Origin of the sequence: Gemmobacter fulvus, assembly GCF_018798885.1 — a bacterium.
GTDB classification, from domain to species: domain Bacteria; phylum Pseudomonadota; class Alphaproteobacteria; order Rhodobacterales; family Rhodobacteraceae; genus Gemmobacter; species Gemmobacter fulvus.
The window spans coordinates 508,959-734,654 of the sequence record NZ_CP076361.1; the positions used below are offsets into that span (position 1 = coordinate 508,959).

228 protein-coding genes, 2 tRNA genes, 1 other RNA gene and 3 riboswitches (2 of these 234 running past the window's edge) are annotated in these 225,696 nt (G+C 64.9%); of the genes, 103 read left to right on the forward strand and 128 right to left on the reverse strand.

What is annotated here, in order from left to right; all coding sequences use genetic code 11:
• Positions 1-132, forward strand: partial view of a DUF2711 family protein gene (locus KM031_RS22750; RefSeq protein WP_501162180.1) — the 3' portion only. The gene continues 129 nt to the left of window position 1, outside the view; the window shows 132 of its 261 coding nt (coding positions 130-261); the start codon falls outside the window, past its left edge; its stop codon occupies positions 130-132.
• Positions 133-281: 149 nt separating this feature from the next.
• Here KM031_RS22750 and KM031_RS02450 read toward each other — a convergent pair whose 3' ends face one another.
• Complete coding sequence (locus KM031_RS02450; RefSeq protein ID WP_215502984.1) at positions 282-743, reverse strand: Lrp/AsnC family transcriptional regulator; 462 nt, start codon at positions 741-743, stop codon at positions 282-284.
• 142 nt (positions 744-885) lie between these two features.
• On the opposite strand from KM031_RS02450, the gene KM031_RS02455 reads away from it, so the two are divergent.
• The 5 genes from KM031_RS02455 to KM031_RS02475 are packed head-to-tail and all read left to right on the forward strand — an operon-like array spanning position 886 to position 4,888.
• Positions 886-1,191 (forward strand): DUF2849 domain-containing protein, encoded by a 306-nt coding sequence (locus KM031_RS02455; RefSeq protein ID WP_215502985.1) that lies wholly within the window; start codon positions 886-888, stop codon positions 1,189-1,191.
• Positions 1,184-2,854: a nitrite/sulfite reductase gene (locus KM031_RS02460; protein ID WP_215502986.1), complete on the forward strand. Its 1,671-nt coding sequence runs from the start codon at positions 1,184-1,186 to the stop codon at positions 2,852-2,854. Before KM031_RS02455 ends, KM031_RS02460 begins: the two co-directional genes overlap by 8 nt.
• The gene (locus tag KM031_RS02465; protein WP_215502987.1) at positions 2,844-3,611 is read left to right on the forward strand and encodes a phosphoadenylyl-sulfate reductase; all 768 of its coding nucleotides are present in this window, start codon (positions 2,844-2,846) and stop codon (positions 3,609-3,611) included. The genes KM031_RS02460 and KM031_RS02465 overlap by 11 nt, the downstream gene beginning before the upstream one ends.
• On the forward strand, positions 3,608-4,012 hold the full coding sequence (locus tag KM031_RS02470) for a DUF934 domain-containing protein (RefSeq protein ID WP_215502988.1): 405 nt from the start codon (positions 3,608-3,610) through the stop codon (positions 4,010-4,012). The genes KM031_RS02465 and KM031_RS02470 overlap by 4 nt, the downstream gene beginning before the upstream one ends.
• 51 nt (positions 4,013-4,063) lie before the next feature.
• On the forward strand, positions 4,064-4,888 hold the full coding sequence (locus tag KM031_RS02475) for a ferredoxin--NADP reductase (protein ID WP_215502989.1): 825 nt from the start codon (positions 4,064-4,066) through the stop codon (positions 4,886-4,888).
• A gap of 84 nt (positions 4,889-4,972) precedes the next feature.
• Here the strand turns inward: KM031_RS02475 and KM031_RS02480 are convergent, their stop codons facing one another.
• Positions 4,973-5,716 (reverse strand): hypothetical protein, encoded by a 744-nt coding sequence (locus tag KM031_RS02480; RefSeq protein ID WP_215502990.1) that lies wholly within the window; start codon positions 5,714-5,716, stop codon positions 4,973-4,975.
• A gap of 269 nt (positions 5,717-5,985) precedes the next feature.
• Between KM031_RS02480 and infC the strand changes: the two genes are divergently transcribed.
• Positions 5,986-6,474 (forward strand): translation initiation factor IF-3, encoded by a 489-nt coding sequence (gene infC / locus KM031_RS02485; RefSeq protein WP_260692082.1) that lies wholly within the window; start codon positions 5,986-5,988, stop codon positions 6,472-6,474.
• A gap of 51 nt (positions 6,475-6,525) precedes the next feature.
• Here the strand turns inward: infC and KM031_RS02490 are convergent, their stop codons facing one another.
• The 3 genes from KM031_RS02490 to KM031_RS02500 form a co-directional block, all read right to left on the reverse strand.
• Positions 6,526-7,536, reverse strand: coding sequence for a molybdopterin-binding protein (locus KM031_RS02490; RefSeq protein WP_215502991.1), 1,011 nt, complete (start codon positions 7,534-7,536; stop codon positions 6,526-6,528).
• Positions 7,536-8,525 carry an XdhC family protein gene (locus tag KM031_RS02495; protein WP_215502992.1) on the reverse strand — a complete coding sequence of 330 codons (990 nt, stop codon included), beginning with the start codon at positions 8,523-8,525 and terminating at the stop codon, positions 7,536-7,538. Before KM031_RS02495 ends, KM031_RS02490 begins: the two co-directional genes overlap by 1 nt.
• Positions 8,526-8,752: 227 nt before the next feature.
• On the reverse strand, positions 8,753-10,711 hold the full coding sequence (locus tag KM031_RS02500) for an OmpA family protein (RefSeq protein ID WP_215502993.1): 1,959 nt from the start codon (positions 10,709-10,711) through the stop codon (positions 8,753-8,755).
• A 301-nt stretch (positions 10,712-11,012) separates the two neighbouring features.
• On the opposite strand from KM031_RS02500, the gene rpsF reads away from it, so the two are divergent.
• From rpsF to rplI, 3 genes are read left to right on the forward strand one after another with little or no spacing between them, the layout of a single operon-like run.
• Positions 11,013-11,459, forward strand: coding sequence for a 30S ribosomal protein S6 (gene rpsF, locus KM031_RS02505; RefSeq protein WP_215502994.1), 447 nt, complete (start codon positions 11,013-11,015; stop codon positions 11,457-11,459).
• A gap of 24 nt (positions 11,460-11,483) precedes the next feature.
• The gene (gene rpsR, locus KM031_RS02510) at positions 11,484-11,711 is read left to right on the forward strand and encodes a 30S ribosomal protein S18 (protein ID WP_103256213.1); all 228 of its coding nucleotides are present in this window, start codon (positions 11,484-11,486) and stop codon (positions 11,709-11,711) included.
• An 11-nt stretch (positions 11,712-11,722) separates the two neighbouring features.
• Entirely contained in the window at positions 11,723-12,298 is a 576-nt protein-coding gene (rplI, locus tag KM031_RS02515; protein WP_215502995.1) for a 50S ribosomal protein L9, read from the forward strand.
• 79 nt (positions 12,299-12,377) lie between these two features.
• Here the strand turns inward: rplI and hisI are convergent, their stop codons facing one another.
• Positions 12,378-12,737: a phosphoribosyl-AMP cyclohydrolase gene (hisI, locus tag KM031_RS02520; protein ID WP_215502996.1), complete on the reverse strand. Its 360-nt coding sequence runs from the start codon at positions 12,735-12,737 to the stop codon at positions 12,378-12,380.
• A gap of 66 nt (positions 12,738-12,803) precedes the next feature.
• Here hisI and KM031_RS02525 point away from each other — a divergent pair, with 66 nt between their 5' ends.
• Entirely contained in the window at positions 12,804-13,244 is a 441-nt protein-coding gene (locus KM031_RS02525) for an iron-sulfur cluster assembly scaffold protein (RefSeq protein WP_215502997.1), read from the forward strand.
• Positions 13,245-13,389: 145 nt separating this feature from the next.
• Here the strand turns inward: KM031_RS02525 and KM031_RS02530 are convergent, their stop codons facing one another.
• The 5 genes from KM031_RS02530 to sciP form a co-directional block, all read right to left on the reverse strand.
• On the reverse strand, positions 13,390-13,512 hold the full coding sequence (locus KM031_RS02530; RefSeq protein ID WP_260692092.1) for a hypothetical protein: 123 nt from the start codon (positions 13,510-13,512) through the stop codon (positions 13,390-13,392).
• Between the two features lie 144 nt (positions 13,513-13,656).
• Positions 13,657-15,744, reverse strand: coding sequence for an ATP-dependent DNA helicase RecG (gene recG, locus KM031_RS02535; RefSeq protein ID WP_215502998.1), 2,088 nt, complete (start codon positions 15,742-15,744; stop codon positions 13,657-13,659).
• Positions 15,745-15,748: 4 nt separating this feature from the next.
• Positions 15,749-17,863 carry an NAD-dependent DNA ligase LigA gene (gene ligA / locus KM031_RS02540; protein WP_215502999.1) on the reverse strand — a complete coding sequence of 705 codons (2,115 nt, stop codon included), beginning with the start codon at positions 17,861-17,863 and terminating at the stop codon, positions 15,749-15,751.
• Between the two features lie 60 nt (positions 17,864-17,923).
• Positions 17,924-18,637, reverse strand: coding sequence for a response regulator transcription factor CtrA (gene ctrA, locus KM031_RS02545; RefSeq protein ID WP_215503000.1), 714 nt, complete (start codon positions 18,635-18,637; stop codon positions 17,924-17,926).
• 95 nt (positions 18,638-18,732) lie between these two features.
• Positions 18,733-19,011, reverse strand: coding sequence for a CtrA inhibitor SciP (gene sciP / locus KM031_RS02550; RefSeq protein WP_215503907.1), 279 nt, complete (start codon positions 19,009-19,011; stop codon positions 18,733-18,735).
• Between the two features lie 137 nt (positions 19,012-19,148).
• Here sciP and mnmA point away from each other — a divergent pair, with 137 nt between their 5' ends.
• Positions 19,149-20,285, forward strand: coding sequence for a tRNA 2-thiouridine(34) synthase MnmA (gene mnmA / locus KM031_RS02555; protein WP_215503001.1), 1,137 nt, complete (start codon positions 19,149-19,151; stop codon positions 20,283-20,285).
• Between the two features lie 15 nt (positions 20,286-20,300).
• Here mnmA and lpxB read toward each other — a convergent pair whose 3' ends face one another.
• The 13 genes from lpxB to pyrH all read right to left on the reverse strand — a co-directional run bounded on the left by lpxB (position 20,301) and on the right by pyrH (position 32,646).
• Positions 20,301-21,437: a lipid-A-disaccharide synthase gene (gene lpxB / locus KM031_RS02560; RefSeq protein WP_215503002.1), complete on the reverse strand. Its 1,137-nt coding sequence runs from the start codon at positions 21,435-21,437 to the stop codon at positions 20,301-20,303.
• Complete coding sequence (locus KM031_RS02565) at positions 21,434-22,264, reverse strand: LpxI family protein (RefSeq protein WP_215503003.1); 831 nt, start codon at positions 22,262-22,264, stop codon at positions 21,434-21,436. Before KM031_RS02565 ends, lpxB begins: the two co-directional genes overlap by 4 nt.
• The gene (gene lpxA / locus KM031_RS02570) at positions 22,261-23,055 is read right to left on the reverse strand and encodes an acyl-ACP--UDP-N-acetylglucosamine O-acyltransferase (RefSeq protein WP_215503004.1); all 795 of its coding nucleotides are present in this window, start codon (positions 23,053-23,055) and stop codon (positions 22,261-22,263) included. The genes KM031_RS02565 and lpxA overlap by 4 nt, the downstream gene beginning before the upstream one ends.
• A 3-nt stretch (positions 23,056-23,058) precedes the next feature.
• Positions 23,059-23,526, reverse strand: a complete 468-nt coding sequence (gene fabZ / locus KM031_RS02575; protein ID WP_215503005.1) for a 3-hydroxyacyl-ACP dehydratase FabZ — start codon at positions 23,524-23,526, stop codon at positions 23,059-23,061.
• Between the two features lie 46 nt (positions 23,527-23,572).
• Positions 23,573-24,271: an OmpH/Skp family outer membrane protein gene (locus tag KM031_RS02580; RefSeq protein WP_215503006.1), complete on the reverse strand. Its 699-nt coding sequence runs from the start codon at positions 24,269-24,271 to the stop codon at positions 23,573-23,575.
• Positions 24,272-24,273: 2 nt separating this feature from the next.
• Positions 24,274-26,655 carry an outer membrane protein assembly factor BamA gene (bamA, locus tag KM031_RS02585; protein ID WP_371879021.1) on the reverse strand — a complete coding sequence of 794 codons (2,382 nt, stop codon included), beginning with the start codon at positions 26,653-26,655 and terminating at the stop codon, positions 24,274-24,276.
• A 200-nt stretch (positions 26,656-26,855) separates the two neighbouring features.
• Positions 26,856-26,996, reverse strand: coding sequence for a hypothetical protein (locus KM031_RS02590; RefSeq protein ID WP_215503008.1), 141 nt, complete (start codon positions 26,994-26,996; stop codon positions 26,856-26,858).
• Positions 26,997-27,080: 84 nt separating this feature from the next.
• Positions 27,081-28,418 carry an RIP metalloprotease RseP gene (gene rseP, locus KM031_RS02595; protein ID WP_215503009.1) on the reverse strand — a complete coding sequence of 446 codons (1,338 nt, stop codon included), beginning with the start codon at positions 28,416-28,418 and terminating at the stop codon, positions 27,081-27,083.
• Positions 28,419-28,460: 42 nt separating this feature from the next.
• Positions 28,461-29,651, reverse strand: coding sequence for a 1-deoxy-D-xylulose-5-phosphate reductoisomerase (gene dxr / locus KM031_RS02600; protein WP_215503010.1), 1,191 nt, complete (start codon positions 29,649-29,651; stop codon positions 28,461-28,463).
• Positions 29,652-29,655: 4 nt separating this feature from the next.
• Positions 29,656-30,453 carry a phosphatidate cytidylyltransferase gene (locus tag KM031_RS02605; RefSeq protein WP_215503011.1) on the reverse strand — a complete coding sequence of 266 codons (798 nt, stop codon included), beginning with the start codon at positions 30,451-30,453 and terminating at the stop codon, positions 29,656-29,658.
• Entirely contained in the window at positions 30,450-31,202 is a 753-nt protein-coding gene (gene uppS / locus KM031_RS02610) for a polyprenyl diphosphate synthase (RefSeq protein ID WP_260692095.1), read from the reverse strand. Before uppS ends, KM031_RS02605 begins: the two co-directional genes overlap by 4 nt.
• A gap of 30 nt (positions 31,203-31,232) precedes the next feature.
• Entirely contained in the window at positions 31,233-31,799 is a 567-nt protein-coding gene (gene frr / locus KM031_RS02615; RefSeq protein ID WP_215503012.1) for a ribosome recycling factor, read from the reverse strand.
• Positions 31,800-31,911: 112 nt separating this feature from the next.
• Entirely contained in the window at positions 31,912-32,646 is a 735-nt protein-coding gene (gene pyrH / locus KM031_RS02620; RefSeq protein ID WP_215503013.1) for a UMP kinase, read from the reverse strand.
• 180 nt (positions 32,647-32,826) lie between these two features.
• On the opposite strand from pyrH, the gene miaA reads away from it, so the two are divergent.
• The 6 genes from miaA to KM031_RS02650 all read left to right on the forward strand — a co-directional run bounded on the left by miaA (position 32,827) and on the right by KM031_RS02650 (position 41,114).
• Positions 32,827-33,702: a tRNA (adenosine(37)-N6)-dimethylallyltransferase MiaA gene (gene miaA / locus KM031_RS02625; RefSeq protein WP_215503014.1), complete on the forward strand. Its 876-nt coding sequence runs from the start codon at positions 32,827-32,829 to the stop codon at positions 33,700-33,702.
• 191 nt (positions 33,703-33,893) lie between these two features.
• Positions 33,894-34,691 (forward strand): AraC family transcriptional regulator, encoded by a 798-nt coding sequence (locus KM031_RS02630; RefSeq protein WP_215503015.1) that lies wholly within the window; start codon positions 33,894-33,896, stop codon positions 34,689-34,691.
• A 257-nt stretch (positions 34,692-34,948) separates the two neighbouring features.
• A complete protein-coding gene (locus KM031_RS02635; protein WP_215503016.1) occupies positions 34,949-36,595 on the forward strand; it encodes an ABC transporter substrate-binding protein in 1,647 nt (548 codons plus the stop codon).
• A gap of 96 nt (positions 36,596-36,691) precedes the next feature.
• Entirely contained in the window at positions 36,692-37,735 is a 1,044-nt protein-coding gene (locus KM031_RS02640) for an ABC transporter permease (RefSeq protein WP_215503017.1), read from the forward strand.
• A gap of 10 nt (positions 37,736-37,745) precedes the next feature.
• Positions 37,746-38,936: an ABC transporter permease gene (locus KM031_RS02645; RefSeq protein ID WP_215503018.1), complete on the forward strand. Its 1,191-nt coding sequence runs from the start codon at positions 37,746-37,748 to the stop codon at positions 38,934-38,936.
• A 93-nt stretch (positions 38,937-39,029) separates the two neighbouring features.
• Positions 39,030-41,114, forward strand: coding sequence for a dipeptide ABC transporter ATP-binding protein (locus tag KM031_RS02650; RefSeq protein WP_215503019.1), 2,085 nt, complete (start codon positions 39,030-39,032; stop codon positions 41,112-41,114).
• Positions 41,115-41,210: 96 nt separating this feature from the next.
• Here the strand turns inward: KM031_RS02650 and der are convergent, their stop codons facing one another.
• The 3 genes from der to KM031_RS02665 are packed head-to-tail and all read right to left on the reverse strand — an operon-like array spanning position 41,211 to position 44,778.
• Positions 41,211-42,689: a ribosome biogenesis GTPase Der gene (gene der / locus KM031_RS02655; protein WP_215503020.1), complete on the reverse strand. Its 1,479-nt coding sequence runs from the start codon at positions 42,687-42,689 to the stop codon at positions 41,211-41,213.
• A gap of 57 nt (positions 42,690-42,746) precedes the next feature.
• On the reverse strand, positions 42,747-44,093 hold the full coding sequence (locus KM031_RS02660; RefSeq protein ID WP_260692096.1) for an outer membrane protein assembly factor BamB family protein: 1,347 nt from the start codon (positions 44,091-44,093) through the stop codon (positions 42,747-42,749).
• Between the two features lie 37 nt (positions 44,094-44,130).
• Entirely contained in the window at positions 44,131-44,778 is a 648-nt protein-coding gene (locus tag KM031_RS02665) for a tetratricopeptide repeat protein (protein WP_215503022.1), read from the reverse strand.
• Positions 44,779-44,942: 164 nt separating this feature from the next.
• Here KM031_RS02665 and KM031_RS02670 point away from each other — a divergent pair, with 164 nt between their 5' ends.
• Positions 44,943-45,857 (forward strand): calcium-binding protein, encoded by a 915-nt coding sequence (locus tag KM031_RS02670; protein ID WP_215503023.1) that lies wholly within the window; start codon positions 44,943-44,945, stop codon positions 45,855-45,857.
• 3 nt (positions 45,858-45,860) lie between these two features.
• On the opposite strand, the gene KM031_RS02675 is transcribed toward KM031_RS02670, so the two are convergent.
• Positions 45,861-47,711 carry an ABCB family ABC transporter ATP-binding protein/permease gene (locus KM031_RS02675; protein ID WP_215503024.1) on the reverse strand — a complete coding sequence of 617 codons (1,851 nt, stop codon included), beginning with the start codon at positions 47,709-47,711 and terminating at the stop codon, positions 45,861-45,863.
• An 87-nt stretch (positions 47,712-47,798) separates the two neighbouring features.
• Here KM031_RS02675 and KM031_RS02680 point away from each other — a divergent pair, with 87 nt between their 5' ends.
• Positions 47,799-48,194 carry an ArsR/SmtB family transcription factor gene (locus KM031_RS02680; protein ID WP_215503025.1) on the forward strand — a complete coding sequence of 132 codons (396 nt, stop codon included), beginning with the start codon at positions 47,799-47,801 and terminating at the stop codon, positions 48,192-48,194.
• Here the strand turns inward: KM031_RS02680 and KM031_RS02685 are convergent.
• Positions 48,169-49,473 (reverse strand): LysM peptidoglycan-binding domain-containing protein, encoded by a 1,305-nt coding sequence (locus tag KM031_RS02685; protein WP_215503026.1) that lies wholly within the window; start codon positions 49,471-49,473, stop codon positions 48,169-48,171. The two genes, KM031_RS02680 and KM031_RS02685, sit on opposite strands and share 26 nt — an antisense overlap.
• 96 nt (positions 49,474-49,569) lie before the next feature.
• Here KM031_RS02685 and KM031_RS02690 point away from each other — a divergent pair, with 96 nt between their 5' ends.
• Positions 49,570-50,124 carry an LOG family protein gene (locus KM031_RS02690; protein ID WP_215503027.1) on the forward strand — a complete coding sequence of 185 codons (555 nt, stop codon included), beginning with the start codon at positions 49,570-49,572 and terminating at the stop codon, positions 50,122-50,124.
• On the opposite strand, the gene rarD is transcribed toward KM031_RS02690, so the two are convergent.
• The 8 genes from rarD to KM031_RS02730 form a co-directional block, all read right to left on the reverse strand.
• The gene (gene rarD / locus KM031_RS02695) at positions 50,061-50,999 is read right to left on the reverse strand and encodes an EamA family transporter RarD (protein WP_215503028.1); all 939 of its coding nucleotides are present in this window, start codon (positions 50,997-50,999) and stop codon (positions 50,061-50,063) included. The two genes, KM031_RS02690 and rarD, sit on opposite strands and share 64 nt — an antisense overlap.
• Positions 51,000-51,078: 79 nt before the next feature.
• On the reverse strand, positions 51,079-51,525 hold the full coding sequence (locus KM031_RS02700) for a baeRF12 domain-containing protein (RefSeq protein WP_215503029.1): 447 nt from the start codon (positions 51,523-51,525) through the stop codon (positions 51,079-51,081).
• 179 nt (positions 51,526-51,704) lie between these two features.
• Entirely contained in the window at positions 51,705-52,307 is a 603-nt protein-coding gene (locus KM031_RS02705; protein ID WP_215503030.1) for a superoxide dismutase, read from the reverse strand.
• A gap of 170 nt (positions 52,308-52,477) precedes the next feature.
• On the reverse strand, positions 52,478-52,990 hold the full coding sequence (locus KM031_RS02710; protein ID WP_215503031.1) for a hypothetical protein: 513 nt from the start codon (positions 52,988-52,990) through the stop codon (positions 52,478-52,480).
• A gap of 25 nt (positions 52,991-53,015) precedes the next feature.
• Positions 53,016-53,567 (reverse strand): sarcosine oxidase subunit gamma, encoded by a 552-nt coding sequence (locus KM031_RS02715; protein WP_215503032.1) that lies wholly within the window; start codon positions 53,565-53,567, stop codon positions 53,016-53,018.
• On the reverse strand, positions 53,560-56,538 hold the full coding sequence (locus tag KM031_RS02720) for a sarcosine oxidase subunit alpha family protein (protein ID WP_215503033.1): 2,979 nt from the start codon (positions 56,536-56,538) through the stop codon (positions 53,560-53,562). Before KM031_RS02720 ends, KM031_RS02715 begins: the two co-directional genes overlap by 8 nt.
• Entirely contained in the window at positions 56,535-56,858 is a 324-nt protein-coding gene (locus KM031_RS02725; protein WP_215503034.1) for a sarcosine oxidase subunit delta, read from the reverse strand. Before KM031_RS02725 ends, KM031_RS02720 begins: the two co-directional genes overlap by 4 nt.
• Before the next feature lie 81 nt (positions 56,859-56,939).
• The gene (locus KM031_RS02730) at positions 56,940-58,187 is read right to left on the reverse strand and encodes a sarcosine oxidase subunit beta family protein (RefSeq protein ID WP_215503035.1); all 1,248 of its coding nucleotides are present in this window, start codon (positions 58,185-58,187) and stop codon (positions 56,940-56,942) included.
• Between the two features lie 195 nt (positions 58,188-58,382).
• Here KM031_RS02730 and ccmI point away from each other — a divergent pair, with 195 nt between their 5' ends.
• Genes ccmI through KM031_RS02745 form a run of 3 tightly spaced genes read left to right on the forward strand, consistent with a single transcriptional unit; the run spans position 58,383 to position 60,320 of the window.
• A complete protein-coding gene (gene ccmI / locus KM031_RS02735; RefSeq protein WP_215503036.1) occupies positions 58,383-59,612 on the forward strand; it encodes a c-type cytochrome biogenesis protein CcmI in 1,230 nt (409 codons plus the stop codon).
• Positions 59,609-60,094 (forward strand): Holliday junction resolvase RuvX, encoded by a 486-nt coding sequence (gene ruvX / locus KM031_RS02740; RefSeq protein WP_215503037.1) that lies wholly within the window; start codon positions 59,609-59,611, stop codon positions 60,092-60,094. Before ccmI ends, ruvX begins: the two co-directional genes overlap by 4 nt.
• Positions 60,087-60,320: a DUF1289 domain-containing protein gene (locus tag KM031_RS02745; protein ID WP_215503038.1), complete on the forward strand. Its 234-nt coding sequence runs from the start codon at positions 60,087-60,089 to the stop codon at positions 60,318-60,320. The genes ruvX and KM031_RS02745 overlap by 8 nt, the downstream gene beginning before the upstream one ends.
• A 120-nt stretch (positions 60,321-60,440) precedes the next feature.
• On the opposite strand, the gene KM031_RS02750 is transcribed toward KM031_RS02745, so the two are convergent.
• Together KM031_RS02750 and KM031_RS02755 are read right to left on the reverse strand one after the other, a co-directional pair.
• Positions 60,441-61,187 carry a phytanoyl-CoA dioxygenase family protein gene (locus KM031_RS02750; protein ID WP_215503039.1) on the reverse strand — a complete coding sequence of 249 codons (747 nt, stop codon included), beginning with the start codon at positions 61,185-61,187 and terminating at the stop codon, positions 60,441-60,443.
• Entirely contained in the window at positions 61,181-61,999 is an 819-nt protein-coding gene (locus KM031_RS02755; RefSeq protein WP_215503909.1) for a sulfite exporter TauE/SafE family protein, read from the reverse strand. Before KM031_RS02755 ends, KM031_RS02750 begins: the two co-directional genes overlap by 7 nt.
• Positions 62,000-62,129: 130 nt before the next feature.
• Between KM031_RS02755 and KM031_RS02760 the strand changes: the two genes are divergently transcribed.
• The gene (locus KM031_RS02760) at positions 62,130-63,326 is read left to right on the forward strand and encodes a multidrug effflux MFS transporter (RefSeq protein WP_215503040.1); all 1,197 of its coding nucleotides are present in this window, start codon (positions 62,130-62,132) and stop codon (positions 63,324-63,326) included.
• Here the strand turns inward: KM031_RS02760 and dusA are convergent.
• Both dusA and pepN read right to left on the reverse strand, forming a co-directional pair.
• Positions 63,311-64,321 (reverse strand): tRNA dihydrouridine(20/20a) synthase DusA, encoded by a 1,011-nt coding sequence (gene dusA, locus KM031_RS02765; RefSeq protein ID WP_215503041.1) that lies wholly within the window; start codon positions 64,319-64,321, stop codon positions 63,311-63,313. The genes KM031_RS02760 and dusA overlap by 16 nt on opposite strands.
• A gap of 126 nt (positions 64,322-64,447) precedes the next feature.
• Complete coding sequence (gene pepN, locus KM031_RS02770; RefSeq protein WP_246566766.1) at positions 64,448-67,039, reverse strand: aminopeptidase N; 2,592 nt, start codon at positions 67,037-67,039, stop codon at positions 64,448-64,450.
• Positions 67,040-67,254: 215 nt separating this feature from the next.
• Between pepN and KM031_RS02775 the strand changes: the two genes are divergently transcribed.
• The 3 genes from KM031_RS02775 (at position 67,255) to rsgA (ending at position 69,485) form a co-directional block, all read left to right on the forward strand.
• Positions 67,255-68,013: a lytic murein transglycosylase gene (locus tag KM031_RS02775; protein ID WP_260692150.1), complete on the forward strand. Its 759-nt coding sequence runs from the start codon at positions 67,255-67,257 to the stop codon at positions 68,011-68,013.
• Positions 68,014-68,073: 60 nt separating this feature from the next.
• Positions 68,074-68,148, forward strand: a tRNA-Glu gene (locus KM031_RS02780).
• 236 nt (positions 68,149-68,384) lie between these two features.
• Positions 68,385-69,485 (forward strand): ribosome small subunit-dependent GTPase A, encoded by a 1,101-nt coding sequence (gene rsgA, locus KM031_RS02785; RefSeq protein WP_215503042.1) that lies wholly within the window; start codon positions 68,385-68,387, stop codon positions 69,483-69,485.
• Positions 69,486-69,615: 130 nt separating this feature from the next.
• On the opposite strand, the gene KM031_RS02790 is transcribed toward rsgA, so the two are convergent.
• A complete protein-coding gene (locus tag KM031_RS02790; protein ID WP_215503043.1) occupies positions 69,616-69,822 on the reverse strand; it encodes a cold-shock protein in 207 nt (68 codons plus the stop codon).
• 195 nt (positions 69,823-70,017) lie between these two features.
• A complete protein-coding gene (locus KM031_RS02795; protein ID WP_215503044.1) occupies positions 70,018-71,412 on the reverse strand; it encodes an SLC13 family permease in 1,395 nt (464 codons plus the stop codon).
• A 68-nt stretch (positions 71,413-71,480) separates the two neighbouring features.
• Here KM031_RS02795 and KM031_RS02800 point away from each other — a divergent pair, with 68 nt between their 5' ends.
• Positions 71,481-72,272: an AraC family transcriptional regulator gene (locus KM031_RS02800; protein ID WP_215503045.1), complete on the forward strand. Its 792-nt coding sequence runs from the start codon at positions 71,481-71,483 to the stop codon at positions 72,270-72,272.
• Positions 72,273-72,293: 21 nt separating this feature from the next.
• On the opposite strand, the gene KM031_RS02805 is transcribed toward KM031_RS02800, so the two are convergent.
• Complete coding sequence (locus KM031_RS02805) at positions 72,294-73,583, reverse strand: PQQ-dependent sugar dehydrogenase (protein WP_215503046.1); 1,290 nt, start codon at positions 73,581-73,583, stop codon at positions 72,294-72,296.
• 170 nt (positions 73,584-73,753) lie between these two features.
• Here KM031_RS02805 and map point away from each other — a divergent pair, with 170 nt between their 5' ends.
• A complete protein-coding gene (gene map / locus KM031_RS02810; protein WP_215503047.1) occupies positions 73,754-74,503 on the forward strand; it encodes a type I methionyl aminopeptidase in 750 nt (249 codons plus the stop codon).
• A 48-nt stretch (positions 74,504-74,551) separates the two neighbouring features.
• On the opposite strand, the gene KM031_RS02815 is transcribed toward map, so the two are convergent.
• From KM031_RS02815 to KM031_RS02830, 4 genes are all read right to left on the reverse strand, one after another.
• A complete protein-coding gene (locus KM031_RS02815) occupies positions 74,552-76,123 on the reverse strand; it encodes a GMC family oxidoreductase (RefSeq protein WP_215503048.1) in 1,572 nt (523 codons plus the stop codon).
• Between the two features lie 12 nt (positions 76,124-76,135).
• Positions 76,136-76,657, reverse strand: a complete 522-nt coding sequence (locus KM031_RS02820) for a Twin-arginine translocation pathway signal (RefSeq protein ID WP_215503049.1) — start codon at positions 76,655-76,657, stop codon at positions 76,136-76,138.
• Between the two features lie 69 nt (positions 76,658-76,726).
• The gene (locus tag KM031_RS02825; protein ID WP_215503050.1) at positions 76,727-77,122 is read right to left on the reverse strand and encodes a VOC family protein; all 396 of its coding nucleotides are present in this window, start codon (positions 77,120-77,122) and stop codon (positions 76,727-76,729) included.
• A gap of 135 nt (positions 77,123-77,257) precedes the next feature.
• Positions 77,258-77,551 (reverse strand): ribbon-helix-helix domain-containing protein, encoded by a 294-nt coding sequence (locus KM031_RS02830; protein WP_215503051.1) that lies wholly within the window; start codon positions 77,549-77,551, stop codon positions 77,258-77,260.
• 271 nt (positions 77,552-77,822) lie between these two features.
• Between KM031_RS02830 and KM031_RS02835 the strand changes: the two genes are divergently transcribed.
• From KM031_RS02835 to KM031_RS02890, 12 genes are all read left to right on the forward strand, one after another.
• Positions 77,823-78,407 (forward strand): ANTAR domain-containing response regulator, encoded by a 585-nt coding sequence (locus KM031_RS02835; protein WP_215503912.1) that lies wholly within the window; start codon positions 77,823-77,825, stop codon positions 78,405-78,407.
• Positions 78,404-79,567: a CmpA/NrtA family ABC transporter substrate-binding protein gene (locus KM031_RS02840; RefSeq protein WP_215503052.1), complete on the forward strand. Its 1,164-nt coding sequence runs from the start codon at positions 78,404-78,406 to the stop codon at positions 79,565-79,567. The genes KM031_RS02835 and KM031_RS02840 overlap by 4 nt, the downstream gene beginning before the upstream one ends.
• A gap of 244 nt (positions 79,568-79,811) precedes the next feature.
• Positions 79,812-81,173 (forward strand): CmpA/NrtA family ABC transporter substrate-binding protein, encoded by a 1,362-nt coding sequence (locus tag KM031_RS02845; RefSeq protein WP_215503053.1) that lies wholly within the window; start codon positions 79,812-79,814, stop codon positions 81,171-81,173.
• Positions 81,174-81,215: 42 nt separating this feature from the next.
• The gene (locus KM031_RS02850; RefSeq protein WP_215503054.1) at positions 81,216-82,307 is read left to right on the forward strand and encodes an ABC transporter permease; all 1,092 of its coding nucleotides are present in this window, start codon (positions 81,216-81,218) and stop codon (positions 82,305-82,307) included.
• Positions 82,308-82,312: 5 nt separating this feature from the next.
• On the forward strand, positions 82,313-83,959 hold the full coding sequence (locus tag KM031_RS02855; RefSeq protein ID WP_215503055.1) for an ABC transporter ATP-binding protein: 1,647 nt from the start codon (positions 82,313-82,315) through the stop codon (positions 83,957-83,959).
• A complete protein-coding gene (gene nirB, locus KM031_RS02860; protein WP_215503056.1) occupies positions 83,959-86,421 on the forward strand; it encodes a nitrite reductase large subunit NirB in 2,463 nt (820 codons plus the stop codon). The genes KM031_RS02855 and nirB overlap by 1 nt, the downstream gene beginning before the upstream one ends.
• The gene (gene nirD, locus KM031_RS02865; RefSeq protein WP_215503057.1) at positions 86,418-86,753 is read left to right on the forward strand and encodes a nitrite reductase small subunit NirD; all 336 of its coding nucleotides are present in this window, start codon (positions 86,418-86,420) and stop codon (positions 86,751-86,753) included. The genes nirB and nirD overlap by 4 nt, the downstream gene beginning before the upstream one ends.
• Positions 86,750-89,434 (forward strand): nitrate reductase, encoded by a 2,685-nt coding sequence (locus tag KM031_RS02870; protein ID WP_215503058.1) that lies wholly within the window; start codon positions 86,750-86,752, stop codon positions 89,432-89,434. Before nirD ends, KM031_RS02870 begins: the two co-directional genes overlap by 4 nt.
• Positions 89,431-90,234 carry a uroporphyrinogen-III C-methyltransferase gene (gene cobA / locus KM031_RS02875; protein ID WP_215503059.1) on the forward strand — a complete coding sequence of 268 codons (804 nt, stop codon included), beginning with the start codon at positions 89,431-89,433 and terminating at the stop codon, positions 90,232-90,234. The genes KM031_RS02870 and cobA (KM031_RS02875) overlap by 4 nt, the downstream gene beginning before the upstream one ends.
• A 69-nt stretch (positions 90,235-90,303) precedes the next feature.
• Positions 90,304-91,092, forward strand: coding sequence for a 5'/3'-nucleotidase SurE (gene surE / locus KM031_RS02880; RefSeq protein WP_215503060.1), 789 nt, complete (start codon positions 90,304-90,306; stop codon positions 91,090-91,092).
• Entirely contained in the window at positions 91,089-91,754 is a 666-nt protein-coding gene (locus KM031_RS02885; protein WP_215503061.1) for a protein-L-isoaspartate(D-aspartate) O-methyltransferase, read from the forward strand. Before surE ends, KM031_RS02885 begins: the two co-directional genes overlap by 4 nt.
• Positions 91,755-91,822: 68 nt before the next feature.
• The gene (locus tag KM031_RS02890) at positions 91,823-93,094 is read left to right on the forward strand and encodes a LysM peptidoglycan-binding domain-containing protein (protein WP_215503062.1); all 1,272 of its coding nucleotides are present in this window, start codon (positions 91,823-91,825) and stop codon (positions 93,092-93,094) included.
• A gap of 130 nt (positions 93,095-93,224) precedes the next feature.
• Here the strand turns inward: KM031_RS02890 and KM031_RS02895 are convergent, their stop codons facing one another.
• The 4 genes from KM031_RS02895 to KM031_RS02910 are packed head-to-tail and all read right to left on the reverse strand — an operon-like array spanning position 93,225 to position 95,779.
• Positions 93,225-94,082, reverse strand: coding sequence for an ATP-binding protein (locus tag KM031_RS02895; RefSeq protein ID WP_370879077.1), 858 nt, complete (start codon positions 94,080-94,082; stop codon positions 93,225-93,227).
• Positions 94,079-94,954 carry a twin-arginine translocase subunit TatC gene (gene tatC, locus KM031_RS02900; RefSeq protein ID WP_215503063.1) on the reverse strand — a complete coding sequence of 292 codons (876 nt, stop codon included), beginning with the start codon at positions 94,952-94,954 and terminating at the stop codon, positions 94,079-94,081. Before tatC ends, KM031_RS02895 begins: the two co-directional genes overlap by 4 nt.
• Positions 94,951-95,520 carry a Sec-independent protein translocase protein TatB gene (tatB, locus tag KM031_RS02905; protein ID WP_215503064.1) on the reverse strand — a complete coding sequence of 190 codons (570 nt, stop codon included), beginning with the start codon at positions 95,518-95,520 and terminating at the stop codon, positions 94,951-94,953. The genes tatC and tatB overlap by 4 nt, the downstream gene beginning before the upstream one ends.
• Before the next feature lie 46 nt (positions 95,521-95,566).
• A complete protein-coding gene (locus KM031_RS02910) occupies positions 95,567-95,779 on the reverse strand; it encodes a twin-arginine translocase TatA/TatE family subunit (protein ID WP_215503065.1) in 213 nt (70 codons plus the stop codon).
• 151 nt (positions 95,780-95,930) lie between these two features.
• Here KM031_RS02910 and KM031_RS02915 point away from each other — a divergent pair, with 151 nt between their 5' ends.
• Complete coding sequence (locus KM031_RS02915; RefSeq protein WP_246566767.1) at positions 95,931-96,335, forward strand: helix-turn-helix transcriptional regulator; 405 nt, start codon at positions 95,931-95,933, stop codon at positions 96,333-96,335.
• Here KM031_RS02915 and KM031_RS02920 read toward each other — a convergent pair.
• Positions 96,332-97,435 (reverse strand): ABC transporter ATP-binding protein, encoded by a 1,104-nt coding sequence (locus KM031_RS02920; RefSeq protein WP_215503066.1) that lies wholly within the window; start codon positions 97,433-97,435, stop codon positions 96,332-96,334. The genes KM031_RS02915 and KM031_RS02920 overlap by 4 nt on opposite strands.
• A 98-nt stretch (positions 97,436-97,533) precedes the next feature.
• The gene (locus KM031_RS02925) at positions 97,534-98,313 is read right to left on the reverse strand and encodes an SDR family oxidoreductase (protein WP_215503067.1); all 780 of its coding nucleotides are present in this window, start codon (positions 98,311-98,313) and stop codon (positions 97,534-97,536) included.
• Positions 98,314-98,594: 281 nt separating this feature from the next.
• On the opposite strand from KM031_RS02925, the gene KM031_RS02930 reads away from it, so the two are divergent.
• The 5 genes from KM031_RS02930 (at position 98,595) to KM031_RS02950 (ending at position 104,689) form a co-directional block, all read left to right on the forward strand.
• On the forward strand, positions 98,595-99,572 hold the full coding sequence (locus tag KM031_RS02930) for a Hint domain-containing protein (RefSeq protein ID WP_215503068.1): 978 nt from the start codon (positions 98,595-98,597) through the stop codon (positions 99,570-99,572).
• Between the two features lie 33 nt (positions 99,573-99,605).
• Complete coding sequence (locus KM031_RS02935; RefSeq protein ID WP_215503069.1) at positions 99,606-100,022, forward strand: LppP/LprE family lipoprotein; 417 nt, start codon at positions 99,606-99,608, stop codon at positions 100,020-100,022.
• 56 nt (positions 100,023-100,078) lie between these two features.
• On the forward strand, positions 100,079-101,677 hold the full coding sequence (locus KM031_RS02940; protein WP_215503070.1) for a peptide chain release factor 3: 1,599 nt from the start codon (positions 100,079-100,081) through the stop codon (positions 101,675-101,677).
• Positions 101,678-101,903: 226 nt separating this feature from the next.
• A complete protein-coding gene (locus KM031_RS02945) occupies positions 101,904-102,914 on the forward strand; it encodes a glycosyltransferase family 2 protein (RefSeq protein WP_215503071.1) in 1,011 nt (336 codons plus the stop codon).
• A gap of 137 nt (positions 102,915-103,051) precedes the next feature.
• Complete coding sequence (locus tag KM031_RS02950; protein ID WP_215503072.1) at positions 103,052-104,689, forward strand: DEAD/DEAH box helicase; 1,638 nt, start codon at positions 103,052-103,054, stop codon at positions 104,687-104,689.
• Between the two features lie 110 nt (positions 104,690-104,799).
• Here KM031_RS02950 and KM031_RS02955 read toward each other — a convergent pair whose 3' ends face one another.
• The 27 genes from KM031_RS02955 to KM031_RS03085 form a co-directional block, all read right to left on the reverse strand.
• Complete coding sequence (locus KM031_RS02955; RefSeq protein ID WP_215503073.1) at positions 104,800-106,476, reverse strand: ribonuclease J; 1,677 nt, start codon at positions 106,474-106,476, stop codon at positions 104,800-104,802.
• Positions 106,473-107,252: a type III pantothenate kinase gene (locus KM031_RS02960; protein ID WP_215503074.1), complete on the reverse strand. Its 780-nt coding sequence runs from the start codon at positions 107,250-107,252 to the stop codon at positions 106,473-106,475. The genes KM031_RS02955 and KM031_RS02960 overlap by 4 nt, the downstream gene beginning before the upstream one ends.
• Before the next feature lie 15 nt (positions 107,253-107,267).
• Positions 107,268-108,038 carry a biotin--[acetyl-CoA-carboxylase] ligase gene (locus KM031_RS02965; RefSeq protein ID WP_246566768.1) on the reverse strand — a complete coding sequence of 257 codons (771 nt, stop codon included), beginning with the start codon at positions 108,036-108,038 and terminating at the stop codon, positions 107,268-107,270.
• Entirely contained in the window at positions 108,028-109,467 is a 1,440-nt protein-coding gene (gene nuoN, locus KM031_RS02970; RefSeq protein ID WP_215503075.1) for an NADH-quinone oxidoreductase subunit NuoN, read from the reverse strand. Before nuoN ends, KM031_RS02965 begins: the two co-directional genes overlap by 11 nt.
• A 10-nt stretch (positions 109,468-109,477) precedes the next feature.
• A complete protein-coding gene (locus KM031_RS02975) occupies positions 109,478-111,019 on the reverse strand; it encodes an NADH-quinone oxidoreductase subunit M (protein WP_215503076.1) in 1,542 nt (513 codons plus the stop codon).
• Positions 111,019-113,247 carry an NADH-quinone oxidoreductase subunit L gene (gene nuoL, locus KM031_RS02980; RefSeq protein ID WP_215503077.1) on the reverse strand — a complete coding sequence of 743 codons (2,229 nt, stop codon included), beginning with the start codon at positions 113,245-113,247 and terminating at the stop codon, positions 111,019-111,021. Before nuoL ends, KM031_RS02975 begins: the two co-directional genes overlap by 1 nt.
• Positions 113,248-113,252: 5 nt before the next feature.
• Positions 113,253-113,558, reverse strand: a complete 306-nt coding sequence (gene nuoK / locus KM031_RS02985) for an NADH-quinone oxidoreductase subunit NuoK (RefSeq protein ID WP_215503078.1) — start codon at positions 113,556-113,558, stop codon at positions 113,253-113,255.
• Between the two features lie 113 nt (positions 113,559-113,671).
• Positions 113,672-114,286, reverse strand: a complete 615-nt coding sequence (locus KM031_RS02990; RefSeq protein ID WP_215503079.1) for an NADH-quinone oxidoreductase subunit J — start codon at positions 114,284-114,286, stop codon at positions 113,672-113,674.
• Positions 114,283-114,693 (reverse strand): carboxymuconolactone decarboxylase family protein, encoded by a 411-nt coding sequence (locus tag KM031_RS02995; protein ID WP_215503080.1) that lies wholly within the window; start codon positions 114,691-114,693, stop codon positions 114,283-114,285. The genes KM031_RS02990 and KM031_RS02995 overlap by 4 nt, the downstream gene beginning before the upstream one ends.
• A gap of 5 nt (positions 114,694-114,698) precedes the next feature.
• Positions 114,699-115,193, reverse strand: a complete 495-nt coding sequence (gene nuoI, locus KM031_RS03000; protein ID WP_215503081.1) for an NADH-quinone oxidoreductase subunit NuoI — start codon at positions 115,191-115,193, stop codon at positions 114,699-114,701.
• Between the two features lies 1 nt (position 115,194).
• Positions 115,195-115,968, reverse strand: a complete 774-nt coding sequence (locus KM031_RS03005; RefSeq protein ID WP_215503082.1) for a class I SAM-dependent methyltransferase — start codon at positions 115,966-115,968, stop codon at positions 115,195-115,197.
• 6 nt (positions 115,969-115,974) lie between these two features.
• Positions 115,975-117,012 (reverse strand): NADH-quinone oxidoreductase subunit NuoH, encoded by a 1,038-nt coding sequence (gene nuoH / locus KM031_RS03010; RefSeq protein WP_215503083.1) that lies wholly within the window; start codon positions 117,010-117,012, stop codon positions 115,975-115,977.
• A gap of 32 nt (positions 117,013-117,044) precedes the next feature.
• Positions 117,045-117,446: a YNQ4 family lipoprotein gene (locus KM031_RS03015; RefSeq protein WP_215503084.1), complete on the reverse strand. Its 402-nt coding sequence runs from the start codon at positions 117,444-117,446 to the stop codon at positions 117,045-117,047.
• A 3-nt stretch (positions 117,447-117,449) separates the two neighbouring features.
• Entirely contained in the window at positions 117,450-119,456 is a 2,007-nt protein-coding gene (gene nuoG / locus KM031_RS03020) for an NADH-quinone oxidoreductase subunit NuoG (protein WP_215503085.1), read from the reverse strand.
• Positions 119,457-119,522: 66 nt separating this feature from the next.
• Entirely contained in the window at positions 119,523-119,882 is a 360-nt protein-coding gene (locus KM031_RS03025; protein ID WP_215503086.1) for a hypothetical protein, read from the reverse strand.
• 1 nt (position 119,883) lies between these two features.
• Entirely contained in the window at positions 119,884-121,179 is a 1,296-nt protein-coding gene (gene nuoF, locus KM031_RS03030) for an NADH-quinone oxidoreductase subunit NuoF (RefSeq protein ID WP_215503916.1), read from the reverse strand.
• A 12-nt stretch (positions 121,180-121,191) separates the two neighbouring features.
• Complete coding sequence (locus KM031_RS03035) at positions 121,192-121,428, reverse strand: DUF5337 domain-containing protein (RefSeq protein ID WP_215503087.1); 237 nt, start codon at positions 121,426-121,428, stop codon at positions 121,192-121,194.
• A gap of 9 nt (positions 121,429-121,437) precedes the next feature.
• Positions 121,438-122,604 (reverse strand): NADH-quinone oxidoreductase subunit E, encoded by a 1,167-nt coding sequence (locus KM031_RS03040; protein ID WP_215503088.1) that lies wholly within the window; start codon positions 122,602-122,604, stop codon positions 121,438-121,440.
• Positions 122,604-123,812: an NADH-quinone oxidoreductase subunit D gene (locus KM031_RS03045; protein WP_215503089.1), complete on the reverse strand. Its 1,209-nt coding sequence runs from the start codon at positions 123,810-123,812 to the stop codon at positions 122,604-122,606. Before KM031_RS03045 ends, KM031_RS03040 begins: the two co-directional genes overlap by 1 nt.
• Positions 123,813-123,869: 57 nt before the next feature.
• Positions 123,870-124,469, reverse strand: coding sequence for an NADH-quinone oxidoreductase subunit C (locus KM031_RS03050; RefSeq protein ID WP_215503090.1), 600 nt, complete (start codon positions 124,467-124,469; stop codon positions 123,870-123,872).
• An 11-nt stretch (positions 124,470-124,480) separates the two neighbouring features.
• Positions 124,481-125,014 carry a NuoB/complex I 20 kDa subunit family protein gene (locus KM031_RS03055; protein ID WP_215503091.1) on the reverse strand — a complete coding sequence of 178 codons (534 nt, stop codon included), beginning with the start codon at positions 125,012-125,014 and terminating at the stop codon, positions 124,481-124,483.
• Entirely contained in the window at positions 125,005-125,370 is a 366-nt protein-coding gene (locus tag KM031_RS03060) for an NADH-quinone oxidoreductase subunit A (RefSeq protein ID WP_215503092.1), read from the reverse strand. Before KM031_RS03060 ends, KM031_RS03055 begins: the two co-directional genes overlap by 10 nt.
• A 314-nt stretch (positions 125,371-125,684) precedes the next feature.
• Positions 125,685-126,467, reverse strand: coding sequence for a crotonase/enoyl-CoA hydratase family protein (locus KM031_RS03065; protein WP_215503093.1), 783 nt, complete (start codon positions 126,465-126,467; stop codon positions 125,685-125,687).
• Entirely contained in the window at positions 126,460-127,329 is an 870-nt protein-coding gene (locus KM031_RS03070) for a hydroxymethylglutaryl-CoA lyase (protein ID WP_281417143.1), read from the reverse strand. Before KM031_RS03070 ends, KM031_RS03065 begins: the two co-directional genes overlap by 8 nt.
• Complete coding sequence (locus KM031_RS03075) at positions 127,322-127,969, reverse strand: glutathione S-transferase family protein (RefSeq protein WP_215503095.1); 648 nt, start codon at positions 127,967-127,969, stop codon at positions 127,322-127,324. Before KM031_RS03075 ends, KM031_RS03070 begins: the two co-directional genes overlap by 8 nt.
• Positions 127,966-129,876: an acetyl/propionyl/methylcrotonyl-CoA carboxylase subunit alpha gene (locus KM031_RS03080; protein ID WP_215503096.1), complete on the reverse strand. Its 1,911-nt coding sequence runs from the start codon at positions 129,874-129,876 to the stop codon at positions 127,966-127,968. Before KM031_RS03080 ends, KM031_RS03075 begins: the two co-directional genes overlap by 4 nt.
• A gap of 99 nt (positions 129,877-129,975) precedes the next feature.
• Positions 129,976-131,580, reverse strand: coding sequence for a carboxyl transferase domain-containing protein (locus KM031_RS03085; protein ID WP_215503097.1), 1,605 nt, complete (start codon positions 131,578-131,580; stop codon positions 129,976-129,978).
• A 146-nt stretch (positions 131,581-131,726) separates the two neighbouring features.
• On the opposite strand from KM031_RS03085, the gene KM031_RS03090 reads away from it, so the two are divergent.
• Complete coding sequence (locus tag KM031_RS03090) at positions 131,727-132,332, forward strand: OmpW/AlkL family protein (RefSeq protein ID WP_215503098.1); 606 nt, start codon at positions 131,727-131,729, stop codon at positions 132,330-132,332.
• A 62-nt stretch (positions 132,333-132,394) separates the two neighbouring features.
• On the opposite strand, the gene KM031_RS03095 is transcribed toward KM031_RS03090, so the two are convergent.
• Positions 132,395-133,555 carry an isovaleryl-CoA dehydrogenase gene (locus KM031_RS03095; protein ID WP_215503099.1) on the reverse strand — a complete coding sequence of 387 codons (1,161 nt, stop codon included), beginning with the start codon at positions 133,553-133,555 and terminating at the stop codon, positions 132,395-132,397.
• A gap of 157 nt (positions 133,556-133,712) precedes the next feature.
• On the opposite strand from KM031_RS03095, the gene KM031_RS03100 reads away from it, so the two are divergent.
• The 4 genes from KM031_RS03100 (at position 133,713) to KM031_RS03115 (ending at position 135,934) form a co-directional block, all read left to right on the forward strand.
• Positions 133,713-134,165 carry a CreA family protein gene (locus tag KM031_RS03100; protein WP_215503100.1) on the forward strand — a complete coding sequence of 151 codons (453 nt, stop codon included), beginning with the start codon at positions 133,713-133,715 and terminating at the stop codon, positions 134,163-134,165.
• Between the two features lie 101 nt (positions 134,166-134,266).
• Positions 134,267-134,965: a CoA transferase subunit A gene (locus KM031_RS03105; protein WP_215503101.1), complete on the forward strand. Its 699-nt coding sequence runs from the start codon at positions 134,267-134,269 to the stop codon at positions 134,963-134,965.
• A 59-nt stretch (positions 134,966-135,024) separates the two neighbouring features.
• Positions 135,025-135,651, forward strand: coding sequence for a 3-oxoacid CoA-transferase subunit B (locus KM031_RS03110; protein ID WP_215503102.1), 627 nt, complete (start codon positions 135,025-135,027; stop codon positions 135,649-135,651).
• Positions 135,644-135,934 carry a GNAT family N-acetyltransferase gene (locus KM031_RS03115; protein ID WP_215503103.1) on the forward strand — a complete coding sequence of 97 codons (291 nt, stop codon included), beginning with the start codon at positions 135,644-135,646 and terminating at the stop codon, positions 135,932-135,934. The genes KM031_RS03110 and KM031_RS03115 overlap by 8 nt, the downstream gene beginning before the upstream one ends.
• Before the next feature lie 62 nt (positions 135,935-135,996).
• Here KM031_RS03115 and KM031_RS03120 read toward each other — a convergent pair whose 3' ends face one another.
• Entirely contained in the window at positions 135,997-136,878 is an 882-nt protein-coding gene (locus tag KM031_RS03120; RefSeq protein ID WP_215503104.1) for a lytic transglycosylase domain-containing protein, read from the reverse strand.
• Between the two features lie 377 nt (positions 136,879-137,255).
• Here KM031_RS03120 and KM031_RS03125 point away from each other — a divergent pair, with 377 nt between their 5' ends.
• From KM031_RS03125 to KM031_RS03185, 13 genes are all read left to right on the forward strand, one after another.
• Complete coding sequence (locus KM031_RS03125) at positions 137,256-137,441, forward strand: Flp family type IVb pilin (RefSeq protein ID WP_215503105.1); 186 nt, start codon at positions 137,256-137,258, stop codon at positions 137,439-137,441.
• Between the two features lie 183 nt (positions 137,442-137,624).
• Positions 137,625-137,804, forward strand: coding sequence for a hypothetical protein (locus KM031_RS03130; protein WP_215503106.1), 180 nt, complete (start codon positions 137,625-137,627; stop codon positions 137,802-137,804).
• A gap of 55 nt (positions 137,805-137,859) precedes the next feature.
• A complete protein-coding gene (cpaB, locus tag KM031_RS03135; protein WP_215503107.1) occupies positions 137,860-138,723 on the forward strand; it encodes a Flp pilus assembly protein CpaB in 864 nt (287 codons plus the stop codon).
• A 205-nt stretch (positions 138,724-138,928) separates the two neighbouring features.
• Positions 138,929-140,320 (forward strand): type II and III secretion system protein family protein, encoded by a 1,392-nt coding sequence (locus KM031_RS03140; RefSeq protein WP_215503108.1) that lies wholly within the window; start codon positions 138,929-138,931, stop codon positions 140,318-140,320.
• Positions 140,321-140,325: 5 nt separating this feature from the next.
• Positions 140,326-140,973, forward strand: coding sequence for an OmpA family protein (locus KM031_RS03145; protein WP_215503109.1), 648 nt, complete (start codon positions 140,326-140,328; stop codon positions 140,971-140,973).
• A gap of 243 nt (positions 140,974-141,216) precedes the next feature.
• Positions 141,217-142,497 carry a CpaE/TadZ family protein gene (locus KM031_RS03150; RefSeq protein WP_215503110.1) on the forward strand — a complete coding sequence of 427 codons (1,281 nt, stop codon included), beginning with the start codon at positions 141,217-141,219 and terminating at the stop codon, positions 142,495-142,497.
• A 25-nt stretch (positions 142,498-142,522) separates the two neighbouring features.
• Positions 142,523-143,992 carry a TadA family conjugal transfer-associated ATPase gene (locus KM031_RS03155; RefSeq protein WP_215503111.1) on the forward strand — a complete coding sequence of 490 codons (1,470 nt, stop codon included), beginning with the start codon at positions 142,523-142,525 and terminating at the stop codon, positions 143,990-143,992.
• Between the two features lie 8 nt (positions 143,993-144,000).
• Positions 144,001-144,972 (forward strand): type II secretion system F family protein, encoded by a 972-nt coding sequence (locus KM031_RS03160; protein ID WP_215503112.1) that lies wholly within the window; start codon positions 144,001-144,003, stop codon positions 144,970-144,972.
• Positions 144,973-144,979: 7 nt separating this feature from the next.
• Entirely contained in the window at positions 144,980-145,951 is a 972-nt protein-coding gene (locus KM031_RS03165; protein WP_215503113.1) for a type II secretion system F family protein, read from the forward strand.
• A gap of 12 nt (positions 145,952-145,963) precedes the next feature.
• A complete protein-coding gene (locus KM031_RS03170; protein ID WP_215503114.1) occupies positions 145,964-146,533 on the forward strand; it encodes a tetratricopeptide repeat protein in 570 nt (189 codons plus the stop codon).
• Positions 146,534-146,572: 39 nt separating this feature from the next.
• The gene (locus KM031_RS03175) at positions 146,573-147,433 is read left to right on the forward strand and encodes a tetratricopeptide repeat protein (RefSeq protein WP_215503115.1); all 861 of its coding nucleotides are present in this window, start codon (positions 146,573-146,575) and stop codon (positions 147,431-147,433) included.
• A complete protein-coding gene (locus KM031_RS03180; protein WP_215503116.1) occupies positions 147,433-147,933 on the forward strand; it encodes a prepilin peptidase in 501 nt (166 codons plus the stop codon). Before KM031_RS03175 ends, KM031_RS03180 begins: the two co-directional genes overlap by 1 nt.
• 63 nt (positions 147,934-147,996) lie before the next feature.
• A complete protein-coding gene (locus KM031_RS03185; RefSeq protein WP_215503117.1) occupies positions 147,997-149,310 on the forward strand; it encodes a DUF8689 domain-containing protein in 1,314 nt (437 codons plus the stop codon).
• A 21-nt stretch (positions 149,311-149,331) separates the two neighbouring features.
• Here KM031_RS03185 and KM031_RS03190 read toward each other — a convergent pair whose 3' ends face one another.
• Both KM031_RS03190 and mgtE read right to left on the reverse strand, forming a co-directional pair.
• A complete protein-coding gene (locus KM031_RS03190; RefSeq protein WP_215503118.1) occupies positions 149,332-149,883 on the reverse strand; it encodes a 5-formyltetrahydrofolate cyclo-ligase in 552 nt (183 codons plus the stop codon).
• Positions 149,880-151,259, reverse strand: a complete 1,380-nt coding sequence (gene mgtE, locus KM031_RS03195) for a magnesium transporter (protein WP_215503119.1) — start codon at positions 151,257-151,259, stop codon at positions 149,880-149,882. Before mgtE ends, KM031_RS03190 begins: the two co-directional genes overlap by 4 nt.
• 122 nt (positions 151,260-151,381) lie before the next feature.
• Between mgtE and guaD the strand changes: the two genes are divergently transcribed.
• Positions 151,382-152,662, forward strand: coding sequence for a guanine deaminase (guaD, locus tag KM031_RS03200; RefSeq protein WP_215503120.1), 1,281 nt, complete (start codon positions 151,382-151,384; stop codon positions 152,660-152,662).
• A 38-nt stretch (positions 152,663-152,700) separates the two neighbouring features.
• Here the strand turns inward: guaD and KM031_RS03205 are convergent.
• The 6 genes from KM031_RS03205 to KM031_RS03230 all read right to left on the reverse strand — a co-directional run bounded on the left by KM031_RS03205 (position 152,701) and on the right by KM031_RS03230 (position 156,758).
• Positions 152,701-152,774: transfer RNA gene (locus tag KM031_RS03205), tRNA-Gly, on the reverse strand.
• Between the two features lie 82 nt (positions 152,775-152,856).
• On the reverse strand, positions 152,857-153,399 hold the full coding sequence (locus KM031_RS03210) for an isochorismatase family protein (protein WP_215503121.1): 543 nt from the start codon (positions 153,397-153,399) through the stop codon (positions 152,857-152,859).
• A 57-nt stretch (positions 153,400-153,456) separates the two neighbouring features.
• Positions 153,457-154,383, reverse strand: coding sequence for an ornithine carbamoyltransferase (gene argF, locus KM031_RS03215; protein WP_215503122.1), 927 nt, complete (start codon positions 154,381-154,383; stop codon positions 153,457-153,459).
• Positions 154,380-154,955: a GNAT family N-acetyltransferase gene (locus KM031_RS03220; RefSeq protein ID WP_215503123.1), complete on the reverse strand. Its 576-nt coding sequence runs from the start codon at positions 154,953-154,955 to the stop codon at positions 154,380-154,382. Before KM031_RS03220 ends, argF begins: the two co-directional genes overlap by 4 nt.
• Complete coding sequence (locus tag KM031_RS03225; RefSeq protein ID WP_215503124.1) at positions 154,945-156,126, reverse strand: aspartate aminotransferase family protein; 1,182 nt, start codon at positions 156,124-156,126, stop codon at positions 154,945-154,947. Before KM031_RS03225 ends, KM031_RS03220 begins: the two co-directional genes overlap by 11 nt.
• A gap of 392 nt (positions 156,127-156,518) precedes the next feature.
• Positions 156,519-156,758: a DUF8831 family protein gene (locus KM031_RS03230; protein ID WP_215503125.1), complete on the reverse strand. Its 240-nt coding sequence runs from the start codon at positions 156,756-156,758 to the stop codon at positions 156,519-156,521.
• A 139-nt stretch (positions 156,759-156,897) separates the two neighbouring features.
• On the opposite strand from KM031_RS03230, the gene KM031_RS03235 reads away from it, so the two are divergent.
• From KM031_RS03235 to KM031_RS03250, 4 genes are all read left to right on the forward strand, one after another.
• Positions 156,898-157,668 carry a M48 family metallopeptidase gene (locus KM031_RS03235; protein ID WP_370879078.1) on the forward strand — a complete coding sequence of 257 codons (771 nt, stop codon included), beginning with the start codon at positions 156,898-156,900 and terminating at the stop codon, positions 157,666-157,668.
• 155 nt (positions 157,669-157,823) lie between these two features.
• Positions 157,824-158,117, forward strand: coding sequence for a DUF6455 family protein (locus KM031_RS03240; protein WP_215503126.1), 294 nt, complete (start codon positions 157,824-157,826; stop codon positions 158,115-158,117).
• 55 nt (positions 158,118-158,172) lie between these two features.
• A complete protein-coding gene (locus KM031_RS03245; RefSeq protein WP_215503127.1) occupies positions 158,173-158,532 on the forward strand; it encodes a YigZ family protein in 360 nt (119 codons plus the stop codon).
• Positions 158,533-158,641: 109 nt separating this feature from the next.
• Entirely contained in the window at positions 158,642-159,004 is a 363-nt protein-coding gene (locus tag KM031_RS03250) for a diacylglycerol kinase (RefSeq protein WP_215503128.1), read from the forward strand.
• A gap of 18 nt (positions 159,005-159,022) precedes the next feature.
• Here KM031_RS03250 and KM031_RS03255 read toward each other — a convergent pair whose 3' ends face one another.
• Positions 159,023-159,397 carry a hypothetical protein gene (locus tag KM031_RS03255; protein ID WP_215503129.1) on the reverse strand — a complete coding sequence of 125 codons (375 nt, stop codon included), beginning with the start codon at positions 159,395-159,397 and terminating at the stop codon, positions 159,023-159,025.
• A 60-nt stretch (positions 159,398-159,457) separates the two neighbouring features.
• Here KM031_RS03255 and KM031_RS03260 point away from each other — a divergent pair, with 60 nt between their 5' ends.
• Entirely contained in the window at positions 159,458-159,712 is a 255-nt protein-coding gene (locus KM031_RS03260; protein ID WP_215503130.1) for a hypothetical protein, read from the forward strand.
• Between the two features lie 6 nt (positions 159,713-159,718).
• Here KM031_RS03260 and KM031_RS03265 read toward each other — a convergent pair whose 3' ends face one another.
• From KM031_RS03265 to cobO, 3 genes are all read right to left on the reverse strand, one after another.
• Entirely contained in the window at positions 159,719-160,735 is a 1,017-nt protein-coding gene (locus KM031_RS03265) for a CobW family GTP-binding protein (protein WP_215503131.1), read from the reverse strand.
• Positions 160,736-160,798: 63 nt separating this feature from the next.
• The gene (locus KM031_RS03270) at positions 160,799-162,244 is read right to left on the reverse strand and encodes a cobyric acid synthase (RefSeq protein WP_215503132.1); all 1,446 of its coding nucleotides are present in this window, start codon (positions 162,242-162,244) and stop codon (positions 160,799-160,801) included.
• Between the two features lie 215 nt (positions 162,245-162,459).
• The gene (gene cobO, locus KM031_RS03275; protein ID WP_215503133.1) at positions 162,460-163,098 is read right to left on the reverse strand and encodes a cob(I)yrinic acid a,c-diamide adenosyltransferase; all 639 of its coding nucleotides are present in this window, start codon (positions 163,096-163,098) and stop codon (positions 162,460-162,462) included.
• 38 nt (positions 163,099-163,136) lie between these two features.
• A riboswitch (cobalamin riboswitch) is annotated at positions 163,137-163,345 on the forward strand.
• 87 nt (positions 163,346-163,432) lie between these two features.
• On the opposite strand from cobO, the gene KM031_RS03280 reads away from it, so the two are divergent.
• Genes KM031_RS03280 through cobJ form a run of 7 tightly spaced genes read left to right on the forward strand, consistent with a single transcriptional unit; the run spans position 163,433 to position 171,320 of the window.
• Positions 163,433-163,816 carry a DUF1636 family protein gene (locus KM031_RS03280; RefSeq protein ID WP_215503134.1) on the forward strand — a complete coding sequence of 128 codons (384 nt, stop codon included), beginning with the start codon at positions 163,433-163,435 and terminating at the stop codon, positions 163,814-163,816.
• Positions 163,809-164,843: a cobalamin biosynthesis protein CobW gene (cobW, locus tag KM031_RS03285; RefSeq protein ID WP_215503135.1), complete on the forward strand. Its 1,035-nt coding sequence runs from the start codon at positions 163,809-163,811 to the stop codon at positions 164,841-164,843. Before KM031_RS03280 ends, cobW begins: the two co-directional genes overlap by 8 nt.
• 3 nt (positions 164,844-164,846) lie before the next feature.
• Positions 164,847-168,092 (forward strand): cobaltochelatase subunit CobN, encoded by a 3,246-nt coding sequence (cobN, locus tag KM031_RS03290; protein ID WP_215503136.1) that lies wholly within the window; start codon positions 164,847-164,849, stop codon positions 168,090-168,092.
• A complete protein-coding gene (cobG, locus tag KM031_RS03295) occupies positions 168,089-169,231 on the forward strand; it encodes a precorrin-3B synthase (RefSeq protein ID WP_215503137.1) in 1,143 nt (380 codons plus the stop codon). The genes cobN and cobG overlap by 4 nt, the downstream gene beginning before the upstream one ends.
• A 4-nt stretch (positions 169,232-169,235) precedes the next feature.
• Entirely contained in the window at positions 169,236-169,865 is a 630-nt protein-coding gene (locus tag KM031_RS03300; protein ID WP_215503138.1) for a precorrin-8X methylmutase, read from the forward strand.
• Between the two features lies 1 nt (position 169,866).
• A complete protein-coding gene (locus KM031_RS03305; RefSeq protein ID WP_215503139.1) occupies positions 169,867-170,592 on the forward strand; it encodes a precorrin-2 C(20)-methyltransferase in 726 nt (241 codons plus the stop codon).
• A complete protein-coding gene (gene cobJ, locus KM031_RS03310; protein ID WP_215503140.1) occupies positions 170,589-171,320 on the forward strand; it encodes a precorrin-3B C(17)-methyltransferase in 732 nt (243 codons plus the stop codon). The genes KM031_RS03305 and cobJ overlap by 4 nt, the downstream gene beginning before the upstream one ends.
• Here the strand turns inward: cobJ and KM031_RS03315 are convergent.
• On the reverse strand, positions 171,299-172,057 hold the full coding sequence (locus KM031_RS03315) for a cobalt-precorrin-6A reductase (protein ID WP_215503141.1): 759 nt from the start codon (positions 172,055-172,057) through the stop codon (positions 171,299-171,301). The genes cobJ and KM031_RS03315 overlap by 22 nt on opposite strands.
• Here KM031_RS03315 and cbiE point away from each other — a divergent pair.
• From cbiE to cobF, 10 genes are all read left to right on the forward strand, one after another.
• Entirely contained in the window at positions 172,056-173,249 is a 1,194-nt protein-coding gene (gene cbiE, locus KM031_RS03320) for a precorrin-6y C5,15-methyltransferase (decarboxylating) subunit CbiE (protein ID WP_215503142.1), read from the forward strand. The two genes, KM031_RS03315 and cbiE, sit on opposite strands and share 2 nt — an antisense overlap.
• Positions 173,246-173,614, forward strand: coding sequence for a cobalamin biosynthesis protein (locus tag KM031_RS03325; RefSeq protein ID WP_215503143.1), 369 nt, complete (start codon positions 173,246-173,248; stop codon positions 173,612-173,614). The genes cbiE and KM031_RS03325 overlap by 4 nt, the downstream gene beginning before the upstream one ends.
• Positions 173,611-174,393, forward strand: a complete 783-nt coding sequence (cobM, locus tag KM031_RS03330; RefSeq protein WP_215503144.1) for a precorrin-4 C(11)-methyltransferase — start codon at positions 173,611-173,613, stop codon at positions 174,391-174,393. Before KM031_RS03325 ends, cobM begins: the two co-directional genes overlap by 4 nt.
• Positions 174,390-175,718, forward strand: coding sequence for a cobyrinic acid a,c-diamide synthase CobB (locus KM031_RS03335; protein WP_215503145.1), 1,329 nt, complete (start codon positions 174,390-174,392; stop codon positions 175,716-175,718). Before cobM ends, KM031_RS03335 begins: the two co-directional genes overlap by 4 nt.
• Positions 175,715-176,440: a uroporphyrinogen-III C-methyltransferase gene (cobA, locus tag KM031_RS03340; protein ID WP_215503146.1), complete on the forward strand. Its 726-nt coding sequence runs from the start codon at positions 175,715-175,717 to the stop codon at positions 176,438-176,440. The genes KM031_RS03335 and cobA (KM031_RS03340) overlap by 4 nt, the downstream gene beginning before the upstream one ends.
• Positions 176,441-176,483: 43 nt before the next feature.
• Positions 176,484-176,694, forward strand: a riboswitch (cobalamin riboswitch).
• 37 nt (positions 176,695-176,731) lie between these two features.
• Positions 176,732-177,409 carry an energy-coupling factor ABC transporter permease gene (locus KM031_RS03345; protein ID WP_215503147.1) on the forward strand — a complete coding sequence of 226 codons (678 nt, stop codon included), beginning with the start codon at positions 176,732-176,734 and terminating at the stop codon, positions 177,407-177,409.
• A 21-nt stretch (positions 177,410-177,430) separates the two neighbouring features.
• Positions 177,431-177,766, forward strand: a complete 336-nt coding sequence (locus tag KM031_RS03350) for a DUF1636 domain-containing protein (RefSeq protein WP_260692097.1) — start codon at positions 177,431-177,433, stop codon at positions 177,764-177,766.
• A gap of 56 nt (positions 177,767-177,822) precedes the next feature.
• A riboswitch (cobalamin riboswitch) is annotated at positions 177,823-178,044 on the forward strand.
• Positions 178,045-178,078: 34 nt separating this feature from the next.
• On the forward strand, positions 178,079-178,258 hold the full coding sequence (locus tag KM031_RS03355) for a CbtB domain-containing protein (protein ID WP_246566770.1): 180 nt from the start codon (positions 178,079-178,081) through the stop codon (positions 178,256-178,258).
• Between the two features lie 16 nt (positions 178,259-178,274).
• Positions 178,275-179,039, forward strand: coding sequence for a CbtA family protein (locus tag KM031_RS03360; RefSeq protein WP_215503148.1), 765 nt, complete (start codon positions 178,275-178,277; stop codon positions 179,037-179,039).
• 191 nt (positions 179,040-179,230) lie between these two features.
• On the forward strand, positions 179,231-179,986 hold the full coding sequence (cobF, locus tag KM031_RS03365) for a precorrin-6A synthase (deacetylating) (protein ID WP_215503149.1): 756 nt from the start codon (positions 179,231-179,233) through the stop codon (positions 179,984-179,986).
• Positions 179,987-179,991: 5 nt separating this feature from the next.
• On the opposite strand, the gene KM031_RS03370 is transcribed toward cobF, so the two are convergent.
• Positions 179,992-180,372: a group II truncated hemoglobin gene (locus tag KM031_RS03370; protein WP_215503150.1), complete on the reverse strand. Its 381-nt coding sequence runs from the start codon at positions 180,370-180,372 to the stop codon at positions 179,992-179,994.
• On the reverse strand, positions 180,372-182,738 hold the full coding sequence (locus KM031_RS03375; protein WP_215503151.1) for a trimethylamine N-oxide demethylase: 2,367 nt from the start codon (positions 182,736-182,738) through the stop codon (positions 180,372-180,374). The genes KM031_RS03370 and KM031_RS03375 overlap by 1 nt, the downstream gene beginning before the upstream one ends.
• A 140-nt stretch (positions 182,739-182,878) precedes the next feature.
• Here KM031_RS03375 and KM031_RS03380 point away from each other — a divergent pair, with 140 nt between their 5' ends.
• From KM031_RS03380 to KM031_RS03400, 5 genes are all read left to right on the forward strand, one after another.
• Complete coding sequence (locus KM031_RS03380) at positions 182,879-183,718, forward strand: DMT family transporter (RefSeq protein ID WP_215503152.1); 840 nt, start codon at positions 182,879-182,881, stop codon at positions 183,716-183,718.
• Positions 183,719-183,814: 96 nt separating this feature from the next.
• A complete protein-coding gene (locus KM031_RS03385) occupies positions 183,815-185,077 on the forward strand; it encodes a sarcosine oxidase subunit beta family protein (RefSeq protein WP_215503153.1) in 1,263 nt (420 codons plus the stop codon).
• Between the two features lie 124 nt (positions 185,078-185,201).
• Positions 185,202-185,489, forward strand: coding sequence for a sarcosine oxidase subunit delta (locus KM031_RS03390; RefSeq protein ID WP_215503154.1), 288 nt, complete (start codon positions 185,202-185,204; stop codon positions 185,487-185,489).
• Positions 185,486-188,437 (forward strand): sarcosine oxidase subunit alpha family protein, encoded by a 2,952-nt coding sequence (locus tag KM031_RS03395; RefSeq protein WP_215503155.1) that lies wholly within the window; start codon positions 185,486-185,488, stop codon positions 188,435-188,437. Before KM031_RS03390 ends, KM031_RS03395 begins: the two co-directional genes overlap by 4 nt.
• Entirely contained in the window at positions 188,430-188,996 is a 567-nt protein-coding gene (locus tag KM031_RS03400; protein WP_260692098.1) for a sarcosine oxidase subunit gamma, read from the forward strand. The genes KM031_RS03395 and KM031_RS03400 overlap by 8 nt, the downstream gene beginning before the upstream one ends.
• Before the next feature lie 51 nt (positions 188,997-189,047).
• On the opposite strand, the gene KM031_RS03405 is transcribed toward KM031_RS03400, so the two are convergent.
• Positions 189,048-190,067 carry a GlxA family transcriptional regulator gene (locus tag KM031_RS03405; protein ID WP_246566771.1) on the reverse strand — a complete coding sequence of 340 codons (1,020 nt, stop codon included), beginning with the start codon at positions 190,065-190,067 and terminating at the stop codon, positions 189,048-189,050.
• A gap of 83 nt (positions 190,068-190,150) precedes the next feature.
• On the opposite strand from KM031_RS03405, the gene KM031_RS03410 reads away from it, so the two are divergent.
• Complete coding sequence (locus KM031_RS03410) at positions 190,151-190,813, forward strand: helix-turn-helix domain-containing protein (protein WP_215503157.1); 663 nt, start codon at positions 190,151-190,153, stop codon at positions 190,811-190,813.
• 3 nt (positions 190,814-190,816) lie between these two features.
• Here KM031_RS03410 and KM031_RS03415 read toward each other — a convergent pair whose 3' ends face one another.
• From KM031_RS03415 to KM031_RS03465, 11 genes are all read right to left on the reverse strand, one after another.
• Positions 190,817-191,863 carry a heme-dependent oxidative N-demethylase family protein gene (locus KM031_RS03415; protein WP_215503158.1) on the reverse strand — a complete coding sequence of 349 codons (1,047 nt, stop codon included), beginning with the start codon at positions 191,861-191,863 and terminating at the stop codon, positions 190,817-190,819.
• Positions 191,864-191,872: 9 nt separating this feature from the next.
• Positions 191,873-192,838, reverse strand: a complete 966-nt coding sequence (locus KM031_RS03420) for a PDR/VanB family oxidoreductase (protein WP_215503159.1) — start codon at positions 192,836-192,838, stop codon at positions 191,873-191,875.
• Positions 192,835-193,443: a dimethylamine monooxygenase subunit DmmA family protein gene (locus tag KM031_RS03425; protein WP_215503160.1), complete on the reverse strand. Its 609-nt coding sequence runs from the start codon at positions 193,441-193,443 to the stop codon at positions 192,835-192,837. The genes KM031_RS03420 and KM031_RS03425 overlap by 4 nt, the downstream gene beginning before the upstream one ends.
• Before the next feature lie 106 nt (positions 193,444-193,549).
• On the reverse strand, positions 193,550-194,686 hold the full coding sequence (locus tag KM031_RS03430; protein ID WP_215503161.1) for an aminomethyl transferase family protein: 1,137 nt from the start codon (positions 194,684-194,686) through the stop codon (positions 193,550-193,552).
• Between the two features lie 200 nt (positions 194,687-194,886).
• Positions 194,887-196,569, reverse strand: a complete 1,683-nt coding sequence (locus KM031_RS03435; RefSeq protein WP_215503162.1) for a trimethylamine N-oxide permease — start codon at positions 196,567-196,569, stop codon at positions 194,887-194,889.
• 302 nt (positions 196,570-196,871) lie between these two features.
• Positions 196,872-197,171, reverse strand: coding sequence for a hypothetical protein (locus KM031_RS03440; protein WP_215503163.1), 300 nt, complete (start codon positions 197,169-197,171; stop codon positions 196,872-196,874).
• Positions 197,162-197,851, reverse strand: a complete 690-nt coding sequence (locus KM031_RS03445; protein ID WP_215503164.1) for a hypothetical protein — start codon at positions 197,849-197,851, stop codon at positions 197,162-197,164. Before KM031_RS03445 ends, KM031_RS03440 begins: the two co-directional genes overlap by 10 nt.
• Positions 197,851-199,245, reverse strand: coding sequence for an APC family permease (locus tag KM031_RS03450; protein ID WP_215503165.1), 1,395 nt, complete (start codon positions 199,243-199,245; stop codon positions 197,851-197,853). Before KM031_RS03450 ends, KM031_RS03445 begins: the two co-directional genes overlap by 1 nt.
• Before the next feature lie 2 nt (positions 199,246-199,247).
• On the reverse strand, positions 199,248-199,418 hold the full coding sequence (locus KM031_RS03455) for a hypothetical protein (protein ID WP_215503166.1): 171 nt from the start codon (positions 199,416-199,418) through the stop codon (positions 199,248-199,250).
• A gap of 12 nt (positions 199,419-199,430) precedes the next feature.
• Positions 199,431-199,808 carry a hypothetical protein gene (locus tag KM031_RS03460; protein ID WP_215503167.1) on the reverse strand — a complete coding sequence of 126 codons (378 nt, stop codon included), beginning with the start codon at positions 199,806-199,808 and terminating at the stop codon, positions 199,431-199,433.
• A 3-nt stretch (positions 199,809-199,811) separates the two neighbouring features.
• Positions 199,812-200,102 carry a hypothetical protein gene (locus KM031_RS03465; protein ID WP_260692099.1) on the reverse strand — a complete coding sequence of 97 codons (291 nt, stop codon included), beginning with the start codon at positions 200,100-200,102 and terminating at the stop codon, positions 199,812-199,814.
• A gap of 295 nt (positions 200,103-200,397) precedes the next feature.
• Here KM031_RS03465 and KM031_RS03470 point away from each other — a divergent pair, with 295 nt between their 5' ends.
• Genes KM031_RS03470 through glnT form a run of 4 tightly spaced genes read left to right on the forward strand, consistent with a single transcriptional unit; the run spans position 200,398 to position 204,666 of the window.
• A complete protein-coding gene (locus KM031_RS03470; RefSeq protein ID WP_215503168.1) occupies positions 200,398-201,294 on the forward strand; it encodes a class II glutamine amidotransferase in 897 nt (298 codons plus the stop codon).
• A 2-nt stretch (positions 201,295-201,296) separates the two neighbouring features.
• Positions 201,297-201,986 carry a GltB/FmdC/FwdC-like GXGXG domain-containing protein gene (locus tag KM031_RS03475; protein ID WP_215503169.1) on the forward strand — a complete coding sequence of 230 codons (690 nt, stop codon included), beginning with the start codon at positions 201,297-201,299 and terminating at the stop codon, positions 201,984-201,986.
• 10 nt (positions 201,987-201,996) lie between these two features.
• On the forward strand, positions 201,997-203,325 hold the full coding sequence (locus KM031_RS03480) for an FMN-binding glutamate synthase family protein (RefSeq protein ID WP_215503170.1): 1,329 nt from the start codon (positions 201,997-201,999) through the stop codon (positions 203,323-203,325).
• Positions 203,326-203,358: 33 nt separating this feature from the next.
• Positions 203,359-204,666, forward strand: coding sequence for a type III glutamate--ammonia ligase (glnT, locus tag KM031_RS03485; RefSeq protein WP_215503171.1), 1,308 nt, complete (start codon positions 203,359-203,361; stop codon positions 204,664-204,666).
• Between the two features lie 229 nt (positions 204,667-204,895).
• Here glnT and KM031_RS03490 read toward each other — a convergent pair whose 3' ends face one another.
• The 5 genes from KM031_RS03490 to KM031_RS03510 form a co-directional block, all read right to left on the reverse strand.
• A complete protein-coding gene (locus tag KM031_RS03490; RefSeq protein ID WP_215503172.1) occupies positions 204,896-206,239 on the reverse strand; it encodes a trimethylamine monooxygenase in 1,344 nt (447 codons plus the stop codon).
• A gap of 228 nt (positions 206,240-206,467) precedes the next feature.
• Complete coding sequence (locus tag KM031_RS03495; RefSeq protein ID WP_215503173.1) at positions 206,468-207,481, reverse strand: histone deacetylase family protein; 1,014 nt, start codon at positions 207,479-207,481, stop codon at positions 206,468-206,470.
• Complete coding sequence (locus tag KM031_RS03500; protein WP_215503174.1) at positions 207,481-207,942, reverse strand: GNAT family N-acetyltransferase; 462 nt, start codon at positions 207,940-207,942, stop codon at positions 207,481-207,483. Before KM031_RS03500 ends, KM031_RS03495 begins: the two co-directional genes overlap by 1 nt.
• Positions 207,942-208,871 (reverse strand): 3,5-dioxohexanoate:acetyl-CoA acetone transferase, encoded by a 930-nt coding sequence (gene kce / locus KM031_RS03505; protein WP_215503175.1) that lies wholly within the window; start codon positions 208,869-208,871, stop codon positions 207,942-207,944. The genes KM031_RS03500 and kce overlap by 1 nt, the downstream gene beginning before the upstream one ends.
• Entirely contained in the window at positions 208,868-210,199 is a 1,332-nt protein-coding gene (locus KM031_RS03510) for an aminotransferase family protein (RefSeq protein WP_215503176.1), read from the reverse strand. Before KM031_RS03510 ends, kce begins: the two co-directional genes overlap by 4 nt.
• 110 nt (positions 210,200-210,309) lie before the next feature.
• Between KM031_RS03510 and KM031_RS03515 the strand changes: the two genes are divergently transcribed.
• Complete coding sequence (locus KM031_RS03515; RefSeq protein WP_215503177.1) at positions 210,310-211,269, forward strand: LysR family transcriptional regulator; 960 nt, start codon at positions 210,310-210,312, stop codon at positions 211,267-211,269.
• Here the strand turns inward: KM031_RS03515 and KM031_RS03520 are convergent, their stop codons facing one another.
• From KM031_RS03520 to KM031_RS03560, 9 genes are all read right to left on the reverse strand, one after another.
• On the reverse strand, positions 211,270-212,394 hold the full coding sequence (locus KM031_RS03520) for an NUDIX domain-containing protein (protein WP_215503178.1): 1,125 nt from the start codon (positions 212,392-212,394) through the stop codon (positions 211,270-211,272). It abuts the gene before it with no gap.
• Between the two features lie 5 nt (positions 212,395-212,399).
• Positions 212,400-212,840, reverse strand: a complete 441-nt coding sequence (locus KM031_RS03525; protein WP_215503179.1) for a TrgA family protein — start codon at positions 212,838-212,840, stop codon at positions 212,400-212,402.
• Between the two features lie 27 nt (positions 212,841-212,867).
• Positions 212,868-214,082 (reverse strand): SAM-dependent methyltransferase, encoded by a 1,215-nt coding sequence (locus KM031_RS03530; protein ID WP_215503180.1) that lies wholly within the window; start codon positions 214,080-214,082, stop codon positions 212,868-212,870.
• A gap of 53 nt (positions 214,083-214,135) precedes the next feature.
• Positions 214,136-215,560 carry a cryptochrome/photolyase family protein gene (locus tag KM031_RS03535; protein ID WP_215503181.1) on the reverse strand — a complete coding sequence of 475 codons (1,425 nt, stop codon included), beginning with the start codon at positions 215,558-215,560 and terminating at the stop codon, positions 214,136-214,138.
• A gap of 101 nt (positions 215,561-215,661) precedes the next feature.
• The gene (locus KM031_RS03540; RefSeq protein WP_215503182.1) at positions 215,662-215,889 is read right to left on the reverse strand and encodes a ribbon-helix-helix domain-containing protein; all 228 of its coding nucleotides are present in this window, start codon (positions 215,887-215,889) and stop codon (positions 215,662-215,664) included.
• Positions 215,886-216,080 (reverse strand): DUF4169 family protein, encoded by a 195-nt coding sequence (locus tag KM031_RS03545; protein ID WP_215503183.1) that lies wholly within the window; start codon positions 216,078-216,080, stop codon positions 215,886-215,888. Before KM031_RS03545 ends, KM031_RS03540 begins: the two co-directional genes overlap by 4 nt.
• A 16-nt stretch (positions 216,081-216,096) precedes the next feature.
• Positions 216,097-217,491 carry a class II fumarate hydratase gene (gene fumC, locus KM031_RS03550; RefSeq protein WP_215503184.1) on the reverse strand — a complete coding sequence of 465 codons (1,395 nt, stop codon included), beginning with the start codon at positions 217,489-217,491 and terminating at the stop codon, positions 216,097-216,099.
• A gap of 151 nt (positions 217,492-217,642) precedes the next feature.
• Entirely contained in the window at positions 217,643-218,098 is a 456-nt protein-coding gene (locus tag KM031_RS03555) for an SspB family protein (protein ID WP_215503185.1), read from the reverse strand.
• Positions 218,099-218,178: 80 nt separating this feature from the next.
• Positions 218,179-219,414: an aminotransferase class V-fold PLP-dependent enzyme gene (locus tag KM031_RS03560; protein WP_215503186.1), complete on the reverse strand. Its 1,236-nt coding sequence runs from the start codon at positions 219,412-219,414 to the stop codon at positions 218,179-218,181.
• 236 nt (positions 219,415-219,650) lie between these two features.
• Here KM031_RS03560 and KM031_RS03565 point away from each other — a divergent pair, with 236 nt between their 5' ends.
• Positions 219,651-220,697, forward strand: a complete 1,047-nt coding sequence (locus tag KM031_RS03565; RefSeq protein ID WP_215503187.1) for an extracellular solute-binding protein — start codon at positions 219,651-219,653, stop codon at positions 220,695-220,697.
• Positions 220,698-220,786: 89 nt separating this feature from the next.
• Positions 220,787-221,140, forward strand: a transfer-messenger RNA (tmRNA) gene (gene ssrA / locus KM031_RS03570).
• Positions 221,141-221,242: 102 nt separating this feature from the next.
• Here ssrA and KM031_RS03575 read toward each other — a convergent pair.
• From KM031_RS03575 to KM031_RS03585, 3 genes are all read right to left on the reverse strand, one after another.
• On the reverse strand, positions 221,243-222,601 hold the full coding sequence (locus tag KM031_RS03575) for a cytochrome P450 (RefSeq protein ID WP_215503188.1): 1,359 nt from the start codon (positions 222,599-222,601) through the stop codon (positions 221,243-221,245).
• Positions 222,598-223,866 (reverse strand): hypothetical protein, encoded by a 1,269-nt coding sequence (locus tag KM031_RS03580; RefSeq protein ID WP_371879004.1) that lies wholly within the window; start codon positions 223,864-223,866, stop codon positions 222,598-222,600. The genes KM031_RS03575 and KM031_RS03580 overlap by 4 nt, the downstream gene beginning before the upstream one ends.
• A 76-nt stretch (positions 223,867-223,942) precedes the next feature.
• Positions 223,943-224,698: a cytochrome c biogenesis CcdA family protein gene (locus KM031_RS03585; protein ID WP_215503189.1), complete on the reverse strand. Its 756-nt coding sequence runs from the start codon at positions 224,696-224,698 to the stop codon at positions 223,943-223,945.
• Positions 224,699-224,859: 161 nt separating this feature from the next.
• On the opposite strand from KM031_RS03585, the gene KM031_RS03590 reads away from it, so the two are divergent.
• The gene (locus tag KM031_RS03590; protein WP_215503190.1) at positions 224,860-225,090 is read left to right on the forward strand and encodes a sulfurtransferase TusA family protein; all 231 of its coding nucleotides are present in this window, start codon (positions 224,860-224,862) and stop codon (positions 225,088-225,090) included.
• A gap of 49 nt (positions 225,091-225,139) precedes the next feature.
• Here KM031_RS03590 and KM031_RS03595 read toward each other — a convergent pair whose 3' ends face one another.
• On the reverse strand, positions 225,140-225,696 hold the final stretch of the coding sequence (locus KM031_RS03595) for an Rne/Rng family ribonuclease (RefSeq protein WP_215503191.1). Its footprint extends 2,257 nt past the window's final position; the window shows 557 of its 2,814 coding nt (coding positions 2,258-2,814); its start codon lies off the right edge, out of view; it ends in the stop codon at positions 225,140-225,142.

Sequence of the window (225,696 nt, forward strand, 5' to 3'; positions counted from 1 at the left end):
TTGGTCGGTTCGCATTGGGACAGCTGCTGCTCTTTCCTCTGCACCCAAGAACGCGATGACCAGTTTGGTGAGTTTGAGAAATTCCTCTGCTCAGAAAGGACAGAGGTCTACTGGGGCCTCCATCCAATCTGATCTGGCCGTCCGCTACGGACTCAAAGCGTTATTTGCGCGGCCACGGATGAACTCCCCTTCGCGTCTGAACCCCAACCACCCGCCAGAACCCCATGACGGCCAAAACTGCCCCCCCCCTGCGCTGTCAGCGCAATGCCCCCAGCCATGCCTCACAACGGCAGGGCCGTGACCGACTTGATTTCTTCCATGCTCAGCAGGGCCGTCACATTGTGGATCTTCACCTGTGAAATCAGCGCCTGATAGAAGGTGTCATAGGCGCGGGCGTTCTTGACCCGCACTTTCAGGATATAGTCGATATCCCCGGCCAGCCGGTGCGCTTCCAGCACCTCGGGGCGGTCGCGCAGGGTTTGCAGGAATTTGCGCTGCCAGTCGGCCTCGTGTTCGCTGGTGCGGATCAGCACGAAGAAACAGGCCTCCAGCCCCAGCGCCTCGGGGTCGAGCAGCGCGGTCTGGCGCAGGATCACCCCGGCCTCTTTCATGCGGCGGATGCGATTCCACACTGGCGTCTTGCTGGAGCCGACCTTGCGCGCGATCTCGTCCAGCGACTGCTCGGCATCCTCCTGCAACTCGGCAAGGATTTTCCTGTCCATCTCATCCAGCCGGGCCGACATTCCGCAAATCCCCCAAGTGACGGAACCCTGTTCCAATCCTCCGAAGTATCGGAACAAACATCCTTATCTGCAAGGGTGGCTGGTCAGAATCTGGGAAAATATCCTATATTGCAGGGCACAAACCCCTTCCCGGAGAATCCTCATGGCCCGCTTCACCCCGAAAGTCGTCACCGCAAATGCGCTGATCGAAGGGGACGTGGTCTATCTGACCGCCGATGACCGCTGGTCGCGCCTGCATCACGAGGCCGAGCTGATCGAGGATGAGGCCCATGCCCAATTGCGCCTGCTGTTCGGCATGGCGCAGAAGAATGTCGTTGTCGGCGCCTATCTCGCAGATGCGAAGGCAGGCCCCAACGGCCCCGAACCCACCCATTTCCGTGAGGCCTTCCGCACCCGCGGGCCTTCCAACTATGCGCACGGCAAACAGGCAGATCTGACCCATGTATAACTACTCCGAGTTCGACGAAGCTTTCGTGCGCGCCCGTGTGGCGCAGTTCTCGCATCAGGTGGCCCGCCGCATCGACGGCTCGCTGTCGGAAGAGGAGTTCCGGCCGCTGCGCCTGATGAACGGGCTCTATCTGCAACTGCACGCCTATATGCTGCGCGTGGCGATCCCGTATGGCACCATCAATCCGCATCAGATGCGGCAGCTGGCCCATATCGCCGAGACCTTCGACAAGGGCTATGGCCATTTCACCACCCGCCAGAACATCCAGTTCAACTGGCCGAAGCTGAATGACGTGCCCGCCATCCTGACGGCGCTGGCCGATGTGGGCATGCACGCCATCCAGACCTCGGGCAATTGCGTGCGCAACGTGACGGCAGACCATTTCGCCGGCGCTGCCGCCGATGAGATCGAAGACCCGCGCCCGGTGGCCGAGCTGCTGCGCCAATGGTCGACCGATCACCCGGAATTCCAATTCCTGCCGCGCAAGTTCAAGATCGCCATCACCGGCAGCCCGAATGACCGCGCCGTGACCCGCGCGCATGACATCGGCCTGCGCATGGTGCGCAATGCGGCTGGCGAGCCGGGCTTCGAGGTGATCGTGGGCGGTGGCCTTGGCCGCACGCCGATGGTCGGAATGACGGTGCGGGAGTTCCTGCCCAAAGCCGACCTGCTGCCCTATGTCGAAGCGGTGCTGAGCGTCTACAACACGCTGGGACGGCGCGACAACAAATACAAGGCGCGCATCAAGATCACCCTGCACGAGACCGGCAAGGAAGAACTGACGCGCATGATCGAGGCGCGCTTTGCCGAGTTGCGCCCGCTGTTCGGCGGCCATGACCAGACGCTGCTGGCCGAGATCGAAGAGGCCTTTGCCGCCCCGGCCTTCCGCAACGCGCCGGTCGATGCCTATGACGCCTTTTACAAGGCCGACCCGGTGTTCCGTGCCTGGGCCGATACCAACCTGGCACAGCATCGCAACGATCAATATGCCATCGTGACCATCAGCCTGAAGGCCCATGGCGCGACGCCGGGTGATGCCTCGGCCGATCAGATGCGCCTGATCGCGGATCTGGCCGAGACCTATGGTCATTCCGAACTGCGCATCAGCCACGAACAGAACGTGATCCTGCCGCATGTGCACAAGGGCGACCTGCCCGCCATTCATGCGGCACTGGTTCAGGCCGGGCTCGGTACGGCCAATGTCGGGCTGATCTCGGATATCATCGCCTGCCCCGGTATGGATTATTGCGCGCTGGCCACCGCCCGCTCGATCCCGGTTGCGCAAGAGATTGCCACCCGCTTTGACGATCTGAAACTGGAGCATGACATCGGCCCGCTGAAGATCAAGATCTCGGGCTGCATTAATGCCTGCGGGCACCACCATGTCGGCCATATCGGCATTCTGGGGCTGGATCGCGCCGGGGTGGAAAACTACCAGATCACGTTGGGCGGTGACGGTACTGAAACGGCGGTCATCGGAGAGCGGGCTGGCCCGGGCTTTGCCTATGACGACATCGTGCCCGCCATCGAGCGGATCATCACCACCTATCTGGAGCAGCGCGAAAGCCCCGCCGAAACCTTCCTTGCAGCCTATCGCAGGCTGGGCCTCGCCCCGTTCAAGGCGGCGCTGTATCCGGCGGAAGGATCGCGTGATGCCGCGTGACACCACATCCGGCGCGGGGCTTGCCCCCGTGGCCGAGCGCGTGGACGAGCTGAACGCCCGGTATCGCCACCACGGCGCGACGGCGGTGCTGGAACGCGCGCTGACCGATGCCCAGGTGGGGCGCGTCGCCATGGTCTCGTCTTTCGGGGCGGAATCGGTGGTGCTGCTGCATCTGGTCTCGGTGGTCGACAAGACAACGCCGGTGCTGTTCATCGACACGCATATGCTGTTTCCCGAAACCCTGGCCTATCAGGCCGAGGTGGCCGACAAGCTGGGCCTGACCGACATCCGCCGCATCACGGCAGAACCAGGCAAGCTGGCGTTCGAAGATCCCGACAACACGCTGCACCAGTTCAGCACCGATGCCTGCTGCGCGCTGCGCAAGACTGAACCGCTGGAACGCGCGCTGAATGGCTATGATGCCTGGATCACCGGGCGCAAACGCTATCAGGGTGCCACTCGGGCTGCAGTGGAGTTTTTCGAGGCCGAGGGCGATACGCGCATCAAGATCAATCCGCTGGCCCATTGGGGCCGCGAGGATCTTGAAGACTACATGATCAACAACCGCCTGCCCCGGCATCCGCTGGTGTCGCAAGGCTATCCGTCGATCGGCTGCGCCCCCTGCACCAGCCCGGTGAAACCCGGCGAAGACCCGCGCGCGGGTCGCTGGCGCGGCAGCGACAAGACCGAATGTGGCATCCACTTCATCAATGGCAAGGCCGTGCGCGGCCCCGTGACCAAGGAGAACGCAGCATGAGCGTGATCGTCACCGATACCGGCTTTACCCCTGCTGCGGATCAGGACTACCCGACGCTGGCCACTTTGTCGGCCAGCGACACCAGCGTCGATCTGGCCCATACCGATGATCCGGCGGCGCTGGAGGGGGCGCTGGCGCGGCTCACCCTGATCCGCGTGGCCTTCCCCGCCTTCAGCGATGGCCGCGCCTTCACCATCGCCCGCCGCCTGCGCATGATGGGCTATACCGGCACGCTGCGCGCCAATGGCCATGTGATCGCCGATCAATATGCCATGGCGCGGCGCGTCGGCTTTGACGCGGTTGAAATCAGCGATGATCTTGCTGCGCGCCAGCCCGAAGACCAGTGGCAGTTCCGGGCCAACTGGCAGGCGCATGACTATCAGTCGCGGCTGCGCGCCTGACTTCGCCCTTCCCTCGCGCTTGCGCCTGACATATTCAGGAAATGATATTCCATGACCGAGCAAAAACCCGTGTCCGATAAAAATGCCGCCAAAGTCACCCTGCCCGATGCGCAGATCGTTCAATCGGTCACGCATTGGACGGATCGCCTGTTTTCCTTCCGCGTGTCGCGGCCCAAATCGCTGCGCTTCCGGTCGGGCGAATTCGTGATGATCGGGCTGATGGGCGAGAATGGCAAACCCTTGCTGCGCGCCTATTCCATCGCCTCGCCCTCCTGGGATGAGGAACTGGAGTTCTATTCGATCAAGGTGCCGGATGGGCCGCTCACCTCGAAGCTGCAACATATCGTGCCGGGCGACGAGATCATCCTGCGCCCGAAACCCGTGGGCACGCTGGTGCATGACGCGCTGCTGCCCGGCAAGCGCATCTGGTTCCTGGCCACCGGTACCGGACTTGCGCCCTTTGCCTCGCTGATGCGCGACCCGGATACCTATTACAAATACGATCAGGTCATCATGATGCACACCTGCCGCGAAGCCGGAGAGCTGGAATATGGCCGTCAGCTGGTGGAAAGCCTGAAGGACGATCCGCTGATCGGCGAGCTGGTGGAGGGCAAGTTGCTGTATTACCCGACCACCACGCGCGAACCTTCGGAACATATGGGCCGGATCACCGACAACCTGACCTCGGGCAAGGTGTTTGCCGATCTGGGCCTGCCCAAGATGAACGCCGAGGAAGACCGCGCCATGGTTTGCGGCAGCTTGGCCTTCAACCATGATGTGAAGGCGGTGTTGGAAAGCTTTGGCCTGCGCGAAGGCGCCAATTCCGAGCCGCTGGAGTATGTGGTTGAAAAGGCATTTGTCGGCGACGGCATCTGAACATCGCCACGCAAGCGCTTGCAGATCAATAAAAAACGCCGCGTGAACCTCACGCGGCGTTTGTCGTTTCAGCCAGACGGCAGCTTACATGCCGAGGGCTTTTTTCACCTGTTCCACCGCCGCCGAGACCAGCGAGGGGTTCTGCGCGGCACCATCCACGGCGGCTTTCAGCGTCGTTTTGGTGGCCATGTCGAGCGCGGAGCCGTCGATCAGCGTATGGATGCGCGCGGCATCGAAATTGGCCGGATCAAGGGCAGCGGCCATGTCGCTGACAGCACCGGCAGCAGCTTCGGTCGCGCCGGTGGCCGCCTCGGTTGCGGCCTCAGCCGCTTCGGTGGCAGTTTCGGTCGCCGCAGCGGCAGCATCGCCCGCAGCTTCAGTGGCGGCAGCCGCCGCGGTGCCCGCCGCCGCAGCAGCATCGGCAGCCGCGTCGGTGGCAGCAGCCGCCGCATCACCGGCAGCTTGCGTGGCGGCGGTGGCCGCCGTGGTGGCCGCGTCAGTGGCGGCAGCGGCCGCATCACCCGCCGCTTCGGTGGCAGTGGCCGCAGCCTCGCCTGCCGCTTCGGTCGCGGTGGCCGCAGCTTCGGCAGCCTCGGTCACGGCATCGGTCGCGGCGGTGCCGGCCTCGGTCGCCGCATCTGCGGCAGCTTCGGTGGCGGTGGCGGCAGCGGTGGCCGCATCATTCGCTGCTTCGGTCGCAGCGCCCGCAGCCTCGGTCGCCGTGGCGGCCGCATCCTGAGCGACCTCTTCGGCAGGCTGTCCAAAGAAATAATATCCGGCGGCAGCAGCGGCCAGAACCACACCGCCAATGATGACCTTGTTGCTCATGTCGATCTCCTTCGTCCCGTGGGGTACGCCACGGTCGCAAGCAGGATGTGGCATTTCATGGGCAGTTTGAAAAGTGTCATGTCTTGGAAAAGCGGGGGGAATTTCAGACTCGGTGCGACATGGGCGGGCAATCGCCGCCGAATACGGGGAATCAGGTTGAAGTGCCGGGCTGCGAGGTTTATTTTGCGCACAGATTCAATGGACGAAGGAACACAGCCATAGCCCGCAGACCCCACAACGCCCCGCCGCAACGCGATACGGGCCCTCGTGTGAATGAACGCATCCGCAATCCCGAAATCCGCCTGATCGGCGCGGATGGCGAGAATGTGGGTATCGTGACCCCAGCCCGCGCCATGGCGATGGCGGAAGAGGCGGGGCTCGATCTGGTCGAGATCTCGCCCAATGCGGAACCGCCGGTCTGCAAGATCATGGATTTCGGCAAGTTCAAATATGAACAGCAGAAACGTGAAGCCGAAGCCCGCAAGAAACAGAAGATCATCGAAATCAAGGAAATCAAGTTCCGTCCCGGAACCGATACCCATGACTACGATGTGAAGATGCGCTCTGTGCTGAAGTTCCTTGAGGAAGGCGACAAGGTCAAGGTGACCCTGCGCTTCCGGGGCCGTGAAATGGCGCACCAGGATCTGGGGCTGGAACTGCTGAACCGGGTTGCCGCCGATGTGGGCGACGCGGGCAAGGTGGAATCCATGCCGCGCCTTGAAGGCCGCCAGATGGTGATGATGATCGGGCCGCGCTAAGGCGCGTTTGCGATCAGCACGCTGACATGCGGGGGCCGGTGGCCCCCGTTTCTATTCCGGGGGCGCGTCTGGGGCCTCGCGCAGACGCCCGCGCGCTGCGATCTCCTTCAACAGCCCGCCCACCCCCATGGCGGCGATGTCGTCTGCGCCAACGGTCTGACCACAGATCACCCGCTCCAGCACCCAATCGGCACCGTTCAGGGCGGGCGAACGCGCGCAGCCCGGCAGACCGATCACCGGACGCCCGTTCAGATCGCCCAGAAACAACAGATTGCCAGGATCGACCGGCATACCAAAGCGGATTAGCCGTCCGCCCGCCGCAATCAGCGCCGCGGGCCCGACATCGGCGGGGTCGGAGGTGGCAGAGGCGGTCAGGATGAAGATCACCTCGCCCGTCGCCTGCGCCAGCGCCGCCGCCAGCGGCTCGGCCCGGTGTGGCACCAGCACCCGCGCCTCCAGCCCGGCCCCCAGCCGCCGCAACCGTGTGGCCAGGGCCTCGCGCCCTTTCGGGGCGGGGGCTTCGTCTGACAGCGTGGTTTCGATCAGCGTAGCGCGGCGGATCACCGGCGCGGCCACCCGCAGCGCCCCGGCGGCCTGAGCGCAGGCACGGGCCAGCGCGGCCTCGGGCACGGCATAGGCGATGATCTTGGCGGTGGCCAACATGCTGCGCGCCTCGACCCGCGCAAAGGGGGCGAGGGTGGCGAGGGTGATCATCGGATGCACCGCGTTCAGCGCATGGATACGCGGCACATCGACCAGCAGCAGGCCCGGCCCGGTGGCATAGAGGTTCACCCGGCCTGTCGCGGCCCCGGTCAGCCGCAGCCCCAAAGCGGCGGGATCGGGGGCAAGCGCCGCCGCCAGCCGCGCCGCCGCCGCATCCTCGCCCAACTCGCCCGGATCCGGGCGGGCCACGATGACCTCGGTCCGCCCTGCGGCGGCAAGCCGGGCCAGATCCTCCGGCCCCAACAGCTTGCCCTTGGCAATCACCCCCTGCGGCGTGTCGATGCGATGCGCAAGAATGGCTCCTTCGGCCTCGGCCAGTGGCACGGATCCGAAGCGCATCAGCCCTGCCTCAGCACTTGGGTGATCTGCGCCATGATCGAGACGGCGATTTCCGCCGGGCTTTTCGCCCCGATGTTCAGCCCGACCGGCGCATGGATGCGGGCAATCTGCGCGGCGTCCACGCCCTCTGCCACCAGCCGTTCCAGCCGTTTGGCATGGGTGCGGCTCGAGCCCAGACAGCCGAGGTAAAACACATCCGAGGCCAGCGCCGCACGGATCGCCGGATCATCCAGCTTCGGATCATGGGTCAGCGTGACCACCGCGGTGCGGCCATCAGGGCGCAGCGCGGCCAGCGCCTCGTCGGGCCAATCGTCCAGGATACGCTCGCCCGGAAAGCGCGCGCTGGCGCCAAAGGTTTCGCGCGGGTCGATCAGCGTGCAGTCATAGCCGCAGGCCCGCGCCATCTGCACCAGCGGCTGCGCGATATGCACCGCCCCCACCACGATCAGACGCAGCGCCGGATTGTGGACCGCGATGAACCAGCCCCCCTCCTCCATCCCTGACCGATCGGCGCGCATCCGGGTGGCAATCGCCGGGGCCAGCGCATCGCCCGCCCCATCGGTCAGGCGGCGCGACCAGCTTTCGGTGTTCACCACATAGGCGCGCGGCGCGCGTGTGGCTCGGGCCGCCACCAGCTCTGCCAGCATTTGTTCTGGCAAAGCGGTGCCCACCGGCTCCAGCAGAATACGGATTGTGCCACCACAGGCCAGACCGACGGCAAAGGCGGTGTCATCGCTGACCCCGAAGGTCAGCAGACGCGGCTGGCCATCCACCAGCGCCTCTTGCGCCTCGGTGATGACCGCGCCCTCCACACAGCCGCCCGAGACCGAGCCCATGATCCGCCCCGCGCTGTCGATCACCAGCTGGCTGCCGGTCTGGCGCGGTGCCGAACCCCAAGTTTCCACCACGGTGGCCAGCACGGCACCCCGTCCGGCCCGGTGCCAGTCCAGCGCGATTTCGGGGATCTGATCGTGGTGTCGTTCGTCCATGCGCTCCTCCGGGCTTCAGCGTGACGCAGGCCGCGCCGCACCGCCATCCGACATAAGTGGCATGGGCTGAAAAAAAAGGAAACGCCGCGGGGGGAGACCCACGGCGTTAAAGGCACAATGCCCAGACGGGCGCGGCCCAGAGGCAAGAACAGAACAGGGAGAACGCTCTTGCCCGATCAGGCTAGCGGGGCACCTGCCCCGCCACCTTGACCCAGATCAAACGCCGATCACCGTGCGGCAAGCTGCTGCATCAGCGGCGAGATCATCCGTACCACGGCGCGACGGTTGCGCGGCTCGTCGCCTTCGCTCGCCACGCGCAGCTCGCTTTCGCCATATCCCTGCACCACCATGTTTTCCGGCGGCACGTCGAAATATTCGGTCAGCGCCAGCGCAAGGCTTTCGGCCCGGCGGTCCGACAGCGCAAGGTTATAAGCCCCGCCGCCCACCGCATCAGTATGACCTTCGATCAGGAACAGCTCCCCTGCGTTTTCGGCAATCATCTCGGTCATGAACGCGCCAAGTTCGGCAAGCTTCTGCGCCTCGGACGGACGGATCGCGGCAGAGCCGGTTTCAAAGGTCACACTGTCCACATCCACCATCGGGGCCAGCGCGCGCACCTCGCGGTAATCGCGGATCTGCGACAGGCTGAACGAACGCCCGGCCTCTTCGGCCTGAAGTTTCAGCATCGCCGCCCGCAGCGCCGCATCCTGACCCGAGGTCGAGACAATCAGCCCGCCCGGTTTCGGACGCGGCAGTGTGGCGAAATCGACCTCTTCCACCTGATCGCTCAGATCGTCGATCAGCAGCGTCTGGCTGCCATCCAGATTGACCCGTGCCCGGCGCAACACCCGGCCCGAGGCATCCCGGATCGTCACGATCTGCGTGCCATCGGCCCGGTCCACGATGGTGCGGGTAGAGCCGTCGCGGAAGGTTTCGGTGCGCACATCGCTGCCCGGCTGGCGGATCAGCGTATCATCGTCCTTCAGCACGACATATTGGCCATCGCCCCGGTCCACCACCACACGGTCGCCGGTGTTCGAGACCACGCGGTCGCCGTTCTTCAGCAACGAACCGACGACCAGCGCGCCCAGCACCACAAGCCCGGCCTTTTCCAGATTGGACAGCTTGTCGCGTTTCTTCGCGGTTTTTTCCGGCTGTTCGCCATCGCGCAGCGTCGCTTCGGGCGACAGGGCGCGGGTGTCGAAATCTTCGTCCGACCGGCGCGTGTCTTCCTTGGTCACCTTGTTGCGGGTGATCTTGGCCTCGGGCGAAGGATCTTCGGTCAGCGCCACATCGGCAGCGGCGGGTTTCTTGCGCTTTTTCTGGCGCGGCTGGTCTTCGGCCGTGGCTTTGGCGGCCTTGCCATTGGCGCGGACCTCCGGCTCAGGCTCTTCATCGGTCAGGATGTCGCTCAGGGCTTCGACTGCCGCCACATCGGGCGGTGCCACGCCTTCGGCGGTGTCGATCACCGGCAGGGTGTCTTCGGGCATCGGGCGCTTTTTCTTTCCGCCTGCCGGTTTGCCTGCCGCCTCGGGCTCTGCCGCATCGCCATCAGCGGCGCGGATCGGCTTGCCGGTTTTCGGGGTTTCGGCAGCGGCGGCCTCGGCCTCCTTGGCCTCTTGTGCGGCCTTGGCGGCGCGTTCGGCCTCACGTTCCGCCTTGCGGGCGGCTTTGCGCGCTGCCTCATCCGCTTCGGCCTGCGCCTTCGCATCGCGGTTGTTCAGGGTCGAGGATTTGGCAATGCCGCCCTCGCCTTCCACACGCGCGGCCTTGTCGGCGGCAATCGCCTCGGCCTTGGCGCGGGCGGCTTCCTCGGCCGCAGCAGCCTCACGGGCAGCCCTACGGGCGGCCTTTTCGGCAGCTACACGATCCGCCTCGGCGGCGGCAGCCTCGGCTTCCGCTTTCGCAGCCGCGCGGGCCGCCTTGCGATCGGGCTTGTTCGCCTGCGGCTCTTCCTCGGGGGCGGCAGCAGATCCTCCGACCGCCTTGCGGGCATTGCGTTCGCAATTGGCCGGATTCTTGGCCACGACGCAGGTGGCCCCCTGTGGGCAATCGGCCTGTTTGTTGGGCAGGCAAATCACGGTTTGCCCCTCTACCTGCACCCGGGTCTGCGCTTGCAGCATCACCGGGTTGATCGAGGACAGTGCAACGGAAAGCGCGGTGGTGGTGGTCAGAAGCCGCTTCATCTTCGGTCCTTTCACGAATCGTTATATAGGAACGGCCAATGGCCTTTCAGGTTCCAGCCAAATCCCATTTCAGGCTGTTAAGCGATAGCATCGCATTGCAAAGCGATGGCAACGGGCGGAAAAGCGCGCGACTGGCCTTGTCGCGGCCCGCAAACCAGTTCGCGCTTGCGACATGGGCCCTGCGCGTGTAAGGACGCGCATCCTTCCGCAATCCCATGAACTGGCGCAGCCTCTCGTGGTCGGGCCGTGGAAGGCAAAAGGCCCCGACCTATGAAATGCGCCCGACAGATACGGAGCTTACATGCCGTTTTATGAGCATGTCATGATCGCGCGTCAGGACCTGTCCAACGCGCAGGCCGAAGGCCTGATCGAACATTTCTCCACGGTTCTCGCAGACAACGGCGGCAAAGTCGTCGAGCACGAGTACTGGGGCGTCAAAACGATGGCCTACAAGATCAACAAGAACCGCAAAGGGCACTATGCCTTCCTGAAATCGGACGCGCCCGCCGCTGCCGTGCAGGAAATGGAACGCCTGATGCGCCTGCATGACGACGTGATGCGCGTGCTGACCATCAAGGTCGACACCCACGCAGAAGGTCCGTCGGTCCAGATGCAGAAACGTGACGACCGCGAGCGCGGCGAACGTGGCGACCGCCCCGAAGGCGGCGAACGTCGTGAGCGCAGCTTCGGCGACCGTGGCGACCGTGGTGGTGACCGCGGCGGCTTCGGCGGCGATCGTCGTCGTTGATCTGAGCAGGAAAGGACCATTCAAATGGCGAACAAACCCTTCTTCCGTCGCCGGAAAGTCTGCCCCTTCTCGGGCGACAACGCACCTGCGATCGACTACAAGGACACGCGTCTGCTGCAGCGCTACATCTCTGAGCGCGGCAAGATCGTTCCGTCCCGTATCACCGCCGTCTCGGCGAAGAAGCAGCGTGAACTGGCTCAGGCCATCAAACGTGCCCGCTTCCTCGCCCTGCTGCCCTACGCCGTGAAATAAGGAGAACTGACATGCAAGTTATCCTCCTTCAGCGCGTGGCCAAGCTTGGCCAGATGGGCGAAGTCGTGAACGTGAAAGACGGCTACGCCCGCAACTACCTGCTGCCGCAAGGCAAGGCACTGCGCGCGAACGCTGGCAACATCAAGTCGTTCGAAGCCAAGAAAGCCCAGCTGGAAGCCCAGAACCTGGAAACCAAGAAAGAAGCTGCGGTCGTTGCTGAAAAGCTCGACGGTCAGGCTTTCGTGGTGATCCGTTCGGCATCCGATTCGGGCGCGCTCTATGGTTCGGTCACCACCCGTGACGCCGCCGATGCGGCAACCGCCGGTGGCTTCACCGTGGCCCGCGCTCAGGTTGTGCTGGACCGTCCGATCAAGGATCTGGGCCTGCACACCGTCAGCGTCGTGCTGCACCCGGAAGTGACCGCCAAGATCACGCTGAACGTCGCACGTTCGGTCGAAGAAGCAGAACTGCAAGCCTCGGGCAAATCCATTCAGGAACTTGCCGCCGAAGCCGAAGCCGCTGCGGAATTCGAGATCGCAGAGCTGTTCGACGAAATGGGCGCAGCCCAGGACGGCGAAGACCTCTGATCCCGGTCGGGACCAAAATCAAAGCCGCGCAGGGGCAACCTTGCGCGGCTTTTTTCATGCGCGGGCGGGCGGGCTGGCGTCAGCACATCGGATCGCTGATCACCACCTCATCGCCCGCGCGGATCGAGGTGTAGAAACAGGAGCGGCGATTGGTATGGCAGGCCGGGCCCTCCTGCGTCACCAGAAGCAGCAGGCAATCGCGATCACAATCGACGCGCAGTTCTACCAGCCGCTGCACATGGCCCGAGCTTTCGCCCTTGGCCCAGAAGCTTTGCCGTGACCGCGACCAATAGGTCACCTGGCCGCTGTCCAGCGTTTTGGCCAGGCTTTCGGCGTTCATCCAGGCCATCATCAGCACCTCGCCGCTGGCATGATCCTGGGCGATGGCCGGGATCAGCCCATGGGCATCATACTTTAGGCGGGTCGGATCGAAGGCCATGGTGGCAGTCCTTTGCAAATGCGGTTGCGGCGTCTATCTATGCGCAAGACGCGCCGGAGGAAAGCAATGAGCGAGACGGATCTGATCAAGCTGTACTCGGGGCGCATCCTCGCGCTGGCCGCCGACATTCCGCATCTGGGCCGCCTGCCCGCGCCGCAAGGCAGCGCACGGCGCCGCTCGCCGCTCTGTGGCTCCACCGTGACGGTGGATGTGGTGCTGCGCGACGGGCGTGTGGCGGAATTCGCGCAGGATGTGAAAGCCTGCGCGCTGGGTCAGGCCTCTGCCGCCGTGCTGGGACAGGCCGCCCTTGGCCGCAGCCTGCCCGAGGTTGAGGCTGCCCGCGATGCGCTGCACGCGATGCTGAAAGACGCCGCCCCGCCGCCCACAGCACCATTTGACGGGTTCGAGGTGCTGATCCCGGCGCGCGACTACAAGAACCGCCATGCCTCGATCCTGCTGGCGATCGAGGCTTTGGTCGAGGCCATGCAGGCGGCGCAGGCAGCCTGATTTCCCATTTGCCCCATAAAAAAAGCCGCCGCATCCCTTGGGTGCGGCGGCAAGTGGCGTATCTGGGCAGGCACGGCGTCGGGACAGACGCAGGCATCGCTTGGGGACCGATGCACCCGCAAAACAGACCGCAGGCAGTGAGAATTCAGACAAGACCGGGCAGATAAAGCCCGGCAACAAGCAGCGTGAACAGCGACACGACGCCAAGCGCATCTTCCAGCAAGGTGTCGGACGACCGGGCGAGAACGGCTTTGATTTCCTTCAGCATCGTGAGCCTCCTGTGCTTTGTTGCTATATTGTTCTCACATGATTCAAAGTCTGTAAAGAACTTTTTGAGAACATTTGAGAACAAACCAGAACAGCCCGCAGGGCGGCGGGGTCAGATGGATATTTTTACCAAGATGAAAGGAGATCAGCCGACCGAGATCAGGCGGATGGCGCGATCCTGATCCAGCAGCCACAACAGCAACCGGGCCGCACGGCCGCGCGGGCTTTCAAGGCGCGGGTCTTCGGCCAGCAGGCGGCGCGCATCGCTTTGCGCAATTTCCATCAGCGCCGATTGCCGCTCCAGATCCGCGACGCGGAAGCGGGGCAAGCCGGATTGTGCGGTGCCGATCAGATCACCCGCGCCGCGCATGGCCAGATCTTCTTCGGAGATGCGGAAGCCGTCTTCGGTATCGCGCAGAGTTTGCAACCGGCGTTCGCCCCCCTCGGACAGCGGCGGCTGATACATGAGCAGGCAGGTCGATTGCGCCGCCCCGCGCCCGACCCGACCGCGCAGTTGATGCAACTGGGCAAGGCCGAAGATCTCGGCCCGCTCGATCACCATGATGGAGGCATTTGGCACATTGACCCCGACTTCGATCACCGTCGTGGCGACCAGAACCGAGGTCTCGCCCGACACGAAGCGTGCCATGGCGGCGTCTTTTTCGGCGGGCGGCATCTGGCCATGCACCAGACCCACATGGTCGTCGCCAAGGGCGGCGCGCAGATGTTGAAACCGTGCCTCGGCACTGGCGTAATCCAGCACCTCGCTGTCTTCGACCAGGGGGCAGACCCAATAGGCCTGCCGCCCCTCGGCCACCGCCTGCGCCAGATGCGCCACCACCTCGTCAATGCGCTGGGTGGTGACCAGCGCCGTTTTCACCGGTTTGCGCCCGGCGGGCTTTTCATCCAGCACCGACACATCCATATCGCCGTAGCTCGCCAAAGCGAGGCTGCGCGGGATGGGGGTCGCGGTCATCACCAGCACATCGGCGGCGGCGCCTTTGGCCCCCAGTTCCATCCGCTGGGCGACGCCGAAGCGGTGCTGTTCGTCGATCACCGCCAGACGCAGATCGTGGAAGGCAACATCCTTCTGGAACACCGCATGGGTGCCGACCAGAATGCCGATGTCGCCCGCCGCCAGTGCGGTCAGTTTCGCCGCACGCTCGGCCCCCTTGTCGCGGCCGGTCAGCAGATCCAGCCGCACCCCGGCGGTGGCGGCCAGCGGGGCCAGGCTTTCCAGATGTTGCCGCGCCAGAATCTCGGTCGGGGCCATCAGCACACCCTGCCCGCCCACCTCGACCGCTGTCAGCAGCGCCATGAAGGCGACCAGGGTTTTTCCGGCCCCCACATCGCCCTGCAAAAGGCGGTTCATGCGCAGGGGCGAGGCCATGTCGGCAGCAATCTCGGTCACGGCGCGGGTCTGGGCAGATGTGGGAAGATAAGGAAGCGAGTCCAGAACCTTGCGCTGCAGAACCCCGGTGGCGCGGCTGGCAACGCCCTTGCCGCGCCGCTGCGTTGCCCGAGCCAGAGCCAGCGTCACCTGATGCGCAAACAGTTCGTCATAGGCGAGGCGCAGGCGGTTGGGCGCGGTGGCGGCAATGTCGGCGGCGCTGCGCGGCTGATGCACCGAGGCCACGGCCACATGCCAATCCGGCCAGCCCTCGCGCAGCTTCAGCGGGCCGTCGATCCATTCCGGCAGTTCCGGCACCCGCGCCACTGCCGCCAGCGCCGCCTTGGCCACCGCTTTCTGAGTGAGGCCCGCGACCAGCGGATAGACCGGCTCATAGGCGGGCAGATCGGCGGCCTCTTCGGGGCGCAGCACATGGTCGGGATGCACCATCTGGGCGATGCCGTCGAACAGCTCCACCCGCCCCGACACCAGCCGCCGCTGCCCGCTGGGCAAAAGCTTGCTCAGGTAATCGCCGCGCGCATGGAAATAAACCAGCTGAAACTCCAGCGCCGCATCGCGCACCATGATGCGATAGGGGCGGCCCTTGGTCTTGGGCGGCAGATGGGCGCCGATGGTCACCTCTACCGTCACGGTCACCGGCGGCAGCACATCGCGGACGGAATCGCGGCGGGCGCGGTCCACGCCCGAATGGGGCAGCAGATAGAGCAGATCCTTCGGCTTTTCGACCGCCAGCCCGGCAAAGGCCTTGGCGGTTTTGGGCCCCACGCCGTCCAGCGTTTCCAGCGCCGCAAACAGCGGGAACAGGATTTCAGGGCGGCTCATCCGGTCACGCCTGCCCGGCAAGGGTGATCCACGCCTCTTCGTCGATGATCTGCACCCCCAGCGCCGCGGCCTGTTTGGCCTTCGATCCGGCACCCGGCCCGGCGATCACCAGATCGGTCTTGGCGCTGACAGTTCCGGCCACCTTGGCCCCCAGAGCCTCGGCGCGCGCCTTGGCCTCGGCCCGGCTCATTTTTTCCAGCGTGCCCGTGAACACCAGCGTCTTGCCCGCCACCGCGCTGTCGACCGGCGCGCGGCGCTGCACGTCCTGCACCGAAAGATGCGCCACCAGCGCATCAATCGCCGCGCGTTCCGCCGGATGGTGGAAGGCCGTCACCAAAGAGCCTGCCAGAACCGCGCCCACGCCGTCGATGGCGGTCAGTTCCGCCCATTCTGGGCCTTCACCGGGGGTCGCCGCCGCCATTGCCGCCTCGAATGCCGCCCAATTGCCGTAATGCGTGGCGAGCAAACTGGCGGAGGTTTCGCCGACATGGCGGATCCCCAGCGCGAAGATCAGCCGGTTGAGCGGGATCTGCCGTTTGTCGCGGATGGCCGCGAACAGGTTGTCCGCCGATTTCGCGCCCCAGCCTTCGCGGTTTTTCACCTGCTGCAAGCCGCTGCCAAACCGCTCTTCCAGCGTGAAGATATCGGCGGGCCGGGTGATCCAGCCATCTTTGTAGAAGGCCTCGATCTGCTTTGCCCCCAGCCCTTCGATGTCAAAGGCATTGCGGCTGACGAAATGCTTCAACCGCTCCACCGCCTGCGCCGGGCAGATCAGCCCGCCGGAGCAGCGGCGCACGGCATCGCCCTCCTCGCGGATCGCGTCAGAGCCACACTCCGGGCACACCGTTGGAAAAACATAGGCTTGCGCGGCGGGGTCGCGCTGCGACAGATCCACATCCGCCAGTTTCGGGATCACATCTCCGGCGCGGTAGACCTGCACCCAGTCGCCAATGCGGATGTCCTTGCCGTCGCGGATCACTTGGCCACGCGAATCGCGCCCGGCGATGTAATCCTCGTTGTGCAGCGTGGCGTTCGACACCACGACACCGCCCACGGTGACGGGTTTCAGCCGCGCCACCGGGCTGAGCGCGCCGGTGCGGCCCACCTGAATGTCGATCGCCTCCAGCCGCGTCCAGGCCAGTTCGGCAGGGAATTTATGCGCGATGGCCCAGCGGGGCGTGGACGAGCGGAAGCCGAGGCGCCGTTGCAGGCCGAGGTCGTTCACCTTGTAGACCACGCCGTCGATGTCATAGCCCAAGGTCGCGCGCTGTGCCTCGATGCTGCGATATTGCGCCAGCAGCTCTTCGGGGCTGTGGCACAGCCGGGTCAGCGGGTTGATCTGAAACCCCAGTTTCGCGAGCCGGGCAATCGCCTCGGCCTGCGTTTCGGCCAGCGGTTCCGACAGCGCCCCCCAGCTATAGGCAAAGAACCGCAGCGGGCGGGCGGCGGTGATGCGGGCATCCAGCTGGCGCAGGGATCCGGCGGCGGCATTGCGCGGGTTGGCGAAGCTTTTCTCGCCCGCCGCCTGCTGGCGCTGGTTCAGGGCCGCGAAATCGGCATGGCTCATATAAACCTCGCCCCGCACCTCAAGCACCTCGGGCGCGCCGATCACGGTGTGCGGAATATCCGCAATGGTGCGGGCGTTTTCGGTGACATTCTCGCCGGTTTCGCCATCGCCGCGCGTGGCCGCCTGCACCAGATGCCCGCCCTCATAACGCAGGCTGAGCGAGAGCCCGTCAATCTTCGGTTCCGCCGTGAAGGTCAGCGGGCCTTCATGGCCGAGGTATTTGCGGATCCGATCCTCGAAATCCGCCACATCCTCCACCTGAAAGGCGTTTTCAAGGCTGAGCATGCGCACGTCATGGCGCACCTTGCCAAAGCCATCGGCCGGGGCCGCCCCGATCTGGTCGCTGGGGCTGTCCGGCCGTTTCAGGCCGGGAAAGCGCGCCTCAATCGCCGCATTGCGCTGTTTCAGCGCGTCATAATCCGCATCGCTGATCTCGGGCGTATCCTGGGTGTGATAGGCCATATTCGCCGCAGCAATCAGCAGGGCAAGGCGTGCCAGTTCGGCGCGCGCTTCGGCCTGCGTCAGCGTTTCCACGGGCTTCATGTCCGGCATCTTCACCTCCACCGCTGCCCCCAGATGTAGGAGAGGCAGCCGAGGAGGTAAAGCCGCCGTTCAGGCACCCATGGCAAATCGACGATCAAGATCGACCGGCGAGGGATCGCGCAGCACATAACCCCGGCCCCAGACGGTTTCGATGTAATTCTGCCCGCCGGTGGCTTCGGCCAGTTTCTTGCGCAGTTTGCAGATGAACACGTCGATGATCTTCAACTCGGGTTCATCCATGCCGCCATAGAGATGGTTCAGGAACATCTCTTTGGTCAGCGTCGTGCCCTTGCGCAGGCTCAGCAGTTCCAGCATCTGATATTCCTTGCCGGTCAGATGCACGGTCTTGCCATCCACATCCACGGTTTTCGCATCCAGATTGACGCAGACACGCCCGGTGCGGATCACCGATTGCGCATGGCCCTTGGAGCGGCGGATGATGGCATGAATGCGCGCGACCAGTTCTTCGCGATGGAAGGGTTTGGTCATGTAATCATCGGCCCCGAAGCCGAAGCCCTTCAGCTTGCTGTCGGTATCATCCGCCCCGGAGAGAATCAGAATCGGCGTTTCGATGCGGGCCAGACGCAACTGGCGCAGCACTTCATGCCCGCTCATGTCCGGCAGATTGAGGTCGAGCAGGATCAGGTCGTAGTCATAGAGCTTGGCCAGATCAATGCCGTCTTCCCCAAGGTCCGTGCAGTAAACATTGAGGTTTGCATGTGTCAGCATCAGTTCGATACTGCGCGATGTCGTGGGGTCATCCTCCACCAGAAGAATGCGCATATTGTCTTCTCCGCTCCAGCGCCAACGTCATTAATGATACTGGGGGGCAATGGTTAACTACAGGTTACTCTGGCAGGTTCGGTCAGGAAAACAATCTAAAGTTGTCTGTACTTCTGAATTGCCGTCACTTTCAGTGCTTTTTCACCGTGTTTTTCAACCGCAGCGCGCCAGAGTGCGAACTCTTCCTCGGACAGGCCATAGCGTTCCAGCGCGTCTTTTTCGCTGATCAAACCATGGATCACCGCCTTCACCACCACCGCCTTGCGCGACGCAACCCAGCGTGTCGTGTCGGCGGGAGGCAGGTCAGCCCGGGATAAAATGCTGCCATCCGGCAGGGTTACCTGCCGCGGACCATCCACTCGTTTGAGATACATCACCTTGACCCCCTCTTGCATGGGCACAGTCTCCGCAATCAGGCTTAAGCAGTCGTGAAACGCGGGGTTGAGAGTACAGAGCATTTTCCTATATTGCGAGACATCTGGCCAGTGCGCCCTTCCCCCTAGGACATGTCATGCTCGACCATCCGCTCAATTCGCTGGGCTTTGCCAAACCTCCGTCGCAAACGCGCGTCGTGGTCGCCATGTCGGGCGGCGTCGACAGTTCGGTCGTGGCGGCGCAGCTGGCCGAAGAAGGATACGACGTGGTGGGGGTCACACTCCAGCTTTATGATCACGGGGCGGCGCTGGCCAAAAAAGGGGCCTGCTGCGCCGGGCGTGACATTCACGATGCGCGCCGCGTGGCCGAAACCATGGGCTTTCCGCATTACGTGCTGGACTACGAAAACACCTTCCGCGAGGCGGTGATCGACGAATTTGCAGATGCCTATCTGGCCGGGGCGACGCCGGTGCCTTGCATCCGCTGCAATGAACGGGTGAAGTTCAAGGATCTGCTGGCCACCGCAAAAGAGCTTGAGGCCGATTGCATGGCGACGGGCCATTACATCCAGCGCAGGATGGGCGACAGCGGGCCAGAGCTGCATTGTGCGGCGGATGCCAACCGCGATCAAAGCTATTTCCTGTTTTCCACCACGCCCGAGCAATTGTCCTACCTGCGCTTCCCGCTGGGGCATCTGCCCTCCAAGGCGGAAACCCGGGCGCTGGCGGCCAGATATGGCCTGCCGGTGGCCGACAAACCCGACAGTCAGGACATCTGCTTTGTGCCCAACGGCAATTACGCGGCGGTGATCGAAAAGCTGCGCCCCGGTGCGGCGGAACCGGGCGAGATCGTCGATATGGAGGGCCGCGTGCTGGGTAACCATCGCGGCGTGATCCATTACACCATTGGCCAGCGCAAGGGTCTGGGCATCGGTGGCCTGGGCGATCCGGTCTATGTGGTGCGGCTTGACCCGGATACCCGCCGCGTCGTGGTCGGCCCGAAAGAGGCGCTGTCGACCCGCGTGATCCCCGTGCGCGAGATCAACTGGCTGGGCGATGTGCCCTTTGCCAGCCAGAGCGAATGGCATGTGAACGTCAAGGTCCGCTCCACCCGCCCGCCCCGGCCTGCGGTGATCCGCCCGCTGTCGGCAACCGAGGCCGAAGTGGAGCTGCTGAGCCCGGAAGACGGGGTCAGCGCCGGGCAAGCCTGTGTGTTCTATGCGCCCGAAGGCTCGCGCATCCTCGGCGGCGGCTGGATCTGGCGCGGGCGCTGAGCCGGTGGTCGGCGGTCAGGCAGAGCCTGCCAGCGCCGCCAGAACCGACTGCGCCGCGCGTAATCCGGGTGGCGCGCCGCCCTGCCCCAGTCGCTGCATGGTCAGCCGCATCGCCGCCTGTTGCGCCGCGCGCTCGGGTCCATCGGACAGCAGCGCCAGCAGGGCGTCGGCAATCGGGCCGGGCTGGCAGGCCGGGCCCAGAAACTCCGGCACGCTGCGGCTTTCGGACACGAGGTTGACGAGCGTGACCGTATCTATCAGCGCCGCGCGTTTCATCAGCCAGAAGCTGATCGGGTGCAGCTTGTAGGCAATCACCATCGGGCAGGCATTGGCGGCCAGTTCCAGACTGACCGTGCCCGAAGCGGCAATCGCCACATCGGCAGAGGCAAAGGCCGCGCGCTTTTGCGCGGCATCGGTCACGATCTGCGGCGCAATCGGCCAGTCGGCAGTCAGATCACGCACCAGAGCGGCCACGCCCCGCACCGTGGGCAGCACCACACGCGCCTCAGGATGCGCCTGCCGGATCTGCGCCAGCACAGCACCGATCACCGGCGCAAGGCGGCTCACCTCGCCCCTGCGCGACCCCGGCAAGGCGAGGATCAGCGGCCCTTGCCCCGTCATCAGACCGCGCTCTTCGGGCGTTGCCAGCGGCTCTGCCACCACCGGATGCCCGACGAAATCGCAACTCATGCCTGCGGCGGTCATATAGGGCGGCTCGAACGGCAGCAGCGCCAGAACATGATCAATCACTTCGGCCATCTTCGCCGCCCGGCCCGGACGCCAGGCCCAGACCGAGGGCGCGACATAATGGATGGTGCGCAGGCCGGGGCGGGCCGCCTTGATCTGCCGCGCCACCCGCAGGCAGAAATCCGGGCTGTCAATGGTGATCAGCGCCACCGGATCGGCGGCCAGCGCCGCCGCCGCCGCCTCGCGGATCCGGCGTTTGAGAAAGCGGTATTTCGGCAGCACCTCGGCGATGCCCATCACCGCCAGATCCTCCATCGGGAACAGGCTGTCCAGCCCTTCGGCCTGCATCAGCGGGCCGCCGACCCCGGCAAAGCGCACCTCGGGCAGCAGCAGCTTCAGCCCGGCCATCAGCGCCGCCCCCAGCCGGTCGCCCGAAGGTTCCCCGGCGATCAGGAACAGCTTCATGCCCTGGCCTGCGGATCAGCCTGCGGGTCACGGGCCCAGAGGAACAGGCCCAACCGCGCGGCCTCGGCCTGCATCTCGGCACGGTCGAGCAGGATCACCCCGCCCGCCTCGAAGGCAATGCCCGCCAGCCCGGCGGCATGGGCGCGGTGCACTGTCGCAAGCCCCAACGCCGGCAAGTCGATCCGGCGATCCTGACCGGGTTTGGGGGCCTTGTAGAAAACTCCCTTCGCGCCCGTTGGATCAGGGCGGCGCGCAGTGACCGCCACCCAGTCCAGCATGGCATCGGTGCCCGGCAGCGCCTCGACCGCAAGGCACAGCCCCTGCGCCACCACGGCCCCCTGCCCGACATCCACCGCCCCCAGCGCCGCCACGATGGCCTCAGCGCGCGCCGCGTCGCGCTGATCGGCGGCCGTGGGCTGCCCCGCCAGCACACCCGGCCCCGGCACCAGATCGGGCGCAAGATCGGCCACCCCGGCAATCGCAAAGCCCGCCTCGGCAAACAGCGCAATCACCTCGCGCAGCGTCGCATCATCGCCCGCCTGCATCGCGGCCAGCAGACGCGGCACCATCTGCGCCGTGGCCGCATCGAACAGCGCCGGGTCAAGGCGCGGGCGGCTGACTGCCCCGGCAAAGACCACACGATCCACCCCGGCATCCTCCAGCGCGCGCAGAAACGGCATCAGCCGTTCCACCCGGAAGGTCATGTCGACGGCCAGCCCTTCGGGGGCAAAGCCCTCCAAGGCGCAGATCAGCGGCTGATCCAGCGCGGCGGCAAGGGTGGCAGGCAGACGCCCGGCCCCAGCGATGATGGCGGTTTTCGCGCTCATTTCGGCGTCAGGAAACTGCGGTCAGAGGCCCCGAGGATGAAATCGGTCATCTCGCGCACATGCTGGCTGTCGGTCTCATCGGCCAGACGGCGGGCGCGGTCCAGAAAACTGCCCTCGCCCTGTGCCAGCATCTGATAGGCGGCGCGCAGGGCGGTGATCTCCGACCGCTCTACCCCGCGCCGTTTCAGCCCGACAAGGTTCAGCCCGTCCAGCACGCCGCGCGGCCCCTGCACGAGGCCATAGGGCACCACATCATTGGTCACCATGGTCACCGCGCCAATGATCGCCCCCCGCCCGACCCGCACCCATTGATGCACGCCGGACAGACCGCCCACGATCACGTCATCGCCAATCTGGCAATGGCCCGCAATCGCCGCCTGATTGGCCAGGATCACCCGGTCGCCCAGCCGGGCATCATGGCCGACATGTGCGCCGGTCATCAGCAGGCAATCATCGCCGATCTGCGTCAGCCCGCCGCCGCCCTCGGTGCCGGTGTTCAGCGTGGCACCTTCGCGGATCTTGCAGCGCGCGCCGATCACCAGCCGCGTGCGTTCGCCCCGGAACTTCAGATCCTGCGGCACTTCGCCGACACAGGCCCCCGGAAAGATCACCGTGCCCGCGCCCACATCGGTCCAGCCGGTGACGATGGCATGCGGTTTCACCACCACCCCTTCGGCCAGCCGTACCTCGGGGCCGACCACGGCAAAGGGGCCGATCTCGACCCCGGCGGCGATCTGCGCGCCCGGTTCAACAACGGCAGCGGGGTGAATGCGGGCCTCGGCGGAAATCATCGCTCAGGCCTTCGGCAGATCGAACATGGCGGTGAAGGTCGCCTCGCAGGCCAGCTCGCCCTCGACCATCGCCCGGCCCTCGAACTTCCACACCTTGCCGCCACCGCGCAGCGCCTTGACATGCAGTTCCAGCACATCGCCCGGCACCACCTTGCGGCGGAACTTCACCCCGTCGACGCCCATGAAAAACACCTTGGCATTCTTGTCGACCAGATCCATCGACAGGCCGACAAGGATGCCGCTGGTCTGTGCCATCGCCTCGATGATCATCACGCCCGGAAACACCGGCATTTCCGGGAAATGGCCGGTGAACTGCGGCTCGTTCATCGTGACGCATTTGATGCCGACGCAGGACTCGTTGATGACAATATCGCGCACCTTGTCCACCAGAAGGAACGGGTAACGATGCGGGATGATGCGCTGGATCAGCGCAATATCGGCAGACAGCGGCTGGGCGGCGGTTTCGGTCATCAGGGTCTCCTAGAAGGCCGCGCGCGCAGACGCGGGCAACAAACAGTCAGGGCGCGGCAGCCGGATCGACCGGCGCTGCGGGGGCAGGTGCGGGCGCGGGCAGCGAGCTGCCATCACCCAGAACGGCATCAATGCGCGTGACGGCGCGGTCGGTAATGTCGATCGCATCCAGCGACAGGATGATGTTGGACTTGTCAAGCAGCGCCACCGCGCCGATATCCGACATCAGTTCGGCCAGCACCGGCACGGCGGTCTGGAAGAACCGCTGCCGGTTTTCCTCGGCCTGACGCGCCAGAGCGCGGCCCTTGGCCTCTTGCGCGTCACGGATGCCTTCCACCTTCACATCAAAGGCATCGGCCAGCGCGCGGAACTGATCGGCAGGCAGCGTGGCACGGCGGGTGGTCAGGCCGCGCTCTTCGGCCTCCAGATCCGCTTCGATGCGGCGGTTTTCCTCTTGCAGCGCGCGGCTGGCCTCTTCGGTGCGGGCCTGAACCGCGCGACCATAGAGCGTGCGGGCAAACAATTGATCCTGCTGCACGGTGGCAAGCTGGCTCAGGAACCGAGGCGCAGAGGCGGCTGGTTGCACGGCCTGCGCTGGTGGTGTTTCGACAACCGGCGCAGCGGCATCCGGCCGCGCAGGGCGTGGCGGCGGCGCAACCTCTTGCGCGGCCGCCATATGGCCTGCCAGCAGTGCCAGACCCATTGCCGCCCCGAACAGACCGGCCTGACCCCGCCCCCACGGCATGATCAGAACTTGGTCGAAATCGTCAGGTCAAAGACCTGTTCCTTGTCGTAATCCTGCTTCGACATCGCCTTGGCAAAGTTGAAGCGCAGCGGGCCGATGGGCGTCGTCCAGAACAGCGAGAAACCAACCGAGGAGCGCAGGTGGAAATCATCATCCACCACATTGTTCAGGCCAGCGGTGTCATTCAGGCTCCAGACCGAGCCGAAATCGGCGAACAGGCCGCCGCTGATGCCATATTCCTCGGGCAGGCCCAGCGGGAAATCGGCTTCGAACCGGGCGGCGGCGAACAGGTTGCCCCCGAGCGCGTCATCCGTCACCAGATCGCGCGGACCCAGCCCCGACGGCTCGAACCCGCGGATCTTGCCATTGCCGAAGAAGCGGTCGGTCACGCGGCTGTTTTCATCGTTCAGCATATTCAGCGCGCCGCCTTCAAACACCGCGCGCAGCGTGACCTCTTCGTTCCAGACCTTGGTTTCGGCCAGCGCCAGCGCGCTTAGCGCAACGCTTTCGATGTCGCCACCAAGACCGGCATAATCCAGACCAAAGCGCAGCAGCACGCCGCCCTTCGGGTTCAGGCCGGTCACGCGGGTGTCATAGCTGTAGGTCGCCCCCACCCCCGACGAGAACAGGCCCTCACGCGCAGCATCGCGGAACAGGATCGGCGACGAGCCGTCAACATCCGGGTTCACCTCCAGATCGGTGTCCAGAATGTCGCCATCGCCATTGTTGTCCTCGGCCAGCGTCATGTTCGACAGCTTGGATTGTTTGGCGAAATAGCGCAGCTCCAGCCGCCCGTTCTCGCTCACCGGGAATTCGATGGCGGGCACGATGCCGATCATCCGCGTGTCATAGCTCGCGTTCTGATTGTCGGTTTCGTTGTAATAGGCGTTGAACTTGAACTTCAGATCACGGCCCAGAAAGGCCGGTTCGATGAAGGTGATCGAGCTGCTGGTATTGTCGGTCCCGGTCGAGACGTTCACCCCGACGGTCTGGCCCCGGCCCAGGAAGTTGGTCTCGGTCAGCCCGATGTTGAAGCCCACACCCGACGAGACGCCATAGCTGGCCCCGAAGGACAGCGAGCCGGTCGGCGCCTCCTCCACATCGACATTGACCACGACCTGATCGGGCGAGGTGCCCGGCTCTGCCTCCACCCGCGCATCGGCAAAATAGCCAAGCGCGCGGATGCGTTCGGCGGACTGGCGGATTTCACGCGGGTTGAAGGGGTCGCCCTCCACCGTGCGGAACTGGCGGCGCACCACCTGATCCAGCGTCGTGGTATTGCCTTCGATGTCGATCCGCTCCACGAACACCTTCTGGCCGCGCACCAGCGTGAACTGGATGTCCAGCGTGCGGGTGCGTTCGTTGCGGGTCACGCGCGGCTCGATGGTGACGAAGGTCAGGCCCTTTTGCAGCGCCAGATTTTCCAGACGCGCGATGTTGTTTTCCACCACGGCAGGCGAATAGACCCCGCCGGTGCGGACGCGCAGCGCCGCCTCATATTCGGCGGCGTCCAGGCCTTCGATCTCGCTCACCGCGGTGATCTGACCGAAGTTGAAGCTCTGCCCCTCTTGCACCGTGAAGGTGACGAACACGCCATCCCGCTCACGCGAGACTTCGGCGGCGGCGTTCAGCACCTGAAAATCGACGAAGCCGCGCGACAGGTAGAAATCGCGCAGCAGTTGCTTGTCCAGCTCCAGCCGTTCCGGTTGCAGCGTGTCCGAGCGGATGAAGGTGCGCAGCAGTCCGGCCTGTTTGGTTTCCAGCACCTGCCGCAGACGGCGGTCGCTGAACGCGCGGTTGCCGACAAAGCCCAGACGTTCGATCTCGACCGCCTTGCCCTCGGTGATCTCGAACACCAGATCGACGCGATTGTCCGACCGGCGGATGATCTTGGGCGTGACGGTGGCCGCCATGCGGCCCTGCGCGCGATACCCTTCGGCAATCGAGGCGGCATCGGCCTCGGCCATGGCGGGCGAATAGGCGCGGCGGGATTTGGATTGCACCACCTGCCCCAGCGCATCATCCTTGATACGCTTGTTGCCCTCGAAGGACACGACGTTGATCATCGGGTATTCCTTGACCCGGATCAGCAGGCGCGCGCCCTGCGGCTGGATGGCGATCTCTTCAAACAGACCCGAGTTCTGCAACCCCTGATATGCGTCGTTCAGCTGCGCGCCCGAGATGGCAGCGCCCTGCTTGATTCCTGCCAATTGCAGGATGGTCGCGGCATCGACGCGCTGATTTCCTTCGATCGACACTTGCGACAGGCTATAGCCCTGCGCTTCGGCCTGCATCAGAACCGGCACCGAAAGGCTTGCAGACACAAGGAAAACCGTGACCGCCGCGCTGCGCATGAGGCGCGCCTTGCGCTTGCCCTGCGCCATAACTGCGCGCTGTGCCTGATCCATGGCTTACCCCACCCAATGCATTTGCTTTGCACCTGACTAGCGGGATTGGCGGAGCTTGTCAAAAGGCTCGGGCGCTAGCCTTTGGGGGTGGATGCACGCGTGCCACAAGTGCTGTCTTGCCGCATGCAAAAGGGCTGCCGAAGCAGCCCTTCAAGATCACGGGCTTTGCGCCGGGTTCAGTATTGCGGCAGGATCTGCGTGCCCAGAAACGCCCCGGCAAACAGCCCTGCGGCAATCGTGCCCAGCGTGATGAGCCAATCCCAGTTCAGGCCAACCAGAAAAGAAAGACCGCGATAGCCGTTCATCACCGTTTGCATATCCATATTCCTTGCACAGCGCGTATGCGTGAATAAGAGGCGAATATGGCATGATTTTGGCGGGGCCGCGGCCCCACCATGGCCTTAAGGGCAGAACAGATCGTTCGACAGCGCAAACACCATCAGCGTCAGCAACAGCGCCAGCCCGCCGGTCATCAGCAGGCGCAGGGCGCGGTCCGACGGCGGTTTGCCCGTCACCGCTTCCCAGGCGTGAAACACCAGATGACCGCCATCCAGCACCGGCACCGGGAACAGGTTCATCAGCCCGACGGCGGTGGACAGCATGGCGATGAACCACACAAAGCTCACCACCCCCTGCGACGCCGCCGCGCCCGAGGTTTCGGCAATGCCCAGCGGCCCCTGCAGGTTGCAGGACGAAATCGCCCCGGTGATCATGTGCCACAGGCCCGACAGGCTGGTGCTGGCCACATAGCCGACCTGCTGCACGCCCAGCCAGATCCCTTCCATCGGGCCTGCGCTGCGGGTTTCGGGCACGAAGAACAGCCCGCCCGACAGGCCGATCAGCCAGCGGGTTTCAAAGCCGCCTTCGGCTTTCGGCAGGTCCATGCGCTTGGGGGTAAGCGGCAGATCGAAGGTCTCGCCATTGCGCTTCACCGTCAGGGTGACCGTCTCGCCACCCGAGGCGCCCACGATCTCGCGCATCTGGCCAAAGCTTTGCACCGGCTGACCATTGAGCGCGAGGATATAATCGCCCGCCTGCATACCGGCGTCGGCGGCGGCGGTCATCGGCTGCACGCTGTCGACCAGCGGCGGGAAGGGATAGGGGCCGGTCACGGTCAGCGCCTGTGCGTCGCGGTCCACACTGTAAGAGGTGCGTGGTGCCGGCGGCAGCGCGTTGCTTACGCGCAGAAAGCTTTCCAGATCCGGGGTGGCCGTACCATCGACGGCGGTGATACGGTCGCCCGGCAGCAGTTCCTGTTCGGCAAAGGGCATATCCTTCACCTGCCCCACCACCGGCAGATCGGTCGCAATGCCGTTCACCCAGTAGAATCCGGCAAACACCAGAATCGACAGCGCAAAGTTGAACATCGGCCCGGCGGCCACCGTCGCCGCCCGCGCCCAGAGCGGCGCGCCGTGCATGGTATGGCGCTGTTCGTCCGCGCTCAGCGCGGCAATCGCCTCGCCATCCTTGCCCGACGCGGCGTTGCTGTCGCCCAGAAATTTCACATAACCGCCAAAGGGCAAGGCCGCCAGCTGCCAGCGGGTGCCGCGCTTGTCCACCCGGCTCCAGATCACCGGGCCGAAGCCAAGGCTGAACACTTCGGCATGGATCCCGGACCAGCGGCCCACGATGTAATGACCGTATTCATGCACCGCGACGATGATCGACAATGCCGCCACAAAGGCCACAATCGTCAGCGCGAGGTTCCCGAATGACGGGATCAGACCGATAATATCCAAGTGTTCTACCTTTTGTCCGTCAAACCCAAATGCGGTCCGGCCTCAGCCAGCCCGACGCGTGCCAATCGCCCGCGCCGCAATCCCCGCCTCTTGCCGTGCGAGATGGTCCATCGCCAGCACATCCTCAAGACCCATGGGGGCATTTCCAAGGCTATTGCGGTGCGAAAGCGCGGCAAGTGTCGCATCCACCACCGCAGCCATATCGGCAAAGCCGATGCCGCCGCCAATGAAATGATCGAGAGCAATTTCCTTGGCTGCATTGAACGCGGCCCCGGCCAGACCGCGCGTCGCCATCACCTCGCGCGCAAGACGCAGGGCAGGATAGCGGGCCTCGTCGGGGGCGCGGAAGGTCAATTGCCCCAGCGCCGCGAAATCCAGCCGCGCCACCGGCAGATCGGCACGTTCGGGCCAGTTCAGCGCATAACCGATGGCATGGCGCATGTCTGCCGCGCCCAGATGCGCCATCATCGCGCCGTCCCGATAGCCGACCATCGAATGGATCAGGCTTTCGGGATGGATGATGACCTCGATCTGGTCAGGCGCGACGCCGAAATATTCGCGCGTCTCGATCACCTCCAGCGCCTTGTTGAACATCGAGGCCGAATCGATGGTGATGCGCTGCCCCATCGCCCAGTTCGGATGCGCCAGCGCCTCGGCCACCGTGGCCCGCGCCAGACGGTCCAGCGGCCAGTCGCGCAGCGCCCCGCCCGAGGCGGTCAGCACGATACGTTCGACCGCCGCAATATCCTCGCCCACCAGCGCCTGAAAGATCGCCGAATGTTCGCTGTCCACCGGCAGGATGCGCGCGCCATGCCGCGCCGCCTCGGCCATCAGCAGCGGGCCTGCGGTCACAAGGCTTTCCTTGTTTGCCAGTGCCAGCGTCGTGCCATGGCGCAATGCGTGAAAGCCGGGGGCCAGCCCCGCCGCGCCCACGATGGCCGACATGATCCAGTCGGCAGGCCGGTCCGCTGCCTCCAGCAGCGCCTGCGGGCCTGCGATGGCAGCGATACCGCTGCCCGCCAGCGCCGTGCGCAGATCCGGCAGGCAATCGTCATAAGCCGTCACCGCCACCTCGGCGCGCAGGGCGCGGGCCATCTCGGCCAGCCGCGCCACATTGCGCCCGCCCGTCAGCGCGACGGTGTGGAACGCCGCCGCCCCGCCCTGCCGCATCAGCAGGTCAAAGGTGCTTTCCCCGATGGAGCCGGTGGCCCCGAACATCGAAATGCGCCGCATCGGATCAGAGTCCCCCGAAGGGCAGCACGGTCACATGCGCAAGGATCACCACCAGCACCACGGCGGCGGCCAGCGCGTCAAAGCGGTCCAGCACCCCGCCATGGCCGGGAATGAGGTTGGAGCTGTCCTTGACCCCGGCCCGCCGCTTGATCGCGCTTTCGGCGATGTCGCCCAGCTGTCCGGCAAAGGCCACCAGCGGCGACAGCCAGATCAGACCGGCCTCGCCCTGCCCGGCAACCACGAAGGCAAGCCCGACCAGCGCCGCCCCGATCCAGCCCGCCACAGTGCCCGACCATGTTTTCTTCGGACTGACCTTCGGCCAGAACTTCGGCCCGCCCAGGATACGCCCGGCAAAATAACCCATCACATCAGAGATCACGACCACCAGAACCAGCCACAGGATGATGGTGATGCCGAAACTGTCGCGCAGCGTGATCAGCCCATAGCCGGTGGCCATGATCAGCAGCGCATAGGCGGCAAACACCGCCCGGTCGCGCCGGGGCCATGCGGCCCCCATCCCGGCGGGCAGCAGCAACAGCGCCAGCCCCCAGACGCCCGACATCAGATGCACCGCCAGCAAGGCCAGCCCCGCCAGCACCCCCAGCCCGACCGCGGGCAGCGCGCCTTCGGCATCGGTCATCCGTGCCAGTTCCCAGACCATCAGCCCGGTCACGATCAGCACCAGCACCGCAAAGGGCCAGCCGCCCAGCCAGATCTCCACCGCCCCCAGCGTCAGCATCACGACAGCCGACAGGGCCCGCGCGCGCAGATCGCTCCACCGGACCGAGGCGGCCCCGCTCATGCGCCCAGAACCCCACCGAAGCGGCGTTCGCGGTTGCCGAACCGGCCCACGATCTGCGCCAGCTCTTCAGGGCTGAAATCGGGCCAGAGCGTCTGGGTGAACTCATACTCGGCATAGGCCGCCTGCCAGGGCAGGAAGTTCGAGGTGCGCGTCTCGCCCGAGGTGCGGATGATCAGATCCGGGTCGGGCAGATCGGCGGTATCGAGGTAAGAGGAAATCGTCGCATCGGTGATCTCGGCGGGGGCAAGCCGGCCCTCGGCCACCGCCTGCGCCATGCGCCGGGTGGCACGCGCAATCTCGTCGCGGCCCCCATAGTTGATGGCCACAGTCAGGTTCAGACGGGTATAACCCGCCGTCCGCGCCTCGATCCCCGCCATCAGCTTTTGCAGCTTGGGGTCCAGCCGCGAGCGGTCGCCGATGAAGCGCATCCGCACCGATTCCGCCGCCAGACGATCCGCCTCGCGTTCGATATACCGCGCGAAGATCGACATCAGGCCCAGCACCTCTTCGGTGCTGCGCTTCCAGTTTTCGGTCGAAAACGCATAGATGGTCAGCCAGCGGATGCCGATATCGGGCGCAGAGCGCACGATCTGCTTGACCCGCTCGGCGCCCTTGCGATGGCCCACAAGGCGCGGCCAGCCGCGGTTGGTGGCCCAGCGGCCATTGCCATCCATGATGATGGCCACATGCTCCACCTGTTTGCCGCCAGAGGCGGGGGCGGGTGTCGCGGGCGTGTGGGTGGCGGCCAAATGCTGCCCCTTTGCGGCTGGCGGCAGGTCTCAGACCTGCATGATTTCCTGTTGCTTGGCTTCAAGCGCCTTGTCGACGGCGGCAATCGCCTTGTCGGTCAGCTCCTGCACCTCTTCGGACCACATCTTCTGATCGTCTTCGCCCATGCCATTGGCCTTGGCTTTCTTGATCTGGTCCATGCCGTCGCGGCGCACGTTGCGGATCGCAACCTTCGCACTTTCGGCATATTGCGCGGCAACCTTGGTCAGCTCGCGCCGACGTTCCTCGTTCAGCTCGGGGATCGGCAGGCGGATCAGCGGCCCGTCGGTGACCGGGTTGATGCCGATGCCGCTTTCGCGGATCGCCTTTTCCACCTTGCTGATCATGCCCTTGTCCCAGACGTTGATCACCACCATGCGCGGCTCTGGCACGTTGACGGTGCCCAGCTGGTTGATCGGCGTCATCTGGCCATAAGCATCGACCTGGATCGGCTCCACGATGGAGGCCGAGGCCCGACCGGTGCGCAGCGACGCGAATTCGGTTTTCAGAGCGGTCATCGCGCCATCCATGCGGCGCTGGATCGCATCAAGGTCAATGTCGAGATCGTCTTGCGACATGGGTTGTCCTCATCAGTTCGGCGCAGGCACCTTTTCGCCTCTATATCAGCAGGCTGTGCGCATGGGTATAGTGGAGGATGCGTGAAGTCACGCAGCCTACGCGGGATATTGCTCAGCCCTGAACGCGGGTATAGGTGCCCTGCCCGGCGAGAATGCCACGGAAGCCGCCCGGTTCGTCCAGCGAAAACACGATGATCGGCAGATCATTGTCGCGCGCAAGGGCAATGGCGCTGGCATCCATCACGCCCAGATGCTTTTGCAGCACCTCGTCATAGGTCACATTGTCATAGCGCTTGGCATCGGCGTGTTTTTTCGGGTCTTTGTCATAGACGCCATCCACCTTGGTACCCTTGAAGATCGCCTCGCAGGCCATTTCATTGGCGCGCAGCGTCGCGGCGGTATCGGTGGTGAAATAGGGGTTGCCGGTGCCCGCGGCAAAGATGCAGACGCGCTTCTTTTCCAGATGGCGCACGGCGCGGCGGCGGATATAGGGCTCGCAGACCTGATCCATCGGAATCGCGCTGATCACCCGGGTGAAGACGCCGATTGCCTCCAGCGCCGATTGCATGGCCAGCGCATTCATCACCGTCGCCAACATGCCCATGTAATCGGCGGTGGTGCGTTCCATGCCCTGCGCCGATCCGGCCAGACCGCGGAAGATATTGCCGCCGCCGATCACCATGCAGATCTCGACGCCCAGATCGCGCACCGATTTCACTTCCTCGGCGATGCGGGCCACCGTCGGCGGGTGCAGCCCGTATCCCTGATCCCCCATCAGTGCCTCCCCCGAGATCTTCAGCATGACACGGCTGTATTTCACGGGCGGATGCGAGGTGTCGGAGGTCATCGGGTTGATCCCTTGTGTTTATCTGGGTGGCGTATCAGGTGACGGATTGGTTTTGCGATTTCGCTGGCGCGCAAAATGTCGGAAAACGGCGGCGGGTTCAACCGGGGATGCAGCGCGCGTGGCGCTGTTGGCAGACGGCGCGCGCAGAGGGGGATTCGGGTCGGGATGAAAGAGGATCAGATGCACACTCTGGTGAACGGCCTGTCCGCCACGCAGCCGGTGCTGATCGCCGGGCCGACCGCCTCGGGCAAATCCGGGCTGGCGCTGGCGATTTCGCAGGCGCAGGGCGGTGTGGTGATCAATGCCGATGCGCTTCAGGTCTATGGCTGCTGGCATCTGCTGACCGCGCGGCCCTCGGCCACCGAAATGGCGCAGGCCCCGCACCGGCTTTATGGCCATATCGGGCGGGATCAGCCCTATTCGGTGGGCCATTGGCTGCGCGAGGTGCAGACGGTGCTGGCCGAAGGGCAGCGCCCGATCATCGTCGGCGGCACCGGCCTCTATTTTGCCGCGCTGACCGAAGGGCTGGCCGAAATCCCCGATATTCCGGCCGACGTGCGCGCCCGCGCCGATGACCTGCGCCAGAGTGATCCGGCGGCGATGGTGGCCGCACTCGATCCGGCCACCCGCGCCCGCACCGATCTGCACAATCTGGCGCGGGTGCAGCGCGCCTGGGAGGTGCTGCACAGCACCGGGCGCGGTCTGGCCGACTGGCAGGCCGATACGCCCGCCCCGCTGTTGCCGCGCGCCGATTGTGCCGCGCTGGTGCTGCGCCCCGATCCCGGCTGGCTGAACACGCGAATCGATCTGCGCTTTGATCAGATGATGGCGGCAGGCGCGCTGGACGAGGCGCGGGCCGAGCTGCCGCACTGGCAGCCGCTGCGCCCCTCGGCCCGGGCCATCGGCGCGCCCGAGCTGATCGCGCATCTGCGCGGCGAGATCACATTGGCCGAGGCGACAGAACGCGCCAAGCTGGCTTCGCGGCAATATGCCAAGCGCCAGCGCACCTGGCTGCGCAACCGGATGCGCGACTGGACGCCGATCATGTTGCCTTAGCACATGAAGACAGGCACTTATCCACAGGATATGGCTGGATTTTCATCGTAATTTTGCAACGCCGCGACAAGTTCTTGCCTGTGCCATCTTTTTGCTTGGGTCTTGGCGCAGGGACTGGTTATCTGGGCCGGTTCGCATCTGTGCCAGTGCCCGCCGTTCCCAAGACAGACCTGCCGGAAAGACAAAAGCCCATGGATGACCTCAGCGCCCTTGCACAACTTCGCCTTGTGGCCATTCCGCGCCTTGCCGCTGGCGGACGCTGGCGGGTGGAGGCGATGCGCGCCTATTCCGAACCCTGCCTGCTGTGGTTCACCAAGGGTCAGGGCCGCATCACGCTGGCGGGCCAGACGCGCGGCTATACCGCCAACAACGCCATCTTCATTCCGCCCGGCGTGATGCACGGCTTCGAGGTCGGGCCGCAAGTCTTTGGTACAGCCGTGTTTTTCGGGCGCGACAGCAAGGTGACCCTGCCCAAGGAGCCGCATCACCTGCGCATCCGCGAAACTTTTGTGGCGCAAGAACTGAACATCACGCTGGACGCGATCCAGCGCGAGATGGACAGCGACAGCCCGGCACATGACCGCGCCACCCGGCATTACCTTGGGTTGCTGAGCGTCTGGCTGGAACGGCAAATCGCGAAGGCCGCGCCGGATGTGCAAAAGCCCGATGCGGCGCGCCGTCTGGTCGCGCGCTACACCACGCTGCTGGAGCAGGAGTTCCGCTCGGGCATGGGTGTCGCCGAATTCGCGGCTAGCCTTGGCGTGACGCCGACGCATCTGACGCGCTGCTGCAAACAGGCCTGCAACCGCCCTGCCAGCGCCCTGCTGCATGACCGGCTGATCTTTGAGGCGCGCCGCCTTCTGTCGGAAACCGATCTGCCGGTGGGGCTGATTGCGGGCAGTCTGGGCTTTACCTCGCCTGCCTATTTCACCCGCGCCTTTCAGCATCAGGTCGGCAAATCGCCCTCGGCCTTCCGCCGAGCCCCCTGATCCCTGTCGCTTTCCGCTTTAACGGAGAAAATATCGCAAACCGCCGGGCAATCCCGGCGGTTTTTCCGTGATCCTGTCCGAACCCCACGCGAATTTGTCGCAAACCGACCTTGAAGTGCCGAAACGAGGCGTTGACGCAACGGCGAAAACAATGCGCAATAAGCAGGTGAGACTTCCGTTGTGGCGACTGCCAGGTGTCTGCCGGGTATCTGCGCTGCGACAGAGACGCACCAATGATAACTGTCAGGGAGTTGAAGATGATCCACACAACACCGCAGCCAGCCCCTCTGCACCACGCAGCCCCGGCCTATGCCGAGGAAGTGCGCGCAGGCACGCTGAGCCGCCGCGAATTTCTCACCCGCACCACGGCGCTTGGCGTCAGCGCGACGGCGGCCTACGGCCTACTCGGGCTGACCGTGCCCACCCCGGCCCTGGCGCAGGAAACCCCGGTCATGGGCGGCACGCTGCGCATGAACATGGAAACCCGCGCGATGAAGGATCCGCGCACCTGGGATTGGTCGGAGTTGGGCAATTTCGGGCGCGGCTGGCTGGAATATCTGGTGCAGTACAACACCGACGGCACCTTCGAAGGCCGCCTGCTGGAAAGCTGGACCGCGAATGACAATGCCACCGAATACACCCTGAATGTGCGCAAGGGTGTGAAGTGGAACAATGGCGATGATTTCACTGCCGAGGATGTGCTGCACAACATCACCCGCTGGTGCGAAGCCGGGGTCGAGGGCAACTCGATGGCCGCACGCATGGGCGGGCTGGTCGACGAGGCCACCAAGGCGCTGAAACCCGGTGCCGTGACCGTGGTCGACAGCCATACCGTGAAGGTCACGCTGCCCGCGCCCGACATCTCGCTGATCGCGGGTTTTGCCGATTACCCCGCCGCCGTGGTGCACAAGACCTATGACAATGGCGACCCGGTTGCCAATCCGATCGGCACCGGCCCCTATCTGCCCGAAACCAACGAAGTGGGCGTGAAGCAGGTTCTGGTGAAAAACGCCAATCACACCTGGTGGGGCACCGGCGCCTATCTCGACCGGATCGAGTATATTGATTACGGTACCGATCCTGCCGCCGTCGTGGCCGCCGCGGAATCGGGCGAGATTGACGCGACCTACCGCACCGAAGGCGATTTCGTCTCGGTATTTGACGGGCTGGGCTGGGGCAAATCCGAAGCGATCACCGCAGGCACGCTGGCGATCCGCTTCCACCACGCCGCAGCCCCCTATGACAATGTCGAGGTGCGCAAGGCGCTGCAACTCGCCGTCGACAACAAGGTCGTGCTGGAACTCGGGTATGCCGGTCTGGGTCAGGTGGCCGAAAACCACCATGTCTGCCCGATCCACCCGGAATATGCCGAACTGCCGCCGCTGACGGTCGACCCCGCTGCCGCCAAGGCCGCAATCGAGGCCGCAGGCCATGCCGATACGGAATTCGAGCTGATCTCGCTCGATGACAACTGGCAATCGGCCAGCTGCGACGCAGTTGCGGCCCAGATCCGCGATGCGGGCATCAAGATCAAGCGCACCATCCTGCCCGGCTCGACCTTCTGGAACGACTGGCTGAAATACCCATTCTCGGCGACCGAATGGAACATGCGTCCGCTCGGCGTGCAGATCTTGCAACTGGCCTATAAATCCGGCGTGGCCTGGAACGAGACCGCCTTCGCCAATGAAGAGTTCGACACCAAACTGGCCGAGGCTCTGGCGATCAACGATGCCGACAAACGCCGCGAGGTCATGGTCCGGCTGGAACAGATCATGCAGGAACAGGGCGTGCTGATTCAGCCGTTCTGGCGGTCGCTGTTCCGCCACACCACGGAAAAGGTGAAGGGCGCAGAGATGCACCCGACGTTTGAACACCATCACTACAAATGGTGGATGACGGCCTGAGTGCCGCATTCCGGCGGGGCGCGCGCAGGCGCGCCCCTGCTTCCGCAGCGGACCCCCCGCTTTTGCCGCCTGTCCATCGGAAAGGCCTGACGCCCCATGGCCCGATTTCTGTTTCGTCGCCTGCTGACCATGATCGCCACGGCGCTGTGCCTGACCTTCATCGTCTTTGCGCTGACCAACCTGCCCCCCAACCTTGAAAAGATTGCCAAATCCCAGGCAGGCTCGCGGATTTCGGATGCCGAAGTCGTCAGCTGGCTGGAAAAGAACGGCTACGCGCAACCGCTGCTGCGACGCTATGGCGAATGGCTGGGCGCGGTGCCGGGCTGGCGCCGGACCGAGGGCGAAACCGTGACCGGCCGCTGTATCCCCCATGGCAGCGACCCCGCTGCCGCCCCCCGCTTCTGCGGCGTGTTGCAGGGCTATTGGGGCTGGTCGAATGTATTCAAGGACTCGGTCTCGCAGATCATCGCCACCCGGCTCGGTCTGACCGGCTGGCTCATGGCCTCGGTCATGGCGCTGATGGTGCCGGTGGCCCTGCTGATCGGCATTCTGGCCGGGATGCGCGAAGGCTCGAAACTCGACAGATCGCTGTCGACCGTCTCCATCGCCACCACCGCCACACCGGAATATGTGTCGGGCGTGCTGTTGATCACCATTTTCGCCTCCTCCGTCACCGGGCTGAAATGGTTCAAGGGCTCTGCCGCCACCGCGATGGACGATATCACCTTCGAGAATTTCTTCCTGCCGGTGCTCACCATCGCACTATATGGCATCGGCTATATCGCCCGCATGACCCGCGCCTCCATGACCGAGGTGATGACGGCGCAATATATCCGCACCGCGCGGCTGAAAGGCGTGCGCTTCCGCGATGTGGTGATCCGCCACGCCCTGCGCAACGCGCTGATCGCGCCCTTCACCGTCATCATGCTGCAGTTCCCCTGGCTGCTGAACGGCGTGGTGATCGTGGAAACCCTGTTCAATTACAAAGGCTTCGGGTGGACGCTGGTGCAAGCCGCAGGCAATAACGACATCGAGTTGCTGTTGGGATGTTCCGTCGTCGCCGTGGTGGTGGTGCTGGTCACGCAGCTGATGTCGGATATCGGCTATGCTTGGCTGAACCCGCGCATCCGTCTGTCATAAGGAGGCACAGATGGAAACTCTGAGCTGGCTCCAGATCTTCACAGCGATGGCGATGCAGTTTCTGCCCGTCTGGGGCGCGCTGGCGCTCACCTTCGCGCTGTCCATCACCTTCAAACGCCGCCTTGGCCTTTACGGCAAACTGTTCGACAGCCCGGTCGGCATGATGGGCTTCGGCATCGTCATGTTCTGGGTGTTCACCGCCCTGCTGGCCGATCTGATCATCACCCATGATCCGCTGTCGCAGGTGTCGGGCATGAAAAACGCCCTGCCCGGCACGCCACTCAAAACCCAGGCCGAGGGGCTGTTTGCCCATTACCTGCTGGGCGGCGACAATCTGGCGCGCGACGTGTTCTCGCGCGTGGTGATGGGCGCGCGCTCCGTGCTGTCCATCGCGCCTGCCGCCACCGCCTTTGCCTTCATGGTCGGCATCACGCTCGGCCTGCCTGCGGGTTATTTCGGCGGGCGGCTCGACACCGCGCTCAGCTTTGCCGCCAATCTGGTGCTGGCCTTCCCGGTCATCCTGATGTTCTACCTGCTGGTCACGCCCGAGATCCAGAACACCGGCCCGCTGATCGCGGGCTGGCGCGCCTCGATCCCCAATGTGATGGCGGCGGTGCTATTCGCCTTTCCCATCGTATTCTTCTCGATCCTGTGGAATTCGCGCTTCTTCACCAATCCGCGCCAGCGCAACCTCTATGTCGGCATCACGCTCGCCATCGGCCTGTGGATCTACGCCGGCCTTGCCTTCGGTGCCGATCCGACCGGCCTCTGGGCGATGGAGCCGAACCTGCTCAACGTCTTTGTCTCGGTGGTCTTCGTCAACGCGCCCACCGTGTTCCGCATCGTGCGCGGCATCGTGATGGACATCAAATCCCGCGATTACGTCGCCGCAGGCCAGACCCGCGGCGAAGGCCCCTGGTATATCATGCTGTGGGAAATCCTGCCCAATGCGCGCGGCCCCCTGATCGTCGATTTCTGCCTGCGCATCGGGTATACAACCATCCTGCTCGGCACGCTGGGCTTCTTCGGCCTCGGCGTCAGCCCGGAAAGCCCCGACTGGGGTTCCACCATCAATGCCGGGCGCAAGCTGCTGTCACAATTCCCCCATGCCGCCGTTGTTCCGGCCCTGGCGCTGATGAGCCTGGTCTTGGGCCTCAACCTTCTGGCCGATGGCCTGCGGGAAGAAAGCATGAAGGATTAACCCCCGGCCACCTGCCTTTCATCTTGGCCCAAATATTCCTCGGGGGTCCGGGGGCAGACAGCCCCCGGTCCACCGCCAGCAAGCGAGACAGCCATGGCCGACTGGAACCCCACCGACCCGATCCTTGAAATCGAGAATCTCTCGATCTCCTTTTTCACGCGCCTGCGCGAAATTCCGGCGGTGATGGATTTTTCCTGCACCGTGCTGCCCGGCGAGGCGATGGGCCTTGTCGGTGAATCCGGCTGTGGCAAATCCACCGTGGCCCTCGCGGTGATGCGAGATCTGGGCAAGAATGGCCGGATCGTCGGCGGCACGATCAAGTTCAAGGGCCGCGATCTTACCACCATGTCGGAAGACGGGCTGCGCCAGATCCGCGGCTCAGAAATCGCGATGATCTATCAGGAGCCGATGGCCTCGCTGAACCCGGCGATGAAGATCGGCGCGCAACTGGCCGAAGTGCCGATGATCCATCAGGGCATGGCAAAAGACGCCGCCTGGGCGCTGGCCCGGCAGATCGTGGCCGATGTGCGCCTGCCCGACCCTGACCGCATCCTGCACGCCTATCCGCATCAGCTCTCGGGCGGCCAGCAACAGCGCATCGTCATCGCCATGGCCCTGATGTCGAAACCCGCGCTGCTGATCCTCGATGAACCCACCACCGCGCTCGATGTGACGGTCGAGGCGGGCATCGTCGATCTGGTGAAGGATCTGGGCGAAAAATATGGCACCTCCATGCTGTTCATCAGCCACAACCTCGGTCTGGTGCTTGAGGTCTGCGACCGGATCACCGTGATGTATTCCGGCGAGGCGGTGGAAACGGGTGCGGTGGCCGAGGTGTTCGATACCATGCGCCACCCCTATACGCAGGCGCTGTTCCGCTCGATCCCGCTGCCGGGGGCCGACAAGAACGCGCATCCGCTGGTGGCGATTCCCGGCAATTTCCCGCTACCGCATGAACGGCCCAAAGGCTGCAATTTCGGGCCGCGCTGCGACTATTTCGTCGAAGGCCGCTGCAATGCGGGCGATATTCCGATGCTGCCGGTGCCCGAAGGCCACCGCCATGACAGCCGCTGCCTGCGCTTTGCCGAAATCGACTGGCACGCCCCCATCGCCGCCCGCAAGACCCATGCCAAAACCCCGGTGGGCGAGGTGGTGCTGCGCATGGAGGATCTGCGCAAATATTACGAGGTTTCGGGCGGCGGCCTGTTCGGCGGCGGCGCCAAGAAGGTGGTCAAGGCCAATGAAACCCTCAGCTTCGAGGCCCGCGCGGGCGAAACCCTGGCCATCGTCGGCGAATCCGGCTGCGGCAAATCCACCTTTGCCAAGGTGCTGATGGGGCTGGAAACCGCGACCTCCGGCAAGATCATGCTCTATGACCGCGACATCCAGAACACGCCGATCGAAAAGCGCAATGTCGATACGGTCTCGGGCGTGCAGATGGTGTTCCAGAACCCGTTCGACACGCTCAACCCCTCGATGTCGGTGGGCCGTCAGATCATCCGCGCGCTGGAGATCTTCGGTCAGGGCAGCTCGGATGCCGAACGCCGCAACCGCATGCTGGAACTGCTCGATCTGGTGAAACTGCCACGCGCCTTTGCCGAACGGATGCCGCGCCAGCTGTCGGGCGGGCAGAAGCAGCGCGTCGGCATCGCCCGCGCCTTTGCCGGCGGGGCCAAAATCGTGGTGGCGGACGAACCCGTCTCCGCCCTCGATGTCTCGGTGCAGGCCGCCGTCACCGATCTGCTGATGGATATCCAACGCGAAAACGGCACGACTCTGCTGTTCATCAGCCATGATCTGTCAATTGTGCGCTATCTCAGCGACCGGGTGATGGTGATGTATCTCGGCCATGTGGTCGAACTCGGCAGCACCGATCAGGTGTTCCAGCCGCCCTACCACCCCTATACCGAAGCCCTGCTGTCGGCGGTGCCGATTGCCGATACACGCGTCAAGAAACAGCGCATCGTGCTGGAGGGCGATATTCCTTCGGCGATGAACCCGCCCCCCGGCTGCCCGTTCCAGACCCGCTGCCGCTGGAAATCACAGGTGCCGGGCGGGCTCTGTGACCGCGAGGTGCCGCCGATGCGCGATCTGGCGGGCGGCCATCAGATCAAATGCCACCTGCCCGCCGAGGTCTTTGCCCGGATGGAGCCGGTGATCAAGATCGCCGCCGAATAACGCCACCCTGCCATTCATCTTGGCAAAAATATCCTCGCCGAAGGCAAAAGCCCGCATCCTGGATGCGGGCTTTTTTTCCTTAACACCAAGGATGTGTTACCACCGCTGATCGGGGTCTTTGGAGGCCTTGTGCTTGCGCAGCCGGGACGGCGTATGGAACTTGCGTTCGCGGAACGGGTTCTTGTCGCCCTGCCCGCGGAAGGTCACGCGGATCGGCGTGCCCGGCATGTCAAAGTGATCGCGCAAGCCATTGACGAGATAGCGTTTATAGCTTTCCGGCATCATGTCGGGGTGCGAGCACATCACGATGAAACCCGGTGGGCGGGTTTTCACCTGCGTCATGTAGCGAAGCTTGATGCGGCGGCCGCCCGGGGCCGGTGGCGGGTGCGCCTCGGTCATCGCGCCCAGCCAGCTGTTCAGCCGCGCGGTCGGGATCCGGCGGTTCCAGACATCATGTGCCTTCAGGATGGCCGCATGCAGCCGGTCCAGCCCACGCCCGGTCTTGGCCGAGACGGTGATCATCGGCGCGCCGCGCAACTGCGGCAGCAGGCGTTCGAACATTTCCTTGAGTTCGGCCAGCTTTTCCTGCTTTTCGTCCTCAAGATCCCATTTGTTGATCGCCACCACCACGGCGCGGCCTTCGGTTTCGGCAAAATCCGCGATGCGCAGATCCTGCACCTCGAACGGAATTTCCACGTCCAGCAGCACCACCACCACTTCGGCAAAGCGCACGGCGCGGATTCCATCGGCCACCGACAGCTTTTCCAGCTTGTCGCTGATCCGGGCCTTCTTGCGCATCCCGGCGGTGTCAAATATCCGCGTCGGCGTGCCCAGCCATTCGCTGCGCACCGAAATCGCATCGCGGGTGATCCCCGCTTCCGGCCCGGTCAGCAGCCGGTCATAGCCGAGGATCTTGTTGATCAGCGTCGATTTTCCGGCATTGGGCCGCCCGATCACCGCGATTTGCAACGGTTTGGCCAGGGTCGGCTTGTGCGCCTCCAGATCGGCCTCTTCTTCGGCCTCTTCTTCCGAAATATCCACATCGACAATCGGCGCATCCAGGGCCGCGCGTTCGGCATAGCCATCGGCCATCGGGCGCAAGATGTGGTAAAGGTCGTCCATGCCCTCGCCATGTTCGGCAGATAGCCGCACGGGTTCGCCAAGGCCAAGGCTCCAGGCCTCGATCGCACCACCGTCCCCGGCCCGGCCTTCGGCCTTGTTCACGCCGAGGATCACCTTCGCACCCTTGCGGCGCAGAATATCGGCAAACACCTCATCCGAGGAGGTGACGCCCACCCGCCCGTCGATCAGGAACAGGCAGATATCGGCCATATCCACCGCGCGTTCGGTCAGCCGCCGCATCCGCCCTTGCAGGCTGTCATCGGTCACTTCCTCCAGCCCCGCCGTGTCGATGACGGTGAACCGCATGTCGAACAGCTTGGCATCGCCTTCGCGCAGATCGCGCGTGACGCCCGGCTGGTCATCGACCAGCGCAAGCTTGCGGCCGACAAGCCGGTTGAAAAGCGTCGATTTGCCGACATTGGGTCGGCCCACGATGGCGAGTGTAAAGGTCATATTGCCCTCCGGGGGCGCGTCAATACGTCAAGCCGCCTGCCATACACGGGGAATGGCTCAACGGAAAGCGTGAAGTTGCCCATCGCCGCCCACGACCAGCAACATGCCCCCCGCCAGCGCCGGTTGCGCCGCAGCGCCGCCCGGGATCTGCGCCGTGGCGGTCAGCGTGCCATCGGTGGGCGAGAAGAAGCGCAACAGCCCGTCGCCCGAGGCCACGGCAATACGCCCGCCCGCCAGAACCGGCCCGTAATGCGCGGTGATCGCCTTGCGTTTGTTCACCTTGGCCGTATCGAAATAGGGCATCGGCACCGACCAGAGCGCCGCCCCGGTGGCCGCATCCAGCCGCACCAGCCGCGCCTCGTCATTCACCAGAAACACCGAATTGCCCACCGGCAGCAGCGGCCCCATCGCGCCTTCGGGCGCAGTCCAGACCGGCTCGCCCGACGAGGACGACAGCGCATAGGTGCGCCCGCTGGCATTGCCGACATAGATCAGCCCGCCCGCCACCACCGGATCGCCGGTGATATCGGTGATATTGCCATACCCCCGGCCCAGCCGCTGCCCGACGATATCCGCCGCCCAGGTCTGGATGCCGCCGGTCTTCAGCACCGAGACCAGTTGCCCCGACACAAGCGGCAGCAGCACCGAGGTTTCAGTGACCGCAGGCGCGGAGGAACCGACCATCCCCGGCACGCCCTGCGTGCCCGGCATCTGCCAGCGCACCTTGCCATCGGCCACATCAACAGCCCAGGCCGAGCTGTCACGCCCGACGACATAGACGGTATTGCCCTCGACCGCAGGCGCGCCCGCGACGGCGGCGCCCAGCGTCTGCCGCCACAGCACCTTGCCCGAGGCCGGTTCCACCGCGATCAGCTCGCCATAGGCCGTGGCCACAAATACCCGGCCCGCGCCATAGGCCAGACCACCGCCCGAGATTTCGCTGGCACGGTCGCCCGCCGGGGTCAGATCGGTGCCCCAGAGCGGCGTGCCGTTCAGCGCGGTGGCATGCAGGCCCACCCGCGCATCCAGCGTATAGATCCGCCCCTCGCCCACCACCGGCGCGGCGGAAATGCGGTTGCGGCGGCTGTTGCCGGTGCCGATCGGCGCGCTCCAGATCCGCTGCGGGGCGGCGCTCAGGCTGCCATGCGGCGGCATGTGGCGGATATTGCCCGCCCGATGCGACCATTCGGCATTGGCCTGCGCCGCAGGCAGGGCAATCGGCACCGAGACATTGGCAATCTTGCCCGTGCTATCCACCGGCGCGGGCCGCGCTTCGGTGGGCAGGCTGTCTTCCAGCGGCGCGCGGGCGTTGAACCGCTCTCCGGGCAGGATGACTTCCTTTTCACAGGCGGCAAGCAGGCTGAACAGCGCAAGGCTGGAGACCGCAGATTTGAGCAGCGTCACGCTAGGCACTCCCGTTCCACTTTACACGCCAAAGGGCTCAGCCCTGCGCGAGTTCGCCCCCAAGGGCCACAATCATCTGCGAAGCGCGGCTGCGCAAGCCCCCAGGGGCCTCCTGATCGGCAACCAGCGCCTGAAGGGCGGTGATCGCCTCGGCGGTTTTGCCTTCCTCGACCAGCAGATAGGCAAGCTGTTCGGCGGCCAGCGGGCGGAAGCTGCGCCCCGGCTGGGCCAGCGGCTCCAGTGCGGCGCGGCGCTCGGCCAGCGGGGCCTCGGTGCCCTGCACGATCACCCGGCGCAGCGTCGCCAGATCGCGCCACAGATCGGGCAGCGTGGCATCCTGCGCCACAGCCTCAAGCGCCGCAAGCGTGGCCGCCCGATCCTCGACCGGGTCCGAGGCGAGCAGCAGGTTCAGCACCGCCGCCTTTTCGCCCGAGGCCGGGACCGCCGCCAGAGCCGTGCGGCGGGCTTCGGGCGTTTCGGCCTCCATCCCTGCCAGCAGCGCATCGCCGAAGGCGCGCGCCGCATCCCGCTGGCTTGCCTTGTGCCATTCGTTAAAGGCCGCGCCGCCGACCGTCAGCACCACCAGCGCAATCCCGATCCAGCCATATTTGCGGAACGCGGCAAACAGCTTGTCGCGGCGCACTTCGTCTGTGACCTCGTCAATGAAACTTTCGGGGTTGCTCAAAGGGTCTCTCCCATTCTTTCCTTTGTCTTACACGCAAGGCCAAGCCCTTGCCAAGCCCTGCTCCCCCGGCAGAAGCGGCATCATTCCGCGCAGATTTCGCCAATAATTAACCACATTCACGGAAGATTACTGGTGCAAACGCCAACAATCCTGCCGGGCAGACCATGGATCTTTATACCGCAAGCTATCTGATGATGTTCGTGCTGTTCCTCAGCATCGACTTCGATCTGTTCGGATCGGGCAGCGACGACGACAATGGCCCCAATCCGACAGACCCGGAAAACCCGCTGTATGATCCCGAAGCCTATACCGGGCGGGTGGATGGTACGACGGGCGATGATGATCTGGCCGCAGGCGAGGACGACCGCGCGCTGGCGTGGTTTCTGGATGCGGGCAATGACACGCTGGATGGATCCGAAGGGTCGGATTACCTCAATGCGGGCGCAGGCGATGATTTTGCCTATATGCGCGAAGGCAATGACATCGCGCTGGGGGGCACGGGCAGCGACACGCTGGATGGCGGCACCGGCAATGATCTGCTGTTCGGCGGCGAGGACAATGACGAACTGGACGGCAACAGCAATGACGACACGCTCTATGGCGGGGCGGGCGATGATACCCTGCTGGGCGGCAGCGGCGCGGATGAGGTGTTTGGCGGCGCGGGGGATGACTATCTGTCGGGTCTGGCCGAGGATCTGGGCACCTCGCGCAACAGCAACGTCATTGACGGCGTCGATACGCTGGATGGCGGCGAGGGCGATGACACGCTGTTCCTCGGGGCGGGCGATCATGGCATCGGCGGCGCAGGCGATGACACCTTCCAGCTGGACCACACGCGCGAGGATCTGGACGCGGTGACGCAGGTGAACGACTTCGGCGCGGGCGATGCGTTGGAACTGCATTATCAGCCCAGCTTCGACGCCGAAGGGAATGAAATCGCGCCAGAAATCAGCGTCAGCCCCAGCGAGGACGGCACGGCGGGGCTGATCAGTTTCAACGGCACGGTGGTCGCGCAGATCACCGGCGGGCAAGAGCTGACGGCCGAGCAGATCCGCCTCGTGGCCGCCAGCGACAGCTGAGCGTCAGGCGCCCGCGCGCGCCAGGGGCGGCTCATCCTCATCCGAGGCCTGCATGGCCCACATGGCGGCATAACGCCCGCCATTGGCCAGAAGATCCTCGTGCCGCCCCCGTTCCACGATCACGCCGCCATCCAGCACCACGATCTGATCGGCATCGGCAATGGTCGACAGCCGGTGCGCAATGGTGATGACGGTGCGGCCCTGCCCCATTTCCCGCAAGGATGCCTGAATGTCGCTTTCGGTCTGGGTGTCCAGCGCCGAGGTGGCTTCGTCCAAAAGCAGGATCGGCGGGTTCTTCAACAGCGTGCGCGCAATGCCCACCCGCTGCTTTTCACCGCCCGACAGTTTCAGGCCGCGCTCACCCACCGTGGTGTCATAGCCATCCGGCAAGGACAGAATGAACTCATGGATCTTGGCGGCACGCGCGGCCCCTTCGACCTCGGCGCGGCTGGCCTCGGGGCGGCCATAGGCGATGTTGTAATAGATCGTGTCGTTGAACAGCACCGTATCCTGCGGCACCACGCCGATCTGCGCGTGCAGACTGTTTTGGGTGATGTTGCGGATGTCCTGCCCGTCAATCGTCACCGCCCCCGCCGTCACATCGTAAAAGCGGAACAGCAACCGGCCAATGGTGGATTTGCCCGACCCGGACGGGCCGACCAGCGCCACTGTCTGCCCGGCGGGCACATCCAGTGTGATGCCTTTCAGGATCGGGCGCTCTGCATCATAGGCAAAGCGCACATCCTCGAATCGCACATGGCCGCCGCTGACCTTCAGCCGCGTTGCTCCCGGCTTGTCGGTGATTTCGGCCGGTTGCATCAGCAGGCCGAACATCTGCCCCATGTCGACCAGCGCCTGCCGGATTTCGCGGTAGACCGTGCCCAGAAAGTTCAGCGGCATGGTGATCTGGATCATATAGGCATTGACCATGACGAAATCGCCGACTGTCAGCAGCCCGGCCTGCACGCCCTGCGCCGCCATCACCATCACGATCACCAGCCCGGTGGTGATGATCAGCGCCTGCCCCGCGTTCAGAAAGCTGAGCGATTGCCCGGTTTTCACCGCCGCCGACTCATACCCTTCCATCGCGCGGTCATAACGCGCCGCCTCGCGGCTGGCCGCACCGAAATAGCGCACGGTTTCAAAGTTCAGCAGGCTGTCGATCGCCTTCTGGTTCGCGTCGGTATCCTGATCGTTCATCTGACGTCGGATCTGCACGCGCCATTCGGTGATCTTGAAGGTGAAGGTCACATAAAGCGCAATCGTGATCACCACGACCGCCATGTATTGCCAGCCAAACAGCACCGCAAACAGCACCGAGACCATGCTCAGTTCTAGGATCAGCGGCCCGATGGAAAACAGCATGAAGCGCAGCAGGAAATCGACGCCCTTCACCCCGCGTTCGATGATCCGGCTCAACCCGCCGGTCTTGCGGCTGATGTGATAGCGCAGCGACAATTGGTGAATATGGGTAAAGGTTTCCAGCGCCAGCTTGCGCAGGGCGCGCTGCCCCACCCGCACGAACACCGCATCGCGCAATTCGCCAAAGGCCACCGCCCCCAGCCGCGCGATGCCATAGGCCACGGTCAGCCCCACCGCCGTCAGGCCCAGCAGCGTTGCGGGCGACGGCGCATCGCCTGCAAGCGCATCCACCGCCTGTTTGTAGAAGAAGGGCGTCGACACCGAGACGATCTTGGCCATCAGCAGCATCAGCATGGCCAGCACAACCCGGCGCTTCACCCAAGTCTCGCCCTTTGGCCAGAGATAGGGCAGCACGCGGCGGATGGTGACCATGCCGCTGGTCGACGGCGGCTCGGCGGGGGTCGGACGGTTGGCGGGGATGACGGGTGGCATTGTCTCTTTCCTTGCCCCTTAGGCGTTGATTGCCGGGCGGGGCTGGGCTATGCAGGGATAATTCAACATTTCACGAGTAGTTGAAGGATGGAGCGAAGTAAAGTCCTCTCGGCCCTGTCTGCCCTTGCCCATGAGGCACGGCTTGATCTGGTGCGCCTGCTGGTGCCCAAGGGCGATGCCGGCATGGCTGCGGGCGATATTGGCCGGGCATTGGGTCTGCCAGCCTCGCGCCTGTCCTTCCATCTGTCGGCGCTGGAACAGGCGGGGCTGATCCGGTCGCGCCGGGTGTCGCGCAATGTGATCTATACCGCCGATCTGGCCGGGATCGGCGGCGCGATTTCCTATCTGCTGGCCGATTGCTGCATGGACCACCCGGATGTGCTGGCCTGCTGTGCCGCCAGCGCCACACAGGCGCTGGACCGGGTGGCGGCGGGCGACAGCGCCCCCCGCCCGCCGCTTACTCCGCCGCCGCAGGAACCGTGAACACCTGACCGGGATAGATCAGATCGGGGTTGCGGATCTGGTCCTTGTTAGCCTCGAACACTTTCACATACATCACGCCATCGCCAAAATTCTCGCGCGCGATGCGCCACAGGGTAAAGCCGGGCTGCACCGTAACCGTCAGCGGCCCCTCGGGCGCAGCGGCGGGCTGCGCTGCCTGGGCCACGGCCACATCGGGCACCACCGGCTGCGCTTGCGGCACCGCGACGGATTTCGGAACGGGCGTGCCGCTGGCGGCGGCGGGTTTCATCACGGAGGCCAGCGCCTCCAGCGTTTCGCGCTGGAACGGGGTTTCAAACCGCGCCGTCACCTTGCCCGCCGCATCGAGCTGATCGGCACGCAGGGTATACAGCCCCGGGGCCACGCCGCGCAGCGTTGTGACCCAGCCCCCCGTTCCCGAAACCAGCGCCTGCCCGGCCTCGGCAGTATCGAGATAAAGCAGCACCACGGCCCCCGGTGCCCCAAGCCCCGAAAGCTGCACCGCGCCATCCGGCGTATAGGTGATGGCGGCGATGGAGACATCGGCCCCCGCCGCAGGCGCTGCCCCCTGCAAAACCGTCGCCCCATGATCGCTGAGCAGGATCGCGGTCGGGGCCTGTGGTTCCGCTGTGGCTGTGGCTGTGGCTGCGGGTGCCGGGGCCTCGGGCGGCGTCACCTCTGGTTGGGCGGCGGGATCTGCTGCTGCGACCACCGGCGGCTCGACCCCGGTTTGCGGGGCCACAGGTTCCAGCGCCACCGATTGCGTCGAGGCCACCGCCGCCCCATCTGCCACCATCGACAGGGTGATCAGGCGCGGTGCCGCCGATTGCGGCAGCGTGAACAGCGCAGCAAAACTGCCCGCCCCATCCGCCAGCGCCTGCGCCGCGGCCACACCATCGACCAGCACCGTCACCTCGGCCCCCGGTGCCGCCCGACCCGCCACCAGCGCCTCGCCCTCGGGCGTGACCCGCACGGTATCAAAGCGCGGCGGCTCGAACGCGGTTTCCGGGGCGGGTTGCACCGCCGGATCGGTGGCGGGCACGGCTGCGGCCTCCGGCGTAGTCGCAGGCTCTCCGGCGGGCGCAGGCTCTACCGCGGGCGCGCTGGTCGTCTCGGATGTGCCCGTGCTGCCCTCGGGCGTGGGCGACAGCAGCGCCGCAGGGGCGGCCTCGGGTGCAGGCACCGGGCGCTGCACGAACCACAAGATCCCCACCAGAACCGCCGCCCCCAGCACCAGCAGCCCCGCTTGCCCCGCCTTGCTCAAACCCGTCTGTGCCGCCATGCCGATCCCCTTCCCGGCGCCCGCATCCGGCCCCGGCTTCCTTTTTCACAGGAACCTCGATAAACCCGTGCAAAGCAACTGTTTTCAGGAGGTCCAATGGCTGCGCTGCGTTCCGTCTGTGTCTTTTGCGGCTCGCGCCCCGGCGTGCGCCCGGCCTATGTCCATGCCGCACGCGAGACGGGCACCATGCTTGCCGCCGAAGGCTGGCGTCTGGTCTATGGCGCGGGCGATGTGGGGCTGATGGGCGAAACCGCCCGTGCCGCCATGGCCGCAGGGGCCAAGACCATGGGCGTCATCCCGACGCATCTGATGGGGCGCGAGGTCGGCAAACGCGATCTTACGCAACTGGTGATCACCGAAGACATGCACGAGCGCAAGAAGGTCATGTTCATGAACTCGGATGCGATCGTAGTGCTGCCCGGCGGCGCAGGCTCGCTGGACGAGTTTTTCGAAGTGGTGACATGGGCGCAGATCGGCCTGCACCGCAAGCCGATTTTCCTTTTGAACACCGAAGGCTACTGGACACCGCTGAACGCCTTGATCGATCATGTGATCGCCGAAGGCTTTGCCGCAGATAGCCTCAAGATTCAGTTCAGCACCGTGGCCGATGTGCCCGCGCTGACCGAGGCCCTGCGCGCCGCCCTGTCCTGACGCAGCGCCTCGAAGGTATAAAGTGCCAGCCCTGCCCAGATCAGGCCAAAGGCCGCCGCATGCCAGCGGGTGAAGGGTTCGGCAAAGACCAGCGTTGCGCAGAGAAACTGCCCGGTGGGGTTGAGGTATTGCACCACCCCCACCGTCGCCATGCGCACCCGTGCCGTGGCATAGGTGAACAGCATCAACGGCCCGGCAGTCAGCACGCCCGAAAACACCAGCAGCAGCGCCGTGGCGGGATCATCGAAGAAATGCCCGCCCGACCGCCCAAATTCCTGCACCTGCCCGCTGCCCGTCAAGCCCAGCCAGATCAGCGCGAGGGGCACAAGCACCAGCACCTCGGCGGTGACCGAGGGCACCGGTGAGGCCCCCAGCCGCTTTTTCACCAGCCCATAGAGCCCGAAGGTCAGCGCAATCGCCAGCGCGATCCACGGTGCCACGCGCAGTCCCACCGTCAGCACCAGCACCGCAAGGGCTGCCAGCAGAACCGCCAGCGCCTGCCCCCGGCTCAGCCGCTCGCCAAATGCCAGAACGCCGATCAGCACCGCCACCAGCGGAAAGATGTAGTAGCCCATCGACGCCTCGACCGTATGACCCGCCTGCACCGAAAAGATGAACAGGAACCAGTTGGCCGAGATCATCAGCGCCGCAAAGCCCACCAGAAGCAGCGCCCGCCCGCGCAACAGGCGCGGCAAGCTGCCCAACTGCCCCTGCATCGCCAACACGGCGGTAAAGATCACCGCCGACCAGAGGGTGCGATGGCTCAACACCTCCAGTGGCGGCACATGGGACAGCTGTTTGTAAAACAGCGGCGAGGCGCCCCAGATCACCGCGGCCACCACCATGGCCCAGACACCCTTTGTTGCAGCACTCATGCCCCTGCCCCCCAATCCGGATACGCCCTTTCTGGCGCAAAGCCGGGATGGGGGAAAGGGTGTGTGAGGTCCGGGCGGCTCAGTGCGGGCGGGCGAGTTCCGCGCAGACCAGATCCGCGATGCGCGGCAGGCTGTGCCCGGTCAGCGTCTTGTCCATTTCGGCCACAAGGCGCTGTGACACCGCATCGCAGCGCGCCGCCCGAAACGCCCCCAGCACCTGCGGCGGGGCGGCAAAGATCAGCTGGTCAAACCGCCCGTCCCGCGCCGCCGTGCCCAGCCGGTCCGCCAGATCGCTGACCATGCGGTCTGCGCCCAGCCGCGCCAGATCGGTCTGCGCCATCGCCGAGCGCTGCCCCGGCCCCGGATCCGGCATCCGGCCCGGCTTGTCGGTGGCCTCCATCACCTCGGCCTGCATCTGTGCCACCTGCCGCAATTGCGGCGATTGCGCATCGCCCATGTTTTCCAACACCATCGCGCGGCTTGCATCCGCCACCACGACCCATGCGCCTTTTGCCAGAAATGCCATTCCGTCCTCCTTGCAGCGGCCCGCCGGTCCGGCCAGCCCTCCCTTATGAAATGGGGTGCCCCGCCCCGGATGCCAGAGCTGGCCCACGCCGCGCTGCCGGATGCGCAAAGGCCCGCCCGGAGAACCGGGCGGGCCTTGCGGTTTTCTGCCGATGGCAGAAAAATCAAGCAGTTGCAGGATCAGAGTTTGGCTGCGACCGCATCCCAGTTGACCAGCTTTTCAAGGAAGTTGGTCAGGTAGGCCGGGCGCTTGTTGCGGAAGTCGATGTAGTAGGAATGTTCCCACACATCGCAGCCGAGCAGCGCGGTCTGACCAAAGCACAGCGGGTTCACGCCGTTTTCGGTCTTGGTGACTTTCAGCGCGCCATCCGCATCCTTCACCAGCCATGCCCAGCCCGAACCGAACTGGCCCGCACCTGCGGCAGCGAAATCTTCCTTGAACTTGGCGACCGAACCGAACGATTCGACCAGCGCCTTTTCCAGCACGCCGGGGATCTTCTTGTCTTCGCCCGGCCCCATCACTTCCCAGAACAGGTTGTGATTCCAGTGCTGCGAGGCATTGTTGAAAATGCCGTTCTGGGCAACCGCGCCCGCAGCATAGGTGCCTTTGACGATCTCTTCGAGGGACTTGTTCTCCCACTCGGTGCCTGCAATCAGCTTGTTGCCATTGTCGACATAGGCCTTGTGGTGCAGGTCGTGGTGGTATTCCAGCGTCTCTTTCGACATGCCAAGAGCCGCCAGCGCATCATGTGCGTAGGGCAGATCGGGAAGGGTGAAAGCCATGGGTGTCTCTCCTCTTCGGAATGATTTCCGTTGCTGTCAATAAGGCCCCCGAGACCGCCAAGGTCAAGAGGCGCGAGGGCATTTCCTGACAAAACCCCTCTGCCGCTTCGCGCGGGTCGACAGGCGCATGGGCTGGGGCGGCGGCATGGCGCCGACGCGCCCCGCCTCGTTTATTTGCGCTTGAGCGGCGAGCATTTGCCGCGGGCCGTGTCGCGATTGTCATACCCCAGTGGCGTGGCTGAAATGCGCAGCTCTCGCGTCGCGGTCATGAAGGTCGCTGAATATTTCACGACGCCCCGTTTTGCACTCGCCCCTTTGGTATTGAGGCTCCAGCCAAAGGACAGACTGTCGGCTGTGCTTTTGGAGACACTTGCCTCGATAGGGGCGCCGGTAAAGTGTTGGATAATCCCATCCAGAACGAGAACGCGGTTCGTTTCGGCATCATGGATCACAAGAATATCAGATTCGATCCAGGATTTTTGGGGCACGTTCTTTTGAACACAGTGCCATTGCTGCGGCGCGGCATAGGCCGCAGCACACGGAAAAAGTGCAATGCCGGCAACAAGGGCGGCACGCGTAACACGCTTGAAAGTCAACATGATCTCCACAAAAAAGACGATACTCTCCGTCAGAGGAGTGCATCGCCCTTTTGCAGAAATGTCAACCCATGGGAGAATGGCCATGGGAGAATGGCCCCAGGCGATTGGATCAGAACAGCGTGCTGCCCTTCTGCGCCGAATGGCTGAGCAGGCCCATCACATAGGCCGCGACCGACCGGAAACAGACCAGCGTGAAACCGCCATCCTCGGCCCAGAAGGCCGCCGCCACCTGTGCCGTGCGCGACCGACGCAACTCGCCGGGTTCCAGCGTGGCGAAATCGACCGGGGCCAGTTTCATCAGCACTTGCTCCGCCTGTGGCCCCTCGATGCGGAACACCGCACGGGCGTCCGACACATCGACCGCAAGGTGATGCTGCCCGGCCAGCTTTTCGGCCAGCAGCGCCAGCGTCGCCGCCACATGCGCATAGGGCACCACCAGCAGATATTCGTCCGGCGACATCCAGCCCGCCGCCTTGTCACCCACGCGCAGGATGCGGCGCTGGGCGGGCAGCGCACAGCCGGTGGCGGCCGCGACCGCCTCGGCCAGCCCGACCACATCCGGCTTGGCGCGCAGCGTGATCATGCCCAGTGGGCCGATCTCGCGCACCTGGGCGAAGCCGTCAAAGCTTGCGCCCTCAAGGGCACTGACAACCTTAGACATTCTGCTTTTCCCCATCCTTGTCATAGAACACCGGATCGACAATCTTGACCTGCATCAGGCTGCCATCCAGACGCGTCATCTCGATCGTCTCGCCCAGACGGCTCATGCCGCCCTTGACCAGACCCATGGCAATGCCCCGCTTTAGCGTCGGCGAATAATAGGTCGAGGTGATGCGCCCCTGCGTGTTGCGCTGACCATTGGCATTCAGCCCCGCCGCCACGGCATAAGACCCGTCCGGGATCACCGATCCGTCCAGCGCCTCCAGCCCGACCAGTTTCCAGCGATCCGGGCTGGCAAGGAAGGGCCGTTCCTGACCGCGCTTGCCAAGGAAATCGTCTTTCTTCTTGGAAATCGCCCAGCCGAGGTTCAGGTCTTGCGGGATCACCGTGCCATCGGTTTCGTCGCCGATCATGATGAAGCCCTTTTCGGCCCGCATGATGTGCAGCGCCTCGGTGCCATAGGGCATCACGCCGAATTCGGCCCCCGCCGCCGTCAGCGCATCCCAGAAGGCGCGGCCTTCGCTGGCAGGCACCGCGATCTCATAGGACAGCTCGCCCGAGAACGAGATGCGATAGACCCGCGCGTTGAAGCCGCCCAGCGTGCCATCCGCCCATTGCATGAAGGGCAGCGTCTCTTTGGACACATCCATTCCGCCCAAGCGTTCCAGCACCTTGCGGGCATTGGGGCCCACCACGGCGATCTGCGCATATTGCTCGGTCACATTGGCGGTATAGACCTGCCAATCCCACCATTCGCATTGCAGCCAGTCTTCCATCCAGCCGTGGATCCGGTCTGCCCCGCCCGAGGTGGTGTGGCAGAGCCAGGTATCGGCGTCGATCCGCGCCACCACGCCGTCATCGGACAGGAATCCCTGTTCGTTGCACATCAGGCCATAGCGGCATTTGCCGATCCCGAGGTTCGACATGACATTGGTATAGAGCATGTCGAGGAACTTGCCCGCATCGGGGCCCTTGACGATGATCTTGCCGAGGGTCGAGGCATCGAGCAGGCCCAGATTGCTGCGGGTATTGATCACCTCGCGGTGCACCGCCTGTTCATGCGTCTCGCCGGGGCGCGGGAAGCAATAGGGGCGACGCCACAGGCCCACCGGCTCGAAATAGGCATTGGCCGCTTCGTGCCGGTCATGGATCGGCGTCTTGCGCAGCGGCTGGAAGATGTCGCCACGCGACTCGCCTGCCAGTGCGCCGAACGGCACAGGCGTATAGGGCGGGCGGAAGGTCGTTGTGCCCACCTGCGGGATCGCGGTGTTCAGACTGTCGGCCAGAACGGCCAGACCGTTGATATTGCTCAGCTTGCCCTGATCGGTCGCCATGCCGAGCGTGGTATAGCGCTTGGTATGCTCAACGCTGCTGTAACCTTCGCGCGCCGCCAACTGCACGTCCGAAACCTTGACGTCATTCTGGTAGTCGAGCCACATCTTCATGCGCAGCGCGGGCGGTGCCCCCTGCGGCATGATCCAGACCGGCTCCATCGCGGCCTCTTGCGGCGCGGTGGCGCCCGGTGCGCCCTCGCCGCCGACGGCAGCGGTGGCATCGGCCAGCACTGCTGCCGGATGCAGCACCCCCGAGGCGCAGCCTGCCGTTACCACCATGGCGGATCCGTCATGGTTCAGCGGCGGGCGGGCCGGATCGGGGGCAAAATGCGCCTGATCGGCGTCCCAGTTCAGCTTGCCGCCGCAATGGCTCCACAAATGCACCACCGGCGACCAGCCGCCCGACATGGCGACGGCATCACAGGCGATTTCTTCCAGCACAGCCCCCTGCCCGGCCTGCGCACAGATCGCAACGCCGGTCACCCGCTTGCCGCCCTTGACCGAGGCGATGCCACGCCCGGCCTCGACCCGGATGCCAAGCGCCCGCGCCCGGGCCGGCAGATCGCCGGTCACCGAGGCCCGCGCATCAAGGATCACCGGAACCTCAAGCCCCGCCTCTTTCAGCGCAATGGCGGTGCGATAGGCATCGTCATTGTTGGTGACGACCACCGTGCGGTCGCCGGGGCTGACAGCATAGTTCACCACATAGTCGCGCATGGCCGCTGCCAGCATCACGCCCGGAATGTCATTGCCCGCGAAGGACAGCGGACGCTCGATTGCGCCCGTCGCTGCAATGATCTGGCCGGTGCGGATGCGCCACAGGCGGTGGCGCGGCTGGCCGTCGCCCGGCGTGTGATCGGCGATCTTTTCATCCGCCAGCACATAGCCATGGTCATAAGAGCCCGCCGCCATGCAGCGCAGCCGCAGGGTGACATTTTTCATGCTCTCAAGGGCTTGCACGGCGTTCTTCACCCAGGTGTCAGCGGGTTTGCCGTCAATCTCCACGTCGTCGACAGGCGCGCGCCCGCCCCAATGGGCGGTCTGTTCCATCAGCCAGACCCGTTTGCCTGCGGCCCCGGCGACCAGTGCGGCCTGCAATCCGGCAATGCCGCCGCCGACGATCAGCAGATCGCAGAAGGCATAGGCATGTTCATAACGATCCGCGTCGCGATCTTTCGGCACCTTGCCCAAACCCGCCGACTGGCGGATGATCGGTTCAAACACGTGTTTCCACGCGGCACGCGGATGGATGAAGGTCTTGTAATAGAACCCGGCAGGCAGGAAGCGCGCGACGTAATTGTTGGCCACGCCTACGTCGAATTCGAGGCTCGGCCAATGGTTCTGCGAGGTGCAGGTGAGGCCATCGAACAATTCGGTCGTGGTGGTGCGCTGGTTCGGCTCGAACCGGCCGCCCTCGCCCATGTTCACCAGCGCGTTCGGCTCTTCGGCGCCGCTGGCCACGATGCCGCGCGGGCGGTGATATTTGAACGAGCGGCCAACCAGCATCTGGTCATTGGCCAGCAACGCCGCCGCCAGCGTATCGCCGGAAAAGCCGCGCAGCCGTTTGCCGTTGAAGGTGAAGTCATGGGCGGTGGAGCGGTCGATCAGACGGCCACCTTTTGCAAGACGGGTGCTCATTTGTACCCCTTCCAGTCCGGCCGTTTGGCCTTGATCTTTGCGACGATATCGGCGGGCGGCTCGCCCGATTGCGCGGGATAGGTGCCGAACACTTCGAGCGTGGCGGTGCAGCGCGCGGCCAGAAACCACTTGCCGCAGCCATAGGCATGGCGCCAGCGTTCGAAATGCACGCCCTTGGGGTTCTTGCGCGCGAACATGTAATCCTCGAACTCCGCATCCGAGGAGCCGGGGCCGAACCGTTTCAGATGCGCCTCGTATCCCGGGGCCAGTTCGGTTTCTTCGGCCTTCACGCCGCAATAGGGGCATTCAAGGATCAGCATGTCCGGGCCTCGTGCTTGCGGAGACCCCGGGGGCGCTGCCCCCGGTCCCCCGGGATATTTTTGCCAATGTGAAACTGCATGTCAGTGCGCCACCCCGGCAGCGACCGACTCGTCGATGAAGCGGCCTTCGCGGAAGCGGGTCATGTTGAATTCGGCGGCCAGCGGCCCCGGTTCGCCCTTGGCCATCAGATCGGCCATCGCCCAGCCCGAGCCGGGGATCGCCTTGAAGCCGCCGGTGCCCCAGCCGCAGTTGATGAAGCAATTGCCCAGCGGGGTTTTCGAGATGATGGGCGAGCGGTCACCGGTCATGTCGACGATGCCGCCCCATTGACGCAGCATTTTCAGCCGCGAGATCATCGGGAAGGTTTCGATCAGGGCGCGCAGGGTTTCCTCGATATGGTGGAAGCTGCCGCGCTGGGTGAAGTTGTTGAACCCGTCGGTGCCGCCGCCGATCACCATCTCGCCCTTGTCTGATTGCGACATGTAGCCATGCACGGTGTTGGCCATCACCACCACATCCATGCAGGGTTTGATCGGCTCGGACACCAGCGCCTGCAGCGCCACCGCCTCGACCGGCAGGCGGAAGCCCGCCATATCGGCCACCTGCCCCGAATGGCCGGCGACGACGATGCCCAGTTTTTTGGTGCCGATATGGCCTTTGGTGGTGTCGACGCCGACAACGCGGCCGTTTTCCGAGCGCACGCCGGTCACTTCGCATTGCTGGATGATGTCCATGCCCATGGCCGAACAGGCGCGGGCATAACCCCAGGCCACGGCATCATGCCGCGCCGTGCCGCCGCGCGCCTGATAGAGCGCGCCGAGAATCGGATAGCGCGGGCCGTCGATATTGATGATCGGCACCAGCTCTTTCACCCGTTCCGGCGAAATCCACGAGGTTTCAACGCCTTGCAGGTTGTTGGCATGGACGGTGCGCAGATAGCCGCGCACCTCGTGATGGGTCTGTGCCAGCATCAACAGGCCACGCGGGCTGAACATCACGTTGTAGTTCAGATCCTGGCTCATCGTCTCGTAGAGGCTGCGCGCCTTTTCGTAGATCGCCGCCGAGGGATCCTGCAGATAGTTCGAGCGGATGATCGTGGTGTTGCGCCCGGTATTGCCGCCGCCGAGCCAACCCTTTTCGATCACGGCGACATTGGTGATGCCATGGTTCTTGCCAAGGTAATAGGCTGTGGCAAGGCCATGCCCCCCAGCGCCGATGATCACGGCATCATAAGAGGCTTTGGGCGCGGGCGAGGCCCAGGCCTTTTCCCATCCCTGATGGTAGCGCAGCGCCTCGCGGGCGATGGCGAAAACCGAATAGCGTTTCATGAGCTTGGTCCAACTCCCGTTCGGGTATGCGGTATCTATGGGACAAGCCGCAAAATGATCCGCCGCGCGCAGCGGCACAATCGGGAAAATTGCGACATCACGTCGAAAAGAGCGGCGGCCTGCGACGCCAAGGCCCTTTTGCCGACGGGCCTGAGCCGCTACATGGGGGCAACAGGCTTGGCGAAGAGGGCGCGAATGGGGTGGTTTTGGCTGACGGCGGGGGCCTTGGTGCTGGCATCGGCGGTGGCGCTGATGCGCGGGCTGCGGCGCGGGCGCGCGGCCCCGGCGCCGGGCGCGCAGGACATGCAGGTCTATCGAGATCAGCTTGCCGAGATCGAGCGCGACATGGCGCGCGGGGTGATTGCCGCCGAAGAGGCGGCGCGGCTGCGCACCGAAGTGTCGCGCCGGATTCTGGAGGCCGACCGGATGGTGCAGGCCGGGGCCGGTGGCACGGATCGCAGCACGACGGGGCCTGCCCTGCTGCTGCCTGCGCTGCTGGTGATCGCAGTGCTGGCCGGGGGGGCGGCGCTCTATTGGCGGTTAGGGGCGCCGGGCTATCCCGACATGCCGCTGGCCGAGCGGATTGCCATGGCCGAGACGCTGCGCAGCACCCGCCCCGATCAGGCCAAGGCCGAGGTCGGTCTGCCCGCTGCCGTGCCGCCCGAAGGGGTGGATGCCGAATTCCTTGCGCTGATGGATAAGCTGCGTGCCGCCGTCCGCGACCGGCCCGGCGATGTACAGGGCCAGCGCCTGCTGGCGCAGAACGAGGCGCGGCTGGGCAATTTTGCGGCGGCCCATGCGGCACAGGCGCAGGTGATTGCGCTGAGCGGGGCGGCGGCGACGGCCGAGGATCACGCGGCGCTGGCCGAGCTGCTGGTCTTTGCGGCGGGCGGCTATGTCTCGCCCGAGGCGGAGGCCACGCTGACCGAAGCGCTGCGCCGCGATCCGCAGAATGGCACCGCGCGCTATTATTCCGGGCTGATGTTTGCGCAGACCGGGCGGCCCGACCGGGCCTTCCGGCTGTGGCGGGATCTGCTTGAGAGCAGCCCGCCCGATGCGCCCTGGGTCGCGGCGATCCGGGCGCAGATCGGTGATCTTTCGGTGCGGGCCGGGGTGCGTTATAGTCCCGCCCCCCAGCCGGGGCTGGCCGGGCCGTCGGCGGCAGATATGGAGGCCGCGGCGGGCATGGCAACCGAGGACCGTGCCGCGATGATCGAAGGCATGGTGGCGCAGCTGAACGACCGGCTGGCGACCGAGGGCGGCACGGCGGCGGAATGGGCGCAGCTGATCGGTGCCTATGGTGTGCTGGGCCAGACCGAGCGCGCCCGCGAGATCTGGGCCGAGGCGCAGGGCCGGTTTGCCGCGCGGCCCGAGGATCTGGCGGTTGTGCGGACTGCCGCCGAAGCGGCGGGGGTTGCGCCATGAGTTTTGAACGTGCCGAAGATTTCGTCGGCCTGCTGCCGCCGATGCAGCCGATTGCGGGCCTTGATTTCGGCGACAAGACCATCGGGATCGCGGTGTCGGATGTGCTGCGCGGCGTTGCCACGCCGCTCCTGACCATTCGCCGGGTCAAGTTCACCACCGATGCCGAGGCCCTGCTGAAGATCGTAGCTGATCGGCGGATCTGTGGGCTGGTTCTGGGCCTGCCCCGCAACATGGACGGATCGGAGGGGCCGCGCGCGCAGGCCACCCGCGCCTTTGCGCGCAATCTGTCGCGGCTGTCGCCGCTGCCGCTGATGTTCTGGGACGAGCGATTGTCGACCGTGGCCGCCGAACGGGTGCTGATCGCGGCGGATACGTCACGCAAACGTCGCTCTGAGGTGATCGATCAGGTGGCCGCCGGGTTTATCCTGCAAGGAGCGCTGGACCGGATGGCGCATCTGCGGCGGAGCCAGGCCGATGAATGACGATCTGTGGAAACGCAACGAGGTGGAGAGCCCCTGCGTGAAACTGTGCTCGGTGCATCCGGTGGAGCGCATCTGCGTCGGCTGCCGCCGCACGCTCGAAGAGATCGGTGCCTGGTCGCGCATGACCCCCGAAGCCCGGCGCGCGGTGATGGCGGAGCTGCCGGGCCGGGCGGCGCGGCTGAGCAAGCGGCGCGGCGGGCGGATGGGGCGGCTGGAGGGGCAGTGACCCTAGGGGCGCGGTGACGTATTGCCCTTGATCGACCGTTGTGGGGGCGGTGGCCGGGGCCTGCGGCTCGGATATTTTTACCAAGATGAAATGTGCAGCGTCAGAGCTGGTTGGGTCGCGTCAGGGTTGGGTCAGCCAGTCGGCGACGCGGGGCAGCTCGGGGCGGAAATAGGCGATGATGCGGCCTTCGGGCGGGGCGGCGGCCCCGTCTTGCCAAGGTGCTACGCCATGCAGGGTCAGCCGGTGCAGCAGCGTGGCCTCGCCCGGGCGGGCGGGCAGCAGGATGCGGCGGCAGGTCTCGAAACAGGTTTTGCGGGCTGTGGTATAAGCGGCGGTGATGTCGATCTGGCCCCAGACATCGGGTGGGTGCGGGGCCAGCGCCGCGCGCAGGGCGGTTTGCAGGATCTGGTGGCTGCCCTCCCACACCGTCAAGGGCGATGCGCCCTCGTCGCAGGCGGTGAGCGGCAGTCCGACAATCCAGCCATGTGGTTCGGCGATGCGGCGCGCGCCGTCCAGCCCGGCGATCAGCCCATCGAGATGCGCGGCATCGCGGTTGCGGCGAAAGGCGAAGGCTGCCGCCGTTTCGCTGTCGGAGGGCTGTGGATAGCCGGGCCGGATGGTGGAGAGCTGCCCGCGGTGCAGCGGTTCGGCGGCAAGTCCAAGCGCGGCCCAAGGGAAGGCCGTGCCGGATATGCTGCCATCGGGCGCATTGGGCAGGGCATCGACACCGACGAACCAGGTGCCGCCACAGCGCCAGGGCTCGGCGCTGTCGGCCAGCACCTGCCGCGCGATGGGCAGGGCCGCGGCGGCCCAGGCGGCAATCGCCGGATCCGGGCCGATGCGCTGCCAGCCCGCCGCATTTACCATCCGGCGACCTTGCGCAGCATGTTCAGCGCCACCACGATCAGGAACAGCGCAAAGGCGCGTTTCAGCGGTTTGGGGTTCATCGCATGGGCCAGCCGCACGCCGTAAGGGGTGGTCAGCAGCGTCATCGCCACGATCACCACGAAGGCGGGCAGGTTGACCGCGCCGAGGCTGTAAGGTGGCGCGCCCTCGACCGGCATCAGCAGGAAGCCGATGGCCGATGGCACCGCGATGATCAGCCCGAAGCCCGAGGCCGTGGCCACCGCACGATGAATCGGCATGGCATAAAGCGTCATCATCGGCACGCCGAAGGTGCCGCCGCCGATGCCCATCAGCACCGACAGAAGGCCCAGCCCGCCGCCGAGCGCCCAGCGTTTGCCGCCGGTCGGCATGGTCTCACCCAATCGCCATTCGGGTCGGCCAAAGGCCATATAGGCCCCGGCGATCAGGCCGAGCGTGCCGAACACCGCCTGCAATGTCACCGATTTAAGCTGTGTCGCCAGCAGGAAGCCCAGCACTGCCCCGCCGCCGATGGCCGGGGCCCAGCCGCGCAGCACCGCCCAATCCACCGCGCCCTTGCGGTTATGCGCATTCACCGAGCGCATCGCCGTGGCCATGATCGTGGCCAGCGACGTGCCGAGGCAGACCTGCATCAGCTGCGGCCCGTCATAGCCGAGATGCGAGAAGGTGTAGAAAAACGCGGGCACCAGCACGATGCCGCCCCCGACCCCCAGCAATCCGGCAATCACCCCCGCAAAGCCGCCGATCACGATCAGCAACACAAGCATGGGCAGCAGGCTCAGAACATCCGGCATGGCACGACCTTTCATCGGTTTGCCCAAGGCTTAGCGCGGCTCTGCCGCCTCGGCCAGTGGTGGATTGTCGCCGCAGTGCGGAAAGGTTAGTCTCTGCCGCAACATCAGATCTGGTTTCCGAGGTTTCCCCATGTCGACTTCCCTTTTGCGCCCGGCGCTTGTGCTGGGCCTGCTGTCTGCCGTGGGGCCGTTTGCGATTGACATGTATCTGCCCGCCATGCCCGCCATCGGCGCGGATCTGGGCGCATCGGTGCCTGCGATGCAGGGCACGATCATCAGCTATTTCATTGCTTTCGGTCTGGCGCAGCTGATCTATGGCCCCTGGGCCGATCAGGCCGGGCGCAAGCTGCCGCTGTATGTGGGGCTCACGATCTTTCTGATCGGCTCGGTGCTGTGCACGATTGCGCCGACCACCGGCACGCTGATTTCCGGGCGCTTCGTACAGGGGCTGGGCGGGGCGGCGGTCATGGTGGTGCCGCGCGCAGTGATCCGCGACATGCACACCGGGCATGACGCCACGCGCATGATGGCGGCCATCATGCTGGTGATTTCGATTTCGCCCTTCCTTGCGCCGATGGCGGGAGCAGGCCTGATGGCGATTGCCGACTGGCGCGCGATTTTCGGCGTGCTGGTGCTGGCCTCGCTGGCCAGCCTTGCGATGACCCGGCTGATGCTGGCCGAAACCTTGCCGGTGGCAGAGCGGCAGCCGGTGTCGATTGCCGCCCTGCGCACGGGCACCGTCAAGCTGATGACCCATCGCGGGTTTCTGGCGCTGACCTTCCTCGGCGGTTTTGCGATGGCGAGCTTTTTTGTGTTCATCGCCTCGGCCTCCTTCGTCTATTCCAGCGCCTTTGGCCTGACGCCCACGCAGTTTTCGTTGGCCTTTGCCGTCAATGCGCTGGGGTTCTTTTCGGCCTCGCAACTGGCGGCGCGGCTGGGGCTGCGCTTTGGGGCGCAGGCGGTGATGGTGCGCGCCACCTTTGGCTTTGCCGTCTTTACCGTTGGGCTGTTCGCGCTGGGGCTGGCCGGGGCGGCCAATCTCTGGGTTACGATTGCCGGGCTGTTTCTGGCCAATGCCTGCCTTGGGCTGGTGATCCCCACCGCGATGGTGATGGCGCTTGAGGAACATGGCGAGATTGCGGGCCTTGCCTCGTCACTGGGTGGCACCTTGCAGATGGTGGCGGGTGGCGCGATGATCGCCGCCGCCGCGCCGTTCTTTGATGGCACCGTCCTGCCGATGCTGGCGGCGATTGCGCTCTGCGGGGTTCTGGCGCTGGTTCTCAGCCGTGTTGTGGCGCGGCTGCCTGAGGTTCAGGCCCCGGCCTGATCCGCGATGCGGCCCTGCACTTCGGCTAGGGCCGCGTCGATCAGATCCAGACTGGCACCGGGGCGCGCCACGCCTTCGGACAGCACCCGCCGCCAGTGCCGCCCGCCCGGACGCCCGGTGAACAGGCCCAGCATATGACGGGTGATCTGGTGCATCCGCCCGCCATCAGCCAGATGGGCGGCGATATAGGGGCGCATCGCGGCGACGACGGCAAAGGCATCGGGCGCATGGCTGTCGCCCCAGAGCGCGTCGGCCCCGATCAGGCTGTTGCCCGGATCGTGATAGGCCGCGCGCCCGATCATCACCCCGTCAAGCCCTTGATCCAGCAGCTCTTTTGCCTGATCCAGCGTCGCCACCCCGCCATTGAGGCAGAGCGTCAGCTCTGGAAACTCCTGCTTCATCCGCAGGACCAGCGGATAATCCAGCGGCGGGATCTCGCGGTTTTCCTTGGGGCTGAGCCCTTGCAGCCAGGCCTTGCGCGCATGGATAATGATATGGCGCACCCCTGCCCCGGCGAGCGTTTCGATGAAGCGCGGCAGGATCTCGGCCGGCTCCTGATCATCCACGCCGATGCGGCATTTCACCGTCACCGGCACATCGGTTTCGGCCTGCATTGCGGCCACACAGTCGGCCACCAGCGCGGGCCGCTCCATCAGCACCGCGCCAAAACAGCCCGATTGCACCCGGTCTGACGGGCAGCCGCAGTTCAGGTTGATCTCGTCATAGCGCCAGTCCCGCGCGATGGCGGTCGCCTGCGCCAGCTCGCGCGGGTCCGAGCCGCCAAGCTGCAAGGCAATCGGATGTTCGGCATCGCTGTAATTGAGCAGCCGTGGCTTTGGCCCATGAATGATGGCGGGCGCAGTGACCATCTCGGTATAGAGCATCGCACGCCGTGTCATCAGCCGGTGAAAATACCGGCAATGACGATCCGTCCAGTCCATCATCGGTGCAACGGACAGCCGGTGGCTGCCGACATCTTTGGGGGCTTCGGTCATGGTCATCGGGTCCGGCGGTCATTGGGGGCGGGCCTGGGCGGCCCGTTCCGGCCTCATGTAGGGCCGTGGGCGCGGCGTGGCAACCGCCTGTCTGCCACACCGCCCCCGAGCGGCCCCCAGCCGATGTCAGCCCGCCGCCATGCGGGCCGCCATCTCGCCCAGATCGCGGCTGAGGCCGGGCGTGGCCAGGATGCGGTGCAGCGCGCGCCGGATCAGCGCCTGCCGGTCGGCATCATAGCGGGGCCAGGTTTCAAAGGCGGTGGACATGCGCGCCGCCGTCTGCGGGTTTTTCGGATCGAGCCGCAGCAGCCAGTCGGCCAGCAGGTCATAGGCGACCCCATCGGCGTGATGGAAGCCCGCGTGATTGGCGCTGAGCGCGCCAATGACTGAGCGGAAGCGGTTGGGGTTCTTCCAGTCGAAATCGGGCCGCGCCGTCAGCCGCCGCACCACCGCCGCCAGATCCTGCGGCGCGGCATAAAGCACCTGCAACATGAACCATTTGTCCATCACCAGCCGGTCCGCCTGCCAGCGCGCCTCGAAGGCGGCCAGTTCGGGCGCCCCTGCCCCGATCTCCAGCAGCGCCACCAGCGCGGCAAGACTGTCGGTCATGTTATCCGCCGCCGCAAAGGCCGCCCGCGCCGCCGCACCGCCATCGCGCCGCGTCAGCAGCGCCAGTGCGGCATTGCGCAGCGCCCGCCGCCCGGCCTGCGCCGCATCCGGCGAGAACCGGCCCGGCGTCGCCATCCCGGCGATCAGGCCCGGCAGCGCGGGCGCAAGCTCTGCCGCAACCGCATCAGCCAGCGCCTGCCGCGCGGCATGCACCGCCGCCGGATCCGGCACATGCCCCGCCGCCGCCAGCGTCGCCGCCATGTCATCCTCGCCCGGCAGGCGCAGCGCAAGGGCGCGAAAAGCCGGATCCAGCCCCTCATCCAGCGCGACGCGGGCCAGCGCCGCCAGCCAGTCGCGGCTGACCGGGGCCGCATCGGTGATCATATGCGCCATCACCTCCTTGGCCAGCGCCCGTCCCGCCTCCCATTTGTTGAAAGGATCGGTGTCATGGGCCAGCAGGAAGGCGCGTTCGGCGGCAGAAACCGCCCGGTCCAGCACCACCGGGGCCGAAAACCCGCGCAGGATCGACGGCACCGGCCGCGCCGCCAGCCCCGCAAAGCGGAAGCTTTGCTGCGCCTCGGTCAGTTCCAGCACCGTGGTCGGCACCACCTCGTCGCCATTCGGGTTCAGCAAGCCCACCGCCACCGGAATCACCTTCAGCCCCTTGTGCGGCTGCCCCGGCGTGGCGGGCAGGGTCTGCGCCAAAGTCAGCGTATAGACCCCATCAGCCCAGTCGTCGCGCACCGACACCTGCGGCGTGCCCGCTTCGGTATACCAGCGTTTGAACTGCGTCAGATCGCGGCCTGTCGCATCTTCGAACACCTGCAACCAATCCTCGATGGTGGCAGCCGCGCCATCATGGCGGTCGAAATACAGATCCAGCGCCGCCTTGTAGCCCGCATCGCCGACCAGACGCTTCAACATGCCGATCACCTCGGCACCCTTTTCATAAATGGTGGCGGTGTAGAAATTGTTGATCTCCACATAGGCATCCGGGCGCACCGGATGCGCCAGCGGCCCGCCATCCTCGCGAAACTGCCGCCCGCGCAGCATCAGCACATCCTCGATCCGCTTGACGGCATGCGAGCGCATGTCGCCCGAAAACTGCTGATCGCGGAACACGGTCAGTCCCTCTTTCAGACAGAGCTGAAACCAGTCGCGGCAGGTGATGCGGTTGCCGGTCCAGTTGTGGAAATATTCATGCGCAATGATCGCCTCGATCCGGGCGAAATCCTCATCCGTCGCAGTCTCGGGGCTGGCCAGAACGTATTTGGAGTTGAAGATGTTCAGCCCCTTGTTCTCCATCGCGCCCATGTTGAAATCATCCACCGCCACGATGTTGAACACATCGAGATCATATTCGCGGCCATAGGCGGTCTCGTCCCAGCGCATCGAGCGGATCAGGCTGTCCATCGCATAGGCGCAAAAGCCCTCGTCGCCCTTGCGCACCCAGATGTTCAGCGCCACGTCGCGGCCCGACTGGGTGGTGAAACGATCGGAATGGGCCACCAGATCGCCCGCCACCAGCGCGAACAGATAGGCGGGTTTGGGCCAGGGGTCATCCCATTCGGCCCAGCCCGGCCCTGCCGCCACCGGATTGCCATTGGACAGCAGCACCGGCATGTCGGACTCGATCCGCACATGGAATCGCGCCATCACATCGGGGCGGTCGGGGTAAAAGGTGATCTTGCGAAAACCCTCGGCCTCGCATTGCGTGCAATACATGCCGCCCGACATATAGAGCCCTTCCAGCGCGGTATTGCCTGCGGGCGCAATCTCAACCTCGGTCTCCAGCACGAAGGGCGCATCGGGCAGCAGATGCGCCGGGATCGTCAGCCCGGTGGCATCGGGCTGCACCTCCAGCCGCTGCCCATCCACTGCCAGCGCGATCAGCACCAGGTTTTCGCCATCGAGCCGCAGATCCAGGCCGCTGCCCCGCACCGGATTGGGCGCCAGATGCAGCCGCGCCTGCACCCGCGTGGCCTGCGGCAACAGGCGGAAGGTCAACGCCACCCGGTCCAGCACATGGCTGTAGGGTTGATAATCGGCAAGCTTCACAGCCGTCTGTGCGGGCATTTGCGGTGCCGTCTGCGCGGGGGTCTGGGTCATGGCAGTCTCCTTCCCGGCGGAGGCTAACGCATGGGGCGGCAGGTGCAAGCGGCCGCATGTGGCGGGTTCCCGCACAGATTTGATCGGCCTGACCCGGAATTGATCCAGCCCGTGCTTGCGCCACGGGACAGAGCGCCTAAACTGATCCAAACTCAATCAGGAGCCCTCAGGTGTTTCAACTCAAAACGATTTTGGCAGGCTTTGCCACGGCGGCCCTGTTCGGATCTGCGGCATTGGCCGCGCCTTGCAGCGATACGGGGGCGCAATACGAAAGCTGGAAGCCGGTAATGGCCCAGGAGGCCGCCGCTGCAGGCGTGGGGGATCGTGGCATCGCCGCCCTCATGGGCAGCAGCTATGCCAGCAAGACCATCGGCGCGGACCGCAATCAGAAAAGCTTCAAATACTCGCTGCAAAAATTCATGCAGGTGCGCGGTGCCGATACGATCGTGTCGCAGGGCCGCAAGCGCAAGGCGCAGAGCGCCAGCTTCTACAGCGGGCTGGAGCAGCGTTATGGCGTGCCGGCCGGTGTGGTTCTGGCGATTCATGGCATGGAAACCGGCTTTGGCAACTTCATGGGCGACAGCAATGTGGTCTCGGCCATTGCCACCCTGGCCTATGATTGCCGCCGGTCGGATTTCTTCACCGATCACCTGATTGCCGCGCTGAAACTGGTCGATTCCGGGGTGATTTCGCCCAAATCGGTCGGCGCGAAACATGGCGAGGTCGGCCACACGCAATTCCTGCCCGGCAATGTGCTGCGCTATGGCGTGGATGGCGATGGCGACGGGCGGCTGGATCTGACCAAACAGGCCGATGCCCTTGCCTCCACTGCCAATTTCCTTGCGCAGAAAGGCTGGCGCCCCGGCGCGGGCTATCAGGAAGGCGAGCCGAATTTCGCCGTGATCAAGGAATGGAATGCGGCCACCGTCTATCAGCAGGCCATCGCGATCATGGGTGCGAAAATCGACGGGTGAGGATGCTTTTTCCTCTTGCGTGCGTCGGGCGGCTGACCTAAACAGCCGCCACGACAGGATGGCCCGTTCGTCTATCGGTTAGGACACCAGGTTTTCAACCTGGGAAGAGGGGTTCGACTCCCCTACGGGCTGCCACTTCTCTCGGTAAGTGATGCGTTTCAAAGGATTTTATTTCCTTCGACACCATTCTTTTTACCGAGGGCGTTTCCCTCCCACATCCTGTTGCCGACATACCTGCACAGGGCCGGACTGCCTCTCGGCCCGCCTCCCGCCGACACAGCCATCATTGACTTTGGCCCGGCTCTGCACTTCAAACGACAGACCGCTGGCCCTGAATGTTCCGGGGTGCGGGCGGTCAGGAAGGGCCCTTCATGTCGTCAAACACTGTGCCACCCGCCGCCGGAGATCTGCCGGCCCCGCCCGCGACGCTGGCGGATCTGGGCTGGCGCAGCTTTTTCGCGGATCAGCTGGAGGTCGCAGAGCGGGACACGGCGCTGATTGGCCGGGTCAATGCCGTGCACCGCTCGCGGCTGCATGTCATCGGGGTCGGGCTGGATGTGATGATTCCGCATTACGCCACGCTCGACGGCGATGCGACCGAGGTGGCGACGACCGGCGACTGGCTGCTGCTGGACCCGGATACGCAACTGGCACAGCGGCTGTTGCGGCGTGCCAGCCTGATCAAGCGGATCGCGCCGGGCCATGGCAGCAAGCTGCAACTGATCGCCGCCAATATCGACACGCTGTTCATCGTGACCTCCTGCAATCAGGATTTCAACGTCGCCCGGCTGGAGCGTTATCTGACCCTCGCCCATGAGGCCGAGATCACCCCGGTGATCGTGCTGACCAAATCCGATCTGGCGGCGGATCGGGCCGCCTTCCGGCAGGGGGCGGCGGATCTGCTGCCGGGGCTGGAGGTGGTCATCCTCGACGCCCGCGTGCCGCAGGATGTGGCGCAACTTGTGCCCTGGTGTGGCCGGGGGCAGACGGTGGCCTTTGTCGGATCCTCCGGTGTCGGAAAATCCACCTTGATCAATACCCTGACCGGCAGCGACCGAATCGCCACGCAGGGCCTACGCGAGGATGATGCGAAGGGCCGCCACACGACATCGGTGCGCCAGCTGCACCGGCTGCCCAGCGGCGGTTATCTTATGGACACGCCCGGCATGCGTGAATTGCAGCTGACCGAGGTGCAGCAGGGCATCGAAGATGTGTTCTCCGATATTTCCGATCTGTCGCGCACCTGCCGCTTCCACGATTGCCAGCACGAAAGCGAGCCGGGCTGTGCGGTGCGGGCGGCGATTGCAGCGGGCGAGATCGACGAAGAGCGGTTTCAGCGCTGGAAAAAGCTGGTGGCCGAAGATGCAGCCAATACAAAATCCCTGACCGACCGCCATATAAAAAACCGCAGCTTCGGGCGGATGGTCAAGGCCCCGAAAGGTGGCAAAGGCCCGAAAAAGGACCGTTATTAGGCCGGTGCCTTAAAATACCGGGGCAAGCCCGGTTAAAAGCGGGCGCTTTGAAATAGAACTCCCTGAAATGCAAAACGGGGGCAACCTGCGTTGCCCCCGTTTCAAATGCCTGCCCGAAAGGGCAATAAACTCACGCCAGAGCGAGGTTCATCGCGGATTCGCGGCCATTGCGGTCATTCTCGACATCATAGGTGACGGCCTGGCCGTCATTCAGCTGATGAATGCCAGCGCGTTCCAGCGCCGAGATATGCACGAAAACGTCCTTGGAGCCATGCGCCGGAGCGATGAAACCAAAACCTTTTGTTGCGTTGAACCATTTCACGGTGCCATTGGCCATCGTGATGTCTCCTATTCTATATGCCACCCGCAAAATGCAGCAGCCCGGCTCAGTGTCATCAGAAACGCGACTGAAGCCGTAAGGGGACAGAAGGTCGAAAGAAGATGCTTTGCCCCTCTCATATGCCTGCATATCCCCCACATTACAACCCCTGTTGCGAAATAAGATTTCGCACGACCCTTTTTGTACGAAATTTCAGATCCAGCCCCACAGCCGCCACCACAGATAATCGAGCGGCAAAAGAAGCAGCAGGGTCAGCGCCGCCAAAGGCAGGCTGATGCGGATCAGATGGCCGGGCTTTTCGCCCGCAAGCTGCATCGCCACCACCAGCGGCGCCACCTGATAAGGGAACAGCACGGTGGAAAAACCGATCACCTGCGTCATCAGCACGGTCTCGATCCCGAGGCCCGATTGCGTGGCCAGATCGGGGGCCAGCGGGGTCAGCACGGCGGGCACGCCCGGCACGGTGGCAATCAAGCCGGTCACCACCGACATCAGCGACAAGGACAGGAAGTTGAGCACGTCCCGCCCCGGTTCAAGCGGCAGCACCTGCTGCATGGCCCGCCCGATCTGCGCGCCAAGGCCGGATTGGTTGACCAGCGCCCCCAGCGCCAGGGCCCCCGCCACGAACAGCAGCAACCCGAAATCAACCGAAGTCTTGAAGCTGGCAGGGGCCACGACGCCGATGCGCGGCAGCAGCAGGATCACCGCTGTGGCAAGCCCGATCCAAGCCGGGTTGATGCCATGCAGCGCATCGGTCATCCACAGGACCAGCGTCACCAGCAGCACCGCCGCGACGCGCAGTTGCACCGCCGTCGATGCGCCCGCCCCACGCGGTGCCGGATCGGGCGCTTGCCCGCCCTGCGCAATCCGGTCCGGGAACAGCCGCAGCACCAGCGCCACGACCAGCGCGGCTTTCAGGATCCCCAGCACCGGGTAATGCAGCAACAGGTAATCGGTATAACCAAAGCTGACATGGTGGATCGTCTCGGCCGCACCCGACAGGATCATGTTGGGGATATTCGCGGGCAGGATGGCAAAACTGGGCAGATTGCACCCCAGCGCCAGCACCACGGCAATGCCGATCCGGCCATTCGACCCCTTGCCGAAGCCGCAGCGATCGGCCAGCGCCATGCCGATCGGCACCAGAACCACCGCCCGCCCCACCGAGGAGGGCATCAGGAACCCCAGCGCCATGGCCGCCAGCATCAGCCCACCCAGCATCTGCGCATAACTGCCGCGCAGCAGCGGTGCCATCAGATCGGCCAGCCGTGTCCCCAACCCCGAGGCGCTGATCGCTGCCCCGATCACAAAGCCCGACACGATCAGCCAGACAGCCGCCGAGGCAAAGCCCGCGAACACCAGATCCGGCGTTGCCAGCCCGAAGATCAGCGTCAGCGCGAAAAAGATCAGGCTGGCCAGATAGGGCAGCACCGCCCCCGTGGTCCACAGGACCAGCGTCAGCAGCACAACCGCAAACACCGCGCCCTGCCCCGCTGCCAGCCCGGAGACCGGCAGCAGCGCCAGCCCCACTGCGGCGGCGATCACCGCCGCCATTGATATCTGCATCCATCCGAATGTTGCGGTCATGGCCTGCGCTCCTTCTCTGTCCCACCGCCAGACTAGCCGCAGCGCGCGATCTGCGTTAGACCGACAACATGACAACAGATGTCGATAAAGCGCCAACCTTCGTGCCCAGCACGATTGCCTATGTCGAAGACCCGGCCCGCCCGGTGCTGACCCATGCCCGCACCCTGAAAGCCGGGGCCAGCGTACATCCGCATCGCCATCCGCGCGGGCAATTGCTGTGGGCGTGGCACGGGGTGATGCGGGTGATCTGCGACGGCGCGGTCTGGATCGTGCCCGCCAGCCATGCCGTCTGGGTGCCCGGCGGAACGCTGCACCATATCGTGACCGAAACCGAGGTGCGCATCCGCAATCTGTATGTCGATGCCTCGCGGCGGGTGCGGGCCGAACCGGATGTGCTGCTGCTGACGCCGCTGCTGCGCGAGGTGATCCTGCGGCTGGTATCGGGCGCGGAGGAAGATGCCGCCGCCGCCCGGCATCAGCGCCTGTGCGAGGTGGCGCTGGATGAAATCGCGGGCCTGCCTGCCGCCCCGCTCAGCCTCGCAGGCGGGCAGGATCCGCGTCTGGTGCGGCTGACCGGGCATCTGGGGCGGCAGCCGGCCGATCCGCGCGGGCTGAAGGAACTGGCTGCGCTATCCGGGGCCAGCCCTCGCACGATGGAACGGCTGTTCCGGCAGGAGACCGGCCTGACCTACCGGCAATGGCGCAGCCAGAGGAAGCTGCTTGCCGCCATCGAACGTCTGGGCCATGGCGAAAGCAGCACCAGCATCGCCTATGCGCTGGGCTATCACAGCCCCAGCGCCTTTGTGGCCGCCTTCCGCGCACATTTCGGCCAGCCACCGCAGAGCTTTCTGCCCGGCTGACCGCAGTGCCTCAGGCGGCCCTCAGACCCCGGTCACGCGCCAGATCACATCGCCCACATCATCGGCCATCAACAACGAGCGTTTGTCCGGCCCGATGGTCACGCCAACCGGGCGACCATAAGAGGTCTTTTCATCCGCTGACAGGAAACCCCACAGGATGTCGCGCGGCGGGCCAGAGGGGCGGCCACCGCTGAACGGCACGAAGATCAGCTTATACCCGCTGAGCTTTGAGCGGTTCCACGATCCGTGCTGGCCGATCACCATGCCATCGGGGAAGCCCGGCAAGGTGCCTTCGGGCATCCAGCACAGCCCCAGCGAGGCGGTATGCCCGCCCAGCGCATAGTCCGGCGTGATCGCCCGGGCGACCAGAGCCGCGTCCTGCGGCACCCGGTCATCGACCGTCCGGCCCCAATAGCAATAGGGCCAGCCGTAGAACCCGCCATCCTGCACCGAGGTCAGGTAATCCGGCGGCGTCTCGTCGCCCAGACCGTCGCGTTCGTTCACCACCGTCCACAGCGCGCCGGTGACCGGCTCCCACGCCATGCCCACCGCATTGCGCAGCCCCGAGGCGAAGATGCGCGCGGCCCCGCTGGCAATATCCAGCTCCCAGATCGCGGCGCGGCCTTCTTCGGCCTCCATGCCCTCGTCGCCGATATTGCTGAGCGAGCCGACCCCGGCATAGATCCGGCGGCGGTCGGGCGACACGATCAGGCTGCGGGTCCAGTGCCCGCCCGGCTTGAACGTCACCAGCTTGCGCCCCGGCCCCTCCAGCCGCGTCGCCCCGTCCTGATAGGGGAAGGCCACGATGCCATCGGTATTGCCGACGTAAAATGTGCCATCGACCAGCGCCATGCCGAAGGGCTGGTTCTGCCCCTCCAGAAACGCCTCGCGCGTTTCGGCCACGCCATCACCATCGGCATCACGCCACAGGCTGATGCGGTTGGCGCTGATGCCCAGTGCGCGGGCGCGCCGCATGGTGGCCTGCGTCGCCCGGTCCATCAGGCTTTTGGGCGGGCTGGCCTGCTGCAAGGCCTCGGCCACCAGCACGTCCCCATTGGGCAGCACTTCGATCCAGCGCGGGTGTTGCAGCCCCGTCGCAAAGGCATTGACCCGCAGGCCTGCCGCCGCGACGGGCACCTGCCCCGGTGCCCAGCCCTGCGCCGTCGGCATTTTCAGGGTCATGATGCCCTGCTTTTTCGCGTCGGGGATGGTCGGGGCCGTGCCCACCGCCACCGTATTCGGTGCCCCGAACCGCCGCAGCAATACCATTGCCCCGCCCACAATGGCCGTCGCCCGTGCCAGAAAATCCATGCCGTGCCCCTGATGATGTTTGTCTGCAACCTAGCGCAGGTCGAGAGGGGGTCAAAGGGTCAAATCGGGGCCATTGTCCCGCCCGGCCTGCGCTTTGGGCAAGCGCAGCGCCCGTCCCCCCGCTATACTGGCCGCTGACCCCGCGTTTACGCTTTGGAAGAGATGCCTTTATGACCATCACACAGCAGGACGATCTGGACGGGATGCAGGAGATTGGCCGGATCGTCGCCAATACCTTGCAGGCCATGACAAAAGCGGTCGAACCCGGCATGACGACGCGCGAGCTGGACGAGATCGGGCGCGCCTTGCTGGAGCGGGACGGCGCGTTGTCGGCCCCGCAGTCCACCTATGCGTTTCCGGGCACGACCTGTATCAGCGTCAATGAGGAAATCGCGCATGGCATCCCCGGTGATCGGCGGATTGCGGTGGGGGACCTGGTCAATATCGACGTGTCCGCCTCGAAGAACGGTTATTTTGCCGATACCGGCGCCACCTGCCGGATCGGTCCGCAGCGCCCGGCGCTGGACCGGCTGTGCCGCGATGGCAAACGCGCCATGCAGATCGGGATTGCGCAGGTCGGCGCGGGCAAGCCGCTGGCGGGTATTGGCCGCGCCATCGGGCGCTTTGCCTCGGATCGCGGCTATACGCTGATCCGCAATCTGGCGAGCCATGGCGTCGGGCGGGCCCTGCATGAATATCCCGAAGAGATCGCCACCTGGCCCGCGAACGGCGACAAGCGCCGCATCAGCAAGGGGCTTGTGCTGACGGTAGAGCCGTTCCTGTCACTGGGCGGGCTCTGGGCGACTGAGGGCAAGGATGGCTGGACGCTGTACAGCGAACCCGCAGCGCCGGTTGTGCAATATGAACACACGGTGGTTGCCACGGATCGCGGCGCGCTGGTGCTGACGCTGCCGGGCTGAACCCTTTGCCTCACAGGGGGCGACACGCTGCCGCCCCCTCTGCGCCGGTTACAGCGTGCCTGCGCTCATTTCGCGGGCGATGTGGTCGGCCTGCCGGATCGCCAGCGCCACGATGGTCAGCGTCGGGTTTTCCGCCGCGCCGCTGGTGAATTGCGACCCGTCCGAGATGAACAGATTGGCAATGTCATGCGTCTGGCCCCATTTGTTCACCACCCCGTCGCGCGGGTTTTCCGACATGCGGTTGGTCCCGAGATTGTGGGTAGAGGGATAGGGCGGCGTCGGGAAGGCGCGTGTCGCCCCCACCGCCTCGTAGATCGCCATGCCCTGCTGATAGGCATGGTTGCGCATCGCAATGTCATTGGCGTGATCGCTGAAATGCACATCCGGGGCAGGCAGGCCATACTGGTCTTTCAACACGCCATTCAGGGTGACGCGGTTGGTTTCCTGCGGCATATCCTCGCCCACGATCCACATGCCGGCCATGTTTTCATACTGATCCAGCGCCGAGGTGAATTCACGCCCCCAGCCCCCCGGATCGAGGAAGGCCGCCATGAAGGGCAGACCAAGGCTCAGCGTTTCCAGCTCGTAGCCGCCGACGAAACCGCGCGCCGGATCATGGCGCGCCTCGTCCTGCACGATGCCCGCCATGGTGGTGCCCCGCCACATGCGGACCGGCTTGTCGAACACCGCATAGACCGATCCGGTGACATGGCGCATGTAATTGCGCCCCACCTGACCGGAGCTGTTCGCCAGCCCGTCGGGGAACATGGACGAGGCCGAATTGAGCAACAGCCGCGGGCTTTCGATGGTGTTGCCTGCGACGCAGACGATGCGCGCTTTCTGCACATGCTGGTTGCCGTCCTTGTCGGCATAAAGCACCCCCGTCACCTTGCCGGTGTCGTCATGTTCGATCTTCAGAACATGGGCGCGGTCGCGCACCTCCAGATTGCCGGTCGCCTCGCCATTCGGGATCTCGGTATAGGCGGCCGACCATTTTGCCCCCCATTTGCAGCCCTGAAAGCAGAAACCGGTCTGCTGGCAGGCGGGGCGTCCGTCGCGCTCGACCGAGTTGATGGCCATGCGCCCGGTATGGACTTCCTTATAGCCCAGCGCCTGTGCGCCTTTCTCCAGCACCTTGTAATTGTTGTTGCCCGGCAGGCCCGGACGGTCGCCGGTGCGGGTGACGCCCAGCTTTTCCTCGGCCTTGTCATACCAGGGGGCCATCTCGTCGCCGTCAATCGGCCAGTCGATCAGGTTCGCGCCATCCACGCGGCCATAGGTGCTGAGCGGCTTCCATTCATGTTTCTGAAACCGCAACGAGGCCCCGGCCCAGTGGATCGTGGTGCCGCCCACAGCCTTGACGATCCAGGCAGGCAAGCCCGAGAAATCCTTGGCCACGCGCCAGTCGCCCGAGGTGCTGCGCGGATCAAGCCAGCTCAGTTGGCTGAACGCATCCCATTCGTCATTCAGATAATCTTCGGGCAGGTAGCGCCCGCCCGCCTCCAGCGCCACAACCTTCACGCCCTTTTGCGCCAGTTCATTGGCCAGCACGCCGCCCCCGGCGCCGGTGCCGACGATCACCACCACGGAGTCGTCGTTCAGTTCGAATTTCGCAACCATCGGATCGCCTCCTTACAGCCAGTTGATGTCGTCAAAACCGCGGTCGATATACCCGCCCTGGCTGAAGCTTTCGCCTTCATAGCCAAACAGCGGCCAGACGGCCTTCTGGTTGTAAAGCCCGGTCACCAGCCCGCCACGCACCGTCTGGAAAAAGGCGCTCTGCTCCATGCCGCGCAGCAGCGCCACACGGTCTTTCTCCCATCCGATGGCCAGATAGCTGGCATGGCCCGCGCCCTGGGCTGCGGCATTCAGCGCGGCGATGCCAGCCTCGATGGCCGGGGCGGCCTCGGCGGTGTCATAACCTTTCACGGCAACAGCGTAGAATTCATCCGCCAGATGGTCATGCGGATAGATGTCCCGCGCCATCTGGATCAGGGTCGCCATCGATTCAGGCGCCAGCACCGTGGTTTCCAGCGCCCAGGCGGCATTGCCCCCGGCCACGAACCCCGCGCCCACCATGAAACTGGCCCCGGCCGCGACCGACCGCGCCAGCAACTGGCGGCGGGTCAGGCCTTTTTTTGTCTGTTCCTGCATAGTCTCTCCTCCCAAAGAGTTCTGGCTGACACAGGGACCGGCTCCTCTTCCGGTCCCTGCTGGCTGGCATCAGAGGTAGCGGCCTCCCCGGTTCAGAACTTCGATCTGATAGCCATCGGGGTCGGCAATGAAGAAAAAGCGCGCGATCACCGTGCCGCCGGGGGCGAAATCCACCAGCTTGCGCGGGGCAAGCCCCGCTGCGGTCAGCCGCGCATGTTCGGCATCGACATCCGTCACCGACACCGCCAGATGGCCGTAGCCATCGCCCAGCGCATAGGGTTCCGTCCGGCCCTTGTTGACCGTCAGCTCCAGCTCGAATCCGGTTTCGGCATTCGAGAGATAGATCAGGGTGAATGTTTCAAAATCCAGCCGCTCCGCGACCTTGAGCCCGAAGGCCTGATCGTAGAACGCCACTGACCGTGCCTCGTCCAGGACACGGATCATGCTGTGAATGGCCTTTGCCAAGGCTGCCTCCTTCTGTCGTCATCGCAAGTCTGCGTTCTGAAACAGTGGAAGCTGCCGGGCGGCTGCGGGTAGTAGGGTGATACTACGCCCGCATTTTATGCCCCGTCCTGTCAGGCGGTTACCCCGGCACGGGGATCAGCTGGCGGCGGCGGCGCTGCGGCGTGGTTCGGCACGGCGATCCATATGGATCAGGCAGGCACAGCGCAGCAGCGAGGTGAAGTTTTCCGGCTCTCCGCGCAATTGCAGCACTTCGGAATGCAGTTTCGACACGAAGGCCGGGGTGGAACTGCCCTCGACCGCCGCGATCTCGTCGATGATGTCCCAGAAGGCGCGCTCCAGCCGGATGCTGGTGCTTTGGCCATTCAGCCGCAACCGCCGTGTGATGCTTTCATATCTTGCGGGTTCCTGCCCCGCGAATACCTGGCACATGGTCTCCCTCCCCCGAACACCCGGACCCTGACCGGGTCTGTGGGAATCCTAGGCGCAATCGCGACGCGTGGCACCCCCTCTCGGGTCGCAGATCGGTGAATTCTGCGTGCTTGCCAGACGGCGAGAGCTTAAAATTGCGGCATACCCGCGATAACCGCCACCGATACAGGCAAAACCGCCAAAGATGACGGCCCGTTTCGCGCGCGCGCTTCCCAAACGCGCAGCCATGGCAGGATTGGACAAAGCCCCTTTGCTGCGGATCGGGATCACCATGCCCTCCACCCTGTCGATCATCGTCGTGGAAAAGGACCGCGAGCGCGCCTTGCGGATCGTCGATGCGCTGAAGGATGCGGGCGATCTGCACATCACGGTGATTGCCGACGAGGCCGGGCTGGCGCGGCGCATTGCCGAACACAAGCCCGATGTGGTGCTGATCGACATTGCCAGCCCCTCCCGCGATGTGCTGGAGGAGTTGACGCTGGCCTCCGGCCCGTTGGAACGTCCGGTGGCGATGTTCGTTGATCGGTCCGACACCGGCCTGACCCGCGCCGCAATCGAGGCCGGGGTCAGCGCCTATGTGGTGGACGGGCTGCGCCCCGACCGGATCAAGCCGATCCTGGATGCCGCCATCGCGCGCTTTCACATGTTCCAGCGGATGCGCACCGAACTGGCCACCACCAAGGCGGCACTGGAAGAACGCAAGGTGATCGACCGGGCCAAGGGCATCGTGATGCGGGCCAAGGGAATCGGCGAGGATGAGGCTTATGCCCTGATCCGCCGCACCGCGATGGATCAGGGCAAACGCATCGTCGATGTGGCGCAGGCGCTGGTCACGGCGGCGGAGCTGCTGAAATGACGCGTGCGCTGCCCTTGGGGTTCATTCCGCTGGTCGATGCCGCACCGCTGATCATAGCCGCCGAACTGGGCTTTGCCGAGGAAGAAGGGCTGGCCGTCAGCCTGCACCGCGCCGCCAGCTGGTCGATGCTGCGCGACATGCTCGATTTCGGGCAGGTGGATGCGGCGCAGATGCTGTCGGTGGTGCCGGTGGCCCGTGCGCTGGGGCTTGGCGGCGGCACGGTGCCGCTGGAAGCGCCGATGGTGCTGTCGCTCAACGGGCAGGTGTTGGGGCTTTCGGCGCGGCTGGCGGCGGCGATGCGGGCGACCGGCCTGCCCTTCCGCTTTGGCGAGGCGCGGGCGGCTGGGCTGGCGCTGGCCGCCACGCCGATCCGCATTGGCGTGCCCTTCCCGTTTTCGATGCAGGCAGCTCTGGTGCAGTATTGGCTGGCCCATGCCGCCCCCGCCGCACAGGTCACCATCCGCACCGTGCCGCCCCCCCGCATGGCCGAGGCGCTGGCCGCAGGCGAGGTGGATGCGTTCTGCGTGGGCGAGCCCTGGGGCAGCCATGCGGTCGAGGTGGCGGGGGCGGAACTGCTGCTGCCCGGTGCCGCGATCTGGAGCCAGGCACCGGAAAAGGTGCTGGCGACCCGCGCCGGCTGGTGCGAGGCCGAACCTGATCTGGCGGGGCGTTTGCTGCGGGCGCTGTGGCGTGCCGCGCGTTGGCTGGGCGATGCCGCCAACCGCGTCACCGCCGCCGAACTGCTGGCCCGCCCCGCCCATCTGGGCATCGCGGCAGAGCTGATCGACCGGGCGCTGACCGGCCGTCTGCTCATCACCCGCGCCGGGGCCGAAGAAGCCGTGCCGCAGTTTCTGGAGTTTCACGCGGGGGCGGCCAATTTCCCATGGCGCAGTCAGGCGGCCTGGATCGGGGCCGATCTTGCCGCCCGCCACGGGCTTGCGCCGGATGCGGCCATCGCCGCCGCCCGCGCCACCTTTCGCAGCGATCTGTTCCGCCTGCACCTAGGCCCCGCCGGGGCGGTGCTGCCCCGCGCCTCGGACAAGGCAGAGGGGATGCTGACCGCCGCCGAAGCCGTGCCCGCCGTGAAGGGCACGCTGATTCTGGCGCGCAACCGTTTCTTTGACGGCCAGATTTTCGACCCCGCCGCCCCGCAACGCTGAAAAAACAGGCAGCTTTCGCCGCATCGCGGCATTTGTCCCTTTCACCATGCCGCAGCTGCAAACCGACGCTTGACCCAACCTCGACCGGACCACATCCTGATCTCAAGACGGAGCAATGGCGTTCCGTTTCCCCCCGAAAGCTCGGGACACAGGCAAGGCCGCCTGACACGTCGCAGGGATTTTTCCTGCGGTGCTGTCTGCGGCCTTTTTCGCATTTCCCACCCCGTTCACAGGATACCCCGCCATGACCCTCACCGCCCGGATTCTGCTGGCCACCACGCTGCTCGCCTCGCCCGCTGTCGCCGTGACCCCCGATATTGAAAAAGACGAACTGACCCTTGGTTTCATCAAGCTGACAGATATGGCCCCGCTGGCGATTGCCAAGGAAAAGGGCTTTTTCGAAGAGGAAGGGCTGTATGTCACCCTCGAGGCGCAATCGAACTGGAAAGTGCTGCTCGACCGGGTGATCGCGGGCGAGTTGGATGGCGCGCATATGCTGGCAGGCCAGCCGATTGCCGCCACCATCGGCTATGGCACCAAGGGCGCGGTGGTCACGCCGTTTTCGATGGATCTGAACGGCAATGCCATCACCGTGTCGAACGCGGTCTGGCAGGCGATGAAACCGGCCCTGCCGCTGGGCGCCGATGGCAAGCCCGCCCACCCGATCAGCGCCGCCGCACTCAAGCCGGTGATCGAGGCCTATGCCAATGACGGCAAGCCCTTCAATCTGGGCATGGTGTTTCCGGTCTCCACCCATAATTACGAACTGCGCTTCTGGCTGGCGGCAGGCGGCATCCATCCGGGGCTGTATTCAGCGGATGATGTCTCGGGCCAGATCGGTGGCGATGTGCTGATTTCGGTGACACCGCCGCCGCAGATGCCCGCCACGCTGGAGGCCGGCACGATTGATGGCTATTCCGTGGGTGAGCCATGGAACCAGGCCGCTGTCGCCAAGGGCATCGGCGTGCCGGTGATCACCGACACGGACATCTGGAAGAACAACCCCGAAAAGGTGTTCGGCCTGACGGCAGAGTTTGTCGATGCCAACCCCAATACCACGCTGGCGCTGACCAAGGCGCTGATCCGCGCCGCGATCTGGCTGGACGAGGGCGACAATGCCAACCGCGCCGAGGCGGTCGAGATCCTCAGCCGTGCGGAATATGTCGGGGCGGATGCGGCGGTGATCGGCAATTCGATGACCGGCACCTTTGAATACGAGGCAGGCGACACCCGCCCCGCCCCCGATTTCAACGTGTTCTTCCGCTACAACGCGACCTTCCCCTATTACTCGGACGCGGTGTGGTATCTGACCCAGATGCGCCGCTGGGGCCAGATCACCGAGGCAAAGCCCGATGGCTGGTATGATGAGACCGCGAAATCGGTCTACAAACCCGATCTCTACAAGGCCGCCGCCGAAGCCCTGATTGCCGAGGGCAAGGCCAGCGCCGATCAGTTCGACTTTGATGCCGATGGCTATCGCGCGCCCAGCGCCGAATTCATCGACGGCGTCAGCTACGACGGCACCCGCCCCAACGCCTATATCGACAGCCTGAGCATCGGGCTGAAAGGCGCGCAAACCGTTGCCGGCGGCGAAATCGTCAACTGATCCCTGCCTCCCCTCCCAGGCCCATTCGCCAAGGATAGCCCCATGACCTCCATCGACCCCGCCGCCCTGCCGGAAGATTCCGCCCAAAGCCGCGAACTGCGCCTTGCCAATCTGTCGCGCCTGATCACGCGCTGTGATCCGTGGTTCCGCGCGCTTGGCCTTGGTTTCCTCAGCCCGGTGTGGCGCATGTTGATCGGCGACAACCCGCGCGGCCAGATCGCCGATCTGTGGCGGCTGGCCGGGGTTCCGGTGCTGGCGATTGCGGGTTTCCTCGCACTCTGGGCCACGCTGGCGCCGATGGTGCAAACCTCGCTTGGGGCCATTCCCGGCCCGGCGCAAGTCTGGGAGCAGGCGCAGGTGCTGCATGCCGATTCCCGCGCCGCTGGGGTGAAAGAGGCCGAATTCTACGCCCGTCAGGCCGACAAGAACGCCGAACTGGTGGCGGCGGGCAAGGCGGATGAGGTGAAGGACCGCGCCTATACCGGCAAGCCTACCTATTACGCACAAATTGCCACCTCGATCAAAACCGTGTTCTTCGGCTTTCTGATCGCCACGGCCATCGCGGTGCCGCTGGGCATCGTGTCGGGCCTTTCGCCGCTGGCCAATGCCGCCATCAACCCGGTGGTGCAGATCTTCAAGCCGGTCTCGCCGCTGGCCTGGCTGCCGATCGTCACAATGGTCGTCTCGGCCCTCTATGCGGGCGGCGATGGCGGCATGTCGAAAAGCTTTCTGATCTCGGCAGTGACGGTGACGCTGTGTTCGCTGTGGCCGACGCTGATCAACACCGCGCTGGGCGTCGCCTCGATCGACAAGGATCTGGTCAATGTGGGCCGTGTGCTGAAGCTTGGCCCGTGGAAAAAGATCACCCGGCTGGTACTGCCTTCAGCGCTGCCGCTGATCTTCACCGGGTTGCGCCTGTCGCTGGGCGTGGGCTGGATGGTGCTGATCGCCGCCGAGATGCTGGCGCAGAACCCCGGTCTGGGCAAGTTCGTCTGGGATGAATTCCAGAACGGATCCGAGCAAAGCCTCGCGCGCATCATGGTGGCGGTGCTGACCATCGGCATCATCGGCTTCCTGCTCGACCGGGTGATGTTCGCGCTGCAATCCGCCTTCACCTTTTCAGCAAACCGGTGAGCGCCATGGCAATCCTTGAACTCGATATGGTTTCCAAAGGCTATGGCGATACGCCGGTGCTGAAAAACCTGAGCCTTGCGGTGGAGGAAGGCGAATTTCTGGCGATCCTCGGCTTTTCCGGCACCGGCAAGACCACGCTGATGAACCTGATGGCCGGGCTGGTGCTGCCCGACCGGGGCGAGCTGCGCTTTCGCGGCAAGCCGGTCACCGGGCCGGGGCCGGAACGCGGGCTGGTGTTCCAGTCCTATGCGCTGATGCCCTGGCTGACGGTGGCGGGCAATATCGGTCTGGCGGTCGATGCGGTGCATGGCCACAAGCCAAAGGCCGAACGCGCGGCGCTGGTGACGCGCTACATCCAGATGGTCGGGCTGGCCCATGCCGCCGACCGTCGCCCGGCAGAGCTTTCAGGCGGGATGCGGCAGCGGGTGGCGGTGGCGCGCGCGCTGGCGATGCAGCCCGATGTGCTGCTGATGGACGAGCCGCTGTCGGCGCTGGACGCGCTGACCCGCGCCAATGTTGCCGCCGAAATCGAGGCGATCTGGGCGGCGGACAAGCGCACCGTCGTGTTGATCACCAATGATGTGGACGAGGCGCTGGTTCTGGCCGACCGCATCCTGTGCCTGAACCCCGATGGCAGCCTTGGCGCGGCCTTTCCGGTCGATCTGCCCCGCCCGCGCAACCGTAGCGTGATGACCGAGGACGCACATTTCAAGGTGCTGCGCGCCGAGGTGACGGCCTATCTGATGGATGTGGGCATTGCCGCCAAACTGCCCGAAACCCGCAGCCTGCCCAATGTCACCCCGCGCCATGCCATGCCCAAGGCCTATGCGCAGGCGGCCAAAAGCTTCACCGATGACCGCTATCTGCACTATTCGCAGCTGCACAAGATCTATGCCACGCCGAAAGGCCCGCTGACCGTGGTGGAGGATTTCAGCCTCACCCTGAAAAAGGGCGAGTTCGTCAGCCTGATCGGCCATTCCGGCTGCGGCAAATCCACCGTGCTGACGATGACGGCGGGGCTGAACAGCATTTCCAAGGGCGCGATCAAGCTGGACGGGGTGCATGTGGAAGGCGCAGACCCCGAACGTGCCGTGGTGTTCCAGTCGCCCAACCTGTTCCCCTGGCTGACCGCCAAGGAGAATGTGGCGATCGGGGTGGACAAGGTCTACCCCAAGGCCAGCCAGGCCGAACGGCAAGAGGTGGTGGAATATTATCTGGAGCGGGTGGGCCTCGCCGATGCGATGGACCGCTCTGCCGCAGATATGTCCAACGGCATGCGCCAGCGCGTCGGCATCGCCCGCGCCTTCGCGCTGTCGCCCAAGCTGCTGCTGCTGGATGAACCCTTCGGCATGCTGGACAGCCTGACCCGCTGGGAATTGCAGGAAGTGCTGATGGAAGTGTGGTCGCGCACCAAGGTGACCGCCGTCTGCGTCACGCATGATGTGGATGAGGCGATCCTGCTGGCCGACCGCGTGGTGATGATGACCAACGGCCCGCGCGCCACCATCGGCAAGATCACCGAGGTGAACCTGCCGCGCCCGCGCAGCCGCAAAGACCTGCAAAACCATGCGGACTATTACCATTACCGGGCCGAAGTGCTGGAATTCCTTGCGGAATATGAGCATGGCGCCAAAAAGAAGGATGCTGCGTGATGATCCCTGGCACAGCCGAACGCAAAACCGAGAAACTTGTCGTCATCGGGGCCGGCATGGCCTCAGGCCGGGTTCTGGAACATCTGATGACCGAGGCGCCGGGCGCCTTTGACGTGACCCTGTTCAATGCCGAACCGCGCGGCAATTACAACCGCATCATGCTGTCGCCCGTGCTGTCGGGCGAAAAGACCTATGCCGAGATCGTGACCCATGATGACGACTGGTATGCGCAGCAGGGCATCGACTGCCGCTTTGGCGAAAGCATCGTCAAGATCGACCGCGCCAACAAGGTGGTCTATTCCAACGCGGGTGGCGTGCCCTATGACAAGCTGGTGATCGCCACCGGCTCGGCCCCCTTCATCATCCCGGTGCCGGGCAAGGATCTGCCCGGCGTTGTCAGCTACCGCGACCTTGACGATACGAACACGATGATCGCCGCCGCCCGACCGGGTGCGCAGGCGGTTGTCATTGGCGGCGGGCTTCTGGGGCTGGAAGCCGCTGCCGGGCTGGCGCTCCGGGGCATGGAGGTCACGGTGATCCATCTGATGGGTCATCTGATGGAGCGCCAGCTGGATCCTTCGGCGGGTTACCTTTTGCAAAAGGCGCTGGAAGCACGCGGCATCCGCATCCATTGCAAGGGCGCGACCAAGGCCATTCTGGGCACCGACCGGGTGGAGGCGGTGGCGCTGGAGGATGGCACCGTCTACGGCGCCGATCTTGTGGTGATGGCGGTGGGCATCCGCCCGGAAACCCGCATCGCCACCGATGCGCATCTGGAGGTGGCGCGCGGCATCACCGTCGATGATGCGCTGCGCACCTCTGACCCGGCGATCTGGGCGGTGGGCGAATGTGTGGAACATGACAAACAGCTGTTTGGTCTGGTCGCGCCCTTGTACGATCAGGCCAGGGTGGTGGCGGCCTCGCTTCTGGGCCACGAGGCCGCCTTCCGCCCGGTGCAGACGGCCACCAAGCTGAAAGTCACCGGCTGCGATCTGTTCAGCGCCGGGGATTTCGCCGAAGGGCCGGGCCGCGAGGATATCGTGTTCCGCGATCCGGGGCGCGGCGTCTACAAACGGCTGGTGATCGAGGGCGACAGGCTCATCGGCGCGGTGATGTATGGCGATACCGCCGATGGCGGCTGGTTCTTCGGGCTGATCAAGGATGGCACCGATATTTCCGCCATGCGCGACACGCTGATCTTTGGTCCGGCCTTTCAGGGGGGCCCCTCCGCGGACCCTTTGGCAGCCGTTGCAGCCTTGCCGCCTGAGGCGGAAATCTGTGGCTGCAACGGCGTCTGCAAAGGCAAGATCGTCTCGGCCATCGAAGGCGGGGCCACCACATTGGACGCGGTGCGCGCCCAGACCAAGGCCAGTTCATCCTGTGGCACCTGCACCGGACTGGTGGAGCAGGTTCTGGCGGTGACGATGGGCGATGCCTTCGTGCTGCCCACGGCGCAGCCGATGTGCAAATGCACCCGGCACACCCATGAGGATGTGCGGCGGCTGATCAAGGCGCAGGGGCTGAAGTCGATCCCGGCGGTGATGCAGGAACTGGGCTGGACCTCGGTCGGCGGCTGCGCCTCCTGCCGCCCGGCGCTGAACTATTACCTGCTGTCGGACTGGCCGCTGGACTATACCGATGACCGGCAGGCGCGCTTCGTGAACGAACGCAACCACGCCAATATCCAGAAGGACGGCACCTATTCGGTGGTGCCGCGCATGTGGGGCGGTGTCACCACCCCGGACGAGCTGCGCGCGATTGCCGATGCGGCAGACCGCTACAATGTGCCGATGGTCAAGGTGACGGGCGGCCAGAGGATCGACCTGCTGGGCGTCCGCAAAGAGGATCTGCCTGCGATCTGGGCCGATTTCAACGCGGCGGGCATGGTGTCGGGCCATGCCTATTCCAAAGGGCTGCGCACGGTCAAAACCTGTGTCGGATCCGAATTCTGCCGCTTTGGCACGCAGGACAGCACCGGGCTTGGCATCCGGCTGGAAAAGCACCTCTGGGGATCGTGGACGCCCGCCAAGGTCAAGCTGGGGGTTTCGGGCTGCCCGCGCAACTGCGCCGAGGCCACCTGCAAGGACATCGGCATCGTCTGTGTCGACAGCGGTTATCAGATCAGTGTGGCCGGGGCGGCGGGCATGGATGTGAAGGAAACCGAGTTGCTCTGCACCGTCGCCACCGAAGACGAGGTGATGGAGATCGTGTCGGCCTTTGTGCAGCTTTACCGCGAAAACAGCCGCTACCTGCACCGCATCTACAAATTCGTGGCCAAGACCGGCCTTGACTGGTGCAAGGCGCAGGTCGTCGCGGATCTGGACAACCGCCGCGCCCTCGCCGCCCGGTTCGAGCTGAGCCAATCCGTCTACCGCACCGACCCCTGGGCCGAACATGCCGCGCCGCGCGAACGCGCCAAGTGGCAGCCTTTGGCCGATCTTTCGCTGGAGGCCGCAGAATGACCCGTTATCTGGATATCGGCCCGCTGGACGACATTCCGCGCGAAGGTGCGCGGGTGGTAAAAACCGCGATGGGCTGCGTTGCCGTCTTTCGCACCGCGACCGATGCGGTGTTCGCGCTGGATGACCGCTGCCCGCACAAGGGCGGCCCGCTGTCCGAAGGCATCGTGCATGGCACCTCGGTCACCTGCCCGCTGCATGCCTGGGTGTTCGACATGGGCACCGGCGCCGCACAGGGCGCGGATGAGGGTCAGGTGGCCACCTATGACGTGCGGGTGGAGGCCGGGCGTGTCCTGCTCGACACCAGCCGCATTCTGCGGGAGCGCGCGGCATGACAGATCCGCGCGATGCCGGGCAGACCCTGACCGACGGGCAGACCGGGCGACAGGCGGAAGCCATCCGCACCACCTGCCCCTATTGCGGTGTGGGCTGCGGCGTGCTGGCCCGGCAGACCGCGCAGGGCTGGGAGATCGCGGGCGACCCCGATCACCCGGCCAATATGGGACGGCTCTGCTCCAAAGGTGCCGCGCTGGGCGAAACGCTGGGGCTTGAGGGGCGTCTGCTCGCGCCGCAGATCCATGGGCAAGAGGCCAATTGGGATACGGCGCTGGATCTGGTAGCGGCCAAGTTCCGCGCAGCGATTGACACCCACGGGCCGGATGCGGTGGCCTTCTATGTGTCCGGTCAATTGCTGACCGAGGATTATTATGTCGCCAACAAGCTGATGAAGGGCTTCATCGGCAGCGCCAATATCGACACCAATTCGCGGCTCTGCATGGCATCCTCGGTCGCGGGCCATCGCCGCGCCTTTGGCACCGATACCGTGCCGGGGCTCTATGAGGATCTGGAACAGGCGGATCTGGTGGTGCTGGTCGGCTCCAATCTGGCGTGGTGCCATCCGGTGCTGTTCCAGCGCCTTGTCGCCGCCAAGGCGGCACGGCCCGCGCTGCGGGTGGTGGTGGTCGATCCGCGCCGCACCGCCAGCTGCGATCTGGCCGATCTGCATCTGGCGCTGGCCCCCGGCAGCGATGCCGCCCTGTTCAACGCGTTGCTGGTGCATCTGGCCGACAGCGGCAAGGTGGATGCCGACTTTATAAACAACATCAATGGGTTTGACGCAGCTCTTGAAGCGGCGCGTCAAGAAGATTCCGCCCGCTGCAACCTGCCGCAGGCCGATCTGGAGGCCTTCCTTGCCCTTTGGGCGGGCACGCAGAAGGTGGTGACGGTCTATAGTCAGGGCATCAACCAATCCGCCTCGGGCAGCGACAAGGTGAATGCCATTCTCAACTGCCATCTGGCGACCGGGCGCATTGGTCGGCCCGGCATGGGGCCGTTTTCGGTGACGGGGCAACCCAATGCGATGGGCGGGCGTGAAGTGGGCGGGCTTGCCAATATGCTCGCCTGCCATCTGGAGCTGGAGGTCCCCGCCCACCGCGCCGCCGTGCAGACCTTCTGGGCCGCCCCCGCCATGCCCGAAACACCCGGCCTCAAGGCGGTGGACATGTTCCGCGCGGTCGAGGCCGGAACAATCAAGGCGCTGTGGATCATCTGCACCAACCCCGCCGTGTCGATGCCTGATGCCGATCGGGTGGCGCGGGCGATTGCCTCATGCGATTTTGTGGTGGTCAGCGACATGATGGCTTCGACCGATACCACCCGGCTGGCGCATGTGCTGCTGCCCGCAACTGGCTGGGGAGAAAAGGATGGCACCGTCACCAATTCCGAACGCCGGATCAGCCGCCAGCGCGCGCTGCGCCCCGCCGCAGGGCAGGCAAGGCATGATTGGCAGATCCTGGCCGAGGTTGGCCGCCGCATGGGCTGGGCCGAGGCTTTCGCCTGGGACTATCCGGCCCAGATCTTTGCCGAACATGCAGCACTCTCGGGCATCGCCGGCGCCCTGGGCAGCGATTTCGACATTTCCGACCATGCGGGCATCAGCAGCGCCGGGTTCGACGCGCTGGCACCGTTTCTCTGGCCCGCCAATCCGCGCCAGCGCGGCGGGCGTTTCTTTGCCGAGGGGCGGTTTCACACCGCCGATGGCCGGGCGCGGATGCTGCCGATCACCGCGCGCACGCCGCAGCCCACCGATGCGGCACATCCGTTCCGCCTGAACACCGGCCGGGTGCGCGACCATTGGCATACGATGACGCGGACCGGCCTGTCGGCCCGGCTCAGCCAGCATCTGGCCGAACCCTATCTGGAGATCCATCCCCACGATGCAGCGGCACTGGGCCTTGCCGCCGCCAGCCTTGCCGAAGTGACCAGCCCGCAGGGCCGGGCCGTGCTGCGCGTGCTGATCAGCGACAAGGTGGCCCCCGGCCATCCCTTCGCCCCGATCCACTGGAGCGGCGAAACCGCCCCCACGGGCCGGGTTGATGCGCTGGTGCCCGCGATCACCGATCCGGTGTCGGGCCAGCCCGACAGCAAGGCCGCCGTGGTGGCGATTGCACCCTTTCCGGCGGCCTGGTTCGGCTATGCGGTGACCGCGCAGGATCTACGCCCCGATTGCGCCTATTGGGCGCGGGCCACGCTGGGCCATGGCGGGTGGCGCTACGAACTGGCGGGCACCCATTGCCCCGACGATTGGGGCCGCGAGGCCCGCCGCCTGCTGTCGGTGCCCGACAGTGCGGCGATGCAGGCCTATAGCGACCCGGCGCGCGGCCAGCATCGCATGGTCTTTACCGAGACAGGCCGCCTGATCGCCGCGCTGTTCATCGACCGCCAGCCGGTTGCCGTGGCGCGCGACCACCTTGCCAGCCTGATCGGGGCCGAACCCGAGCGTGATGCGCTGGCAGGCCGCCCTGCCGCAGATCGCCCCGATCCGGGGGCCACGGTCTGCGCCTGTTTCAACGTGGGGGTCAATACGCTGGCCCGCGCCATTGCCGAACAGGGGCTGCTCAGCGTCGAGGCCATCGGTGACGCACTGAAAGCTGGCACGAATTGCGGCTCCTGCCGCCCCGAAATCAAGGCGCTGATCGCCCGCCACAGCCCCGCAATGAAGGAGGCCGCCGAATGAGCCTGCTGCCCGATCCACACCGCCTGCACGCCGGGGCCAGCCCGCGCGGCACGCTCAGCCTTGTGGGCGCAGGCCCCGGTGCCGCCGATCTGCTGACCCGGCGCGCGCTGGACCGGATCGCCCGCGCCGATCTGGTGCTGCATGACCGGCTGATCGACCCGGAGGTTCTGGCGCTGATCCCGCCTGCCGCTCGCCGGATCGACGTGGGCAAGGCGGTCGGGGCCAATGCCTGGCCGCAGGCGCGGATTGATGCGCTGATCGTGGCCGAGGCGCTGGCCGGGGCGCGAGTGGTGCGGCTGAAATCCGGGGATCCGTCGATCTTTGGCCGCGCCGCCGAAGAAATCGCCGCAGCACAGGCCGCAGGCATCCCGGTTGACATCGTGCCGGGCATCACCGCCGCTTCGGCTGCCGCCGCCAGCCTGTTGCAGCCGCTGACCGAACGGGGCCGGTTCGACCGGCTGGTGCTGGCCACCGCCACCGATGCGGCGGGTGGGCTGACGGCGCGGCTGACCGCCAGCATCGTGCCCGGCACGCAGCTTGTGCTGTATATGGCGATGCAGCATCTGGCCGAGATCGAACAGGCGCTGCTGGCGCATGGGCTGCCCGCCGACATCCCGATCACTCTTGTCGCGCGCTGCGGCACCGCCCAGGAAGCGCGGCTGGCGACGCCCTTGGCCGGTCTGGCCCGCGCCGCGCGCCACGCGGGCCTGCGCAACCCGGCGGTGATCTTCGTGCCGGTGCCGAAAGCCGGGGCCGCGCTGTGGCCTCAGCCCCCCGCCCGGCAGGAAATGCACGCCTGACCGCGCAGGCCGCGCTTGCCGCCCCTATCCGGCTCGTCTAATCAGGGAGGACAGCGAAAGGCAGGCCCCATGCGAATTCTGATCACCAATGACGATGGCATCAATGCGCCGGGGCTGGAGGTGCTGACCGAAATCGCCACGGCGATTGCCGGGCCGGAGGGCGAGGTCTGGACCGTCGCCCCCGCCTTTGAACAATCGGGGGTGGGTCATTGCATCAGCTATACGCATCCGATGATGATCGCCAAGCTTGGACCCAACCGCTATGCCGCCGAGGGCAGCCCGGCCGATTGCGTGCTGGCCGCCCTTTATGACGTGCTGCAGGGCGCCAAACCCGATCTGGTGCTGTCAGGGGTGAACCGTGGCAACAACTCTGCCGAAAACGCCCTCTATTCCGGTACCATCGGCGGCGCGATGGAGGCGGCGCTGCAGGGCATCCCGGCCATTGCGCTGTCGCAATTCATGGGGCCGCAGACCAGCGAGCTGGCCGACCCGTTCGAGGCGGCGCGTGTGCATGGCACCGCCGTGGTGCGCGCGCTGCTCGACAAGGGCCTGTGGCAGGCCGAGGCCGATTACCGGATTTTCTACAATGTGAATTTCCCGCCCGTGGCCGCCGCCGAGGTCAAAGGCAGCAAGGTGGCCGCGCAGGGCTTTCGCCGCGACACCAGTTTTTCCGCCGATCCGCATATATCGCCCTCGGGCAAGCGGTTCCTGTGGATCAAGGGCGGGCCACAGCACGCGCCCACCCTGCCCGGCACCGATGCCGCCGTGAACCTTGACGGTTATATTTCCATCACGCCGATGCGCGCCGATCTGACGGCGCATGATGTGCTGGCAGACCTCGCGGTGCGGCTGGCATGACAACAGGAGCGCCGGATCACGAGGACGACCCGGCGGAACGCAAGATGCGGTTTCTTTTTGCCTTGCGCTCGCGTGGCGTGACCGACAGCCGGGTTCTGTCCGCGATGGAGCGGACGGACCGGGGCCGGTTTGTCAAAGGCCTGTTCGCGGATCGCGCCTATGAGGATATGCCGCTGCCGATCTCGTGCGGCCAGACCATCAGCCAGCCTTCGGTGGTAGGGCTGATGACGCAGGCGCTGGATGTGCAGCCGCGCGATGTGGTGCTGGAGGTGGGCACCGGATCGGGCTATCAGGCCGCGATCCTCAGCCATCTGGCGCGGCGCGTCTATACGGTGGACCGCCACCGCCGCCTTGTGCGCGAAGCGGTGGCGCTGTTTCGTGACCTGAACCTGATGAACATCACCGCGCTGTCGGCGGATGGCAGCTTCGGCCTGCCTGATCAGGCCCCATTCGACCGTATTCTGGTGACTGCCGCCGCCGAGGATCCGCCCGGCCCGCTCCTGGCGCAACTTAAGGTCGGCGGCATCATGGTGCTGCCGGTCGGCCAATCCGATGCGGTGCAAAGCCTGATCAAGGTCACCCGGCGCGAACGCGGCTTCGATTATGACGAGTTGCGCCCGGTGCGCTTTGTCCCTCTGGTCGAAGGGCTTGCGTCAGAGTAATATCTGCGCACAAGATACGGCGTAACATGATGCGACCCGGATCAACCGGGCATTGGCGAGGCTGAGCAATGCGATTGACCGCACCTTCCCCTGCAACCCTTCTTCGCGCCTTCGGGCTGACCACCGCGCTTGGCGCGCTGTCGGCCTGCGGCGGGCAACCCTTTGACTGGGATCTGCGCCCCGGCGGGCTGAACACCCGCGAGGCGGCGCTGGCCGCCACCGCAAGCCGCCCCGCCCCGGATGCGCGCGGTGTGATCTCTTATCCCGGCTATCAGGTCGCCGTGGCGCGGCGCGGCGATACCGTCAGCAGCCTTGCGGCGCGGGTCGGCACCGATGCGGGCGAACTGGCGCGCTACAATGCCGTGCAGCCCGGCGATCCCCTGCGCGAGGGCGAGGTGATCGCGCTGCCCCGTCGCGTGGCCACCGCAGGGGTTGCGGCCGCCGCACCGGGCACCGGGGCGATCATCGGCGCACCGATCCAGTCGGGCGCGATTGACGTGGGCACCATCGCTTCTTCTGCCATCAACAAGGCCGCCCCGGCAGGCACGGCCGGTGCCGCCGCGCCGACCGGCTGGCAAAAGGGCCCCGAGGCCAATTCGCAGGCGGCCGGCGTCGAACCGGCGCGCCATCAGGTGCAGCGCGGCGAAACCGCCTTCACCATTGCCCGCGCCTATAATGTCACCGCCAAGGCGCTGGCCGACTGGAACGGGCTCGATGCCAATCTGACGGTGCGCGAAGGCCAGTATCTGATGATCCCGGTGGCACAGGCGCAGGCCGCCCCTGCCGCCGCAGCCCCCGTGCCGGTGACGGCACCGGGCGCAGGCTCGCCGACGCCGGTGCCGCCCTCGGCCTCCAAACCGCTGCCCGCGCAGGACGAAGCCCCGGTGGCGCAGAAACCCGCCGCCGCGAAACCCGGTGCGGCGGCCCAGCCCGCCAAACCCGCCGCGCCGCCGGTGGCCGATCTCGGCGCCACCCGCACCGCCGCCTCCTCGTCGAAACTGGCGATGCCGGTCGGCGGTCAGATCATCCGCGGCTATGCCAAGGGCAAGAACGAAGGCATCGACATCGGGGCCGCTGCCGGGGCGGGCGTCGCCGCTGCCGCCGATGGCACCGTGGCCGCGATCACCAAGAACACCGATGGCGTGCCGATCCTGGTGATCCGCCACGCCGACAACCTGCTGACGGTCTATGGTGGCATCGACGCCATCACCGTCGCCAAGGGGGCCACGGTGAAACGCGGGCAGGCCATTGCCAAGGTGCGTGCAGGCAGCCCCGCCTTCCTGCATTTCGAGGTTCGCAAGGGCTTCGATTCCGTCGATCCGGCAGGCTATCTGCAATAAGGCCGGGCGGCCCCTCACAGACAGAAAGGCCGGGCACTTGCCCGGCCTTTTTATTGCCCCCGCCTGTCATGGGTCCACGGCAGTCGGCCCGAGGGGGCTCGATGCCCCCGAGAGCCGGGCCCCGTTGCGGTCAGGCCAGCGCGACACCCTGGCGCGCCGCCAGATCGGTGAAGAACTGCCAGGCCACCCGGCCCGAGCGTGCGCCGCGCGTCGCCTGCCACTCGATCGCCTCGGCCCGCAGCACATCCGCCGCCACCTGCACGCCGTAAGCGGCGCAATAGCCATCAATCATCGCCAGATATTCATCCTGCGAACAGGGGTGGAAGCCCAGCCACAGCCCGAACCGATCCGACAGCGAGACCTTTTCCTCCACCGCTTCCGACGGGTTGATGGCGCTGGACCGCTCGTTCTCGATCATATCGCGCGGCATCAGATGCCTGCGGTTCGAAGTGGCATAGAGCACCACATTCTCCGGTCGGCCTTCGATGCCGCCATCCAGCACCGCCTTCAGGCTTTTGTAATGCTGGTCATCATGGCTGAACGACAGATCATCGCAAAACAGCACGAAACGGGCCGGAGCGGCCTGCAGATGCTTCAGCAACCGCCCGACCGAGGGCAGATCCTCGCGCGCCAGTTCCACCAGCTTCAAATCGAGCCCGCGTGCCCGCACCGCCGCATGCACGGCTTTCACCAGACTGGATTTGCCCATGCCACGCGCGCCCCAGAGCAGGGCATTGTTGGCGGGCAGGCCCTTGGCGAAATGCAGGGTGTTTTCAAACAGCGTATCGCGCGACCGGTTCACCCCCACCAACAGCTCCAGCGCCACCCGCGAGACTTTCGCCACCGGATCGAGCCGGTCGGGGTTGGTGTGCCAGACGAAGGCCTCCGCGCCGGAAAACTCCGGCGCGGGATGGGCGGGCGGAGCCAGACGCTCCAGCGCCTCGGCAATCCGGGTCAGGGCGTCGCTGGGCAGGCTGTCAAAGCTCATTTATGCGCTCCTGCATCCGCGTCGGCTTCGTCTTCATCCTCGTCCACCCACAGGCCCTCGGCGCGCAGCGCGGCCTCGCGTTTCTTTTCGATCCGCGCGATCAGGAAGATCGACACTTCATACAGCGGATAGATGGCGGCAAAGAGGATGATCTGGCTCATCATGTCGGGGGGGGTGACCACCGCCGCCACGATCAGGATCAGCACGACCGCATATTTGCGCATCGCCTTCAGACCCTTGGACGAGATCAGTCCGGCCTTGCCCATCAGCGTCAGCAGCACCGGCAGCTGGAAACACAGTCCGAAGGCCATCACGAAACTGGTGGTCAGCGCCAGATATTGCTCCATCGAGCCTTGGAATAGCACCCCCGCCGGCGCGCTGGATACCACCTCGCCCGCCACATCGGCCTCGGTTGCGCCGAAGTTCTGCTGGAAGCCCAGAAAGAAATCAAACGCGATCGGCAGCACGATGTAATAGGAAAACGCCGCGCCCAGCAGGAACATCAGCGGCGAGGCGACGAGGAAGGGCAGGAAGGCATTCTTTTCCGACCGATAAAGGCCGGGAGCCACAAAGCGCCAAAGCTGATAACCGATCACCGGGAAAGACAGCGCAAAGCCACCCATCACCGAAATGCGGATGGCCACGAAGAAGCCCTCCTGCAACTTCACGAGGATCAGCCCGCATTCCTGATTGCGCGCGGCCAGCGCGTCGCAGATCGGCTGGGTCAGGAAGTTGAAGATCGGGTTCCAGACGGTAAAGCACAGGCACATCGCCACCAGAAACGCGCCAAGCGCATAGAGGATGCGATTGCGCAGCTCTGCCAGATGTTCGATCAGCGGCGCGCTGCTGTCTTCGATATTGTCGCTCGTCATGCCTGCTCATGTCCTTCGGGGGCCGCGCCTGCGGGGGCGGGCGCATCGGTCTTGGGCTGGGCCTGCCTTGCGGCCTGCTCTGCCAGACGCGCCGCGCGTTTGGTGGCGACCTCTTCGGCGAGGGCCGTGGTGGCGGGTCCCAGCGGTGCCGCTGCGACCGCCTCGGCGGCCACGGGTGCGGCGGTGGCTGCCGCTCCGGCCGCGATGGTGGCGGCAGCGGTGGGCGGAGCCGCCGGGGCCGCAGGCGCATCGGGGTCCGGCACGGCCGAAGTGCCCGGTTTCGGTTTCAGCGGATCCCAGGCCTCGAATTTGGTGGCGGCGTTTTTAACCGCATCCAGACCCATGCTGCGCGCCGAGGTGGCCTTGCGCAGATCATCTGCCACATCGCGCAGGCCGGTATCATCCGCGGCACTTTCCATCGCCCGCTGAAATTCGCGCGCCATCGACCGCGCCTTGGCGGTAAACCGCCCCAGCGTGCGGAACATTTCCGGCAGGTCTTTCGGTCCGATGACGATAAGCGCCACCACCCCGATGACCATCAGTTCGGTCCAGCCGATATCGAACATCTTTCAGGTGCCTCCGGGCGTGTGCCGTGCCATCCCCTTTGGGGGATCAGACCTTGTCTTTTTCGGGGGTCGGCGTCACGTCGCGCAGCGCGGCATCGGTGCGTTCGATTTCGGCGGTCTCTTCCTTGACGCCTTTCTTGAAGGCATTGATGCCCTTGCCGACTTCGCCCATCAGCGAGCTGACCTTGCCCTTGCCAAACAGCACGAGCACGACGACACCGATCAGAAGCAGGCCGGGAAGGCCGATATTGTTGAGCATGGCAGTTCTCCTTGCACGCCCGGTTCGGGGGCCGATTGCAGTTGATCCGGCAGTGCGATGCGCCGGTGACTGATGTTGTGTCGCGCAAAGCGGGCGGCGTTACCAGAGGCTTTGGCGGCACAGCCGCGCGCTGCTGACAGCAAGATGTCAGTTGCCCCGGTTGACGCCCGCCCGGCTTGCGCGCACCCTGCCCGGCATGAGCCGCAATGACCGCCTGTATGATCTGATTCAGCTGCTGCGCGACGGGCGGTTGCACCGCGCGGGCGATCTGGCGGCGCAATTGGGCGTCTCAACCCGCACGATCTGGCGCGATATGGCGGTGCTGGCCGACTCGGGCCTGCCGGTGACGGGCGAACGCGGCGTGGGTTATATCCTGCGCGCGCCGGTGACGCTGCCGCCCTTGATCCTGACCACCGACGAGTTGGTGGCGCTGCAACTGTTCCTGAGCCAGACCTCCGAGGCGGCGGACAGTGACGTGGCGCGCGGGGCGCGCAGTCTGGCGGCAAAGATCTCCGCCGTCCTGCCACAGACCGGGGCCGAGGGCGAGGCGGGCTAAGCTGAGGCGTGGCTGGCGCGCTGCGCCGGAAACACGAAACAGCGGTCACGCCGGATCATCAGCCACAGCACGGTGCCCGGTTTGGGCAAGAACACCCCCGGCACCGAGGCGGTGAGTTTGGCACCTTCGAAATCCATCGCAAATTCCACAAGGCTTTCGCGGCCCAGAAACCGGGCGCGCTGCACCGTGCCACGGGCGGGCGTGCCATCCATCGGCGTCGGATTGGGGCCCCGTCCGGCGCGGTCAAAGTCGATCTTCAGATGCTGGGGACGGATGATGATATCCACCTCGGCCCCATCGGCATGGCCCGGCGTCAGAAACTCGCCAAAGGGTGTTTCGGTCAGCGCCCCGCGCGACACGCCCCGGATCACGTTGATATCGCTGAAAAACGCCGCCGCAGCCTTGTCTGCCGGGCTGTTGTAGACATGATAGGGCGAGCCGCGCTGCACGATGCGCCCGCCGCGCATCAGCGCGATTTCATCGGCCATGCGCAGCGCCTCGTCCGGCTCATGCGTGACCAGCAGCACCGCCGCGCCCTCTTCCTTCAGCACTTCCAGCGTGGTGTCGCGGATGCCGTCGCGCAGGCGGTTGTCGAGGCCGGAAAACGGCTCGTCCATCAGCATGATACGCGGGCGCGGGGCCAGCGCCCGTGCCAGCGCCACCCGTTGCTGTTCCCCACCCGAAAGCTGATGCGGATGTTTGTCGCCATAGCCGGAGAGGTTCACCCGCTCCAGCAATTCGCCGATGCGGGCGCTGCGGGCGGCCCGGTCGGCCTTCAGCCCGAAGCCCACATTCTGCGCCACCGTCAGATGCGGAAACAACGCGAAGTCCTGAAACATCAGGCCAATGCCCCGCGCCTCGGGCGGCAGGGCGGTGACGGGGCCAAACACTTCGGCCCCGTCGATCAGGATCTGGCCGTCATCCGGCGTTTCGACCCCGGCAATCATGCGCAGCGTGGTGGATTTGCCGCAGCCCGAAGGGCCGAGCAGGCAGGTCACCTGCCCTGGCGCGATGGTCAGGCTGACCGCATCCACCACCGCCCGCCCGCCAAAGCGGCGGGTCAGCGACCGGGTTTCCAGACGGGCGGGCGTGTTGGGCACGGGCTATCCCTAGAGAATTGATCGGGTATCTGCCTAACAGCCCGCAGAGGCAGAGACAAGCACCGCACCGGCCCGCGCCGCCGCTGCGGTGCGCCCGGTCACAGCGTTGCGTTGGTGGCACCACCATCCAGCAGGATGTTCTGCCCGACAATGAACCCGGCATGGGCCGAACACAGGAACGCACAAGCCGCGCCGAATTCAGCCGAGGTGCCATAGCGCCGCGCCGGAATGGTCGCCATGCGCTGCGTGCGCGCCGCATCCATGCTGATGCCCTGCGCCTTGACCACACCGCCATCCAGCGCCGTGGCGCGATCCGTGTCATGGATGCCGGGCAGCAGGTTGTTGATGGTCACGCCGAACGGGGCCACCTGCCGCGAGGTGCCCGCCACATAGCCGGTCAGCCCGGTGCGCGCGGCATTGGACAGGCCGAGCTGGGCAATGGGCGCCTTGACCGATTGCGAGGTGATATTGACCACCCTTCCCCAGCCCCGGTCGATCATGCCGGGCAACAGCGCCGTCATCAGCGCGATCGGCGTCAGCATATTGGCATCCAGCGCGCGGATGAAATCATCGCGCGTCCAGTCGCTCCACATCCCCGGCGGCGGACCACCGGCATTGGTGACCAGAATATCCACCGCGCCTGCCGCCGCCAGCACCTCGGCCCGGCCCGCATCGGTGGTGACATCCGCCGCGACCGTGGTCACACGCACGCCATGCGCCGCCCGGATCTCTGCCGCCGCCGCCTCCAGCGCCTCGGCGCCGCGCGCGTTCATCACCAGATCGACACCGGCTTCGGCCAGCGCCTCGGCGCAGCCCCGGCCCAAGCCTTTGGACGATGCGCAGACCAGCGCCGTCTTTCCCCGAATCCACAGATCCATGCCCGTTCTCCCGTTTGCGTTTGACCAAGCCTAGACCAGCGCGCCGCGGGTTTGAAGGCCGCGTTATGGCCGCTGTCTTTCTGGCGCTGCTGACGCTTCTGTGTCCAACTCTGCGCCGCGATGCCCGAATTTTGCTTCATTGCCGTGATGTTATGTGCCAAAGACACGGGCGCGGCAGGATCGGGATGGCCTGCCCGCGCGTTTTCGTCCCTCCATCCGATGAACGGCCCCGCCCCATGACGGACAGTCGCACCCCTTATGATCTACCCGGACAGGCCTGCATGGTTTTCCCTGCGGATGCCGTTTACGTGGCGGCTGGGGCCAATGTAGGCGACAGCCTGAGCGCGCCCGCCGAGGTCTGCCCCGGCGACATCTACGAGCTGGAACGCGGACAAGAGGCGCTGCGGCTGGTGGTCGCGCGCGAAGCCGGGGCGCAGCATGTCGCCGCCGGTTCGGCCATCGGCACGCCCGGCGATGTGGTCGATCTGCTGGGGCGCTATACGCTGATGGGTGATGACGGCAACCGGGTCGAATTGCTGGTTCTGGCGCTGCATGGCACGGCGGCGGGCATCTATGCCCTGCCCATGTCCCCCATGGGCGCGGGCATCGAATATGCGCTGGTCAAGGTGGAAGATGCGCCCGAAGCCGCGCCGTTGTCGGATCTGCTCTGCGTCAGCTTCGCGCGTGGCACGCTGATCACCATGGCCGATGGCACCCAGCGCGGGATCGAGACTCTGGCGCAGGGCGACAGGGTGCTGACCCGCGATCACGGCCCCCAGCCGGTGCGCTGGGTTGGCCATGCCACGCTGCGGGCGGTCGGGGCCTTTGCCCCGGTGGTGATCAGTGCCGGGGCCATGGGCAATGCGGGCGATCTGATCATCAGCCAGCACCACCGCATGTTCCTCTATCAGCGCAACCGCGCCAAGGGCGTACCCACCTCTGAAGTGCTGGTGCAGGCCAAACATCTGGTGAATGGCGAGACGATCTTTCTACGCGAAGGCGCTTATGTCGATTACTTCAGTCTGGTGTTTGACCGGCACGAGATCATCTATGCCGAGGGCATCCCCGCCGAAAGCTTGATGGTGACAGAGGCCACGCTGTCGCGCCTGCCGGTCGAGCTGTCAGCCGAGGTCAAGGCGCAGTTCCCGGGGCTGAGCCAGCATCAGCATTTCGGCACCGAGGCCGGGCGGCAGATGCTTGACCTGCTGACCCCCTCGGCGCAGGTTGGGCCAAAGGCGAAGGCGCGGCCCAAGGCCTGACGCCCGCGCGACTTTTTGCCGGAAGGAACCGCCATGATCCAGGGCTTGTGGCACGCGCTGATCGGGATCTGCCTGCTGGCCAGCCCGGCCTTGGCGCAGGAGCTGGTCGAGGTGTCCGACATTCCGGCCACGGTCAGCGCCGATCTGGCCGCCCCCGACACGCCCGATTATGTGCGCGCCTGGTCAGGCGATCTGACCGGCGATGGTCTGGCTGATCTGCTGGTGCAGGCTGCCTACCCGATGGGCGGGGGCAATGCCGCCATGCTGGCGCATGTGATCTATCAAGCCGAAGGCACCGGCTTTACCCGCCTGCGGGAGATGACCTTGCCGCAGGGCATCAAATCCGCCCGTCGCGAGGGCACCGACCTTGTGGTGACGATGTTCCGCTATCTGCCCGAGGATCCGCATTGCTGCCCCTCGGGTGAGGATGATCTGCGCCTGCCGCTGTGACGCTGCCATGGTTACAGTCTGTGGACTGGCGCGCGCCTTTGCGGTAAACGCCCGCCATGCTTGACAACCGCCCCACCCTCCCGCCCGAAATCGCCCGCCGCCGGACCTTCGCGATCATCGCGCACCCGGACGCCGGCAAAACGACGCTGACCGAAAAGTTCCTGCTGTTCGGCGGGGCGATCCAGATGGCCGGGCAGGTGCGCGCCAAGGGCGAAGCGCGGCGCACCCGCTCCGACTTCATCAAGATGGAGCAGGAGCGCGGGATCTCGGTCTCGGCCAGCGCCATGTCCTTCGATTTCCGCGAATACCGCTTCAATCTGGTGGATACGCCCGGCCACTCGGATTTCTCCGAGGATACCTACCGCACGCTGACGGCTGTGGATGCGGCGGTGATGGTGATCGACGGGGCGAAGGGCGTGGAAAGCCAGACCCGCAAACTGTTCGAGGTCTGCCGCCTGCGCGATCTGCCGATCCTGACCTTCTGCAACAAGATGGACCGCGAGGCCCGTGACACCTTTGAAATCATTGACGAGATTCAGGAAAACCTCGCCATTGACGTGTCGCCCGCAAGCTGGCCCATCGGATCGGGGCGCGAGTTTCTGGGCTGCTATGACATTCTGAACGACCGGCTGGAGCTGATGGACCGCGCCGACCGCAACCGCGTGGCCGAAACCATCCAGATCAACGGGCTGGACGATCCCAAACTGGCTGAACATGTGCCCGCCGCGATGCTGGCAAAGCTGCGCGAAGAGCTGGAGATGGCGCGCGAGCTGCTGCCCGCCTTTGACCGCGCGGCGCTGCTCAACGGTTCGATGACACCGATCTGGTTCGGCTCGGCCATCAACTCTTTCGGGGTGAAAGAGCTGATGGACGGCATCGGCAAATTCGGCCCCGAACCGCAGCCGCAGCCCACCGCCAGCCGCAAGGTGGCCCCCGAAGAATCCGCCGTGACCGGCGTGGTGTTCAAGGTTCAGGCCAATATGGACCCGAAGCACCGCGACCGCGTGGCCTTTGTGCGCCTCGCCTCGGGGCATTTTGAACGCGGCATGAAACTGACCCATGTGCGCACCAAAAAGCCGATGGCGATTGCCAACCCGGTGATGTTTCTGGCCGCCGACCGCGAACTGGCCGAAGAGGCCTGGGCCGGGGATATCATCGGCATTCCCAACCACGGGCAATTGCGCATCGGCGATGCGCTGACCGAGGGCGAGGCGCTGCGCTTTACCGGCATCCCGTCCTTTGCGCCGGAACTGCTGCAAGGCGTGCGGGCGGGCGATCCGATGAAGGCCAAACATCTGGAAAAGGCGCTGATGCAATTCGCCGAAGAAGGTGCGGCCAAGGTGTTCAAACCGATGATCGGCTCCGGCTTCATCGTGGGCGTGGTGGGCGCACTGCAATTCGAGGTGCTGGCCAGCCGGATCGAGCAGGAATACAGCCTGCCCGTGCGGTTCGAGCCGTCGCAATTCACCTCGGCGCGCTGGCTGACCGGGGCGAAGGCGGATGTGGAGAAATTCGTCAACGTCAACAAGGGCCATGTCGCCTATGACAACGACGGCGATCTGGTCTACCTGACCCGCCTGCGCTGGGACATTGACCGGGTGGAACGCGATCACCCCGAGCTGAAACTGACCGCGACGAAAGAGATGATGGTGTAAGCACGACAGGGGCAGCACAGCTTGCGCACCGCCAGCTGCTGCCCCCAGCCGTCACTAAATCCGCACAGGAAAACCGCGCCGTCTTTGAAACCGCGCGCGCAAAGTCGCATTTTCAGCCTGTCAAGCCTAGCACAAAGCGGGCAAGGCGCATAGGTCTTGCCCCTGTTGGCGGATCCGGGTGACAGTGGCCGCAGAGTGTTGGAGCCCGCAGAGCGTTGGAGGAAGCATGACGGCACCGCGCGCCTTTCTGGTTGGCACGGCAAAGAACGAAGGGCCGTTCATTCTGGAATGGGTGGCGCATCACCTTGAGGTGGGCTTCACCGATATTGTCATCTATCAGAACGATTCCGACGATCTGACCCATGAAATCCTGTCGCTGTTGCAGGCGATGGGGGTGATCCAGTATTTCGTGAACCATGCCGGGCGCGGTGGCCATCAGGTGCGCGCCTATGCCCGTGCCGGGGCCCTGCCCGAATACAAGGCCGCCGCTTGGGCGATGGCGTTGGATCTGGATGAGTTTCTGGTGGTCAAGACCGGCGATGGCCGTCTGGCGGATTTCGTCGCCGCCGCCCCCGAAAGCGATCTGATGCAGGTCAACTGGCGGCTGTTCGGATCCTCGGGCAAGCGGCTGCAAAGCTTTCGCATGCAGACAGAGCGTTTCACCATGGCCGACTATCTGATGGAGGATAACGAAAGCTTCAACGCCTATAAATGCCTGTTCCGTCCGGCCCATTATGTGCGCCCGGGCATCCACCGCCCGCAACTGCCCAAGGGATCGACCTTCACGCCGCGCGTGACCAATGGCTCTGGCCTGCTGCCAGAGCAATACAAGGTAAAGAATTACAACTCCACCGATCCGGGTGGGCAGCGGCTGGCGCAGATCAACCATTACATCGTGCGCGATCTGGACACGTTTCTGGTCAAAACACGGCGCGGTTCGGCGCATCAGGACGACCGCGAGGTCGGGCTGAAATACTGGGCGCTGCGCAACCGCAACTTTGTGCGCGATGACAGCATGCAGCCCTGGCTGCCCCGCATGTTCGACCGGATCCGCGCGCTGGACGCGGCCTCCAAGGGCAAGCTGATGCGGCTCAGACGGCAGAGCATCGGGTTGCACAAGGAAAAGTTCGTGATTCTGATGGAAGACGCCGAAGCCCGGCTTTTGCGCCGCGATTGCCTGAAATTCGAGGGAAATGTGCCGCTTGTCGGCAGTTACAAGGATTACCTTGATCCCTGACGCCGGGCGCTTGCTTGACTCGCGGCCATATTTCGGGTAACCGGCAACAGGCTGATACAGCCATGATGCCGGGGCGCCCGGACAACTTGCGTCCCTTCTTATCTCCTGCGGGCCGATCCCGCTGTGACAGGACGTAAATGACCAAGTTCTCCGACCTCGCGCTGGACCCGCGCGTATTGCAAGCCGTAGCGGAAGCCGGCTATGAAACTCCGACCCCCATTCAGGCGCAGGCGATCCCTCATGCCTTGCAGGGCCGCGATGTGCTGGGTATTGCCCAGACCGGCACCGGCAAGACAGCGAGCTTCACGCTGCCGATGATCACCCTGCTCGGGCAGGGCCGAGCCAAGGCGCGGATGCCGCGCAGCCTCGTGCTGGCCCCCACCCGCGAACTGGCAGCACAGGTGGCCGAAAACTTCGACACCTATGCCAAACACACCAAACTGACCAAGGCGCTGCTGATCGGCGGCGTGGCGTTTGGTGAACAGGACAAGCTGATCGACCGTGGCGTCGATGTGCTGATCGCGACCCCGGGCCGCCTGCTCGACCATCACGAACGCGGCAAGCTGTTGCTGACCGGCGTGCAGATCATGGTGGTGGACGAGGCAGACCGGATGCTCGACATGGGGTTCATCCCCGACATCGAACGCATCTTCAGCCTGACGCCGTTCACCCGGCAGACCTTCTTCTTCTCGGCCACCATGGCGCCCGAGATCGAGCGGATCACCAATACCTTCCTGTCGAACCCGGTGAAGATCGAAGTGGCGCGCCAGTCGACCACCTCGGAAACCATCGAACAGCAGCTGATCCAGATCACGCCCTCGCGCAAGGATCGCAGCTTTGCCGACAAGCGCGCCGTGCTGCGCGCGCTGATCAAGCAGGAAGGCGAAGCCTGCACCAACGCCATCATCTTCTGCAACCGCAAGATGGATGTCGATGTGGTGTCCAAGTCGTTGAAAGCGCATGGTTTCAACGCCTCGCCGATCCATGGCGATCTGGATCAATCGGTCCGCACCAAGACGCTGGATGGCTTCCGCGATGGCTCGGTTCACCTGCTGGTGGCTTCGGATGTCGCGGCGCGTGGCCTTGATATTCCGGCGGTCAGCCATGTCTTCAACTTCGATGTGCCCTCGCATCCCGAAGATTACGTGCACCGCATCGGTCGCACCGGCCGGGCCGGGCGCAAGGGCAAGGCCTATACCATCGCCACGCCCTTTGATGACAAATATCTGGCGAATATCGAAGCGCTGGTGAAACAGCCGATCCCGCGCGGTGTGCTGCCCGAAGGCTTCACCCTGCCGGAACCGGGTGCCAAACCCGAGCGCCCCGAGCGCAAGGACGAGCGCGGGCCGAAAAACAGCCGCTCCAGATCCGGTCGCGATGATCGCAAACCGAAGGAAGAGCCGCAGGCCGCAACCGCCCCCGTCGCCGTTGCCGCAGCCCCGGCCCCCCGCAAGGAAGAGCCGCGCCGCGACGATCGGAAAGACGACCGCCGCGAGGACCGCAAGGATGACCGCCGTGACGAGCGTCGCGACTCGCCGCGCCCTGCCCCGCATGGCGCTGTGGCGCATCACGGCACCGGCCATCACGGCCATCACCACGCCGCCCCCTCGGGCGAGCGCCGCGATTACCGCAACCGGAACGACCGCGATGACCGTGTGGTGGGCATGGGCGACCATGTGCCCGACTTCATCCTGCGCAGCTTCAAACTGCGCGAGTCAACCCCGGATGATCTTGAGGTCTCGGCCCCCGAGGCCGAACGCGCCGACGCAGAATAAAAAGAGGCGCCTTCGGGCGCCTTTTTTCATGCCCGCCCTGCCGGGCCTCCCCCATGCAAAAGGGCGCCCGCAGGCGCCCTTTTCTATTGGAAGTCGGGCGATGGTGCGCCTCAGCCTTCGGTCAGGCGGCTGACCACCACGGTGACTTCGGGTTTCTTGCCGATTTCTTCGACGCCGACCTGCCGCACGATCCGGCGGATCGCCTCTTCCAGCTTGTCATCATCGCGCAGCACCTTGGCCGGGGCGGTGCCCAGGAACTCGGTCACTTCGGTTTCCATCATCTCGGCCAGACCCGAGCCGCGCTTGCCCACTTCGGGCAGGCCCATCAGTTCCACCCAGGCATCGCCCAGCGGTTCGTCCTGTTCATCCAGGATCACCGTGACCAGCGTATGCCCGTTCAGCGCCATACGGATCCGGTCGCGCACCACGCCATCCCGCGCGCCGATCAGCACCGAGCCATCCAGATAGATCCGCCCGGTTTCGATGAACTCCGCCACTTCCGGCGCGCCGCCGGTCAGATCCATCATCATGCCATTGGTGGCAATCTCGGCGGCAATGCCGCGCAGCGTGGCCAGACGCGCATGTTCGCGCAGATGGCGGTGTTCGCCATGCATCGGGATCAGCATCGCCGGTTTCAGGATCTCGTGCACCGCTTCCAGATCGGGGCGGTTGGCATGGCCCGAGACGTGATAGCGGCCATTGGTGTCATCCACCACATCCACGCCCATTTCCGAGAAGCTGTTCATGATGCGCAGCACATCGCGTTCATTGCCCGGAATGATCTTGGACGAGAACAGGAACAGATCGCCCTCTTTCAGCTCCAGCCCCAGATAGCGCCCGCGCGACAGTTGCGCAGTGGCCGCGCGGCGTTCCCCCTGTGATCCGGTGACGATCAGCATCAGATTGCCGCGCGGCACTTCCAGCGCCGCCTCGGACGGGATGGTCGGCGGCATGCCGGTCAGAACGCCGGTTTCCGTCGCCACCTTCACCATGCGCTGCATCGCGCGGCCCAGCAGACAGACCGAGCGCCCCGCCGCCCGGCCCGCTTCAGCCAGGGTCTTCAGACGCGCCACGTTGGAGGCAAAGGTGGTTGCCACCACCATGCCGCCCGCATTGGCGATCAGCCCATGCAGCGGATCGGCCAGCGTCGATTCCGACCGGCCCGCATGCAGCGAGAACACATTGGTGCTGTCGCACATCAGCGCTTTCACCGGACGTTCCGCCGCAATCTCGCGGAACAGCGCCGGGTTCCAGCCCTCGCCCACGATCGGGGTTTCATCCAGCTTGAAATCGCCGCTGTGCACGATCCGCCCCGCAGGCGTGTCAATGATCAGCGCCGAGCTTTCGGGAATCGAATGGGCCACCGGCACGAACTGCACCTGGAATGGTCCGGCTTCGACCACGGCGGGGCGGGCCTCCACGGTGTTGATCACATCCAGCGGCAGGCCGTATTCTTCGAACTTGAGCCGCCCGATGGCGGCGGTAAAGCGGCGGGCATAGACCTTTTTCTTCAGCTTGGGCCAAAGATGGCTCAGCGCGCCGATATGGTCCTCATGTGCATGGGTGATGAAGATCGCCTCGATCCGGTCAAGGCGCGCCTCCAGCCAGGCAATATCGGCCATGATCAGATCGACACCCGGTGTCGTATCCATATCGGGGAAGGTCACGCCCAGATCGACCACGATCAGGCGTTCGCGGTCTTCGGGACCATAGCCATAAACATAGCAGTTCATGCCGATTTCGCCGGCGCCGCCCAAGGGGAGGTAGATCAGGCGGTTGGTTTTCATTGGGTTTCCAGTTCCTTGTTGTAACGGTGAATGAGGACGAGGCCATGCATGGTCAGATCGTCCTCCACCGAATGAAATAGCTCGGTTCCCTGCTGGAACAGGGGGGCAAGCCCCCCGGTGGCAATGACCTTCATCGGGCGGTCGCGTTCCAGACGGATCTGGCGGACGATGCCTTCAACGAGGCCGATATAGCCCCAATACACGCCAGCCTGCATACAGGCCACAGTATTCGTGCCGATGGCGGTCAGCGGGCGGGCAATGTCGATATGCGGCAGCGCCGCCGCCGCCATATGCAGCGCCTCGAGGCTGAGGTTGACGCCGGGCGCAATCACCCCGCCGATATAGGCGCCGTCAATGTCGACGACGTCAAAGGTGGTGGCGGTGCCGAAATCGACCACGATCAGATCACCGCCATGCCGGTCAAACCCGGCCACGGTGTTCACCAGCCGGTCCGGTCCGACCGTCGTGCCCTGATCGACACGCGGCGCCACGGGCAGCGCACATTCCGGCTTGCCCACCACCAGCGGTCTGCAATCGTAATAGCGGTTGCACAGCACGCGCAGATTGAACACGACCCGTGGCACGGTCGAGGAAATGATCGCCTCGGTGATCTGCGCGTCAATTCTGGTAAGCATCATCAGCGACGACAGCCAGACGAAATATTCATCCGCCGTGCGTTTGTGATCCGACGCGATGCGCCAGGTCGCAATGAACCGATCCCCGTCCCAGATGGAAAACACGGTGTTGGTATTGCCGCAGTCGATGGCGAGCAGCATGGATGCCCCCTTCCCTCAGAAGAAAACCTCGGCGGCGGGGATCGCGACCCGCATACCGCTCATGTTCAGCACCAGCGCGCCGCTGGCGTCAATCGTCTCGAAAATGCCATCGCGGGTTGTGCTGCCGGTGCGGGCGCGGATCCGCTCGCCGATCCGGGCGGCGCGGGCCAGCCAAGCGGCGCGCAACGGTGCGAAGCCCGCCGTGGCAAAGGTGGCTTCCCACTGCGCAAAGGCCGGGGCGAGGTGTTCCAGAAAGCGTTCGGGCGTGATGCGCAGCCCGGTTTCCGACAGCAGGCTGACTGGCGTTACCGCCCCCGGCTCCACCGCCTCAGGCGGTGGCGCGCCGATCAGGTTGACGCCGATGCCGATCACCAGATGCGAGACCGCCGCCCCCTGCCCGACGCTTTCCAGCAGGATGCCCGCCAGCTTGCCACCATTCAGCAGCACGTCATTCGGCCATTTCAACGCAAAAGCCTGCGGCAGGCCGGTCAGGCTGACGCAGGTATCATGCAGGGCCAAGGCCGCAGCAAATGAGCGCAGCGCCACCTGATCGGGCGGGCCTGCGGGTTTCATCACCAGAGAGCCGTAAAAATTGCCCTGCGGGCTGGTCCAGGGGCGGCCCCGACGGCCACGCCCGGCAGTCTGCTCTGCGGCCAAGACCCAAGCCGGGCCGGTCAGGCCCGGCGCAAGCGTCGCCGCATAGGCATTGGTGCTGTCAACGCTGGCAAGGGCGTGGCGTGCCACGCCCTCGGGCCAGTTCGGGGTCACGCCGGGCTTAGCGGACAAGGGCTTCCGCCGCGACAGCCGCGATCGGATCAATGCCGAACAGCTGCACCGCCGCACCGAACACCACGATCAGCACGGTGCCGACAAAGGCCAGCCATTGCACCGGGCTCATCCGGCTTTCCACGCCTTCGGATTCCTTGCCGAAGAACATGAAATAGACGATGCGCAGATAATAGAAGGCACCGATCACCGAGGCGACCGCCCCGGCCACAGCCAGCCAGGTCAGCCCGGCATCCACCGCCGCCGTCAGCACCGTCCATTTGGCGAAGAAGCCGATGAAGGGCGGCACGCCGGCAAGGCTGAACATCAGTGCCAGCACGGCATAGGCTTTCATCGGCTCGCGCTTCGACAGCATGTGCAGGGCCGCAATATCCGACACGGGTTTGCCGTCCCGCTCCAGCGACAGGATGAAGGCAAAGGTGCCGACGTTCATCGTGACATAGATCGCCAGATAGACCAGCATTGCCTGCACGCCCATCGCCGTCCCGGCAGCCAGACCCAGCAGTGCATAGCCCATATGCGCAATCGAGGAATAGGCCATCAGCCGTTTGATGTCGCGCTGACCGATCGCCGCAATCGCACCGAAGAACATCGACAGCAGCGACAGCACGGCAATCACCTGCGTCCACTGGCTCGGCACGCTGCCAAAGGCATCATGCACCAGCCGCGCCAACAGCGCCATCGCTGCCACTTTCGGGGCGGTGGCAAAGAAGGCGGTGACCGGCGTGGGCGAGCCTTCATAGACATCCGGCGTCCACATATGGAACGGCACGGCCGAGACCTTGAACGCAAGGCCCGACAGCATGAAGACAAGGCCGAACAGCAGGCCAACCGGCACACCATCGCCCAGCGTGGACAGGATGCCCGAGAACAGCGTAGTGCCTGCAAAGCCATAGGTCAGCGATGCGCCATAGAGCAGCAGCCCCGAGGACAGCGCGCCGAGGACGAAGTATTTCAGGCCGGCTTCGGTCGATTTGGCGCTGTCGCGGCGGATCGAAGCCACGACGTACAGTGCCAGCGATTGCAGCTCCAGCCCCATATACAGCGCCATCAGATCGCCGGCAGAGACCATCATCATCATGCCGATGACCGACAGCGCCACTAGGATCGGGTATTCAAACCGCGCCAGGGCGCGGCGCTGCATGTAATCCTCGCTCATCACCAGAACAGCGGCGGCGGACAGCAGGATAGTGACTTTGGCAAAGCGCGCAAAGGGATCATCGTTGAACATGCCGCCAAAGGCCGTGCGCGCACCCTCGCCGCTGACACCGATCCACAGCGCCAGTGCCACGAACATCGCGGCAGTGGCCCAGGTGATCAAGGTCGAGGTCTTGTCCTTGCCGGTATAGACCCCGAACAGCAGGGCCCCCATCGCATAGACCGCAAGGGCGACCTCGGGCAGGACGATGTTGAAATCAGACGCGTTCATCTCTCGGCCCTCAATGCGATGCGGCTTCGGCCATGCCCGCAGGGGCAGGCGTTGCAGCTTGGTAGTCAGTGACGAGCTGCCCAACCGAGGGGCCGATGATGTCGGTCACAAGGCTGGGGTAAATGCCCAGAAGCAGGGTCATCACCACCAGCGGCGCAAAGATGGCGCGTTCGCGGATGGTCATGTCGGTGATGGATTTCAGCGCCTCTTTCACCAGATCGCCGAACACGACGCGGCGATAGAGCCACAGCGCATAGGCCGCCGAGAAGATGACGCCCGAGGTGGCGACAGCGGCCACCCAGGTATTGACCTGGAAGATCCCCATCAGCGTCAGGAATTCACCGACAAAGCCCGAAGTGCCCGGCAGGCCCACGTTCGCCATGGTGAAGAACATGAAGATCAGCGCATAGGCGGGCATGCGGATCACAAGGCCGCCATAAGCGTCGATGTCGCGGGTGTGCATCCGGTCATAGATCACGCCGACGCAGAGGAAGAGCGCGCCCGAAATGAAGCCGTGGCTGATCATCTGGAAAATCGCGCCGTCAATACCCTGCTGGTTGGCGGCAAAGATGCCCATGGTCACATAACCCATATGGGCAACCGACGAATAGGCGATCAGCTTTTTCATGTCCTGCTGTGCCAGAGCGACCAGCGAGGTGTAGACGATGGCGATGGCCGACATCCACAACACCAGCGGCGTCAGAAGATCGGCGCCCACCGGGAACATCGGCAGCGAAAAGCGCAGGAAGCCATAGCCGCCCATCTTCAGCAGGATTGCCGCCAGCACCACCGACCCGGCAGTTGGAGCCTGAACGTGGGCATCGGGCAGCCAGGTGTGCACCGGCCACATCGGCATCTTCACCGCAAAGCTGGCAAAAAAAGCGAGGAACAGCAGAGTCTGCAAGCCACCGACGATCTGGAAGCCCGCAAGGCCGATGGTCTCGGAGGCAAAGTCATGCGTCAGCAGCGTCACGATATCGGTGGTGCCTGCATCGACGAACATCGCAATCATCGCCACCAGCATCAGCACCGAGCCGAGAAAGGTGTACAGGAAGAACTTGAACGAGGCGTAGATCCGGTCCTTACCGCCCCAGATGCCGATGATCAGAAACATCGGGATCAGACCGGCTTCGAAGAACAGGTAGAACAGCACCAGATCCAGCGCACAGAACACGCCGAGCATCAGCGTTTCCAGCATCAGGAAGGCAATCATGTATTCCTTGACGCGGGTGTCCACCCCCCAGCAGGCCGCGATGGTGATCGGCATCAGGAAGGTGGTCAGCATGACAAACAGCACCGAAATGCCGTCAACGCCCATCTTGTATTTCAGGCCGAGGATCCAGTCATATTCCTCGACAAACTGCATCCCGGTATTGGCCGGGTCGAACCCGGCCAGAATGGTCAGCGACACAAGGAACGTGGCCGAGGTGGCAAGCAGGGCCACCCATTTCGCATTGCGCTGTGCGGCGGCATCATCGCCACGCAGGAACAGCGCCAGAACGGCGGCGGCCACTGCGGGGATGAAGGTGATGATGGAAAGAACGTTTTCCATTAGTGTGCGCCCCCCGAGAGCGACATCCAGGTGACAAGGGCAGCGATGCCCAGCACCATGGCGAATGCGTAGTGGAAGATGTAACCCGATTGCATCCGGGCGGCAAAGCGCGTCAGCATCGGAATGAGGCCCATGGCAACACCGTTGATCGACCCGTCGATCACTGCGCCATCACCCTTCCGCCACAGGAAGGAACCAAGCCATTTCGCCGGGGCCACGAAGATCGCGTCATACAGCTCGTCGAAATACCACTTGTTGAGCAGGAATTCGTAAAGCGGACGCTGCGTGGCGGCCAAGCGTTTCGGCAGATCGGGCCGACGGATGTAGAACTGATAGGCCAGCGCAAGGCCGAGCAGCATGGCGATGAACGGCGAGACCTTCACCCATTTCGGCACCGAATGGGCCGCGGCGATGATGGTGGTCGGCTCGTGATGGCCTTCACCCTCGTGGAAGCCGATCCGCTCCTTGACGGCCGCCAGCTCTTCCGGGCCATAGGGCAGGATGCTGATGGCACCCTTGGGCGCGGCAGCGACCGCATGGGTGTCGGCGGCATGGGCCTCGGTGCCCGGAGCGGCTTCGGTCGTCGCAGCTTCTGTTGCCTCGGGGGCGGCATGCGCCTCGCCTTCGGCGGCGTGATGCACGGCGGCTTCCATGCCGAACCAGGCATTCATCTTGGCTTCATCGCCAAAGAAGCTGTTGTACCAGATCATGCCCGAGAACACCGCCCCAAGCGCCAGAACGCCCAGCGGGATCAGCATGACAGCCGGGCTTTCATGCGGTTCGTGATGGCCGTGGCCGTGATCATCATGGCCATGGGCGTCGTGACCATGCGCGGCATGTCCGTGGGCATCATGCCCATGCGCGCGGCTTTCCCCGTAGAAGGTGAGGAACATCAGGCGCCACGAATAGAACGAGGTCATGCAGGCCGCGATCACCAACAGCCAGAAGGCATAGTTGGAGCCGACATAGGCGCTTTCGATCACGGCATCTTTCGACAGGAAGCCTGCAAAGCCGTAATGGGTCAGCGGGATACCGACGCCGGTGATGGCCAGCGTGCCGATCATCATCGCCCAGAAGGTCAGCGGGATCTTTTTGCGCAGACCACCATAGTTGCGCATGTCCTGTTCGTGATGTGTTGCATGGATCACCGACCCGGCGCCCAGAAACAGCATCGCCTTGAAGAAGGCATGCGTGAACAGGTGGAACATGGCGACCGGGTAGGCCCCCACCCCGGCAGCGACGAACATGTAGCCCAGTTGCGAACAGGTCGAATAGGCGATCACGCGCTTGATGTCGTTCTGCACCAGACCGACGGTGGCAGCAAAGAACGCCGTCGTCGCCCCCAGCACGGTGATCATGGTGGTGGCCGAAGGCGCGAATTCATAGAGCGGCGACATGCGGCACACGAGGAACACGCCCGCCGTCACCATGGTTGCCGCGTGAATCAGCGCCGACACCGGGGTCGGGCCTTCCATCGCATCCGGCAGCCAGGTGTGCAGGCCAAGCTGGGCCGATTTGCCCATCGCGCCGATGAACAGCAGCACACCGATCAGGTTCGCAGCGTTCCAGTCGGCCCAGAGGAAATGCAGATTGGTCTGCGCCAGTTCCGGTGCGGCCGCGAACACATCGTCAAAGCGGATGCTGTCGGTCAGGAAGAACAGCGCAAAGATGCCAAGCGCAAAGCCGAAGTCACCCACGCGGTTGACGATGAACGCCTTCATCGCGGCGGCATTGGCCGAAGGCTTGCGGTAATAGAAGCCGATCAGCAGGTAAGACGCGACGCCCACGCCTTCCCAGCCGAAGAACATCTGCACCAGGTTGTCAGAGGTGATCAGCGTCAGCATGGCGAAGGTGAAGAACGAGAGATAAGCGAAGAACCGCGCCTTGTAATGTTCGCCCTCGCCCCAGTTGTCGTCATGCGCCATGTAGCCGAAGCTGTAGAGATGCACGAGCGCCGAGACGGAGTTCACCACCACCAGCATGATCGCGGTCAGCCGGTCCAGCCGGATCGCCCATTCGGTGTCAAGGCTGCCGGACTGGATCCAGGTCAGCAGGTGGATATGCTGGGTTTCGCCGTCGAAGCCCAGAAAGATAACCCAGGACAGGGCCGCCGCAAGAAAGACCAGCGCCGTGGTAATGACCTGCCCGGCAAACTCGCCAAAGAACCGCCAGCCGAAGCCGCAGATCAGGGCGCCGACAAGGGGCGCAAGAAGGATGATCGTGGCCATGTGCCTCAGCCTTTCATCACGTTGGCGTCTTCGACGTCGATGGTGCCGCGGGTGCGGAAGAAGCTGACGAGGATCGCAAGGCCGATGGCGGCCTCGGCTGCGGCCACGGTCAGCACGAACATGGTGAACACCTGCCCCACCAGATCGCCAAGGAAGCTGGAGAAGGCGACAAGGTTGATGTTCACCGCCAGCAGCATGAGTTCAATCGACATCAGGATGACGATCACGTTCTTCCGGTTGAGGAAGATGCCGAAGATGCCGATGACGAACAACGCCGCCGCCACCGTCAGGTAATGTTCCAGTCCTACCATTCTCGTCCCTCCGGGTGTTTGCCCGTATATTCTGGATGCGGCGGCGCCGCCTTTGTGCCGGGTAAACCCCCAGCCTCTGTTTTTCCGTAGGGTGCGTGCCATGCACGCACCGATCACAAGCCCTGCCCCGGCTTCACGTCTTTCAGTTCCATCGCCTTGGCCGGATCGCGCCACATCTGGTGCAGCACGTTCTGGCGTTTCACGTCCTTGCGGTGGCGCAGGGTCAGCACGATGGCGCCGATCATGGCGACCAGCAGGATCAGGCCCGATGCCTGGAACAGGTAGATGTATTGGTCATAGATCAGCATCCCCAGCGCACGGGTGTTCTCCATTTCAGAGATCGCGGGCGTCACGGCCTGGCGCAGCCCCAAGGCACCTTCGGCCTGGGTCCAGACGGCAAAGGCCATGCCGAATTGCAGCAGGATGATCACACCGACCAGCAGCGCCAGCGGCATGGTGCGGGCCATCTCGCCCTTCAGTTCGGCAAAATCAATGTCGAGCATCATCACCACGAACAGGAACAGCACCGCCACCGCGCCGACATAGACGATGATCAGCAGCATGGCCACGAACTCGGCCCCCAGCAGCACGAACAGGCCCGCCGCCGACAGGAAGGTAAGGATCAGCCACAGCACCGAATGCACCGGGTTGCGCGACACCGTGACCATCAGGCCCGCAGCCACCGCCACCACGGCAAAGCAATAGAAGGCGTAATCGGCAACGCTCATGCGTTTTTCTCCTCGGTTTCCGCAAAAACCGCCTGAGCCATCTCAAGCGCCTTCTGCATGGCGGGCAGCCCGCCGAACATGCTCATCTGCCAGATCACTTCCGCAATCTCGCGTTTGGTTGCCCCCGCCTCAAGCGCATGGCGGATGGTCAGTTTCAGCTGCGCCTCGGCATGGGCGCCCAGCACCGTCAGCGCCGAAATGGTCACCAGCAGCCGGGTTTTCGCATCCAGCCCTTCGCGGTTGAAGGTGCGGCCGAACCACATTTCCATCATGTCTTTCGTCATGGTGGGCATGAAAGTCTCGAAGCCTTTCACCGACATGGTTTCCAGCGACGGATTCAAGGCGCGGACCATCTCCTGCCCCTGCTCCATCATCGTCTTGAAAAGTTTGGTGAAATCTTCGTTCATTGCGATCACCGATACGGAGCGTCAAGCTCGAGGTTGCGGGCAATTTCGGCTTCCCAGCGCGCGCCATTCTCCAGCAGCTTTTCCTTGTTGTAGTAAAGCTCTTCGCGCGTTTCGGTCGAGAATTCGAAGTTCGGGCCTTCGACGATGGCATCCACCGGGCAGGCTTCCTGACAGAAGCCGCAATAGATACATTTCGTCATGTCGATGTCATAGCGCGTGGTGCGGCGCGAGCCATCCTCGCGCGGTTCTGCGTCGATGGTGATGGCCTGCGCCGGGCAGATCGCCTCGCACAGCTTGCAGGCGATGCAGCGTTCCTCGCCATTGGCATAGCGACGCAGCGCGTGTTCACCACGGAACCGGGGCGACAGCGGGCCCTTTTCATGCGGATAGTTCAGCGTCGCCTTGGGGGCGAAGAAATACTTCAACCCCAGGCCAAAGCCTTTGATGAAATCCACGAGCAGGAAGTATTTCACGGCCCGGTTCATATCCATCGCGCCCATCTTAAGCTTCCTTTGCCTTTGTTTCTTGCAGCGCGCCCGCAGTGCTGTGCGGGGCCCATTTCTTCACATAGTCGCTTTGCAGCATGATATCGCCAAGACTGCTCTCCGCGAGACGCTCCACCTCGTAGTAGAGATAGACCCGGTCCTTCGGAAAGTCGGTTTTGCCCAGACGCAGCCGGTTGCCCTTTAGCGCCGGATCCGGAAAAACAAAAGGCTGTGCGCCCTTTTCCGGCACGGTGCGCAGGCCAAGGCAGCGATGAACCTGACAGCCCGCCGTCCGGCCCCAGAAGGTCCAGACAAGCTCGGGACTGAACTGATAGATGCCATGCGCAAGCCAGCCGTTCATCCCGTTGGCCGACACGAAGCGCCCGCCCGGTTTCAACATGCGGAACACGCTTTGCAGCGCCACCGGCACATTGAACACGTGTTCCAGCGTGCCGCCGTCAAAGATAAAGTCGAACTGGCCTTCCAGCTCCGGCGCGACGGGTCGGTTGAGGTCATGCAGGATACCTGCACCCTCGTAATCCGAAAAGTCCATCGCCTCCATCTGGCCGAAGCCCAGCTTTTCCATCAGCGTTTCGCAGAAGCCATCTTCCTGCACGGTCTGCTGGAAACTGCCCTCTTTGCCCGCGCGCCGCCACGACCGTTCATACAACCGGCTGAAACGTCCGTTCGGCTTGAAGGCATGACGCCCAAGCATCAGCGTCCGGCCCTCGGGGCGGAACCGCCCCGAAAGCTGGCAAAGCTGATCAAAAAGGACGTAATCGACCCCCATCCTGCATCAGCCCCCGATGGACCAGCGCGCCCAGAGCCCGCCCAGCACTTCGTATTTCGCCAGGAACGACACCAGCACCACCCAGCCGAGCGACAGCGGCAGGAACACTTTCCAGCCGATCCGCATCAGCTGATCATAGCGGTAGCGCGGCACGATGGCCTTCACCATGGCGAACATGAAGAAGAAGAACGCCATCTTGCCGACCATCCACAGCGCGCCATCCGGCAGGCCCGGAATGGGCGACAGCCAGCCGCCGAAGAACAGGAGCGAGATCAGCGCGCACATCAGGAAGATGGCGATATATTCCCCAGCCATGAACAGCAGGAACGGCGTTGCCGAATATTCCACCTGATAGCCCGCAACCAGTTCCGATTCCGCTTCGGGTAGATCGAAGGGCGGGCGGTTGGTTTCTGCCAGCGCCGAGATGAAGAACAGCGCCACCATCGGCAGATGCGGCAGCCAGTACCAGCCGAACAGGCCATAGCTGGTGTCCTGCGCCGCCACGATATGCGAGAAGTTCATCGAGCCGGTGGAGATGATGATGCCGATGATGATCAGGCCCAGGCTGACCTCATACGAGATCATCTGCGCGGCAGAGCGGAGCGAGCCGAGGAACGGGTATTTGGAGTTCGACGCCCAGCCGCCCATGATCACGCCATACACCTCCAGCGAGGAGATGGCGAAGACATAGAGAATGGCCACGTTGATATCCGACAGAACCCAGCCATCGCTGAACGGGATCACCGCCCAGGCAATCATCGCCAGCACGAAGGACAGGATCGGCGCGAGGAAGAACACCGGGCGGTCGGCCCCGGCCGGCACCACGACTTCTTTCACCACATATTTCAGCGCATCGGCCACCGATTGCAGCAGGCCAAAGGCCCCCACAACGTTCGGGCCGCGCCGCATCTGCACGGCGGCCCAGATCTTGCGGTCGCCATAAACGAGGAACAGCAGCGAAATCATCACGAAGGCGATGACCAGAAGGCTTTGCGCGGCGATCAGCAGCGCCGTCCCGAGCCCGGTTTGCAGAAATTCAGCCATGATGCCTTAGTCCCTCAGCCCATTCTTCATCGTTATATCGTCGGTATGCCCTGCGCGCCGCAATCGCGCACCGTCACTTCGGCGTCGATTGTTTTCAGCCCGCGAGGCAGCGCGGAGGAGATGGTATAGACCGCATCCCCCCGCCATTTTGATCCGGTCTGTGCCACCGTGGTGCGCACATGCCGCGCAAATCCGAAGCCTCGGATCAGCGCATATTGGGCCGCCGCGCAGCGCGCATAGGCCTCGACCTCCAGCTCGTTCCGCGCGCCTTGCATGGCCACGCGGAAATTCACCAGATCCCCATCCAGCAGGATCGTCTCGATCCCGTCATATTTGGGGGATGCCCCCTCGGGCAGCACCGCCACAGCCGCCGCACAGCCCGACAGGCTCGCCGGGGCGAGCAGCAGGGTTGCGAGGATCGGCCATGCGCGCATCGGTTACTCCGCCGCCAGCGGCGCGGCGGCCCGTGCCGCTGCCAGGGCCGACAGCTCGCCCATCAGGCTGGAGGCGCGCGCAATCGGGTTGGTCAGGTAATAGTCGGTCACTGCCGGGCGGAAGGTCGCCTGCCCCGGAGCGCGCAGTTCCAGCGCCGGGCCTGCATTCTCCGCCACTTCGTCGATCCGGCCCAGATGCGGATGCGCCGCCACCAGCGACTGCCGCAGTTGCGCAAGGCTGTCCCAGGCCAGCGTCATGCCGATTTCCGCCGACAGCGCCCGCAGGATCGCCCAGTTCTCCTTGGCTTCACCCGGGGCAAAGCCCGCGCGCTGTGCCAGTTGCGGACGGCCTTCGGTGTTCACGAACAGCCCGCTTTCTTCGGTATAGGCAGCGCCCGGCAGAATGATGTCGGCGCGGTGCGCGCCACGGTCGCCATGGCTGCCCTGATAGATCACCAGCGGACCGGCGGCAATTTCCACCTCATCCGCGCCCAGATTGTAGATCACCTCGGCCCCGTCCAGCGCGCCGACCAGCCCGCCTTCCGTGGTGGCGCCCACATCCATCGCACCGACCCGCGCCGCCGCACTGTGCAGCACCAGAAGCTTGGCCCCGGCAGCCGCAGCCAGCGCCTGCGCATGGGCCAGCACCGCCTCGCCATCCGCCTCGCGCAGCGCGCCCTGCCCCACGATCACCACACCGCCGGTGGCCTCGGCCGATTGCACAGCCGCCAGCAGCGCCGCGCGGTCGGTGCCCGCATGGGTGTAATCATAGGTCAGATCCGCCGCCGCGCCGATCAGCGTGACTTTCGCGCCACGAGTCCAGACCTTGCGGATGCGCGCATTCAGCACCGGCGCTTCAAGGCGCGGGTTGGTGCCGATCAGCCAGATCGCCTTGGCCGCATCAATATCTTCAATCGCAGCGGTGCCGACATAGGCCGCACGGTTGCCCGCAGGCAGGCGCGCGCCATCGGTGCGGCACTCCACCTTGCCGCCCAGGCCTTCGATCAGGGTTTTCAGGCTGTAGACCGCCTCGACCGGGGCCAGATCGCCCACGAGGCCGACCACCTTGCGGCCCTTCATCGCCGCCGCAGCCGCAGCCAGCGCCTCGGCCCAGCCCGCTTTGCGCAGGCGGCCATTCTCACGGATATAGGGCGTATCCAGCCGCTGGCGGCGCAGACCGTCCCAGACGAAGCGCGATTTGTCCGACAGCCATTCTTCGTTCACGCCGTCATGGTTGCGCGGCACGATGCGCATCACTTCGCGGCCCTTGGTGTCCACCCGGATGTTGGAGCCGAGCGCATCCATCACGTCGATGGTTTCGGTCTTGGTCAGTTCCCACGGGCGGGCTGTGAAGGCATAGGGTTTCGAGGTCAGCGCGCCCACCGGGCACAAGTCGATGATATTACCCTGAAGATTGCTGTCGAGCGTCAGGTTCAGATAGGAGGTGATCTCGCTGTCCTCGCCGCGCCCGGTCTGACCCATCTGGGTGATACCCGCGACTTCGGTTGTAAAGCGCACACAGCGCGTGCAGGAAATGCAGCGCGTCATCTTGGTTTCGACCAGCGGCCCGAGGTTCAGGTCTTCGCTGGCGCGTTTGGGTTCGCGGTAGCGCGAGAAATCCACGCCGTAAGCCATGGCCTGATCCTGAAGATCACATTCGCCGCCCTGATCGCAGATCGGGCAATCGAGCGGGTGGTTGATCAGCAGGAATTCCATCACGCCTTCGCGGGCCTTCTTGACCATCGGCGAGTTGGTTTTCACCACCGGCGGCTGACCTTCCGGGCCGGGGCGCAGATCGCGCACCTGCATGGCGCAGCTTGCGGCAGGCTTCGGCGGGCCGCCCACCACCTCGACCAGACACATGCGGCAATTGCCCGCGATGGTCAGCCGTTCGTGGTAGCAAAAGCGCGGGATCTCGATCCCGGCGACTTCGGCCGCCTGAATGATCGTCATCGCGGCGTCCACCTCGACCTCGATGCCGTCGATGATGATTTTCTTGAGGTTGCTCATCAGCTTACTCCGCCGAAATCCGCGCCATGGCCTGCGCCCGCGCCGTCATCTGTTGTGTGGGACGGCTCATGCGCAGCCCCCCTCGAATATCCATGCGCCTGCGGCATAACCGCCGATCGCCTGCGGCTGAAACCGCCCGCCGGCCTGCGCGCAGGCCAGCGCCGCCACATCCTTGGCACGTTTGCCCTGATCGCCCGCAAAGGGCGCCACCCGCAGCGTCAGGCCCGGCACCGCCACAGCCCCCGCCCGCGTCAGCGCCTTGCCGGGGCGGCCTGCCGCCAGACGGGCCTGATAGCTGACCCCTTCATGTGCCACCGCAAAGGCCCCGGCCTGCGCCGTGCCTTTCGGAGCCTGCACCGCCGGGGCCGCACAGGCACAAAGCCCTGCCGCCGCCAGTCCGATGCCAAGAAGGGTGCCAGCCTGCATCTTATTCCGCCGCCATCGCGCCCATGCGCCCGGTCTTGCGCGCCTTGATCCGGTCCTCGATCTCTTCGCGGAATTGGCGCACCAGCCCCTGAATCGGCCAGGCCGCCGCATCGCCAAGCGCGCAGATCGTGTGGCCTTCGACCTGCTTGGTCACCGACACCAGCATGTCGATTTCCTCAAGCTCGGCCTCGCCGCGCACCAGACGGTCCATCACACGCATCATCCAGCCGGTGCCTTCGCGGCAGGGCGTGCATTGGCCGCAGCTTTCGTGCTTGTAGAATTTCGACAGCCGCCAGATCGCCTTGATCACATCGGTCGACTGATCCATCACGATCACCGCCGCCGTGCCGAGGCCCGAGCGCTGTTCGCGCAGCCAGTCGAAATCCATGATCGCATCATCGCATTGCTGCGCATTCAGCATCGGCACCGACGAGCCGCCCGGAATGACCGCCTTGAGGTTTTTCCAGCCGCCGCGCACACCGCCGCAATGCCGCTCCAGCAGTTCCTTGAGCGGGATCGACATCGCCTCTTCCACCACGCAGGGGTTGTTCACGTGCCCCGAGATGCCGAACAGCTTGGTGCCCGCATTGTTCGGGCGGCCAAAGCCTGCAAACCAGCCCGCGCCACGGCGCAGGATCGTCGGCACCACCGCGATGGATTCCACGTTGTTCACCGTGGTCGGGCAGCCATAAAGGCCCGAACCTGCCGGGAACGGCGGTTTCATCCGCGGCATCCCCTTCTTGCCCTCAAGGCTTTCCAGCAGCGCGGTTTCTTCGCCGCAGATATAGGCCCCGGCCCCATGCGCGAGGTAGAGATCGTAATCATACCCCGAGGCACAGGCATTCTTGCCCAGCAGCCCAGCGTCATAGGCCTCGTCGATGGCCGCCTGCAGCGCCTCGCGTTCGCGGATATATTCACCGCGAATATAGATGTAACCCGCCACAGCCCCCATGGCGAAACCGGCAATCAGGCAACCCTCGATCAGCGTATGCGGATCGTGGCGCATGATTTCGCGGTCCTTGCAGGTGCCGGGTTCGGATTCGTCGGCATTGACCACCAGATAGGACGGGCGGCCATCGCTTTGCTTCGGCATGAACGACCATTTCAGGCCGGTCGGAAAGCCTGCGCCGCCACGGCCACGCAGCCCCGAGGCCTTCACCTGATCCACGATCCAGTCACGGCCATTGGCCAGAATGCCCGCCGTGCCATCCCAATGCCCGCGCTTGCGCGCCCCTGCGAGGCTGCGGTCATGCATCCCGTAGAGGTTGGTGAAGATCCGGTCCTGATCCTTCAGCAGCATCTTAAGCCCTCAATTTCCCCGGCCAGCGGCTTTGTGCCGCCGCCAGATCTGATAGGTGACAACCAGCGCCCAGATGAACGCGGCCAGTGCGGCCAGATCGAAAAGAAAGACATAGCGGGTTTCCCAGCCCATCTTTCCGCCCAGCCATTGCGCGCCCATCCACAGCAGCATCGTGCCCGCGATGACAATGGCAACCAGACGCGCATCGCGCGCCTGCCGCAGGTCATCAGGGGACGGGCTGCTCATCCGCGCGCCTCAATAATCGTTGGTCTTGGCACGGCGCTGGAATTCTTCCAGACCGTGTTCGATGATGATCCTGGCCTGCGCCACCCATTTGTCACGGGTCACACGGCCCTTGAAGCCTTTCAGATTGGCATCCATCCACGCGATTTCTGCCGGACCCCAGCTGGCGATCTGGTCGAAGTGGAAGAAGCCCAGCTCGTGACACAGCGCCTCAAGCTTAGGGCCGATGCCTTCGATCACTTGCAGCGTGTCGGGGGTGCCATTGCGCGCGGCTGAAAGCCCAGCGGGTTTCACCGCTTCGGCCTCATTGCCCGAGGCAACGGTCTGCGCCGGGGCCGCCACGGCCACGCCTGCGGGGGCATCGACCTTGACCTCGGGAGTGCCGGTGGTCAGCGCCTCGGCCACCGTGGCCGAAATGCCCGCCGCCGCAGGTGCGGGCGTGGTCTGGGCCACGGGCTTGACTGCCGCAGCCTTGCCCAGCCAGGGCATCAGGATCGGCACTTCGGTGCCGTCGATGCGCTTGACCGTATCGCCAATGTCCACCGCGCGCTGCGCCGAGGCATTGTATTGCTGCCGCCCGGATTCAAAATCCTTGAGCGAGGTCAGCCCTGACAGCGGCTCTGCCGCATAGCGGCCATTCTGCGGGCCGGGCACCGGCACCTCGCCACGCGAGAACCGCGCGATCAGGTCGCGCAGCTTGGCGGGCGTCAGGTCTTCGTAATAATCCTTGCCGATCTGGGCCATCGGCGCATTGGCGCAGGCGCCCATGCACTCGACCTCTTCCCAGCTGAACTTGCCATCTGCCGACACCGCATGGGCGGCGGGCGCGATCAGCTCCTTGCAGACGGCGATCAGCTCCTCGGCACCGCAGATCATGCAGGACGTGGTGCCACAGATCTGGATATGTGCCACAGAACCAACGGGTTGCAGCTGAAACATGAAGTAGAATGTCGCCACTTCCAGCACGCGGATATAGGCCATGCCCAGCATATCCGCGACATATTCGATGGCGGGCCGGGTCAGCCAGCCATGCTGTTCCTGCGCGCGCCACAGCAGCGGGATCACGGCAGAGGCCTGACGCCCCGCCGGGTATTTGGTGATCTGCCCCCGCGCCCATTCCAGATTGGCAGGCGTGAATTCGAACGAGGCAGGCTGGTCTTTGTGCAGACGGCGAAGCATTAGCGGTCGATCTCCCCGAACACCACGTCCATCGTGCCGATGATGGCAGCGACGTCGGCCAGCTGGTGGCCCTTGGCGATGTAATCCATGGATTGCAGGTGCAGGAACCCCGGCGCGCGCAGTTTGGCGCGATAGGGTTTGTTGGTGCCATCGGCCACCATGTAAACGCCGAATTCGCCCTTGGGCGCCTCGACAGCGGCATAAACCTCGCCCGCAGGGACGTGGAAGCCTTCGGTATAGAGCTTGAAGTGATGGATCAGCGCTTCCATCGAGGTTTTCATGTCGGCGCGTTTGGGCGGGCTCAGCTTGCCGCGCGCCAGAACTTCGCCCTTCTCGACCCGCAGCTTGGCAATCGCCTGACGGATGATCGAGGTCGACTCGCGCATTTCCTGCATCCGGCACAGATAGCGATCATAGCAGTCGCCATTCTTGCCGACCGGAATCTTGAAGTCGAATTCGTCGTAACATTCATAGGGCTGCGCGCGGCGCAAATCCCAGGCGAGGCCCGAGCCGCGCACCATCACGCCAGAATAGCCCCATTTCAGGATGTCATCTTCAGTCACCACGCCGATATCGGCATTGCGCTGCTTGAAGATGCGGTTTTCGGTCAGCAACCCGTCAATGTCATCCAGCACACGCGGGAATTCCACTGCCCACTGGTCGATATCCTCGATCAGCTGCGGGGTCAGATCCTGATGCACGCCACCGGGACGGAAATAGGCCGAGTGCAGACGCGCGCCGCTGGCACGTTCGTAAAACACCATCAGCTTTTCACGCTCTTCAAAGCCCCAGAGCGGCGGCGTCAGCGCTCCCACGTCCATGGCCTGCGTGGTGACGTTCAGCAGGTGGTTCAGCACCCGCCCGATTTCGGAATACAGCACCCGGATCAGCGAGGCGCGGCGCGGCACCACGGTGCCGGTCAGCTTTTCGATGGCCAGACACCAGGCATGTTCCTGGTTCATCGGCGCCACATAATCGAGCCGGTCCAGATAGGGCAGGTTTTGCAGATAGGTGCGGCTTTCCATCAGCTTTTCGGTGCCACGGTGCAGCAGGCCGATATGCGGATCGCAGCGTTCCACGATTTCGCCATCCAGCTCCAGCACCAGACGCAACACACCATGCGCCGCAGGGTGCTGCGGCCCGAAGTTGATGTTGAAGTTGCGGATCTTCTGTTCGCCTTGCAGCGCGTCGTCGAATTGTCCGTCCATCATCTCACACCTTTCATCGACGCGCGGGCAGCGGGTTTGCACCCCTGCCCCTGCACATCAGGCTTTCTTCTCGTCGCCGGGCAGCACATAGGTTGCGCCTTCCCACGGAGACATGAAATCGAACTGGCGATATTCCTGCACCAGCTTGACCGGCTCGTAGACCACGCGCTTCTGCGCCTCGTCATACCGCACCTCGGTATAGCCTGTGGTCGGAAAATCCTTGCGCAGCGGGTGGCCGCGAAAGCCGTAATCGGTGAGGATGCGGCGCAGGTCGGGGTGGCCTGAGACCAGGATCCCGAACATGTCGAAGATTTCCCGCTCGAACCAATTGGCCGAAGGATGAACCGTCGAAATCGAGGGCACCATCTCGTCTTCGCGCAGTGCCACTCTCAGGCGGATGCGATGGTTCTGATACATCGACAGGAAGTGATAGACCACATCGAACCGCGCCGGGCGTTCCGGGTGATCGACGGCGGTAATGTCGACCAGCGTCGAGAACCGGCAGGTGCTGTCGGTTTTCAGGAAGTCGACAAAGGACAGGATCTGCGCCAGCGGCACATCCAGCGTCAGTTCATCAAAGGCGATCTGGCTGGACAGCACCGCATCGGGGCGTTTCAGCGCAAGGTGTTCGGCAAGCTGGGTCAGGGCTTCGGTCATGTCATCCCTCCTCAACGGACCAGCGTGCCGGTGCGGCGGATCTTCCGCTGCAGGGCGAGAATGCCATACATCAGCGCCTCGGCAGTGGGCGGGCAGCCGGGCACATAGATATCCACCGGAACGATGCGGTCACAGCCACGCACGACGCTGTAGCTGTAATGGTAATAGCCGCCGCCATTGGCGCAGCTGCCCATCGAGATCACATAACGCGGCTCGGGCATCTGGTCATAGACCTTGCGCAGCGCCGGGGCCATCTTGTTGGTCAGCGTGCCTGCCACGATCATCACATCGGACTGGCGTGGGCTGGCGCGCGGGGCAAAGCCATAGCGCTCCACGTCATAGCGCGGCATGGCGGTGTGCATCATCTCCACCGCGCAGCAGGCCAGACCGAAGGTCATCCAGTGCAGCGAGCCGGTGCGCGCCCAGTTGATGATGTCTTCGGTCGAGGTGAGCAGAAAGCCCTTGTCCTGAAGGTCGCGGTTCATCGCCACCATACCGGCATCGCGGTCATTGGCGGCGTGGTTCTGGCTGGTGCTCACGCCCATTCCAGCGCTCCTTTTTTCCATTCATAGGCGAAGCCCACGGTCAGCACGCCGAGGAAAACCATCATCGACCAGAAGCCGACCATCGAGATGCCGCCAAAGGCGACCGCCCAGGGGAACAGGAACGCCACTTCGAGGTCGAAGATGATGAACAGGATCGACACCAGATAAAAGCGCACATCGAACTTCATGCGGGCATCGTCAAAGGCGTTGAACCCGCATTCATAGGCCGAAACCTTTTCCGGGTCGGGATTGCGCACGGCGAGGATGACCGCGGCAAGGATCAGCACGACCCCAAGGCCAACGGCAAGTGCCAGGAAGATCAGAATGGGCAGATACTCTCGGAGAAGTTCGTCCACGAGTGGCTCCTTCGGCTGGCGGCCCATGCAAAAAGGTGGGCGCGCGCGGATCGTTGCTGGGTTTCGTTTACTCCGGCCCCTCTGCGGGGTCAACCAAAGCCCTTGCGAAAAAGCGACGTCGCTTCTTGTATTTCGGGGGCACTGTGCAGGTGCGAACCGAAAACCTGCTGCAATGCGGCAAAACGCTGGGGCGGGCAAATCCTATGGATTCTCTTGGGTATCGCCGCCCATGCCCCACCCCGCTGCACGCAGCCGAAAAGGCCCGCCACCAGAGCGGGGCGGGCCTTGCAGGGCGGATGGCAGGCAATGGCGGCTCAGCGCGTCCAGTCGGGGCGGCGTTTTTCCAGAAAGGCCGCGATGCCTTCGGCGGCTTCGGCACTGTCCCAGCGGGCCACCAGACGGTCGATCGTGTCATCAATCAGTGCGCGGTCGATCGGCGGGGCCAGCCGCGCCACCAGCGCCTTGGCATCGCCCACCGCCCCCGGCGCACAACCAAGGAAGGGCAGCACCTCGGCCTCCACCGCCGCATCCAGATCGGCGGCGGGCACGATCTGGCTCAACAGGCCGATGCGATGCGCCTCGGTCGCGTCGAACAGACGCGAGGCCATGAAATGCCGCCGCGCCGCCGTCGCCCCGATCCGCGCCACCACATAGGGCGAGATCGTCGCCGGGATCAGCCCCAGCTTGGTTTCGGTCAGCCCGAATTTCGGCCCCTCGGTGCCGATGCACAGATCACAGACCGACATCATGCCGACGCCACCACCATAGGCCGCACCCTGCACCCGGCCGATCAGCGGCTTTGGCATGGTGTTCAGCGCGTTCAGCATCATTGCCAGCGCCGTCGCCCCCTGCCTGCGGGTTGCGGCATCGCCCGCAATCTGCGCCTTCATCCAGGTCAGATCGCCCCCGGCGCAGAAACTCTCGCCGCTGGCGGCCAGCACCACCACGCGCACCGCCGGGTCCGCGCCGAGCCGGGCCGCTACCGCCGTCAGTTCCTCGATCATGCGGGCCGACAGGGTGTTGTGCTTTTCGGGCCGGTTCAGTGTCAGCCGGGCCACACCACGCGCGTCCAGCTCCAGCAAGAGTGTGTCATACATCGCCATCTCTCCTCATCCGCATCACGCGGGCCATGGTGGCCGCCTCGGCCAGAATATTGGCATCAAGCCCGGTGGCAAAGCCCAGCGCCGCCAGCCGGTCCGCCACGGTTTCGGTGGCCACATTGCCCGCCGCACCCGGCGCATAGGGGCAACCGCCGAGGCCCCCCACCGCCGCATCGAACACCCGCAGCCCCAGCGCCAGCGATGCTTCGATATTGGCCAGCGCCCGGCCCGCCGTATCATGGTAATGCCCGGCCAGACGCGCAGCCGGCACTTCGGCCAGCACCGCCTCCAGCATGGCGCGGATCGTTTCGGGGCGGCCTTGGCCGATGGTGTCTCCCAGACTGATTTCGTAACAGCCCAGATCGCGCAGCGCCGCCACCACGCGGGCCACCTGTGCGGGCGCGGTCGGCCCGTCGAACGGGCAATCCGTCACCATCGACACATAGCCGCGCATCGGGATGCCATCGGCCCGCGCCGTTTCGGCCAGCGGAGCAAAGCGGGCCAGACTTTCGGCAATCGAGCAGTTGAGATTGGCGCGCGAAAACCCTTCGGAGGCCGAGGCGAAAATCGCCACTTCCGAGGCCTGCGCCGCCCGCGCCGCCGCATAGCCCTTCAGGTTCGGGGTCAGGGCGGCATAACTCACGCCGGGCGCGCGCCGGATGCCCGCCAGAACCTGCGCCGCATCGGCCATCTGCGGCACCCATTTCGGGCTGACAAAGCTTGTCACCTCGATCCGGCGGAACCCGGCGCGCGACAGCAGATCGACCAGCGCGATCTTCTCTGCCGTCGGGATCAGCCGCGCCTCGTTCTGCAAGCCGTCGCGCGGCCCCATTTCAAAGATTTCGGCACGGTCAACCATCGGGAGCCTCATAGAAATCACGTGTATAGATTTCGGCCACGCCATCCTCGGCCAGAGCCGCTTGCAACGCCGGACGGGCCAGCAGATCGGCCTGCCACGCCAGAAGCGCGGGATCGGCATAACGCAGGAATTTCGCGCCGATCAGCAATCCGTAGCCCAGCGCAATATCGGCGGTGGAAAAGCGGCCCAGCACACCCGCGCCCTGCCGCGCCTGCGCGGCGGCCAGCAGGCATTTCTCCAGCCGCTTGGCCTCCAGCCGCATCACGGTGGGGCTGCGCATGTGATCTTCGCGCAGGATGATGTGCTGCTGTGTCAGATTGGCCAGATGCGCGCCGATGGTTTCGGCAAAATGCAGCCATTCCAGATAGCGCGCCCGGTCGGCATCGCCCGGCGCAGCGCCCAGATGCGGCGCGCGGGTTTCGGTCAGCAGTTCAAGGATCGCGCCGCTTTCGAACAGGGTCTGGCCGTCCAGCTCGACCGCAGGCACCCGGCCTGCGGGCGACAGCGCCAGAAAGTCCGGGCTGCGGATCGCCTTGTCAAAGATCGAATGGCGGACCACCTCATGCGACAACCCGGCCTCGTGCAGGAACCACAGCACCCGAAAGCTGCGCGCCTGCGCGATATGGTGCAGCCGGATCATGCGGCGGCATCCACCGGCGGCGCTTCCAGCAGGATCAGGGCCGCGCCCGCCTCGACCTGCGCGCCTGCCGTCACCAGCACCTCGGCCACCACGCCATCGCGGGCGGCGGTCAGCACATGTTCCATCTTCATCGCCTCCAGCACCGCCAGACGGTCGCCCATCGCCACCGCCTGCCCCGCCGTGACAAACACCGCCTTCACCAGCCCGGGCATCGGCGACAGCGTGGCATTGCCCGCCGCCGCACCGCTCGCCGCCCGGTCCAGCGGATCATGGGGGGTGAAGCTATAACACTGGCCCTGATCGAACACATGGATCTGCCCGCCCGCGCGGATCACCGGCAGCCGGGACGCGGCAAGGGTCTGGCCCGCCACCTCGATCTCGGGGCCCTGCGGGGACAGCCGCAACAGGCCCGTCGTGACCACATCACCCCGCGCCACTTCCAGCCTGCGCACCAGCGGTGACCAGAGCGTGAAGCCGGTCAGCGGGGTCTGCGGCAGATCGGCACTGGCCAGCAGGGCTGCGGCCAGCACCGAAGCCGAGGGTTCGGGGTCGGCCACCAGCACCGCCAGATCGCGCTCGATCAGCCCGGTGTCCACATCGCCCGCCGCAAAGCCCTTGTGCCGCGCCAGCGCCCCGAGGAAGGCGAGGTTGGTGACAGAGCCCGCCACCTGCGTGCGTTCCAGTGCGCGCGCCAGTTGCGCCAGCGCCACCGCACGGGTCGGACCATGCACGATGATCTTGGCAATCATCGGGTCATACCATGGGCTGATCACATCCCCGGCCCGCACCCCGGTATCGGCGCGCACATCGGCGGGAAAGGCCAGATGGCTGATCCGCCCGGTGGCGGGCAAAAAGCCTGCGGGCACATCTTCGGCATAGAGCCGCGCCTCGAAGGCATGGCCGGTGATCGCCAGTTGATCCTGCCGCAGCGGCAGGGCCTCGCCCGCCGCCACGCGCAGTTGCCATTCCACCAGATCGACGCCGGTGATCGCCTCGGTCACCGGATGTTCTACCTGCAGACGGGTGTTCATCTCCATGAACCAGAACCGGTCCGCGCGCAGGCCTTCGGAGGCATCGACGATGAATTCGATGGTGCCCGCGCCCTTGTAGCCGATGGCACGGGCCGCACGCACCGCCGCCTCGCCCATGGCGGCCCGCATCTCGGCGGGCATGTCAGGGGCCGGGGCCTCTTCGATCACCTTCTGATGGCGGCGCTGCAAGGAACAATCCCGCTCGAACAGATGCACCGCGTCGGTGCCGTCGCCAAAGACCTGCACCTCGATATGGCGCGGCTTTTCCACGTATTTCTCGATCAGCACCGCGTCATTGCCAAAGGCCGTCGCGGCCTCGCCGCGCGCGCTGTCGAGTGCTGCCGCGAAATCCTCGGGCCGGGTGACCTTGCGCATCCCCTTGCCGCCGCCGCCCGCCACCGCCTTGATCAGCACCGGATAGCCGATGGCATCCGCCGCCCCCGCCAGATGGTCGGGATCCTGATTGGCCCCATGATAGCCGGGCACCACCGGCACGCCCGCCTCGGCCATCAGCCGCTTGGCTGCATCCTTCAGCCCCATGGCGCGGATCGCATCGCCCGAGGGCCCGATGAACACCAGCCCCGCTGCCGCCACCGCATCGACGAAATCGGGGTTTTCGGACAGAAAGCCATAACCGGGGTGGATGGCCTGCGCGCCGCTTGCCCGTGCCGCCGCGATGATCGCATCGCCGCGCAGATAGCTGTCGCGCGGGGCCGGGCCGCCGATGGGCAGCGCCTCATCCGCCAATGCGACATGCGCGGCGCGCGCATCCGCCTCGGAATAGACCGCAACCGTGGCCACGCCCATGCGGCGGGCGGTGGCGATGATGCGGCAGGCAATCTCGCCGCGATTGGCAATGAGGATTTTCTGGAACATGTCAGACCTGCGATGCGGAAGGGGAGGACATGCGGGGGCCAGCCCCCGCGCCCCCGGGATATTTGAACCAAGATGAATGGGGGTGGTGGAGCATGGGGGTCACATGCGGAACACGCCAAAGCGTGTGGGCTCGATGGGCGCATTGAGGGCGGCGGAGAGCGAGAGGGCGAGGGTGGCCCGGCTTTTGCGAGGGTCGATGATGCCATCATCCCACAGCCGGGCGCTGGCATAGAGCGGATGGCTTTGCCGGTCGAACATCTCGATGGTGGGGCGCTTGAACTCGGCCTCTTCCTCGGGGGTCCAGCTGCCGCCCGCGCGTTCGATCCCGTCGCGCTTCACCGTGGCCAGCACCCCCGCCGCCTGTTCGCCCCCCATCACCGAGATGCGGCTGTTGGGCCAGCTCCACAGGAAACGCGGCTGATAGGCGCGGCCCGACATGCCGTAATTGCCCGCGCCGAAACTGCCGCCGACCAGCATGGTGATCTTGGGCACATTGGTGGTGGCCACCGCCGTCACCATCTTGGCCCCGTGCCGCGCGATGCCTTCGTTTTCATATTTGCGCCCGACCATGAAGCCGGTGATGTTTTGCAGGAACACCAGCGGGATATTGCGCTGGCTGCACAGTTCCACGAAATGCGCGCCTTTCACGGCGGCTTCGGAAAACAGCACGCCATTATTGGCCACGATCCCCACCGGGCAGCCCATCACATGCGCAAAGCCGGTGACCAGCGTATCGCCGAAGCGCGGCTTGAATTCATCAAAGCGCGAGCCGTCGACCAGCCGCGCAATCACCTCACGGATGTCATAGGGCGTGCGCAGATCGGCAGGCACCGCCCCGAGGATCTCGTCCGGGTCATAGGCCGGATCTTCCGGGCTTTGCCATTGCACCGTCGCCGGTTTCGCACGGTTCAGGTGGCTGACGGCGCGGCGGGCAAGAGCCAGCGCATGGGCATCATCTTCGGCCAGATAATCGGCCACGCCCGACAGGCGGGTATGCACATCGCCGCCGCCCAGATCCTCGGCGCTGACCACCTCGCCCGTCGCCGCCTTCACCAGCGGCGGGCCGGCGAGGAAGATGGTGCCCTGATCCTTCACGATGATCGTCACATCCGACATGGCCGGCACATAGGCCCCGCCCGCCGTGCACGACCCCATCACCACCGCGATCTGCGGGATGCCCTTCGCGCTCATCCGCGCCTGATTGTAGAAGATGCGGCCAAAATGGTCGCGGTCGGGGAACACCTCGTCCTGATTGGGCAGGTTGGCGCCGCCACTGTCGACCAGATAGATGCAGGGCAGCGCGCATTCCTCGGCGATCTCCTGCGCGCGCAGGTGTTTCTTCACCGTCATCGGATAATAGGTGCCGCCCTTCACGGTGGCGTCATTGCAGACCACCATCACCTCTTGCCCATGCACACGGCCGATCCCGGCGATTACCCCGGCACAGGGTGCGGCCCCGTCATTGAGCCCATGCGCCGCAGTCGCGCCGATTTCGAGGAAGGGCGAGCCGGGATCCAGCAGCCCCGCCACCCGGTCGCGCGGGGCCATCTTGCCGCGCGCAACATGGCGGGCCATCGCCTTGTCGCCGCCGCCTGCCGCCGCCTGGGCCGCCGCCTGCGCGATGGTGTCGAGCATGGTCAGATGCGCAGCGCGATTGGCGCGGAACGCTTCGGATCCGGTTTGAATCATGCTTTTCAGAATCATGTTTTTCGTCCTCTTTCCAAGAGGTTACTCGACAAGACCCGCGCGCGAATGTCGCAGGCCCGCCGGAAGAGATATTGATTCAGGTCAAGGTTCCGCGCGCGGATCGGGGGCCATGGTCGCCGGGTAACAACCCTGTGAGACAGACCATGAAAACCCCGATCCTTGCCGCAACCGTCCTTGCCGCCCTCGCCCTCGCCGCCCCTGCCTGCGCCCAATCTGCGGGTGACATGACGCTCGGCTTCGGTCTGGGCTACGTCAAGCCCAATGGCACGCCGGGCACGCTGGGCGGCACCATGGTCACCGACATCGGCACCAGCACCCGCCCCACCATCACCTTTGAATATTTCCTGCGCGACAATATCGGCCTTGAAGTGCTGGGTGCGCTGCCGTTCAAACACGCCGTCAGCGTGGTCGGCACCGGCAAGATCGGCGAGACGAAACATCTGCCGCCCACGGTGTCGATCAACTATCACATCCCGACCGGCGGCGCGGTCACGCCCTTTGTTGGCCTTGGTGTGAACTACACGGCGTTCTTCGAGGAACATTCCTCGGCGGGCGATCTGAAGCTCAAGAACAGCTGGGGCCTCGCCGCGCATCTGGGGGTTGATTACGCCCTGTCCGAAAAGGCCGCGCTGCGTATGGACCTGCGCTATATCGACATTGACAGCGACGTTTATCTGAACGGCACCAAGGTCGGCAAAGTCGAGATCGACCCGGTTGTGGCGGGTGTCTCGTATATCATGAAGTTCTGATCCCCGCCCGATGGCGGCAAAGGGGGGCAGGCCCAACCTGCCCCCCTTTTGCACGACCATGATCATGCCTGCGCCATCAGCTCGCGCCCGATCAGCATCCGGCGGATTTCGGATGTGCCCGCGCCGATCTCCATCAGCTTGGCATCGCGGAACAGGCGGCTGACCACCGAGTCATTCAGGAAGCCCGCACCGCCCAGAGCCTGCACCGCCTGATGCGCCTGCACCATCGCCTGTTCGCTGGCATAAAGCACCGCCCCCGCCGCATCGGCCCGTGTCACCTCGCCCCGGTCACAGGCGCGCGCGGCCTCGTAGACATAGGCGCGGGCGGTGTTCAGCGCGACATACATATCGGCGATCTTGCCCTGCATCAGCTGGAAGTTCCCGATGGGCTGGCCGAACTGGTGCCGCTCTTTCGCATAGGGGATCACCTCATCCAGACAGGCGGCAATGATGCCGGTGCCGATGCCCGACAGCACGACCCGTTCGTAATCGAGGCCCGACATCAGGACGCGCACGCCCTTGCCCTCCTGCCCCAGCACGTTTTCAAACGGCACTTCGCAATCCTCGAAGATCAGCTCGCCGGTGTTGGATCCGCGCATCCCCAGCTTGTCGAAATGCGGGCCGGTCGAGAAGCCCTTGAAACCGCGCTCCACGATGAAGGCGGTGATGCCTTTCGGCCCGGCCTCGGGGTCGGTCTTGGCATAGACGATCAGCGTATCGGCATCCGGCCCGTTGGTGATCCAGTATTTGGAGCCGTTCAGAACGTAATAGCCGTTCCGCTTTTCGGCCCGCAGCTTCATCGACACCACGTCAGACCCGGCACCGGTTTCCGACATGGCCAGCGCGCCGATATTGGCCCCCGAGATCAGGCCGGGCAGATACTTGCGCTTCTGCGCGTCAGACCCGTTCAGCTTCATCTGATTGACGCAGAGGTTGGAATGCGCGCCATAGGACAGGCTGATGCTGGCCGAGGCGCGGGCGATTTCTTCGGTGGCAATCACATGCGCCAGATAACCCATGCCCGCCCCGCCGTATTCTTCGGCCACGGTGATGCCCAGCAGGCCCAGATCGCCCATTTCGCGCCACAGCTCGGCCGGGAACACATTGTCGCGGTCCACCTGCGCTGCGATCGGCTTGACCCGTTCCTGCGCCCAGGCGTGAACCATGTCGCGCATGGCCGCGATATCTTCGCCCAGATCAAAGCGCATCGGACTTGTGAACATGGTCCCCTCCCAAGAATTGAACACTCGTTCAATAAACGGGAACCGGCGAGTCGCGTCAAGCGTTTCCTTGCGTCGAAATGATTTGGGAAATGATCCGGGGGCTTGCATGCCGCGGCCCCGCCGCCCATTTCTGGAGCAGTTTTAAGGAGTAGCAGGCATGAACAGGGTTCTGGCAGTTTTGGCGGCACTCGCCGCGTCGCCCGTCTGGGCCGACGAAGTGGGCGAAGTCGGCGTCGACTGGGTGGGCAATGACATCATCATCGAAGCCTTCGCAGATCCCAAGGTTCAGGGCGTGACCTGCCATCTGGCCTATTTCGACCGCTCGTTGATTGATCGGTTCAGCCAAGGCAACTGGTTCGAAGATCCGTCCTATTCGGCGGTGGATTGCGTGCAGACCGGCCCGATCACACTGGGTGACATCGCCCGCGGCAAGGCAGGCGAAGAGGTGTTTTCCGAAAGCCGCTCGCTCATCCTGAAATCGCTGAAAGTGACCCGCGTCTATGACGAGGCGAACAAGGCGCTGGTCTATCTGGGCCATGCGAACGAGCTGACGCAGGGGTCGGGCAAGATGTCGCTGTCGGTGGTGCCGCTGGCGGATGGTGCGCCCTGACGGCGCGCGCCACGCAGGCGCCCCCGCCGCAGCGCGGCAATTGACTTGCACAAAAGCCTCTGCCACGACTTGCAGCAAGAGAGTTTGCGGGGGATCCACCGATGAAGAAAACCTATGGCAGCGCCGCCGAGGCGCTGGACGGTGTGCTGTTTGACGGCATGATGATCGCGGCAGGCGGGTTCGGCCTGTGCGGCATTCCCGAATTGCTGATTGCAGCAATCCGGGATGCGGGCACGAAGAATCTGACCGTCGCGTCGAACAATGCGGGCGTGGACGGCTTTGGCCTTGGGCAATTGCTGGAAACCCGGCAGGTCAAGAAGATGATCTCCTCCTATGTCGGCGAGAATGCCGAATTCATGCGCCAGTATCTGTCGGGCGAGCTGGAGCTGGAGTTCAACCCGCAGGGCACGCTGGCCGAGCGGATGCGCGCAGGCGGGGCGGGTATCCCCGGTTTTTACACCAAGACCGGCGTTGGCACGGTGATTGCCGAGGGCAAGGACCACAAGGAGTTCAACGGCCAGACCTATATTCTGGAAACCGGCATCGTGGCCGATCTGGCCATCGTGAAGGCCTGGAAGGCAGATCCCTCGGGCAATCTGGTGTTCCGCAAAACCTCGCGCAACTTCAATCCGCCCGCCGCCACCTGTGGCAAGATCTGCGTGGCCGAGGTGGAAGAAATCGTGCCACTGGGTAGCCTTGACCCCGATACGATCCATCTGCCGGGCATCTATGTGCATCGCCTGATCCAAGGCACCCACGAAAAACGCATCGAACAGCGCACCACCCGCAAGCGGGCCTGAGCCGCAAGTCCGGGGCCGAGGCCCCGGCACGCCGCGACAGCAGAATTAGGAGAAAGACCATGTGGGACCGCAATCAGATGGCCGCTCGGGCGGCGCAAGAGCTTCAGGACGGCTGGTATGTCAACCTTGGCATCGGCATTCCGACGCTGGTGGTGAACTATATCCCCGAAGGCGTGAACGTGACGCTGCAATCGGAAAACGGCATGTTGGGCATGGGCCCCTTCCCGTTTGAAGGCGAAGAGGATGCCGACCTCATCAACGCGGGCAAACAGACCATCACCGAACTGCCGCAGACCGCCTATTTCGATTCTGCGCAAAGTTTTGCGATGATCCGCGGCGGCAAGATTGCCATGGCGATCCTCGGCGCGATGGAGGTCAGCGAGGCGGGTGATCTGGCCAACTGGATGATCCCGGGCAAGCTGGTCAAGGGCATGGGCGGCGCGATGGATCTGGTGGCCGGCGTGGGCCGTGTGGTGGTGGTCATGGATCACACCAACAAGGCCGGAGAATCGAAGGTGCTGAAGGCCTGCACCCTGCCGCTGACCGGGCGGTCGGTGGTCAACCGCATCATCTCCAACCTCGGGGTGCTGGATGTGGTGCCGGGCGGCCTGAAGATCGTGCAACTGGCCGATGGCGTGACCGAAGCCGAACTGCGCGCCGCAACCGAGGCGACCATCGTTGACTGAGTTCACCATTGAACGCGAGATCAGCGGCAGCAAGGGCCGCTATGTCATCCGCTATGCGGGGGCCGAGGCCGAGCTCACCTATTCGATCACCTCGCCCACGCTGGTCATTGCGGATCACACCGGGGTGCCCGACAGCTTTCGTGGCACTGGCGCGGGTTTGGCGCTGGTGACGCGGCTGGTGGCCGATGCAAGGGCAGAGGGGTTCAAGATCATGCCGCTGTGCCCCTTTGTGAACGCACAGCGCAAGAAACACCCCGACTGGGCGGATGCTTTCGCCGTCTGAGCGGACCCGGACACCCTGCTCCAAAGCCGTGCCTCCGGGCGCGGCTTTTTCTTTGGCGGCTGTCAGCCGCCGCTCGCCAGAACCTTGAACACACAGGGGTCGGAGAACAGCTCGGGCGGGGTCAGGCACAGGCCCTGCGCCACCTGCCAGGCCGCCAGCACCTTGGGCACATAATCCCGCGTTTCGGGATAGGGCGGCACACCGGCATTCGCCTTAACCGCGCCCTCGCCCGCATTATAGGCCGCCAGAACCATCAGCGGATCGCGGTCAAAGTGCTTCATCAGCCAATCGAGATAGGCGACGCCGCCCTTGATGTTCTGTGCCGGGATCTTGGCATCGGCCACGCCGAAGCGTTCGGCCGTGGCGGGGATCAACTGCATCAGCCCCTGCGCCCCGGCGGAACTGACCGCATCGGCGCGGCCCGCACTTTCGATGCCGATCACCGCCAGCACCAGCGCCGGTGACACTTCGGTGCCGATGGTGGCCTTCAGGATCTCGGTGCCATAGCTGGTGGCAATATCCTGCATGTGCTGCATCCGGGGGGCACGCACCGCCGCCCCGCCCGGCCCCTGGCTGAGCGTGGCGAGTGCCAGCGGCAGACGCCCCTGAACCGCCCCCTGCGCCGTCGGCACCGCATCCCAGAACCAGCTATAGGTAGCGGGCACCTTCTCGACCGGCAGCAGCGGCGCGGCAGGTGTTTCGGCGCTTTCGGCTATGGCAGCGGATTGCGCCTCTTTCTCGCGGTCGACCTTGGGCGAGGCGGCCAGACGGCGCGCCTGTTCGGCGGGATCAATCTGCACGGTGATGCGCTTGGCGGTGCCCGCCCCCGGCGCTTTCACGCGGCGGAAGGTAAAATTGTCCGGCTCAGGCCCGGTCTGCGCCTGCGCCGCCAGCGCGCCGGACAGAATCAATCCGGCGACCATCATTCCTGCCCTGACCCGCATCTGCGGTTGCCTGCCCGTTTTTTTATGTTTCTACAGGCAGTTTCGCAAAAAAACGCGACTCGCGCCAGTAAACCTGCCGCCAAGCCGGAGCGGATCGTGGCAGTTTTGCCGCAATCCTGCCCCAGTCCGTAAGCAGGTGCCGCTCGCCCCCTGTTGCGCCCTGTGCAGCAATAAGAAATTACCGAACAAAAACAGCGTATTGAAAAATTATTCGACGTTTTATGCAGAATTCTGTGCCGGTCTTAATGCCTCCCAAATGCCGCCACCATCAGGGGGCTATATACACCCATGCCGCAACGAAAGCGGATCGGAACAGAGGCCGATCAGAAGCGCGGGGCGGTGAAACAGAGCAAAACCTAAAACAAGGGACTGACACCATGAAACTGCTGAACATCTTCAAATCCTTCAAAAACGACGAATCCGGCGCCGTGACCGTTGATTGGGTCGTGCTGACCGCTGCCATCGTTGGCCTGGGCATCATCGTCATCAACACCATCTCGCCCTCGATCGACTCGACCGCAGCCGTGATCGCAGCCGACCTGGACGAAGCCGCCGAACGGTAATCCAGACTGTCTGCTGACATCTGAGAAAACGTATGCTGCGGCTCTTCACGGGGCCGCAGCTTACTGCGTCAGGAACCACGGGTCGCATTGTGCCAGACAGAACCACCCCTTCGGCCCCGCCCCCTGCGGCCTGCCGATCCGGGCGGGGATGGCACGCGGCCTGACACAGTAAAAGGTGATCCGATGACACTCAGGCTACGATCCTTTCTTGCCGAAGAGGACGCGGCGGTCACGACCGACATGGTTGTGCTTGTCGCCGTCATCATTGCCATGACGCTGGGCGTGTTCGTCATCATCACCGAGATGATCTATACCGAGGCCGGAACGCGGATCGGTGATCTCATCATGGGATTGCTGGACTGATCGCCCGCCCCCCTTGCCATCGCCCCTTGCGGGCACAGACATGGATGTGACGAAGATGCGGACAGTATATCTGGGTGTTCTTGCGCTTGGCCTGGCCCTTGCCGGCTTCGCCGTTTACATGGCCCAAACCTATATCGGACATACGCAGGCGCAACTGGATCAGGAGCGGGCGATCCGCGCCAAGACCGGGCCGCTGGTCGAGGTTTATGTGGTCAACAAACCGCTCGACTATGGCGACCCGCTGACCAAAGAGGATATCCAGCCGATCTACTGGCCCGAAAATGCCCTGCCCGAGGGCGTGTTCAAGACCGAGGAAGAGCTGTTCCCAGAAGGCGAAACCTCGCCCCGCTTCGTGCTGCGCCAGATCGAGAAGTTCGAACCCGTTCTGGCCGTGAAGGTCACCGAACCGGGCGAAGCGGCAGGTCTGACCGGCATGTTGAGCGCAGGCGAACGCGCCTTCACCATCCAGTTCGACGATACGTCGGGCGCCTCGCGTTATCTGCAACCGGGCAACAAGGTCGATGTCTACTGGACGGGCCGCACCGATGCCGGACAAGAGGTGACGCAGCTCATCGAAACCTCGCTGGGCATCATCGCGGTGGATCGTCCCGCCGCCAAACAGACCGGAAAATCCAAGGAAAAGCCGGTTGACATGGCTGCCCCCAAGGCGATGACCGTTGCCGCCAGCCCCGAACAGGTCGCGCGGCTGGCCCAGGGTCAGGCCACCGGCCAGCTGTCGGTATCGCTGGTTGCCAAGGGCGATCAGACCGCCAGCACCGGCCCGATCGAAGTGGACGGCAACAAGCTTCTGGGCATCACCGCCGTGGCCGAAGCCCCGGTTCAACAGGAAAAAGTCTGCACGATCCGCCAGCGCAATGGTGCCGCTGTGGTTGAAATCCCGATCCCCTGCACAAACTGAACGCGGGTTGCCCAATGCCGCGTCCCCCGATTTGGGGGCGCGGCGGCTGACATTCGCTAGCTATTGCGGCATGTTGCATCTTATCCACAGCAACTTCGGCCCCCAAGCTTTTGATTCTTGCAATAAAATGGCAAATCCGGCATTTTAACCTTTATAACGGGCACAAAAGACCCGGCAGTGAGGCGTGATCGGAAAGGCAGGTCACATGCAGTTGCGTAATCTTATGACGGCAGGAATGCTGGGCCTGGCCCTCGCATCCACCGCCCTCTCCGGTCTTGAGGCTCAGAGCTTGCGGGTGATGGAAGGCTCTGCCTCTGCCCCGCTCAATGTCCCGATGAACCGCGCCGTGGTGGTGGAAAGCGACGTGCCCTTTGCGGAGCTGTCGATCGCCAATCCGGGCATCGCCGATATCTCTACCCTGTCCGACCGCTCGATCTATGTGCTGGGCAAGGCCCCCGGTCGAACCACGCTGACGCTGCTGGGCGGTGATGGCAAGCTGATCTCCAACGTCGAAGTGCAGGTTGCGCCCGACGTGGCAGAGTTCAAGGAACGCCTGCGGCAGATCCTGCCCGGCGAAAACATCGAAGTGCGGACGGCGAATGACGGTATCGTGCTGTCCGGCACCGTCAGTTCCACTGCCAAGCTCGACCGCGCGCTGGATCTGGCCGAACGCTATGCGCCGGAGCGGGTGTCGAACCTGATGAGCGTGGGCGGCACGCAACAGGTGATGCTGAAGGTGCGTTTTGCCGAAATGGAGCGCTCGGTCGCCAAGAACCTGTCGTCGTCGCTGGCGATTTCGGGCGGCTCCAGCGTCGGGGTCGAGGCCGAAACCGGCACCTGGCTGAATGGCAACAACGGCATCAACGGCGAAACGATCACCGCGCGCGGCTCGGCCAATTCGGCGATGGCGCTGGGATTCTCGGCCGGATCGCTGCAATTCGCGGTGCTGCTGGAAGCGCTGGAAAGCAAGGGCGTGGTGCGCACCCTGGCCGAACCGAACCTGACCGCCCTGTCGGGGCAAGAGGCGAAGTTTCTGGCCGGTGGCGAATACCCGATCCCGGTGTCCAGCCAGGATGGCATCACCGTCGAATACAAACCTTTCGGGGTCGAGCTGAACTTTACGCCCGTTGTGGTGGATGGTGACATCATCAACCTGACGATCAACGCGGCAGTGTCCTCCATCGACAGCACGATCACGGTGGAAAACGAAGGCTTCAACGTCAACGCCTTCCGCCGCCGCGAAACCTCGACCACGGTCGAGATGCGCGATGGCGAAAGCTTTGCCATTGCCGGCCTGTTGCAGGATGACTTCCGCGATCTGAATGGTCAGGTGCCATGGCTGGGCGACATCCCGATTGTCGGCGCGCTGTTCCGCAGTGCGGAATACCAGCGCAAACAGTCGGAACTGGTCATCATCGTGACGCCGCATCTGGTGACGCCCACACGGGGCGAGGCGCTGGCGTTGCCCACCGACCGCGTGCGCATCCCCACCGAAAAAGAGCTGTTCCTGTTCGGCAAGGTTGCCGGCTCCAAAGGGGCTGCGGGCGAAGTGGCCCGGCAGGATTTCAGCGGCTCCTACGGCTATGTGATGGAGTGAGGCACATGCAGGGGCGGATGCGTATCCTTCTGGCACTGACCACCACATTGGCGCTGGCCGCCTGTGGCGATTTCAACAAAGAGCTGGGCGCCGAGGTCGACAACGGCAATTTCGGCAATGCCACGATGAACAACACCATGCTCCAGACCGGGGCAATGGATTACCGGGTGGCGCTGGGGCAGCGGTTTGCCAGCGAAGTGCCCTCGACCGTCACCTTCCCGTTCAACTCGTCGCAACTGACCGGCGAGGCGATGGCGGCGCTGGATCATCAGGCCAACTGGATGCGGCAGTTCCCCGAGTTGCGCTTCTCGGTCTATGGCCATACCGATCTGGTCGGCTCCAACGCCTATAACAAGGCACTGGGTCTGCGACGCGCCAAGACCGTGGTCGCCTATCTGGACCGTCGCGGCATTTCGCGGTCGCGGCTGGATGCGCTGGTGTCTTATGGCAAGACGCAGCCGGTCATCCCGACTCCCGGGCCGGAACAGAAGAACCGCCGCACCGTGACCGAGGTGTCCGGGTTTGTGAAAAACCAGCCCGCGCCCCTGAACGGCAAATATGCCGCCGTCATCATGCGCGAATACATCACCCTGGCCGAACGGCGCCACCCGGCCAACAGGGTGGTTGTCGTGCAAAGCCAGCCGGAAGGCTGACGGGATCGGGGCGGACGGCAACGTCCGCCCCTTTACATTCCAAGCGGTGCATAAATCGCAGAATGACGATCTTTTAGCCCCAATCTCGCCAAGATTAGCCGCCAATTTCGCATCAATCGAACCAAGCGCGCAGAACCATATCTGCGCACGGGGGGTGTGGGACAGGTGCAGGAACGGGCCGCTGCGGTGGCATTTCCCTGCATGGGCTGTCGCCATCTTCCGGGGATGGAAGGATATGAGGCGATGACGAGTGTAGCAAATCTCCAGCCGGATCCGGCACCGATCCTCGCGTGTACCATTTCACGCGATGTGCAGAACTTTGAACTGCTGATCGACGACATGGAGCAGGAGCTGGGCGAGAACTGGGGCGATCTGTCCTTCGAGGATGCCCTGGCCTTTCTGGAACAGCCCGACAGCGCCACCCTGCAATTCGTGGCCGTCGCCGTGGATGCCGAGGATGAGGCGGATCTGACCCGCATCACCGACATCATCCGCACCGCGAAGGCCAAGAACATCCGCGTCATCCTGATCGCCGATCAGCTGAGTCCCGTCGCCCTGCATCAGTTGCTGCGGCTCGGGGCCGAAGACTTTGTGCCCTATCCGCTGCCCGAAGGCGCGCTGCACGAGGCGATTGACCGGGTGCGCGCCCCTGCCCCGGCGGCAGCGGCAGCGGCTGCCCCGGCAACGCCGCCCGATCTGCCCGCCGAAACGCATCAGGCCCCCAGCTTCAAGGCCAAGGGCGACCGCGATGCGGTGATCCTGCCGGTGCATGGTCTGGCGGGCGGTGTCGGGGCCTCGACCTTCGCGGCCAATCTGGCCTGGGAACTGGCCAGCATCGACAAGACCAACCCGCCGCGCGTCTGCCTGATTGATCTCGATCTGCAATTCGGCGCGGCCTCCACCTATCTCGATCTGCCGCGCCGCGAGGCGGTGTTCGAACTGTTGCAGGATACCGAACACGCCGACAGCGACAGCTTTCTGCAGGCCATGCTGACCTTCAATGACCGGCTGCATGTGTTCACAGCTCCTGCGGACATGCTGCCGCTGGACATCATCACGCCCGAGGATGTGGCGCGGCTGCTGGATATGGCGCAGGCCAATTTCGATTTCGTCATCGTCGACATGCCAAAAACGATTGTCGCCTGGACAGAAACGGTGCTGAGCCGGGCGCATGTGTATTTCGCCATGATGGAACTGGACCTGCGGTCGGCACAGAACGTGCTGCGGCTGGTGCGCGCGCTGAAGGCAGAGGGTCTGCCGCATGAAAAGCTGCGTTATGTGCTGAACCGTGCGCCGAAGTTCACCGATCTGACCGCGAAAAGCCGGGTGAAGCGCATGGCCGAAAGCCTGGACATCGCCATTGAAGTGCAACTGCCCGATGGCGGCGCACAGGTGACGCAATCGAATGACCACGGGTTGCCGCTGTCGGAAACGGCCGCAAAGAACCCGCTGCGCAAGGAAATCGCCAAATTGGCCAAGTCCTTGTTTGATGTGAATAAAGCCGCCGAAGCCGCCAGAGGCTGAGCGGGGGGTGTGATAGGGGTGCAAGATGTTTTCACGGTTCAAGAAACCTGATGCGGGTGCTGTCAAACCCGCCCCGATGGCCGCCGTCGGGGCGGCCAATGCCGCACCACGCGCACCCGCATCGGGGGCAGCTTCCACCGCAAAATCCGGCGCGCCCGGGTTGATGCCCGCCCGCAACGCGCCCAAGGCCCCGGCCGAAGCCGCCGCCGCCGACAAGGAACGCAAGCGCAAGGACCGGCTTCAGGAACTGAAGGTGGAGCTGCACAAGCGCCTGTTGGAAAACCTGAACCTTGCCGCGCTGGAAAAGGCGTCGGAAGCCAGCCTGAAATCCGAAATCGCGTCGATTGCCGCCGAGGCGCTGGACGAGATGTCCATCGCGCTCAATCAGGTGGATCGCGCCACGCTGAATCAGGAGCTTTACGACGAGGTGATGGGCCTCGGCCCGCTGGAGCCGCTGCTGAAAGACGAAACCGTCAACGACATTCTGGTGAACGGCCCGAACCGGGTGTTCGTGGAACGCGGTGGCAAGCTGACGCTGACCGACATCACTTTCAAGGATGAACGCCACCTGCTGCGCATCATCGACAAGATCGTGAGCGCGGTGGGCCGCCGGGTCGACGAATCCAACCCCTATGTCGACGCCCGTCTGGCCGATGGCTCGCGCTTCAACGCCATGGTGCCGCCGGTTGCGGTCGATGGCAGCCTCGTGTCGATCCGCAAGTTCAAGAAGGAAAAGCTGGGCATCCATGACCTCGTGCGCTTTGGCGCCTTTACCGAGGAAATGGCGCTGTATCTGGAAGCCGCCGTCTCCACCCGGCTGAACATCATCGTGTCGGGCGGCACCGGCTCGGGCAAGACGACCACACTCAACGCGCTGTCGTCGTTCATCGACAATGCCGAACGTGTGCTGACCATCGAGGATACGGCGGAACTTCAGTTGCAGCAGGTCCATGTGGGCCGGATGGAAAGCCGCCCCGCCAACGTCGAAGGCAAGGGGGCCGTGACGCAGCGCGACTGTCTGCGCAACGCACTGCGGATGCGGCCTGACCGGATCATCGTGGGTGAAACCCGCGGTGAAGAGGTCATCGACATGCTTCAGGCGATGAACACCGGCCACGACGGATCCATGACCACGATCCACGCCAACAACGCGCGCGACGGCATCAGCCGCCTTGAAAACATGGTCGCAATGGCGGGGATCGAAATGCCGCTGAAAGCGGTCCGGTCGCAGATCGCCAGCGCCGTCAACCTGATCGTGCAGGCGTCGCGCTTGCAGGACGGCTCGCGCCGCATGGTGTCGATCACCGAAATCACCGGCATGGAGGGCGACGTGATCTCGATGCAGGAGGTGTTCCGCTACGAACGCCTCGGCCTTGCGCCGGATGGCAAGATCATCGGGCGCTTCAACGCCACCGGCGTGCGGTCACATTACACCGAACGTTTCAAACAATGGGGCTTCCACCTGCCCGCCTCGATCTATGAACCCATCGTCTGAGGTCTGATATGACAATCAACCCTGCCATCATCGTTTATGTGCTGATCTTTGTCGCCGTGCTGGCGCTGGTCGAGGGCATCTACCTCACGGTGTTCGGCAAATCCATCAGCCTCAACAGCCGCATGACGCGCCGTCTGGCGCTGCTGGAAAAGAACAACCAGAACCGCGAAGAGGTTCTGGCGCAACTGCGCAAGGAGATGGGCCAGCATATGAATGCGCGGTCCATTCCGATCTATTCGATCCTGGCCGACAAGGCACAGAAGGCCAATATCGCCTTTTCGCCGGTGCAGCTGATCGGCATCATGGCGGGCCTGTCGGTCTTTGCCTATTTCGGCCTTGCCATGGGCACGCCCGCCGCACCGGAAGTGCGCGCGCTGCTGGCGGTGGTGATGGGCGTGGGCGGTGTGTATTTCTGGGTCAACAAGAAGGCCAAGAAACGCATCGCGCTGATGGAGGAACAGCTGCCCGACGCGGTGGAGCTGATGGTGCGCAGCCTGCGCGTGGGGCACCCGTTTTCGTCGGCCATGTCGATCGTGGCGAAAGAGATCCCCGACCCGCTGGGCACCGAATTCGGCATGATCGGCGACGAGGCCGCCTATGGCCGTGACGTGTCGGAAAGCCTGAAAGCCTTTGCCGAGCGGATGGACAATCAGGATCTGCGCTTTCTGGCAGTGGCGGTAACGATTCAACAACAGTCTGGCGGTAACCTGGCAGAAATTCTGGAAGGTCTGGCCAAGGTGATCCGCTCGCGCTTCAAACTGTTCCGCCGCGTCAAGGCGATCACCGCCGAGGCGAAATGGTCGGGTATGTTCCTGTCGGCCTTCCCGATTCTGGCGCTGCTGATGATCCTGATGCTGAAACCCGACTACTTCGACGAGGTGAAGGAAACCTCGGCTTTCGTGCCCGCTGCCCTGATCGTCGCTGTCTTTCTTGTCGTCAACGTCATCTTCATGAAGATGATGGTCAATATCAAGGTGTGATCCAGCCATGTTCAGCAATATCAATGCCTTGCTAGTCGACAGTTTCGGGCCGCTCGGGCCGGTTTTCGTGGTGCTGGCCCTCGGCATCCTGCTCATGGGCTTCACCCTGCCCACCTTGCTGAAAAAGCGGGTTGATCCGCTCGACAAGATCAAGGTGCTGCGCAAGGCCGATGGCAAAAGCACCGCAGTCGAGGCCTTGCGCCGCGGCGATGCCGCCGACAAGCTGGAGAAATACGCCGCCTTCCTGGAGCCGCAGGACGCCGAAACCATGAGCGCGTCGCGGCTGAAGATGCTGCGCGCGGGCTACCGCGAAAAGAACGCCGTCCGCATGTTCCACTTTGCGCAGTTCACGCTGGGGATCAGCTTTCTGATCCTCGGGCTGGGCTATACCTTCCTGCTCAAGGCGCAGCAGGGCGATCTGCCGACGCAGACCCTGATGCTCTACACGATCATTCCGGGGGCGGCGGGGTATTACCTGCCGCAATACTGGGTGCAGCGTCGGTTGCAGATGCGCCAGCAGGAGATCATTTCGGGCTTTGCCGATGCGCTGGACCTGATGCTGGTCTGCGTCGAGGCCGGGCAATCGCTGGATCAGTGCATCAACCGCGTCGCCAAGGAAAGCCGCGCTGGTTATCCGGCGCTGGCCGATGAATTCGACATGGTGGCGCATGAGATCAAGGCCGGCAAAGAGCGGGTGGCGGTGCTGAAAGACATGGCCGAACGGGTGGGTGTGCCGGATGTGGCGTCTTTCGTCACGACGCTTGTGCAATCGGCCACTTTCGGCACCTCGATTGCCGAGGCGCTGCGTGTCTATTCTGCCGAAATGCGCGACAAGCGCGTGATGCGCGCGGAAGAGAAGGCAAACGTCTTGCCGACGAAGCTGACACTGGGCACAATGCTGTTTACCCTGCCGCCGCTGATGATCATCCTGATCGGACCGTCGATCCATGGCATTTCCACCCATCTCGGCGGGGGCTGAGACCGGAGCCAAATGAAGACCGCCTGCCTGATTGTAAGCTTGCTGAGCTTGGCCGCCTGTCAATTGACCGGCGGCTCTTCGCCTTTGAAGGGGGCGGAAAACGCCCCTCCCCCCGCCGATGCAAAGGGCGAGGGCGTGGACGGCCTGCTGGTGGGCCATCGCCTGATGGAGGCCGGAGAGTCGGAACTGGCGCTGAAAGCCTATCTGCGCGCCGCCGCCGAAAGCGGGATGAGCGTGGATGTGCTGTCGGCGCTGGGATCGGCCAATCTGGCACTGGGGCGGCTGGGTCAGGCCGAACAGCTGTTGCGCCGCGCGGTCGAGATCGACCCGTCTTTCGTGCCCGCCCAGAACAATCTGGGCGTGGTGCTGATGGAACGCGGCAAGGCGCCCGAGGCGAAGGTGGTGTTTCAGCAGGCCTATGCGCTGGACAGTGGCAACACGGACTCGATCCGCGAAAATCTGCGCCGCGCTATCGCCATGACGGAAAACAGTGTCTATGCTCCGGAAGAAGAGGAAAAAGTCCATAATTTCTCGCTGGTGCGACGGGGACAGGGCGAATTTGTGCTGCTGTCCGCGCTGTGATGGCGGGCTGATAAGACCGAGCAGTCAAAAGGACGCAAAATGCGCCACCCTGTGTTTGTTCTGCTGTGCCTGACCGGCACAGTTGCCCTGTCGGCCTGCGGGCGCGGCAACAGCGATGCCGAAGTGCAGCGCGCGTTGAAAGACGTGAACGTCATCGACGAAAGCAACCTCAGCGACATCATGCTGACCGTCGGGGATCCGAACGAGGCGGTGACCTATTTCAGCAATACGCTGAAACAGAACCCCGACCGGCCCGACCTGAAACGCGGTCTGGCCAAATCGCTGGTGCGGGCCGGCCGCGCTGCAGAGGCGACATCGATCTGGGGTTCGCTGGTCAATTCCGGTCAGGGCACCAACGAGGATCGCGTGGGCTATGCCGATGCGCTGATCCGCTCCAACGAATGGCCCGCCGCCGAAGCCGAGTTGAACAAGATCCCGCCGACGCATGAAACCTATGAACGCTACCGGCTGGAAGCGATGGTGGCCGATAGCCGCAAGGATTGGAAAAAGGCCGACAGCTTTTATGAAATCGCTGCCGGGCTGACCACCAAACCCGCCAGCGTGCTGAACAACTGGGGCTATTCCAAGCTGACCCGCTCTGATTTCGCCGGGTCGGAAAAGCTGTTCATCGAGGCGCTGACCTATGATCCCAAGCTGTTCACCGCCAAGAACAACCTGATCCTTGCCCGCGGCGCGCAGCGCAAATATGACATGCCGGTGATCGAGATGACCCAGAAGGAACGGGCCGAACTCGTCTATACGCTGGGTCTGACGGCGGTGAAACAGGGCGATGTGAACGTGGGGCGCAGCCTGCTGGAAGAGGCGGTGGAAACCCACCCGCAGCATTTTGACGCCGCCGCCCGCAGCCTCGCGGCCCTGGATGGCAAGGTGGTGAACTGATGATCGCCCTGCCCTCTGCGCTGTGGTTCCTGCCCGTCTGCGTGCCCATCGCGGTCTGGATCGCCTGGTCCGACATGAAGTTCATGAAGATCCCCAACAAGGCGGTGGTGGCCATGACGCTGGCCTATGCGGTGGTCGGGCTGCTGGCCTTTCCGCTGCAAGCCTGGCTCTGGGGCTGGGCGGTGCTGGGCATCGTGCTGCTGGCCGGGTTTGTGGCCAATGCCACCGGCCTTGTCGGCGCGGGCGATGCGAAATTTGCCGCCGCCATGGCACCGGTGTTTTCGACCGGCGATCTGCGGCTGATCCTTGCGCTGTTCTGCGCCTGCCTGCTGGGGGCCTTTGTCACCCACCGACTGGCCAAACACATCCCCCCGCTGCGCCGGGCGACCGCCGATTGGGAAAGCTGGACCCGCAAGGATTTTCCGATGGGTCTGGCTTTGGCGGGCACGCTGATTTTTTATCTGCTTGCCCCAATTCTGGCCGCAATTCCGGCCAATTGACCTGCTTTTCTCTGGCAAAACCCGCAGCATCCCGGCTGCGGCCCATCTTGCCGAGGTTTCGCCATGAACATGCAGGTCGCCCCGACTGTGATCGCCCCGCCCGGCCCGCGCACGCTGGCCGATACCGGATTGTCGCTGGTGATGATGCGCGACATCCTGTTGAAGACGATTTTCCGCATGAATCTCGATCTGGTGTCGGATCTGGCGCGCATCCTGTGCCTTCCGGTGCCTGCCACGCAGGAGCTGGTGGATCTGGCGCGCGGCCAGCGCCTGCTGGAGGCGACAGGCACGCTGCATGCCACCTCGGGCAATGAAATGGGCTATCAGCTGACCGATGGCGGCAAGGCCCGCGCGCTGGATGCGCTGGCGCAATCGGAATATTATGGCGCGATGCCGGTGCCGCTGGACAGCTATCGCGAACAGGTCAAGCGCCAGTCGGTGCGCAACATGAAACTGACGCGCGACCAGTTGCTGAAAGGCATGGGCCACCTGATCCTGCCGGAAGACCTGATCGGCAATCTGGGGCCTGCCGTCACCTCGGGGCGGTCGATCCTGATGTATGGCCCACCGGGCAACGGCAAATCCTCGATCTCCAACGGCATCCGCGATGCGCTTGGCGACAAGATCTATATCCCGCGCGCGCTGGAATATTCGGGGCAGGTCATCACCGTCTATGACCCCATCGTGCATACTGCGGCGGAAGAGGCGGTGGACGATCCCAACAGCCTGCGCCGCACCTCGAACCGCTATGATCAGCGCTATGTCTATTGCCAGCGCCCGTCGGTGATCACCGGCGGCGAATTGAGCCTTGATATGCTCGATCTGACCTACAACCCGGTGGCGCGCACCTATCAGGCACCGTTGCAGCTGAAATCCAATGGCGGCATCTTCATCGTCGACGACCTTGGCCGTCAGGCAGAGCCGCCGCAAAAGCTGGTCAACCGCTGGATCGTGCCGCTGGAAGAAAGCAAGGACATCCTTGCGCTGCAATCGGGCGAAAAGTTCACCGTGCCGTTTGACACGCTGGTGATCTTTTCCACCAACTTCCACCCGAACGAGATTTTCGACGGCGCGGCCCTGCGCCGGATCTTCTTCAAGATCAAGATCGACGGCCCGAACCAGGAGAATTTCCTGAAGATCTTCGCCATGATCGCGCGCAACAAAAAGATGCCGCTCGATGAACGGGCGATGATCCATCTGTTGAAGGTCAAATACCCGACCATCAACAACAATTTCGCCAATTACCAGCCGGTGTTCCTGATTGATCAGATGATCGCCATCTGTGAATTCGAGGGCCAGCCCAATCACATGACCCCCGAATTGATCGACAGGGCCTGGGCGAACATGTTCGTGCGCGATGAAAAGATTGCGAAATGACCGCCGCGCGGCCCCGCCGCCTCAGCCGAAGTGGATCACGCCCGCTTCGGTGACGATGGCATCCAGCCGCTGATCGGTCGGCTCGATCGGCACGTCGGGCACTTCCTGCGCGGCAAAGGCAAAGCCCACCGCCAGCGTCGGGCGTTTGCTGCGCAGCAGTTCCAGCGTGCGGTCGTAAAACCCGCCGCCATAGCCCAGCCGATAGCCGCGCCGGTCCCAGCCGACCAGCGGCACGATCAGCACCTCTGGTTCGATCCAGGCCCCTTCGGCGGGGATGAAGGCGCCAAAGGCCCCTTCCACCATCGCGCAGCCCGGCGTCCATTCGCGGAACTTCAGCGGCTGCCCCTTGCCCATGATCACAGGCACACAGACCGGCCCCTGATGGGCGGCCATCGCGGCCAGCGGGTCGATCTCGGTGCGCATCGCCATATAGCCCGACAGCGCTCGCCCGGCATGGGGGGCCAGCCAGTCGGCCAGCAACTCGGCCGCCTGTCCCTTCCCTTTGTCAAAGGCCGCCTTGCGGGCCGCAAAGCCCGCGCTGCGGGCCTCGGCCTTGATCTGTGCGATGGTCATAACAGCACCAATGTTGCCAGCCCGAGAAAGGCAAAGAATCCGATCACATCCGTCAGCGTGGTCACGAACGTGCCCGAGGATAATGCGGGATCAAAGCCGACCCGGTTGAGCAAAAGCGGCACCAAAGTGCCCGCAAGCGCCGCGACGAACAGATTGACGATCAGCGCCACGCCCAGAACCGCCCCGAGCAGCGGCGCGCCAAAGATCAGCCAGCCCGACAGGCCCATGATCAGCGCAAAGGCGATACCGTTGATCAGCCCCACGCCCGCCTCGCGCCGCACCACCCTGAGCGCGTTCGATCCGGTCAGATCGCGGGTCGCAAGCGCACGCACCGCCACCGTCAGCGATTGCGTGCCCGCATTGCCGCCCATCGAGGCCACAATCGGCATCAGCGCCGCAAGCGCCACCAGCGCCGAAATCGTGCCCTCGAAGCGCGAGATCACCAGGGCCGCAAGGTTGGCGGTGATGAGGTTGACGAACAGCCACGGAAAGCGGCTTTTCACCGTGTCGATCACGCCATCGGAGATCGAGCTTTCATCGCCGACACCGGCCAGACGCAGCATGTCTTCCTCATGCTCTTCATCCAGCACGTTCATCGCGTCGTCGATAGTGATGACCCCGACCAGCCGGTCGTTTTCATCCACCACCGGACAAGAGATCAGGTGATACTGGTTGAAGATATAGGCCACATCGGCCTCTTCCTCGGTGGCCTGAACCGTGCGGAAACTGTCTTCCATGATCGTGCGCAGCCCGACATCGCGCCGCGACGACAACAGCCGCCCCAGCGTGACATAGCCCTTGGGCTTCATGCGCGGATCGACAAGGATCACGTGATAGAACTGGTCAGGCAGCCATTCCGCCCCGCGCAGATGGTCGATGGTTTCGCCCACCGTCCAGTGATCGGGGGCCACCACCACCTCGCGCTGCATCAGGCGGCCTGCGGAATATTCCGGGTAGGCCATCGCCTGTTCCACAGCAACCCGGTCGGCGGCCTCCAGCGCGCTCAGGATCATGGCCTGCTGCGGGCCTTCGAGGTCTTCGAGGATGTCGACGACATCATCGGTTTCCAGCTCGCGCACCGCCTCGGCCAGCACATCGCGCGGCAGCGCCTCGATCACCTCTTCGCGGATCGAATCGTCGATTTCCGACAGGATGTCGCCGTCAATCTCGTCGGAATAGAGCCGCACGAAGGTGCGGCGTTCCGACGGGCTGATCTGTTCCAGAAGGTCGGCGATATCGGCGGCGTGCAGCGGTTCCAGCAGCACACGCAGCCGTGCGGCATCCTCGGCCTCCACCGCGTCGAGAATCGCCGCAACACGGCGCGGATCCAGCGCCTCTTCGTCGCCATTCTCCGGGAATGCCTCGTTTTCCGCCATTTTGCCTCCTGCGCGATTGCCGCGACCTTATGATAAGCTGTTTCAAAGAAACAGGGTGGAGCGGGAAATTTACCGAGGTCGTGAAAGCCTCTAGAGTGGCAGGGTTGCAAAGGAGGTGCGTCATGGCCGATCTACTTCTGGGGCAGGTTCTGTCCTTTACCGGCGATCCCTTCCTCGATGGGCCCGAGGCCGCGCGTCTGGACGGCGCGGTGCTGCTGGAGGCAGGTCGGATCCGCGCCGTGGGTCAGGCCGACGATCTGCGGCGCATGGCCCCGCAGGCGCGGGTGACGGATTATGGCCGCGCCATCATCTCTGCCGGTTTCGTCGATGCGCATGTGCATTATCCGCAGACCGCGATCATCGCGAGCTGGGGCAAACGCCTGATCGACTGGCTGAACAGCTATACCTTCCCCGAAGAGATGCGCTTTGCCGATCCGGCCTATGCCGAAGAGGTGGCGGCCCGCTATCTGGACCTGACGTTGGCGCATGGCACCACTTCGGTCTGTTCCTATGCCACGATTCACCCGGAATCGGTCGATGCGCTGATGGCGGCGGCGCAGGCGCGCGGCCAGCGGATCTGGACCGGCAAGACCTGCATGGACCGCAACGCCCCCGAAGGCCTGCGCGACACGCCGCAATCGGCGCATGACGACAGCGCCGCCCTGCTGGCCAGATGGCATGGGGTGGACCGGCTGTCCTATGTGATCACGCCGCGCTTTTCGCCCACCTCGACCCCGGACCAGCTTGCGGCCCTGGGGGCGCTCTGGGCCGCGAACCCGTCCTGCCTGATGCAGACGCATCTGAGCGAGCAGCTTGATGAAATCGAGTGGGTGCGCGGCCTTTACCCCAGCGCCCGCGACTATCTGGATACCTACGAAGCCTTTGGCCTGCTGGGCAAGGGCGGGCTGTATGGCCATGCCATCCATCTGGAACCGCGCGAGAAGGACCGGCTGCGCGAGGTGGATGCCAGCCTGATCCATTGCCCGACCTCCAACACCTTCATCGGGTCCGGCCTGTTCGACATGGGCGGGCTGAAGGCGGCAGGCCATCGCATCGGCCTTGCCACCGATACCGGCGGCGGGTCGTCCTTTTCGATGCTGCGCACCATGGCCGCCGCCTATGAAGTGGGCCAGTTGCGCGGACGCCCGCTGCACCCGTCGGAACTGTGGTGGCTGGCAACGCAAGGCTCGGCCCGCGCACTACATGCCGATCATCAGATCGGCAATATCGCAGCGGGCATGGAGGCGGATCTTGTGGTGATCGACACCGCCTCCACCCCGGCCATCACGCAGGCCACCGCGCGCGCAGACACGCTCTGGCAGGCGCTGTTCCCCACCATCATGATGGGCGATGACCGCGCCATCCGCGCCGTCTGGATCGCGGGCAAACTGCACCAGCGCTAGTGGCTGAATAGCAACCTGAAAACGGATGGGGGAGGTTCTGGAGCGGGCGGCGGGAATCGAACCCGCGTCTCTTGCTTGGAAGGCAAGGGTCTTACCATTACACAACGCCCGCGCTCTGGCGTCGTCATATCGCGTCGCAAAACCAGTGGCAAGACCACCTGCCGCCGCCGTTGCGATTTATCCGAAGTGCGGGATCAGATCACATCCGCAGTTTGCACCAGCCGGGCAAAGCCCTGCGCCAGCGTGGCCAGCGTCACGTCGCGCACCGTCTCCGGCGCGATTTTGGTGCCATCCGGCCCGGTGCTGCCAAAGTTGAAAGTGGCATCGGTGACCAGCTGCACCGCATAGCCCAGATCACAAGCGCTGCGGATGGTGGAGTTCACGCAAAAATCCAGCGCCGCCCCGACCACCACCAGCTCGCGGCAGCCATCGGCCTGCAACAGTTCATGCAGCCCAGTCCCGGCAAAGGCCGAAGAGGTGCGCTTCACGATCACCCGCTCTCCGGCCAGCGGTGCCACCTCGGGCATCACCGCCCCGGTCGGCTTGTCGAGGCGAAAACCCGAGGCCGGATCCGGGTCGTCATGGTGGATATGCAGCACCGGTCGCCCCGCCGCGCGGAAGGCCGCCAGCACCGCCGCCGCCCGTGTCTCGGCCCCCGGTGTGCTGCGCGGACGGCCCGCAAGCGTGCGCCGGGTGAATTCCTGTTGCAGATCAATGATCAGAAGCGTCGCGGTCATCGGGCCTCTCGGGCTTGCATCCTTGAAAGGGCGCCCCCGCAAGGGCACCCGGCACTTTCAGCAGCCCAGACACCAGCGCATCACCGCCTTCTGCGCATGCAGCCGGTTTTCGGCCTCGTCAAAGATCACTGAATGGGGGCCATCCATCACCGCGCTGGTCGCCTCGTCATTGCGATGTGCGGGCAGGCAATGCATGAACAGCGCGTCGGGTTTGGCCTTGGCCATCAGCGCCTCGTTCACCTGATAGCCGCGCAGCTGGTTGTGCCGCCGCTCTTTCGCGCTTTCGGGATCGTGCATCGACACCCAGGTATCGGTCACCACCAGATCCGCGCCTTCCACCGCCCGCGCCGGATCCCGCTCGATCTGCACCGACACGCCCTTGGAGCGGGCAAACCCGACCCATTCCGCCTCGGGGTCGAGCGTTTGCGGCCCGGTGAAGGTGAAATCAAAGCCGAACTGGCCCGCCGCATGCAGAAAGCTGGCGCAGACATTGTTGCCGTCTCCGGCCCAGACCACCTTCTTGCCCGCGATCGGGCCGCGATGTTCCTCATAGGTCATCACATCGGCCATGATCTGGCAGGGGTGGGTGCGGTTGGTCAGACCATTGATCACCGGCACCGTGGCATGTTCCGCCATTTCTTGCAGCGTCGCCTCTTCAAAGGTGCGGATCATGATGAGATCGACATAGCGCGACAGCACCCGCGCGGTATCGGCAATCGTCTCGCCATGGCCCAGCTGCATTTCCTTGCCCGACAGCACCATGGTCTGCCCGCCCAGCTGTCGCACCCCCACGTCAAAGCTGACCCGGGTGCGGGTCGACGGTTTTTCAAAGATCAGCGCGACCATGCGCCCCGCCAGCGGCTGCTCGTCATCGGGCGTGCCCTTGGGGCGGCCATTGCGCGCCGCTTTCATCGCATGGGCGGAATTGATCATCACCCGCAGATCGCTGGCAGAGGTGGTATGGATATCAAGGAAATGTTTCATGGATTCTGTCTGTCTGGCACAGGGCCTGGATGGTTTTGCAAAAGCGGAGCGACCGGGGCGGCAGGATCGTAATCCATCACCAGAACCGCAGTGCCTCCGGGGGTCGACGTAAGAAGACGGTCCCGAAATCCGGCTCGTCGGTAAGCCCGCACGGCCCGTTCATTCGACGGATCGGGGTCGATCACCAGACGCGCCGCCCCTTCGGCCAGCAGCGCCTCGGCCCGCTGGCGCAGATACCGCGCGGCATGGCCCTGCCCCAGCAGATCCGGCGCGCCCAGAAACGTATCCATGCCCCGGCTGCCGGGCGGATAGGCGGCCAGATAGGGTGCCCCTTCCGCTGACGCCTCAGCCCCCGGGGGCACCGCATAATCCTGCACAAAGGCAAAGGCCCTGCCACCAAGAAGCACCAGCCGCAGATCGGTCTGATCGCTGTCCAGCGCCTGCTCCAGCAGGGCAAGTTCGGCGTCGGGCGCGCCCCACCAGGCCCGCACATGCGGCTGGCTCAGCCAGTCCCGCATCTGCGGAAAATCGGCGCGGGTCAGGCGCGCAAAGGTGTAGACCTCATTGGCCATGGCTCTCGATCCGCGCGGCGGCGGCATCAAGCCGTTTCAGCGCCTCGGCAATATCCGCATCCGGGATGTTCAGCGCCGGCAACAGGCGCAGGGCATTGTCCGCCGCCGGAACCGTCAGCAGATGCTCGGCATAGGCCGCCTTCACCACCTCGGTATTGGCCGCCACGCATTTCAGGCCCAGCATCAACCCCTGCCCGCGCACGCCTTCAAACACCTGCGGGTGTGCGGCCACCAGCCCCTCCAGCCCCTGCCGGAACAGCCCCGCCTTGCGGTTGACCTCAGCCAGGAACGCATCATCCGACACGATCCGCGTCACCGCTGCGCCCACGGCACAGCCCAAAGGGTTGCCGCCATAGGTGGAGCCATGCGTGCCCGCCACCATGCCCGCCGCCGCCGCCTCGGTCGCCAGCACCGCGCCCAGCGGGAAGCCACCGCCAATGCCCTTGGCCACCATCATGATGTCGGGCGTGATGCCCGCCCATTCATGCGCAAACAACCGGCCCGTGCGGCCCATGCCGCATTGCACCTCGTCAAACACCAGCAGCACGCCATGTTCATCACACAGGTCACGCAAGCCTTTCAGACAGCCATCCGACAGGCTGCGGATACCGCCCTCGCCCTGAATCGGCTCCACCATCACCGCCGCCGTGCGCGCACTGATCGCCGCAGCCAGCGCCTCATGGTCACCGAAGGGCAATTGCCGGAACCCCGGCATCAGCGGCCCGAAGCCCTTGACCATCTTTTCCGATCCCGCCGCCGCAATCGCAGCCGTCGACCGGCCATGGAACGCGCCGTCAAAGGTCAGGATCTCGATCCGCTCCGGCTGGCCTTTCTCGTACCAGTATTTGCGCACCATCTTGACGGCAAGCTCAGCCGCCTCGGTGCCCGAATTGGTGAAAAACACCGTATCGGCAAAGGTTTTCTCCACCAGCAGATCGGCCAGCGCCTCCTGCTCGGGGATCCGGTACAGGTTCGACACATGCCACAGCTTCGCCGCCTGCGTGCTGATCGCCTCGACCAGCGCCGGATGGGCATGGCCCAGCGCATTCACCGCAATGCCCGCGCCCAGATCGAGATAGCGGCTGCCATCCTCGGCGGTCAGCCAGCTGCCCTCGCCCTTGGTAAAGGCCATCGGTGCACGGTTATAGGTCGGCAGAACAGACGAGATCATGGGAATATCCTTGCGGAACAGAAGCCATAGGGGTGCCAAAGGCACAGCGGCATGTCAACGGAGAGAGAGGGGAAAGCGGCATCGCGCCGATAATCGGCAGGGATCGCATGCTCCAGCACGCGCTCAGGCGCAGAAGCGTCGGCGTCGGGGGAGCTGGAAGAGGGGGCTCGATGCGATCATGCGCCCGTCCCTAGCGCGAAAAGGACCGCCTGTAAACGCAAATTCCACGGCCCCCGCCCACCTGACTGGCCTCGCCCACTTGCATTTTGCCCAAATACTCATCTTGCCGCCCTCACTGCCAGTGGACCGCCCTCCGGCCGCGCAGCAGCCGCCGCTGCGGCTGCGGGCAAGCGGGGGGTTCGATGCCCCCCGCGCCCGCCCCACCCGGCGCCTCAGTCCCGCTTGCGCTCCAGCCGGTAACTGCCCTCGGGCAGATCCAGTGCTGCGGCAAGATCGTGCAATTGCGTGATCGACAGCGTGATGATCATCGGCTCTTCGGTGACCGGGTGCAGCTGTTCCAGCGTCACACAATCCTCGAAAGCGTTGATGGTGATATCTTCCTGCAACCCTTCATGCCCCTCGTCGATGAGGGTGATCACGGTCGCGTCGAATTCATGCTCGATGGTAAACATGGCGCCAGCCTAAGCCCGTGCTCCGCGCCGTGCAATGCCAAAGGCCCCCCATCCCCGCTTTCGCCTGACAAGCCCGTGACAGCGCAAGAAGATGGCTTTCCGCCGCCGGTGGATTTGTTAGGAAGGGAGAAAATCCCGAATGGAGCAGGCAGCAATGCAGCGGATGGCACAGGCAACATGGCTTCTGGCGGCTCTCGCCCTGTCGGGCTGCGTGCAGATGACCGCCCCCGCCCCGATGCCGATCCCGCAGCCGGTGCCGCAAGCGGCGCGTGGCGAATTGCCGGTGCTGTCGCCGCAAGAGGCCGCGCGAAATTTCGTGACCGTGGTCACCCGGGTGGAGCCGGTGGCCGAGGCGCTGTGCCGCGCCCGCACCAATGGTCAGGCCGATTGTGACCTGCAGATCGTGATCGACAAACGCATGGAACTGCCGCCCAACGCCTTCCAGACCCTGGATGAGGCAGGCCGCCCGGTGGTCGGCTTCACGCTGGCGCTGATCGCCGATGCCCGCAACGCCGATGAGCTGGCCTTCGTGCTGGGGCATGAGGCGGCGCATCACATCGCGGGCCATATCCCGCGCCAGAAACAGACCGCCGCCGCCGGCGCCGTGCTGGGCGCGGTGCTGGGTCAGGTGACCGGCGCCGATGCGGCGATGCAGGACCAGCTGCAAAATATCGGTGCCTCGGTCGGCGCGCGGCGCTATTCGCGGGATTTCGAGCTGGAGGCCGATGCGCTGGGGGCTGAAATCGCGTTTCACGCCGGTTACGATCCGGTGCTGGGTGCCGGGTTCTTTGCCCGCCTGCCCGATCCGGGCGATCAGTTCCTCGGCAGCCACCCGCCCAATGCGCAGCGCCAGGCCCAGGTTGCCGCCGTGGTCGCCCGCCTGAAACAGCAGACCGGCACCGGCTGGTGACGCCGGCCCGGGCGGCGCGCGGGGGCCGCCCGGGCCGGCCGCGACTGAGCGGGGGCTCGATGCCCCCCGAAGCCGCCCCCGATTTGATCTGCGTCATGGCACGCAACCCCGCGCCGCCCCACCCTGTCCGAACAAGGAACGCGGGAGGCAGGGCAATGATCGGATATGTGGATGCACCGAAAGCGTGGTGGCTCACCCATGGCATGGCGCGCGCCGTGGGGGTCAGCCTGCCGCAGGCGGTCACCGAGGGCTGGCTGAAACGCAGCGAACTGGCGGCCATCGTCAACCGCTGCCAAGGCTGCGACAGGGCCGAACGCTGCACCGCCTGGCTGGCGCAGGCCAGCCGTGCCAGTGCCCTGCCCGCCTTCTGCCGCAACAAGGCCGAAATCGAATCGCTCGCCCCCGAACTGCCTGCGCAGGACGCGGCGCGCTGCCCCCCATTGGCTTGATCCATCCGCCGCGTTAGCCTGCACCGACAAATGCGACCGGAAAGACCAGAGCAGGATGCGGCAGATCGAACAGGTGGTGAGCGACCGGGGCTCCAAATATGCCGTCTCCGGCGGGCCGGTGTCCGGGCGGGCGGGCTGCGATTCCTTTGTAGCCGATCTGAAACGGGTCAAGAAATACGCCAAAGCCACGCATAACAGTTGGGCCTGCCTGTTGTCAGACGGCGGGCCGGTCAAGAATGACGATGGCGAAAGCGGCGCGGGCGCTGTGATCCTGCGGATGCTGGAACGGGCCGATCTGCGCGATACCATCGTGGTGGTGACGCGCTGGTATGGCGGCGTGCATCTGGGTGGCGACCGCTTCGCCCATGTCGTCACCTGCGTGCGCGCCTTTCTGGAGGCCGAGGCGAAAGGCTGATCTGCGTTTCATGGCCTGCGCCTGCCCGTCTCCACCCCAAGATGCAGGCCAATCCCGTGGACAGGCCGGGGCGATCCTGCGAGATAACCGCAAAAGGCAGGAGACGGATATGTTGGCATGGATCGGGGCCGAGCTGCGGCGGCTGGGCAATACGGCGCGGTGGTCCTGGCAGGGCTGGTGCGCCGCCTGGGCGGGCGAAAAATCGCTGCGGCAATGGGTCATCGTCAATGTCCTGTCGGCCCTGCTGGCCGTCACGCTGGATCTGACGCCGGGCGAACGCGCGCTGATCCTGGCGCTCGGGCTGCTGATCCTGGTGGCCGAGCTAATCAATACCGCCATCGAAGAGACGGTGGATTACATCTCGACCACCCAGGATCCGCGGGCGGGCCGTGCCAAGGATTGCGGCAGTGCCGCCGTGGCAGTGACGGCGATTGCCGGTGGCGTGGCCTGGCTGGTGATCCTGATCGGCTGATCCGCCCGCCTGCCCCCGTCAGGCGTGACGCCAGAGGTTCACCAGAAAGCACAGCACCCCGGCCAGAATGGCCAGTTCGGCCAGCGGGAACACCGGCCCGATGCTTTCCGCCGCCACACGCCCGCTCATCATCAGGAACAGCGCCAGCAGCAGCACTAGCGCACCGATCTGATGCAGCCAGAAGTGCGCCCGGCCCAGCACCCCTGCCGCCATCGCCGGGAGCACACGATAGGCCAGTCCGAACACCGCCATCAGCACAAACCCCAGCAGGTTAATATGCGCGTGAACCGGCGACAGTGAATGATCGCCGGAAGCCCCCATGTGGCTTCCCAATCCGATGCCGACAAGCAGATACACAGTACCGATCAACAGGAAGTTGCGTGAAATGGCCATGACGGTTTTCCCTGCTCTGGTGCGCAATCCCACAGCGCCCGTCCAGACTATCACGGTTTCGTGAACAGATCGAGCCTGCCACGCATCTGCCAAGCGCCTGCCGCACCCGAGACCTGCCGAACAGAACCCGCGACCGACCGGCCGCGCATCGAGGCGGCGCTTGTGGGCGGGCTGACCAGCGGCGAGGCCATCGTGGCTCGTTATCTGCGCGACAATGGCCTGACCCAGATGTTCGATCTTGAAGGCCCGAACCGGCTGTTTCTGATCTCGCTCGACGATGCCACGGGCATCGCCGCCCGCATCGAGGGGGCCTGACGCGCCCTACCAGCCCTGCCCCACCTGCCGCAACTCCGGCAGGAATGTCGTCAGCATCGGCGGCAACTGGTTGCGCCCCGGCCCGGCGGCAATCACCACCAGACGCGAGCCTTCCATGCCCTCGGGCCAGACAGGCAGGCTGCGCGGCGGGCTGAGGATATGCTGCACCACATGGAACACGGTGGGACGGCCCGGCAGCTCGGCAATCTCCACCAGCCCTTTCAGGCGCAGCAGATCGGGGCCGAAGGTCTGTTGCAACGCGCCAATGGCCATCTGCATCACCCGCGCCTCGATCGGCTGATCCGCCATGAAACAGAAGGCGGTCACGCTGTCGCCATGGTTGTTGGCACTATGGGCATGATGGCCGTGATGCTGCGCAAAGCGCAGCCATTCGGCCACTTCGGGCGGCTTTCCAGCCACGTCATAGGCCGCGAGCGAAAACAGCGCCTCGGGCGTCAGATCCGCCGCCGCAACCACACGCGCATTGGGGGCCACCCGCTCCAGATGCGCCAGCACCGGCGCAGGATCGGCCAGATCGGTTTTCGAGATCACCAGCAGATCTGCCACCCCGACCTGCCGCCGCGCCTCTTCATGCGCCGCCAGCGTGGTCAGCGCATGGGCGGCATCCACCACTGTCACCACCCCGTTCAGCACGAAATGATCCAGTATCATGTCATTGGTCATGAAGGTCTGCATCACCGGGGCCGGATCGGCAAGGCCGGTCGTCTCGATCACGATCCGGCTGAATTTCGGACCGGTGCCACTGTCGGCCTCATCCTTCAGGCGCAGCAGGGTCAGCCGCACATCACCCGACACCGTGCAGCAGATGCAGCCGGTCGAGGCGGCAAAGGCCCGGTCGCCCACACCCTCCATCAAGCCGCCATCGACATCGACCGCGCCGAATTCATTCACGATCACCGCCGTATCGCCAAAGCCCGGCGCAGCCATCAGCCGGTTCAGCAAGGTGGTTTTGCCCGCGCCCAGAAAGCCGGTCAGGATGGTTACGGGAATACGGTCGGTCATCGGCATCTCCTGTCACACCGGCGCATGGGTAGTGGCATCGGGCGCAGGCGGCAAGAGCCCGCCTTACCGCGCCAGTGCCAGAAGCCCGCCGACATCCAGATGCGCCTCCAGATGATCGGCCAGCGCATCCAGCGTCGCCTCCACCGTCGCCCCATAGCGCGCCTGTGACGGCGCGGCCCCAAGCGCGGAAAGCCAGGCCGCGCGGAACGCATCCGAGGTGAACATGCCGTGCAGATAACTGCCGGTGATCCGCCCGTCCGCCGAAACCGCCCCCTCCGGCTGCCCGTCGACAAAGGCAAACGGCCGGGCACGCGCCGGACCTTCGGTGCGGCCGATATGGATCTCATACCCTTCGACATCAAGCCCGCTGGCCGCATGGGTGGCGCGGGTGCGGGTCAGACGTTTGTCCGGCGTCATCAGGGTGGTGACATCGAGCAGACCCAACCCCGGCGTCTCGCCTGCCGGGCCCTCGATGCCGTCCGGATCCCGCACCACATGGCCCAACATCTGATAGCCACCACAAATGCCCAGAACATGCCCGCCGCGGCGCACGTGCGCGGCCAGATCAATGTCCCAGCCCTGCGCCCGCAGAAATGCCAGATCGCCGCGCGTGGATTTGCTGCCGGGCAGGATCACCAGATCGGCATCGCCGGGGATCGGCTGCCCCGCCGCGACCATGGACAGCGCCACCCCCGGCTCCTGCCCCAGCGGATCGAGATCGTCAAAATTGGCAATGCGCGACAGCGCAAGGCAGACCACCTTGAATCCGCCCGCGCCGCCCGCCTTCGGCAGGTCCAGCGCATCTTCGGCGGGCAGCCGCGCCGCATCGGCAAAGAACGGCACCACCCCATAGCCGCGCCAGCCGGTCTGCGCCGCGATCAACGCATAACCCTCGTCAAACAGCCGCACATCGCCGCGAAACTTGTTGATCACAAACCCCGCGATCATCGCGGCATCCGCAGGATCCAGCACCGCCTTGGTGCCCACCATCTGCGCAATCACCCCGCCGCGATCAATGTCACCCGCCAGAATCACCGGCACATCCGCCGCACGGGCAAAGCCCATATTGGCAATGTCACCGGCCCGCAGATTGACCTCGGCCGGGCTGCCCGCCCCCTCGACAATCACCAGATCATGCGCCGCTTTCAGCCGCCCGAAGCTCTCCAGCACCGACGCCATCAGACCGGGCTTGAGCGCGGCATAGTCCCGCGCCTTCACCGTGGCCACCCGCCGCCCCTGCACCACCACCTGCGCCCCGACATCGGTCTCCGGCTTCAGCAGCACCGGGTTCATGTCGGTCTGCGGCATCAGCCCACAAGCCAACGCCTGCAGCGCCTGCGCCCGCCCGATCTCGCCGCCATCTTCGGTGACGGCGGCATTGTTCGACATATTCTGCGGCTTGAACGGCGCCACCGACAGCCCACGTCGCCGCGCGGCCCGGCATAGCCCCGCCACCAGCAACGACTTGCCGACATTCGATCCGGCCCCCTGGATCATCAGTGCCGTCATTGCTTCCCCCCGGCCTCGGCGCGGCGGGGCGTGCGGAAGCCTCCGGCGGGGATATTTTCAACCAAGATGAAAGCAGACGGACAGCAACACGCAGCCCTCATGGAACCTCTCCACAACAAGGCAGGCCGCGCCCCCTTGCTGCTTTCATCTTGGCACAAATATCCCGGGGGTTTGGGGGCTGGCCCCCAATCCGGCAGATCAGCAGCAGCCACGGATCAGAACTCCACACCCTTCTGCCCCTTGATACCCGACCGGAACGGGTGTTTCAGCAGGGTCATCTCCGTCACCAGATCGGCCAGTTCGATCAACTCGTCCTTCGCGTTGCGTCCGGTCAGGCAGACATGGGTCAGCGGCGGTTTCTCGTCGCGCAGGAACGTCACCACCTCAGCCACGTCGAGATAGTCATAGCGCAGCGCGATATTGATTTCGTCCAGCAGCACGAAGCGGATCTCGGGATCGCGGATCAGTTCTTTCGCCTTGTCCCAGCCCTTCTGCGCCATCGCGATGTCGCGGGCGCGGTCCTGGGTTTCCCAAGTGAAGCCTTCGCCCATCGCATGAAACTGGCACAGGCCGCTGAAATGCCCTTCGATCAGCCGCCGCTCGCCGGTATCCCAGGCGCCCTTGATGAATTGCACCACGGCGCAGGGCATCTCATGCGCGATGCAGCGCAGGATCATGCCGAAGCCGGACGAGCTTTTGCCCTTGCCCGCGCCGGTATGCACGATCACCAGGCCCTTTTCGCCCTCCTTGCCCGCCATGATCTTGTCACGGGCGGCTTTTTTCTTGGCCATCTTCATCGCATGGCGGGCATCTTCGGCGCTCACATCCGTGGTCATGTCGCTGTCATCCGTCATGTGACGTTCCTCTGCCTTGACAATGGGGGGCCTCGTGCCTCAGGTGAGGCGGCGCTGGTGCCTGATTATGTCAGGCGAAGAGGGAATGCGACAGGCAATGCGACGCACCATGCGCCGATGCCGAAGCGCAGCCGCCCCCGCGACCGTGACCGGAGAGACCGCATTGCCACTGGGAAACCGGGAAGGCGGCGGTCAGGGGGAAACCCGCTCTGCAAGCCGGGAGACCTGCCAGCGCAGTGTTGAAACGGGCGGACGGGGTGTTCCGCGACCGGCAGAGGCGCCATGCGCCCCTTCCGTTTGCCAAATGCCCCCTCGCCCAAGCCGGAAGAGAGCCATGGCCAGCGCCACGCTTTACGTCTGCACCACCTGCCGCAGCGGTCTGCCTGCCGATCCGGAGGCGCCGCGTCCGGGTGCCGTGCTGCATGCCGCCCTCGCCGGTGCCGATCTGCCCGAAGGGGTGACGGTCAAGGGGGTGGAATGTCTGTCGGCCTGCAACACCGGCTGCGCGATTGCGCTGTCGGCCCCCGGCAAATGGACCTATGTTTACGGCCATCTGGATCCGGCGGCGCATCTGGCCCCGATCCTTGACGGCGCTGCCCGCTATGCTGCATCGGCGGATGGCCTCGTGCCATGGCGCGAGCGGCCCGAGATCTTCCGCAAGCAAAGTCTTGCCCGCGTTCCGCCTTTTGAAATTCCTGTGGAGACCACCGATGTCTGACCTCGCCAAAATCCCCGTTACCGTGATCACCGGCTTTCTCGGGTCCGGCAAGACGACGCTGATCCGGCATCTGATGGCCAATCCGCAGGGCAAGCGTTTGGCGGTGCTGGTCAATGAATTCGGCACCGTGGGGGTGGATGGCGACATTCTGAAATCCTGCGCCGATGACAATTGCCCGGTCGAGAATATCGTGGAACTGGCGAATGGCTGCATCTGCTGCACCGTGGCCGATGATTTCATCCCCACCATCGAGGCGCTGATGGCGCTGCCGCAGCGCCCCGATCACATCCTGATCGAGACCTCGGGCCTTGCGCTGCCGAAGCCGCTGCTCAAGGCGTTCGACTGGCCGGCGATCCGCTCCCGCATTACCGTGGATGGTGTGATCACTCTGGCCGATGCCGAGGCGGTGGCCGCGGGCCGCTTTGCCCCCGATGTCGATGCCGTGGCGGCCCAGCGCGCCGCCGACGATTCGATCGACCATGAAACCCCGCTGTCCGAAGTGTTCGAGGATCAGCTGGCCTGCGCCGATATCGTTCTGCTGTCGAAGGCCGATCTGGCGGGCGAGGCGGGCCTTGCCGCCGCACGGGCAGTGATCGAGGCGGAAACCCCGCGCAAGCTGCCGATCATCGCCATGACCGAAGGTGTGGTGGATCCGCGGGTGGTTCTGGGCCTCAATGCCGCCGCCGAGGATGATCTGGCCGCGCGGCCCAGCCACCATGATGGTCATGACGATCACGAACATGATGATTTCGACACCGTGGTGATGGAACTGGGCGAAGTGGCCGACCCGGAGGCGCTGCAAGCCGCCATTCAACGTCTGGCGCGCGAACAGCATATCCTGCGGGTGAAGGGTTATGTCGCGGTCACCGGCAAGCCGATGCGGATGCTGGTGCAGGCGGTGGGCGAGCGGGTGCGCGCGCAATATGACCGCCCTTGGGGCACCACGCCGCGCGCCACGCGGCTTGTGGTGATTGCAGAGCATGATCACGTCAATGAGGCGGCCATCCGCGCCGTGCTGGAGGGCTGATCCTTGCATGTCGTCTTCCGCGAAAGCCATGGGCTGGAGGAAACGGACGCGCCGTTCGATCCGGGGCAAAGCCCTGCCGATCTGGTGGTGCTGTCGTTTTCCGACAGTGATCTGGGGGCTTTCGCGGCGGGCTGGTATCGTGCGGGCGGCAAACTTCCCGGTCTGCGGCTGGCGAACCTTGTGGCGCTGCGCCATCCGCTGTCGGTGGATACCTATGTGGAACAGACGCTGGCCGGGGCCAAGGGTATCCTGATCCGGCTGATCGGCGGCGAAAGCTATTGGGCCTATGGGCTGGCGCAGGTGCAGGATCTGTGCCGCCGCCACGGCATCGCGCTGGCGGTGCTGCCGGCCGACGGGCGCGCCGATACGCGGCTGGATGCGCTGTCCACCTTGCCGGTGGGCACGCTGCGCCGTCTTGCCGCCCTTTGCGACGCCGGGGGTGCTGTGGCGGCACAGGCGGCGCTGGCGCAACTGGCGCTGGCGGCGGGGCTTTATGCCGGGCCGGTGCCGGGCGACAAGACCCTGCCCGATTGCGGCTGGTATGATCCGGCGCGCGGGGTGCTGCCAGGGCCAGAGGACGTGGGGCCGGAGGGCGCGGGGCCGCTGGTCGTGGTCAGCTTTTACCGCAGTTATCTGACCTCGGCGGATCTGTCGCCGGTCGATGCGCTGATTGCGGAATTGCGGCGGCAAGGCTTCCGGGCTTTCGGGCTGTTTGCGCCCTCGCTCAAAGGGACGGCGGCCGAATGGGTGCAGCAGGCGCTGACAGATGCCGCCCCTGTTGCCATCATCAATGCCACCGCCTTTTCGGCCAAGGGGCCGGACGGCAGCTCGCCACTCGATACGCCGGGCTGCCCGGTGTTTCAGGTGGCGCTGTCCACCGCCCGCCGCCGCGACTGGGCCGGGGCCGACCGGGGCCTGTCGCCCGCCGATCTGGCCATGCATGTGGTGCTGCCCGAGGTGGACGGGCGCATCTTTGCGGGCGTGGCCAGTTTCAAATCGCCCACGGCGCGCGACCCCGATCTGCAATTCTCGCGCTTTGCCCATCGCGCCGATGACAGCCGCATCCGGGCCGTGGTGGCGCGGGTGGCGGCCTGGCACCGGCTGGGCACCACCCCCGCCCCGGCGCGGCAGTTGGCGTTGATCCTGTCCACCTATCCCGGCAAGGATTACAATCTGGCCCATGCCGTCGGGCTGGATGCGCTGGCCTCTGCCGAGGCGATCCTGAACGCGCTGCAAGGTGCGGGTTATGCCACCACCGCCCGCGCCGACCTTGGCCGTCAGTTGGAACAGGCCACGCTTTTCTGGCCGCTGGTCGAGTACAAGGCCGCACTGGCCACCCTGCCCGAGGCGCTGCAACAGGCCCTGACGGCGGCCTGGGGCAGGCCCGAAGATGATCCGGCCTGCATGGGCGCTGCGCTGCACTTCCGCGCGCTGCGGCAAGGGGCGGCGCTGATCGCGCTGCAACCCGAGCGCGGCGATGTGCAGGCCCGCGATGACGATTATCACGACCTGTCGCGCACGCCGCGCCATGCCTATGTCGCCTTCTATCTGTGGCTGCGGGCACAGGGGCTGCATGCGCTGGTGCATATCGGCGCGCATGGCACGCTGGAATGGCTGCCCGGCAAGGCAGTGGCGCTGTCGGATCTGTGCTGGCCCGAGGTTCTGACCGGCGCGCTGCCGGTGATCTATCCTTTCATCGTCAATGATCCCGGCGAGGCGGCGCAGGCCAAGCGCCGGATCGGTGCGCTGACGCTGGGCCATCTGCCGCCACCGATGGTTGCCTCGGCCACCCCGACCAACCTGACCCGGCTGGAACGGCTGCTGGATGAATATTCCACCGCCGACGGGCTGGACCCGGCCCGGCGCGACCGGCTGATTGCCGCCGTGCGCACCGAGGCGCAGGCGGCGGGGGTCGAGGCCGATCTGGGCATTCCGGCCGAAGCCTCGCCCGCCGAGGCGATCACCCGGATCGACCGCTTTGTCTGCGACATCAAGGAAAGCCAGTATGGCGAGGGCCTGCATGTCTATGGTCAGGGCAATGGCGAGATGGACGGGCTGCTGACCGCACTCGGCGCGCGGCGCGTCGCCCCCGGCCCCTCCGGCTCGCCCTGGCGCGGGCGGCTGGATGTGCTGCCCACCGGGCGCAACCTGTTTTCCGTCGATCCCCGGGCGGTGCCTTCGCGCGCCGCCTTTGCGCAGGGGGTGAAACTGGCCGAAGAGCTGATCCGCCGCCATTTGCAGGATCAGGGCGATTATCCGCGCGGGCTGGTGCTGGACCTCTGGGGGTCGGCCACCATGCGCACGGCGGGCGAAGAATTTGCCATGGCGCTGCATCTGGCCGGTCTGGCCCCACGCTGGGATGACGGGGCCGAACGGGTGAACGGGTTCGAGATCACACCGCTGGCCCTGCTGCGCCGCCCGCGTATCGACGTGACGCTGCGCGTCTCGGGCCTGTTCCGCGATGTGTTTCCCGGCCTTGCGCAACTGTTCGAGGCCGGCGCGCAGGCGCTGGCCGAACGTGACGAGGCGCCGGAGGACAACCCCTATACCCTGCGCACCGCCCGCGTCTTTGGCCCGAAGCCCGGTCTTTACGGCATGGGCATGACCAATGCGCTGGAGGATTACAGCGACGCGGGCCGGGCGGCGGCGGGCGAGGCCTGGCTGAAAGGATCGGAATGGGCGATTGATGCGCAGGGCACGGTGCATCACGCCCGCGCGGCGCTGGAGGAGAGGCTGCGCGCCGCCGATGGGTTTGCCCATGTGCAGGATCTGGCCGAAACCGATCTGCTGCTCGCCTCTGACTATGCCGCGCATGAGGGCGGTTTTGCGGCGGCGGTGGCGCATCTGGGCGGCGCGGTTCCGGCGCTGTATCATCTGGACGCCACCCGCCCCGACGCGCCGCGCGCCCGGCTTCTGGGCGAAGAAATCGCCCGCGTGATCCGCGCCCGCGCCACCAACCCCGATTGGGCCAGCGCCATGATGCGGCATGGCTTCCGGGGCGGGGCCGAGATTGCGGCGACGATGGATCATCTGGCTGCCTTCGCCCATCTGACCCGCGCCGTGCCCGCGCATCTGATCGATCTTTATCACGAGGCGACGCTGGGCCGTGCCGATCTGGTGGCGTTTCTGGAGGCGGAAAACCCGCAGGCGCTAGCCGCCTTGCAGGCGCGGTTTCAGGCCCTGCATGACGCCGGGCTCTGGGTCACGCGCCGCAATTCCATCGCCGCCACGCTGGACGTGGTGCCATGACAGAGGCGCCGCTGGTTCAGGGCTGGTGCCCCGGTGCCCTGCGTCCGATGCTGTCGGGCGATGGCTATGTGTTGCGGGTGCGCCCGCGTCTGGGGCGGCTGTCGGCGGACCAGGCGGCGGGCGTGGCAGCGCTGGCGCTGGCGCACGGCAACGGGCTGATTGATCTGTCGGCCCGCGCCAATGTGCAGCTGCGCGGCGTGCGCGCAGACAGCCATGCCCCGCTGATCGCCGGGCTGCGGGCGCTGGGGCTGATTGACGACAGCGTGGCGCAGGAATCGCGGCGCAATATTGTGGTGCAGCCGTTCTGGGGCGACTCTGATCCGACGCTGGCGATTGCGGCGGATCTGACGGCGGCCCTCGCGGCCCCCGACGCGCCGGATCTGCCGGGCAAATTTGGCTTTGCGGTGGATTGCGGGCTGCGGCGCGTGCTGGATGGCACCGCCGCCGATATCCGCCTCACGCGGCAGGGCGATCAACTGGTGCTGCGCGCCGAAGGCAGCTTTCGGGCAAAGGTGGTCTCCCCCGACACCGCGGCAGCCGAGGCGCTGGCGCTGGCGCGCTGGTTTCTGGCCATGGGCGGCGTGACGCAGGGGCGCGGCCGCATGGCGGCGCTGATGGCGCGCGGTGTGGCGCTGCCCGAGGGCTTTACGCTCGAAACCCCGGTGCAGGCCTATGATGCCGCCCCCGGCGCTTGTGCCCAAGGTCAGCTTGTCGGGTTTGAATTCGGCCAGATGCAGGCGGAAACGCTGGCGGCGCTGGCCCGGTTGGGCGCACTGCGGGTCACGCCTTGGCGGATGCTGCTGATCGAGGGCGCGACGCAGGCCCCCGCCCTGCCGGGGGTCATCTCCGATCCCGCCTCGCCCCTGCTGCGGGTGATTGCCTGCACCGGCGCCCCCGGATGCACGCAGGCGCTTCAGCCGACACGCGCGCTGGCGCGGGCATTGGCCCCGCACCTTTCAGTGCCGCTGCATGTCTCGGGCTGTGCCAAGGGCTGCGCCCATCCCGGCCCCGCGCCGCTGACCCTGACCGCTACGGTCGAAGGCTTTGCGCTGATCCGCGATGGCACCGCCGCCGATATGCCGCTATCCACCCATTCCATGGCCGATCTGATCGCCCGTCCCGATATTCTGACCGAGTAGCCCGATGCCCCATATCTACGAAACCGATGGCGCGACCATCTATGTCAACTCTTTCGCCACCATCCGGGCCGAGGCTGATCTGGCCCGGTTCACCCCGGAGGAAGAGGTGGTGGTGGTGCGCATGATCCATGCGGCAGGCATGGTCGGGCTGGAGCAGCACGCCCGCTTCACCCCCGGCATGGCGATTGCGGCCCGCGCCGCACTCGAGGCGGGCGCGCCGATCCTGTGTGATGTGCGCATGGTGTCGGAAGGCATCACCCGGCCCCGCCTGCCCGCCGACAACCAGATCCTCTGCACGCTGCAAGACCCGCGCGTGCCCGATCTGGCAAAGGCCATGGGCAATACCCGATCCGCCGCGGCGGTCGAGCTGTGGCGCCCGCATCTGGCCGGGGCGGTGGTCGCCATCGGCAATGCCCCGACCGCGCTGTTCCATCTGCTGAACATGCTGCAAGACCCTGCCTGCCCGCGCCCTGCCGCGATCATCGGCTGCCCTGTCGGTTTCATCGGGGCGGCGGAATCGAAAGAGGCGTTGATGCAGGATCAGCCCTGCCCGGCGATGATCATCGCCGGGCGGCTGGGCGGTTCGGCCATCACCGTGGCCGCGATCAACGCTCTGGCCTGCCGGAAGGAATAACATGGCCCGCATCATCTGTGCCGGACTTGGCCCCGGCGACCCTGACCTGATCTCGATCCGGTCCGACCGGGCGATCCGTGCGGCCAGCCATGTCGCCTATTTCCGCAAGGAAGGGCGCAAGGGACAGGCGCGCGCCATCGTCGAGGGCATGTTGCGCCCCGATGCGGTCGAGCTGGCGATGGAATATCCCGTCACCACCGAATTGCCGTTTGACAGCCCGGAATACAATGACGCGCTGGCGCAGTTCTATGATCTCTGGGCCGAGCGTCTGGCGGCGATGCCGGGCGAGGTGGTGGTGCTGTGCGAGGGCGACCCCTTCTTCTATGGCAGTTTCATGCACCTTTATACCCGGCTGAAAGACCGGGTGGCGGTGCAGGTCATCCCCGGCATCACCGGCATGGCGGGCTGCTGGCACGCCACCGGCACGCCGATCACCTGGGGCGATGACGTGCTGTCGGTGCTGATGGGCACGCTGCCGGAGCAGGATCTGGTGGCGCATATGCAAAGCGCCGATGCGCTGGCAATCATGAAAACCGGGCGCAATCTGCCCAAGGTGCGCCGCGCGCTGGAAACCGCCGGCCGGCTGGGCGATGCTTGGCTGATCGAGCGTGGCACCATGCCGGGCGAGCGGGTGGCGCGGCTGGCCGAGGTGGATGTGGCCGATTGTCCCTATTTCGCCATCGTGCTGGTGCATGGCCATGGCCGCCGCCCCGAGGTGCTGGAATGACCGGCGCGGTTCTGATTGCGGGCCTCGGCCCCGGCGATGCCGCCATGGTCACGCACGAGGTGACGGCGGCGCTGGCGCAGGCGACCGATGTGGTGGGCTATATCCCCTATGTCGCCCGCGTCGCGCCGCGCCCCGGCCTGACCCTGCATCCGACCGACAACCGGGTGGAGCTGGACCGCGCCACCCATGCACTTGAACTGGCGTCTGCCGGGGCGCGGGTGGTCGTGGTGTCATCCGGCGATCCGGGGGTGTTTGCCATGGCCAGCGCGGTGTTCGAGGCGCTGGAAGCCCGGCCCGATCTGGCCGATGTGCCGGTGACGGTGCTGCCGGGCATCACTGCGATGCTGGCCGCCGCCGCCGCCGCCGGGGCGCCGCTGGGCCATGACTTCTGCGCCATCAACCTCAGCGACAACCTCAAACCCTTTGCGCTGGTGGAAAAGCGGCTACGGCTGGCGGCACAGGCCGATTTTGCCATGGGGTTCTACAACCCCCGTTCAAAATCCCGCCCGCATCAGTTTGCCCGCGTGCTGGAGATCCTGCGCGAAGAATGTGCGCCGACCCGGCTGATCACCTTCGCCCGCGCCGTCTCGACCCCGGAGCAGGTGCTGCGCACCGTCACGCTGGCCGAGGCAACCGAGGATATGGCCGATATGCGCACGGTGGTGCTGGTCGGCAATTCCGCCACCCGCCGCGTCGGGCCCTATGTCTATACGCCCCGGTCAGCCTGATGCGCATCAGCCTGTGCCAGCCAGTGCAGCACCTCGGCCACCTCCGCCCGCACCGCGCGGGCGGGCAGCGCCGGGCGATCGATCATCACCACCGGCAGGCTCAGGGTGCGCGCCGCCGCGAGCTTGGCCTGCGCACCGCTGCCGCCCGCATTCTTGGCCACGACATGCGTGATCCGCTCTCGGCGCAACAGCGCCAGATCCCCGGCCAGATCAAAGGGGCCGCGTGCAATTTCCACCGAACAGTCGGGCAAGGGCAGCGCGCCCGGCGGATCGACCAGCCGCAGCAGGTAATGGTGCTGCGGTCTGGCGGCAAATTCCGCCAGATGCAGCTTGCCGATGGCCAGAAACACCCGCGCCGGGCTGTCGGGCAAGGCGGCAACCGCCCCGGCCATATCGGGCACATGGGTCCAGCGGTCGCCCGGCTCTGCCTTCCATTCCGGGCGTTGCAGCGCGACCAGCGGCACTTGGGCTTCGGCGCAGGCGGCAACGGCATTGCGGCTCATCTGCGCGGCAAAGGGATGGGTGGCGTCGATCACATGGCTGATCTGCGCGTCCCGCAGATACGCCACCAGCCCCGGCACACCGCCAAAACCACCAACCCGCATCGGCAGGGGCTGCGCGACCGGCGCCTCGGTGCGCCCGGCATAGGAAAACACCGCCGCCAGCCCGGCATCGGCGAGCGCGCGGGCCATCCGGCTGGCCTCGGTGGTGCCGCCCAGCAAAAGAACGCGTGTCATGTCTGAGCCCTGGCTGCATATCATCGGTCTGGGAGAAGATGGACTGGCGGGCCTGCCCGGCGCAAGCCGTGCCGCGCTGGACCGCGCCGAAATCATCATCGGCGGGCCGCGTCACCTGGATCTGGTGCAGGCGGGCGCGCGGGGGCAACCCTGGCCGGTGCCGTTTTCCACCGCCCCCGTGCTGGCCGCCAAGGGCCGCCGCGTGGTGGTTCTCGCCTCGGGCGATCCGTTCTGGCATGGCGCGGGCGGCAGTCTGCTGAGCCACCTAGCTCCCCCTGATCTTGCGCCCGGCGACTGGATCAGCCATCCCGCCGCATCGTCGTTTCAGCTGGCCGCGAACCGGCTGGGCTGGCGGATGGAAGATACGCTGTGCCTTGGCCTGCACGCCGCCCCCTTGGCCCGGCTGCGCCCGTTGCTGCATCCGGGCAGCCGCGTGCTGGTGACGCTGCGCGACGGGGCGGCGGCGGCAGAGCTGGCGCTGTGGCTCAGCACGCATGGCCATGCGGCGGCAGAGCTGCATGTTCTGGAGCGGCTGGGCGGCCCGGCCGAACGCATCCGCGCCACCACGGCTGCGGGCTTTGATCTGGACGCGGTGCAGGCCCCGGTTCTGGCCGCAATCACTGCCCGCGATCCGGGCCTGCCGCGCGTGGCGGGGTTGCCGGATGATCTGTTTGCCAGTGATGGCCAGATCACCAAACGCCCGATCCGCGCCCTGACCCTGTCAAGCCTCGCCCCCCGGCCCGGTGAGCATCTGTGGGATCTGGGTGCCGGCTCCGGCTCCATCTCGGTCGAATGGTGCCTTGCGGGCGGCACGGCCTCGGCGGTGGAGCGGCGGGCCGACCGCCTGCCGAACATCCGCGCCAATGCCGACAGCTTTGGCCTGTCGCATCGCTTGACGGCGGTAGAGAGCGCCTCGCAGGCCGCCTTGCCGCATCTGCCGCGCCCCGATGCGGTGTTCATTGGCGGCGGGGCCGATGCGGGCCTGCTGGCGGCGCTGTGGGACGCGGTGCCGGAGGGCACGCGGCTGGTGGTCAATGCCGTCACGCTGGAAACCGAGGCGCTGCTCTATGACCACCACGTCCGGCTGGGCGGCGCGCTGATGCGCATCGACATTGCGCAGGCCGGTCCCTTGGGCGGGATGCGCGGCTGGTCCGCCGCCCGGCCCGTGGTGCAATGGAGTGTCATGCGATGATCGCCGCCGGAATTGGCCTGCGCGCCAGCGCCACGCTTGCCGATCTGCGCGCCGTGCTGGCGCTGGCCGCAACGCCGCCGCAGGCGCTGGCCACACCCGCCGACAAGGCCGACCATCCGGCGCTGCACGCCCTTGCCAGCGCGACGGGCCTGTCCCTGCATCCCGTGCCGCTGGCCACCCTGCTGGCGCAGATCACCGTCACCCACAGCCCACACCAGCCCGCCCGCTATGGCGCGGGATCGGTGGCCGAAGCGGCAGCCCTTGCCGCCGCTGGCCCCGGTGCCCGGCTGATCCAGACCCGTATCCTCAGCCCCGGTGGTCTGGCCACCCTCGCGCTGGCCTCTTCAGAAGGACAAACCGCATGACCGTGCATTTCATCGGCGCAGGCCCCGGTGCCGCCGACCTGATCACCCTGCGCGGGCGCGACCTGATCGCCGCCTCGCCCGTCTGCCTTTATGCCGGGTCGCTGGTGCCCGAGGCGCTGCTGGCGCATTGCCCGCCCGGCGCGCGGATCGTGAACACCGCGCCGCTGAGCCTCGATGCCATCATCGACGAAATCGCCGCCGCCCATGCCGCAGGGCAGGATGTCGCGCGGCTGCATTCGGGTGACCTGTCGGTCTGGTCGGCGATGGGCGAACAGCTGCGCCGGTTGCGGGCGCTGAACATCCCCTATGATGTCACCCCCGGTGTGCCCAGCTTTGCCGCCGCCGCAGCCGCCCTTGGCGCGGAACTCACCCTGCCCGGCATTGCGCAATCGGTGGTGCTGACCCGCACCTCGGGGCGTGCCTCGTCGATGCCCGAGGGCGAGGCGCTGGAGAATTTTGCCCGCACCGGCGCGGTGCTGGCCATCCATCTGTCGGTGCATGTGCTGGAAACGGTGATTGCCACCCTGACGCCGCATTACGGGGCCGATTGCCCGGTGGCGGTGGTCTGGCGCGCCAGCTGGCCCGATCAGCGCATCGTGCGCGCCACGCTCGCCACGCTGGAAACCGCCATCGGGGCCGAAATGGAACGCACGGCGCTGATCCTTGTCGGCCATTCCATCGGGGCCGAGGAATTTGACGAAAGCCGCCTTTACGCAGGCGATTACGACCGCCGCTATCGCCCGGTCGGAACTGCCCCGCGTTTCCCGGAAACCGCATGAGCGCGGCGGCCCCGCTGCCCGGCGGGCTGATCATCTCGGCCCCCGCCTCGGGCACCGGCAAGACCACGGTGACACTGGGCCTGCTTGCGGCCTTCCGGGCGCAGGGGTTGGTGGTGCAGCCGTTCAAAAGCGGGCCGGATTACATTGATCCCGCCTTTCACAGCGCCGCATCGGGCCGGGCCTCGGTCAACCTTGACACCTGGGCCATGCCCGTGCCGCGGATCGCGGCGTTGATGCAGGCGGCGCAAGGGGCCGATCTGGTGCTGGCCGAAGGCTCGATGGGGCTGTTTGACGGCGTGGCCGCCAAGGGCGAAACCGGGATTGGCGCCAGCGCCGATCTGTCGGGGCTGACCGGCTGGCCGGTGGTGCTGGTGCTGGATGTCTCGGGTCAGGCGCAAAGTGCTGCCGCCGTGGCGCTGGGGTTTGCCGCGATGCGCCCCGGCCTGCGGCTGGCGGGCGTGGTGCTGAACCGCGTGGCCTCCCCCCGGCACGAGGCGCTGGTGCGCGATGGCATGGCGCAGGCCGGGATCACCGTCTTTGGCGCGCTGCCACGCAAAGCCTCGATCGAGCTGCCAGAGCGGCATCTGGGGCTGGTGCAGGCGCAGGAAAACCCGGATCTCGCCCGGATCCTGACCGAAGCGGGCACATTCGTGGCCGAGCATCTGGACCTTGCCGCCCTGCGCGCCGCCGCACAGGCAACCCCCCTGCCCGAGGCCCCGGCCCGCCGCAGCCCGCCGCCCGGCCAGCGCATCGCCCTCGCACGCGATGCGGCCTTTTCATTCGTCTATCCGCATCTTCTGGCCGATTGGCACGATCAGGGGGCGGAAATCCTGCCGTTCTCGCCGCTGGCCGATCAGGGCCCGACCGATCACGCCGATTGCTGCTGGCTGCCCGGCGGTTATCCCGAACTTCATGCCGGGGCGCTGAGTGCGGCAACGCGGTTCCGCAGCACGCTCGCCCGCTTTGCCGAAACGCGCCCGGTGCATGGCGAATGTGGGGGCTACATGGCGATGGGCGCGGCGCTGATCGACGCGGCAGGCACGGCGCATGAAATGGCCGGGCTTCTGGGCCATGTGACCAGCTATGCCAAACGCCGGATGCACCTTGGCTACCGCCTTGCCACGCTGCGCGCGGCCATGCCCGGCCTGCCCGCAGGCAGCCGGTTGCGCGGCCACGAATTTCACTACTCGACCATCGTGACACAACCCGATATGGCGCTGGCCGATGTCGTGGATGCGACCGGAACGCCCGTGGCGGAAACCGGGTCGCGGCGCGGCCATGCCAGCGGCACCTATTTCCACCTGATCGGTCAGGCCAGTACATGAGCGGTTTCGTTTCCTTCGTTTCCTCCGGCCCCGGCGACCCGGAGCTTCTGACCGTGAAGGCCGTCAAACGGCTGCAAGCGGCGGATGTGGTGCTTTATGATGACCTCAGCTCTGGCCCGATCCTCGATCTGGCGCGACCGGGGGCCGATCTGATCTCGGTCGGAAAACGCGCGGGCCGCCCTTCGGCCAAGCAGGATCATGTGAACCGCCTGCTGGTGGATTACGCGGCAACCGGCGCCCAGGTGGTGCGGCTGAAATCCGGCGATGCCGGGATCTTTGGCCGGCTGGAGGAAGAAACCCTGACGCTCGACGCCGAAGGCATCGCCTATGAGGTGATCCCCGGCGTGACCTCGGCCTCTGCGGCGGCGGCGGCGGCGGGCATCCCGCTGACCCGGCGACTGACGGCGCGGCGGGTGCAGTTCCTGACCGGGGCCGATGTGACCGGCGGCCTGCCCGAAGGGCTGAACTGGGCCGCCCTCGCCGATCCGCTCGCCACCACCGTGATCTATATGGGCAAACGCACCTTCCCGGCGCTTGCGGCAGAGCTGATGGCGCGCGGCCTGCCCGGCGACACCCCCGCCCTGCTGGCGCATGGCGTCAGCACCCCCGAAGAACGGCTGGAACGCTTTACCCTGCACAGCCTCGCGCAGCATCTGACGGCGGCGGAAAGCACCACCCCGGCGCTGATCCTCTATGGTCCGCTGGCCCCGCCGAAAGCCTGATCCGCCGCGCCCTCATGCCCGCTTGACGTGCCGGCCGCTTGCCCCCAGAAAGGGCGGGCAAGGTGTCCATCAGGTGCAAAGCACCCGGACTTCATCGGGAATGGGAAGGGTGGACCCAATCGGCACCCCAACCCCAGCCGCCCCCGCGACTGTAAGCGGCGAGCCTGCCCCCATATGCCACTGGCTCCGGCCGGGAAGGCGGCGGTGAGGCCCGGACCCGCAGCCAGGAGACCGGCCTCGCACACAGGCAACCGTTTTGCCGTCGGGTGTGACGGCATGGGAGAGTGAGACATGCATATCGAACCGGGCCTCGTTACCGGGGCCAAACTTCTGCTGGGCGTGGCAACCGCGACCACCGCCGCCGCCTTCACCGCAAAAACCGCATGGGAGGCGATCCGCGTACAGGGCGTGGCCTCGCTGATCAGCCGGGCTGCCATCGGCACCGTGGCCACCTTCATCTTTTTTGAACTGATGCCGCATTATGCCGTGGGCGTCTCCGAGGTGCATTTCATTCTCGGCTCCACGCTGTTCCTGATCCTCGGCACCGCCCCTGCCGCCATCGGGCTGGCGCTTGGCCTACTGATCCAGAGCCTGTTCTTCGCACAGGCCGACCTGCCGCAATATGGCATGAATGTCACCACGCTGCTGGTGCCGCTGTTCGCCATTGCAGCACTTGCCAAACGCATCATCGCCCCCGGCACCGCCTATGTGGACCTGAGCTATGGCCAGACGCTGGCCCTCTCGACCGCCTATCAGGCGGGCATCGTGGCCTGGGTGGCGTTCTGGGCCTTTACCGGCACCGGCATCTCGACCGAAAGCCTGGCCTCGGTCGGCACCTTCGGCGCTGCCTATATGCTGGTGATCGTGGTGGAACCGCTGGTGGATCTGGCTGTGCTGGCCGCAGCCAAGGCCATGCGCGGGCTGGCAGGCTCAGGCCTTGTCACGCCGCGCCTGCACAACGCCGCCTGAGATGACAGGGCGGCACCCCCAGTGCCGCCCCTTTGCGCGATGAAGATCACCCTCTGCACTTCTTGCCCGCTAGGCCGGTCCGGCTTTGCCACCCCACTGGGGGCGGCGCTGGATCAGGCGGGCATTGCCGCGCAGATCGCGACGGTGGACTGCATGTCGGGCTGCACCCGCGCCTCGACGCTGGCCTTCCGCGCCCCCGGCAAGACCGCCTATCTGTTCGGCGATCTGACCGAGGCCGATCTGCCCGACCTTCTCACCTTTGCCCGGCTCTATGCCGCCAGCCCGGATGGCACGCTGACCGATGCCCGGCCGCTCGGCACGCTGCGCCGCAAGGCCATCGCGCGGATTCCGGGCTGAGGTCGCAGCCCGCCTGCCATCTGTCGCAAAGCACCTTGACCGATGCCCCCCGTTGCGCGCAGATGAAGGCGCAAGGTGTCCATCAGGTGCAAAGCACCCGGACTTCATCGGGAATGGGGAAGAGGCGGACCAAACGCGGCGCCTCCTGCCCCAGCCGCCCCCGCGACTGTCAGCGGCGAGCGGGTCTCTTTCATGCCACTGGCGCCTCCGCGCGCCGGGAAGGCAGAGATCCGCCCTGACCCGCGAGCCAGGAGACCGGCCTTGCGCGGTGCAACATGAATGCCGTCGGGTGTGACGGCAAGGAGAGACGTTATGACCCAATCGCAGATGACGGCCAAGACTGCCACCAAATCCTCTTCCGCCGTGATGGCGGCTGTGTTTGTCGCGGCCCTTGGCGGCGCGCTGCTGTTCGTCGCAGGCCATGCGCAATCGGCGGCCCTGCATGACGCGGCACATGATGTGCGCCACGCGACCGGCTTCCCCTGCCACTGACCCGCCGCAGATACAGATGATCAAATCCATGGTGGCCAGCGCCCTGATCGCTGGCTGTGCAGTAGGGCTGCTCGCAGCTCTGCTGCATTTCGCATTCGTGCAGGACTATATCCTTCTGGGCGAAGAGTTTGAATCCGGCGCAAGGGTGCATTTCGAAAACGCCGCCCCTGCCACACCCGAGGGCGCGGGCCACGCCCATGCCACACCAGACGCCGCCGCCGCACCGCATGACCATGGCAGCGCCGCCGCCCATGATCACGGCAGCGAAGCCGAGCCGGGCGCCGTCCAACGCAATGCGCTGACCGTGCTGTTTGCCGTGCTGATCTATACCGCCTACGCGCTGCTGCTGGCGGCCGGCTTCGGCCTCGCCGAAAGCTTCGGTGCAACGATCACCGCACGCGACGGGCTGCTCTGGGGTATCGGCGGCTTTGTCACCTTCCAGCTGGCCCCGGCCATGGGGCTGGCACCGGAACTGCCCGGCACCATCGCCGCCGAACTGGGCGCGCGACAGCTCTGGTGGTGGCTGACCGTCGGCTGCACCGGCAGCGGGCTCGCCCTCCTGGCCTATGGCCGCCACTGGGCGCTGTTCGGCCTCGCGGGCGCGCTGCTGGCGCTGCCGCATGTGATCGGCGCCCCGCATCCCGACCAGTTCTGGGGCGTGGCCCCGCCCGAAGTGGCCGGGGCCTTTTCGGCCCGCGTGCTGGGCACGGCGCTGGTGGTCTGGGCGCTGCTCGGCTGGGTCGCCGCCACCGTCTGGCACCGCGAGATCCGCAGCACCTGACATCGGATGGGGGGCCGCATGTCCCCCATTCACCTTGCCCAAATATCCCCGCCGGAGGCAGCGGCCTGCCCCGCAGGGCAGGCGGAACCAAGCGGCCGCAAGGCCGCGCCGGTGACCTCAGGGGCTTGCGGCCACAGGCCGCTCCGCGTCATAAGCCCGCAGACACCAACGCCCAGCAGCCGGAGCGCAAGATGATCGACCTCAGCCTGATCGGCATCGGCACCGGAAATCCCGATCACCTCACGCGTCAGGCGATCCGGGCGCTGAACGCAGCCGATCTGATCCTGATCCCGCACAAGGGCGACGGCAAGGCCGATCTGGCCGATCTGCGCCGCAGCATCGTGGCCGAGGTTGTCACCAATCCCGCCACGCGCATCGTAACCTTCGACCTGCCGGTCCGCGATGCGGCCACCGCCGATTACCGCCGTCGGGTGGAGGATTGGCACGATGCCATTGCAGCGCTCTGGGCCAGCGAAATCGCCGCCCATCTGGGCGCAACGGGCCGTGTGGCGCTGCTGGTCTGGGGCGATCCGTCGCTCTATGACAGCACGCTGCGCATCGCGGCCCGGCTACGCCCTGCGCCGCAAGTGACGGTAGTGCCCGGCATCACCTCCATTCAGGCGCTGACCGCCGCCCATGCCATCCCGCTGAACGAGATCAACGGCCCGGTGATGATCACCACCGGCCGCCGCCTGCGCGACGACGGCTTTCCGCCCGGCACAGACACCTGCGTCGTGATGCTGGATGGCGAATGTTCGTTCCAGAGCCTGCCGCCAGACGGGTTGGAAATCTGGTGGGCAGGCTTTGCCGGCATGCCGGAACAGATCACCGAACGCGGCCCCTTGGCCGAGGCAGGGCCGCGCATCCTTGAACGGCGCGCGGCGGCGCGGGCCGAACATGGCTGGATCATGGATATCTATCTGCTGCGCCGCACCGCGCAGGCCTGAGCCGCTCAGCGGTTGACGAGGATCATCGCGACCCGGCGAAAGGCCGCGCGGATCCGCTCGACATGCGGGCCGGAATGGCCGCAGTCCACCAGCGCGCGATCCATCAGCGCCAGCCAGTCCTCGGCATCCTCGGCCCGGATCGGCACATGATTGTGCATCAGGCGCACATCCATCGTGCCGTGTTTTTCCTCGTAATAGCGCCGCCCGCCCAGAAACCCTGACAGGAAATTCACCTGTTCCTCGCGCACATGCGCAAGGCCATGGCCACGAAAATGCAGGCGCATGATCTGTGCGCCCTGCGCATCGGTTTCCACCAGATCGTAAAAGCGGTTGACGAGGCGCCGCAGCGCCTCCTCTCCGCCCAGATGATCCAGCGGGCTGGCCATCAGCTTTGCGGCCGGGTCTTTTTCGGGTCGTAATGGCTCAGCGGCACAATCACCGCAGGCAGGCGCTTCTGCTGGCCGTCCAGCTTGCCCACCTCCACCGCCGTGCCCACAGCGGCATGGGCCACATCCACCCGCGCCAGCGCGATGTTCTTGCCCAGCAACGGCGAACGCATCGACGAGGTGACAACGCCGATCTGCGCGCGCCCCACATGGATGCAATCGCCATGGCCGACATCCACATTGGCGTCGATGTCGAGCCCGACAAACTTGTGCATCGCATGTTCCTTGCGCCGGATCAGCGCGTCGCGACCGATGAAATCATCGGTTTTCGATTTCAGCAGCACGGTAAAGCCGATCCCGGCCTCGAACGGGTCGGTCTGGTCGCTGAAATCATATCCGGCGAAGATCAGGCCCGCTTCGATGCGCACCATGTCCAGCGCCGCCAGGCCCATCGGGCGCAGCCCCTGATCGGCACCATGTTCCCAGACCGCATCATAGACCGCAGCGCCGTCTTTCGGGTGGCAGAACACCTCGAAGCCCAGCTCGCCGGTATAGCCGGTGCGCGACACCACCACCGGCGCGCCATCCGGCCCGCCCAGCCGCCCGACGGTGAAGCGGAACCAGCCCAACTCCTCGATGGTCGGCTGATGCGGCGCTGTCCAGATCATGCGGCGCATGATCTCGCGGCTGTTCGGCCCCTGCACCGCAAGATTGTGCAGCTGATCGGTGGAGGCGCGCACCATGACCTGCAAGCCCAGCTTTTCGGCCTGTTCGCGCAGCCAGACCCCGCCGTAATCATCGCCGCCGATCCAGCGGAACTGGTCCTTGCCCAGACGGAACAGCGTGCCATCGTCGATCATGCCGCCATGTTCATAACACATCGCGGAATAGACCACCTGCCCGACGCTCAGCTTCTTCACGTCGCGGGTCAGGGTATATTGCATCAGCGCCTCGGCATCCGGGCCGGTCACCTCGAACTTGCGCAGGGGCGACAGGTCCAGCACCACCGCCTTTTCGCGGCAGGCCCAATATTCCTCGATCGCGCCATTGCTGCTGTAGACATGCGGCAGCCAATAGCCCTTGTATTCCACCATATGGCGGGTCTTAGCCTCCGTGCGGGTGTGGAAGGCAGTTTCCTTGGTCATTTTCGGCTCCGCATCGGGGGTGGGTCGATAGGCGATGGCGCGGCTGAACTTTTCAGCCCCGTCATAAGTGCGCACATGGATGTCGCTCAGATACCAGCCATTCGCGGGCGAGGTATCGTCCGGGCAGGCGGATGACACGCAGATCAGATCGGTCAGCGCGCGGAACAGCACATAATCGCCGGGGCGCGACCAGGGTTCGTCCGAGATCAGCACGCCATGCGCGTCGATATTGGTGTTGAAGAACAGGTTGACCGCCATCCAGCCCGGCCGCGCCGTCACGCCATGGTCGGCCAGCGCGCGGTTGAAATTGTCCGAGCAGTTCACATGGCCCGGATAACCGATGTCGTCATAATATTTGCTGGCGCAAGCCATGGCAAAGGCATCATGCCGCCCCACGGTATCCTGCACCACCTCGATCAGCGGCAACCAGTCCTGATCATAGTATTTGGCATGCAGGCCCGGCATCGAATAGGCGTGCCCCATCAACGTGCGCGAGGTGGTCACATCCAGCGCGTGTTCGATGCCCTTGTCGAGCTTGCGGGCGGAAAAGCATTGGAAATCGGTGCATTGGCGGCCATCGACATCCAGAACCTGAATATAGTCGCCCGCCTTGACGAAATAGGCCTGCGCGGTGGCGGATTTGATCCGCAGATCCAGCACCGGATCGGCCAGCGGGTCCGGCAGGTCATGGCCGGTGATCAGCCGCACCGTCGCGCGCTGCACCGTCACGATCAGCGGCGTCGCGGTGTCCTGCGCATCCGGTGCCATGGCAAGGCCCGGGGCGGCCACAACCACCACGCCCGCCCGCGTAACGGTAAAGCTTTCTTCCGTGCCCGCCGGGGTGGTGGTTTCAAACAGCGCGACCGCGCCCGCCTGAGCCAGATCAATACCCCGCCGCGTCAGCCCCAGCCGCAGCCCGCCCATGCCGGACCCGGTGCCGCCGAGCAGCGCCTTCAGCCCCGGTGCGGTGGAATTGGCCACAGCCCCGATCACCCCGGCGTCAATCGCGCCCTTGGCATCGGCGGCCAGCACTTCGCAGACCTGCCCGCCCTCGGCATTGCGAATGGTCAGGCGGTCGCCCGCCGTCACCGGAATCAGAAAGGCCCCTGCCCCCGGCACCTCGTAACGCTCCTGCCCCGCTTGCGCCCGCACATTCAGCGGCGTCAGGATAGACGAGGGGCGCGGTGGGCCGGGCCGGACCTGCGGATAGGTGTCGAGCATGAGAGCCTCCAGGCAAAAAGCGGACAGGAGCGCAGTCGGGCGCTGTTGCTACTATGGAAAAAAAGTTTAACGTGAAGAATAATTCGCGCAAGCCCTCATCTGGGAAATTTGCGCAGATCACAGTTTAACCGGAGCCGCGCATGACGTCACTTCTGTTCGGACTGATCGCGGCGCTGGCCTGGGGGCTGCATGATTTTCTCGTGCGCCATGTCAGCCAGAAAGCCGCCGCCGGGCCGCTTATGGCCGTCGCACTGGCCGCAGGATCGGCAATTCTGGCACCTTTGACGCTGATCGAAGGCTGGAGCGGCGTATCCGTGCCCGCAATCGGGTTGGCGCTGCTGTCGGGGGTGGCGTTCAGTTTGGCCTCGTTGGGCCTCTATCGCGCCTTTGCCATCGGCCCGGTGGCGCTGGTGGCGCCGATCTGCGGTGCCTATCCTTTGGGCAGTCTGGCGCTGGCACTGGCCTCTGGCAGCAGCGTGACGGCGCGCGACTGGCTGGCGGTGGCCATGGTCATCGCGGGAATCGCCCTGGTCGCACGGCAACCCGGCCCGCAATCCGGGCCGCGCGCGGCAGCGATTCTCTGGGCGGTGCTGGGGGCGGCGGGCTTTGCGCTGACCTTTCACTTCGGGCAGGCGGCGGCACGGCTGGGCGGCGAACTGCCCGCCACGCTGATTGCCCGGCTGACGGCGCTGGCACTGGTGCTGCTGGCGCTGCAAGTCAGGCCCGCCCCAATGGCCCCCGCGCTGCGGCACTGGCGCTGGCTCGCGCTGATGGGCGCGCTGGATGTGCTGGCGCTCGGGTTTGTCATCGCCTCGGGCAGCCGCCCGAACCCCGAATATGCCGCCGTCACCTCGGCCATTTTCGGAATTGTCACCATTCTGCTGGCATGGCGGTTTCTGGGCGAACGGCTGGGCCGGGTTCAGGGCGCGGGACTGGCGCTGGTTTTTGCGGGCATCGCCACGCTGGCGGCGGGTTCCTGAGTCGATGTCCGATCCGAAAGGGGCGATGTCGGAAACGAATGGCATCAAATGGCGGCGCGGCGCGATAGTCGCCTGAGCACGATAACGGAGAGTCAGATGTTCGGCAGCGGGCACTATTCGGGGTTCAGGGTCATCAAAGAGGCCCTGACAGGCCACAAGGGCTGGAAACCAGCGTGGCGCGACCCCGCGCCACAGGCCGCTTATGACATCATCATCATCGGTGGCGGCGGGCATGGTCTGGCCACGGCCTATTATCTGGCCAAGGAATTCGGGCAGGCGCGCATTGCGGTGCTGGAAAAGGGCTATCTTGGCGGCGGCAATGTCGGGCGCAATACCACGATCATCCGCTCCAACTATCTGCTGGATGGCAACGAACCCTTCTATGAGTTCAGCCTGAAACTGTGGGAGGGGCTGGAGCAGGACTTCAACTTCAACGCCATGGTCAGCCAGCGCGGCATTCTGAACCTGTATCACACCGATGCGCAGCGCGACGCCTATACGCGCCGCGGCAATGCGATGATCCTGCATGGCGCGGATGCCGAGTTGCTGAATCGGGATCAGGTCAAGGCCATGTATCCGTTCCTGAATTTCGACAATGCCCGCTTCCCGATCAAGGGCGGCCTTGCGCAGCGGCGTGGCGGCACGGTGCGTCATGATGCAGTGGCCTGGGGTTATGCGCGCGGCGCGGACAGCCGGGGCGTCGATCTGATCCAGAATTGCGAAGTCACCGGCATCCGCACCGAACATGGCCGCGTCACCGGCGTTGACACCTCGCGCGGGTTCATCGGCGCGAAAAAGGTGGGCGTGGCGGTGGCGGGCAATTCGTCGCGCGTCATGTCGCATGTCGGCATGCGCCTGCCCATCGAATCCCATGTGCTGCAGGCCTTCGTCTCCGAAGGTCTGAAACCGCTGATCGACGGCGTGATCACCTATGGCGCGGGGCATTTTTACGTCAGCCAGTCCGACAAGGGCGGGCTGGTGTTCGGCGGCGATATCGACGGTTACAACTCTTACGCCCAGCGGGGCAACATGCCGGTGGTCGAGGATGTGGCCGAAGGCGGCATGAGCCTGATGCCGATGATCGGTCGCGCCCGGCTGCTGCGCTCGTGGGGCGGGATCATGGACATGTCGATGGACGGCTCGCCCATCATCGACCGCACCGATATTGACGGGCTCTATTTCAATGGCGGCTGGTGTTATGGCGGCTTCAAGGCCACGCCCGCCTCGGGCTGGGCCTTTGCGCATCTGCTGGCCACCGACACACCGCATGAAACTGCCACCGCCTATCGCTTCGACCGGTTCCGCAAGGGGCTGATGATCGACGAAAAGGGCCAGGGCGCCCAGCCGAACCTGCATTGAGCGCCATGACCCCGACCTTTCGCCTCTGCCTGCCCCACCGCCCCGATCTGCGCGCGCCCCCTCGCAGCGCGTCCGGGTCTGTGCAGCAGGCTGACATCCGCCTTTCGCTTATGGGAGTGATCCAATGATCATCAACCACCCCATCCTCGGCCCGCGCGACGCGCAGGAATTCGTCTATCTGGGCGACGCCGATCTGATCAACCGCCCCGACGGGCTGGCAGAGGGCGCGCAGGATGCCTTTCACGACTATCTCTATCAGCGCAGCAACCCGGCGGGGCTGCACCGCGAATTGTGGTATCACGAACAGGGCGACCGGTCGTGGCTGGTGGTGACCCGCAACACCCTGACGCATGAGATCAGTTCCGTAGAACTGGCCCGCGACGTGGCCCGCAGCATGGGGCGCAGCAAATGACCCAGGACAACCGTATTTCCGGCGGCCAGATCGACCGCGCGCGCAACCTGCGCTTCACCTTCGATGGCCATGAGTATACCGGCCATCCCGGCGACACGCTGGCCTCGGCGCTGCTGGCCAATGGGGTGCAACTGATGGGGCGCAGCTTCAAGTATCACCGCCCGCGCGGCCCGATCTCGGCCGGATCCGAAGAGCCGAATGCGCTGGTCGAACTGCGCAGCGGCGCGCGGCGCGAGCCGAACACCCGCGCCACGGTGGTGGAGTTGTTCGACGGGCTGAGCGCGGACAGCCAGAACCGCTTCCCCTCGCTGCGCTTCGATGCGCTGGCGATCAATGACCGGCTGTCGCCATTCTTCGCGGCGGGGTTCTATTACAAGACCTTCATGTGGCCCAAGGCCTTCTGGGAAAAGCTGTATGAGCCGATCATCCGCCGCGCCGCCGGTCTGGGTGCGGTGTCGAAACAGGATGACCCCGACAGTTATGACAAGGGCTTCCTGCATTGTGATCTGCTGATCATCGGCGCGGGGCCGGCGGGCCTGATGGCGGCGCTGACCGCTGGTCGCGCAGGGGCGCGGGTGATCCTCGCCGATGAGGATTTCCGCATGGGGGGCCGCCTGAATGCGGAAACCTATGAGGTGGAAGGCCGGGCCGGGGCCGATTGGGCGGCCAAAACGGTAGCCGAGCTTGCCACCCTGCCCAATGTCCGGCTGATGCCGCGCACCACCATCCTTGGCGCGATGGATCATGGCATCTATTCCGCCGTGGAACGGGTAAGCGATCATTTACCCACCCCCCTGCCCGGCAAACCCCGGCAGATCCTGTGGCGCATCTATTCGCGCCGCGCGATTCAGGCGGGCGGGGCCACCGAACGCCCCATCGCCTTTGAAAACAACGACCGGCCCGGCATCATGCTGGCGGGTGCCCTGCGCGCCTATGCCAATCGCTGGGGCGTGGCGGCGGGCGACCGCGTGGCGATCTTCACCAACAATGACGATGGCCTGCGCAGTGCCCGCGATCTGATGGCCAAGGGCGTCGATGTCGTCGCGGTGATCGAAACGCGCGAAGGCGGCGATCTGATCCCCGGCGTGCGGCATCTGAAAGGCGCCGAGGTGGTAGACAGTTCTGGCCGTCTTGGCCTGAAAACCATCACCGTGCGCAACGCCAAGGGCCAGACGGAAAGCTTCCGGGTCAGCGCCCTCGGCGTGTCGGGCGGGTGGAACCCCAATGTCAACATCACCTCGCATCACCGCTCGCGCCCGGTGTGGAACGAGGCGATTGCCGCCTTTGTGCCGGGCCGCGACGGCCCGCCCGGCCTGACCTCGGCCGGGGCGGCGGCGGGGCATCTGTCGACCCATGCCGCGCTGCGCACCGGCGCCGCCGAAGCAGCCGCGGCGCTGAGCGATCTGGGCTTTGCCGCATCGGCCCCCGAGATCCCGCAGGCCGAGGATGCGCCGATTGCCATCACCCCGAAATGGTATGTGGCAGGCGGCAAGGGCCGCGCCTGGATCGACCCGCAGAATGATGTGACGGTCAAGGATGTGAAGCTGGCGCATCAGGAAAACTATGTCTCGGTCGAACATCTGAAGCGGTACACCACGCTGGGCATGGCCACCGATCAGGGCAAGACCGGCAATGTGCTGGGCCTTGCGGTGATGGCCGAACTGACCGGCAAGCCGATCCCGGATACCGGCACCACCATCTACCGCCCGCCCTATACGCCCGTTGCCATGGGCGCGCTGGCAGGCCGGTCGCGCGGGCAGGACTTCAAGCCGAAACGCCTGACGCCCTCGCACAAATGGGCCAGCGAACAGGGCGCGGTCTTTGTCGAGGTCGGTTACTGGCTGCGCAGCCAGTGGCTGCCGCGCGCGGGCGAGACGACTTGGCGCGAGAGCGTCGACCGCGAGGTTCTGGCCACCCGCAAATCGGTTGGCATCTGCGATGTGACCACGCTGGGCAAGATCGACATTCAGGGCACCGATGCCGGGGCCTTCCTCGACAAGGTCTATGCCAATACCTTCAGCAGCCTTGCCGTCGGCAAATGCCGCTATGGCCTGATGCTGCGCGAGGATGGCATCGTGTATGACGATGGCACCACGGCGCGGCTGGGCCAGAATGAATATGTGATGACCACCACCACGGCCAATGCCGTTCTGGTGTTCCGCAATCTGGAATATGCGCGCCAGTGCCTTTACCCCGACATGGATGTGCAGCTGATCTCCACCACCGAGGCCTGGGCGCAATATTCCGTGGCGGGGCCGAATGCCCGCAACCTGCTGCAAAAGCTGGTGGATCAGGATATTTCCGACGCCGCCCTGCCCTATATGGGCTGCGCCGAGGTCACGCTCTGTGGCGGACTGCGGGCACGCATCTTCCGCATCAGCTTTTCGGGGGAACTGGCCTATGAAATCGCCGTGCCCACCCGCTATGGCGATGCGCTGATCCGCGAGTTGGTGGCGCAGGGCGCGGAATTCGAGGCGGTGGTCTATGGCACCGAGGCGCTTGGCGTCATGCGGGTGGAAAAGGGCCATGTCGCCGGGAACGAGTTGAACGGCCAGTCCACCGCGCTGAACATGGGCCTGGGCAAGATGGTGTCCAAGAAGAAGGACAGCATCGGCATGGTCCTGTCGCAGCGCGAAGGCATGACCGATCCGAAGGGCTATCGGCTTGTCGGGGTCAAACCCGCCGATCCCGCCAAGGGGCTGACCGCAGGCAGCCATTTCCTGGAACCGGGCGCTGCGGCCGTGGCGGCGAATGATCTGGGATGGCTGACCTCGGTGGTCTATTCGCCGCATCTGGGCTGCTCGATCGCGCTTGGCTATCTGAAGGACGGCGATGCCCGCCGTGGCCAGTGCCTGCGCGCCGCCAATCTGCTGGCTGGCAGCGAGGTCGAGGTTGACATCGTCAGCCCGCATTTCTTTGATCCGGAAGGAGAGCGTCTCCGTGGCTGAGCATCGTCTGAAACCCCTGACCCCGCTGGGGCATGATCTGCCGGAATCGGTGACCATCGGCCCGGTGACGATTGCCGAGGTGATCGACACCGCGCTGGCCTCGCTAGCCACACGCAGCGGGCGCAGTGCCGATGTGGCACAGGCCGCGCAGGCGGCGGGCATCCCGCTGCCGGAACCGGGGCGCTGTGCTGACGCCGCGCCCTATGGTGCCTTCTGGCTGGGGCCGGAGGCCTGGATGATCGAGGCTCCCTTTGCCAGCCACGAAGACATCCGCAGCCATCTGCGCGGCCTCTTCGGCGATGCCGCCTCGATCACCGAACAGACCGATGCCTGGGCGCGGTTCGATGTGACGGGCAGCGATCTGCCCGCGCTGTTTGAGCGGCTGTGCAATGCCGATCTGCGCGCCGCCAGCCCCGGCTTTGCCACACGCACGGTGATGGACCATCTGGGCTGTTACCTGCTGATGCGCGCGCCGGACCGGATCAGCGTGATCGGGCCGCGATCTTCGGCGGCGGTGCTGTTTCACGCGCTGGAAACTGCCGCAAGATCAGCCTTCTGAACGACAAAGGGCGGGGATTTCCCCGCCCTTTGTCTTTGTACACGCCCCGCCTCAGTCGCGCGGCGGCATGGCGCCACTGATCCCCCGCACGCCGTTCAGACGGCGGCGTTCGTCATTCGGGTTGACCCCGAACGCCTCGGCATAGTGCCGCGCCATCGGGGTAGAGCTGGCATAACCCACGCTTTGCGCAATTTCGGTGATCGTATCGGTGGAATAGAGCACCCGCTGCCGCGCTTTTTTCAGACGCATCAGCCGGTAGTATTTCAGCGGACTTTGCCCGGTGGCCTGTTTGAAACAGCGTTCCAGATGCCGCTCCGACAGATCGACCGCCGCCGCCACATCGGCAATCTGCACCGGATCCTCGATATGATCGGCAAAGATGCGGATGGCAGCCCGGATCGGCTGCGGCAGCATGTCATCGGTGCCGCCCTGTTTGGCAACCGGGATCTTCTGGCTCGCATCCTCTTCACGCACGAACGGATGCTGGAACCAGCAGGCAACCTCGGTCATCGTCTCGCGGCCCAGCCGTTCCTCGATCAGCCGCAGCATCAGGTCAAACACCGCCCCCGCCCCTGACACGGTATAGCGCCGCCGGTCGCGGATGATCACGCTGGGGCTGGCGGCAATATCAGGAAACTCGGCCTTGAACGCCGCCTCGTAACACCAATGCACCGAACAGCGGTGCCCTGACATCAGACCCGAGCGGGCCAGCGGGAAGATGCCGCCCGAAAACGCCCCCAGCACCACGCCCGACCGATCCAGCCAGCGCAACTGCCCATTGGCCTTGCGCGGGTTTTCAAAGCGCGAAGTCGGGCTGGCCAACACCATCACATCATCCAGACCCACGCTTCCGGCCTCGATCTTGTCCAGCGCCATGTCCGGGTCAAACCGCACCTCGGCGGACGAGCGCACCGGCAAGCCGGTTTCGCTGATCAGCGTCCAGGAAAACTCGCGCCGCCCGGTGATTTCATTGGCCGCGCGCAGCGGTTCGATTGCGGATGTGAGGCAGGCCATGGGAAAGCCGTCCATCAACAGAAAGCCCATCCGGGCCGGCGCCATCATTTGTGCCATCACGCCCTCATATTTTTCGTTGAACTGCGGAAATTTTCACTATAGTGAAACATCGCTTTTTCACAGTGACAGGGCCCTGCGCAATGACCGACGCCTCTGAAGAGTTTCCGTCCGTTTCCCGCCTCAAGCCTGCGCTGGAGCAGGATCCGCACCGGGTGCGCGAGATCAGCGAACGCAACCTTGAAGCGGCGATTGGCCGCGAGGTGCGCGCCTTTCGCCGGGCGCAAGGAATGACGGTGGCCGATCTGGCGGGGGTGACCGGGCTGTCGATCGGGATGCTGTCCAAGATTGAAAACGGCATCACCTCGCCCTCGCTCACCACACTGCAAATCCTCAGCCACGCCTTTTCCACCCCAATCACCAGCTTTTTCCGCCGGTTCGAGGAACGGCGCGAGGTGCAGCATGTGAAGGGGGGTGACCATCTCGAGATCGAGCGGCGTGGCACGCGGGCGGGGCATCAATACAATCTCCTCGGCCATATCGGCTCCAACTCCTCGGGGGTGGTGGTTGAACCCTATCTCATTACGTTAACTGAAGAATCCGACACCTTCCCCACCTTTCAGCATGACGGGATCGAACTGCTTTACATGATGGAAGGCGAGGTCATGTATCGCCATGGCGACCAGTTGTTCCACATGCAGCCCGGTGACAGCCTGTTCTTCGATGCAGATGCGCCGCACGGGCCGGAGGTCTTGCTGAAACTCCCGGCCCGGTATCTTTCGGTGATTTCCTACCCGCAGGCCTAGGGTCTATTCGTCGGCCCACCAGCCCGGCGAGGTGGGCTGGCCATCATCGAATTGCGACAGATACTCCAGCATCAGCGGCCGGTTGCGGATGAACCCCTTGTAGGTCGCAAGCTCCTCCGGCAGCCCACGCACCACCCGATGCAGACGGCGCGCCCATTTCGGCTGCGTCACCAGATCCTGAAAGCTGATCAGATAACAGCGGATCGGAAACACGATGGCATTGGAGCGCGGCAGCCGGAACAGTGTCTGCAACTCGACCCGCAGATGCTGGCGCGCGCCGATGTTTTCCGGCGTCAGCGTGGTCTTGCCCGGCCCCCATTTGGGGTAATTCTCCGGGCTGGTATCCAGCAGCGGATCCACCGTCATCGTCCAGTTGAATCGCCGCACCGGCGCGCCGTGCTGCAAGGCCAGCAGGAATTTCAGCGCCCGGTCGAACACGCCCAGCTCATGCGCCACCGGCACCGGCGCATGCCATTCGTGAAAGCTCATGCCTATGTCGAAATCAAGGCTCCAATCCGCCTGGGTCGTGACCATGCCGGCCTCGATCCACAGCGTATCGTCGCGCTGATCCTGCAAGGTGAAATCACCCTGCGCCTGCCGGGTGATGTATTCCATCGGGCCGCAGGGCAGCGTGGTGTCATCCAGAAAGGTGAACTTCTGGTCGATGTTCAGGGGCCGGTTGATCCAGTGCCAGTGATTGCCATCCTTGGTCAGCGAAAACCATTGCGGGTAATCCCGCGCAAAGCTTTCCATGATCAGTTCCAGCAGATCCCAGCCCGCCAGCGTCATATGCGGCAGGCTCTGGCAGCGCAGCGGATCCTGCGCCAGAACCTGCGCCCGGTCGCGCATCTCCGACACATAATGTTCGTCCACATCGAAAGTGTGTTCAAACACCGATCCGGGCCGCCCCGGCACATGCGGCTCCATGTTCACCGAATACATGTAGTCATCTTCGGGAAACGGGAACGGAAAGCGCTTGATGGCGCGGGGCGAGTTGCGGAAGGTGTAATCGTTGCGGAACGTCTCGTCGTGGAAGTAATCGAGGCTCATGGCGCGCTCCTAACGGTCGATGACAAGTGCAGCGCCTTCAAAGCGCGACACGCAGGGCATGATATGGCCGCCCGCCGACTTTTGCTCGGGCGTCAGCCAATGGTCATTGTGCTGGATATGGCCATCGCAGCGCAGAACCCGGGTTTCACATTGGCCGCAGGCCCCGCCCCGGCACAGATAGGGCGCATCCACCTCGGCCGCCTCCAGCGCCTCCAGCAGCGACTGGTTCGGCGCGACGGTGACGGTCTTGCCGCTCGCCGCCAGCTCCACGGTAAAGGCCTTGCCGACCGGCGGGGCCAGAAACTCCTCGGAATGCACGGCACCCTTGGGCCAGCCCATCGCCTCTGCGGTTTTCAACACCCAGCCGATCATGCCTTTCGGGCCGCAGACATAAAGATGCGTGCCCAGCGGCTGGCCGGACAGCAGCGCCACCAGATCAATCGCCTGCCCTTCGACATCGAAATAACGATGCACGCGGTCGCCATGGCGCGCCGTCAGCTCGTCCATATAGGCGCCGAGACTGCGGTCGCGCGCTGCATAATGCAGCTCGAACCGGGCATCCATCGCATCCAGCTGCGCCATCTGCGCAATGAACGGCGTGATGCCGATGCCGCCGGCAATCATCAGATGCTTTTTCGCCCGCAGATCCAGCGCGAACAGGTTCACCGGCGGCGAGATCAGCATCTTCTGCCCCGGCCGCACATGGCGGTGCATATACAACGAGCCGCCCCGCCCGGCCTCATCGCGCCGCACCGAAATCTCATAGCCGGAACGGTCCGACGGATCCGACATCAGCGAATAGGGATTGAGCCGCCGCGTGCCGTGATCATCCATTTCCACCACGGTATGCGCCCCGCCCGAAAACGACGGCATCTCTGCCCCGTCCTCGCGCACAAAGCGGAAGCGCTTGATCAGCGCATTGACCTCGACCACCTCGGTCACGACGGTCGGAATTTTTGCTGCCCCCACACTCATTTGAACCGCTCCACGGCTGGCGGAACCTCACCAGGGTCTTCCGCATCGATACAGACGCCCTGAAAGGCGGCGAGACGGCGCGAATAATGGTCGCGCACGAACAGGTTCAGCCCGCAATGGCTGCACACGAAGGGATCGGTGCGCACGTTTTCGGTGATGCCCTTGCAATGCACGCATTGCACGCGGCGCACCGTCGATCCGCGATGTTCGGTCTGCACCGCATCATGCGGCAGCCCTGCCTCCATCGCATCGCGCTGCACCTGGCCCATCAGGCCCTCGGTGCCGGTCAGATAGATCTGCACCCCCATATGCGCATCACCCAGCGCCTTCACGATCCGCGACCGCGCCGCCGCATAGCTCGGCGCGCGGTGATACATCGCCGCCCCCAAGACCTCCAGCGCGGCACTCCCATCTGTGCCATTCGGCCCCGGCATATAGATGATATGGGCCTTCGCCAGCATGTCGGGCGCCTGCGCCACCAGCGCCAGCACCGCCTCGGCCCCTTCGCCATCGGCCACGATCAGATGCGCCGGGCCGGGGCGCGGGCTCAGCACGCCATAGACCGGGCGCGAACGGATCGAAGGTTCAAACTGCGTCTTCGTCATGTTGCATGTCCTGCTGCATTCATCTTGGCCCAAATATCCCCGCCGGAGGCTCCCCCGGCACCGTTCGCGCACCTGCCGGGAGAAAGCGGGGATCTCAGGCCAGCCCTCAGCCTTTGGCCGTGCGGCGCTTCTTCTCGATGTCATAGAATGGCATCGGGCTGCTGGTCGCGGCGATTTCGCCATGAGTTTCGCAATTCACCACCAGTCTGGTGCTGTCATTGGCGCAATCCACCGGCAGGCGGGCGATGGCGATGGTGTGGTTGTTCAGCGGCGAATGCATCGCCTGCGTCACCACGCCGACCTTCTTGCCATCCTTGAACACCGGCGCGCCATTGCCCGGCACGTTGGTTCCCTCCAGCTTCAGCCCCCAGATCTTGAAGCGTTCCTTGCCCTTCAGGCGGTAATGCTCTTCCGCGCCGCGGAAGCCGGTCTTGCCGGGCGAGACGGTGAAATCGAGGCCAAGCTCCCACAGCGTATCGCCGGGGCCCTCGTTCTCGAACGGATACATCTCGGAATTGTCATAGGGGAAGAACAGCAGATAGCTTTCGGTGCGCAACAGATCCAGCGTGGTGAAGCGGCAGGGGATGATGCCCATCTCCTTGCCTTCGTCCAGAATCCGATCCCAGACCATCGGCGCGTCCTGACCGCGCACGAACAGCTCATAGCCGCGCTCGCCGGTATAGCCGGTGCGCGAGATCATTGCGGGCTTACCGAACAGGCTGGTCTGCATATGACTGAAATAGGCCAGATCGCGGATGCCCGGCACGTGTTTGGCCAGATAGTCCACCGCCAGCGGCCCCTGCAGCGACAGGTCGTGCAGATTGTCGTCAAAGCGCATCGAGACATCGCGGCCCTGCGCATAGGTGCTGAGCTGTTCATGCCCGGCCCCCGATCCATGCACCAGCATGAAGGCATTCGGGCCGGTGCGGTAGATCACGCAATCGTCGACGAACTTGCCCGCATCATTCAGCATGGCCGCATAGACCGAGCGGCCCGGCATCAGCTTTTCCATGTTGCGGGTGGTGGCGCGTTCGATCACCTGGCTTGCCGCCGGGCCCATCAGTTGCACCTTCTTCAGCCCCGAGACATCCATCAGCCCGGCCTTGGTGCGGATCGCCATGTATTCGGCCATCGGATCGCCGTCATAGGACCAGGCGGTGCCCATGCCGCTCCAGTCTTCAAGGTTGGAGCCAAGCGCGCGGTGCCGGTCGGCCAGCGTCGAGAAACGCCAGGAATTGGTCATGTTGTCCTCCTGTCAGAAGCATAGGATTTTCTTGGTTGGGAACAGTCTGGAGTCGACTGCGCTGGAAATCAACAATCTTGTGCAAAAATATTTCCTGTCAGGTAATATTTCTGTCGCTTGCCTAAAGTTTCGTCGGAAACGGCCAAGCAAAGAAAAAGCGGCGGGGCCTGCGCCCCGCCGCTGTCATGCTCTCATTCCGCTCAGGTTGGCAGCTGGAAGAACCAGTTGGCCCAAAGCACCACGCCTGCCCCGGCGGCCAGCGCCAGATAGGGCAGAACCCCGGCCTTGCGCTCGCCCAGATCGCCTTCGGTCAGGCCCAGATCGTCAAAGGCCTCTTTCGGGAACTTGCCGCCATCCTGCACATAGTGCCGGAACCAGAACACCGGCAGAATCAGCGCGGCAAAGATCGCCCCCGACCACAGGGCATTGGAATAGCCCCAGACCTTTGCACCCGCGCCGAGGAACAGCGCGTTCACGAAGGCCAGCACAGTGTTGATGCCGATCAGAACCGTCGGGGCCTTCCACGGGCGCGCGATATGGCCCGAATCGATCCGGTGGATCCAGCCGGCATTCAGGTTGAGGAAATTGAACGTGATGTAGCCGACATTGGAGATGGCCAGCACATAGAAATAGCCACCCGCATCCGAAGCCAGCGCCAGAAGGAACAGGTTGAAGCCCAGATCCGTCCACATCGCATTGGTCGGCGCGCCATGTTCGTTCACATGGCCAAGGAAGCGCGGCAGCCAGCCATCGCGCGAGCCCTGATACAGCGTGCGCGACGATCCGGCCATGGCGGTCATGATCGCAAGGAACAGCGCGAGGATCATCAGGATCACGAAGATCTGCGTCACCACCGGCCCGCCGCCGACAAGGCTGCCCAGAGCCTCGCCCACGCCCGTGCCATCCACGATGCCCGGTGCCAACATGCCCTGCGTGCCCAGAACGCCCTGGAAGGCGAAGGGAATGATGAAGAAGAACACGCAGCACAGCAGGCCGGAATAGAAGATCGCGCGGAAGGTATCGGTCTGCGGATTCTTGAATTCCGCCGTATAGCAGACAGCGGTTTCAAAGCCGTAGGTCGACCAGGCCGCGATATACATCGCGCCAAGGAACAGCGTCCAGCCGCCCACATCCCATGCCCCGTCCACGCCGGAATAGCTGGCGGTGGGCGGCACGATGCTGGTGACGTTCATCGTGTCGATGGCCCCGGTCAGGATCGGCACCAGACCGACCAGCAGCAGCGGGATCAGCACGATCAGCGCCATCACCTTCTGCGATTTCGCCGTCGAGGCGATGCCGCGGTGCTGGATGGCGAAGATGATGAACATCAGAATCGCGCCAATCACGAAGGTGGAGTTGAAATGCAGCGTGCCAAGGCCCGGAATGGTCAGGCCCAGTGCTTCCCAGCTGCGCACCGCCGGTGTCAGCGCGGCGACCGCCTCTTCTGCCGTCTTGCCCGCATTGGCCGCCAGCCAGTCCAGCACCAGCTGGCTGTCTGCGGCGGGAATCGGGAACAGCGCGTTCAGGATATAGCCTGCCGCGATGGCACAGCCCAAAGACAGCACCGGCGACCAGGCAAACCAGTTGCACCAGACCGACAAAGGCGCAATCAGCTTGGAATACCGCAGCCAGGCGGTAGCGCCATAGACCGAGGCCCCGCCTGACTTGTTGCCGAACATGCCGGCCATTTCGGCATAGGTGAAGCTTTGCAGAAAGCCCATGATCATCGAAATGATCCAGACGACGAAGGCGGCCTTGCCCGCCACCCCGGCGATCCCGCCGATCGAGAAAAGCACCAGTGGCGGCACACCTGCCGCGACCCAGAAGGCGCCCTTCCAATCCAGTGCCCGGACGAGTTCGCCCGAAGCTTTTTCAGAAGCCATAGAGATACTCCCTGTTCCCTGTTGCACGGCCGGCGTGGTGGCGGGATGTTCCCCGTCCTTGGAAGTGCCGATCCGATGTCGTTGAATGCCACGGCCCCGATGTCAGGCCCGCGCAGCGCGTCACTGCCACCAGCCCGGTTGCACCATTGCGGATGCGCCGATGCCCTGTCTGGTCAGCTGCCATCAGATTGTCGCAGTCGGCGGCCAGCACAAAGCGTTATTTGCCTAGCAAGAAAAAAATTTTCTTAAGGATGACCCAAGATCGATCCACACGCTTAGAAAAGCGGCGCCGGAAACAGCGGTTACAGCTGCCGTTGTGGCGGTTGTGCGCCGGTCTGGGCATGCCGCCACAGCTCGAATCGGATGCGGGCGCGTTTGTAAGCGTCGAAGACAGCCATCGCCCAGACGAAGAATCCACCCGCGAACCGGCCAACGAAAGACACGTCAGGCCCGGCGGTCAGCAGGGTGAAGCCGCCCAGCAGCAGCAGAAAGAACAGGAAGATCAGGCCGCGCAGCGGCTCGTGGTTCCACACCTGCCCCGATCCGGGCAGCAGCAGCGCCGACAGCAGAACCAGATGCGGATTGGCCGGTTTCACGCGCATGATTGCAACCCCGCCCCCTGATCTGCGCCCAGAATATCGCGGCGGATCGCCAGCGCCCGCGCCAGCAGCGGGGCCAGCGCCTCGGGCGGCAGCGGTTGTTGGCCCAGCTCCGCCTCGCGGAAGATCAGATAGCGGCTGCGGTCGGCCTCATCCGCCAGCCAGGTGATGCGCAGCCCTTTGGGCGACAGCACCAGTTCCTTGACCCGCGCATCCCGGAACAGGCCCAGATGGCGGCGCAGCAGATCGGCCCCGGCCAGATCCAGTGGCCCGTCGCTGCGCAGCGCCGCATCGGCGGGAAATCCGGGGGGCAGCGCAATCTGATGCGGCAATGTGTCGAAATTCGAGAAAGGCTCCACCCCCATTGGCCGGATCATCAGATCCAGCGTGCGCTGCACCGGCAGCGGCCCCGGCAGCGTGACCAGCAGCCAGAGCGCGGGAAGTTTGCGATAGGTCAGCGTATCGGGCACCGCCTGAAGATCGAGCGTCACCCCCGCCACCCTGCCCGACAGCCGGGCAAAGCCGGTGGGCGCCACCGCCCGGCGCAGATCGGCAAGGCCGGGGGCGACGTGATCGAGATACGCCGCCCGCGCTGCCCAGCGTGCCGCACTGGCCACACGCAGGCGAAGGGCCAGCCAGACCAGCCCCCCGCCCAAAGCCACGACCAATGCCGCAAGGCCCATCAATACCCCCGCGGTTTCGGCCAGGGCATGGTGAACTGCGCGCCGCGATTGACAAAGCGGTAGCGCCAGAAGTGGAACCACAGCGATACCACGATGTAAAAGGCGATCATTGCCACCAGCTGCGTGCCATACCCCAGGAACACCGCAAAGAAGGTGATGCCGCAGATACACAGCAACACGATGGCAGGCAGAGGATGGAAGGGGTGTTCATAACCGCGCTTGATGGAATCGAGCGGCCATTTGCGGCGGAACAGGATGATGTTCAACGGCATGAACGTGTATTCCAGCAGCCCCGACAGGATCGAGAACGTGATCACCTGATCCAGCGGCGCCCCCAGCGCAAAGATCAGCGCGATGGGCACCAGAAAGATGATCGCGCGATACGGCGTGCGATAGACCGGATGCACCGCCCCGAACCAGCCCGGCAGATAGCGGTCGCGCCCCATGGCGAACCAGGCCCGCGACGCATCATTGATACAGCCATTGGCACTGGCCAGCGTGGCAAACAGCGTGCCGATGCCCAGCAGCACCATCAGGAAGGTCGAACCGGACAGCCGCGCCGCATCGAACAGCGGCACCCCCGCCTGCCCGAGGTACTCCCACGGCATCAGGCCGACGCTGACATACCAGGTCAGGGTTGCGGCAATCAGCAGCGTCATGATTCCCGCCAGCGTGCCGAAGGGCAGCGAGCGGGCCGGGCTGCGCACTTCTTCGGCGGCCTGCGTCGTGCCTTCGATCCCGAGGTAATACCACAGGCCGAAATGCATCGCCGCCAGCACACCGAGCCAGCCGTAAGGCAAGGCCGCCTGCCCTTCCATCAGCGCCGCATGTTGCAACGGGCTTTCCCCCAGAATGCCCGAGGTCGACAGGAACAGCACGATGATCGCCGAAAACGCAATCGCGGTGATCACCAGATTGAAGGTGAGCGTCGCCAGCACGCCGCGATAGTTCAGCCAGGCGAGGAACATGATGCACAGGATGATGAAGGGCCGCTGGTCGATGCCGCCCTCATGCCCGCTCATCCCCGCCACGGTATCAACCAGAAAGCCGACCGTGATCGCATTGGCCGCCTCCAGCATCGTATAGGCGAACACCAGATACAGGCCCACGTTGAAGGCCATCAGCGGCCCGACGATATGTTTGGCCTGGGTATATTGCCCGCCCGCCGCCGCCACCGTCGAGGTCACCTCCGAATCGATCATCGCCACGCAGGTGTAAAGGATGCCCGCGAACCAGCAGGCGATCAGCGCGGCATAGGCCCCGCCTTTGCCCACGGCGAAGTTCCAGCCCATATATTCGCCCACCAGCACGATGCCGACGCCCAATGCCCATACATGGGCGGGCCCCAGAACCCGTGCGAGGCCGACATGCTCTGTCTTGTCTGCCTGTGCCATGGTTATCCCCGATGCTGCTGTTCGGTCAGGGCTTCCAGCTCGCCTTCCCGCGACGAGGTGAGAACCTCTTCGGAATAGGTGCTGTCAGTCTTGATCCAGTCGATCACGATAAGCAGTCCGAAAAGCCCCGAGGCTCCCCAGGCGGCCAGTTCAAGAATGTCCCATAGATCCATCTGCCCGGCCCCTTATTCGTTGAATTTCTCGTTGATCACATCGCGGTATTCCTTTTCGGAAAACCGCAGCAGGATCGCGTAATAGCCAACGACGACCACGATCATCGCCAGCAAGGCCCCGATACCGAAGGAATAATCGAAGCGGGCCGTGATCAGCTCGGCGGCCGAGGCCGCATCGGCATAACCCAGCTTTTCCCATTGCCCGACCATGGCCGGATTCTGGCCCAGGCTTTCCCAGGTGGGCGCATCCTGCGGCACCGGCACCTTGGACGATCCGGCCAGCCCCATCCACAGCGGGATATAGAGCGCTCCGATGGCCATCACCAACAGCACGATCACGTCGATGATCTGGCCCAGCTTGCTTTGTTGCGGCGGAATGTAACGCGCCATGCCTCAGCGCCCCTTTGCCGCGCGGGCGGCATCCAGAAACTGGATGTCGAGCCCATACATGAAATCCCGGTCCTCGCGGTAATGGCGCAGCATCGCCATGATCGCCGCCGTGTTGAACAGCAGCACAATCGACCCGCCACACAGCAGCAGCACCCTAGCGGTGCCATTGGGGGCCAGCGACCAGGTGGCAATCGCCACGAAGATCACCGCGAACCACAGCCCCAAAACAAAGGCCCAGGCCACCGTCACATCGCGGCGGTGCATGGCCTCGATCCGTTTTGTCAGATCCGACACGTTACCCTCCCTTGGAGCCCCTGTCTCTGGCCGGATCCTGCGCGGGGCACATGCAGATTTTTCTCTTACCGGCAATTTTTTATTCCGTCAGGAAACATGCGCTGCGACAATCTGTCAAGAAAACTGTCACGTTTCGGCCTTGATGTTCAAAAAACAGGCGATTGGCGCATTCCGACCCCGATCCGCTCCAGAATCGACCCTTATTCCCCTTAATGAAAAAATGTTTCTTCACAGTTGAAAGGTGAAATTTTCGATGCTAGCGTGACCACATCATGTTCACGAAGGAGTCGACCCCATGTGCGGTATCGTCGGACTTTTCCTGAAAGACCCCAAGCTGGAACCCCAGCTTGGCGCGATGCTGACGGAAATGCTCATCACCATGACGGATCGCGGCCCGGACAGTGCCGGGATCGCTATCTATTCGCGTGGCCATAACGGCCATGCCAAACTCACCGTGCAATCGGCCAATCCCGACCGCGATTTCGCGGATCTGGCCGATACGCTCGGCAAGGCCATCGGGGCCAAGATCAAGCTGGCGGTGAAAGACACCCATGCCGTGATCGACCTGCCTGCGGACCGGCTGGACGCCGCCCGCCACGCCATGCGCGAAGTGGCCCCCACCGTAAAGGTGATGAGCGCAGGCGAAGGCATTGAAATCTACAAGGAAGTCGGCCTGCCCAAAGACGTGGCGGCGCGGTTCGATGTCGCCCATATGCAGGGCACCCATGGCATCGGCCACACCCGCATGGCCACCGAATCGGCGGTGACGACGATGGGCGCGCACCCGTTCTCCACCGGGTCGGATCAGTGCCTTGTGCACAATGGCTCGCTGTCCAATCACAACTCGGTCCGCCGGGTTCTGAAACAGGCCGGCATGACCTTCGAGACCGAAAACGACACCGAAGTCGCCGCCGCCTTCATCAGCCACAAGCTGCACGAAGGCGCGAAACTGGGCGAGGCGATGGAAGCCACGCTGACCGATCTCGACGGGTTCTTCACCTTTGTCGTCGGCACCAAGAACGGCTTCGGCGTGGTCCGCGATCCGATTGCCTGCAAACCTGCCGTCATGGCCGAAACCGACCAATATGTCGCCTTCGGCAGCGAATACCGCGCCATGGTCAACCTGCCGGGCATCGAGACCGCCCGCGTCTGGGAACCGGAGCCCGCAACCGTCTACTTCTGGGAACGCTGAACATGCAGACATTCGACCTTGAAGCGCAGGGCCTTCGCGCGCTGAATTCCACGCTGCACGGGCTGAAAGGCACCACCAACCAGACCGCCTGGGAAATCGTGAACCCGAAAGGCGCCCATGCCATCGCGGTCGGGCTGGATGCCCCCGTCGATGTCACCGTGCGCGGCTCCACCGGCTATTACTGCGCGGGCATGAACAAACAGGCCACCGTGCGGGTCAAAGGCTCTGCCGGGCCGGGCGTGGCCGAAAACATGATGTCGGGCACCGTCATCATCGACGGCGACGCCTCGCAATATGCCGGGGCAACCGGGCGCGGCGGCCTGCTGGTCATCAAGGGCAATGCGGCCTCGCGCTGCGGCATCTCGATGAAGGGCATCGACATTGTGGTGCATGGCAACATCGGCCATATGTCCTGCTTCATGGCGCAATCCGGCAATATCGTCGTGCTGGGTGACGCGGGCGAGGCTCTGGGCGATTCGCTCTATGAGGCGCGCCTCTTCGTGCGGGGTTCGGTGAAATCGCTCGGCACCGACTGCATCGAAAAAGAGATGCGCCCCGAACATCTGGCGCTTCTGGCCGATCTGCTGAAACGCGGCGAGGCGGATCACCTGGCAAAACCCGAAGAGTTCAAGCGCTACGGTTCGGCCCGCAAACTCTATACCTTCAATATCGACAACGCGTCGTCCTACTGAGGCACCCCAGATGAGCGATTTTCCCCGCACGCCGCCGAAGCAAAGCTGGACCTTCTCCAACGAGGTCAATGCCGAAATCCGCCGCGCTGCCGCCACCGGCATCTATGACATTCGCGGCGGTGGCTCCAAACGCCGCCTGCCCCATTTCGATGATCTGCTGTTTCTGGGCGCGTCGATCAGCCGGTATCCGCTGGAAGGCTACCGCGAAAAATGCGCGACCGATGTCTGGCTCGGCACCCGTTTTGCCAAGAACCCGATCCATCTGGACATTCCGATCACCATCGCGGGCATGAGCTTTGGCGCGCTGTCCGGCCCGGCCAAAGAGGCGCTGGGGCGTGGCGCATCCGCAGCGGGCACCTCGACCACCACCGGCGACGGCGGCATGACCGAAGAGGAACGCGGCCATTCGCAGAACCTCGTCTATCAATACCTGCCCTCGCGCTATGGCATGAACCCCGACGACCTGCGCCGCGCCGATGCGATTGAAATCGTGGTCGGACAGGGCGCAAAACCCGGCGGCGGCGGCATGTTGCTGGGCCAGAAAATCTCGGACCGCGTGGCGATGATGCGCAACCTGCCCAAGGGCATCGACCAGCGCTCGGCCTGCCGCCACCCCGACTGGACCGGCCCGGATGATCTCGAGATCAAGATCCTGGAAATCCGCGAAATCACCAATTGGGAAAAGCCGATCTATGTGAAGGTCGGGGGCGCACGTCCCTATTACGATACCGCACTCGCCGTGAAGGCCGGGGCCGATGTCGTGGTGCTGGACGGGATGCAGGGCGGCACCGCCGCCACCCAGGACGTGTTCATCGAAAACGTCGGCATGCCGATCCTCGCCTGTATCCCGCTGGCGGTGAAGGCATTGCAGGATCTGGGCATGCACCGCAAGGTGCAACTGATCGTGTCGGGCGGCATCCGCACCGGGGCCGATGTGGCCAAGGCGATGGCTCTGGGCGCAGATGCCGTGGCCATCGGCACCGCCGCCCTGATCGCTCTGGGCGACAATGATCCGGCACTCGAGGCTGAATATCAGAAGCTCGGCACCACGGCCGGCGCCTATGACGACTGGCACGAAGGCAAGGATCCGGCCGGCATCACCACCCAGGATCCGGAGCTGTTCAAACGCTTCGACCCGATCCTCGGCGGCCGCCGCCTGAAGAACTATCTCAAGGTGATGACGCTGGAAGCGCAGACGATCGCCCGCGCCTGCGGCAAGAATCACCTGCACAATCTGGAACCGGAAGACCTCTGCGCCCTGAACATCGAAGCCGCCGCCATGGCGGGCGTGCCCCTCGCAGGCACCAGCTGGATACCGGGCCGCAACAGCGGTTTCTGATAAAAACATAAGAACGACAGGGAGTTACCCAATATGGTCAAGGACCTCCAGAAATATGCCAAGGAAAAGGGCATCAAATATTTCATGGTCTCCTACACCGACCTCTTCGGTGGCCAGCGCGCAAAGCTGGTGCCTGCTCAGGCGATCAACGACATGGCGGTGGATGGGGCTGGCTTTGCCGGTTTCGCCACTTGGCTCGACCTCACGCCCGCGCACCCCGACATGATGGCGGTGCCGGATGCCAGCTCGGTCATCCAGTTGCCGTGGAAACCCGAAGTGGCCTGGCTTGCCTCGAACTGCGTGATGGAAGGCCAACCCGTCGCCCAGGCCCCGCGCAACGTGCTGCGCAAACTGATCGACGAGGCCGCCGCCGAAGGCCTGCGCGTCAAGACGGGGGTCGAGCCGGAGTTTTTCCTGCTCACCCCCGAGGGCGACAAGATCGCAGACCCCTATGACTGCGCTGAAAAGCCCTGCTACGACCAGCAGGCGATGATGCGCCGCTATGATGTGATCGCGGAAGTCTGCGATTACATGCTGGAACTGGGCTGGGAGGCTTACCAGAACGACCACGAGGACGCGACAGGCCAGTACGAAATGAACTGGAAATACGACGACGTCCTGCAAACCGCCGACAAGCACAGCTTCTTCAAGTTCATGCTGAAATCGGTGGCCGAAAAGCATGGTCTGCGCGCCACCTTCATGCCCAAACCCTTCAAGGGCCTGACCGGCTCGGGCTGCCATGCGCATATCTCGGTCTGGTCGCTGGATGGCAAGACCAATGCCTTTGCCGACAATACCAAAGAGCTGGGCCTCTCGGATCAGGGCCGCCACTTCCTGGGCGGCATCATGAAACATGCCTCGGCGCTGGCGGCGATCTGCAACCCCACGGTCAACAGCTACAAACGCATCAATGCGCCGCGCACCTCATCCGGCGCAACCTGGGCCCCGAACACCGTCACCTGGACCGGCAACAACCGCACCCATATGGTGCGCGTGCCCGGCCCCGGCCGGTTCGAGCTCCGCCTGCCCGATGGCGCCGCCAACCCCTATCTGATGCAGGCGGTGATCCTGGCTGCCGGTCTTGACGGCGTGCGCACCAAGGCCGATCCGGGCCGCCGCTACGACATCGACATGTATACGCAGGGCCATACCGTGAAGGGCGCGCCGAAACTGCCGCTCAACATGCTCGACGCCCTGCGCGAATATGACAAGGACAAGACGCTGAAGGCGATGATGGGCGAAGAATTCTCCGCCGCTTTCATCAAGCTCAAGCAAAAGGAATGGGACAGCTTCGTCGCCCATTTCTCGCGCTGGGAGCATGAAAACACGCTCGACATCTGATCCGGCCCACATCCCCCGCAACGGCCCCGGCACCCGCTGCCGGGGCCGTTGCATGTTCAGCGCCCCGCCCGCGCCCCTTCCCATTTGCACTTTGCAAAAATACTCCCTGACGGAGACAAGCGGCCACAGGCCGCGCAGACGACCTCATGGCAGGCGCGCCGCAAGATCACCGCGCAACACAAAAGGCCCCGGATTGCTCCGGGGCCAGTGACTGCCAGACTGAAGGGGATCAGTTGCGCAGGTAACTTTCCATGCTGTCCTCCAGCGCATCCTTCCACGGCGTGTGGTGGATCGGGGCCATGGTGCCGGTGATGACAGAGCGGTAGGCGTGATTGCGGAAGCCCATAATGTCTTTCTTCTTGTGGTCCTTCCACTCGAAGAACGCCTCGCAGGCGCCGTCCACGTCAAAGGACGGATAGTCGGTTTCCGCGATCAGCTCTTTCACATAGTCGCCCTGATAGTGGATGGCATCATGCGCATCGGCCCCGGCGTCCTCGCCCGCCACGCGGTCTGCCACATCCTTCTGCAACACCGCCTTGTCGGTCGGGATGGCAATGCGGCCGAGGATGGCATCGCGCACCCACCAGGCCTGGGCGTCGAACATGTTGAAGGTGAACCACTGGTCCTGCATGCCCACATAGAACAGCTTCGGGTTATGCACCCAGGCCACGCCCTTGTAGAGATCGGCCGCCGCCAGACGGTTCGCGGTTTTCAGCCGCAGATCATCGGGCAAGAAGGGGAAGTGATGCTTGTAGCCCGTGCAGAGAATGATCGCATCGACCTTCTTGCTGGTGCCATCGGCGAAATAGGCGGTGGTTTCATCCACCCGCACCAGCGCCGGCACCTCTTTCCAGTTGTCGGGCCAGTTGAAGCCCATCGGCGCATTGCGATAGGCGACGGTGATCGACTTCGCGCCATATTTCCAGCATTGCGAGCCGATATCCTCGGCGGAATAGCTGGAGCCGAGCAGCAGGATGTCCTTGCCGTTGAACTCCATCGCATCGCGGAAATCATGAGCGTGCAGCACCCGGCCACCAAAGCTGCTGAAGCCCGGATATTCCGGCACATTCGGCGTCGAGAAATGGCCCGAGGCGCAGATCACATTGTCAAAGACCTCTTCATACATGCGGTCTTCTTTCAGGTCATGCACCGTCACGGTGAACATGCCTGTCGCCTCGTCATATTTGACGAACCGCACAGTGGTGCTGAAGCGGATCCAGTCGCGCACACCGGCCTTTTTCACCCGGCCTTCGATATAGTCGAACAGCACGGCGCGCGGCGGATAGCTGGCAATCTGTTTGCCAAAATGCTCTTCAAAGGAATAATCAGCAAATTCAAGGCCTTCCTTGGGGCCGTTGGACCAGAGATAGCGATACATCGAACAATGCACCGGCTCGCCATGTTCATCGAGCCCGGTACGCCAGGTGTAGTTCCACAGCCCCCCCCAATTGGCCTGCTTCTCGAAACACACCACCTCAGGGATCTCGGTCCCCTTGGCTTTGGCGGATTGGAAGGCGCGCAGCACCGCAAGCCCCGAGGGGCCTGCACCGATGACGGCGACACGTTTGGTCATATGGCTCTCCTTGCTGATGTTCTGGAACCGTTCGCGCGGCCCTGTTCTTTGCAGATAGGTAAGAAGATTCCGCCCTATGTGTCAAATATTCTTCCTATCAGGAAAGTCATCTGCGCGTTTTTTTCTGCGCACCGCCCCTGCAACTGCCCGTTTCAAAGGCAGACCACGCCGCGCGCGCCTGCCGAAAACAGGTGCGGCGGATACCGGATTTGGGCAGAGATCCCCGGCTCAGGCAAGACCGCGCAGAAAGGCGGTCAGATTGTCGCCCAGCGCGGGCTGCATATAACCGCCCTCCTGCACCACCAGAAGCGGCAGGCCCAGCCCGGCAATCGCCGCCGCGATGCGCGTGAAGCCGGGCGTGGTGACGCGCAGCCCCTCGAACGGGTCGTGCTCATGCGCATCAAGGCCCAGCGCCACCACCACCACATCCGCGCCGAACGCACGGATCCGCCCCAGCGCAACCTCCAGCGCCGCAAGATAGGCCGCGTCCTCGGTGCCGCGCGCCAGTGGCAGGTTCAGGTTGAAGCCCAGCCCCGCGCCCGCCCCGCGCTCCTGTGCCGCCCCCCAGAAGAACGGGTAAAAGCGGTCCGGGTCGGCATGCAGGCTGACCGTCAGCACGTCTGAGCGGTGGTAAAACACCCCCTGCGTGCCATTGCCGTGATGCACATCCACATCCAGCACGGCGGGCCGCATCCCGCGCGCCCGCAGCCATTCCGCCGCAATCGCGCTGTTGTTCAGAAAGCAGAAGCCGCCCGCCAGATCGGCAAAGGCATGATGTCCCGGCGGACGGCAGAGCGCATAGGCGCTGGCACCACCTGCCACCACCTCTGCCGCTGCAAGCGCCGTCTGCGCCGACCAATAGGCCGCCTCCCATGTGCCCGCCGCAATCGGGCAGGCGGTATCGGCCTGATGATAGCCCGCCTGACCCACCGCCGATTTCGGGTAATTCACCGCGCGCCGGTCGGGATGGATATTCGGGATCACCTCGGCGGCCGCGCCCGGAATCCGCAGCCAGCGCGGATGGATCGTGGCCAGAAAATGCAGATATTCCGCCGAATGGATCGCCGCAATCGGCCCCATGCCGAAATCGCGCGGGCTTTCAAAGCGGCAGCCCGCCGCCTCGGCCCCGGCCCGCAGCGTGGCGATGCGCACGGGCACCTCGGGGTTGGGCAACCGCACCCCATTGGCCATGAACATCTGCGGATCATGCCCCGCCTGCCGCAGATCCAGAAATGCCCGCATCACAATACCTCCAATGCCTGCCCGTCCAGCACCATCCAGACCTCTGATGCCCGGTCGGTGAAGCCGAGCCGATCATAGAGCCTCCGTGCATCGGGATTATGGGCATAGACTGTCAGCCGCAGATACCCCGGCCCCCAGAGCCGCGCCGCCTCGTCGCGCACCGCGGCCAGAAGACGCCGCCCCAGCCCCTGCCCGCGCGCCGCCTCTGCCACCCAGAGATCCGAGATATAGACCCCGATCGCGCCGCGATAGGTGGAGAGTTGCGGCGAAAACGCCACCACCCCCTGCACCTCGTCGCCCACCTCGGCCAGTAGCCCATACAGCGCCACATGCGGGCCGAAACAGGCCGCCTCGATCAGCGCATCCGTGGCGCGATGGGTATCGCCCATTTCGGCAGACAGCGCGCGCAGCCCTGTGTTCAGCCGCGCACCCTCGCCCGGTTCCGCCCGTCTGATCCGCATCAAAACATCACCTTGCCCTTCAAGCCCAAAATGGCGCGTGCCTCATCGGGCGTGGCCACCACCCGGCCCAGCGCCTCGACAATCTCGCGCACCCTTGCCACCTGTTCGGCGTTGCTGCGCGCCAGAACACCGCGCCCGAGATAGAGGTTGTCCTCCAGCCCGACCCGCACATGCCCGCCCATGGCAGCGGCGAGGGTGGCAAATTCCATCTGCCGCCGCCCCGCCGCCAGCACCGACCATTCAAACCGCGGGAACAGCCGCTCTGCCGTCGCCTTCAGATGCAGCAGATGTTCCGGCTCTGCCGCGATGCCGCCCAGCACCCCCAGCACGAATTGCAGAAAGATCGGCGCGCCCGAGTCGGCCCCCGGCACCAGCCCGCGATCCATGACATGCCGCAGCAGATAGAGGTGGCTGACGTCATAACACTCAAACTCGAACCGCGCGCCTCGCTCCACCCCCATACGCTGCAACACGCCCGCAATGTCGCGGGGAGTATTCTTGAACACCAGATCGTCCGAGCCGCGCAGGAACGGCTCTTCCCAGTCAAACCGCCAGTCGCGCGGCTTGTCCGCCATGGGATAGAGCGCAAAGTTCATGCTGCCCATGTTCAGGCTGCACATCTCGGGCGCAAAAGCCTCTGGCGCGGCCAGCCGCTGTGCGAGGCTCATCACCGCCGATCCGCCGGTGGTCATGTTCACCACCGCGTCGCAGCCCGCCGAGATTGCGGGCAGGAAGCCGCGCCAATGGTCCAGCGCCGCCGAGGGCCGCCCGTCCTGCGGATCGCGGGCATGCAGATGCAGCACCGCCGCCCCGGCCTGCGCCGCGCCCAGCGCCTGCGCCGCAATGTCTTCGGCCCGGAACGGCAGAAAGGGCGACATGCTGGGCGTGTGGATCGAGCCGGTAATGGCGCAGGAAATGACGATCTTCATGCCAGCGCCCCGGCATGGGCCGCCGCAAACTGATCCAGCGCGCGGATCAGCTTGTCCATGATTTCGTCCACCTGCGCTTCGGTGGTGATCATCGGCGGGCAGACCAGCACATGATCGCCCGCATAACCGCCTCGGGTGCGCCGGGAATAGACAATCAGCCCTTCGGCATAGGCAAGTTCCACCAGTGTATCAAAGGCCTTCATCGCGGGCGGCAGTGGCGTCATCGTGGCGCGGTCTGCCACCAACTCGAACGCCAGCAACATGCCCTCTCCACGCACATCACCAATGAAACCATAGCGTTGCATCAGGTTCTTCAGGCGCGACTTCAACACCGCGCCGACGCGGGCGGCATTGCCCATCAGATCGTTGCGCCCGATTTCCTCCAGCACGGCAAGCCCTGCGGCACAGGCCAGCGGATTGCCGGCATAGGTATGGCCATGCACAAAGCCGCCAGCGGCCTGCACTGCTTCCACGATGTCACCGCGCGCAACCATCGCACCGAGCGGCACATAGCCCGCGCCAAAGCCTTTGGAAATCGCCACGATATCGGGGATGATCCCCCACAGATCGCCACCCAGAAACGTGCCGACGCGCCCGCCGCCACTCATCACCTCGTCATGGATGAGCAATACGCCATAACGGTCGCAGATGGTGCGGATGGCCTGCATATAGCCCGCAGGCGGCACCAGCGCGCCGGTGGAGGCGCCGCCCACCGGCTCCTGAATGAAGGCCAGTACGCTGCCGGGGCCTTCGGCCAGAATCTGCGCCTCGAGCATCGCCGCGTAATGGGCGCCCGTTGCCGGATCCTCCATATCCAGCCCATCCAGATAGGCGCGTGGTGCCGGGATCTTCGGCATCTGCACCATCATCGGTAGAAACGGATCGGTCAGCGGGTCATAGCCGGTCAGCGACAGCGCCCCCAGCGTAGAGCCGTGATAGGACGGAAAGCGCGAGATCACCTTCCAGCGCTGCGCCTGCCCCGTTACCACCGCCCATTGCCGGGCCAGCTTCACCGCCGATTCCACCGCTTCGGAGCCACCGGACACAAAGAACACCTTCTCCAGCCCCGCCGGGCTCAGCGCCGCCACCTTCGCTGCAAGACGCTCGCCCGGTTCGGTCTCAAAATGCAGCCGGTAGCCGAAGGTCGATTTGTCCATCTGTGCCCGCATCGCCGCCAGAACCGCCGGATTGCTGTGGCCGATATTGCTGACCATTGCGCCTGAGGATCCGTCGATGAACCGCCGCCCGTCGCGGTCCCACATATAGATGCCCTCGGCGCGATTCAGCACAGGCCGCGCCGCCGTCGACAGATAGAAAAGATGGCTCATTCCCGCCCCCGCATAGGCCACATATGCCGTGGCCCCCTAGAGGTGGCACAGAGAGGTGCATCGACCAAATAGATAGTTGAAATATCCTGCATTGATCATATCAATGATCCATGCGCCTCTCCCCTGCCGAAACCCTTGCCCGCGATCTGGATTGGAACCTGCTGCGCGTCTTTCTGGCGCTGGCGGAATCCGGGTCTGTCACGGCCGCCGGGGCGCGGCTGGGGCTGAAACAACCCTCGGTGTCGCAGGCGCTGAAACGGTTGGAGGATCGCATCGGCCACCGGCTGATCGACCGCGCGCCGGGCCATTTCGCGCTCACCCCGCAGGGCAGCGCGCTGCTGGCCGAGGCGCGCGACGTGCGCGCCGCCATCCTGCGCGCGGCGCAATCGGTGGCCGCCAGCGCCGATGAGGTGGCGGGCGAAGTGACGCTCGCGCTGGCCTCGCATGTCGTGTCACCGCTGCTCGACATGGCGTTGCAGCAGTTTCACGCCGCCCATCCCAAGGCCACGCTGTCGATCGACATTCTGCCCTCGCGCGGGGCATTGCAAAGTGTGGCACAGGGGCAGGCCAGCCTTGCAATCTGCCTGTTGTCGGATCCGCCGAAAGCGCTGGAAACCACGGTGTTTTATCAGGAATTCTTCGGCCTGTTCTGCGGGCCGCCGCATCCGCTCTTTGGCCGCAAACACCTGACCTTGGCCGATCTGCACGGCCATGCCGCTGTCAGCTTCCAGACGGATCGCATGGGCGATGCGCTGGCCGCCGTCACCGAGTTGCGCCGCGAGGTGGGGCTTGATACGCGCGTGGTCGGCCAGTCCACCCATCTGGAAGAGGTGCGCCGCATGATTGTGGCGGGTCTGGGCATCGGGCCGCTGCCGCTGCATGTGGTGGAAGAGGATATAAAACTCCACAAGCTCTGGCGCCTGCCGCCCTATGCTGCCCCCCCGGCCATCGACGTGCATCTGGCCTGGCACCCCAAGGCGCGGCACAACCGCGCCGAAGCCGCGTTTTTGCAGCAGTTGCAACGGCTGGTCGCCCAAACCCCGCTGGCAGAGCGGATCTACGGCCCCTGATCAGGCGGGGCTGTGCCCGCCACGCAGCCGTGCGCGTTCGCGCTGCAACCACAAGGCGGTGATCAGCAGCGGTGCATTGTCCACCTCTCCTGTGGTGACAAGCTGCATGAACCGATCAAAATCGACCAGATGGCCGCGGATATCCTCGGCCTCTGACGCCTCTCCGAACACGCCCTCGACACCATCGGGCAGATCGCAGAGCGCGACATAGGAATAGAGATATTCGCTTTTGGCCCCCGGCGACGGGTAATATTGGCCGACCTTTTCCAAAGCGCCCAGAACCAGCCCCGCCTCTTCCACCGCTTCGCGCCGGGCGGCCTGTTCGGGGGTTTCTTCGGGATCGACGCGGCCTGCAATCGCCTCCAGCAACCAGGGCTGCGGATCGCCGCGCCCATGCGGGCCTGCCCGGAACTGTTCGATCAGCAGCACCCGGTCGCGCTGCGGGTCATAGGGCAGAACCGTCACCGCATCGCCCGACAGGAACACCGCGCGATTGATGCGCGAACTCATCGTGCCATCAAAGCGGCGATAGTGCAGATCATATTCTTCGATGGCAAAGAAATTGGCATAGGGCTGTGTCTGCCGCGCGATCACCACATCCTCTGCGCGCGCAGCATGGCGCAGGCGGACCGGGGCCGGGGTTGCCGCCCGCACCCGGCTGGCACCACGCACCAGCATCAGGCGATAGCGCCGTGCCACCTCGCCCGCGTCGCGCTGGCCGCGCAGCGCCATCACATCCGGGGCGGTCGCGGTGGCCACCGCGCCCCAGTCTGCCACCCAATCGGGCAGATGCCAGGGCGCGCCGGTCTTTGCCGCATCCACCGGAAAATAGACCTGCGCAGGCACGAGGCCACCCGCCGTCTGCACCGGCAGAACCCGCGTGTCATAGCCGAACGCGCCTTCGTAGAAATCGAGCCGGTCCAGATCCTCTGGCCCCTCGTCCCGGAGCAGGATGCCTTGCGCCACGGCACCGGCCTCGGCCCGGATCACCGGCCATGCGCCCTCGCCAGACCACCACACAGCGTGATCGGGCAATTGCGCCGCCACAACCTGCACCTCCCGCCCCAGAACGGCACGCAGCAACGGCAGGTGGCACAGCGTGCCATAAAAGAACAGGGCTGGCATGGCGGTCACGTCCAGCGCCGCCCGGCCCAATCGCTGATCAGGCCGCAGATCGGCCCGCCGATCAGCAGCACCCCCAGCACAGGCACCGACAGCATCAGCAGCCCATGTTCGATCATCAGCTCGAACACGCCCGAGATCGCCTCCATCGGCCCGTCATAGATCTTGCGCAGCGACAGCCCGACCATCAGATAGATCGAAAAGCCGAGCAGGCAGAAAAACGCCATGGTCAGCGCGGCTTGCAAGCCGGTGCTGATGCCGACGGCCCGCCCGCCCCCGGCGCGCGGCCCCATCACCAGCCAGCCGCTGACCGCACCGATACCCGCGCAGATGAAGCTGAACGGGCCGAAGCTGGTGCCGTCTGGCATGGCAGGTTTGAACAGTTCGGCCGCAACAAAGCCAAGCGCGGCAAACAGCAGCGCTGCCACAAGCTTTCCGGCAGTGGGCATATCCCGCGTCCTTTCCTGCGCGCCGCCTCAGGCCGGGCGCGTCACCGTGATCTGTGTCACGTCGCAGTTTCCGCCGTGGAACGCGCCTGCGCAAGAGGTCAGGTAGAAATTCCACATGCGGCGAAAGCGGTCGTCAAAGCCAAGGCGGCTGACCTCGGGCCAGCGGGCATTGAACACATCATACCAGCGGCGCAGGGTCTGGCTGTAGCTTTCGCCAAATTCCACCGAGCCTTTCAGGCGCAGCCCCGCGCGGTCAATCTCGGATCTGAGCGCGGAGGGCGAGGGCAGCATCCCGCCGGGAAAGATGTATTTCTGAATAAAATCAACGCCGCGCCGATAGCTGGCAAAGCGGTGATCCGGCACGGTGATGATCTGCAAGGTGGCATTGGCCCCGGGATTCAGCCGGTCGCGCAGGGTGCTGAAATAGACCGGCCAATATTTCTCGCCCACCGCCTCGAACATCTCGATCGAGGCGATGCCGTCGTACCGGCCCTGCTCGTCGCGGTAATCCTGCAACTTGATCTGCACCCGGTCGGCCAGCCCCGCCTGCGCCACCCGCGCCACCGCGTAATCATGCTGTTCGCGCGAAATGGTCAGGCCGGTCACCTTCAGCCCGCGCGTGCCTGCCGCATATTCGGCAAAACCTCCCCAGCCGCAGCCGATCTCCAGCACATGATCGCCCGGACGCGCACCCATCTGATCCACCATCGAGGCATATTTGGCGATCTGCGCTGCATCCAGCGGCTCTTGCCCGGTGCGGAACAGCGCGCTGGAATAGGTCATCGTGTCATCCAGCCAGAGCCGGTAAAATTCGTTCCCCAGATCATAGTGATACGAGATGTTCTTGCGGGCCTGCCGGCGCGAGTTCGACCGCAGCCAATGGCGCATCCGCTCATAGGCGCGCACAAGGCCCATGCCGGGGAAGCCGTCATTCACCCCGTTATTGACCGGAGCCTGCACCAGATCCATGAAGGCCTGCAAATCCGGCGTGTCCCAGTCGCCATCCAGATAGGCGTCGCAAAAACCCAGATCACCTTCGCGCACCAGACGGGCAAAGACATCCTCGTTCTTCACATGGATTTCGGCCAGCGGGCCGGGCTGGCCGCCCTCGGCCCGAAAACGCCGCCCGTCGGGCAGAACAAAATCGAGCCGCCCCATCTGCAACCGCTCCAGCACCTTCAGCACCTGCGGAAAATAGCGGGGCAGATCACTCTGACCTGTGGTTGTTGTCATCACCGTCATTCGGCACCCTCCTGCGGGACATTGTATCATGATTCCCGAACGGCGGGCGCCGCTCAAGTGTTTCGTTCCGCATTGCGCGCGGCATAGGCCGCAAGCGCGCGGGCGCGCCCTGCCTCCAGCGCAATCATCGGCGCGGGATAGGGGGCCTGCGGATCAAGGCCCCAACGGCGCGGCACCGCCTCAAAATACTGGCAGGCCTCGGGCGGCGGGCTGCGGCTCAGTTCGGCGATGAAGCGGCGGCGATAGAGCGCATTGGGGTCGAATTTTTCGGCCTGCCCTGCCGGGTTGAACACCCGGAAATACGGGGCGGCATCCGGGCCGCTGCCCGCCACCCATTGCCAGCCCATCGCATTGGCGGCCGGATCCCAGTCGGTCAGGCACTCGGCAAACCACACCTGCCCCACCCGCCAGTCGGTCAGCAGATGTTTGGTCAGATACGAGCCGACGATCATGCGCGCGCGGTTGTGCATCGTGCCGGTCACATACATCTCGCGCATCGCGGCATCGACAAAGGGCTCGCCCGTCATGCCGCGCCGCCAGCGTTCGGCGGCGGCGCTGTCGCCCTGCCAGGGGAACGCCTGCCAATCCTCGCGCCAGTTCTGCGTGGCGATATGCGGAGTGTGGTGCAGCAGGTGCCAGGCAAATTCGCGCCAGACCAGTTCCTTGAGGAAATGTTCGGCACCCGCTGCCCCCTCCTGCATGGCACGCCGCCCCTCGTGCCAGATCAGGCGCGGGCCGATCTCGCCATAGGTCAGGTTTTCGGACAAGCGCGAGGTGGCATCCCGCGCCGGAAAATCCCGCGATTCGCGGTAGGCGTTGATCTTGTCGGCGACAAAGACAGAAAGCCGGTCGCGCGCAGCGGCTTCGCCCACCGCCTGATAGGGCAGGCAGACCGCCGCCCCCCGCCACATCGCCCGGCCCATCTGCCAGCTGTCCAATGCCTCGGATGCGGGCCAGTGGTCGGGCGCGGCGAGCGCCTTGGGGGCGGCATCAGGGCTGGACACATCGCGCCCGCGCACCGCGTTCCAGAACGGCGTATAGACCTTGTAATAGCTGCCCTGCCCGGTCTGCACCTCCATCGGCTCATGCAGCAGGAAGCCGTCATGGCTGACCGCAGCCACCTCGCGCGCCTTCAGCGCCGCCTTGACCGCCGTATCGCGGGCCTTGCTGGCCGGATCATAGAGCCGCGACCAATGCACCCCCTCCGCCCCGGTTTCGGCCAGCAGCGCCTCCAGCACCGGCAAAGCAGGGCCGCGGCGCAGGATCAACCGGCTGCCCACCGCCGCAAGCCGTGCCGCGAAATCGGCCAGCGACAGGCCAAGCCGCCACTTCGCCGCCGCGCCGATGGCCTCGGTTTCGGGATCAAGGATGAAGAGCGGAATCAGCGGCCTGCCACTGACCACCGCCCGCGACAGCATCGGGTGATCGGCCAGACGCAGATCACGGCGAAACCAGAGAAGAAGCGGGGCTGCGGACATCGGGCCTACGGAAATTGCGGTCATTCCAAGGTATTACGCAAAGCAACGCGCGCCGGATCACCGGGTTGCATGCTTTTGCGAAATTTCCTGCCCGCGCCTGCCTATCCCCGATAGTGGCGCAACACGGCCAGCCGGATCGCCGTGGCCAGACCAATGTCGCCGCGCCGCGATTCGTCGATTTCGATGGCCAGCGCATTGAGCGCGAGGCCCCGCGCCTGCGCCATGTCGCGGAAGGCCTGCCAGAATTCTGCCTCCAGCGAGACGCTGGTGCGGTGGCCGCGCAGGGTGAGCGAATGTTTCTGAGGCCGCCCCGAGTCTGTGGCGCTCATGCGCCGTCGTCCTCGTCATCGCGCAGGCGGTGCCCGGCATGGTCACGGGCCGATTTCTCGGCCCGCGCCTGTTCCAGATCCTTTTCGGCACGGCTGCGCCCGAATTTCACGGCATTGGCCTCGGCCTCAGCGCGCCGCGCGGCGCGTTCGCGGTCCTTGCGGAACCGGTTGAGGTTGACGACCTCTGCCATGACTAGCGCCCCCGTATCAGCCCTTCGGGCCAATCATATCCTCAGGACGCACCACCCGGTCAAAGGTTTCTTCATCCACGAGGCCCAGGGCGATGGCTTCTTCCTTCAGCGTCGTGCCGTTCTTGTGCGCGGTTTTCGCCACCTTGGTCGCGTTGTCATAGCCGATGGTCGGGGCCAGCGCCGTCACCAGCATCAGCGACTCCTTCATCAGCTTGTCGATCCGCGCCACATTGGCCTGCGTGCCCACCACCATGTTGTCGGTGAAGCTGCCCGCCGCATCGCCCAGAAGCTGCATGGATTGCAGCACGTTATAGGACATCATCGGGTTATAGACGTTCAGCTCGAAATGCCCCTGCGATCCGGCAAAGCCGATGGCGGCATCATTGCCCATCACATGCGCGCAGACCATGGTCAGCGCCTCGGCCTGCGTCGGGTTCACCTTGCCCGGCATGATCGAGCTTCCCGGCTCGTTCTCCGGCAGGATCAGCTCGCCCAGACCCGAACGCGGGCCGGAGCCCAGCAGACGCAGGTCATTGGCGATCTTGAACAGGCTGGCCGCCACGGTTTTCAGCGCGCCCGAGAACATCACCATCGCATCATGCGCGGCCAGCGCCTCGAACTTGTTCGGGGCGGTGACGAAAGGCAGGCCGGTGATCTCGGCGATCTGCGCCGCCACGCGGGTATCCCAGCCGACGCGGGTGTTCAGCCCGGTGCCGACAGCCGTGCCGCCCTGCGCCAGTTCATAGATGTCGGGCAGGCACATCTTGACGCGCGCGATGCCTTTTTCCACCTGCTTGGCATAGCCGCCAAACTCCTGCCCCAGCGTCAGCGGCGTTGCATCCTGCGTATGGGTGCGGCCGATCTTGATGATATCCTTGAACTCTTCCGACTTGGCGACCAGCGCCTTGTGCAGCTTTTCCAGCCCCGGGATCAGCACATCGCGGGCCATCATGCCGATGGCGACGTGCATCGCGGTGGGGAAGGTGTCGTTCGACGATTGCCCCATGTTCACATGGTCGTTCGGGTGAACCGGCTTTTTCGAGCCCATCACCCCGCCCAGCATTTCGATCGCCCGGTTCGAGATGACCTCGTTGGCGTTCATGTTCGACTGCGTGCCCGAGCCGGTCTGCCAGACCACCAGCGGGAAGTTGTCGTCAAACTTGCCGTCGATCACCTCGGTTGCGGCGGCGGCAATCGCATTGCCCAGTTCGGCGGAAATATCGCCCTGCACAATATTGACCAGCGCGCAGGCCTTCTTGATCACGCCCAAGGCGCGGATGATGGCCACCGGCTGGCGCTCCCATCCGATCGGGAAGTTGATGATCGACCGCTGGGTCTGTGCGCCCCAGTATTTGTCGGCGGGAACCTCAAGCGGGCCAAAGCTGTCGGTCTCGATGCGGGTGGCGGTCATGGGCAAGCCTCCAGAAAAATTCACGTTTCTTCTAGGCGCGGGAGGCATGGAAATCAATCGGTATACGGATGTATACCGCTAACATTCAGCATTTGCAGAGCGTGATCAGACCGCAGCAGGCCGGGCCGGAACCGACGTTCCGGCACAGGGCCTATTTGCGGAACTTGTCGAGGCTGACAACCTCGGCCTCATGCGGTTTTTCGTCCGCTTCGGGCAGGTCGTCCTCGTCATCCTCGTCTTCGTCATCCGCGTCGTCATGGGTTTCGAAGCGCAGCCCGAATTCCACCGACGGATCGACAAAGGTGCGCACGGCATCGAAGGGAATCACCAAGGGTTCCGGGGCGTTGCCGAAATTCAGCGTGACCGAGAAACCGTCATCCGTGACTTCCAGATTCTCGAACCAGTGCTGGATCACCACCGTCATTTCCGCCGGATAGCGCGCGCGCAGCCAGTCCGCGATGGCCACATCGGGATGAGTCGTATCGAACGTGATAAAGAAATGATGCGCACCGGGCAGGCCATGTTGCGCCACATCCTCCAGCACTGACTGGATCAGCCCGCGCATCGCGCGGTGCATCAGGTTGCCGTAATCAATCGAGCGCGCCATGCCGGACCCTTTCTGCTTGTTCCCACCATAGGCTGCACCTGCCGCAATGGAAAGGGGGCAAGCCCCCTTCCCCGCGCAGATCACAGCACCTGATCAAGCCCGCGGATCAGCGCATCGACTTCGGCCTTGGTGGTGTAATGCACGAAACTCAGCCGCAGCACGCCGCGCCCAAGGTCCACCCCCAGCGCGCCCAAAGGCCGCACGGCATAAAAATCGCCGCCGCCTGCCATGATGCCATGCTGGGCCAGCTCTGCCGCCACTGGTTCTGCCACGCGGTCCAGCGCCACGGCCACCGTCGGGGCCCGCCCCTCGGCCCGGCGCGGCCCGATGAGCCGCAGATCATTGCGGGCCGCCAGATAGTCCAGCAAGGGTTGCAGCAGCCGCACCTCGTGATCGCGCATCAGATCATGCACGGCATTGTTGCGCGCCAAAGGGGTGGCAGGCGACAGCCCGTGGTGATGGGCATACAGCGCATCAATGTAATCGGCCATGCCCGCACAGGCCGCCACCTGCGCATGGTCCGGCCCGGCGGGCGTGTGGCGTTTATACAGGGTTTCGGCATTGAAATAATGCCCCTGCGCGGGCAGCGCCTCGCCGAACTTGCGGCGCAGCACCATGATGCCCTGATGCGGACCATAGGTCTTGTAGGCCGAGAACAGATAGACATCCGGCCCCAGGGCCGGAATATCCGGCAGGCCATGCGGCGCATAACTCACCCCGTCGACACAGGTATAGGCCCCCGCCGCCTTGGCCATGGCGCAGATCTCTGCCACCGGGTTCACCTCGGCCACCACATTGGAGCAATGCGGGAAACAGACCAGCTTGACCTTGCCATCCGCCAGCAAAAGCCCCAGCGCCTCCGTGTCCAGATGCCCGGTCTCGGGGTCGATCTGCCATTCGCGAATCTCGATCCCTTCGTCAGCCAGACGACGCCAGACCCCCGAATTGGCCTCGTGATCCTGATTGGTGACGACAATCGCCGCCTTCTTCCCCTTCAGCCACAGCCGCACCCCATTGGCCAGAACAAAGGTATTGGCCGAGGTCGAGGGGCCAAACGACAGCTCGTCGCGGGCAACCCCCATCATGGCCGCCAGACGCGCGCGGGCCTCGTCCATTTCGGCCCCGGCCAATTGGCTCGCCTGATAGGGCGCATAGGGCTGCACCTTGCGGTCGTGATAAAACCGGGTCAGCCGGTCAATCACCGGCTTTGCCGTATAAGACCCGCCGGCATTTTCAAAAAACGCCTGCCCTTTCAGCGCGGCACTGGCAAAGGCTGGAAATTGGCTGCGAACGAAATCGACATCAAGCTCAGGCATGGACCCTCCGGTGTTGCGGCTGATCCTGACCCAGCCGCCCGCGGCGTGCAAGACCGGGCACAGGGCAAGAGCGCCCCGAAAACAGGCAATGGCCAAAGATTTGATCAGATTCCCGCCAGATGTCCCCGCCCCCACGGAAAAATGCCTTGAGCGACGGAGTCGGCTCGCTTAGCCTTCGGGGGCCACCCGCGGCCCTCTGGGGGAGAGGCCCGCACAACATTTGCCGAGGAACAGGTATGACCATTCGCACGACGTTTCTGACCAGCGCAGCGCTGGCCTTTGCCATGCCCGCATTCGCCGCCGATTCCGAACTGACGGTGCTGGATTGGGCCGGCTGGGATATCGCCGGGGTTCTCACCGAATATGTCGCCAAGAACGGCGACCAGCCGACCTATTCCTTCTTTGCCGATGATGACGAGGCGTTTCAGAAAGCCTCCTCCGGTTTCAAGCCGGATGTCGCACATCCCTGTGCCGCTTCGGTCAGCCGCTACCGCGATGCCGACCTGCTCGAACCCTGGGACACCACGAAAATCCCGGAATTCGCCAATCTCGCGCCGCGCATGCTCAATTCCCCGATCTTCAAGGATGACGCGGGCGTCTGGTTCATCCCGACCGATTACGCCTATACCGCCGTCGCCTATAACACCAAGGAAGTGCCCGCCGAAGACGTGGCCTCGCTCAAGGTGTTCACCGATCCCAAATATGCGGGCCGCCTCTCGATGCCCGATTCGACCGATGATGTCTGGTCGCTGGCCTTCCTCGCCACCGGCGTCACTTCGTGGGAAAACGTGACGGATGAACAATTCACCGCCGCCGCCGACTGGCTGCGCGCCGTGCATCCGAATGTGCGCGCCTATTGGGCCGATCCGGCCGAAATGTCGCAGTTGATGGCCACCGGCGAAGTGCTGGTCGCCTGGTCGTGGAATGACGGCGTGGCGCTGTTGCAGCAGGAAGGCTTCCCCATCGGCTTCCAGCGCGCCCCGGCCGAAGGGGCGGCAACCTGGTTCTGCGGTTATGTGAACTTCAAGGATGCGCCGGGCAAGGAAGACAAGGCCTATGACTTCATCAACAGCCTGCTGGCCCACAGCTCGGCTCCGGCCCTGCTGGAGGCTCTGGGCTATGCCCATGCCAATGATGCCGCGATGAAGGAAATGCCGGTCGATACGCTGGCCGCCTCTTTCGTCGATCCGGTCACGACCACCCTCTTCGCGCAGACCCCGGTCAGCCAGGAGTTCCGCACCCGGATGATCGAGGAATTCGAAGCCATCAAAGCCGGCTTCTGATCCTCCGCTTCCCCCAAGGCAAGGCCCGGCCCGCGAGGACCGGGCCTTTGTCTTTCGCGCCTCCATGGCACATGCTGCGTTGTCGCGAAGGGCTTGCACAGCGCCCCCCGGCTGCCTATATCTGAACTGTTCCGGCTTGCCGGGACTATGGCGATAAACGCACCCGTAATAATCGGATCGGACCCGGGGGCGGTACCCGGCGACTCCACCAAAAATCCCTGCATTGGGGGCAGATGGGGTCGAAACAGGATCGACGAACGACTAAAGGGGCCAGCTTTTGCTCGGTGAGGTACTACCGTTATCGGTCCAAACGTACAGTTGCCAATGACAACCGTGCTCCGATGGCTCTGGCTGCGTAAGCAGTTCGAACATCGAAACTTAAGCCCTTGCGCTTAGCCGCGTAAGGCGGGGTTCGCAGGTACCTGGCAACAGAAACCTGCACTTTCCCTTGCATTTTGTCCAAATACTCCTCTTCGCCCGAGGGGATCGCGCCCTGCGCGAGCCCCGAGACAAAAGACTTGCGCGCGGCAGCGCGCGCCTTGGGATCACCGCGCGAACAGCTTCAGCCAGATGCCATCCCGGGCCCGCACCGTCAGATGCGCCACCGGCACCGGCACCTTGTCTGCCACCGTCTCAAAGCGATAGGCGCGCAGGATCATCGCCAGCAGCAAAGGCCCCTCCACCATGGCAAACCCCGCACCGGGGCAGACGCGCTGGCCTGCGGAAAACGGGATATAGGCAGTGCGCAGACAGGCCTTGCCATTCTCGGTCTCGAACCGCGCCGGATCAAAACCATCCGGGTTGTCCCACAGCCGCTCATGCCGGTGCAGATGCCAGGGAGACAGCACGATCTGCGCGCCTTTCGGCACCGCCCGCGCCCGCATCGTCACCGGGCAGCGCGCCTCGCGCACCATCATCGGCACCGGCGGATAGAGCCGCATCGCCTCGCGGAACACCGCGCGGGCCACGCGCAACCGGCCAAGCGCGGCGAAATCCGGCTCTGCCCCCAGTTCCGCCTGCGCCTCGGTGGCCAGCCTGTCCTGCCATTCGGGATGTGTCGCCAGCAGATAGAGCGCCCAGGCCAGCGCCGAGGCCGAGGTTTCATGCCCGGCCAGAAAAAAGATCGCCACCTGATCGACCATTTCTTCGGTGTCGAAACATGCCCCGGTCAGCGGGTCGGGCGTCGACATGATCTTGCTGGCCAGATCATCCGGTGCCGTGCCATGCGCCAGCGCCCGCGCCCGATCCGCCGTCAGCCGGGTGATCAACTGCCGGATCCGCGCCGCTGTGCGTCTGGTGGTGCGCCGGTGAAACCGGGGCAGCCAGCGCGGCAAGGGCACCAGTGCCGCCAGATTGAGGATCGGCTGCGCCTGCTGATGGCTGCGGAACTCTGCAAAGACCTCGCCCGCCACCTGATCCTCGATCGGTAGCGAAAACAGCGTCCGAAAGATCACATCCGCCGCGACATGGCTGGTTTGCAGCTCGATCTCCTGCGCGCGACCATCTGCGAAGGGGGCCAGCCGCGTCACCGCCGCCTGCCCTGCCGCCCACATCGCACCGAACGTGTCGCGCAGCCGCCCGCCCTCAAAAGCCGGGTCGATGATCCGGCGCTGGCGTTCCCAGGTGGCACCATTGGTCACAAAGACCGAATTGCCCAGCAAGGGCCGCAACCCCTCGCGCACGCGGTCGCTTTTGGGAAAATCCTCGGGGCGCTGTTTCAGCACCAGATCGACCAGCGCCGGGTCGTTGCACATATAGCTGCGAAAGAACGGTGTGCGGAATTCCGCCATCCAGGCGCGATAGAGCCGCGCGGGCTGCGCTGACAACAGATCGCGCCGGAACAGCCGCAGATACCGCCACAGCGATACTTTGTCAGGCCGGGCAAGGGGTTTGGGCGGGATCATGCCACAGTCGTATAGCGGTTCACCGCGCGATCAATGCGGCTTTTCGACGAGGGCCGCGCGCCAAACCGCTGCGTCAGTGTCAGCGGCCCCGCCGTCACCCGGAAGTAATCATAATCCGTCGGCGTGCCGGGCAGATTGTCGAAGGCGCAGAGATACTGGAAATGCAGCCGGAAAAACCGCCAGCGCAGCGCCGCCCAGGTTTCAGGGCGCAGGGTCTGGGTGAAGGCCGCCGAAAACACCAGCGGCCAGCGCTGCCCCTCGGGTGCCACGCCCGAAACCGCCACCGGATCACACAACGCAAAGGCACAGCCATCTCCCGGCGCAGTCACATCAACCCAGGTCAGCGCGTCGGACGCGGCCAGATACTGCAGATCGCCGCGCAGGCGCTTCGCTTCGGGCAGAAAGCTGACCATCGGCACCACCTGCCCCAGCGACAGGAAAGACAGCACCGGCGCCTGCGCAGGCAGCCCCGCGCGGATCAGATCGGCCAGAATCGACACCGCCAGATGCGCGCCGGACGAATGGCCCACCACCAGCACCTCGTCATAGGGCAGCAGCAGCGCCTCGGCGATGGTCATGCGAAACGCGGCCATGCGCGCCTCGAGGGCGGCAGGGTTCGCGCCACGCGACTGCGCCGAATAGGCGTAATCATGCATCAGGTAATAGGCGAAAAACTTGCCGTCCTTGCGTTTGAACCAGCGCAGCATGGCCACCACCGCCGCCGTGCCCAGCCCCGCCGCCAGCGCCGCGCCGATCTGCCCCGGCACCACCGCCATCGCCAGCCCCACGATGCCCGCCCCCAGCCCAAGTGCCAAAGCCAGTTGCAGCAGCAGGGCAAAGATCGGATAGAGCGCCGCAATGATCGGCCCCTTGCGCAGCCGCATCAGCCGGAACAGCGCGCCCGAGCCGATATAGGCCCAGGCTGTGCGCAGCAGTTGCAGATAGGTGCCGGGGATGCCCTGATCCATGCTGTCTTTCACGATGTCAGACCAGACCAGCACCTCGACATCGGTTTCGACACTGCGGCCCTCAAGCTCGGCGCGCACATGCCAGCCATAGGGCCCGCGCAGCTTTTTCGGCTTCAACTCCATCGCATAGCCAGAGAGCGCCGCTTGCGCGGCCCCTTCCTTGCGATAAAGCTCGCGGTAGCGGCGCGGATGGATCGGATCATAGCCCGGAATGTAAAACACCCTGCGGCGGAACACCCTGCCCCGGCGGCCCTCGGGCGGATCGCCCGGCATCGAAGATGGTGCCGACTCGTTCATGGTCTACTCGTCCTGCCGTGCAGACCTGCAGCCTGCCTGCCCAATCGGGCAAAAATGCGGTCAGAACCCCCGGGCGTCAACCCAGCGTGGCCAGGAAGGGGAAGGTCTCCAGCAGGTAGAACGAGAAATCCGACAGCGCCCCCGTGACCAGCGCCAGCCCGACCAGAAGCAGCAGCAGGCCCATCGCCCGCTCGATCAGCTTCATGTGGCGCTTCAGCCGCGTCATCAGGCCAATCGCCCGTTCGATGAACAGCGCCGCGAGCAGGAACGGCAGGCCCAGCCCCACCGCATAGATGCCCAGCAACGCGGTGCCGCGCGTCATGCTGGCCTCATTCGCGGCCAGCGACAGGATCGCGCCCAACTGCGGGCCGATGCAGGGGGTCCAGCCAAAGGCGAAGGCCAGCCCCAGAACATAGGCCCCCAGCGCCGATCCGCCCTGCTCTCCGGCGTCCAGCCGCGCCTCGCGGTCCAGCATCGGAATGCGGAACACGCCCAGAAAATGCAGGCCCAGCACGATCACCATTGCACCCGAAATCTTGGCGAAAAGTTCCTGATTTTTCAGGAAAAACGCACCGAAGGCCGAGGCGGTGAAACCCAGAAACAGGAACACGGTCGACAGGCCCATGACGAAAAACAACGCGGGCAATAGGATACGCCGACGGGCGGCGCTGCCATCGGCGCGCATTTCGGGCATGGAGATCCCGCCCATATAGGCAAGATAGGGCGGCACGATGGGCAGGACGCAGGGCGACAGGAAGGACAAGACCCCCGCCATTAACGCGACCAGCATCGCGGGCAGCATTCCCGCATCGAACAGATCAATTCCGAACATCTCGCCTCCGGCTTCTGCTGCGGTGATACTGCACTGCGGCCTCTGCGTCACGGGCAGAAGGGTCACATCCCTGTGCGCAGCGCACAGTGGCGATGGATTTGGCTGGCGACAGTCCCCCGCCGCTTGCTATCTGCCCGCAAGACATCACGAAGGGCGCGCAGATGCAGCACGATGCGGATCTGGATTGTGAAGGGCTGATCTGCCCGCTGCCGGTGCTGCGGGCGCGCAAACGATTGCTGGCGCTGGCGCCCGGCCTGATCCTGCGCGTGCGCGCCACCGATGCGATGGCGGCGGTGGATCTGCCGCATTTCTGTGCCGGGGCGGGCCATGACTATCTGGGCGCAACCGCCCTCGGGCCGGCTACGGCGCATTTCATCCGGCGCGGCACATGAAAACGCCGGGCGCAAAGGCCCGGCGTTTCCCATTTCGGTTCGGCAGGGATCAGCGGCCCAGCGACCACCAGCCCTTGCGTTTGGCCTTCGGCTCGTCGTCCTCGGCAGCCTCGGCTTCTGCCGGATCGGCGCTGACGGCTTCCAGCACGGGCTCCATTCCCGGATCTGCCTGAAGCACGGGCGCTGCGGGCTGCGGCGGCACTTCGGCCACCGGCGCGGCAACAGGCGCCTCAACAACCGGGGCTGCTGCAACGTCGGCCTCGGGTGCTGCCGCTGCGGCTTCCGCCTCGGCGGCAGCCTTGGCTTTGGCCTTGGCGCTGCTTGTGGTGCGGGTGCGGGTCGATTTCAGCTTGGGCGCCGGTTCTGCCGCATCCGCCACGGCCTCACCCTTCTCGGCGGCTGCCGCCTTGGGGGCTTTGGCTTTGGACGTGGCAGGCTTGCTGGTCTTGGCCGCAGTGGTCTTGGTTCCAGCCGCCTTGCCTGCCGCCGATTTGGAGGATTTGGCGGCCGGTTTCGCAACCACCTCTGCCTCGGCTTCGGCCACCGCGACCTCGGCCATAGCTTCGGCCACCACCGTGGCTTCGGCCTCGGCCATTGTCGCAACCG

Coding starts and splice junctions, on each gene's coding strand:
- KM031_RS02715 (WP_215503032.1), bottom strand. CDS start 53,567: ATGTCTAAGGTTGTCAGTGCCCTTGAGGGCGCAAGCTTTGACGGCTTC.
- KM031_RS03420 (WP_215503159.1), bottom strand. CDS start 192,838: ATGAGTGTGGGGGCAGCAAAAATTCCGACCGTCGTGACCGAGGTGGTC.
- KM031_RS03125 (WP_215503105.1), top strand. CDS start 137,256: ATGAAACTGCTGAACATCTTCAAATCCTTCAAAAACGACGAATCCGGC.
- KM031_RS03495 (WP_215503173.1), bottom strand. CDS start 207,481: ATGCGGGCATTTCTGGATCTGCGGCAGGCGGGGCATGATCCGCAGATG.
- KM031_RS03050 (WP_215503090.1), bottom strand. CDS start 124,469: ATGACCGAAGCCCTGACCCAGCTTGCCGAACACCTTGCGCTGAAACGC.
- KM031_RS03510 (WP_215503176.1), bottom strand. CDS start 210,199: ATGAGCCATCTTTTCTATCTGTCGACGGCGGCGCGGCCTGTGCTGAAT.
- KM031_RS02960 (WP_215503074.1), bottom strand. CDS start 107,252: ATGCTGCTCGCCATCGACTGCGGCAATACCAACACCGTGTTTTCCATC.
- rpsR (WP_103256213.1), top strand. CDS start 11,484: ATGGCGAACAAACCCTTCTTCCGTCGCCGGAAAGTCTGCCCCTTCTCG.
- sciP (WP_215503907.1), bottom strand. CDS start 19,011: ATGTATCTCAAACGAGTGGATGGTCCGCGGCAGGTAACCCTGCCGGAT.
- KM031_RS02650 (WP_215503019.1), top strand. CDS start 39,030: ATGGCCGACTGGAACCCCACCGACCCGATCCTTGAAATCGAGAATCTC.
- KM031_RS03530 (WP_215503180.1), bottom strand. CDS start 214,082: ATGACGGTGATGACAACAACCACAGGTCAGAGTGATCTGCCCCGCTAT.
- KM031_RS03380 (WP_215503152.1), top strand. CDS start 182,879: ATGACGTCACTTCTGTTCGGACTGATCGCGGCGCTGGCCTGGGGGCTG.
- cbiE (WP_215503142.1), top strand. CDS start 172,056: ATGTCTGAGCCCTGGCTGCATATCATCGGTCTGGGAGAAGATGGACTG.
- KM031_RS03240 (WP_215503126.1), top strand. CDS start 157,824: ATGATCGGATATGTGGATGCACCGAAAGCGTGGTGGCTCACCCATGGC.
- dusA (WP_215503041.1), bottom strand. CDS start 64,321: ATGACCGAAGCCCCCAAAGATGTCGGCAGCCACCGGCTGTCCGTTGCA.
- KM031_RS03270 (WP_215503132.1), bottom strand. CDS start 162,244: ATGACGGCACTGATGATCCAGGGGGCCGGATCGAATGTCGGCAAGTCG.
- pyrH (WP_215503013.1), bottom strand. CDS start 32,646: ATGACCTCCGACACCTCGCATCCGCCCGTGAAATACAGCCGTGTCATG.
- KM031_RS03585 (WP_215503189.1), bottom strand. CDS start 224,698: ATGTTCGGAATTGATCTGTTCGATGCGGGAATGCTGCCCGCGATGCTG.
- KM031_RS03040 (WP_215503088.1), bottom strand. CDS start 122,604: ATGCTTCGCCGTCTGCACAAAGACCAGCCTGCCTCGTTCGAATTCACG.
- ctrA (WP_215503000.1), bottom strand. CDS start 18,637: ATGCGCATTCTTCTGGTGGAGGATGACCCCACGACATCGCGCAGTATC.
- KM031_RS02645 (WP_215503018.1), top strand. CDS start 37,746: ATGGAAACTCTGAGCTGGCTCCAGATCTTCACAGCGATGGCGATGCAG.
- KM031_RS02690 (WP_215503027.1), top strand. CDS start 49,570: ATGGCTGCGCTGCGTTCCGTCTGTGTCTTTTGCGGCTCGCGCCCCGGC.
- KM031_RS03250 (WP_215503128.1), top strand. CDS start 158,642: ATGTTGGCATGGATCGGGGCCGAGCTGCGGCGGCTGGGCAATACGGCG.
- surE (WP_215503060.1), top strand. CDS start 90,304: ATGCGAATTCTGATCACCAATGACGATGGCATCAATGCGCCGGGGCTG.
- ccmI (WP_215503036.1), top strand. CDS start 58,383: ATGGGGTGGTTTTGGCTGACGGCGGGGGCCTTGGTGCTGGCATCGGCG.
- KM031_RS02530 (WP_260692092.1), bottom strand. CDS start 13,512: ATGCTGAAGGAAATCAAAGCCGTTCTCGCCCGGTCGTCCGACACCTTG.
- miaA (WP_215503014.1), top strand. CDS start 32,827: ATGCACACTCTGGTGAACGGCCTGTCCGCCACGCAGCCGGTGCTGATC.
- KM031_RS03045 (WP_215503089.1), bottom strand. CDS start 123,812: ATGGACGGACAATTCGACGACGCGCTGCAAGGCGAACAGAAGATCCGC.
- KM031_RS02835 (WP_215503912.1), top strand. CDS start 77,823: ATGCCCTCCACCCTGTCGATCATCGTCGTGGAAAAGGACCGCGAGCGC.
- cobJ (WP_215503140.1), top strand. CDS start 170,589: ATGACCGGCGCGGTTCTGATTGCGGGCCTCGGCCCCGGCGATGCCGCC.
- dxr (WP_215503010.1), bottom strand. CDS start 29,651: ATGCGGCGCATTTCGATGTTCGGGGCCACCGGCTCCATCGGGGAAAGC.
- KM031_RS02730 (WP_215503035.1), bottom strand. CDS start 58,187: ATGAAACGCTATTCGGTTTTCGCCATCGCCCGCGAGGCGCTGCGCTAC.
- KM031_RS02590 (WP_215503008.1), bottom strand. CDS start 26,996: ATGCAAACGGTGATGAACGGCTATCGCGGTCTTTCTTTTCTGGTTGGC.
- KM031_RS03545 (WP_215503183.1), bottom strand. CDS start 216,080: ATGGCAGAGGTCGTCAACCTCAACCGGTTCCGCAAGGACCGCGAACGC.
- KM031_RS02685 (WP_215503026.1), bottom strand. CDS start 49,473: ATGGCGGCACAGACGGGTTTGAGCAAGGCGGGGCAAGCGGGGCTGCTG.
- mgtE (WP_215503119.1), bottom strand. CDS start 151,259: ATGGCGGAAAACGAGGCATTCCCGGAGAATGGCGACGAAGAGGCGCTG.
- KM031_RS03180 (WP_215503116.1), top strand. CDS start 147,433: ATGATCGCCCTGCCCTCTGCGCTGTGGTTCCTGCCCGTCTGCGTGCCC.
- KM031_RS02670 (WP_215503023.1), top strand. CDS start 44,943: ATGGATCTTTATACCGCAAGCTATCTGATGATGTTCGTGCTGTTCCTC.
- KM031_RS02995 (WP_215503080.1), bottom strand. CDS start 114,693: ATGAACGAAGATTTCACCAAACTTTTCAAGACGATGATGGAGCAGGGG.
- KM031_RS02680 (WP_215503025.1), top strand. CDS start 47,799: ATGGAGCGAAGTAAAGTCCTCTCGGCCCTGTCTGCCCTTGCCCATGAG.
- KM031_RS03100 (WP_215503100.1), top strand. CDS start 133,713: ATGAACAGGGTTCTGGCAGTTTTGGCGGCACTCGCCGCGTCGCCCGTC.
- cobW (WP_215503135.1), top strand. CDS start 163,809: ATGTCTGACCTCGCCAAAATCCCCGTTACCGTGATCACCGGCTTTCTC.
- KM031_RS02710 (WP_215503031.1), bottom strand. CDS start 52,990: ATGGCCATTCTCCCATGGGTTGACATTTCTGCAAAAGGGCGATGCACT.
- KM031_RS03225 (WP_215503124.1), bottom strand. CDS start 156,126: ATGATCTCGTCTGTTCTGCCGACCTATAACCGTGCACCGATGGCCTTT.
- KM031_RS03155 (WP_215503111.1), top strand. CDS start 142,523: ATGTTTTCACGGTTCAAGAAACCTGATGCGGGTGCTGTCAAACCCGCC.
- tatB (WP_215503064.1), bottom strand. CDS start 95,520: ATGTTCGATATCGGCTGGACCGAACTGATGGTCATCGGGGTGGTGGCG.
- fumC (WP_215503184.1), bottom strand. CDS start 217,491: ATGACCGCCACCCGCATCGAGACCGACAGCTTTGGCCCGCTTGAGGTT.
- KM031_RS03035 (WP_215503087.1), bottom strand. CDS start 121,428: ATGAGCAGCCCGTCCCCTGATGACCTGCGGCAGGCGCGCGATGCGCGT.
- KM031_RS03105 (WP_215503101.1), top strand. CDS start 134,267: ATGAAGAAAACCTATGGCAGCGCCGCCGAGGCGCTGGACGGTGTGCTG.
- lpxB (WP_215503002.1), bottom strand. CDS start 21,437: ATGAAGCTGTTCCTGATCGCCGGGGAACCTTCGGGCGACCGGCTGGGG.
- KM031_RS02635 (WP_215503016.1), top strand. CDS start 34,949: ATGATCCACACAACACCGCAGCCAGCCCCTCTGCACCACGCAGCCCCG.
- KM031_RS03535 (WP_215503181.1), bottom strand. CDS start 215,560: ATGTCCGCAGCCCCGCTTCTTCTCTGGTTTCGCCGTGATCTGCGTCTG.
- KM031_RS02580 (WP_215503006.1), bottom strand. CDS start 24,271: ATGCCGTGGGGGCGGGGTCAGGCCGGTCTGTTCGGGGCGGCAATGGGT.
- KM031_RS02890 (WP_215503062.1), top strand. CDS start 91,823: ATGCGATTGACCGCACCTTCCCCTGCAACCCTTCTTCGCGCCTTCGGG.
- KM031_RS03090 (WP_215503098.1), top strand. CDS start 131,727: ATGAAAACCCCGATCCTTGCCGCAACCGTCCTTGCCGCCCTCGCCCTC.
- KM031_RS02720 (WP_215503033.1), bottom strand. CDS start 56,538: ATGAGCACCCGTCTTGCAAAAGGTGGCCGTCTGATCGACCGCTCCACC.
- tatC (WP_215503063.1), bottom strand. CDS start 94,954: ATGACGAGCGACAATATCGAAGACAGCAGCGCGCCGCTGATCGAACAT.
- KM031_RS03410 (WP_215503157.1), top strand. CDS start 190,151: ATGACCGACGCCTCTGAAGAGTTTCCGTCCGTTTCCCGCCTCAAGCCT.
- KM031_RS03305 (WP_215503139.1), top strand. CDS start 169,867: ATGGCCCGCATCATCTGTGCCGGACTTGGCCCCGGCGACCCTGACCTG.
- cpaB (WP_215503107.1), top strand. CDS start 137,860: ATGCGGACAGTATATCTGGGTGTTCTTGCGCTTGGCCTGGCCCTTGCC.
- KM031_RS03140 (WP_215503108.1), top strand. CDS start 138,929: ATGCAGTTGCGTAATCTTATGACGGCAGGAATGCTGGGCCTGGCCCTC.
- KM031_RS03235 (WP_370879078.1), top strand. CDS start 156,898: ATGGAGCAGGCAGCAATGCAGCGGATGGCACAGGCAACATGGCTTCTG.
- KM031_RS03325 (WP_215503143.1), top strand. CDS start 173,246: ATGATCGCCGCCGGAATTGGCCTGCGCGCCAGCGCCACGCTTGCCGAT.
- KM031_RS02790 (WP_215503043.1), bottom strand. CDS start 69,822: ATGGCCAATGGCACCGTGAAATGGTTCAACGCAACAAAAGGTTTTGGT.
- KM031_RS02630 (WP_215503015.1), top strand. CDS start 33,894: ATGGATGACCTCAGCGCCCTTGCACAACTTCGCCTTGTGGCCATTCCG.
- KM031_RS03265 (WP_215503131.1), bottom strand. CDS start 160,735: ATGACCGACCGTATTCCCGTAACCATCCTGACCGGCTTTCTGGGCGCG.
- KM031_RS02885 (WP_215503061.1), top strand. CDS start 91,089: ATGACAACAGGAGCGCCGGATCACGAGGACGACCCGGCGGAACGCAAG.
- pepN (WP_246566766.1), bottom strand. CDS start 67,039: ATGACCCAGACCCCCGCGCAGACGGCACCGCAAATGCCCGCACAGACG.
- KM031_RS03210 (WP_215503121.1), bottom strand. CDS start 153,399: ATGACCGCGACGCTTCTGATCATTGATCTGCAACAGGAATTCACCCGG.
- KM031_RS03375 (WP_215503151.1), bottom strand. CDS start 182,738: ATGCTCGACACCTATCCGCAGGTCCGGCCCGGCCCACCGCGCCCCTCG.
- KM031_RS03565 (WP_215503187.1), top strand. CDS start 219,651: ATGACCATTCGCACGACGTTTCTGACCAGCGCAGCGCTGGCCTTTGCC.
- KM031_RS02500 (WP_215502993.1), bottom strand. CDS start 10,711: ATGAAGCGGCTTCTGACCACCACCACCGCGCTTTCCGTTGCACTGTCC.
- KM031_RS03405 (WP_246566771.1), bottom strand. CDS start 190,067: ATGGCACAAATGATGGCGCCGGCCCGGATGGGCTTTCTGTTGATGGAC.
- KM031_RS02945 (WP_215503071.1), top strand. CDS start 101,904: ATGACGGCACCGCGCGCCTTTCTGGTTGGCACGGCAAAGAACGAAGGG.
- KM031_RS02675 (WP_215503024.1), bottom strand. CDS start 47,711: ATGCCACCCGTCATCCCCGCCAACCGTCCGACCCCCGCCGAGCCGCCG.
- KM031_RS02745 (WP_215503038.1), top strand. CDS start 60,087: ATGAATGACGATCTGTGGAAACGCAACGAGGTGGAGAGCCCCTGCGTG.
- KM031_RS03075 (WP_215503095.1), bottom strand. CDS start 127,969: ATGATCCGGCTGCACCATATCGCGCAGGCGCGCAGCTTTCGGGTGCTG.
- frr (WP_215503012.1), bottom strand. CDS start 31,799: ATGTCGCAAGACGATCTCGACATTGACCTTGATGCGATCCAGCGCCGC.
- KM031_RS03480 (WP_215503170.1), top strand. CDS start 201,997: ATGAGCGATTTTCCCCGCACGCCGCCGAAGCAAAGCTGGACCTTCTCC.
- KM031_RS03080 (WP_215503096.1), bottom strand. CDS start 129,876: ATGTTCCAGAAAATCCTCATTGCCAATCGCGGCGAGATTGCCTGCCGC.
- KM031_RS03165 (WP_215503113.1), top strand. CDS start 144,980: ATGTTCAGCAATATCAATGCCTTGCTAGTCGACAGTTTCGGGCCGCTC.
- KM031_RS03145 (WP_215503109.1), top strand. CDS start 140,326: ATGCAGGGGCGGATGCGTATCCTTCTGGCACTGACCACCACATTGGCG.
- KM031_RS03170 (WP_215503114.1), top strand. CDS start 145,964: ATGAAGACCGCCTGCCTGATTGTAAGCTTGCTGAGCTTGGCCGCCTGT.
- nuoH (WP_215503083.1), bottom strand. CDS start 117,012: ATGGCTGAATTTCTGCAAACCGGGCTCGGGACGGCGCTGCTGATCGCC.
- KM031_RS02855 (WP_215503055.1), top strand. CDS start 82,313: ATGGCAATCCTTGAACTCGATATGGTTTCCAAAGGCTATGGCGATACG.
- KM031_RS03345 (WP_215503147.1), top strand. CDS start 176,732: ATGCATATCGAACCGGGCCTCGTTACCGGGGCCAAACTTCTGCTGGGC.
- KM031_RS03575 (WP_215503188.1), bottom strand. CDS start 222,601: ATGATCCCGCCCAAACCCCTTGCCCGGCCTGACAAAGTATCGCTGTGG.
- kce (WP_215503175.1), bottom strand. CDS start 208,871: ATGAAGATCGTCATTTCCTGCGCCATTACCGGCTCGATCCACACGCCC.
- KM031_RS03005 (WP_215503082.1), bottom strand. CDS start 115,968: ATGGGGGTCGATTACGTCCTTTTTGATCAGCTTTGCCAGCTTTCGGGG.
- KM031_RS02450 (WP_215502984.1), bottom strand. CDS start 743: ATGTCGGCCCGGCTGGATGAGATGGACAGGAAAATCCTTGCCGAGTTG.
- cobA (WP_215503059.1), top strand. CDS start 89,431: ATGAGCCTGCTGCCCGATCCACACCGCCTGCACGCCGGGGCCAGCCCG.
- KM031_RS02845 (WP_215503053.1), top strand. CDS start 79,812: ATGACCCTCACCGCCCGGATTCTGCTGGCCACCACGCTGCTCGCCTCG.
- rpsF (WP_215502994.1), top strand. CDS start 11,013: ATGCCGTTTTATGAGCATGTCATGATCGCGCGTCAGGACCTGTCCAAC.
- KM031_RS02815 (WP_215503048.1), bottom strand. CDS start 76,123: ATGGTTGCGAAATTCGAACTGAACGACGACTCCGTGGTGGTGATCGTC.
- KM031_RS02605 (WP_215503011.1), bottom strand. CDS start 30,453: ATGAGCGGGGCCGCCTCGGTCCGGTGGAGCGATCTGCGCGCGCGGGCC.
- KM031_RS03055 (WP_215503091.1), bottom strand. CDS start 125,014: ATGGGCGTGAGCACCAGCCAGAACCACGCCGCCAATGACCGCGATGCC.
- KM031_RS02755 (WP_215503909.1), bottom strand. CDS start 61,999: ATGCCGGATGTTCTGAGCCTGCTGCCCATGCTTGTGTTGCTGATCGTG.
- KM031_RS02910 (WP_215503065.1), bottom strand. CDS start 95,779: ATGCTCAACAATATCGGCCTTCCCGGCCTGCTTCTGATCGGTGTCGTC.
- ruvX (WP_215503037.1), top strand. CDS start 59,609: ATGAGTTTTGAACGTGCCGAAGATTTCGTCGGCCTGCTGCCGCCGATG.
- KM031_RS02495 (WP_215502992.1), bottom strand. CDS start 8,525: ATGGACGAACGACACCACGATCAGATCCCCGAAATCGCGCTGGACTGG.
- nuoN (WP_215503075.1), bottom strand. CDS start 109,467: ATGAACGCGTCTGATTTCAACATCGTCCTGCCCGAGGTCGCCCTTGCG.
- KM031_RS03220 (WP_215503123.1), bottom strand. CDS start 154,955: ATGGCCAATGAGGTCTACACCTTTGCGCGCCTGACCCGCGCCGATTTT.
- guaD (WP_215503120.1), top strand. CDS start 151,382: ATGGCCGATCTACTTCTGGGGCAGGTTCTGTCCTTTACCGGCGATCCC.
- KM031_RS03230 (WP_215503125.1), bottom strand. CDS start 156,758: ATGTTTACCATCGAGCATGAATTCGACGCGACCGTGATCACCCTCATC.
- KM031_RS03370 (WP_215503150.1), bottom strand. CDS start 180,372: ATGGCCAGCCCGCTGGATCATCTGGGCGGAGAGGAGGCGCTGCGGCGC.
- KM031_RS03540 (WP_215503182.1), bottom strand. CDS start 215,889: ATGAGCGCCACAGACTCGGGGCGGCCTCAGAAACATTCGCTCACCCTG.
- KM031_RS02750 (WP_215503039.1), bottom strand. CDS start 61,187: ATGGTAAATGCGGCGGGCTGGCAGCGCATCGGCCCGGATCCGGCGATT.
- KM031_RS02895 (WP_370879077.1), bottom strand. CDS start 94,082: ATGAGCTTTGACAGCCTGCCCAGCGACGCCCTGACCCGGATTGCCGAG.
- KM031_RS03430 (WP_215503161.1), bottom strand. CDS start 194,686: ATGACCAATTCCTGGCGTTTCTCGACGCTGGCCGACCGGCACCGCGCG.
- KM031_RS03435 (WP_215503162.1), bottom strand. CDS start 196,569: ATGGCTTCTGAAAAAGCTTCGGGCGAACTCGTCCGGGCACTGGATTGG.
- KM031_RS02955 (WP_215503073.1), bottom strand. CDS start 106,476: ATGAAAACCAACCGCCTGATCTACCTCCCCTTGGGCGGCGCCGGCGAA.
- KM031_RS02700 (WP_215503029.1), bottom strand. CDS start 51,525: ATGGCATTTCTGGCAAAAGGCGCATGGGTCGTGGTGGCGGATGCAAGC.
- ligA (WP_215502999.1), bottom strand. CDS start 17,863: ATGCCGGACATGAAGCCCGTGGAAACGCTGACGCAGGCCGAAGCGCGC.
- nuoL (WP_215503077.1), bottom strand. CDS start 113,247: ATGGCCACGATCATCCTTCTTGCGCCCCTTGTCGGCGCCCTGATCTGC.
- der (WP_215503020.1), bottom strand. CDS start 42,689: ATGACCTTTACACTCGCCATCGTGGGCCGACCCAATGTCGGCAAATCG.
- KM031_RS02760 (WP_215503040.1), top strand. CDS start 62,130: ATGTCGACTTCCCTTTTGCGCCCGGCGCTTGTGCTGGGCCTGCTGTCT.
- KM031_RS02930 (WP_215503068.1), top strand. CDS start 98,595: ATGGTTTTCCCTGCGGATGCCGTTTACGTGGCGGCTGGGGCCAATGTA.
- KM031_RS03580 (WP_371879004.1), bottom strand. CDS start 223,866: ATGAACGAGTCGGCACCATCTTCGATGCCGGGCGATCCGCCCGAGGGC.
- KM031_RS02925 (WP_215503067.1), bottom strand. CDS start 98,313: ATGGATCTGTGGATTCGGGGAAAGACGGCGCTGGTCTGCGCATCGTCC.
- KM031_RS03160 (WP_215503112.1), top strand. CDS start 144,001: ATGACAATCAACCCTGCCATCATCGTTTATGTGCTGATCTTTGTCGCC.
- glnT (WP_215503171.1), top strand. CDS start 203,359: ATGGTCAAGGACCTCCAGAAATATGCCAAGGAAAAGGGCATCAAATAT.
- KM031_RS03385 (WP_215503153.1), top strand. CDS start 183,815: ATGTTCGGCAGCGGGCACTATTCGGGGTTCAGGGTCATCAAAGAGGCC.
- KM031_RS02490 (WP_215502991.1), bottom strand. CDS start 7,536: ATGCGCTTCGGATCCGTGCCACTGGCCGAGGCCGAAGGAGCCATTCTT.
- KM031_RS03360 (WP_215503148.1), top strand. CDS start 178,275: ATGATCAAATCCATGGTGGCCAGCGCCCTGATCGCTGGCTGTGCAGTA.
- KM031_RS03460 (WP_215503167.1), bottom strand. CDS start 199,808: ATGGCGCGTTACATTCCGCCGCAACAAAGCAAGCTGGGCCAGATCATC.
- KM031_RS03445 (WP_215503164.1), bottom strand. CDS start 197,851: ATGGGCCTTGCGGCATTGGTCGTGGCTTTGGGCGGGGGGCTGGTCTGG.
- KM031_RS03355 (WP_246566770.1), top strand. CDS start 178,079: ATGACCCAATCGCAGATGACGGCCAAGACTGCCACCAAATCCTCTTCC.
- KM031_RS03500 (WP_215503174.1), bottom strand. CDS start 207,942: ATGCGGATCAGACGGGCGGAACCGGGCGAGGGTGCGCGGCTGAACACA.
- nuoI (WP_215503081.1), bottom strand. CDS start 115,193: ATGGGCGCGATGGATATGAACCGGGCCGTGAAATACTTCCTGCTCGTG.
- rsgA (WP_215503042.1), top strand. CDS start 68,385: ATGTCGTCAAACACTGTGCCACCCGCCGCCGGAGATCTGCCGGCCCCG.
- KM031_RS02805 (WP_215503046.1), bottom strand. CDS start 73,583: ATGGATTTTCTGGCACGGGCGACGGCCATTGTGGGCGGGGCAATGGTA.
- KM031_RS02705 (WP_215503030.1), bottom strand. CDS start 52,307: ATGGCTTTCACCCTTCCCGATCTGCCCTACGCACATGATGCGCTGGCG.
- fabZ (WP_215503005.1), bottom strand. CDS start 23,526: ATGACCGAAACCGCCGCCCAGCCGCTGTCTGCCGATATTGCGCTGATC.
- cobO (WP_215503133.1), bottom strand. CDS start 163,098: ATGACGGATGACAGCGACATGACCACGGATGTGAGCGCCGAAGATGCC.
- KM031_RS02800 (WP_215503045.1), top strand. CDS start 71,481: ATGACAACAGATGTCGATAAAGCGCCAACCTTCGTGCCCAGCACGATT.
- KM031_RS02935 (WP_215503069.1), top strand. CDS start 99,606: ATGATCCAGGGCTTGTGGCACGCGCTGATCGGGATCTGCCTGCTGGCC.
- KM031_RS02830 (WP_215503051.1), bottom strand. CDS start 77,551: ATGTGCCAGGTATTCGCGGGGCAGGAACCCGCAAGATATGAAAGCATC.
- KM031_RS03455 (WP_215503166.1), bottom strand. CDS start 199,418: ATGGATCTATGGGACATTCTTGAACTGGCCGCCTGGGGAGCCTCGGGG.
- nirD (WP_215503057.1), top strand. CDS start 86,418: ATGACCCGTTATCTGGATATCGGCCCGCTGGACGACATTCCGCGCGAA.
- KM031_RS03150 (WP_215503110.1), top strand. CDS start 141,217: ATGACGAGTGTAGCAAATCTCCAGCCGGATCCGGCACCGATCCTCGCG.
- KM031_RS03475 (WP_215503169.1), top strand. CDS start 201,297: ATGCAGACATTCGACCTTGAAGCGCAGGGCCTTCGCGCGCTGAATTCC.
- KM031_RS03255 (WP_215503129.1), bottom strand. CDS start 159,397: ATGGCCATTTCACGCAACTTCCTGTTGATCGGTACTGTGTATCTGCTT.
- KM031_RS03015 (WP_215503084.1), bottom strand. CDS start 117,446: ATGCGCGCATGGCCGATCCTCGCAACCCTGCTGCTCGCCCCGGCGAGC.
- KM031_RS03190 (WP_215503118.1), bottom strand. CDS start 149,883: ATGACCATCGCACAGATCAAGGCCGAGGCCCGCAGCGCGGGCTTTGCG.
- KM031_RS03415 (WP_215503158.1), bottom strand. CDS start 191,863: ATGAGCCTCGATTACTTCCACGACGAGACGTTCCGCAACGATTACACC.
- KM031_RS02950 (WP_215503072.1), top strand. CDS start 103,052: ATGACCAAGTTCTCCGACCTCGCGCTGGACCCGCGCGTATTGCAAGCC.
- KM031_RS02725 (WP_215503034.1), bottom strand. CDS start 56,858: ATGCTGATCCTTGAATGCCCCTATTGCGGCGTGAAGGCCGAAGAAACC.
- KM031_RS03280 (WP_215503134.1), top strand. CDS start 163,433: ATGGCCAGCGCCACGCTTTACGTCTGCACCACCTGCCGCAGCGGTCTG.
- KM031_RS02480 (WP_215502990.1), bottom strand. CDS start 5,716: ATGAGCAACAAGGTCATCATTGGCGGTGTGGTTCTGGCCGCTGCTGCC.
- cobF (WP_215503149.1), top strand. CDS start 179,231: ATGATCGACCTCAGCCTGATCGGCATCGGCACCGGAAATCCCGATCAC.
- KM031_RS03070 (WP_281417143.1), bottom strand. CDS start 127,329: ATGGTTGACCGTGCCGAAATCTTTGAAATGGGGCCGCGCGACGGCTTG.
- KM031_RS03130 (WP_215503106.1), top strand. CDS start 137,625: ATGACACTCAGGCTACGATCCTTTCTTGCCGAAGAGGACGCGGCGGTC.
- lpxA (WP_215503004.1), bottom strand. CDS start 23,055: ATGATTTCCGCCGAGGCCCGCATTCACCCCGCTGCCGTTGTTGAACCG.
- argF (WP_215503122.1), bottom strand. CDS start 154,383: ATGAAACATTTCCTTGATATCCATACCACCTCTGCCAGCGATCTGCGG.
- KM031_RS03085 (WP_215503097.1), bottom strand. CDS start 131,580: ATGATTCTGAAAAGCATGATTCAAACCGGATCCGAAGCGTTCCGCGCC.
- KM031_RS02460 (WP_215502986.1), top strand. CDS start 1,184: ATGTATAACTACTCCGAGTTCGACGAAGCTTTCGTGCGCGCCCGTGTG.
- rplI (WP_215502995.1), top strand. CDS start 11,723: ATGCAAGTTATCCTCCTTCAGCGCGTGGCCAAGCTTGGCCAGATGGGC.
- KM031_RS03390 (WP_215503154.1), top strand. CDS start 185,202: ATGATCATCAACCACCCCATCCTCGGCCCGCGCGACGCGCAGGAATTC.
- KM031_RS03520 (WP_215503178.1), bottom strand. CDS start 212,394: ATGCCAGCCCTGTTCTTTTATGGCACGCTGTGCCACCTGCCGTTGCTG.
- KM031_RS02455 (WP_215502985.1), top strand. CDS start 886: ATGGCCCGCTTCACCCCGAAAGTCGTCACCGCAAATGCGCTGATCGAA.
- KM031_RS03560 (WP_215503186.1), bottom strand. CDS start 219,414: ATGCCTGAGCTTGATGTCGATTTCGTTCGCAGCCAATTTCCAGCCTTT.
- KM031_RS03110 (WP_215503102.1), top strand. CDS start 135,025: ATGTGGGACCGCAATCAGATGGCCGCTCGGGCGGCGCAAGAGCTTCAG.
- KM031_RS03470 (WP_215503168.1), top strand. CDS start 200,398: ATGTGCGGTATCGTCGGACTTTTCCTGAAAGACCCCAAGCTGGAACCC.
- KM031_RS03245 (WP_215503127.1), top strand. CDS start 158,173: ATGCGGCAGATCGAACAGGTGGTGAGCGACCGGGGCTCCAAATATGCC.
- KM031_RS02870 (WP_215503058.1), top strand. CDS start 86,750: ATGACAGATCCGCGCGATGCCGGGCAGACCCTGACCGACGGGCAGACC.
- KM031_RS02475 (WP_215502989.1), top strand. CDS start 4,064: ATGACCGAGCAAAAACCCGTGTCCGATAAAAATGCCGCCAAAGTCACC.
- KM031_RS02525 (WP_215502997.1), top strand. CDS start 12,804: ATGAGCGAGACGGATCTGATCAAGCTGTACTCGGGGCGCATCCTCGCG.
- KM031_RS03315 (WP_215503141.1), bottom strand. CDS start 172,057: ATGACACGCGTTCTTTTGCTGGGCGGCACCACCGAGGCCAGCCGGATG.
- KM031_RS03120 (WP_215503104.1), bottom strand. CDS start 136,878: ATGCGGGTCAGGGCAGGAATGATGGTCGCCGGATTGATTCTGTCCGGC.
- KM031_RS02565 (WP_215503003.1), bottom strand. CDS start 22,264: ATGAGCGCGAAAACCGCCATCATCGCTGGGGCCGGGCGTCTGCCTGCC.
- cobM (WP_215503144.1), top strand. CDS start 173,611: ATGACCGTGCATTTCATCGGCGCAGGCCCCGGTGCCGCCGACCTGATC.
- KM031_RS03025 (WP_215503086.1), bottom strand. CDS start 119,882: ATGCAGGCTGGCACCCTTCTTGGCATCGGACTGGCGGCGGCAGGGCTT.
- KM031_RS02990 (WP_215503079.1), bottom strand. CDS start 114,286: ATGAGCGTTGCCGATTACGCCTTCTATTGCTTTGCCGTGGTGGCGGTG.
- KM031_RS03065 (WP_215503093.1), bottom strand. CDS start 126,467: ATGTATGACACACTCTTGCTGGAGCTGGACGCGCGTGGTGTGGCCCGG.
- KM031_RS03450 (WP_215503165.1), bottom strand. CDS start 199,245: ATGGCACAGGCAGACAAGACAGAGCATGTCGGCCTCGCACGGGTTCTG.
- cobG (WP_215503137.1), top strand. CDS start 168,089: ATGACAGAGGCGCCGCTGGTTCAGGGCTGGTGCCCCGGTGCCCTGCGT.
- KM031_RS03515 (WP_215503177.1), top strand. CDS start 210,310: ATGCGCCTCTCCCCTGCCGAAACCCTTGCCCGCGATCTGGATTGGAAC.
- KM031_RS03555 (WP_215503185.1), bottom strand. CDS start 218,098: ATGGCGCGCTCGATTGATTACGGCAACCTGATGCACCGCGCGATGCGC.
- KM031_RS02840 (WP_215503052.1), top strand. CDS start 78,404: ATGACGCGTGCGCTGCCCTTGGGGTTCATTCCGCTGGTCGATGCCGCA.
- bamA (WP_371879021.1), bottom strand. CDS start 26,655: ATGGCGCAGGGCAAGCGCAAGGCGCGCCTCATGCGCAGCGCGGCGGTC.
- recG (WP_215502998.1), bottom strand. CDS start 15,744: ATGAGCCGCCCTGAAATCCTGTTCCCGCTGTTTGCGGCGCTGGAAACG.
- KM031_RS02465 (WP_215502987.1), top strand. CDS start 2,844: ATGCCGCGTGACACCACATCCGGCGCGGGGCTTGCCCCCGTGGCCGAG.
- map (WP_215503047.1), top strand. CDS start 73,754: ATGACCATCACACAGCAGGACGATCTGGACGGGATGCAGGAGATTGGC.
- cobA (WP_215503146.1), top strand. CDS start 175,715: ATGAGCGGTTTCGTTTCCTTCGTTTCCTCCGGCCCCGGCGACCCGGAG.
- KM031_RS02975 (WP_215503076.1), bottom strand. CDS start 111,019: ATGGAAAACGTTCTTTCCATCATCACCTTCATCCCCGCAGTGGCCGCC.
- KM031_RS02850 (WP_215503054.1), top strand. CDS start 81,216: ATGACCTCCATCGACCCCGCCGCCCTGCCGGAAGATTCCGCCCAAAGC.
- mnmA (WP_215503001.1), top strand. CDS start 19,149: ATGCTCGACCATCCGCTCAATTCGCTGGGCTTTGCCAAACCTCCGTCG.
- KM031_RS03440 (WP_215503163.1), bottom strand. CDS start 197,171: ATGCGCGTGAAACCGGCCAATCCGCATCTGGTTCTGCTGTCGGCGCTG.
- KM031_RS02470 (WP_215502988.1), top strand. CDS start 3,608: ATGAGCGTGATCGTCACCGATACCGGCTTTACCCCTGCTGCGGATCAG.
- KM031_RS03425 (WP_215503160.1), bottom strand. CDS start 193,443: ATGACGAAGACGCAGTTTGAACCTTCGATCCGTTCGCGCCCGGTCTAT.
- KM031_RS03590 (WP_215503190.1), top strand. CDS start 224,860: ATGCAGCACGATGCGGATCTGGATTGTGAAGGGCTGATCTGCCCGCTG.
- nuoG (WP_215503085.1), bottom strand. CDS start 119,456: ATGAGCAACCTCAAGAAAATCATCATCGACGGCATCGAGGTCGAGGTG.
- KM031_RS02940 (WP_215503070.1), top strand. CDS start 100,079: ATGCTTGACAACCGCCCCACCCTCCCGCCCGAAATCGCCCGCCGCCGG.
- KM031_RS02795 (WP_215503044.1), bottom strand. CDS start 71,412: ATGACCGCAACATTCGGATGGATGCAGATATCAATGGCGGCGGTGATC.
- KM031_RS02820 (WP_215503049.1), bottom strand. CDS start 76,657: ATGCAGGAACAGACAAAAAAAGGCCTGACCCGCCGCCAGTTGCTGGCG.
- nuoK (WP_215503078.1), bottom strand. CDS start 113,558: ATGGTAGGACTGGAACATTACCTGACGGTGGCGGCGGCGTTGTTCGTC.
- KM031_RS03525 (WP_215503179.1), bottom strand. CDS start 212,840: ATGCCCACTGCCGGAAAGCTTGTGGCAGCGCTGCTGTTTGCCGCGCTT.
- KM031_RS03175 (WP_215503115.1), top strand. CDS start 146,573: ATGCGCCACCCTGTGTTTGTTCTGCTGTGCCTGACCGGCACAGTTGCC.
- nirB (WP_215503056.1), top strand. CDS start 83,959: ATGATCCCTGGCACAGCCGAACGCAAAACCGAGAAACTTGTCGTCATC.
- hisI (WP_215502996.1), bottom strand. CDS start 12,737: ATGGCCTTCGATCCGACCCGCCTAAAGTATGATGCCCATGGGCTGATC.
- KM031_RS03185 (WP_215503117.1), top strand. CDS start 147,997: ATGAACATGCAGGTCGCCCCGACTGTGATCGCCCCGCCCGGCCCGCGC.
- KM031_RS03335 (WP_215503145.1), top strand. CDS start 174,390: ATGAGCGCGGCGGCCCCGCTGCCCGGCGGGCTGATCATCTCGGCCCCC.
- rarD (WP_215503028.1), bottom strand. CDS start 50,999: ATGAGTGCTGCAACAAAGGGTGTCTGGGCCATGGTGGTGGCCGCGGTG.
- KM031_RS02640 (WP_215503017.1), top strand. CDS start 36,692: ATGGCCCGATTTCTGTTTCGTCGCCTGCTGACCATGATCGCCACGGCG.
- KM031_RS03490 (WP_215503172.1), bottom strand. CDS start 206,239: ATGACCAAACGTGTCGCCGTCATCGGTGCAGGCCCCTCGGGGCTTGCG.
- KM031_RS03095 (WP_215503099.1), bottom strand. CDS start 133,555: ATGTTCACAAGTCCGATGCGCTTTGATCTGGGCGAAGATATCGCGGCC.
- KM031_RS03300 (WP_215503138.1), top strand. CDS start 169,236: ATGCCCCATATCTACGAAACCGATGGCGCGACCATCTATGTCAACTCT.
- KM031_RS03395 (WP_215503155.1), top strand. CDS start 185,486: ATGACCCAGGACAACCGTATTTCCGGCGGCCAGATCGACCGCGCGCGC.